The following is a 228,955-nucleotide window of genomic DNA, read 5'->3' on the forward strand; positions in this document are numbered from 1 at the left end:
GGTGATGAGGCGGCTGGAAATCACGCAGGTCAGCGGTGCGCCATTGCGGTGGTTGACCACCACGGCGACGTTGCTCAGGGCCTGCTCGCGGATGACCCGCTCGATGCGTTGCGCGCGCTCGACTGACTCCGCCCACAGGCCGATTTCCTCGGCAGTGCGGCCGATCACCTGGTCGGTGCCCCAGCCGAAGGTCTGGGTGAACGCCGGGTTGATCTCGATGAACTGGCCAGTGTCCTGGCGAGTGACGCAGATCGGGTCGGGGCTGACCTGGAACAGGCTGGCGAACTTCTCTTCCGAGGCGCTCAGGCGCTGTTCGCGTTCCACCTGGTCGGTGATGTCGAGCAAGGTGCCGGCCATGCGCAGCGGGTTGCCCTGTTCGTCGCGGTACAGCCGGGCGCGGCTTTCGATGTAGCGCGAGATGCCGTTTTCCAGTTGTACCCGGTAGGTGATCTGGTAGTTGCCGGCAGGCCCTTCGCGCAGGCTGCGGTAGGCCTGGCGCATCGAATTGCGCTCCTGCTCCGGTACCCCTTCGAAAAACGCGTCGAACGATTCGTGAAAGGGTATGGGCGGCAGGCCGTGCAGCTGTGCGGCGCGGGCCGAGCCGTAGAGCATGCCGCTGGGGATATGCCAGTCCCAGGTGCCCAGCTGTGCCGAGTCCAGGGCCAGGTCCAGGCGCTCCTGGCTGTCCTTCAGGGCCTGCTCGGCGCGCTTGCGTTCGGTGGTGTCGACGAAGGTGCTGATGAGGAAGGTCACGCCTTCCAGTTCGATGCCCTGGGTGCAGAGGATGCCATCATGCACCTTGCCGCTGATGGCGCGGAACTGCACCTCGAGGATCAGCGGGCCGCTGTTGGCCCGGGTCGATTCCAGCACCTGATGGCGCTGTTCGGGGTTGACCCACAGGCCCAGTTCCAGGCTGGTCTTGCCGATCACCTGGCTGCCGGGCCAGCCGAACATGTCTTCGAAGTGCTGATTGACCTCGAAGATCATGCCGTCGTGGCGGCGGGTGAGCAAAATGGCATTGGGGCTGAGGTGGAACAGGGTGGCGAAGCGTTTTTCCGAATTGATCAGCGCCGTTTCCCGCTCGCGTTGGCGGGTGATTTCACGGATCACCCCGATCATCTGCGGCCGGCCGTTCGGGTCGTGGGTCAGGCTGCCGTTGATCTCCAGCCAGTGCAGGCTGCCGTCCGGCCAGCGGATACGGTGGCGCATGGCCTGTTCTACCGGTTCGCCGTTGAACACTGCCTGAAACACCTGGCGTGTACGCGCGCGGTCTTCCTCGGGCAGCAGGTCGAGGTAGTCGACATCGGCGGGGAGCGGGCGCTGCGGATCGAAGCCGAACAGGGCCTGGGTGCCCCGTGACCAGCTGACCCGGCCGCTTTCGATATCCCATAGCCAGGCCCCCAGCCGCGCGCCGTTGAGCGCGGCCAGCAGTTGCGGGGCGTTCTGCCAGGCCTGCTCGGACTCCTGAGGGTCGGCCGCAGGTATGCGCGGCAGGCGCAAAAAGCGATTCGCTGATTTGGGCATCGGTACCAGACCTTTGGCGTGTGACGCGTCCTTGGAGGTGGCAATACCGGGCTGACGACCGGTCAGGCGGGCCCTGCGTGGCTGTCGAGCAGGGCCATGAATGCCCTGGCCGCGTTCGATAGCGTACGCTCCGTGTGCAAAATGTAGCCTAGCTGGCGTGACAGCTGTATGCCCGGCAAGGCGATGGGTGCAACCTGTTCGTCGAGCATGGTGCGCGGCAGCACGCTCCAGGCCAGGCCGATCGACACCATCATCTTGATGGTTTCCAGATAGTTGGTGCTCATGGCGATGTTCGGCGTCAGGCCCTGGCTTTCGAACAGGCGCTGAACAATGTGGTGGGTAAAAGTGTTGCCGCCGGGGAACACGGCCGGGTGGCGGGCGACGTCGGCCAGGCTGACCGTATGGTTGTTGGCCAGCGGGTGCTCGGGGGCGGCGACGAAGTCCAGGGCGTCCTCCCACACCGGCACGGCCTTGACCAGGTGGTGCGGCTCGGGCGCCAGGGTGATAACGGCAATCTCGGCGCGGCCATGGAGGATTTCGTCGTAGGCCTGTTCCGAATCCATGAACTGAATATCCAGCGCCACTGCCGGGTATTCCCGAGTGAAAGCCCGCAATAGCGGGGGAAGGCGGTGCAAGCCGATATGGTGGCTGGTGGCAAGGGTCAGCCGACCACTCACTTCACCGGTCAAATTGGTCAGTGCGCGCCGGGTATCATCAAGGACGTTGAGGATCTGGTAGGCGCGGGGCAGCAAGGCGCGGCCGGCTTCGGTCAGGGTCACCTCGCGGCCCAGCCGGTCGAACAGGCGCACATCCAGTTGCTGTTCCAGCCCGGCGATGCGCTTGCTGACGGCCGGTTGGGTCAGGAACAGGCGGTCGGCCGCCCCGGAAAAGCTACCGGTTTCGGCAATCGCGATGAAGGCGCTAAGGTTCGCCAGATCCATAGGGTTGTATTCCTGTTGGTTATCCAAAGCATAAAAATTATGAATTTGAGTTATTCAATTTAACCCCCTAGCATCGACCGCACAAGCCAAGGGGTCTTTGGCATAGAAAGACGCTGATGAGGAACAGTCTGATGGCTGGCAAAACGCTCTACGACAAACTCTGGGAAGCCCATGAGGTCAAGCGCCGTGATGACGGCTCGTCCTTGATCTACATCGACCGTCACATCATCCACGAAGTGACGTCGCCCCAGGCCTTCGAAGGCCTGCGCCTGGCCAACCGCAAACCCTGGCGCATCGACACCAACATCGCCACGCCGGACCACAACGTGCCGACCACGCCAGAGCGCAAGGGCGGTATCGAGGCCATCGTCGACCAGGTGTCGCGCCTGCAGGTGCAGACCCTCGACGAGAACTGTGACGAATACGGCATCGTCGAATTCAAGATGAATGACGAGCGTCAGGGCATCGTCCATGTCATCAGCCCGGAGCAGGGTGCCACCTTGCCTGGCATGACCGTGGTCTGCGGTGACTCGCACACCTCCACCCACGGCGCCTTCGGTGCCCTGGCCCACGGCATCGGCACCTCCGAGGTAGAGCACGTGCTCGCTACCCAGTGCCTGGTCGCCAAGAAGATGAAGAACATGCTGGTGCGCGTGGAAGGCCAGCTGCCTGCCGGCGTTACCGCCAAGGACATCGTCCTGGCCGTGATCGGCAAGATCGGTACTGCCGGTGGTAACGGCCACGCCATGGAATTTGCTGGCAGCGCCATCCGCGAATTGTCGATGGAAGGCCGCATGACCATCTGCAACATGTCCATCGAAGCCGGTGCCCGCGTAGGCCTGGTGGCGGTGGACGACACCACCGTTGCCTATGTCGAAGGCCGCCCGTACGCGCCGAAGGGCGAGCAGTGGAAGCAGGCGGTCGAAGCCTGGAAAGGCCTGGTTTCCGACGCTGATGCGGTGTTCGACACCGTGGTCGAGCTCGACGCTGCGCAAATCAAGCCGCAGGTCAGCTGGGGCACCTCGCCGGAGATGGTCCTCGCCGTGGATCAGCGCGTGCCGGACCCAGCTGCCGAGCCTGACCTGATCAAGCGTGGTTCGATCGAGCGTGCCCTCAAGTACATGGGCCTCGCCGCCAACCAGGCGATCACCGATATCAAGCTCGACCGCGTATTCATCGGCTCGTGCACCAACTCGCGCATCGAAGACCTGCGCGCCGCTGCCGAAATCGCCAAGGGCCGCAAGGTCGCTGCCAACGTCAAGCAGGCGCTGGTGGTGCCGGGCTCGGGCCTGGTCAAGGCCCAGGCCGAGCGTGAAGGCCTGGACAAGATCTTCCTCGAAGCTGGTTTCGAATGGCGTGAACCAGGCTGCTCGATGTGCCTGGCGATGAACCCGGACCGCCTGGAGAGCGGCGAGCACTGCGCGTCCACCTCCAACCGCAACTTCGAAGGCCGTCAGGGTGCCGGTGGCCGTACCCACCTGGTCAGCCCGGCCATGGCCGCCGCCGCCGCGGTGACCGGCCACTTCATCGATGTCCGCGAGTTGATCCAAGGGAGCGCAGCATGAAAGCCTTTACCCAGCACACTGGCCTCGTCGCGCCGTTGGACCGTGCCAACGTCGACACCGACCAGATCATCCCCAAGCAGTTTTTGAAGTCGATCAAGCGCACCGGCTTCGGCCCCAACCTGTTCGACGAGTGGCGTTACCTGGATGTGGGCCAGCCTTACCAGGACAACAGCAAGCGCCCGTTGAACAAGGAGTTCGTGCTCAACCACGAACGCTACCAAGGTGCCAGCGTGTTGCTGGCGCGGGAGAACTTCGGTTGCGGCTCCAGCCGTGAGCACGCCCCATGGGCGCTGGACGAGTACGGCTTCCGCAGCGTGATCGCGCCGAGCTTTGCCGACATCTTCTTCAACAACAGCTTCAAGAACGGCTTGCTGCCGATCATCCTCAGCGACGAGGAAGTCGACGAGCTGTTCAAGCAGGTCGAAGCCATTCCGGGCTATCAGCTGACCATCGACCTGCAGGCGCAGGCGGTGACCCGTCCGGATGGCAAGGTGCTGCACTTCGAGATCGATGCGTTCCGCAAGCACTGCCTGCTCAACGGCCTGGACGACATTGGCCTGACCCTGCAGGACAGCGATGCGATCAAGGCCTTCGAAGGCAAGCACCGCGCCGGGCAGCCTTGGCTGTTCCGTGATGCCTGAATGATTTAGTTGGGTTTGCTGGCCTCATCGCCGGCAAGCCAGCTCCCACAGGAACTCCACAGGTCTGAAGACTGTGGGTTCTCTGTGGGAGCTGGCTTGCCGGCGATAGGGCCAGTAGAGACAACCCGAAACCAAAAGGATCGAGACATGACCAGCACCCAGCACACCGATGTGGTCCAACGCCAGTTCGGCGAACAGGCCAGCGCCTACCTCAGCAGCGCCGTGCACGCCCAGGGCAGTGAATTCGCCCTGCTGCAGGCCTCGCTGGCGGGGCAGGGCCATGCCCGCGTGCTGGACCTGGGCTGCGGCGCCGGTCATGTCAGCTTCCACGTCGCTCCGTTGGCCGCCGAAGTGGTCGCCTACGACCTCTCGCAGGCCATGCTCGACGTGGTCGCCAGTGCCGCCGCCGAGCGCGGCCTGGCCAATATCATCACCGAGCGCGGTGCCGCCGAACGCCTGCCGTTCGCCGACGCTTCGTTCGACTTCGTCTTCAGCCGCTACTCGGCCCACCACTGGAGCGACCTGGGCCTGGCCCTGCGCGAAGTGCGCCGGGTGCTCAAGCCGGGTGGCATGGCAGCGTTCATCGATGTGATGTCGCCGGGCAGCCCGCTGCTCGACACCTACCTGCAAACGGTCGAAGTACTGCGCGACACCAGCCACGTGCGCGATTATTCCGCCGCCGAATGGCAGCGCCAGGTCAGCGAGGCTGGCCTGCATGTACGCAGCCACACCCGCCAGCCGCTGCGCCTGGAGTTTTCCAGCTGGGTCGAGCGCATGCGCACCCCCGAGCCAATGCGCGTGGCAATTCGCCAATTGCAGCAAGCCATGGGTGAAGAAGTGCGGCAGTATTACCAGATCGAGGCCGATGGTTCGTTCAGCACCGATGTGCTGGTGTTGTGGGCCGAGCGTTAAGAACTTTTCGGTGGGGCCCGCTTGGCCGCACCGCGTGATTGGATAGAGGAAAGCATGAGCAAGCAGATTCTGATTCTCCCAGGTGACGGTATCGGCCCGGAAATCATGGCCGAGGCGGTCAAGGTGCTGGAGCTGGCCAGCGACAAGTTCCAGCTCGGCTTCAGCCTGGAGCACGATGTGATCGGTGGTGCCGCCATCGACAAGCACGGCGTACCGCTGGCCGACGAGACCCTGGAGCGTGCGCGCAAGGCCGATGCCGTGCTGCTGGGCGCCGTGGGCGGGCCGAAGTGGGACAAGATCGAGCGTGACATCCGCCCCGAGCGCGGCCTGCTGAAAATCCGTTCGCAACTGGGCCTGTTCGCCAACCTGCGCCCGGCCATCCTCTACCCGCAACTGGCCGATGCCTCGTCGCTCAAGCCAGAGATCGTTTCCGGCCTGGACATCCTCATCGTCCGTGAGCTGACCGGCGGTATCTACTTCGGTGCCCCGCGTGGCCAGCGCGAGCTGGAAAACGGCGAGCGCCAGGCCTACGACACCCTGCCGTACAGCGAAAGCGAAGTGCGCCGCATCGCCCGTGTCGGCTTCGACATGGCCCGCGTGCGTGGCAAGAAGCTGTGCTCGGTGGACAAGGCCAACGTCCTGGCTTCCAGCCAGCTGTGGCGTGAAGTGGTCGAGGACGTGGCCAAGGACTACCCGGATGTGGAACTGAGCCACATGTACGTCGACAACGCCGCCATGCAGTTGGTGCGCGCGCCCAAGCAGTTCGATGTGATGGTGACCGACAACATGTTCGGTGACATTCTGTCGGATGAGGCTTCCATGCTGACCGGTTCCATCGGCATGCTGCCTTCGGCGTCGCTGGATGCCGACAACAAGGGCATGTACGAACCGTGCCACGGCTCGGCGCCGGACATCGCAGGCCTTGGCATCGCCAACCCGCTGGCGACCATCCTGTCGGTGTCGATGATGCTGCGTTACAGCTTCAATCAGTCGGCTGCCGCCGAGGCGATCGAGAAGGCCGTGAGCCTGGTCCTGGACCAGGGCCTGCGCACCGGCGACATCTTCTCGGAAGGCTGCCGCAAAGTTGGTACGCAGGAAATGGGCGACGCAGTAGTCGCAGCGCTGCGGAATCTGTAATCTCTCTGGCCCGCCACCCAAAATTCCCGGTGGCGGCCCACTTTTAGCAAAGGTGTAGTTGCGATGAAACGTGTAGGTCTGATCGGTTGGCGCGGTATGGTCGGTTCCGTGCTCATGCAGCGGATGCTGGAGGAGCAGGATTTCGACCTCATCGAGCCGGTGTTCTTCACCACCTCCAATGTTGGCGGCCAGGGCCCGAACGTGGGCAAGGATACAGCTCCGCTCAAGGACGCTTATTCGATTGAAGAACTCAAGACCCTCGACGTGATCCTGACCTGCCAGGGCGGCGACTACACCAACGAGGTCTTCCCCAAGCTGCGTGAAGCCGGCTGGCAGGGTTACTGGATCGACGCCGCCTCGTCCCTGCGCATGCAGGATGACGCGGTGATCATCCTCGACCCGGTCAACCGCAAGGTCATCGACCAGCAGCTGGACGCGGGTACCAAGAACTACATCGGCGGCAACTGCACCGTCAGCCTGATGCTGATGGGCCTGGGTGGCCTGTTCGAAGCCGGCCTGGTCGAGTGGATGAGCGCCATGACCTACCAGGCGGCCTCGGGTGCCGGCGCGCAGAACATGCGCGAGCTGATCAAGCAGATGGGTGCTACCCATGCTGCCGTTGCCGATGACCTGGCCAACCCGGCCAGCGCCATCCTCGACATCGACCGCAAGGTTGCCGAGGCCATGCGCAGCGAAGCCTTCCCGACCGAGAACTTCGGCGTGCCGCTGGCTGGCAGCTTGATCCCGTGGATCGACAAGGAACTGCCGAACGGCCAGAGCCGTGAAGAGTGGAAGGCCCAGGCCGAGACCAACAAGATCCTCGGCCGCTTCAAGAGCCCGATCCCGGTCGACGGCATCTGCGTGCGCATCGGCGCCATGCGTTGCCACAGCCAGGCGCTGACCATCAAGCTGAACAAGGACGTGCCGCTGGCCGACATCGAAGGCATGATCAGCCAGCACAACCCTTGGGTGAAGCTGGTGCCTAACCAGCGTGAAATCAGCATGCAGGAGCTGAGCCCGACCAAGGTTACCGGCACCCTGAACATCCCGGTTGGCCGCCTGCGCAAGCTGAACATGGGTTCCCAGTACCTGGGCGCGTTCACCGTAGGTGACCAGCTGCTGTGGGGCGCGGCCGAGCCGCTGCGTCGCATGCTGCGGATTCTGCTGGAGCGTTGATCGTTTCGGTCTGACCGAAAACCCGCGCTGGTGACAGCGCGGGTTTTTTATTTCCGATCCATCCCAGCCGGCCCGGTTCTTCTCTGCTTTTGCTTTTGCTTTGCTTTTGCTTTTGCTTCTAGGCGCGCGATAGTTCAGGCGCCGCCGATTGCGACTTCAGGAGGCCGAGCGAAGGGACTGCGGAGGGAGGTGACGGGCATGGATGCCCGTCAAGCGCTGAGGCCCCATGGATGGGGCCTGCAGCGCGTACTCTCGGGAGCAGGCCCGTAGCGAGGGGACCCCGGAGCGAAGCGTAGGGGCCGGATGATGGGAGCCGACGGTTTTTGGTTCCTTTTTGCCACGACAAAAAGGGACCCGCCGTAAGGGCGGAAAGGTGACTTGGCGCCACCATCGCGAATGAATGCCTACTCGATGGGAATGCCCGCATCCAAAAAGCAAAAAGCAAAAAGCCAAAAAGCCAAAAAGCCAAAAAGCCAAAAAGCTTAAGCGACGGTTTTGATATGGCGAACAGTCCGTTTGCGATGGCGACGCTGACTCACCTTTTCGCCCTTACGGCGAGTCACTTTTTGCCAAACGCGGCAAAAAGTAACCAAAAAACGCTGCGCTCCCATCATCCGGCCCCTGCGCTGCGCTCCGGGGTTCCCTCGCGCCGGTCTTGCTCCCGGGAGTACGCGCTGCAGGCCCCATCCATGGGGCCTCAGCGCTTGACGGGCATCCATGCCCGTCACCTCCCTCCGCAAGACCTCTGCTCGGCCTCCTGAAGTCGCGAAGATCAAGATCAAGATCAAGATCAAGATCAAGATCAAGATCAAGATCAAGATCAAGATCAAGATCAAGATCAAGATCAAGATCAAGATCAAGATCAAGATCAAGATCAAGATCAAGATCAAGATCAAGAGCAAGAGCAAGAGCAGCGCAGCGCAGCTCTAGGTTTGGGCCAGCACAGACAAAACTCTACAATCCGAGTAAAGTGCCGCCCCCCGCCGTTTTCAGCAAAAGGATCCCTTCCATGACACACCCTTTGGACATCGCCGTCGTCGGCGCCACCGGCAGCGTCGGTGAAGCCCTGGTGCAGATCCTCGAAGAGCTGGATTTCCCGGTCGCCACCCTGCACCTGCTGGCCAGCATGGAATCGGCGGGCAGCAGCGTGATGTTCGCGGGCAAGAAGCTGAAGGTGCGTGAAGTGGACAGCTTCGACTTCGCCCAGGTCAAGCTGGCCTTCTTCGCCGCAGGCGCCGCCGTCAGCCGCAGCTTTGCCAGCAAGGCGCTGCAGGCAGGCTGCACGGTCATCGACCTGTCCGCTGGCCTGGACGACGCCCTCGCCCTGGTGCCAGAAGCCAACGCCGAACGCCTGGCCAGCCTGGCATTGCCCGCCCGCATCGTCAGCCCGTGCTCGGCCGCAGTTGCCCTGGCCGTTGCATTGGCACCGCTCAAAGGCCTGCTGGATATCGAGCGGGTGCAGGTAATGGCCGCGCTGGCAGTGTCCGCACAAGGCCGTGAAGCGGTCAACGAACTCGCCCGGCAAACCGCCGAGCTGCTCAATGCCCGCCCCCTGGAGCCGCGCTTCTTCGATCGCCAGGTGGCGTTCAACATGCTGGCCCAGGTCGGAGCCGCCGATGAGCAAGGCCACACGGCCCTGGAGCACCGCCTGGTCAGCGAGCTGCGTGTGCTGCTGGGCCTGCCGGAACTGAAGATTTCCGTGAGCTGCGTTCAAGTCCCGGTGTTTTTCGGCGATAGCTTCAGTGTGGCGGTGCAGAGCCGTCGCCCGGTTGACCTGAACGCTGTCAACCAGGCCCTCGAGGCGGCCGACAGCGTGGAACTGGTGGGGCGCGATGATTATCCGACCCCGGTAGGCGACGCAGTGGGCCAGGACGTGGTCTATGTTGGTCGTGTACGGCACGGTGTTGATGAAGACCAGCAACTCAACCTCTGGCTGACCACCGACAACGTGCGCAAAGGCGCCGCGCTCAATGCCGTGCAAGTGGCGCAATTGTTGATTAAACACATGCCGTAAAAGATACTGGCGAGCACTATTGTCCTGCTCCGCATGCAGGTTTCAGGACGCTTTATACAAGGGAAGAGGTCATGCTTCGAATTCGCAAACTGGTTCTGGCCATGGCTGCAGCATCGGCGCTGTCGTCGGGCATGGCGAATGCCCTGGGCCTGGGGGAGCTGACCCTCAAGTCGGCACAGAACCAGCCCCTGGATGCCGAGATCGAGCTGCTCGACGTGCGCGACCTCACCGCCGCCGAAGTGGCGCCGAGCCTGGCGCCGCCGGAAGAGTTCAGCAAGGCCGGGGTGGCGCTGCCGACGTACCTCGAAGACCTCACCTTCACGCCGGTGATCAACCCCAACGGCAAGAGCGTGCTGCGGGTTACCTCCAGCCAGCCGCTGCCTGAACCGGTGGTAAAGTTCCTGGTCCAGGTGATGTGGCCGCAAGGCCGCCTGCTGCGTGACTACAGCGTGCTGCTCGACCAGGCCAAGGCCCAGGGCGACAAGCCGGCGGCAGGCAATGTCGCGCCAGCGGTGACCGCTGCCGGCAGCTACACCACCCAACGCCGCGACACCTTGTGGCAGATTGCCGCGCGCAACACCCAGGGTGGTTCGATCCAGCAGACCATGATCGCGATCCAGGCGCTGAACCCGGACGCCTTCATCGGCAACAACATCAACCAGCTGAAGGTTGGCCAGGTGCTGCGCCTGCCCGACCAGCAGCAGATCCAGAATATCGCGCAGGGTGAGGCGACCGCTGAGGTGGCCGAGCAGTATGCCGCCTGGCGTGAAGGCCGCCGCCTGGGCCCGCGTGCCCGCCAGCTGGACGCCACCCGTCGCGGTGCCGCCGAGGCAGCGCCGGCGCGTATCGCCCAGGGCGACAACCTGCGCCTGGTCAGCCCGGGCAACCAGGCCGGTGCCGACCAGGCCAAGGCCCTCAACGACAAGCTGGCGGTGGCCCAGGAAAGCCTGGACACCAGCCGTCGCGACAACGAAGAGCTCAAGAGCCGCATGGCCGACCTGCAGAGCCAGCTGGACAAGCTGCAGCGTCTGATCGAGCTGAAGAACAACCAGCTGGCCCGCCTTGAAGCCCAGGGTGCGGCGGCGCCGGCCCAGCCGGTCGCCAAGCCTGCACCTGCCGCCGTCGATACCGCACCCAAGCCGGTGCCCGCCGCCGAGGCCGCACCTGCCGGCCAGCCTGGCAGCCTGGTTGACGAAATCATGGGCAACCCGCTGCTGCTTGGGCTGATTGCCGGTAGTGCCTTCCTCGTACTGCTGCTTCTGCTGTTGCTGCTGGCGCGCAAGCGCAAGGCCCAGCAGGAGGCTGAAAAGCACCTGCGCATGGCGCGGGCGCTGGAAGAAGAGCAGGGCGCAGGCTTCGACAGCGATAGCGCAAGCTTCGATGGCGTCGAGGTCTCGGCCCCGAGCGTGACCCTGTCGCCGGCCGTGGTCGCTGCTTCGGCTGCCGCCGCCACCGCCGCGGAAAAAACATCGGCACCCGCAGTGGAAGCGCAACCTGAACCGCAAGCCGACCCCCACGCAGCGCTGCTGGCGGAGGTCGAGCAATGCGTGGCCGAAGGCCGCCTGAACCGCGCTGCCGACCTGCTGGAGCCTGCCGTGGCCGCCGCGCCGCAGCGTGACGACCTGCGCCTGAAACTGATGGATGTGTACGCCCGCCAGGGTGACCAGAGCGCGTTCGTCGAGCAGGAGCGCAAGCTGCCGGCCAGCGAGCCGAACAGTGCAGCCGTTGCCGGGTTGAAGGAGCGCTACCCGGCCATGCTCGGCCTGGCCGCTGCCGGCCTGGGCGCGGCGGCCCTGGCTGCCGAGATGGACGAGCAGTACGTGCAGGAGCTGCTGCAGGATCAGCCTGAAACGCCAGTGGTTGCCGAGGTGGCACCCGAGGAAGAGTCGGCGTTCGAGCCAGAGGTGGCGGTTGAACCAGAGGCCGTTGCCCAGGTGGAACCTGAGGCAGTGCTCGAGCCCGAAGTTGATCTGGATGCTGAGCTGGATGCCTTCGATGAAGTGCCGACCCTCGATGCGCCGGGCCTGGACGAGCAGGACCTGGACAGTGCCTTCGACCTGAGCCTGGGTGACGACCTGCCCGAGCAAGACCCGCTGGCGGCGCCGCTGCTGGACGAATCGGTGGCCCAGCAACCTGTCGTCGACGAGCCGGTACTGGATGAACCGATGCTGGAAACGGCTCAGCCGGAAGACGAGCCGTTTGCCGTGGACGCCGAGCTGCAGGCCGACGCCGACGCCGAGTTCGAGGCCATGCTGGCCCAGGCCGAGCCACAGCCCGCTGTGGACCTGTCCGATTTCGATCTCGACATCAGCGAGCCGGTTGCCCCGGCCGCCCCGGCAGCGGTGGATGAAGCCCCGGTGGATGTCGCCGCCGAGTTGGCTGCCTTCGACAGCGAGCCAGCGTTCGACCCGCTTTCCGAGTTCGACCTGCCGTCCGACTTCGATCTTTCGCTGTCGCTGGAAGACGATTCGCCGGCAGCCAAGAGCTTTGCCTCGGAGCTGAACGACGTCAACGCCGAACTGGACAAGCTGTCGCAGAGCCTCGAATCGCCGTCGCTGGAGCCGCACTTCACCAGCGAGGACGCGGCTGCCCAGCCAGAGCCCGAGCCACTGGACGACCTGGACTTCGACTTCTTCTCTGGTAGCGACGAAGTGGCCACCAAACTTGACCTGGCCCGCGCCTATATCGACATGGGCGACAACCAGGGCGCGCGCGACATCCTCGATGAAGTGGTCAAGGATGGCGACGACAGCCAGCGTCAGGAAGCCGAGGACATGCTCTCCCGGCTGGTCTGATGCAAGCAGGGCCGGCCTCTTCGCGGGTAAACCCGCTCCCACAGGTTCATCACAGGTCCGAATTCTGTGCGGGCCCTGTGGGAGCGGGTTTATCGAGGCGTCGAACCGCCGCGAAGAGGCCCTGAAAGGCAGTGCATATTCAACGGCAGCCCTACACGGCTGCCGTTGTCGTTATAATCCCCGCCATTCCGTACACCCCACAGGTTTCATGCTCTTGGACATCATCGACACCGCCGCCGCCGAGTCCGCGGCCGAAGGCTACTCCCGCATCGCCCTGGGCGTGGAATACAAAGGCGCGCGCTATCGTGGCTGGCAGCGCCAGGCCAGTGGCGTGCCCAGTGTCCAGCAGGCCTTGGAGCAGGCCCTGTCCAAGGTGGCCAACGAGCCGATCTCGGTAATCTGCGCCGGGCGCACCGACGCCGGCGTGCATGGCTGCGGGCAGATCGTGCACTTCGACACCCGCGCCGTGCGCGACGAACGCGCCTGGACCATGGGCACCAACTTCAACCTGCCCCATGACATCAGCGTGGTCTGGTCGCGGCCGATGCCGGCCGACTTCCATGCCCGCTTCAAGGCCTGCGCCCGGCGTTACCGCTACGTCATCTACAACGACCCGATCCGCCCGGCGCACCTGGCCGAAGAAGTCACCTGGAACCACCGCCCGCTGGATGTCGAACGCATGGCCGAAGCCGCGCAGTACCTGCTCGGCACCCATGACTTCAGTGCCTTCCGCGCCAGCCAGTGCCAGGCCAAGTCGCCGATCAAGCACATCTACCACCTGCGTGTCACCCGCCATGGCCAGATGATCGTGCTGGATGTGCGTGCCACGGCCTTCCTGCACCACATGGTGCGTAACATTGCCGGTGTACTGATGACCATTGGTGCCGGAGAACGCCCGGTCACCTGGGCGCGTGAGGTGCTGGAGGGGCGCAACCGCCGCGAAGGCGGGGTCACGGCGCACCCGTACGGGCTCTACCTGGTGCAGGTGGAGTACCCCGAGGAATACGCGCTGCCCAAGCGTTACATCGGCCCACACTTTTTGACCGGCTACGAGGCATTGGCAGACTGACGGGCGAAAAGTCATTTGCTAACATCCGGCCTTTCACCGTAACAAGCAGGGTTCGCTGTCCATGAGCAATGTTCGCAGCAAGATCTGCGGGATTACCCGCATCGAAGACGCACTGGCCGCTGCCGAAGCGGGCGCCGATGCCATCGGCCTCGTCTTCTATGCGAAGAGCCCGCGCGCCGTGGACGTGCGCCAGGCGCGGGCGATCATCGCCGAGCTGCCACCGTTCGTGACCACGGTCGGGCTGTTCGTCAACGCTTCGCGCTGCGAGCTGAACGAGATCCTCGAAGTGGTTCCGCTGGACCTGCTACAGTTCCACGGCGATGAAACCCCGCAGGACTGCGAAGGCTACCACCGCCCCTGGATCAAGGCCCTGCGCGTGCGCCCGGGCGACGACCTGGAGGCGGCCTGCCAGCTTTACGCCGGTGCCCGCGGCATTCTGCTGGACACCTATGTGCCAGGCGTACCCGGAGGCACCGGTGAAGCGTTCGACTGGTCGCTGGTGCCGGCGCGCCTGAGCAAGCCGATCATCCTGGCGGGCGGGTTGTCTGCCGACAATGTCGGCCAGGCCATCGCCCAGGTGCGGCCGTACGCGGTGGATGTCAGTGGCTGCGTGGAACAAGCCAAGGGCATCAAGGACGCGGCGAAGATCGAGGCATTCATGCGTGCGGTGAAACAGGCGTGATGGCAGATGTGACGGCTGGCTGCGCGCCATCGTCCATAGCTTTCGCAGCCCTGCGGGGCAGCCGCCTGCGCCTGTGGCGGCAAGACAACACATTAGCGGTGGGGTGGCGCGCTGGAAGTCCCGGCGGCCGGTCCATCATCGTTTCATAAAAGATTTTGAGCTCAAGGGCAGGGCAGGGCCGGCGACACCGGCCCACGCCTGCCAATACTGGAGAAAGAAAGCATGAGCAACTGGTTAGTCGACAAACTGATCCCTTCGATCATGCGTTCCGAGGTGAAGAAGAGCTCGGTGCCTGAAGGCCTGTGGCACAAGTGCCCGGCCTGCGAGGCCGTGCTGTATCGTCCGGAGCTGGAAAAGACCCTGGATGTCTGCCCCAAGTGCAACCACCACATGCGCATCGGCGCACGTGCGCGCATCGACATCTTCCTCGACGCCGATGGCCGTGCCGAACTGGGCGCCGACCTGGAGCCGGTCGACCGCCTGAAGTTCCGTGATGGCAAGAAGTACAAGGACCGCCTGACCGGCGCGCAGAAGCAGACCGGCGAGAAGGACGCCCTGATCTCCATGAGCGGCACCCTGATGGGCATGCCGATCGTGGTCAGCGCCTTCGAGTTCTCGTTCATGGGCGGTTCCATGGGTGCCATCGTCGGCGAGCGCTTCGTGCGCGCGGCCAACTATGCCCTGGAGCACCGCTGCCCGATGGTCTGCTTCTCCGCTTCGGGCGGTGCACGCATGCAGGAAGCGCTGATCTCGCTGATGCAGATGGCCAAGACCTCGGCCGTGCTGGCGCGCCTGCGCGAAGAAGGCATCCCGTTCATCTCGGTACTGACCGACCCTGTGTACGGTGGTGTTTCCGCCAGCCTGGCCATGCTCGGTGACGTGATCGTCGGCGAGCCAAAGGCACTGATCGGCTTCGCCGGCCCGCGCGTGATCGAGCAGACCGTGCGCGAGAAGCTGCCGGAAGGCTTCCAGCGCAGCGAGTTCCTGCTGGAGCACGGCGCCATCGACCTGATCATCTCCCGTGGCGAACTGCGCCCGCGTCTGGCCCGCCTGCTGGCGCAGATGACCGGCCAGGAAACCCCGGAGCAAGCGCGTGAGGCGGCTGCCGTCGCGTGATGAAACAACGATCCCTGGGCGAATGGCTCGCCTACCTCGAGCAGTTGCACCCCTCGGCCATCGACATGGGCCTGGAGCGGTCGCAGAAGGTGCTTGCCCGGCTGGCGCTGGGCAAGCTGGCGCCGCGCGTGGTGACGGTGACCGGCACCAACGGCAAGGGCTCGACCTGCGCCTTCGTGGCCTCGCTGCTGCGTGCCCAGGGGCTCAAGGTCGGCGTGTACAGCTCGCCGCACCTGTTGCGTTACAACGAGCGGGTGCTGATCGATGGCCAAGAGGCCAGCGATGAGGCTCTGTGCGAAGCCTTCGCCGCCGTCGAGGCGGCGCGAGGCGATATTTCCCTGACCTACTTCGAGATGGGCACCCTGGCCGCGTTCTGGTTGTTCTACCAGTCGCAGCTGGATGCCGTGGTACTGGAAGTGGGCCTTGGTGGTCGCCTGGACACCGTGAACGTGGTGGATGCCGACCTGGCCCTGGTGACCAGCATCGGCGTCGACCATGTCGATTACCTGGGTGATACCCGCGAGCTGGTGGCCTTCGAGAAGGCCGGCATCTTCCGTCAGGGCAAGCCGGCACTGTGCGGTGACCTGGATCCGCCCCAGCCGCTGCTGGACAAGGCCGCCGAACTGGCTGCGCCGCTGTTCCTGCGTGGTCGTGACTTCGACCTGGCCAGTGTCGATGGCAGCTGGAACTGGCGGGGTACTGCGGCTGATGGTGCGCAGGTAGAGCTGCGTGGCCTGCCTTTGCTCGACCTGCCCATGGAAAACGCCACGCTGGCCCTGCAGGCCTACCTGCTGATGGGCCTGCCCTGGGACGCCGGGCAGATTCGCCAGGTGCTGCTGGATACCCGCATCACGGGTCGCCTCGACCGTCGCCTGCTGAGCTGGCAGGGCAAGCAGGTGGAGCTGTTGCTGGACGTCGGGCACAACCCGCACGCCGCGGAGTACCTGGCCCGGCGCCTGGCGGCCCGGCCGCTGAAGGGGCGCCGCCTGGCGGTGTTCGGCCTGCTCGCCGACAAGGACCTGGACGGTGTTGTCGCGCCGCTGCAGGGGCTGGTCGACGACTGGGCAGTGGCGCCACTGGATACCCCGCGCAGCCGCCCGGCTGCGGAGCTGGCCACGGCCTTGACGAACGTCGGCGCCGCGGTGAAGTCTTATGCCAGCGTCGATGCTGCCCTTGAAGGGCAATGCGCGCAGGCAACGGCGGATGACCAGATCTTGCTGTTCGGTTCGTTTTTCTGTGTTGCCCAGGCACTGGAATGGCTGGAGCGGCACGCCCAGGAGGGTGGAGTAGATGGCAGTGCTGGATAAAGGGATGAAACAGCGCATGGTGGGTGCGTTGGTGCTGGTGGCGCTGGCGGTGATTTTCCTGCCGATGCTGTTCACCCGCGAGGACGAGATGCGTCAGGTGCGCGTCGAGGCCCCGCAGGCGCCGGCCATGCCAAGCCTGCCGGAAGTGAAGGTGGAGCCGGTCGCCGTGCCGGAGCCGCAGGCCATTGCGCAAGAGCCGCAACAGCCACCGGTGGTGGTGGACGAGTCCACCGCGCCGGCGAGCGCGCCCAGCCAGCCGATTACACCGTCACCGCAGACCCAGCCTCAGGCGCAGGTGCAGTCCCAGCCCCAGCCCCAGCCCGCCAAGCCGCAGGCGCCCGTGGCCAAGGTCGAGCCTCAGCCGGCAGCCAAGCCGGCCGCGCCGGCGGCGCCATCGAAGATCGACGTCAATGGCCTGCCGGTCAGCTGGTCGATCCAGTTGGCCAGCCTGTCCAACCGTGCCGGGGCCGAAAAGCTGCAGCAAACCTTGCGTAGCCAGGGTTACAACGCCTATATCCGCTCGGCGGGTGGCATGAACCGGGTGTACGTGGGGCCGCTGATCGAGCGGGCCGAGGCCGAGCGCGTGCGCGACGCCATCAACCGCCAGAACAGCCTCAAGGGCTTCGTGGTGCGCTTCCAGCCTGAGCGCAGCTGATAACCCGGGGCGGCTTTGCCGCTCATTCGCGGGTTCTGTATAGGTCTTGCAGCGGCGCGGTCCATGTGGGAGCGGCCTTGTGTCGCGAAAGGGCCGCGAAGCGGCCCCAGGATCTCAACGACACAGCCAGAATCGCCGGGGCCGCTTTGCGGCCCTTTCGCGACACAAGGCCGCTCCCACAATGATCGCGTAAGCCCGGGTAGCGCTAATCACCTGACATTCCGCTTACTCCCAGCCCGCCGCTCTGTTAAAATGCGCCGCCTCAAACGTCTGCAGGCAGCACCGTGGCATTTACCTTGGTTGATTGGGCGATCATCGCGATCATCGCCGTCTCCACACTGATCAGTCTCAAGCGCGGCTTCGTCAAGGAAGCCTTGTCCTTGCTCATCTGGATCATTGCCGGTGCGGTTGCCTGGATGTTCGGCGGTTCGCTCTCGGTGTATCTTGAAAGCTACATCCAGACGCCGTCGATGCGCGTCATCGCCGGCTGCGCCATTCTTTTCGTCGCCACCTTGCTGGTGGGGGCCATGATCAACTTCCTCATCGGCGAGCTGATCCGCGTGACCGGGCTGTCCGGTACCGATCGTTTCCTGGGCATGGCCTTCGGCGCCGCGCGCGGGGCCTTGCTGGTGGTGGTGGCCATCGGGCTGATCAGCCTGGGGCCGGTTCAACAGGACACCTGGTGGCAGGAATCACGCCTGATACCACAATTTCTCTTGGTCGCCGACTGGTCGAAAAACCTGATCCTGGGTTTTACCGGCCAGTGGACACCCAGTGGGCTGATCGGCACTCCAGCTGATCTTCCGTTCAAGGAACAGTTGCTCGGGCCGGCAAAGCCCTGAGCGCTATTCACTCAAGTTTCGTCAAAGTAGGGGTTGCGTCGCATGTGTGGCATCGTCGGTATCGTCGGTAAGTCGAACGTCAATCAGGCGCTGTATGACGCGCTTACGGTCCTCCAGCACCGCGGCCAGGACGCTGCCGGTATCGTGACCAGCCATGACGGCCGGTTGTTCCTGCGCAAGGATAATGGCCTGGTGCGCGACGTGTTCCAGCAGCGCCACATGCAGCGCCTGGTCGGCAACATCGGCATCGGCCACGTGCGCTACCCGACTGCGGGCAGCTCGACCTCGGCCGAGGCCCAGCCGTTCTACGTCAACTCGCCATACGGCATCACCCTGGCACACAACGGCAACCTGACCAACGTCGAGCAGCTGGCCAAGGAGATCTACGAGTCCGACCTGCGCCACGTCAACACCAACTCCGACTCGGAAGTACTGCTGAACGTGTTCGCCCATGAGCTGGCGGTGCGTGGCAAGCTGCAGCCGACCGAAGAAGACGTGTTCGCCGCGGTTTCCCACGTGCACAGCCGCTGCGTCGGCGGTTACGCCGTGGTGGCGATGATCACTGGCTACGGCATCGTCGGCTTCCGTGACCCCAACGGCATCCGCCCGGTGGTGTTCGGCCAGCGTCACACCGACGAAGGCGTGGAATACATGATCGCCTCGGAAAGCGTGGCCCTGGACGTGCTCGGCTTCACCCTGATCCGCGACCTGGCGCCGGGCGAAGCGGTATACATCACTGAAGAAGGCCAGCTGTACACCAAGCAGTGCGCCGAAGCACCGAAGCTGCAACCGTGCATCTTCGAGCATGTCTACCTGGCCCGCCCGGACTCGATCATGGATGGCGTGTCGGTGTACAAGGCCCGTCTGCGCATGGGTGAAAAACTGGCCGACAAGATCATGCGCGAGCGCCCCGAGCACGACATCGACGTGGTCATCCCGATCCCGGACACCAGCCGCACCGCGGCCCTGGAACTGGCCAACCGCCTGGGCGTCAAGTTCCGCGAAGGTTTCGTCAAGAACCGCTACATCGGCCGTACCTTCATCATGCCCGGCCAGGCCGCGCGCAAGAAATCGGTACGCCAGAAGCTCAATGCCATCGAGCTGGAGTTCCGCGGCAAGAACGTGATGCTGGTGGACGACTCGATCGTGCGCGGCACCACCTGCAAGCAGATCATCCAGATGGCCCGCGAAGCCGGTGCCAAGAACGTTTACTTCTGCTCCGCAGCCCCTGCGGTGCGCTACCCCAACGTCTACGGCATCGACATGCCGAGTGTCCACGAACTGATCGCCCACAACCGTACCACCGAACAAGTGGCCGAGTTGATTGGCGCCGACTGGCTGGTCTACCAGGACCTGCCGGACCTGATCGACTCGGTCGGTGGCGGCAAGATCAAGATCGACCACTTCGATTGCGCGGTATTCAACGGTGAGTACGTCACTGGCGATATCGACGAAGCCTACCTCGACCGTATCGAGCAGGCTCGTAACGACCTGGCCAAGGTCAAGAACCAGGCGGTCAGCGCGATCATCGACCTCTACAACAACTGATTTCGGGAGCGACGGCATGACGGATCAATGGGATGCCGGACGACTGGACAGTGACCTCGAGGGTGTCGGTTTCGACACCCTGGCGGTGCGCGCCGGTCAAAACCGTACACCGGAGGCCGAGCACAGCGAAGCGCTGTTCCTGACCTCCAGCTATGTGTTCCGCACGGCTGCCGATGCCGCCGCGCGCTTTGCCGGCGAAACGCCGGGCAACGTCTATTCGCGCTACACCAACCCGTCTGTGCGTGCCTTCGAGGAGCGCCTGGCGGCCATGGAAGGCGCCGAGCAGGCCGTGGGCACCTCCACCGGCATGGCAGCGATCCTCGCCGTGGTGATGTCGCTGTGCAGTGCCGGTGACCATGTGCTGGTATCGCAGAGCGTGTTCGGCTCGACCATCAGCCTGTTCGAGAAGTACTTCAAGCGCTTTGGCGTGCAGGTGGACTACGTGCCACTGGTCGACCTCGCCGGCTGGGAAAAGGCCATCAAGGCCAATACCAAGCTGCTGATCGTCGAGTCGCCGTCCAATCCGCTGGCCGAGCTGGTCGATATCACCGCCCTCAGCGAAATCGCCCATGCCCACGGTGCCATGCTGGTGGTGGACAACTGCTTCAGCACCCCGGCGCTGCAGCAGCCGCTGAAGCTGGGTGCCGACATCGTGTTCCACTCGGCCACCAAGTTCATCGACGGCCAGGGCCGCTGCATGGGTGGCGTGGTTGCCGGCCGTGCCGAGCAGATGAAAGAAGTGGTGGGCTTCCTCCGTACCGCAGGCCCCACCCTCAGCCCGTTCAACGCCTGGATCTTCACCAAGGGCCTGGAAACCCTGCGCCTGCGCATGCGTGCGCACTGCGAAAGCGCCCAGGTACTGGCCGAGTGGCTGGAGCAGCAGGAGGGCGTGGAGAAGGTGCATTACGCCGGCCTGCCGAGCCACCCGCAGCACGAACTGGCCAAGCGCCAGATGAGTGGCTTCGGTGCGGTGGTCAGCTTCGAGGTCAAGGGTGGCAAAGAGGGCGCCTGGCGCTTCATCGACGCTACCCGGGTGATTTCCATCACCACCAACCTGGGTGACAGCAAGACCACCATCGCCCACCCGGCCACCACCTCCCACGGTCGTCTGACGCCGCAGGAACGTGAAGCCGCCGGCATCCGCGACAGCCTGATCCGCGTTGCCGTGGGCCTGGAAGATGTGGCCGACCTGCAGGCCGACCTGGCGCGTGGGTTGGCCGCGCTGTGATCGAAATCCGCGGCGGTACGACCGGCCATAACGGCCGGGTAGCCCTGGTGACCGGTGCCGCGCGCGGCATCGGCCTGGGCATTGCCGCCTGGTTGATCTGCGAAGGCTGGCAGGTGGTGCTCAGCGACCTTGACCGCCAGCGCGGCGCCAAGGTGGCCAAGGCCCTGGGTGACAATGCCTGGTTCATTACCATGGACGTTGCCGACGAGGCCCAGGTCAGCGCCGGGGTGTCCGAGGTGCTGGGGCAGTTTGGCCGCCTGGACGCGCTGGTGTGCAATGCGGCCATCGCCAATCCGCACAACCAGACCCTCGAAAGCCTGAGCCTGGCGCAGTGGAACCGGGTGCTGGCGGTCAACCTCAACGGCCCGATGTTGCTGGCCAAGCATTGTGCGCCGTACCTGCGTGCGCACAACGGGGCGATCGTCAACCTCACCTCCACCCGGGCGCGGCAGTCCGAGCCCGATACCGAGGCCTACGCGGCGAGCAAGGGCGGCCTGGTGGCCTTGACCCATGCCCTGGCCATGAGCCTGGGCCCGGAGATCCGCGTCAATGCGGTGAGCCCGGGCTGGATCGATGCCCGTGACCCGTCGCAGCGCCGTGCCGAGCCGTTGACCGAGGCGGACCATGCCCAGCACCCGACGGGCAGGGTAGGGACGGTAGAGGACGTGGCGGCCATGGTTGCCTGGCTGTTGTCTCGGCAAGCGGCGTTCGTCACCGGCCAGGAGTTCGTGGTCGATGGCGGCATGACCCGCAAGATGATCTACACCTGAGCCTTTTGCATATCCTGTACCGGCCTTTTCGCGGGCACGCCCGCTCCCACAGGTATTTCGCACATGTCAGCATCTGTGGAGAACCTGTGGGAGCGGGCGTGCCCGCGAAGAGGCCAGTACAGGCTATCGACAGCCGCAGACAGATAAACCGCTTTTTGCGCTTTTCTGAAAAAAATTCAATGGGGCTATTGACTTAGCTTCGCCACCTGCGTAAATTTCGCGGCCTCAGCGAAGCAAACGCAACAAGCAACATCGCGAGGGTGATTAGCTCAGCCGGGAGAGCATCTGCCTTACAAGCAGAGGGTCGGCGGTTCGATCCCGTCATCACCCACCACTTCCTGAGATGTTCCTGGTGCTTCGGGTTTCGCAAGAAGCCGATAGCCAGAGAGGAACGCACTGCGCAGCGGTAGTTCAGTCGGTTAGAATACCGGCCTGTCACGCCGGGGGTCGCGGGTTCGAGTCCCGTCCGCTGCGCCATTTTTAAGTAACAGATGGGTGCCTGGCACCGGTCTGAAGCCACAAGGCAAGCGCCTTGGGCTGATCCCAGTTTCAATCGGGCGAAAGCCTGAACGATACGCAGCGGTAGTTCAGTCGGTTAGAATACCGGCCTGTCACGCCGGGGGTCGCGGGTTCGAGTCCCGTCCGCTGCGCCATCTTCGTTTCAAGGTCCCTTGAACACCTTGAAGCAAACACAAGAGAAGCGATCACGTTATCGCTTTTTTTGTGCCTGCCCTGAGGCCATCGCGCCGGAAGGGTAGACCCAGGTTTCAATCGGGCGCAAGCCTGAATGATACGCAGCGGTAGTTCAGTCGGTTAGAATACCGGCCTGTCACGCCGGGGGTCGCGGGTTCGAGTCCCGTCCGCTGCGCCATCTTCGCCTCGAGGCCCCTTGAACGCCTCGAAGCCACGAGAAAGCGACCTTCGGGTCGCTTTTTTCGTTTTTACGCCTGGCAATTGCCGCCCCCTGACCCAGATTTACACGAACCTGACAGACTCTTCACCGATCAGCGGTTCCTGTGCCTGCCTGCTGTGTTGCACAATAGGCACCTTCTCGACTTACCCGGAATTCGCAATGACCAGATCATCCGTCTTTGGTGCGCTCGGGCTGGCCCTGGTGCTGGCGGGCGTGACCGGTTGTTCCTCGAAAAAAGCCGCCGTCTACGAGCACGAGAACTTCGATGACTCGGGCACCTTCTCGCGCAGCTTCCCGGTGAGCGATGCCGGCTCCTGCGAGGCCGCCCGGCGCGCCTTGCTCAGCCAGGGCTACATCATCACCAGCAGCGGCGCCAACCAGGTGGTGGGCAACAAGAGCTTCCAGCAGAACAGCGAGAACCACCTGCAGATCAGCTTCAACGTCACCTGTGCGCCGGATGTGAGCGACGAGCAGCGTTCGACCATGTTCGCCAACGCCCTGCAGGACCGCTACGCCCTGAAAAAGTCCAACACCTCCGCCAGTCTGGGCGTTGGTGTACTGGGGTCGGTGTCGATGCCGATCGGCTCCAGCGACGACTCGATGGTCAAGGTGGCCAGCGAGACGGTGACGGCGGCGCAATTCTATGACCGCTATTTCGCCCTGGTGGAGAGCTACCTGCCAAAGCCCAAGCCTAAACAGGAGAGCAAGGCCAAGGTCGAGGAGCCCGCGCCGAAGGTCGAAGCGCCCGCGGCTGCCCTGGGGCTGCCGGAGCAGGCCGCGGCGGCGCCGGTGGCACCGGCCCCGGTGGCGGCGCCTTTGGTTGAGGCGGCGCCAGCCCCGGCCCCTGTTGCCCCGGCCAGCGAGGCGGTAGCCGCGCCGGTGGTGGATGACAGCCAAGGCTCGCAACCGGTGGCCCCGCCGGCGGAGGCGGCACCGATCGAGGTGCAGCAGGAAGCCCAGCCTGCCGAGGCCGCCGAGACCGCTTCCCCCGCCCTTTGATAGCTTGCCTGTACCGGCCTCTTCGCGGGTAAACCCGCTCCCACAGGTACTGCGCAGTTCTCAACATCTGCGCAGTACCTGTGGGAGCGGGTTTACCCGCGAAGAGGCCGGTGCAGGCAGTCCATCCCCTGTTACAGACGCACCGCGATAACTTCCTGAACACCTGCTACGTTTACCACTCATAAGCTTGTCATCATTCCTTCACTCCACCTGCTTAGGTTGAAGGCGACACCAATTAAGATCATGAGATGAGAGGACGCAGGGCTATGGACGAATACCAGGAAGAACTTCTCGAATTCCAGGCTTATGAACTGGACACCCCGGAACCGGCTGACGACGCTACCGAGCTCTAGCCCGCCCGCCGCTGGCTGCGGCGAAACTCCCCCGGTGTAAGGCCCGTCCAGCGCTTGAAGGCGCGCTGGAAGGCCTCGGCCGACGCAAACCCCAGCAGATAGGCAATCTCGCCAAAGGCCAGCTCCGTATCGCGGATGTAGGTTTCGGCCAGGTCGCGCCGTGTTTCGCTGAGCAGGTCGCGAAAGCGCGTGCCTTCCTCGGCCAGTTTGCGGCGTAACGTCCAGGTCGGCAGTTGCAGGTGCAGCGCCACTTCTTCCAGGTCTGGTTCACGGCCACCATTGAGCAACGGGCCCAGCAGGTGGGTAATGCGCTCACCCAGGCTGCGCACCCGCGTACGCTGCAGCATTTCCGCCTCGCACAGCTGCAGCAGGTGCTGCCAGGTGCTCGGGCAGTGCCTGGGGTTGGCCAGCTGCAGCGTGGCGCGGCTCAGGCGCAGCTGGTTGCCGTCGGCCGCGAACTGCACGGGCGCGCTGCACAGCGGCTGGTAGCGCGCGGCATAGGCGGGTGCGGCAAACTCGATGTCCATATGTTCGGCCTGCACCGCCGTACCGGCCAGGTCGGCAAGCTGGGCGAGCCAGCCGGCGAGTAGCGAATCGACCACGAAACGGTTGTAGGCGTTGTAGGGGCTGATGGAGTAGAAGCGTAGCCAGGCGCCCTGAGCATCTTCCTGAAAACTGGAGTGGCCGCGGTAGTTGGCGGCGTACAGCGGCTCGAAGCGCAACAGGGTGCGTGCCGCCTCGCCCAGGTTCGGTGCCTGGGCAGCGGTGACCCCGGCCAGGCCGGCATGCGCCAGGCGGCTCAGGCGCCCCATGTGCAGGCCCAGCGCGGCCTCGCCGCACAATTCGATGGCGGCGTGCCCCAGGTGCATGTAGCGCGGGATCGACAAGCGCGCACCAGCTTCGCTCAGGCGCGCCGCATCCAGGCCATAGCGGCGCAGCAGCGGCTCGGGGTCGTGGCCCAGTTCGCGCAGGGCCTCGGTCAGCGGCTGGACAAAACCAACCGACAGGTCGCCCAGGCGCACGCGGGGGCGGGCCATGGGCTTACAACCACAGGTTCAGCAAGCGGGCGCCAGGGCTGGGGGTGCCCGCCAGCAATTCACCCGCCTGGTGGGCAAAGCCCTGGCCGTCGCTGCCTTGTTCCCAGAACTGCCCACGCATGAACACGCTCATGCTGCTGACGCCGGCCCCGGCCGCTTCGGTCAGGCGCTGCCAGGCCGCCTGTTCGCTGACTTCGCCGCGCTGCAAGGCCAGCCCGGCGCTGGCATCCTGGTGGCGATTGCCGCGCCAGGGCGCTTGCCAGCTGCCCTTGCCGCTGAGGAATACCGGGTTGGCGATCAGTTGTACCGCCTGTCGTGCCAGTTGCTGGTGGTTTTCCGGGTACCAGCTGTCACTGCCCACCAGCACGCCCAGGCGCCCCGCAGGGGTTTGCAATACTTGCAGCGGGTGCTGGCGGCCATCGTGTACATAGCGGCGCATTTCGCTGTCGGGGAACTGCTGGCGTTGCGGTTGGCCCAGCAGCGAGCCGTCACCGGCGAACACCACGCTGCTGTTGAACAGCGGGCCGCTGCCGGCATGCAGCACGCCCTGTTTCACGTAGGGGGCGGGCAACACGATGGAGCCTGCCACCAGGGTGACGTTGAACTCCTTGGCCAGGCCGCCGAACAGTTGCTGGTAGTCCGCAGCCATCTGCTCGGCTTTCATGCGCAGGTGCGCGTCGGCGCGCCAGTCGTCCCCGTCGGCACGGAGCATGGCCAGGCCATAGCGCAGCGGGTTGCTCAGTTCCAGCCATTGCAGGGCTTCGCTGCTTTGCGTGACCTGGTACAGCTCGTTCTTTTCGCCGCGTGCCCACAGCCAGGTACCGATGTGCTCTGGCAGCACCACCACCGTACGCGGGCCGACAAGCCCTTGGGTACGTGCCTGCTCCAGGTAGGCCGCGAGCTTGCGGTGCAGGCGTTGCAGGTTCTGGTAGTCGCCCGGGTAGAGCAGCGGTTCGACGCCGAGCAAATTGCCGTGCTCGCCCGGCACGCCGTGGTTCAGTGCCAGTTCGATGCGCAGGTCGGACAGGTAGTGGCCTTCCGGGCGCTGCTGGGTCCAGAAACCGTAGCCGCAGAGGGCGGCGATCATCACCAGCGCCAGGGCGCTTGCCAGGAGTTTTCGCATGAAGCAGGACAGCGCCTTGGAAACGAGAGTTTCCTAGGGTAGTCGTGCTGTGCGCGAGGATCAATAACTTGTCAGTTTCGATCATTGAGCCCGTTCAAACGGCTGTTTAATGTCGCAGGCAGACAAACGACGGGGCCCGCCAGCCGGTGCGGCACCCGCATTCCGTGATCACGCCACCTGGGGACCTTTCCATGGCCGCCGACCGCTACCCGCACCTGCTCGCCCCGCTGGACCTGGGCTTCACCACCTTGCGCAACCGCACCCTGATGGGCTCGATGCACACCGGCCTCGAAGAGCGCCCGGGCGGCTTCGAGCGCATGGCGGCGTACTTTGCCGAGCGCGCCCGCGGTGGCGTCGGCCTGATGGTCACCGGCGGCATCGCGCCCAACGATGAGGGTGGGGTGTATTCCGGGGCGGCCAAGCTCAGCACCGAGGAAGAGGCCGACAAGCACCGCATCGTCACCGAGGCGGTACACGCTGCCGGCGGCAAGATCTGCCTGCAGATCCTGCATGCCGGGCGCTACGCCTACAGCCCGCGCCAGGTGGCGCCCAGCGCGATCCAGGCGCCAATCAACCCGTTCAAGCCCAAGGAACTGGACGAGGCGGGTATCGAGAAGCAGATCGCCGACTTCGTCAATTGCGCGGTGCTGGCCCAGCGCGCCGGTTACGACGGCGTCGAGATCATGGGTTCGGAAGGCTACTTCATCAACCAGTTCCTCGCCGCCCACACCAACCACCGCACCGACCGCTGGGGTGGCAGCTATGAAAACCGCATGCGCCTGGCGGTGGAAATCGTCAGCCGGGTGCGCGGTGCGGTCGGGCCGAACTTCATCATCATCTTCCGCCTGTCGATGCTCGACCTCATCGAGGGCGGCAGCACCTGGGACGAAATCGAGCTGCTGGCCAAGGCCATCGAGCAGGCCGGCGCGACCTTGATCAATACCGGCATCGGCTGGCACGAAGCGCGTATCCCGACCATTGCCACCAAGGTGCCGCGTGCGGCATTCAGCAAGGTCACCGCCAAGCTGCGTGGCGTGGTGAACATTCCGCTGATCACCACCAACCGCATCAATACTCCGGAAGTGGCCGAGGCGGTGCTGGCCGAGGGCGATGCCGACATGGTCTCGATGGCACGGCCGTTCCTGGCCGACCCGGACTTCGTCAACAAGGCCGCTGCCGGCCGCGGCGACGAGATCAATACCTGCATCGGCTGCAACCAGGCCTGCCTGGACCATACCTTCGGCGGCAAGCTGACCAGTTGCCTGGTCAACCCGCGTGCCTGCCACGAGACCGAGCTCAACTACCTGCCCGTGCGCAACGTGAAGCGCATTGCCGTGGTCGGCGCTGGCCCGGCCGGCCTGGCGGCAGCCACGGTGGCGGCCGAGCGCGGCCACGCGGTAACCCTGTTCGATGGCGCCAGCGAGATCGGCGGGCAGTTCAATGTGGCCAAGCGGGTGCCGGGGAAAGAAGAGTTCCATGAAACCCTGCGTTACTTCCGCAACAAGGTCAAAAGCACGGGCGTGGACCTGCGCCTGAATACCCGGGTCGATGTGCAGGCCCTGGTGGGCGGTGGCTACGACGAGATCATCCTGGCCACCGGCATCGCCCCGCGCACGCCGGCCATCCCCGGTGTCGAGCATGCCAAGGTGCTCAGCTACCTGGACGTGCTGCTCGAGCGCAAGCCGGTGGGCAAGGCTGTCGCGGTGATTGGTGCGGGTGGCATCGGTTTCGACGTTTCCGAGTACCTGGTGCACCAGGGCGTGGCTACCAGCCAGGACCGTGAGGCGTTCTGGAGGGAGTGGGGCATCGACACCCATCTGCAGGCACGCGGTGGCGTGGCCGGGATCAAGGCCGAGCCGCATGCCCCGGCGCGGCAGGTGTACCTGTTGCAGCGCAAGAAATCCAAGGTGGGTGACGGCCTGGGCAAGACCACCGGCTGGATTCACCGTACCGGGTTGAAGAACAAGCGGGTGCAGATGCTCAACAGCGTCGAGTACCTGGGTATCGACGATGCCGGCCTGCATATTCGCGTGGCCGATGGCGAGCCGCAGGTGCTGGCGGTGGACAACGTGGTGATCTGTGCCGGGCAGGAGCCGCTGCGCGAGCTGCAGGACGGGCTGGTGGCGGCGGGGCAGTCGGTGCACCTGATCGGTGGGGCCGATGTGGCGGCCGAGCTGGATGCCAAGCGGGCGATCAATCAAGGTTCGAGATTGGCGGCTGAGCTCTGAGATCGCCGGGGCCGCTTTGCGGCCCATCGCGGGCTTGCCCGCTCCCACAGGGATAGCGCACTCCTGACTGTGGGAGCTGGCAAGCCCGCGAAGGGCTGCAAGGCAGCCCCGGGATATCACTGGTAAACTCGCACGATGCACTTTGACCTGCCCCAAGCCCCCCTCCAGCCCCTGAACCTGCCTTGGCTGACAACAGCGCAGGTCAAAGCCGCCATCCTGCGCCTGGACCTGATCGACCCGCTGATCAGCGGCAACAAATGGTTCAAACTACGCCACCACCTGCAACAGGCCAGCGCCAGCAACGCCCCGGGCCTGATCAGCCTCGGCGGCAACCATTCCAACCACCTGCACGCCCTGGCCGCTGCCGGCAAGCGCTTCGGCTTCGCCACCGCCGGCCTGCTGCGTGGCCACGCCCAGGACACGCCAACCGTGCGTGACCTGCAGGCGCTGGGCATGGAACTGCACTGGCTGGGCTATGGCGGCTATCGCGCACGAAACCAAGCGGGTTTCTGGCAGCCTTGGCAAGCGCGCTACCCGGGTTGGCACTGCATCCCCGAAGGGGGCGGCGGGCTGGCTGGTGCACAGGGCTGCGTGCTGATCATGCAGCAGGCGCGCGCGCAGATCGCGGCACTGGGCTGGTCGGGCTACGACGTCTGGTGGCTGGCTGCCGGAACGGGGACTACCCTGGCCGGCCTGGTAATGGCCGAGGCGGGCGCACATGTGGTGCATGGCGCATTGGCGGTACCCAGGGACCATGGTGTGCCGGAGGCGGTAGCGACACTGGCCGGCGCGCATGGCTACCAGCTGCACGACGCCTGCCGTGGCGGTTTCGGCAAATTCGACGCTGAGCTGCTGGCGTTCATCGCCGATTGCGAGCGGCACACCGGCGTGCCGCTCGAAGCCCTCTACACCGGCAAGGCCCTGCTGGCCCTGCGTGAGCAGGTCGAGGCCGGGCTGTTCGCGCCCGGCACCCGCCTGATCGTGGTGCACACCGGCGGCCTGCAGGGCCGGCGCGGTTACTTGTAGGGCAGCATGCGCAGCAGCGTGTTGTCGCGCTGCACATAGTGGTGATACAGCCCAGCCACAGCGTGCAGGCCGATCAGCCAGTAGCCCCAGCTGCCGATGCGTTCATGCCAGCCTTTGATGAACTTGGCCTGGTCCGGGTTCGGGCCGATCAGGTGCGGCAGCTCCAGGCCGAAGAACGGCACTGGTTTGTCCGCGGCGCTGAGGATCAGCCAGCCGGCCAGTGGCAGGATGATCATCAGCAGGTACAACGCCAGGTGCATCAGGTGCGCGAGGCCGGTCTGCCAGGCCGCAGGTTTGGGCACGATGGGTGGAGTCGGGCGGCTCAGGCGGATGGCCAGGCGCAACCAGACCAGCACGAACACACTGAGCCCGAGCATGAAGTGCAGGTCCTTCATCAGGTTGCGTTCGACGCTGTCCTTGGGGAACAGGCCACGCAGTTCGATTAGGGCATAGACAGCGGCCAGCAGCACCAGCATCAGCCAGTGCAGGGCGATGGACAGGCGCGCGTAATGGGTCGCGGGGGTGGATGAAACCATGATCGGTCCTCGTCATCAGGTCGGAATGGCGCTCTTGCCGGCGCTCAGGAAGTACTGTAATGGCTACGGGGGAACAAATCTTTGCGCCAGGTCTGTGAAAATTGTGTTGTCTGCACCGGCCTCTTCGCGGGCTTGCCCGCTCCCACAGGCATAGCGCAGAGCCAGAGACCTGTGCAGTACTTGTGGGAGCGGGTTTACCCGCGAAGGGGCCAGCCCAGACAACATCAGACATCGGGCAGATGCGGCCAATCATCAGCCACCAGAAACACCCGTTCAGCCTCCTGCCAGGCGCCATCAGCCTCTTGCTCCAACCTCACCAGCAACTGCGCCGGAGCCTGCCGCTCCAGCACGTGCAGCCACGCCGCAAACTGCTCCACCGCCCAGCACTCCTGCGCCTCGACCCGCGCCGGCGCCAGCCAGGCATGCCGTTGCAGCGGCTGCCATCGCTCACCTTCGCCCATGACCCAGTCCCTCCGCCGCAGCCAGCGCCCGCGCAAGTGCTGCGGGTTGGCGCCCTGTGGTGGCTGCGCATGCCCAGGCCACGGGTAGAACAGATAGCCACCCAGCCACACATGCGCCTGCACCTGCTCCACCCCCAGCCGGGCCAGCACCTCGCGGCTGTGCGCCCCCGCTGACATGGGCAGCTGGTGCCGCGCCAGGTGCGCCAGTTTGCTTCCCAGTCGGTCATGGCAGCCCGGCCCCAGCCAGGCGGCGGGGTCGTGCCCGGAATGCTCCGGGCCAAGGTACAGCTTGATGGCCAGTTCCAGGTGGTGCACACCATCGCGGTCGCGCAGCACCACATCCAGCTCGCCCAGGGTGCGCCCGCCTTCGCGAATCGCCAGGTTGGCCGCCAGCAGTTCGATGCCCGGGGCCTGGCCCAGGGCGAATTGCCACAGCCGTTCGTAGTAGTGCCCCAGGCGCCGGCTGCCCAGCTGCGCCAGCCAGTCGCGCAATGGGCGGTCATCGTCATCCAGCGCCCGCAGCCAGTCTGCCAGGCGCTGTGGCTGGTCCGCCCACAGGCTGCCCGCCAGCGGATGGCGCTGGGGGCAGGGCGGGGCGCTGAGCAACGGGGGCGACAGCAGGGCCCAGGCCAGGTCGCGCACGTTGGGGCGGCGTAGCTGCCGGGGCAGGTCGTGGAGCAGGGCGAATGGCATCATCCTGCGAGCATAGCCGGTTTGCCGCTACCCGGTGGTTTCGCCCATAATCGCGGCATAGTCACCCGCCGCAGAGCCTCGCAGGAGCCCCATGGAGCAATTTCGCAATATCGGTATCATCGGCCGCCTTGGCAGCTCGCAGGTGCTCGACACCATTCGCCGACTGAAAAAATTCCTCCTCGAGCGCCACCTGCACGTGATCCTCGAGGACACCATCGCCGAAGTGCTGCCCGGCCATGGCCTGCAAACCTCCACCCGCAAGCTGCTGGGCGAGGTCTGTGACCTGGTCATCGTGGTCGGCGGCGACGGCAGCCTGCTGGGCGCCGCCCGCGCCCTGGCCCGGCACAACATTCCGGTGCTGGGCATCAACCGTGGCAACCTGGGCTTCCTTACCGACATCCGCCCCGACGAGCTGGAAGAGAAGGTCGCTGAAGTGCTCGACGGCCACTACCTGGTGGAAAACCGCTTCCTGCTGCAGGCCGAGGTACGCCGCCACAACGAAGCCATCGGCCAGGGTGATGCGCTGAACGACGTGGTGCTGCACCCGGGCAAGTCCACGCGCATGATCGAGTTCGAGATCTACATCGATGGCCAGTTCGTCTGCAGCCAGAAGGCCGACGGCCTGATCGTCGCCACCCCCACCGGCTCCACCGCCTACGCGCTGTCGGCCGGCGGCCCGATCATGCACCCCAAGCTCGACGCCATCGTCATCGTGCCAATGTACCCGCACACTCTGTCGGGTCGGCCGATCGTGGTCGATGGCAACAGCGAGCTGAAGATCGTGGTGTCCAAGGACCTGCAGATCTACCCGCAGGTATCCTGTGACGGCCAGAACCACTTCACCTGCGCCCCCGGCGACACCATCACGGTGAGCAAGAAACCGCAGAAGCTGCGCCTGATCCACCCGCTGGACCACAATTACTACGAGGTCTGCCGCACCAAGCTAGGCTGGGGTAGCCGCCTGGGAAGCAGGGACGACTGATGCTCGATCCGGCGCGTAGTTTCGACATCATCGGTGACGTGCACGGTTGTGCGCTGACCCTTGAACGCCTGCTCGACGCCCTCGGTTACAAGCGTGTGGCAGGTGTATGGCGCCACCCGCGGCGCCAGGCGCTGTTCCTTGGCGACATCGTCGACCGCGGGCCACGCATTCGCGAGGCGCTGCACATCGTCCACGACATGGTCGAGGCCGGTCAGGCGTTCTGCATCATGGGCAACCACGAGTACAACGCGCTGGGCTGGGTTACCCCGGCACTGCCTGGCAGCGGCAAGGCCTTCGTGCGCGAGCATACGCCGCGCCACGCCCGGTTGATCGACGAAACCCTGACCCAGTTTGCCCACCACCCCGCTGACTGGCACGACTTCGTCAACTGGTTTTACGAATTGCCGCTGTTCGTCGACGCCGGGCGCTTCCGCCTGGTGCATGCCTGCTGGGACCCGCGGCTGATCGAGCCGCTGCGCCAGCAGTACCCCGACGGGCGTATCGACGAGCACTTCATCCAAGCCTCGGCGGTGAGCGGCAGCTTTGCCGCCACCGTGTGCAACCGCCTGCTGCGCGGCACCGACATGCGCCTGCCGGACGGCCTGACCCTCACCGGTGGCGACGGCCTGACCCGTGCCTTCTTCCGTACCAAGTTCTGGGAAGAAGATCCGCAAACCTACGGCGACATCGTGTTCCAGCCAGACGCCCTGCCCGCGGAAGTGGCCAGCACCCCGCTCAGTCACAGCCAGAAGAACGCCTTGCTGCGCTATGCCGAAGACGAGCCCATGCTGTTCGTCGGCCATTACTGGCGTAGCGGCCGCCCGGCGCCGATCCGCGCCAACCTGGCCTGCCTGGACTACAGCGCCGTGCTCTACGGCAAGCTGGCCGCCTACCGGCTGGATGATGAAACCCGCATCGACCCGCACAAGTTCGTCTGGGTCGATGTCGACCGCCCACAGGCCAACCAATGAACATTATCGAAGTGATGCGCCTGCCGCTGTCGGTCGACCTCAGCGGCTTCGTTCACCTGCTGCAGCGCCTGCAGGTGCCGCACCGGGTCAGCGAGGAGGGCGATGCCCAGGTGCTCTGGGCCCCCGACACCCTGGCCGCAGACGTCCGCGAACTCTACCAGCGCTACCCCGACGGCAACGCCGACCTGCCAGCCACCACCGATCCTGTGGGAGCGGGCGAGCCCGCGAAAGGGCCCTCCCTGGCGGAACAGGCCCGCGCCTGCAAGATCACCACCCTGACCCTGCTGCTGTGCTTCATCGTCGCCGGCCTCACCGGCCTGGGCGACAACTTCACCACCATCAGCTGGTTCACCTTCCTCGATTTCCGCGTCCAGGGCGACTACCTGTACTTCAGCCCGCTGGCGCAAGGCCTGGACGAAGGCCAGTGGTGGCGCCTGGTATCGCCCATGCTGCTGCATTTCGGCGTGCTGCACCTGGCCATGAACAGCCTGTGGTACTGGGAACTGGGCAAACGCATCGAATTGCGCCAGGGCCCGTGGGCGCTACTGGGCCTGACCCTGCTGTTCAGCCTGGTGTCCAACCTGGCCCAGCACTACAGCAGCGGGCCGAGCCTGTTCGGCGGCCTTTCCGGCGTGCTGTACGGCCTGCTCGGGCACATCTGGCTGTACCAGTGGCTGGCACCCGACCGTTACTTCAACCTGCCCAAGGGCGTGCTGGTGATGATGCTGATCTGGCTGGTGGTGTGCCTGAGCGGCGTGATCGACACCCTGGGCCTTGGCCAGATCGCCAACGCCGCCCACGTCGGCGGGCTGCTCATCGGATGCCTGACCGGGCTCTTGGGTGGGGCGCTGGCCCGGCGTAAACTGTCGGCTTGAATCAGGAGACACTATGTCCACTTTCGCGCAAATGATTGAAAACATCACCCCGGAAATCTACGAGAGCCTGAAACTGGCCGTGGAAATCGGCAAATGGTCGGATGGCCGCAAGCTCACTGTCGAGCAGAAAGAGCTGTCGCTGCAGGCGGTAATCGCCTGGGAGATGAAAAACCTGCCCGAAGACCAGCGTACCGGCTACATGGGCCCGCAGGAATGCGCCTCGAAGTCCGCGCCGATTGCCAACATTCTGTTCAAGTCGGACTCGGTACATTGATCGAACTCGCTCGTGGCTCGTTGAGCAAGATGGCGGTAAGCCTGCAGGCGCCAGTGGTGCAGTACAGCTTCCGTCTGGATGACACGCAGGTGCCGGTCAACCCGCTGATCGGCCAGCGCCTGCGCCTTGAATACCTCGGCGCCATTCACTGCAGCCATTGTGGCAAGCGCACCAAGACCAGCTTCAGCCAGGGTTACTGCTACCCGTGCATGACCAAACTGGCCCAGTGCGACGTGTGCATCATGGCCCCGGAAAAGTGCCACTACGACGCTGGCACCTGCCGCGAACCGTCGTGGGGCGAACAGTTCTGCATGACCGACCATGTGGTCTACCTGGCCAACTCGTCGGGGATCAAGGTCGGTATCACCCGCGCCACCCAGCTGCCCACCCGCTGGCTCGACCAGGGCGCCAGCCAGGCCCTGCCGATCGTGCGCGTGGCCACCCGCCAGCAGTCCGGCCTGGTCGAAGACTTGCTGCGCAGCCAGGTGCCGGACCGCACCAACTGGCGCGCCCTGCTCAAGGGCGATGCCGAGGAGCTCGACCTGGTCGCCATTCGTGAACAGGTCTTCGACGCCTGTGCCGATGGCCTGCGCGAGCTGCAGGGGCGCTTCGGCCTGCAGGCGATCCAGCCGCTGGCCGACGCCGAAGTGGTGCAGATGAAGTACCCGGTCGAGGCCTACCCATCGAAGATCGTCAGCTTCAACCTCGACAAGGACCCGGTAGTGGAAGGCACGCTGCTGGGCATCAAGGGCCAGTACCTGATCTTCGACACCGGTGTGATCAATATTCGCAAGTACACGGCCTACCAGTTGGCCGTGCTCCAGTAAAAAGGACCTGCACATGCGTACCGAACAACCGCAAGTGATCTACCTCGAGGATTACCAGGCGCCCGAGTACCTGATCGACGAGACGCACCTGACCTTCGAGCTGTTCGAGGACCACACCCTGGTTCACGCGCAACTGGTCATGCGCCGCAACCCGGCACGCGGTGCCGGCCTGCCGCCACTGGAGCTCGATGGCCAGCAGCTGGAACTGCTGCGCGCCTCGCTGGATGACCAGGAGCTGCAGCCGGGCGACTACCAGCTCGATGCCGACAGCCTGACCGTGCAGCCCAAGGCCGAGCGCTTCACCCTCGACACCAGCGTGAAGATCCACCCCGAAAGCAACACCGCACTGGAAGGCCTGTACAAGTCGGGCAAGATGTTCTGCACCCAGTGCGAGGCCGAAGGCTTCCGCAAGATCACCTACTACCTCGACCGCCCGGACGTGATGAGCACCTTCACCACCACGGTCATCGCCGAGCAGCATCGCTACCCGGTATTGCTGTCGAACGGCAACCCGATCGGCAGCGGGCCGGCAGAAGACGGCCGCCACTGGGCGACCTGGGAAGACCCGTTCATGAAGCCGGCCTACCTGTTCGCCCTGGTGGCCGGTGACCTGTGGTGCGTCGAGGACAGCTTCACCCGCCAGTCCGGCCGTGACGTGACCCTGCGCATTTACGTCGAGCCCGAGAACATCGACAAGTGCGACCACGCCATGGTCAGCCTGAAGAAGTCCATGCGCTGGGACGAAGAAGTCTATGGCCGCGAGTACGACCTGGACATCTTCATGATCGTCGCGGTCAACGACTTCAACATGGGCGCCATGGAAAACAAGGGCCTGAACATCTTCAACTCCAGCTGTGTGCTGGCCCGTGCCGAAACCGCCACCGATGCCGCCCACCAGCGCGTCGAAGGCGTGGTCGCCCACGAGTATTTCCACAACTGGTCGGGCAACCGCGTCACCTGCCGTGACTGGTTCCAGCTGTCGCTGAAGGAAGGCTTCACGGTGTTCCGCGATGCCGAGTTCAGCGCCGACATGAACTCGCGCACGGTCAAACGCATCGAAGACGTGGCCTACCTGCGTACTCACCAGTTCGCCGAAGACGCTGGCCCCATGGCTCACCCGGTGCGCCCGGACAGCTTCATCGAGATCTCCAACTTCTACACCCTGACCGTGTACGAGAAGGGCGCCGAAGTGGTGCGCATGGTTCGTACCCTGCTGGGCGCAGACGGCTTCCGCAAGGGCAGCGACCTGTACTTCGAACGCCACGATGGCCAGGCGGTGACCACCGACGACTTCATCAAGGCCATGGAAGACGCCAACGGTGTCGACTTCACCCAGTTCAAGCGCTGGTACAACCAGGCCGGCACCCCGCGCCTGGAAGTCAGCGAGGCCTATGACGCGGCCGCGCAGACCTACAGCCTGACCTTCCGCCAGAGCTGCCCGCAGACCCCGGACAAGGCCGAAAAACTGCCGTTCGTGATCCCGGTGGAGCTTGGCCTGCTGGATGCCGCAGGCAACGACCTGCCGCTGCAACTGGCCGGTGAAGCGACGGCGCAGGGCACCAGCCGCGTGCTGTCGGTGACCGAGGCCGAGCAGACCTTCACCTTCCAGGGCATCCAGGCCAAGCCGCTGCCGTCGCTGCTGCGTGGCTTCAGTGCACCGGTCAAGCTGAGCTTCCCCTACGACCGCGACCAGCTGATGTTCCTGATGCAGCACGACAGCGACGGCTTCAACCGCTGGGAGGCGGGGCAGCAGTTGTCGGTGCAGGTGCTGCAGGAACTGATCGGCCAGCATCAGCGCGGCGAAGCACTCAAGCTCGACCAGCGCCTGATCAGCGCCCTGGGCACCGTGCTCGGCAACGAGTCGCTGGACCCGGCCATGGTTGCCGAAATGCTCTCGCTGCCGGGTGAGGCCTACCTCACCGAAATCAGCCAGGTGGCCGACGTGGACGCCATCCACGCCGCCCGCGAGTTCGCCCGCCAGCAGATCGCCGAGCAGCTGTTCGACGCCCTGTGGGCGCGCTATCAGGCCAACCGCGAAGTGTCGCGCAGCACCGCCTACGTGGCCGCCGCTGAGCACTTTGCCCGCCGTAGCCTGCAGAACATTGCCCTGTCGTACCTGATGCAGAGCGGCAAGCCGCAGGTGCTGGAAGCGACCCTGGAGCAGTTCGACCAATGCGACAACATGACCGAGCGCCTGACTGCGCTGGCCGTGCTGGTCAACTCACCGTTTGAAGCCGAGCGTGCCAAGGCCCTGGAAAGCTTTGCCGAGCACTTCAAGGACAACCCGCTGGTCATGGACCAGTGGTTCAGCGTGCAGGCGGCCAGTACGCTGCCGGGCGGGCTGGCGCGGGTCAAGGCGCTGATGCAGCACCCGGCGTTCACCCTGAAGAACCCGAACAAGGTACGTGCGCTAGTCGGCGCCTTTGCCGGGCAGAACCTGGTCAACTTCCATGCGGCGGATGGCTCCGGCTACCGCTTCCTGGCGGACCTGGTGATCGAGCTGAATGCGCTGAACCCGCAGATCGCCTCGCGGCAACTGGCACCGCTGACCCGCTGGCGCAAGTATGACGATGCGCGTCAGGCCCTGATGAAGGGCGAGCTGGAGCGGATTCTGGCTTCTGGTGAGCTGTCCAGTGATGTGTATGAGGTTGTGAGCAAGAGCCTGGCTTGAGTTTTCCGTAGCCTGAGCCGACCTCTTCGCGGGTAAACCCGCTCCCACAGGTACTGCACCGCTTTCATGGGCTGTGCAGGACCTGTGGGAGCGGGTTTACCCGCGAAGCTTTTGGAGCCGACAACAAAACATAACACCCCGCCCGTTGTGTTCCCGCAAATATCCCCGCTACGATCCCTTCAAGCTATTGCAGGCCTCTAGATCAGGCTTTTCGCAGTACCTGCAGTGCATTGACCCACCACACAAGAACACAACAGGGGGACAGTCATGAGGGAACAGAACAGGCGCTTTGCCTGGCCATTGGCAGCCGGCGCGGTACTGGCGCTGGGGCTTGGCATGTGGGCTGACAGCGTGCAAGCCGCTGCCGCCGACGAGTATTCCACCGAATCGGCCAAGGCCAGCCAAAGCCTGCTGATCGACGCCACCCATGCCGGCAAGCGCCTGGTGGTGGTGGGCGATCGCGGGCATATCCTGTTCTCCGACGACCAAGGCAGCACCTGGACCCAGGCGCGGGTGCCCACCCGGCAACTGCTGACCGCGGTGTTCTTCCTCGACGACAAGCGCGGCTGGGCCGTCGGCCACGATGCGCTGGTGCTCGCCAGCAGCGATGGTGGTGCCACCTGGAGCAAGCAGTTCGAAGACCTGTCCCGCGAAGCACCCTTGCTCGATGTCGCCTTCCTCGACGCCCAGCACGGCTTTGCCGTAGGTGCCTATGGCGCCTTGCTGGAAACCACCGACGGCGGCCAGCACTGGCAGGATGTCGCCGAGCGCCTGGACAACCCCGACCAGCTGCACCTGAACGGTATCGCCCAGGTGCGTGACGCGGGCCTGTTCATCGTCGGCGAGCAGGGTGGCATGTTCCGCTCCGCCGACAACGGCCAGACCTGGGCCAAGGTCGAGGGCCCTTACGAGGGCTCGCTGTTCGGCGTGATCGGCACTGCCCAGCCGCACACCCTGCTGGCCTACGGCCTGCGCGGCAACCTGTTCCGTTCCACCGATTTTGGTGACAGCTGGCAGCCGATCGAGCTCAAGGCCGCACGTGGAACCCTCGAATTCGGCCTGGCAGGCGCTACGCTTGTCGAGGACGGTAGCCTGGTGCTGGTCGGCAATGGCGGCAGCGTGCTGCGCAGTACCGATGATGGCCAGACCTTCAGTGTCTACAACCGCGCCGACCGCATTGCCCTGGCCGGCGTCAGCGGCCTGGCCGATGGCGGCCTGCTGCTGGTAGGGCAGGGTGGCGTGCACCTGGCTGACCCGCAGGGTGCTGACCAGGAGGTGCGTCCATGACCAGCAGGGAGAGCATCACCATGCACCCGCATCACCAGGACAAGGCCACGCTGCTCGAACGCCTGATCTTCAACAATCGCCCCGTGGTCATCGCCCTGTGCGTACTGGTCAGCATCTTCCTGTTCTGGCAGGCCACGCAGATTCGCCCGTCCACCAGCTTCGAGAAGATGATCCCGCTGCAGCACCCGTTCATCGAGCAGATGATGGAGCACCGCAACGACCTGGCCAACCTCGGCAACACCGTGCGCATTTCGGTGGAGGCCGTGAATGGCGACATCTTCGACAAGGACTACATGGAGACCCTGCGGCAGATCCATGACGAAGTGTTCTACATCCCTGGCGTCGACCGTGCCGGGCTGAAGTCGCTGTGGAGCCCCAGCGTGCGCTGGAGCGAGGTCACCGAGGAAGGCTTCTCCGGTGGCGAGGTGATTCCCAACACCTACAACGGCTCGCAGGACAGCCTCGACACCCTGCGCGACAACGTGCTCAAGTCGGGCCAGGTAGGGCGCCTGGTGGGCAACAACTTCAAGTCCAGCATCGTCGATGTGCCGCTGCTGGAGAGCTACCCAGACCCGCAGGACCCGGGCAAGCAGGTGAAGCTGGACTACCAGCAGTTCTCGCACCAGCTGGAAGAAAAGATCCGTGACAAGTTCCAGGCGCAGAACCCCAACGTGAAGGTGCACATCGTCGGCTTCGCCAAGAAGGTCGGCGACCTGATCGACGGCCTGGTGATGGTGGCGATGTTCTTCGGCGTCGCCCTGGCCATCACCTGGGTACTGCTGTACTGGTTCACCTGGTGCATCCGCAGCACCATCGCCGTGCTCATCACCACCCTGGTGGCGGTGGTCTGGCAGCTGGGCCTGATGCATGCGGTGGGCTTCGGCCTGGACCCGTACTCGATGCTGGTGCCGTTCCTGATCTTCGCCATCGGCATTTCCCACGGGGTGCAGAAGATCAACGGTATCGCCCTGCAGTCGAGTGACGCCGACAACGCCCTGACCGCCGCCCGGCGCACGTTCCGCCAGCTGTTCCTGCCGGGGATGATCGCCATCCTCGCCGACGCCGTGGGCTTCATCACCCTGCTGATCATCGACATCGGGGTGATTCGTGAACTGGCCATCGGTGCTTCCATCGGTGTGGCGGTGATCGTGTTCACCAACCTCATCCTGCTGCCGGTAGCCATCTCCTACGTCGGCATCAGCAAGAAGGCCGTCGAGCGCAGCAAGCAGGACGCCACCCGCGAGCACCCGTTCTGGCGCCTGCTGTCGAACTTTGCCAGTGCCAAGGTGGCGCCGGTGTCGGTGGCCCTGGCGCTGGTCGCCTTCGCCGGTGGCCTTTGGTACAGCCAGAACCTGAAGATCGGCGACCTCGACCAGGGCGCGCCGGAGCTGCGCCCCGATTCGCGCTACAACCAGGACAACAACTTCATCATCAGCAACTACTCGACCAGTTCCGACGTGCTGGTGATCATGGTCAAGACCCCGCCGGAAAGCTGCTCGATCCACTCGACCATGGCGCCGATCGACGAGCTGATGTGGACCATGCAGAACACCCCGGGCGTGCAGTCGGCAATTTCCCTCGTGACCGTGTCCAAGCAGGTGATCAAGGGCATGAACGAGGGCAGCCTGAAATGGGAAACCCTGTCGCGCAACCCGGACATCCTCAACAACTCCATCGCCCGCGCCGATGGCCTGTACAACGGCGACTGCTCGCTGGCGCCGGTGCTGGTGTTCCTCAACGACCACAAGGCCGAAACCCTGGAACGGGTCACTGCCGTGGCCAAGGCGTTTGCCGACAGCCACAACAAGGAAGGCCTGCAGTTCCTGCTGGCGGCGGGCAATGCCGGGATCGAAGCGGCGACCAACGAGGTGATCAAGTCGGCCGAGCTGACCATCCTGATCCTGGTGTACATCTGTGTGGCGGTGATGTGCCTGATTACCTTCCGCTCGTTCGCCGCCACCCTGTGCATCGTCCTGCCGCTGGTGCTGACCTCGGTGCTGGGCAACGCGCTGATGGCCTACATGGGCATCGGGGTCAAGGTGGCGACCTTGCCGGTGGTGGCGCTGGGTGTGGGCATTGGCGTGGACTATGGCATCTACATCTACAGCCGGCTGGAAAGCTTCCTGCGTGCCGGGTTGCCGTTGCAGGAGGCTTATTACGAGACCCTGCGCTCGACTGGCAAGGCGGTGCTGTTCACCGGGTTGTGCCTGGCCATCGGCGTGTGCACCTGGATTTTCTCGGCGATCAAGTTCCAGGCGGACATGGGGCTGATGTTGACCTTCATGCTGCTGTGGAACATGTTCGGTGCGCTGTGGCTGTTGCCGGCGTTGGCGCGGTTCCTGATCAAGCCGGAGAAGATGGTGGGCAAGGAGGGCGGGTCGATTTTTGCCCATTGAATTGCAGGGGGCCGCTTTGCGGCCCATCGCCGGCAAGCCAGCTCCCACAGGTACAGCGCAAGCCTCCAGATTTGTGCGATCCCTGTGGGAGCTGGCTTGCCGGCGATGGGCTGCAAAGCAGCCCCAGGGCTATAATGCCAACTCATTTCAGATTGGTACCCCCATGTCCCCCCTCGCCACCGCCCTGCAGTCCTGCGACATGCTCCTGATCGACGGCCTGCACGCCTTCGACTTCACCTCCGATGAATCCGGCCTCACCATCGAATGCATGGACGGCCGCCAGCTCCGCCGCTGGTCCTTCACCCCCGAGCAGATCACTGCTGCCATCGCCGTGGGTGACGAGTGGCAACTCGACGATGCCAACGGCGAGCATCGGCTAGTCTGTATGAGTGCCTTTCGTGCCCCGGATGATGACGAAGATGAATCGGATCTGGACGAGCCTGCTGACCGTTAGCCTGATGAGCATGACCCTCCACGCCCACGCCGCCACCTTGCTGGTGGGCAGCTACACCGATGGCGCCAGCCAGGGCATCTACCGCTATCAGTTTGACGAAAAGACCGGCCATATCGAACCTGCGCCGCAGCAGGTGGTGAAGAGTGTCAGCCCTTCGTGGCTGGTATTGTCGGCCGATCAACGCCAGCTGTTCGCGGTCAATGAAACCCCGAACGGCCATGCCAGCAGCTTCAGCGTCAGTGCAAAAGGCGAGATCAAGCCCATCAACCAGGTGGCCAGCCAAGGTGACGAGCCGACTCACGCCAGCCTCAGCCAGGACCAGCGTTATCTGTTCGTGGCCAACTACGCAGTCAAGCCCGACCCTGGCGGCAGCCTGGTGGTAATCCCGGTGGCCAAGGACGGCAAGCTCAAGCCGGTGGTGCAACAGGCCCGGCACAAGGCGAGCGGGGTCAACCCCGAGCGCCAGGCCGGCGCCCATGTGCATTCGCTGGTGCTGTCACCCGACGGCCGCCACCTGTATGCCAGCGACCTGGGTGCCGACAAGGTGTTCATCTACCGCTACGACGGTGCCAGCGCAGACCACCCGTTGACGCCGGCGATCCCCGCGTCGGTGGACCTGCCGCCGGGCAGCGGGCCGCGCCACCTGTTGTTCGACGCCAAGGGGCGGCACGCCTACCTGACCCTGGAAATGAGTGCCGACGTGGTCATGTTCGATGTGCAGGAGGGCAACCTGGTCGAACGCCAGCGCCTGCCCCTGACCGAGAGCAAGGAAGCTGCGGCGAAAGCGGCAGGTGGCTTGCACCTGTCGGCAGACGGGCGCTTCCTGTATGTGAGCAACCGAGGCACGGCCAACGAGATCGTGGTGTTCAGCGTGGGCAAGCAGGATGGCCAACTGACGTTCCTGCAGCGCCGTTCGGTGGAGGGGGATCATCCCCGCGAGTTCGCCCTCGATCCGAGTGACAACTTTCTGCTGGTGGCCAACCAGAAGAGCAACCAGATCGTGGTGATACGCCGCGATCCGCGCAGCGGCAAGCTGTTGGAGACGGTGCAGACGCTGAAGCAGGATGCGCCGTCGGACCTGAAATTCATCGAGTGATATCGATCGGCGTGATAATCGATACTGCCGCAATGAATTTTTGCCTGCGGCTTCGGCGGCGTAAGTTTGACCCAAGGCCCAAACAGGCCAACGTCAAACCACCGCCGTCGAGGTCAGCCCAGATGAACTTCAATCTCTTCCCGGTCATTGCCGCATCCGCCATTTCCGCTTCGGTCGTATTGCCGACGCATGCCCATGCCGACAGCAGCGGCAAGGCGTCTGCTACCCATAGCTACACCGAACAGTACCTGCGCCAGAGCGCCAACTTCCATGCGGCATTGAGTGGCAAGCACAACCACTGAATCCTGTGCTGGCCCTATCGCCGGCAAGCCAGCTCCCACAGGGGTTGAGCAGGCTTCAGGTCCAGCGTCGTACCTGTGGGAGCTGGCTTGCCGGCGATAGGGCCAGTACAGGAAACAGGGTTCATTTGGCCATTACGGCCTTGAACAGCTCCGAAGCCAACCACCCCTCCAGCCAGCTCCGCACCCGCGGATAAGCCGCCTCGGCGAACCACTGCGGTTCGACCCCGGCAAACTGGCGCATCAGGGGCAGCAACGCGGCATCGGCAATGCTCGGGTGCGTGGCCAGCAAGTAGGGCCTGCCTGCCAGCAGGCCTTCGAGCTCCGCCAGCCAGGCCTCGGCCTGCTGGCGGTAATGCTCGCGGGTATGCTCGGGGTAGCGCTCGGCATACTTGTACAGGTTCACCTGCGCCTTGAACGTGCTGTCGTTGCGCGCAATCAGGGTTTCAGCCTGCTGCACCGCCACAGGGTCGGCCTGCAGCCGCCAGTCCTGCGGGTCGTTTTGCTCCAGCGCCCAGCGCATGATGTCCAGGCTTTCTTCGAGCACCCCGGCACCGGTATCCAGTACCGGCACCGTGCCCTTGGGTGACAAGGCCAGCAGCTCTGCCGGCTTGTTTTTCATCGCTACCTCGCGAATCTCCACCTCGCACCCCGCATAGCGCAGGGCCAGGCGCGCGCGCATGGCCCAAGGGCAGCGGCGGAACGAGTAGAGGATCACCCGCACACCTCCACGTCACTCAGGCCATTGCCTTGGCGGCGCACCTGGATCTGCACCGGGATGCGTTCGTGCATTTCCTGCACGTGGGAAATCACCGCCACCTTGCGGCCCTGGGCCTGCAAGCCGTCGAGTGCATCCATTGCCAGTTGCAGCGACTCGGGGTCGAGGCTGCCGAAGCCTTCATCGATGAACAGCGATTCGATGCGCAGCGTGCTGGAGGCCATCGAGGCCAGGCCCAGGGCCAGGGCCAGCGACACCAGGAAGGTTTCTCCGCCAGACAGCGAGTGCACCGAACGCAGTTCGTCACCCATCTCGGTGTCCAGCACCAGCAGGCCGAGGGCGCTGCCGCCGCGCTTGAGGCGGTAGCGGCGGGCCAGCTGGCGCAGTTGGGCGTTGGCGTGGTGCAGCAACAGGTCGAGGTTGTAGCCCTGGGCGATCTTGCGGAACACATCGCCCGAGGCCGAACCGATCAGGGCGTTCAGGCGAGCCCAGCGTTGCCACTGCTGGTGGGCCTGTTCGATTTCCGCTGCCAGCGCCTGGTGCGCCTGTTGGCGACGCTGGTCATCGGCCTGCTGTGCACGCAGTTCGGCGCATTGCTGCTCATGGCCGGCCAGGCGTTCACGCAGTTCGGTCAGGGCCTGTTCCAAGGCGTCGGCCGAGGTGTCCACGGTCATTTGCGCGGCATGTTGCTGCAGGCGTTGTTCACGTTCCTGCAGCAGCACGCGGCCCTGTTCGATGGCCTTTTCGGCGCCTTGCAGACGCTGGCGCAGCTCGTTGACCTGCGCGTCCTCCATGCCCAGTAGGCTATCCAGGCCGGCGTCGTCCAGTTCCGGGTGTTCTGCGCGCCACTGGGCGATCTGGCCCTGCAACTGCTGGCACTCGGCGTCCAGCGCCTGCTGCTGCTGGGTGTTGGCCTTGAGTTCGCTGGCCAGTTGCACGCCTTGGGTACGCAGCTCCTGCAGGCGCTGGGCAGTGTCGGTGTCGAGGGCGCGGGCCTGCTCCAGCGCGGCGTCCATGTGCTGTTGCCAGGCTTCGGCGCTTGCGTGCCCGCCAAGCAGTTCGCCAAGCGAAGCCTGGGCCTGTTGGCGCTGCTCGTCGAGGGCGGCAAGTTTCTGCTGCAGCTGCTGCAGGGTCTGCACGCGTGCCTGCTGCTGGTCGCGCAGCTTGTCCAGCTGGGCCTGGCGGGCTTGCTGTTCTTCCTGTTCGTCCTTGCGCTGCTCCAGTTGCTGCAGGCGTTGGGCGATCTGCTGGTCCAGGGCGAGGAAGGCATTGGCCGGGTCGTCGTTCAAGGCCTTGAGGGCCTCTTCGGGCAATACGCCGGCAAGGTCCTCGAGGCCTTGCTGCAACTGCTGCTCGTCGCTGGCCAGGGCCTGGTGCTGTTGCTCCAGGTGGCGCTGGGCTTGCTGTTGCGCCTGCTGGGCGGCCTGCAGTTGCTGGTTGAGACGGGCTGCATCTTTTTGCAGGGCGAGCAGGGCGCTCTGGCGTTTCTCGTCCTGGCCGATTTCTTCGTCCAGGCGCCGCAGCTGGCTGTCGAGCCAGGCACTGCGGGCCTTGTCGTCCTGCGGGGCCAGGGCCGGCCACAGGCTGTGCGCCTGCACCTGGGCCACCAGTGGTTGCAGCTGTTCGTCCAGTTGTTGCTGTTGCTGCTGGAAGTCCTTGAGCTGGGCGTTGACCACGCCCAGCTGGGTGCGCAGCTCCACCAGCTTGCTGTTGAGGGTTTCGACCTGCTTCTGCGCGGCGTCTTCTTCGGCCTGGTCATGGCGACCCAGGCTTTGCAGCAGCGCTTCAGGCTGGTGGAACGGGTGCTCGGCGCTGCCGCACACCGGGCAGGGTTCGCCGTCGCGCAACTGGCCGCGCAACTCTTCGACGCTGGTGTTGCGTGCCAGGCGCTGGCGTTCCAGCAACTGGCGGGTGAGGTTGAGCGCTTGCTCGGCGGCTTCCAGCTCGGCCTTGGCGGCGGTGCCTTCGGTAATCAGTTGCTGGCGCTGCTGCATGGCCTGCTGCTGACGCACGCGCACGGCCTCCAGCTGCTGGCGCAGTTCCAGTTCACGGCCATGCAGGCGTGACAGCTCTTCCACGGCGCGCTGCTGCTTGCGGTTGTCCTGCAGCATGCCACCCAGCAGGTCGATCTGTTCTGCCAGGGCCTGGGGTTCGGCCTTGGCTTCGCGGAACAGCAGCTCGAAGGCATCGCGCTCGGCCTGCAAGTGCGCATTGGCCTGGCTGGCCTGGGCCTGCAGGCCGGGCAGCTCTTCACGGCCCTTGGCCAGGCGGCCCCCGATCAGCATCACTTGCTTCAGTTGCGGCAGGTAGGCGTGCCAGGCATTGGCCAGGCCCGCCAGGTGCTGGCTGTCGGCGAGCGCGGTGTCGATCTGCGCCAGTTGCTGCAGGCTGCGCTGCTGGTTGTCTTCCAGCTGCTGCAGGTGCTGCTGGCCTTCGGCGACCTGCTGCTCGGCCTGCTGGCCGGCGCTGCGCTGTGCTGCCAGCTCCTGCTCCAGGCGGGCCAGGTTGTCCTGGGCGGCAAAGGCCTGGCGCAGGCGAGGGGCGTTCTCGCTGTGTTGGGCCTGGCTATCGGCAAGCGCCTGACGCGCGGCGTCCAGCGCCTGTTCGAGCTCGCTGGTGCGCACTTGCAGCTCGGCTTGCTGCTGCTGTTGTTCGGCGATCTTCGCTGCCAGCGGTGCCAGTTGCGCGGTCAGTGTCTGCTGGCGGTGGAACTGGTGACGCTGCGGGGCCAGGCGCTCCAGGCGCACAAGGTCCAGGCGCTGGTCAGCCAGTTGTTGCCAGCCCTGCTCGGCGGCCTGCAGCGCGGTGCCGGCTTCGGCGTGCTGGGCCTGCAGCTGGCGCTGCTCGTTCAGCCAGTTGCGTTGCTGCTCCAGCTGGCGCTCGCCGGCCTGGTCGGCCTTGAACTGCTGTTGCGCCTGTTCCAGGCGCTGGTCGAGCTCGGCGCGGGCTTCGGCGGCCATCGGCAGCAGGTGGCTGGCACGGTCCTTCAGGGCATTGTGGGCCTCGCCGGCTTCGCGTGCCTTGCTGAAGGCCCGCTGGCCCAGGCGGGTGTAGATGGCGGTGTTGGTGAGCTTTTCCAGCAGCTCGCTGCGTTCTTTGTCGTCGGCCTTGAGGAAGGCGCCGAACTCGCTCTGGGCCAGCATCACCGCGCGGGTGAACTGTTCGAAGTTCAGGCCCAGGCGGGCTTCGACCAGCTGTTTGTATTCGTTCTTGCCGCTGCCCAGTACCTGCTCGCTGTCCAGGTCATAGAAGCTCTGGCGGCTGTGCTGCAGCTTGCCGTTGGCCTTGTCGCGGGCGCGGTTGGCTTCCCAGCGGGCGCGGTAGCGGCGGCCATCGATGCCGACGAAATCGACTTCGGCAAAGCCGCTGCCGGTGCCGCGGCGCAGCAGGTTGCGCGGGTCGGAGGTAGGGATCTCGCCGTCTGCATCCGGCACCTTGGCCTCGCGGCCAATGTCGTTCAGCCGTGGCACGGTGCCGAACAACGCCAGGCACAGGGCGTCGAGCAGGGTACTTTTACCCGCCCCGGTAGGCCCGGTGATGGCGAACAGGCCGGCACTGGCCAGCGGTTCGGCGGTGAAGTCGATATCGACCGGGCCGGCCAGGGATGCCAGGTTCTTCAGGCGGATGGCAAGAATCTTCATGGCTGTTCCTCTTCCTGCTGCACGTCCTGCAACAGCAGGGCGAAGTCGGCCAGCGCCTGTTCGTCGGCGGGGTTGCCATAGGCTTGCTCCCAGGCTCGGCTGAACAGGTCCTGCGGGGTCATCTGGGCCAGTTCGACAAAGGCCAGGTCATCGTCTTCGGCATTGTTGCGGCCGGCGTATTCGGCGCTGATGCGGATCAAGCGCACGGCCTTGCCTTCCAGTGCGGTTTCGATCTGCTGGCGCAGGTCGGGTTGCGGCTCATCCAGTATCACTCGCACCTCCAGCCAGGGCTGGCGGTTGGGGTCTTCGAGCAGGTCGATCACTGGCAGGTCGGCCAACTGCTCCAGCAGTTCGCCCAGTGGTGCCGGGCCGACCCGTTGCAGGGCCACGGCGCGCGGTACCGGGCGCGGTTCGACGCTGACCAGGCCGGTGCCGTCCAGCTCCACTTCCAGCACCTGGTGCGGGTAGTTGATTTCGGCGAACGACAGCGGGATCGGCGAGCCGCTGTAGCGGATGCGTTCTTCGCGGTTGACCTTCTGCGGCTTGTGCAGGTGGCCCAGGGCGACGTAGCTGATGGCCTTGTCGAACAGCTTGGCAGGCAGCGCCTCGGCGTTGCCGATGATCAGGCTGCGCTCGGAGTCCTCCGACACCGCGCCCCCGGCCATGTGCGCGTGGCTGATGGCGATCAGCGCCTGGTCCTTCTTGCGCTTCTTTTGCGCGGCGGCGATCAGCTGCTGGTGCACCTGGGTGATGCCTTGCAGGTAGTCGTCGCCCAATTGCGGGCCGGTCACCTCGGCCGGGCGCAGGAAGGGCAAGGCCAGGCACCAGGCGGCGACCTTGCCACGGCCGTTGGTCAGCGGAATCAGCAGGCGCTCGGCGTCCAGCTGGCCCTCGTCCAGCCAGTGCACACGGCCCAGGGCATGGGTGCGCAGGCGGCGCATCAGTGCCGCGGGCAGCTCGATGCGCGAGCCGGAGTCGTGGTTGCCGGCAATCATCACGATGTCCAGCTTCGGCTGTTGCTCGTGGGCCTGGACGATGAAGTCGTAGAGACGTTCCTGGGCTTTGACCGGCGGGTTGACCGTGTCGAAGATATCGCCGGCGATCAGCAGCGCATCCGGCTGGCGCAGGCGCAGCTGGCCGAGCAGCCAGTCGAGGAAGCAGGCGTGTTCGAAGTCGCGTTCCTGGCCGTGCAGGCTTTGGCCCAGGTGCCAGTCGGAGGTATGAAACAGACGCATGGATGACCTGTTGGTGTCGAGTCGAGCAAGCGGGGAAAGGGCGGTATGGTAACCCAAGCATGGGGCTAACAGGTGCTCGCCTGAAAGTGTGTCGGCGAACACCTGGCAGCCTTGATGCGATCACGCTTTCTGTAGGAGCGGCCTTGTGTCGCGAAAGGGCCGCAAGGCGGCCCCGGCGATTTTGCGGTGATGCGAAGATCCTGGGGGCGCTTTGCGCCCCTTTCGCGACACAAGGCCGCTCCTACAGGGGCCGCGCTTGTCTTGGGGCTGTGTAGTCAGTGCAGGGTGATATCCCCGGTTTGCCGGTGCAACAGCAACTCGGCCAGGGCCTTGGTCATCTGTACGTGATGCACCGCGTTGACCAGCATGTTGATGCCGGGCTCGCCGGCATTGGCGCAGATGTATTCGTCCAGCGAGTCTTCGATGCCGGCCATCAGCTGGAGGGTGTGGATCAGGGCGTCAACCGAGGGTGTGTCCTGGTTGATGGTGTAGAAGGGGCGGGCCGTTAGTTTTACGGGTGGATCGGGCACGAGTTTCTTCATGGCGTATTCCTCTGAAGGAGAAGGGAACTGCCACCTGAATCTTTCTCACGGATTGAGGGTGGCAGCCGTACGCGGGGTGAGAAACCGAGGAGAAATACGCAAAGACTCGGCCAGGCCAAGGCCCGCCCACGTACGGCCACCATAAGAGGTGCTGCGTAAAATCTCTGTCGGGTTCTCACACCCGGTCACCGAAGCGACCCGGAAACGTTATCCGTGAGGTGTTTCCCCGACAACAGCGATAGTTCGGCAGCGCGCGTAGGATAATTCCTAAGCGGGTTGATTCTGAAGCATTGGGTTGCAGGTTCAGAAATATCTTACGGTGGCACCGGCTACGCCGGTGTTCGCGGGTGAACCCGCTCCCACAGGTACTGGGCAAGGTTCTTGGCGTACGCGGTCACTGTGGGAGCGGGTTTACCCGCGAAGAGGCCTGCACAGGCAGCACATCACTTGGGATAGAGCGGCGGCAGGCTGCCGTTCTCGCCGGTCGGCAGCAATACCTGCTCAGCCGGCGGAATCGTACCGATCGCCCGCCACAAATCTTCACCCTGCCAGTACTGCCCGCTCTCGCTATACAGCGCCCCGTTCAACCCATCCAGTGCATCCGACAACGGTACGAACCGCGCCGCCATCTCGGCCAGGGTCTCCGGCTGCTGGCGAGCCCAGGCGTCCAGCGCCTGGCGGGTTGCCTGTGGGTCGTTGGCCTGGCACGCGCGCTTGAGATCATCCAGCAAGGTACGCGGGCTCGGCCCGGCCTGCGCGGCGCGCAGCACCGCTGGCTGCGAGCGGGCGCGCCACCACAGGGCAAAGCCCAGCAAGGTGGTGAGGGCGAACACCAGGGTGGCCAGCTGCCACGGCCACAGCAAGCTGCTGGCACTGCTGTTGTCGCCAACCGGGGTGTCGGCGCTCAGCGCCGGGTTGTCCTGCACGTTCAGCGTGCGCGCCGGCAGGCTGCTGTGCTCCAGGTGATCTTCGCGGGTGTTCCACCAGGCCACTTCCAGCGCCGGCAGGGCCAGCGTACCGCTGTGGGTCGGCACCAGGGCTTCGCGCTCTTCGCGGTTGGCGGTCATGCCGCGCTCGCTGATTTCATTGCGCAGCAACGGCTGGTCGGGGTAACGGCGCAGGCCGGTGATTTCGGTGGCTGGCAGCGGCGGCAGCTGGGTGCTGGACAAGCCTTCGGCACGCAAGGTGATGTTGCGGGTCAACGAGTCGCCAATCTGCACCTGCTGGTTGCCAGGGTCGGGGTTCCAGTGCTCTTCCAGGGTCAGGCTGCGGGCCGGTAGCCATGGCACGCCAGCAGGCCAGGCCGCCGGAATCGGCCGTACGGCCAGGCGCAATGGCAGCGAGCTGACCTGCACCTGGTGGCCGGCCCGGGCCGTGCCGTTGGCTTGTGGGGCTTGGTCCGGGCTGGCGGCGGCGGTGGCGGTGAAGGTCAGTGGCGGGATGTCGAGGGTGCCGCTTTGCTGGGCATACACGGCATAGCGGGTTTCGATCACGCCGTGGCGGACGCCGTTGATTTCCTTTTCATAGGTGCGCGATTCACCCAGCGGTTCGACTTTGGCGTTTTCCAGTTGCAGCGGGCTGAGGCTGCTGTCGTCGTACAGTGCCACCGAATGGTAGATGCGCAGGGTGAGCACGGCCTGGGCCTGGACGTAGACCTCGCTGCTGTCGAGCGTGGCTTCGATGAACACCTGCGAGGCACTGTCCTGGCGGCTGGCATCGGCCTGCAGCACTTGCAGTTCGATGGCCTGGCTGTGCGACTGGCCCAGTTGCAGTTCGGGGATGCGCAGGCTGCCGCTGCGCCGCGGCAGCAGGGTGATGATCCAGCGGGTGCTGGCGCGGGTTTCGCCGTCGAGGCTGTGCAGGCTGTTCAGCTGGCGCGTGCCGCGCACTTCGAAGTCACCCTCCAGCGCGCGCAGGTCGGGCTTGCCGAACTGGGTGACGTCCTGGCTTTCCAGGGTCAGCTCCAGGCTTTCACCGGCTTCCAGGCGGGTACGGTCGACGCTGGCGCGCAGCAACGGTTCGGCCTGGGCCAGCACGGCCCACAGCAGACTGAGGAGAAAGACGCCGAAGCGACTCATCGTGGGGTTTCCTGATGCAATTGCTGTTCATACCAGAATTTGCGCCGCAGCAGCTCCGCCGGGTTGTCGGGGATCTCCCGCAGCCATTGTTCCAGGGCCTGGCGCTGTTCGGCATCGAGGCTGGTCGATACCGGGCGCTGCGGCGGCTGGATGACGCTGTCATCCGCGCCCGCCTGGTTGCCGGGCGCTACCTGGCTGTTGCTGCTGCCTTCGCCGGGCTGTTCGGCGCTGGCTTGTTCGTCGTTGCCGGGCGTGCCCTGGGCCGGGCTGCTGGCCGAGCTGCTGTTGCCTTCGGTTTCGCTGCCGGGCGTGCCTTGGGCATCGCTGCTGGCTGGTTGTTCCTCGGCCTTGGCTTCCCGCTGTTGCAGCAGTTGCTGCACCAGTGCCTGGTTGTCCAGCGCCGCTTGCAGGTCGGGCTGGCGTTCCAGGGCTTGTTCGTAGGCGTCCAGGGCTGCTTCCAGTTCACCGCTATGGGCCAGGGCATTGCCTCGATTGTAGTGGGCGGCGGCGGTGTCGCCTTGGGAAAAGGCTTCGGCGGCGCCAGCATAGTCGCCCGCCTGGTACAGGGCCATGCCGCGCCATTGCGGGTCCTGGAACTGGCGCGCGGCACTGGCCGGGCGGTTCTGCTCCAGCAGGCGCTGGCCTTGTTGGTCGGGGCGCAGCCACAGGTCGTTGAACTCGAAGGCCTGGCTGGGCTGGGGCAGGGCCAGCAGCAGCGGCAGGCAGAACAGCCAGCCGCGTCGGCCGGCACAGGCGGCCAGCAGCAATAGCGGCAGCAGCAGCCAGTAACCCTGGTCGGCCCAGCTGTCCAGTTGCAGGGTCTGGCCGTCATTGCGCCCGGCGCGCGGGTTGTCGAACAGGCCCAGGCCACGCAGGTCGAGGTCGTCGATGCGGGCATGCCGGTAGCGCCCGCCGGTGCCGCTGATGAAGCCCTTGAGGCTGGCGCTGTCCAGGCGTGGCAACAGGATGCCGCCCTGGTCGTCCTTGAGGTATTCGCCATTGGCCTGGCGCACCGGTGCGCCTTCGCGGCTGCCGATGCCCAGCATCAGCAGGCTCGGGCCCTGGCGGCCGAGGGCCTGGGCGATGCCTTGGCGCTCCGGGGCGCTGAGCGACGAGCCGACCAGCAGCAGGCGGCCCTGGCCCAGGCCGCTCTGGGCCAGCAGGGCCAGGCCTTTTTGCACGGCCAGGTCGGCGCGCTGGCCGGGTTTGGGCATGATCGACGGGTCGATCGCCTCGAGCAGGTTGCGGCTGGTGGCCAGGTCATCGGACAGTGGGACCAGAGTGTGCGCGGAGCCAGCGTAGACCACCAGCGCGGTCTGGCTGTCGCGGCGGTGCTCCAGCAGGTCGAGGATCTTGCGCCGCGCCTGCTCCAGGCGGTTGGGCGGGCTGTCCTCGGCGAGCATCTGCGGGGTCAGTTCGAGCAGGATCACCAGCGGGTCGGCCGGGCGCTGGCGGCTTTCTTCCACGCGCTGCCAGCTGGGCCCGAGCAGCGCCAGGATCACCAGCACCCAGGCCAGGCCCAGCGCCACCCACGGCAGCTTGCTGGTGCTGCCGCTGCCACCGCCAAGCAGGACGCCATGGAACGCCGGCGGCAGAATCATCTGCCAGCGCCCGGCGCGCTTGCGCCGGTGCCACAGTTTGTACAGCAGCCAGCCGAGCAGGGGCACGGCCAGCAGCCAGAGCGGGCGCAGCCATTCGGGCCATAGTTCGATCATCGCCGCCTCCTCAGGCGCAGGCGCTTCAGGCGCTGGCGCCATTCCGGGTGCGGTTGCAGGAAGCGCGGCTTGCGCAGCAGGCGGTGCAGCAGGTTGTCGGGCCATTGCACCGCCAGCACCAGCAGCACGCTCAGCAGCAAGGCCAGGGCCAGGGGCCAGGCATACAGGGCCTTGGCCGTGCGCGCCTGGGTCGGTTGCTGGGCCACCGGTTCGAGCTGGTCGAGGGTGTCGCCGATGGCGTCCAGTTCGGCGCCGTCATGGGCGCGGAAGTAGGTACCGTGGGTGATGTCGGCAATTTCCTTGAGCGAGGCTTCGTCCAGGTCCAGGCTCGGGTTCAGGCCGAGCAGGCCGGGGGTGCCACTGGCCTCGGGGTTGGCGCCGATGCCGATGGTGTAGATGCGCACGCCTTCCTGGGCGGCCAGGCGGGCGGCGGTCAGCGGGTGGATCTGCCCGCCGTTGTTGGCGCCGTCGGTGATCAGCACCAGCACCCGGCTTTGTGCCGGGCGTTGGCGCAGGCGCTTGACCGCCAGGCCAATGGCGTCGCCGATGGCGGTGTTCTTGCCGGCGATGCCGATCTGCGCCTCGTCGAGGAAGGTGCGCACGGTGCGCCGGTCAAAGGTGAGCGGCGCCTGCAGGTAGGCCTGGCTGCCGAACAGGATCAGGCCCACGCGGTCGCCCTCGCGGTCCTGCAGGAAGTCGCCGAGCAGCGCCTTGACCAGGTCGAGGCGGCTGATTTCTTCGTTCTGCCACTGCATGTCGGGGAAGTCCATCGACCCGGACACATCCACCGCCACCAGCAGGTCGCGGCCGCTGGCAGCCACTGGCACCGGCTCGCCCAACCATTGCGGGCGGGCGGCGGCGCACAGCAGCAACAGCCAAATGACGACAAAGGGCGCCTGCTGGCGCCAGGTCGGCAGGTTGAGCCGCGCGCGGCGCCCGGCCAGGCCTTCCAGTTCGTCGAGGAAGCCCACCTTGAGCACCGGTTCGCCGCTGTCGGCGGCCGGCAGCACCAGGCGCGCCAGCCACGGCAGCGGCAACAGGGCGAAGACCCACGGCCAGGCCAGTTCAAACATGCTTGCGAATCCAGGTTTCGACGGCTTGGCTGAGCCCGGCGATGGCCTTGTCGTCGAGCTTGCACTCGGGTTTGTAGGCGCCTTCGACCAGTACCATCCAGCGGGTCAGGCCGGCGGCCGGGCAGCGGTTGTCGAGAAACGCCAGCCACTGGCGGCCGTTGAGGGTGTGGCTGTTGGCGCCCGGGTAGTGGCTGCGGCACAGGCGCTTGAGCAGGGCGTTGATCTGTTGCAGCCAGGCCCCGGCCGGGGCGCCGTCGTAGGGGCGCGGCAGGCGCGCCAGTTCGGCCAGCGCTTCCACGCGCACCGGGTCCAAGGGTTGTTCGGCACGCACGATGCGGCGTTTGCCCGGGCGCCAGTGGCGCACCCGCCACAGGCCCCAGGCCAGTAGCGGCAGCACGGCCAGCAGCAGCCACCAGCCGGGTGCCGGTGGCCACAGGCCGATCGGCGCGGGGGCGATCAGCGGCTGCAGTTGGTCAAGCGGGTTCATTGGCCGCTGCTCTTCATGACGCGCTCCGTGGCCGCTGGGCGTTCATGTACTCGCGCAGTTGCTCGATCATCTCGCTTTGGGTGCTCAGTGGCATCAGCAGCACGCGCAGCTTTTGCGCCATCAGCTCCCAGCGCTCGATGCGCGCTTCGGCCTGCTGGCGGTAGGCCTGGCGCAGGTTGGCGTCCAGGGTGTCGAGCTCCAGCTGCGCGCTGCGCTGGGCGAAGCGCAGCAGGCCGGCGGCGGGCAGGGCGTGGTCGAGCGGGTCGGACACCGGCATCAGCAGCAGGTCGCAATGGCGCGAGAGCATGGCCAGGTGCTGCTCCACCTGGGCAGTGAGCGAGCGCTCATCGCAGATCACGATGGCCAGGCTGCCGGGGCGCAGCACTTCGCGGGCGCGGCGCAGGGCCAGGCCGAGGCTGTCGGCCCCGGGGCTGGCTTCGGTGTGCAGCGCCTGATTGACCTTGGCCAGGCGGTTGAGCAGTTGCAGCAGGCTCTGCTTGCTGCGCCGGGGCTTGATTTCGTGGTGCTCGTTGTCGCCGAACACCAACCCGCCGATGCGGTCGTTATGGCCCAGCGCGGCCCAGCCGAACAGCGCGGCGGCCTGGGCGGCCAGCACCGACTTGAACATCAGCCCCGAGCCGAAGAACAGCCGTTGGCTCTGCTCGACGAGGATGAAGATGGGCCGTTCGCGCTCTTCGTGGAACAGCTTGGTGTGCGGCTCCTGGGTACGCGCGGTGACCCGCCAGTCGATATTGCGCACATCGTCGCCGGCCTGGTAAACGCGCACCTGGTCGAAGTCCACGCCGCGCCCGCGCAGCTTGGAGTGGTGCAGGCCCACCAGCGGGCTGCGCTGGCCGGGCCGGGAAAACAGCTGGATTTCGCGCACGCGGTGGCGCATGTCGATCAGCTCGGCAAGGCCGATGCGGATGCCGGGTTCGGCCAGCGACGCGGTGGGCATGGGCTCAGGCAACGGCGACGACGTCGAGGATGCGCTGGACCACGCGGTCCTGGTCGATCCCTGCCGCCTCGGCCTCGAACGAGAGGATGATGCGGTGGCGCAGCACGTCGAACAGCACCGCCTGGATGTCTTCGGGGCTGACGAAATCGCGCCCGGCCAGCCAGGCGTGGGCGCGCGCGCAGCGGTCCAGCGAAATGGAACCACGCGGGCTGGCGCCGTAGGCGATCCAGTCGGCCAGTTCGGCGTCGAACTTGGCTGGGGTGCGGGTGGCCATCACCAGTTGCACCAGGTATTCCTCCACCGCGTCGGCCATGTACAGGCCGAGGATTTCCTTGCGGGCGGCGAAGATCGCCTGCTGGCTGACCCGGCGCTCGGGCTTGGTCTCGCCGCCCAGGGCTTCACCACGGGCCTGCAACAGGATGCGCCGCTCTACCGCAGCGTCGGGGAAGCCGATTTTCACGTGCATCAGGAAGCGGTCGAGCTGGGCTTCGGGCAGCGGGTAGGTGCCTTCCTGCTCGATGGGGTTCTGCGTTGCCATCACCAGGAACAGCGGCGACAGGTCGTAGGTGCTGCGGCCCACGCTGACCTGGCGTTCGGCCATGGCTTCGAGCAGTGCGGACTGCACCTTGGCCGGGGCGCGGTTGATTTCGTCGGCCAGCACCAGGTTGTGGAAGATCGGCCCCTGCTGGAACACGAAGCTGCCGGTTTCCGGGCGGTAGATTTCGGTGCCGGTGATGTCGGCCGGGAGCAGGTCGGGGGTGAACTGAATGCGATGGAACTGCGCCTCGATGCCTTCGGCGAGCTCTTTGATGGCCTTGGTCTTGGCCAGGCCCGGCGCGCCTTCGACCAGCATGTGGCCGTCGGCCAGGAGCACGATCAACAGCCGCTCGACCAGTTTCTCCTGGCCTAGGATCTGGGAAGAAAGAAAGGTGCGCAGCGCGATCAGCGCTTCACGGTGTTCCATCGGTGACGGTTCCTGGTATGGGGCCGCAGGCGGCTGGAAGCAGCTGCCCTGGCAAGGGGTGATACTTTAATCCATCCGGGGGGGTGGCGACCAATGGCGGCAGGGAAATTTATCCTTGCCGGGGGTCATGCAGGTGCAGAAATGTCCTGCATATGGCTGGCCATTGGCTGATGTTCCGCGGCGGTGTGCTGGCGCCTGCTTGTGCTTTTTGTACAAGCAGGAGGCAGGACAATGGGCCTGAACAGCTGTAGCACTGCACGCATCACGCCGGTCACTCTGCGTTTTGGCGTGTTCTTCGATGGCACCGGTAACAACCTGAACAATGTGATGCCGGTGGATGCACCGGTGGGTAAAGGGGGCAGTTATGCCAATGCCTTGAGCAACGTGGCCCTGTTGCATGCGCTGTATCCGGTGCAGGGGGCCAATGCTGACGGGACCATGGCGTTTCTGAAGCGCTATGTCGAGGGCGTGGGCACCCTGGCCGGGGAGGCGGATCATGCCTATGCCTCGGCCACCGGGTGTGGGCGCTGGGGGGCCGAGGCGCGGGTCGCCGAGGCCTTGGCGGGCATTGCCGGGCAGTTGCGGGACTGGGGCCAGGCGCACCCACAGGCAAGGCTTGAGCGGGTCGAGTTCGACCTGTTCGGTTTCAGCCGGGGCGCGGCGGCTGTGAGGCATCTGGCCAACCTGCTGCATGATGGCGGCGGCAGCCTGTTGGCTGTGCCCTGCGGCATCGTCATCAATTTCATCGGCCTGTTCGACACGGTGGCGGCGATCATCGCGCCGCTGCAGGGCGACTTCGACCCCGCCGACGACCGCCATGGTGGCTTGCGCCTGGGCCTGGGTGCGGGCATTGCCCGGCAAATGGTGCAACTGGTGGCGGGGGACGAGCAGCGGCACAACTTCCCGCTGGTGCGCAGCGGCCATGACATCGTGTTGCCGGGCGTGCACTCGAACATTGGCGGTGGTTACCCGGATACCACGCAAGAGCAGGTGCTGCTGTGCAAACCGCATTCTCAGCGGGTGCCGCTGAGAATGCGCGTCGAGCACACGCGTGTGCATGCAACAGTCAGTGCGTTGCTGGCGTCGTCGTTTGGTGAAATGGGCGCGCCCAGGCCGCGTGTGCTGGCCTGGGAGGAGCCGATTGCCGGTGGCCTGCCTAGCGAGGCGCAAAAGCAGGTTTATGCGGCGGTGTACCGCGAGCGGGAAGTGGCGGGGCAGCTTTCCCGGGTGTACCTGAGCATCATGCGTGAGTTGGCGGTGCGGGCGGGTGTGCCGTTTGCGCCGTTGGGTGGGCAGGCTGAGCATCGGTTGCCGGAGGAGTTGCTGGGCATCAGCCGCAAGTTGCATGGGTTTGCCTTGGGTGAGAGTGAGCAGCCTGGCTTGACCGAGGATGAGCTGCGTTTGTTGCGCGACAGGTATGTGCATGCGTCGGCGAACTGGAATGCGTTGAAGGGGTTGCGTAACAGTGTGCTGGATGTGCTGTTCGTCGATCGGCCGGGGGCAGGGGGGCGGGTGAAGCATGCCAACCCGGTCGCGTGAGTCGTCTGTGGGCGTGGGTTTGCATGGCACCGGCTGCGCCGGTGTTCGCGGGTGAACCCGCTCCCACAGGTCCTGCGTCAACCCTGAGAGCGGCGCGATACCTGTGGGAGCGGTCTTGCGGCTGCGATGGGTCAGTCAGCCGCGCCCAGGGCGTCCAGCAGGCTCTTCAGGTAGGCGCAGCCTTGCGCATCCAGCGGCTGCAGGGGCAGGCGTGGAGCGCCGACATCCTGGCCGAGCATCTTCAAGCCAGCCTTGATGGTGGTGGGCAGGCCACGGCGGGTGATGTATTCCAGCAGTTCGTACTGGCGGTAGAACAACGCGCGAGCTTCAGCCAGGTCGCCTTGCTGCACCGCGTCCCACAGTGCCAGGTTCAGCGCCGGGATCAGGTTGGGCGCGGCAGTGCACCAGCCGGTGGCGCCGGCCACCAGGGCTTCCAGGGTGAGCGGGTTGCAACCGTTGTAGAAGGCCACCTGGCCATCGGTGGCATTGAACAGGCGGTGCATGCGCTGGATGTCGCCGGTGCTTTCCTTGACCATGGTCACATTGGGCACTTCGCCGAGGATGCGCAGGATCAGCTCCACCGACAGGTCGGTGCCGCTGGTGCCCGGGTTGTTGTAGAGCATGATCGGAATGTCGATGGCCGCACCCACCGCCTTGTAGTGGGCGACCACTTCGGCTTCGGTGAGCTTCCAGTAGGAGATGGGCAGCACCATCACCGCCGTGGCGCCGCAGGCCTGTGCCAGGCGGGCGCGCTGCACGGTGCGTGCGGTGGTCAGGTCGGAGACGCTGACCACGCTGGGCACGCGGCCGGCAATGCGTGCCAGGCTGAAGCGCACCACTGTTTCCCATTCGCTGTCGGACAGGTAGGCGCCTTCGCCGGTGCTGCCCAGGGGTGCGATGGCGTGCACGCCGTCGACGATCAGGCGGTCGATGGACGTGCCCAGGGCATCCAGGTCGAGCGTGCCGTCTGCCGTGAAGGGAGTGATGGTGTAGCCGATAACGCCGCGAATTACAGGTGTAGACATAACCAGGCACCTTTGCCGTTGTTGGGGAAAGAGTACAGCTTCAGTCAGCCCAGGCAGTCGCCATGGGCACGCAAGGCACGGCGCGCGTAATAGCTGAACGCGGCACCATGACGTTTGGGGGTGGAGATCCAGTCGTGGGCTTCCTTGCCCAGGGCATCCGGGATGGGGCGGATGTCACCGGCACCCATGGCCAGCAGCTGCATCTTGGCTGCGCGCTCGAACAGCAGGGCGAGCACGCAGGCTTCCTCGATCGAGCGGCCGGCGATCAGCAGGCCATGGTGGGAAAGCAGGATCGCGCGCTTGTCACCGATCGCCCTGGAAATGATTTCACCTTCTTCGTTGCCCACCGGTACGCCGGGCCATTCCTTGAGGAACGCGCAGTCGTCGAACAGCGGGCATAGGTCCATGTGCGAAATGGCCAGTGGCACTTCCAGCATCGACAGGGCGGCGCTGTGCAGCGGGTGGGTGTGGATGATGCAGTTGACGTCGGGGCGTGCGCGGTACAGCCAGCTGTGGAAGCGGTTGGCCGGGTTGGCCATGCCGCGGCCTTGCAGCACGGTGAGGTCTTCGTCGACCACCAGCAGGTTGGAAGCGGCGATCTCGTCGAAGCCCAGGCCGAGTTGTTGCGTGTAGTAGGTGCCAGGCTGCTCGGCGCGGGCGGTGATCTGCCCGGCCAGGCCGGAGTCGTGGCCGCCGTCGAACAGGATGCGGCAGGTGAGGGCGAGTTTTTGTCGAGGGGTGTAGGTGTTGTCGGCCAGCGCCGTCAGCATCTGCTGCTGGGCGAGTTTGACGAGTTGGTCCTTGGGGGTCTGCATGGTGGTCGTCATGGGCGGTACCTGCATGGGGAAGGGCGATGGGATTGCTGATCGGCGAGGACGCCGTCAGGACACAATCGCGATATTAATGACACAGAGTGTCATATGCAAGCGATGTGTCATCGCCAGCGCCAGTCATCTGAGACTGCGAGGGGGGAGGTATGGCGGGGTTGTCAGAGGTGGTGCAGGCAACGATCGGCAGGCCAGCCCTGGTCACAGGGCTGGCACGTACTCTTCAAGGCGCGCCGAACAGCATCGTCCAGTAAACGCCGTTATCGCTACGCGAGTTCTCGGCAAAGGCCGCACCCACCTGGGTAAACATCGGGTTCATCAGGTTGGCGCAATGCCCGGGGCTGGCCAGCCAGCCTGCCATCGCCTTACTCGGTGACCCCTGGCCTGCGGCAATGTTCTCGCCGATCTGCCGCCCACGGTAGCCGGCATCCCATGCCCGATCTGCGGGTAGATCACCGTCGAGGTCGCGGTGCGCGAAGAAATTGTCGTTGGCCATCGCCCGGCTGTGGCGCTGCGCCGCCGTTCCCAGGGCGGTGTTCCAGGTCAACGGGCGTGCAGCGGCAAAGCGCTTGCGACCACACAGGCGCGGCTTCGCCCGTGCAGCGTTTACCTGTGCCAGCAACGCGTTGCTTGCCGATCGCCTATCGCCAAGCTGGGCATCGAGCAGGGGCCGAGCCAGCAGCACCCGCCACTCGTTGCGTGAGCGACTGACGCCGATATCGGCATATTGGCTATCGAGCAGGGCCGTGCAGTAGTCGCTGCGCAGCATGTCAAAGGCCTCCTCGGCATCTTGCGCGCCGACCAGGCGGATGGCCCGCACCTTCACCGCCTGATACCCCGCAGCCTTCAATCCTTCCCGCATCGCCCCGCCGTAGCCGACCGGCAACGCCAGTTTCGGCTTCAGCACCAGCGGCGTCGAACCCCGAATAATGCGCCGCTCGCAGCGTTGTGGCTGGGTGCGATAGTCGTTGATGGCTGCGACCAGTTGCCTTTCCCCGCTGGCATGGGCGGGGTTGGCGAACAGGTGGAAAAAAGGAATGAGGCAGAGCGAGACAAAGCGGGAGCGACGGATTGCGTGGCGCATGGGGTGAATGGCTCTGGTGAATGGCAGCGGCAAGGCCGAATTTAGGGCTCGGCTAAGACTGTGCGGCTCAATACAGGTTCACGTGTACGGGGTACAATTTTTCGCGGGTACTCAACTTGAATGCTGCAACAAGGTAAACCGCAATGACACAAGCTACCGATCAGGCTTTTTACGACCGCGCGGATGCGCATATCGAACTGGCGAACCAGCAGATCGAGAAAATCGAAGACCTGGGCAAGGTCAGTGCCTCACTGACCTTCGGCGCCTCGCGCTTCAATGCCTGGATGAGTGCCCGCAGTTTCAAGACCGGTGCCGAACTGGCTGCCGCGCGGGAGGAGCTGTTGAAGTATTTCTGCGAGCAGTACCGGATGATGCTCGAGGACAACCTGGACGAACACATCGAGCATTTTGACCGGTATGTGTTGGGCAAAGGCGACTGAACCATGGGGGCGCGAACTCATGGAACTGCACAAGGCTCATTGAGTTAGCAGGGACCCTGTGGGAGCGGCTTTAGCCGCGAACACCGGCGCAGCCGGTGCCATGCACCGCGTTGGATTCTTCGCGGGTAAACCCGCTCCCACAGGGTACGCGGACCGCTTGCGAGTTCAGTCCTCTACCCGCCAGCGCAGCCTTATCGGGTCTTCTTCTCCAGAATCCGCGCCCCGGTACCTTCCTTGCCCAGCACATCCTCGGGGTTGCGCAGCGGGCATTCTTCCAGCGACAGGCAGCCGCAGCCAATGCAGTTGTCCAGGCTGTCGCGCAACGCTTCCAGAGTACGAATGCGGGCGTTCAGGTCTTCGCGCCAGGCGGTCGACATCTCGCCCCATTGCGCTGCCGTGAGCTTGCTGTTGGGCGCATAGCGGCTGAAGGCCTGCTTGATCTCCTCAAGCGGAATACCCGTGCGCTGCGCCACCTTGATGATGGCCAGCGTGCGCAGCACCAGTGAAGGATAGCGGCGCTGGTTACCCGCCGTACGGACGCTGGCGATCAGCCCCTTGGTCTCGTAGAAGTGCAGCGCAGAAACCGCCACGCCGCTGCGTTTGGCCACTTCCCCTACCGTTAGCATCCGTGTGTTGTCCGCTGCCATGCCTGTTGACCTCAAGTTAAGTCGAGCTCTTATAGTCCTGCCCGATCTTCCCCGCAACCGCTTTCCCTGATGATCGGAGCACTGCATGAACAAAAGGACGTTACTGGCCTGGGCTGGCGCTGTTGCAGGTGTGCTGGCCGCTGCCTATGCATTGGTCGGCAGTGGCTCGGCGCCGCCGGCTGCGGCGGCATGGCCGGCGACCAAGGTGGCGCTGGCCACGGCCGAGCAGGTGCAGCTGGCACGACAGAACTTTGCCTCGGGGGAGCTGGAGGCGGTCAACCAGGTACAGGTGGCGGCCGAGACGGCGGGGCGCATCACCCGCATCGCCTTCGAGTCGGGGCAATGGGTGAGTGCAGGGCAATTGCTGGTACAGCTGAACGATGCCCCGGAGCAGGCCCAGCGCGTGCAGTTGCGCGCCAGGCTGCGCAATGCCGAAGTGGTGCTGCAGCGCAGCCGCAAGCTGCGCGCGGTGAACGCCGTGTCACAGGAGCTGCTCGACAATGCGGCCACCGCCGTGGACGTGGCCAGCGGTGAGCTGCAGCATGTCGAGGCGCTGATCGCGCAGAAGGCGATACGCGCGCCGTTTGCTGGCAAGCTCGGCATTCGCCGGGTGCATCAGGGCCAGTACCTGAGCGCCGGTGAGACCATCGCCAGCCTGGCCGACATCAGCCAGCTGCGTGTCAATTTTTCCCTGGGCGAACAAGCCGCCCCCGAAGTGCACGTGGGGCAAATGCTGGCGCTGACGGTGGATGCGGTGCGCGGGCAGGACTTCCAGGCCCGGGTGGTCGCGGTGGACCCGGTGGTGAGCAAGGCGCGCCTGGTGCAGGTGCAGGCGGCCTTGCCGAACCCGGGCGGGCAGTTGCAGCCGGGCATGTACGCCGGCGTGCGCCTGGATGCCGCGCAGCCGTCAAGCGTGCTGGCCGTGCCGGAAACCGCGATCACCTACACCGCCTACGGGCAGACGGTGTTCGTCGCTACCCGGGACCCGGAACAGGGCACCCGGGTCAGCCGGGTGCGGGTGACTACCGGTGAGCGCTGGCAGGGGCGGGTGGAGATCACCTCAGGCCTGGCGCCCGGTGACCAGGTGGTGGTTTCCGGCCAGTTGAAACTGAGCGACGGCATGCCGGTCGAGCCTGTGGCGCAGGACAGCCTGCAAGCCAGCCAGGGAGGGCGGCAATCGTGAAGTTCACCGACCTCTTTGTCCGCCGCCCGGTGCTGGCGCTGGTGGTCAGCAGCCTGATCATCCTGCTGGGGCTGTTTGCCATGGGCAAGCTGCCGATCCGCCAGTACCCGCTGCTGGAAACCTCCACCATCACCATCAGCACCGAGTACCCCGGCGCCTCTGCCGAGCTGATGCAAGGTTTCGTGACCCAGCCGATCACCCAGGCGGTGTCGTCGGTCGAGGGCATCGACTACCTGTCCTCGTCGTCGCAGCAGGGGCGCAGCCTGATCACCTTGCGCATGGTGCTCAACCGCGATTCGACCCAGGCGCTTGCCGCGACCATGGCCAAGGTCAACCAGGTGCGCTATCGCCTGCCGGAAAAGGCCTACGACCCGGTGGTGGAGCTGTCGGCAGGTGACTCCACGGCGGTGGCCTACGTGGGCTTTGCCAGCGAAACCTTGTCGATACCCGAACTGAGCGATTACCTGTCGCGGGTGGTGGAACCGCAGTTCTCCGGCATCGACGGTGTGGCCAAGGTGCAGTCGTTCGGCGGGCAGCGCCTGGCCATGCGCCTGTGGCTGGACAGCGAACAGATGGCCGGGCGCGGGGTGACGGCCGCCGACGTGGCACAGGCGGTGCGTGCCAACAACTACCAGGCGACGCCGGGGCAGGTGCGTGGGCAGTACGTGCTGGCCGATATCCAGGTGGACACCGACCTGACCCGGGTCGAGGACTTCCGCGAGCTGATCATCCGCAACGATGGCACCGACCTGGTGCGCCTGCGTGATGTCGGCACCGTCGAGCTGAGCGCGGCGGCCACCCAGACCAGCGCCACCATGAACGGCAAGCCCGCCGTGCACCTGGGGCTGTTCCCCACCCCGACCGGCAACCCGCTGGTGATCGTCGAGGGTATTCGCCAGCTGCTGACGCAGATCCGTCAGACCCTGCCACCCGGGGTGGAGGTCGCGCTGGCCTACGAGACCGCACGCTTCATCGACGCCTCGATCGACGAGGTGCTGCGTACCCTGGTGGAAGCCATGCTGATCGTGGTGCTGGTCATCTGGCTGTGCCTGGGTTCGCTGCGCAGCGTGGTGATCGCGGTGGTGGCCATCCCGCTGTCGATGCTCGGTGCGGCGGGCCTGATGCTGCTGTTCGGCTTCAGCCTGAACCTGCTGACTTTGCTGGCGATGGTGCTGGCCATCGGCCTGGTGGTGGACGATGCCATCGTGGTGGTGGAGAACGTGCACCGCCATATCGAAGAGGGCAAGTCGCCGGTTGCCGCGGCACTGGCCGGGGCGCGGGAAATCGCCGGGCCGGTGATCGCCATGACCCTGACCCTGGCCGCCGTATACGCGCCGATCGGCTTGATGGGCGGGCTGACCGGCACGCTGTTCCGTGAGTTTGCCCTGACCCTGGCGGGGGCGGTGATCGTTTCCGGCATCGTCGCGCTTACCCTGTCGCCGGTGATGAGCTCGCTGTTGTTGCAACCCGGCCAGCAGCATGGCGCCATGGCCAACATGGCCGACCGCCTGTTCGGCATGCTGACCGGGGCGTATGGGCGAGTACTTGCCTACACCCTGTCGCATCGCTGGATCAGTGGCGGTGTGGCGCTTCTGGTGTGCCTGAGCCTGCCTTGGCTATATCTGCTGCCGCAGCGCGAACTGGCCCCGCCCGAGGACCAGGCGGCGGTGCTGACGGCCATCAAGTCGCCGCAGCATGCCAGCCTGGATTATGTGGAGCGCTTTGCCCTGAAGCTGGACCAGGTGATGAAGTCCCTCGCCGAAACCACCGACACCTGGATCATCAACGGCACCGACGGCCCGGCCGCCAGTTTCGGCGGCATCAACCTCAGCGCCTGGCAGGCCCGCGAGCGTTCCGCCGCGCAGGTGCAGGCGCAGTTGCAGCAGGCCGTGGCGGACATCGAGGGCAGCAGCATCTTCGCCTTCCAGGTGGCCTCGCTGCCGGGTTCCAGCGGTGGCTTGCCGGTGCAGATGGTGTTGCGCAGCGCACAGGACTACCCCGAGCTGTACCAGACCATGGAGATGATCAAGCAGCGCGCCCGCGACAGCGGCCTGTTCAGCGTGGTGGACAGCGACCTCGACTACAACAACCCGGTGGTCAAGGTGCGCATCGACCGCGCCAAGGCGGCCAGCCTGGGCATCAGCATGCAGGCCATCGGCGAGTCGCTGGGCGTGCTGGTGGGCGAACAGTACCTCAACCGCTTCGCCCTGTTCGGGCGCTCCTACGACGTGATCCCGCAGAGCATCCAGGACCAGCGGCTGACGCCGGCAGCGCTGAACCGCCAGTACGTGCGCGCCGAAAACGGCAGCCTGGTACCGCTGGCAACGGTGGTGCACCTGGACATCGAAGTGGCGCCCAACCGCTTGCTGCAGTTCGACCAGCAGAACGCCAGTACCCTGCAGGCGATCCCGGCGCCCGGTGTGTCGATGGGTAATGCCGTGGCATTTCTCGAACAGCTTGCCGCCGAACTGCCACCTGGCTTCAGCCATGACTGGCAATCGGAATCGCGCCAGTACGTGCAGGAGGGCTTTGCCCTGATGTGGGCGTTTCTCGCCGCCCTGGTGGTGATCTACCTGGTGCTGGCCGCGCAGTACGAAAGCCTGGTGGACCCGCTGATCATCCTGGTGACCGTGCCGCTGTCGATTTGCGGTGCGCTGCTGCCGCTGGCGCTGGGCTGGGCCACGCTGAACATCTACACGCAGATCGGCCTGGTGACCCTGATCGGCCTGATCAGCAAGCACGGCATCCTGATGGTGGAGTTTGCCAACGAGATCCAGGTGCGTGACAACCTCGACCGTGCCGCCGCCATCGTCCGCGCCGCGCAGATACGCCTGCGGCCGGTGCTGATGACCACGGCGGCGATGACCTTCGGCGTGCTGCCGCTGCTGTTTGCCAGCGGCGCCGGGGCCAACAGCCGCTTTGGCCTGGGGGTGGTGATCGTGTGCGGGATGCTGGTGGGGACCTTGTTTACCCTGTTTGTGCTGCCGACGATCTATGCCTTGCTGGCGCGCGATCATCGGGTGACCACGGTGCGGGGGCAGCAGTTGGCGGAGGCTGAGCGGGTGTTGGGCGTGTGAGGGGGAAACAGGGCCATCGGGGCTGCTGCGCAGCCCATCGCCGGCAAGCCAGCTCCCACCTCGATCGCATTGTCCTCAAGCCATGCGCTATCTCTGTGGGAGCTGGCTTGCCGGCGATGGGCCGCATAGCGGCCCCGATTACCCGATCAGGACGGCGACCGATCGCGGCGCATCTGGCTAACCAGGGTAAAGCGATCATCCGGGTGCACCGTCTCGGACACCGCCATCAGGTCGCCGTTTTCCTCGCGGTAATGGCGAATGATCTTCAGCCCCGGCGAGCCTGCCTCGGCCTTCAGCACCCGGGCCATTTCCGCGGTCAGCAACACTGCCCGCACCTGCTGGTCGACCACCGCGATCGCCCGGCCATAGTGCTGCTCGATCAGCCCCGCAATCAGCTGGTCGGGGTGTTCGCGGGCCAACTCGATGACCTCGGCATAGTCGCGCTGCGCGTACACATCGGTCCAGCACAGCGGCGCGGCGTTGTGCACGCGGTCGACACGGATGCTCGACACGCAGAAGTAGTGCTCGCCCGGAACCAGCCCCAGCCGCGCCGCCTCGCTCAGGTCGGCGACGAAGTGGCGCACGTCCTGGATTTCCCGTTGCTGGGTTTCCGCCAGGTGCGCCAGGTCCGCCACGCTGGCCAGTGACTGCGAGTAGCCACCGCGCGGGCTGCTGGCCTCCACCCGGGTGCCCACGCGCTTGCGCCGCGATACCAGCCCTTGGTTGAGCAACTGGTTGATCGCCGCGCGCACAGTGTGTCGGCTCACATCGTACAGGTCGCACAGCTCGAACTCGGTCGGCAGCAGGCTGCCCACCGGGTAGCGGCCGCTGGCGATGCCTTCCATCAAGTCCTTTGCCACGGTGGTATAGCGCGTCGGGTTCATGCCTTTGGTCTGTCTCGCGAATTTGTAACAGCGGCGGGGCGCAATGCGGCCCCGGAAATCAAGCCTGTGCGGGCAGGCTCATATGCAGCAAGGGGAATGGCCGGCCTTCGCCATCCAGCGGTGAACGGCCGGTCTGGGTAAAACCGTAGTGCCGGTAGAACCCCACCGCCTGCGGGTTCTGCTCGTTGACATCGACGCTCATCACGCTGTGCTTCTGGCGGCCGAAGTCCAGCAGCGCGCGGCCTATGCCCTGGCCATGGCGCTCGGGGGCGACGAAGAGCATTTCCACGTGGTTGCCATTGAAACCGATGAAGCCCAGCGGGCGGTCTTCGGTGTCAACCCCGACCCAGAGCTCGACGGCCAGGAGGTAGACGTCACGCAATTGCGGCAGCAGCGCGTCGATGTCGGACGCTTGCAGAAAGTGGTGCGTGGCGCGCACGGCGCGCAGCCAGATATCGAGCAGTTGCGGGTGGTCTGCAGCGATGCTTTGGCGAATGATCATGGAGTCATGCCTGGGGAGACCGGGAGGAAAAAAGGGTACCCGGATTGTGTGGGGCGGGGCAATGGACGGTGGGGCAGGGCATCAGCTGATGTGTTGCCCGGGCCGGCCCTTTCGTGGGTAAACCCACAAGCAGGCACTGCCCTCGAGCCCGGCGCCGTACCTGTGGGAGCGGCTTTAGCCGCGAACACCGGCGCAGCCGGTGCCATGCACCGCGTTGGATTCTTCGCGGCTAAAGCCGCTCCCACAGGGTACGCGTACCGCTTGCGAATTCAGTTCTCTACGCGGCAGCGCAGCCCAACGTGCTGCCTGAAAAACGGTATTTAGAAACCCGCCTCCAGGCCCAGCAGGTCCTGCACCGTCTGCCTGCGGCGAATCATCCGTAGCGCTCCATCCTCGATCAGGAACTCCGGCAGCAACGGTCGGCTGTTGTAGTTCGACGACATCGACGCGCCATAGGCCCCGGCGTCGTGGATCACCAGCAGGTCACCCACCTGCGCCTGGGGCAGGTCGTGCGGGGTCAGTTCCTGGTCATCCTGGGTAAACACATCACCCGACTCGCACAGCGGCCCGGCCACCACGGTCGGCTGCCGTGGGCGGTCAACCGGCTGGCCGTCGGCGTCGAGCAGGGTCATGCGGTGGTAGGCCCCGTACATCGCCGGGCGCATCAGGTCGTTGAAACCGGCGTCGATCATGACGAAGGTATTGCGGCCCACCTGCTTCACGGCGCGTACCTCGGCCACCAGGTAGCCCGATTCCGCCACCAGGAAGCGCCCTGGCTCGATCTCCATGCGCACGGGGTGGCCCAGCATCGCTTCGATTTCCTTGCGGGCCACGGCCCAGGTCCGGGCGTAGCGTTGCAGGTCGACCGGCTTGTCGCTGCTGCGGTACGGGGTGGAAAGGCCGCCGCCAATGGAGAACGCCTCGATGTCCACGCCCAGGCGGCCGATCAGCTCGATCATCGAGCGCGCCACTTGCTCCAGATGCTGGTAGTCCACCCCGGAGCCGATGTGCATGTGCACCCCTACCAGGTGCAAGCCATGGGTTTTCACGCAGGTCAGCGCTTCGCCCAGCTCTTCGTGCCAGATGCCGTGCTTGCTGTTCTCGCCGCCGGTGTTGGTCTTGCGGCTGTGGCCATGGCCGAAGCCTGGGTTGATGCGGATCCACACGCGGTGGCCGGGCGAGCGTTCACCCAGTTGGCGCAGCATGTCGATGGAACCGGCGTTGACTTCGATCTTCGAGGCCACCACCCGCTCCAGGGTCGGCCGGTCCAGCGCGTCGCAGGTCAGCACCACGCCAGCAGGGTCGCCATCCACGCTGGCGCCCGCGGCAAAAGCCCGCTCCATTTCGCCCAGCGACACTGCGTCCAGCACCAGGCCGTGGGCGCGCATCAGGCGCAGCACATGCAGGTTGGGGTTGGCCTTCTGGGCGAAGCGCACGGTGTCGAACACCTTCAGCTGTTCGACACGCTCGGCGATGGTGCCGGCGTCGTAGGCCCACAGCGGCGAGCCGTGCTGGCGGACAGCCTCGGCCAGAAGAGTGAAGGGTGCAGTCATGGCGGCGCTACTCATATAAGGAAGGCCACGAGGATGAGCCAAAGCAGGAATTCAGAAAAATAGCTATTTTTCTGTCAGCCATTCATATCTGATATGACCATTGCCGACTTGCCAGGTGTTGCCCGTGAAACTGTCCGTCCGCCATATCGAAGTGTTCCGCGCCATCATGGCCGCTGGCAGCGTCACCGGTGCGGCGCGCCTGCTGTTTACCTCGCAGCCCACCGTCAGCCGTGAGCTGGCGCGGCTGGAGCAGGTAACCGGGCTGAACCTGTTCGAGCGCGAAGGTGGCCGCCTGGTGGCGACGGCCCAGGCGCTGCTGTTGATCGAGGAGGTTGAACGGGCCTACGTAGGGCTGGAGCGCATCGACCGCTTTGCCCAGGCCATCCGCAATTTCGAGCAGGGCCGGCTGGCCATTACCTGCCTGCCGCTGTTTTCCCAGACCTTGCTGCCCAAGGCTTGCCAGCGCTTTCACCAGCAGCACCGGGGCGTGAGCGTGAGTATCCTGGCGCAGGAGTCGCCGTTGCTGGAGGAGTCGCTGGTTGCCCAGCAGCATGACCTGGGCCTGACCGAGGTAGAGCAGATACCGCGTGGCGCCTACGGCGAATTGCTGTTCAGCGCCAACATGGTGTGCGTGCTGCCCGACGGGCACCCGTTGCAGGCCAGGGCCGAGCTGGAGCTGAGCGATTTCCACGAGGTCGACTTCATCAACCTGGCCAGCCTGGACACCTACCGGCAGCGCCTGGACCAGCACTTTCGCGCGGCAGGGGTGAACCGCCGCACGGTCATCGAGACCACCAGTGCGGCCTCGGTGTGCGCCATGGTCAGGCAGGGCCTGGGGGTGGCGATCATCAACCCGCTGAGCGGGCTGGAAGCGGCGCAGGGCGGGTTGCCGATCCGGCGTTTGCGGGTGTCGGTGCCGTACCAGGTGATGCTGATCAGGCCGGACCACCGGCCGGCGTCGGCGGCGGTGGAGCCGTTTTGCCAGGCGTTGCGGCAACAGGCCCAAGAGATGCAAGCGGCACTGATCTGAAGCCTGGCGCGCTCCAAGGGGACGCTCAAAATTCGCACACTTGTGCTGGTTGTACCGGCCTCATCGCCGGCAAGCCAGCTCCCACAGGTACGGTACATGGCTCGAGGCCGGCGCGGTCGGGGTGGGAGCTGGCTTGCCGGCGATGAGGCCGGTACAACCAGCAGAAGACAGGGCGTCTGTGAAGGCTGCGGCTCAGAGTTCGCAGACGAAGGTGCCGGTCCCGGCCAGGATGTTCTCCAGGGTTTCCTTCACTTCATCCATGTCACTCAACTCGCTGGTCAGGTTGATCTCCAGCACCTCATCCCCCTTCAGCGCATCCCGGTCGCCGGCCGCCACTTCGATCAGCAGGCGCTTGGCGCTCAGGGTCACTTTCAGGCCATCCAGCGTCGACGGCTCGTCATCCAGGGTCAGGTCGACGGTGTCTTCGTCCGGGTAGCGGGTCAGCAGGAACATCTGACCCTTGTCGCTGTGGCAGCACAGGGTCGCCATGTTGTCTTCCTCGTCATCGCAAGGGGTGGCGAACAGCAGGGCAGTATTGATTTGCATGGACAAGGCTCGGATCAAAGGAAACGGAAGGGAATTCTGACAGTCTTGCCGACAGGCATAAACGTAAAGTTACCCCCCCTTGACCGAAATTGTCGCAGCGCTGCAAGCCTTGATGACCGATCAGTCGTTAAGCTTCGGCGAGCCCTGGGCGTGCCTGCGCACGTTCAACGCCTGGTTTTACCGTCCGCCTTGCCACGGGTTGGCTATCGTTGATCCGTACACGGCGCACGCAGCGACGCTTCAATTATTACAAAGCCCAAGCGGAGTACCACAGATGGCGTTCTTCACCGCAGCCAGCAAAGCCGACTTCCAGCATCAACTGCAAGCGGCCCTGGCGCAGCACATCAGCGAACAGTCCCTGCCACAAGTCGCGCTGTTCGCCGAGCAGTTCTTCGGCATCATCTCTCTGGACGAACTCACCCAACGCAGGCTTTCCGACCTGGCCGGCTGCACCCTGTCAGCCTGGCGCATCATCGAGCGTTTCGACCCCGAATACCCGCAAGTACGGGTGTACAACCCCGATTACGAACGCAATGGCTGGCAATCGACCCACAGCGTGGTCGAAGTGCTGCACCACGACCTGCCGTTCCTGGTCGACTCGGTACGCACCGAGCTCAACCGCCGCGGCTACAGCATCCACACCCTGCAGACCACCGTGCTAAGCGTGCGCCGCGGCGCCAAGGGCGAGCTGCTTGAACTGCTGCCCAAGGGCACCCAGGGCGAGGGCGTACGCCATGAGTCGCTGATGTACCTGGAGATCGACCGTTGCGCCAACGCCGCCGAGCTGACGGTACTGGCCCGCGAGATCGAGCAGGTGCTGGCCGAGGTGCGGGTGGTGGTTGCCGACTTCGAACCGATGAAGGCCAAGCTGCGTGAAGTGGTGGCGGAGGTGGAGCAGACTGCCTTTGGCCCGGCGCAGCACGAAAAGGGCGAGGTGAAGGCTTTTCTCGAGTGGCTGCTGGACAACCACTTCACCTTCCTGGGCTATGAAGAATTCACCGTCAAGGGCGACGCCGATGGCGGCCAGATGGTCTACGACGAGCAGTCGTTCCTCGGCCTGCCGCGCCGCCTGCGCGTGGGCCTGACGAGCGACGAGCTGCGCATCGAAGACTATGCCGTGGCCTACCTCAACGAACCGTTGCTGCTGTCGTTCGCCAAGGCCGCGCTGCCAAGCCGCGTACACCGCCCGGCCTACCCGGACTACGTGTCGATCCGCCAGCTGGACGCCGACGGCAAGGTGATCAAGGAGCACCGCTTCATGGGCCTGTACACCTCGTCGGTGTACGGCGAAAGCGTGCATGCCATCCCTTATATCCGCCAGAAGGTCACCGAAGTCGAGCGCCGCTCGGGCTTCGATCCCAAGGCCCACCTGGGCAAGGAACTGGCCCAGGTGCTGGAAGTGCTGCCGCGCGACGACCTGTTCCAGACCCCGGTCGACGAGCTGTTCAGCACCGTCATGTCGATCGTGCAGATCCAGGAACGCAACAAGATCCGCGTGTTCCTGCGCAAGGACCCGTACGGCCGCTTCTGCTACTGCCTGGCCTATGTACCGCGGGAAATCTACTCCACTGAAGTGCGGCAGAAGATCCAGCAGGTGCTGATGGAACGCCTGAAGGCCAGCGACTGCGAGTTCTGGACCTTCTTCTCCGAATCGGTGCTGGCACGGGTTCAGCTGATTCTGCGGGTAGACCCGAAAAACCGCATCGACATCGACCCGCAGCAGCTGGAACGCGAAGTGATCCAGGCCTGCCGCTCGTGGCATGACGACTACTCGGCGCTGGTGATCGAGAACTTCGGCGAAGCCCAGGGCACCAACATCCTCGCCGACTTCCCCAAAGGTTTCCCGGCTGGCTACCGCGAGCGCTTCGCCGCGCACTCGGCGGTGGTCGACCTGCAGCACGTGCTGAACCTGTCGGAAAGCAAGCCGCTGGCGATGAGCTTCTACCAGCCGCTGACCCAGGTCGGCGAGCGCACCCTGCACTGCAAGCTGTACCACGCCGACACGCCGCTGGCGCTGTCCGACGTGCTGCCGATCCTGGAGAACCTTGGCCTGCGCGTGCTCGGCGAGTTCCCGTACCGCCTGCGCCATGCCAGTGGCCGCGGCTACTGGATCCACGACTTCGCCTTCACCTACAGCGAAGGCCTGAGCCTGGACATCCAACAGCTCAACGACACCCTGCAGGATGCCTTCATCCACATCGTCCGCGGCGATGCCGAGAACGACGCCTTCAACCGCCTGGTGCTGACCGCCGGCCTGCCATGGCGCGACGTGGCGCTGCTGCGCGCCTACGCCCGTTACCTGAAGCAGATTCGCCTGGGCTTCGACCTGGGCTACATCGCCAGCACCCTGAACAACCACACCGACATCGCCCGCGAGCTGACCCGGTTGTTCAAGACCCGCTTCTACCTGGCGCGCAAGCTCACCCAGGAAGACCTGGATGACAAGCAACTGCGCCTGGAGCAAGCCATCCTGACCGCGCTGGACGACGTGCAGGTGCTCAACGAAGACCGCATCCTGCGTCGCTACCTGGACCTGATCAAGGCCACCCTGCGCACCAACTTCTACCAGCCGGACGCCAACGGCCACAACAAGTCGTACTTCAGCTTCAAGTTCAACCCCAAGCTGATCCCCGAACTGCCTAAACCAGTGCCCAAGTTCGAGATCTTCGTCTACTCGCCACGGGTCGAAGGCGTGCACCTGCGCTTTGGCAACGTCGCCCGCGGCGGCCTGCGCTGGTCCGACCGCGAGGAAGACTTCCGCACCGAGGTGCTGGGCCTGGTGAAAGCCCAGCAGGTGAAGAACTCGGTCATCGTGCCGGTCGGTGCCAAGGGCGGCTTCCTGCCGCGCCGCCTGCCGCTGGGCGGCAGCCGTGACGAGATCGCCGCCGAAGGCGTGGCGTGCTACCGCATCTTCATTTCCGGCCTGCTCGACATCACCGACAACCTCAAGGACGGTGGCGTGGTACCGCCGGCCAACGTGGTGCGCCATGACGATGACGACCCGTACCTGGTGGTGGCGGCCGACAAGGGCACCGCGACCTTCTCGGACATCGCCAACGGCATCGCCATCGACTACGGCTTCTGGCTGGGCGACGCCTTCGCCTCGGGCGGCTCGGCCGGTTACGACCACAAGAAGATGGGTATTACCGCGCGCGGCGCCTGGGTGGGCGTGCAGCGCCACTTCCGCGAGCGCGGCATCAATGTGCAGGAAGACCCGATCACCGTCATTGGCGTCGGCGACATGGCCGGCGACGTGTTCGGCAACGGCCTGCTGATGTCCGACAAGCTGCAACTGGTGGCGGCGTTCAACCACCTGCACATCTTCATCGACCCGAACCCGGAGCCAGCCGCAAGCTTTGCCGAACGCAAGCGCCTGTTCGACCTGCCGCGCTCGGCCTGGAGCGACTACGACACCAGCATCATGTCCGAAGGCGGCGGGATCTTCCCGCGCAGTGCCAAGAGCATCGCCATCAGCCCGCAGATGAAAGAGCGCTTCGCCATCGAAGCCGACCGCCTGACCCCGACCGAGCTGCTCAATGCGCTGCTCAAGGCACCGGTAGACCTGCTGTGGAACGGTGGCATCGGTACCTACGTCAAGGCCAGCACCGAGAGCCACGCCGACGTCGGTGACAAGGCCAACGACGCGCTGCGGGTCAATGGCAACGAACTGCGCTGCAAGGTGGTGGGCGAGGGCGGCAACCTGGGCATGACCCAGCTTGGCCGGGTCGAGTTCGGCCTGCATGGCGGCGCCACCAACACCGACTTCATCGACAACGCCGGCGGCGTGGACTGCTCCGACCACGAGGTCAACATCAAGATCCTGCTCAACGAAGTGGTGCAGGGTGGCGACATGACCGAGAAGCAGCGCAACCAGCTGCTGGGCAGCATGACCGACGAAGTGGCCGGCCTGGTGCTGGGCAACAACTACAAGCAGACCCAGGCGTTGTCGCTGGCGGCCCGCCGTGCCCGCGAGCGGATTGCCGAGTACAAGCGCCTGATGGCCGACCTGGAGGCTCGAGGCAAGCTGGACCGCGCCATCGAGTTCCTGCCGTCCGAAGAGCAGTTGGCCGAACGCCTGGCCGCCGGTCAGGGCCTGACCCGTGCCGAGCTGTCGGTGCTGATCTCGTACAGCAAGATCGACCTCAAGGAACAGCTGCTCAAGTCGCTGGTGCCGGACGACGACTACCTGACCCGCGACATGGAAACCGCCTTCCCGCCGTCGCTGGTCAGCAAATTTGCCGAGTCCATGCGCCGCCACCGCCTGAAGCGCGAAATCGTCAGCACCCAGATCGCCAACGACCTGGTCAACAACATGGGCATCACCTTCGTCCAGCGCCTGAAGGAGTCGACCGGCTTGAGCCCGGCCAACGTGGCCGGGGCCTATGTGATCGTGCGCGACATCTTCCATCTGCCGCACTGGTTCCGCCAGATCGAGGCACTGGACTACCAGGTGCCGGCGGAAATCCAGCTTACCCTGATGGACGAGCTGATGCGCCTGGGCCGCCGTGCCACCCGCTGGTTCCTGCGCAGCCGCCGCAACGAGCAGGACGCCGGGCGCGACACCGCGCACTTCGGGCCGAAGATCGCGCAACTGGGGCTCAAGCTCGACGAGTTGCTCGAAGGCCCGACCCGCGAGCGCTGGATGGTGCGCTACCAGGGCTTCGTCGAGGCTGGTGTGCCGGAGTTGCTGGCGCGCATGGTGGCTGGCACTACCCACCTGTACACCCTGTTGCCGATCATCGAGGCCTCGGATGTTACCGGCCATGACCCGGCGCAGGTGGCCAAGGCGTTCTTCGCCGTGGGCAGCGCACTGGACCTGACCTGGTACCTGCAGGAAATTAGCAACCTGCCGGTGGAGAACAACTGGCAGGCGCTGGCCCGCGAGGCGTTCCGCGACGACATCGACCTGCAGCAGCGGGCGATCACCATCTCGGTACTGCAGATGGCCGATGCACCGGAAGACATGGACGCCCGCGTGGCGCTGTGGGCCGAGCAGCACCGGGTGATGGTGGAGCGCTGGCGCGCCATGCTGGATGACCTGCGCAATGCCACCGGTACCGACTATGCTATGTACGCGGTAGCCAACCGCGAGCTGGTCGACCTGGCCATGAGCGGGCAGGCGGCGGTGGTGCCGTCCTGAGCCATGAGCTGAAATGAAAAGCCCCGGCAGTGATGCCGGGGCTTTTTTATTCCTGTGCTGGCCCTTTCGCGGGTGAACCCGCTCCCACAGGGATATCACAAGACTTGAGTGCAGTGAGGTCCCTGTGGGAGCGGGCGTGCCCGCGAAGAGGCCGGTACAAGCTTACTTGAACCTGCGCTCCACCCCTTTCTCCACCAGAATCTCCGCCGAAATCTCCTCCCACAGGGATATCACAAGACTTGAGTGTAGTGATGTCCCTGTGGGAGCGGGTTTACCCGCGAAGAGGCCGGTACAGGCTTACTTGAACCTGCGCTCCACCCCTTTCTCCACCAGAATCTCCGCCGAAATCTCCTCCCACAGGGATATCACAAGACTTGAGTGTAGTGAGGTCCCTGTGGGAGCGGGTTTACCCGCGAAGAGGCCGGTACAGGCTTACTTGAACCTGCGCTCCACCCCTTTCTCCACGAGAATCTTCGCCGAAATCTCCTCCACCGAAAAATGCGTGGAATTGATGTTGGGAATGTTCTCCCGGCGGAACAGGTTTTCCACCTCGCGCACTTCGAACTCGCACTGGGCAAAGCTGGAATAGCGGCTGTTGGGCTTGCGCTCGTGGCGGATGGCGGTGAGGCGGTCGGGGTCGATGGTCAGGCCGAACAGCTTGTTGTGGTGCTTTTTCAGCACCGCCGGCAGCTGCAGGCGCTCCATGTCGTCCTCGGTCAGCGGGTAGTTGGCGGCGCGGATGCCGAATTGCATGGCCATGTACAGGCAGGTGGGGGTCTTGCCGCAGCGCGATACGCCTACCAGGATCAGGTCGGCCTTGTCGTAGTAGTGGGTGCGTGCGCCATCGTCGTTGTCCAGGGCGAAATTCACCGCCTCGATGCGTTCCATGTAGTTGGAATTGCCGCCGATCGAGTGCGACTTGCCGACGGAATACGACGAATGGGCAGTCAATTCTTGTTCAAGCGGGGACAAAAACGAAGAAAAGATGTCGATCATGAAGCCATTCGAGGTAGCCAGGATCTCACGGATGTCCTGATTGACGATGGTGTCGAAGATGATCGGGCGTACACCATCGCGCTCGGCCGCGGCGTTGATCTGCTGGACCATGGTCCGCGCCTTTTCCGGCGAATCGATGTAGGGACGGGTGAATTTATTGAACGGAATGCTCTCGAATTGAGCGAGCAGACTCTGGCCCAGGGTTTCGGCGGTAATGCCGGTGCCGTCGGAGATGAAGAACGCGGTTCGTTTCATTTGCGATCTGGGCCTTAAGCTGATGACGTTTCTTGGATATGATAAGTTCGGTTTGCCGAATGCGGCTGTCGGCATTCTCACTTATTTTCCAGGTACAGGCCACAAGCGTCCGGCCAAGTCAACGAAGGCAGGCGGGCGCCCTTGAGCTTTTCCAATACAGTTAGTGGAGAGATCACCTTGGTAGAGTACGTAGTTTCCCTCGATAAGCTCGGCGTCCATGATGTGGAGCATGTGGGGGGCAAGAACGCATCCCTGGGCGAGATGATCAGCAACCTTGCAGGTGCTGGTGTATCGGTGCCGGGCGGCTTTGCCACTACGGCGCAGGCGTACCGCGATTTTCTCGAACAGAGTGGTCTCAACGACCGTATCCACGCCGCGCTCGACGCACTCGACGTGGATGACATCAACGCCCTGACCAAGACCGGCGCGCAGATTCGCCAGTGGGTCATGGAAGCCGACTTCCCGGCCCGCCTGGATTCGGAAATCCGTACGGCCTTCGCCGAAATGGCTGCCGGCAACGACAACATGGCAGTTGCCGTGCGCTCCTCGGCCACCGCCGAAGACCTGCCGGACGCCTCGTTCGCCGGTCAGCAGGAAACCTTCCTCAACATCCGCGGCGTCGACAACGTGATCCGCGCGGCCAAGGAAGTGTTCGCCTCGCTGTTCAACGACCGTGCCATCGCCTACCGCGTGCACCAGGGCTTCGACCACAAGCTGGTAGCCCTGTCCGCCGGCGTGCAGCGCATGGTCCGCTCCGAAACCGGCACCGCCGGCGTCATGTTCACCCTCGACACCGAGTCGGGCTTCCGCGACGTGGTGTTCATCACCGGCGCCTACGGCCTGGGCGAAACCGTGGTGCAGGGTGCGGTCAACCCTGACGAATTCTACGTGCACAAACAAACCCTGGAGGCCGGCCGCCCGGCCATCTTGCGCCGCAACCTGGGCAGCAAGGCGATCAAGATGGTCTACGGCGAAGAAGCCAAGGCCGGCCGTTCGGTCAAGACCGTCGAAGTGGACCGCGCCGAGCGCGCGCGCTTCTGCCTTACCGATGCCGAGGTCAGCGAGCTGGCCAAGCAGGCCATGATCATCGAGAAACACTACCAGCGCCCGATGGACATCGAATGGGCCAAGGACGGTGACGATGGCAAGCTGTACATCGTCCAGGCGCGCCCCGAGACGGTGAAGAGCCGTTCCAGCGCCAACGTCATGGAACGCTACCTGCTCAAAGAGAAGGGCACCGTACTGGTCGAAGGCCGCGCCATTGGCCAGCGCATCGGCGCCGGCAAGGTCCGCGTGATCAACGACGTATCGGAAATGGACAAGGTCCAGCCGGGCGACGTGCTGGTCTCCGACATGACCGACCCGGACTGGGAGCCGGTGATGAAGCGCGCCAGCGCCATCGTCACCAACCGTGGCGGGCGTACCTGCCACGCGGCGATCATCGCCCGTGAGCTGGGCATTCCGGCCGTGGTCGGCTGCGGCAACGCCACCCAGGTGCTGAAAGATGGCCAGGGCGTGACCGTATCCTGCGCCGAAGGCGATACCGGCTTCATCTTCGAGGGCGAGCTGGGGTTCGACGTCAAGCAGAACTCGGTCGACGCCATGCCTGACCTGCCGTTCAAGATCATGATGAACGTCGGCAACCCGGACCGTGCGTTCGATTTCGCCCAGTTGCCCAACGCCGGTGTCGGCCTGGCGCGCCTGGAGTTCATCATCAACCGCATGATCGGCGTGCACCCCAAGGCACTGCTGAACTACGCAGGCCTGCCAGCCGACCTGAAGGACAGCGTCGACAAGCGCATCGCCGGCTACAACGACCCGGTCGGCTTCTACGTCGAGAAGCTGGTCGAGGGCATCAGCACCCTGGCTGCGGCCTTCTACCCGAAAAAGGTCATCGTGCGCCTGTCGGACTTCAAGTCCAACGAGTACGCCAACCTGATCGGCGGCAAGCTGTACGAGCCGGAAGAAGAAAACCCGATGCTGGGCTTCCGTGGCGCTTCGCGCTACATCAGCGAATCGTTCCGTGACTGCTTCGAGCTCGAGTGCCGTGCGCTCAAGCGCGTGCGCAACGAGATGGGCCTGACCAACGTCGAGATCATGGTGCCGTTCGTACGCACCCTGGGTGAAGCCAGCCAGGTCGTCGACCTGCTTGCCGAAAACGGCCTGGCCCGCGGCGAAAACGGCCTGCGCGTGATCATGATGTGCGAACTGCCGTCCAACGCCATCCTCGCCGAAGAGTTCCTGGAATACTTCGACGGCTTCTCGATCGGCTCGAACGACCTGACCCAGCTGACCCTGGGCCTGGACCGTGACTCGGGCATCATCGCCCACCTGTTCGACGAGCGTAACCCCGCGGTGAAGAAGCTGCTGGCCAACGCCATTGCCGCGTGCAACAAGGCTGGCAAGTACATCGGCATCTGCGGCCAGGGCCCGTCGGACCACCCGGACCTGGCCAAGTGGCTGATGGAACAGGGCATCGACAGCGTGTCGCTGAACCCGGACTCGGTACTCGAAACCTGGTTCTACCTGGCCGAAGGGCAGGGCGCGGTCTGATGCAGTAAAACGCGGGGGTACGTCTGGCGTACCCCCGCCTGGTTTTTTCCAGGGCGAGCTCCAGCAATGGATCCCGCCCTTTTTTGTGCACCAAGCAACCTTATGCAAAGCAGCAGCACTCTATTCCCCGTGGCCCTGCTCAGTGCCGAACGCCGCGGCGACCTCAGCGAAGACGTGTACCGGATCAAGGCCGGCAACAGCCCTGACCCCAGCGTCGAGCTGGCTGTCACCCGCCTGGGGCTGGCCGATCAGGGCCAGGCCCAGGGCGTGCCGGTCATTCTCCTGCACGGCAGCTTCTCCAACCGCCGCTTCTGGTACTCGCCCAAAGGGGTTGGCCTGGGGGCCTATCTCGCCCGCGCCGGCTTCGATGTGTGGATCCCGGAAATGCGCGGCCACGGCCTGTCGCCGCGTAACCATGACTGGAAGCACAACAGCGTTGCCGCCTATGCCCGCGATGACCTGCCGCTGATTGCCGCGTTCGTGCGCGAGCAATCGGGCCAGGCGCCGCACTGGGTCGGCCATTCCCTGGGTGGTACGACCCTGGCGGCAGCGCTGGGCGGTGGCTTTCTGCCAGCCGAGCAGGTGGCCAGCGTGGCGCTGTTCGGTACCCAGATCAGCCGCGTGTACTGGCCGTTGAAGGTGCCGCCGCTGGCCTGGGGGGCGAAGCTGCTGCTCAAGCGCTGGGGGCAGATTTCCGGGCCGCGTTTCAAGCGTGGGCCGGAGGATGAGCCGATCGGCCTGGCCCTGGAGAGCATGCGCTGGCATGGCCTGTTCGGGCGCTTTGGCGACAGGCAGAGCGACTGGTGGGCGGGGCTGGCCGAGGTGGATGTACCGCTGCTGGCGGTGGCGGGTGCGGGGGACTTCCAGGACCCGGTGTGGGCCTGCCGCAAGCTGTTCGAGCAATTGGGCGGTGAGCGCAAGCAGTTTCTGCGGCTGGGGCTCGAGGAAGGCTTCGAGGCTTTCGGGCATGTCGACATGCTGGTGAGCAAGGCCGCGCAGGTGCAGGTGTGGCCGCTGGTGGAGCGTTGGCTGCGGGATCCGCTGGTGCCGGTGCATGAATCCACGGTGGTGGCGGAGCCTGTGCCCGCCAGTTGATTCTGCTGTGTCTGGACTGTCCCTATCGCCGGCAAGCCAGCTCCCACAGGAGTATCACTAGCCTGAAGCCAGCGGGGTCCTGTGGGAGCTGGCTTGCCGGCGATAGGGCCGGTACAGGCAAAACACAACTGACTGCTTGGTCCCGGATGACTGCAATGGGCTCTACGGTGTAGCCTTGGCCGATACCCGCTTTCGTTGTGACTGACAGGAGCTTCCCATGCAGCATTACGTTACGCCCGACCTGTGTGACGCCTACCCGGACCTGGTGCAGGTGCTGGAACCGATGTTCAGCAGTTTCGGCGGCCGCGATTCGTTCGGCGGCCAGATCGTCACCATCAAGTGCTTCGAAGACAACTCGCTGGTCAAGGAGCAGGTCGAGCTCGATGGCAAGGGCAAGGTCCTGGTCGTCGATGGTGGTGGCTCGCTGCGCCGCGCACTGCTCGGCGACATGCTCGCCGAGAAGGCTGCCAAGAACGGTTGGGAAGGCCTGGTGATCTACGGCTGCGTGCGTGACGTCGACGTGCTGATCCAGACCGACGTCGGCGTGCAGGCCCTGGCCAGCCACCCGATGAAGACCGACAAGCGCGGCATCGGCGACCTCAACGTGGCAGTGACCTTCGCCGGGGTGACCTTCCGCCCGGGCGAGTACGTGTATGCCGACAACAATGGCGTGCTGGTCTCGCCAAGCCCGCTGAAAATGCCGGAGTGATGCGCCGCCCGCGCTGATGGAGCTTTGATGTTCGAGGAAGACAACGCGCAGTGGGGGCTGGTACACGCCCTGGTGCTCGATGGCAAAGGCGGCGCGCGCTCGATTGCCCGTACCGAGCTGGACGACCTGCAGCTGCAACCCGAGCAGAGCCTGTGGCTGCACTGGGACCGCAGCCATCCGCAAACCCGCACCTGGCTGCTGCACGACAGCGGCCTGAGCGCGTTCGCCTGCGAGCTGCTGCTGGAAGAAAACACCCGGCCGCGCCTGCTGCCCCTGGCCGATGAACAGTTGTTGCTGTTCCTGCGTGGGGTCAACCTCAACCCGGGGGCAGAGCCTGAAGACATGGTCTCGGTGCGCATCTTCGCCGAGGCGCAGCGGGTCATCTCGCTGCGCCTGCGGCCGTTGCGCGCCAGTGACGAGATTCTCCAGCAGCTCGAAGAGGGCAGGGGCCCGAAATCGGCTTCCGAGCTGTTGCTGCTGATGGGCGAACTGCTGACCGAAAAGGTCCAGGGCCTGGTCAGCGACCTGTCCGAACTGGTCGACCTGGAAGAAGAAAAGGTCGAGTCCGACGAACGGTACACTCCAGAGAATGGCTGCCTGCAGCAGATTCGCCGGCGTGCCGCCGGCCTGCGGCGTTTCCTGGCTCCGCAGCGGGAGATCTACGCCCAGCTGTCGCGTAGCAAATGGAGCTGGTTCGTCGATGCCGACGCCGATTACTGGAACGAGCTGAACAACAGCCTGATCCGCTACCTCGAAGAGCTGGAACTGACCCGCGAGCGGGCCGCCCTGGTGCTGGAAAGCCAGGATCGTCGGCGCAGCGAGCGCATGAACCGCACCATGTACCGCTTTGGCATCATCACCTGCATCTTCCTGCCCATGAGCTTCATCACCGGGCTGCTGGGCATCAATGTCGGCGGCATCCCGGGGGCGGAAAACCCCTATGGCTTCCTGTTTGCCTGCATCGTCGTGCTGGGGCTGGCAGTGGGGCAGTGGTGGCTGTTCCGGCGGTTGCGGTGGGTATAGATGCTCATTGACCTGCACCGGCCCTATCGCCGGCAAGCCAGCTCCCACAGGTGCACCACAGGTTTCAAGGCTTGTGGTACCCCTGTGGGAGCTGGCTTGCCGGCGATAGGGCCAGTGCAGGCAAGCGCCATTCATTTTGAAACACTCGTCCCAATGCGATGTGTGACCCATCGACCGGCCATCTCGTCTCTGACTGACACTGCGCGAGGTGCCCATGCACGATCCGTTTGAAGAATCCCTGCGCGACCTGCTCAAGGCGTCACCCTCCGGCAATGACCGGGACGACCGGGACGACGCCGCTTGCCTGGGTCGCGTGCTGAAAACCGCCAACCGCCAGGTTGGCGCGGGCGATCTGTTCAGCCTGCTTGGCCGCTGGAGCCAGGCGCTGCTGATCGCCGTGAACAATGGCGCGGCGCATGTTGCGCCGGTGCGTCGACACTCTTCCCGCAACGCTGCCAACGGCAGCAAAGCAGATAAGGCCGATTGAATATGGAACTCGATCTCTGGACCCAGAGCCTGGTCACCGCCATGACTGCCCTTTGGACCAAGGTAGCGAACTTCATCCCCAACCTGTTCGGCGCGCTGGTCGTGGTGCTGCTCGGTTTCGTGGTGGCCAAGCTGCTCGACACGCTGCTGTCCAAACTGCTGGCCAAGTTCGGCCTGGACCGCCTGATGGCCGGCACCGGCCTGACCAAGATGCTCGGCCGGGTCGGCATCCAGGTACCCATCTCCACCCTGATCGGCAAGATCGTCTACTGGTTCGTGCTGCTTATCTTCCTGGTCTCGGCCGCCGAGTCGCTGGGCCTGGAGCGGGTGTCGGCAACCCTCGACATGCTTGCCCTGTACCTGCCGAAGGTGTTCGGCGCAGCCCTGGTGCTGCTGGCTGGCGTGCTGCTGGCCCAGGTGGCCAACGGCCTGGTACGCGGCGCTGCCGAAGGCATCGGCCTGGAATACTCGGCAGGCCTGGGCCGTATCACCCAAGGCCTGGTGATCATCATCAGCATCTCGGTGGCCATCAGCCAGCTGGAGGTGAAAACCGACCTGCTGAACCATGTGATCGTGATCGGGCTGATTACCGTTGGTCTGGCCGTTGCATTGGCAATGGGCCTCGGTAGCCGCGAAATCGCCGGGCAAATCCTTGCCGGCATCTACGTGCGCGAGCTGTACCAGGTGGGCCAGCAGGTGCGAATTGGAGAGGTCGAAGGGCATATCGAGGAAATCGGTACGGTCAAGACGACGCTGCTGACCGATGATGGCGAACTGGTATCGCTGTCCAATCGTGAGCTGCTTGAACAGCGAGTCAATAGCCGCTAACCGCACAAAGCTGTTAATGTATGCCGCCGCGAAAATCGACCCACGGGGTCGCGCGGCGACATTGACCTGACTGTCGGCCAGATCCGTTTTGAATAAAGTTCATTCGCCGCCCATGCGTTATGACCCCCGCGAGCTCACCGACGAAGAGTTGGTGGCGCGTTCGCATGAGGAGCTGTACCACGTTACCCGCGCCTATGAAGAGCTCATGCGGCGCTACCAACGGACCCTGTTCAACGTCTGTGCGCGTTATCTGGGGAACGACCGTGACGCGGACGATGTCTGTCAGGAAGTCATGTTGAAAGTGCTGTACGGGCTGAAGAACTTCGAGGGTAAGTCCAAGTTCAAGACCTGGCTCTACAGCATCACCTACAACGAATGCATTACCCAGTACCGCAAGGAGCGCCGTAAACGTCGGTTGATGGATGCCTTGAGTCTGGACCCTGTTGAAGAGGCGTCCGAAGACAAGGCTCCGAAGCCGGAAGAAAAAGGCGGGCTGGACAAGTGGCTGGTGCATGTGAACCCGATTGACCGGGAAATCCTGGTGCTGCGTTTTGTCGCAGAGCTGGAATTTCAGGAAATTGCCGACATCATGCACATGGGCCTGAGCGCGACAAAAATGCGCTACAAGCGCGCGCTAGACAAGCTTCGGGAGAAATTTGCCGGCCTCGATGAAACTTAGTGGCGTGCAAATATCTCTAACGAACCGGCGAGTTCTGCTAGACTTGCCGTCGAGTTGTCCCCCTTGTTTGTGGTGGGACTGCTTAACTATCACCAGATGGGGATTTAACGGATGAAATTGAAAAACACCTTGGGCTTGGCCATTGGCTCGCTCGTCGCTGCTACTTCGTTCGGCGTTCTGGCTCAAGGCCAAGGCGCTGTGGAAATCGAAGGCAACGTTACCAAGCAGTACTACGACAGCGAACGTAACTTCAAGAACGACGGCACCAATCCTGGTGTTCGCCTGGGCTACTTCCTGACCGACGACGTTTCCCTGGACCTCGGCTACAACGAGACCCACAACGCTCGTGGTGAAGTCTTCAATAAAGACATCAAAGGTTCCAAGGCCAAGCTCGACGCTACCTACCACTTCGGTACCGTGGGCGACGCTCTGCGTCCGTACGTTTCCGCCGGTTTCGCTCACGAGAGCCTGGGCCAGGCCACTCGTAGCGGCCGCGACCACTCCACCTTCGCCAACGTTGGCGCTGGCGCCAAGTGGTACATCACCGACATGTTCTTCGCCCGTGCTGGCGTAGAAGCCATGTACAACATCGACAACGGCAACACCGAGTGGGGCCCGACCGTTGGTGTTGGTCTGAACTTCGGCGGTAGCCCGAAGCAAGCTGAAGTCGCTCCGGCTCCAGTTGCCGAAGTGTGCTCCGACTCCGACAACGACGGCGTTTGCGACAACGTCGACAAGTGCCCAGACACCCCAGCCAACGTTACCGTTGACGCTGATGGCTGCCCGGCTGTTGCCGAAGTCGTTCGCGTTGAGCTGGACGTCAAGTTCGACTTCGACAAGTCGGTCGTCAAGCCAAACAGCTACGGCGACATCAAGAACCTGGCTGACTTCATGAAGCAGTACCCACAGACCACCACCACCGTGGAAGGTCACACTGACTCCGTCGGCCCAGACGCTTACAACCAGAAGCTGTCCGAGCGTCGTGCCAACGCTGTCAAGCAGGTCCTGACCCAGCAGTACGGCGTGGAATCCAGCCGTGTTGACTCGGTTGGCTACGGCGAAACCCGTCCGGTTGCCGACAACGCCACCGAAGAAGGCCGTGCTGTCAACCGTCGCGTTGAAGCTCAGGTAGAAGCCCAGGCCAAGTAATTGGTTTGAAGCTTCATGAAAAACCCGGCCTCGGCCGGGTTTTTCTTTGCCTGGGATTTGTGTGGTGTGTGCTGGCCCTTTCGCGGGTAAACCCGCTCCCACAGGTTCGCCGCACCCTTCAGGTCATGCACAATCCCTGTGGGAGCGGGTTTACCCGCGAAAGGGCCGGCGCAGGCAGCGCATCATCCAGCAATTGCCACCAATTCCTGAACCACCTGTTTCCCAACCACCTCCCCAATCACCAAAATCGCCGGGCTACGCAAGCCAAACCCCCGCGCATCCTCGGCCATCCCCCGCACATCGCTCCTGCACTCCCGCTGCTGCGGCAACGAGGCATTCTCGATCATCGCCACCGGCGTCGCCGGTGCCATGCCCCCGTCCAGCAACCCTTGGCGCACCTGCTCCAGCCTGGCCACGCCCATGTACACCACCAGCGTCGTCCCGCCCTGGGCCAAGGCCGCCCAGTTCAGTTCGCTGTCGTCCTGGGTATGTGCCGTGACCAGCGTCACGCCCCGGCTCACACCCCGTGAGGTCAGGGAAATCCCGCATTGCGTGGCGCCAGCCAGGCCGGCGGTGATGCCGTTGACCACTTCCACCTCGATGCCATGCCCCTGCAACCACAGCGCCTCTTCACCACCACGGCCGAAGATGCACGGGTCGCCGCCCTTGAGCCGGACCACGCAGCGTCCTTGCCGCGCATGGCGCAGCATCAGGCGCTGGATGAACGCCTGCGGTGTGGAGCGGCAGCCGCCGCGCTTGCCCACGGCAATCACCCGGGCCTGTGGGCAATGCTCCAGCACCGCCGGGTTGACCAGGTCGTCGATCATCACCACAGCGGCTTGCTGCAATGCGCGTACAGCCTTGAGGGTGAGCAGTTCGGGGTCACCAGGGCCAGCACCAACCAGCCAGACTTTCGCATTCATCAGGGTTTCCTCATCGGCAAGGTGCGTTCAGCCCTTGAGCAGGGTGAGCAGCAATATCAGGTTGAACAGCAAGGACAGCAGGGCCAGGGTGCGCCAGACCTTCAACGGTTCGCGCTCCAGCAACGGCCGTGGCCGGCTGGGCAGTTCCTGGCGGTCGCCACGTTCGAGCAGCAGCAACCAGTGTTCGGCGGTTTCGAAGCGCTGCGCCGGGTCCGCTGCCAGTGCCTGCTGCAGGTTGTGCTGCAGCCATTCCGGCAGGTCGGGGCGGTAGCGCGCGGCGTTGACCGGTTGGCCGAAGCGCGGGCGCTGGAAAGCCTCCACTTCGCCGTAGGGGTAATGCCCGGTCAGCAGGTGATACAGCGTCACACCCACGGCATACAGGTCCTGGCGTGGGCTGGGCGGCTGGCCGTCGAACGCTTCCGGGGCAATATATGACGGCGTGCCCGGCAACTCGTGCAGCGGGTCTTCGGACAGCCCCGGGCAGTAGGCCAGGCCGAAGTCCAGCAGGCGCAGCTGGCCATCGCTGCCCAGGTGCAGGTTCTCTGGCTTGATGTCGCGGTGCAGCAGGTTGCGCCGGTGCAGTACGCCGACCGCCTGCAGCAGCTGCCGGGCCAGCTCCAGCCACTGCGGCATGGGTAGCGGGCCGTGCTCGGCCAGCAGCGCTGCCAGGCTCTGGCCGGGGTATTCGCGCATCACGTAGTACAGGTGCTGGCGCTGGCTGGCGGTGTGCAGTTCGGGGAAGTGCCGGCCAGCGACCCGGCGCAGGAACCATTCTTCCAGCAACAGCCCTTGCGCCGCGCCGGGCTCCTGCTCGCGTGCGGCGGGCAGGGTCTTCAGCAGCCAGGCATGGCCCTGGGCATCGCGCACCCGGTACAGCAGCGACTGGCGGCTTTGCGAAAGCAGCTTTTCGGCTTGCCAGCCATCGATTACCTGGCCTTCACGCAGCGGGCCGGGCACTGGCCATTGCTGCAGTTGCGCCAAGGTGTCGCCCAGGTTGGCCGTGCCCAGTTGCTCGACCTGCACCAGCAAGGCACTGGCGTTGTCCTGGCTGCCGTTCAGGTGCGCGCTGGCGACCAGGGTGTCGACGGCCAGTTGCAGGTCGGGTTGCTCGCGCAGCACCGCCTGGATGTGCTGGTCGCCCAGGCTGGCCCATACGCCATCGCTCAACAGCAGGAAGCTCTCGCCCGGCTGCAGCTCACCTTCCAGATAATCCACCAGCAGGTGCTGGTCCAGGCCCAGCGCGCGTTTCAGCACATGCTGCATGCCTGGCTGGTCCCATACATGGTCTTCGCTCAGGCATTGCAGGCGCCCAGCGTGCCAGCGGTACACGCGGCAGTCACCCACGTGGGCCAGGGTAAAACGCCGGCCGCGCAGCACCAGCGCGCTGAGGGTGGTCAGCAGTGGCTGGCCACTGCCTTGGGCGCGCAACCAGCGGTTCTGCGCCAGCAGCAGGCGGTCGAGGGCCTGGGCCACGCTCCAGGTCGCGGGGGTGGCGTAGTAGTCCAGGGCCAGCGCCTGCAGGCTGGCGCGGGCTGCCAGGCCGCCATCGGCACATTGGCTGACGCCGTCGGCGAGGGCGAACAGGTAGCCTTTGCTGGCGGCCAGCTCCGGCGCCGGGGTAACCAGGCGCAGGGCGTCCTGGTTTTCCTCGCGCGGCCCGGTGGCGCTGGCCTGGGCAAAGTTCAGTTGCAGGCTCATGGCTGTGCCTCAGACCCGTGCTGCGGTAACCGCAGCCGAGCCCCAGGTGGTGCGCCAGCGCTGTTTCACGCCGTGCAGGCCGAACCAGGCCAGCAAGCCCAGGCTGGCGAACAGCCACAGCCCCAGCTGGTAGTCACCGGTGTGCTGCTTGATGGTGCCAAGCCCGGCGGCCAGCAGGAAGCCACCGATGCCGCCGGCCATGCCGATCAGCCCGGTCATCACGCCGATCTCCTGGCGGAAACGTTGCGGTACCAGCTGGAACACCGCGCCATTGCCGGCCCCCAGGCCGAGCATGGCGCTGACGAACAGGGCCAGTGCGGCGGCGGCGCTAGGCAGGTTGAAGCCGACTGCAGCGATGCAGATAGCCGCCACGCTGTACATGCCCAGCAGGGTGCGGATGCCGCCGAAGCGGTCGGCCAGGGCGCCCCCGAGCGGGCGCATCAGGCTGCCGGCGAACACGCAGGCAGCGGTGTAGTAGCCGGCGGTGACCGGGCTCAGGCCATACTGGTCGCTGAAATAGCCGGGCAGGGCGCTGGCCAGTCCGATGAAGCCGCCGAAGGTGACGCTGTAGAAGAACATGAACCACCAGCTGTCACGGTCGCCCAGGGCCTTGAGGTAGTCGGCCATGGCTTTTGGCTTGGGCCGCTGCGGAGCATTGCGTGCCAGCAGGGCGAACACCAACAGCGCCAGCGACAGCGGGACCAGCGCGAAGCCGAACACATTGTTCCAGCCAAAGCCCGCAGCCAGCGCCGGGGCCAGCAGGGCGGCGAACACCGTGCCGGAGTTGCCGGCACCGGCAATGCCCATGGCTTTGCCTTGGTGCTGTGGCGGGTACCACTGCGAGGCCAGCGGCAGTGACACGGCGAACGAGGCACCGGCAAAGCCGAGGAACACGCCCAGCAGCAGCGCTTGTTCATAGCTGTGCACGCCCAGGTGCCAGGCAGCGGCGAGGGCGATGATGACCACCACCTGGCCGATCAGCCCGGCGGTCTTGGGCGACAGGCGGTCGACCAGCACGCCCATGGCGAAGCGCAGGATCGCCCCGGCCAGGATCGGCGTGGCCACCATCAGGCCCCGTTGTTGTGCACTCAGCTGCAGATCGGCGGCAATCTGCACCGCCAGTGGGCCAAGCAGGTACCAGACCATGAAGCTGAGGTCGAAGTACAGGAACGCGGCGAACAGCGTGGGCACATGCCCGGATTTCCAGAAGCTGGTACTCATCGAACACCTCACTCGGCAATGCAACGGAACGAAAAAGACGCCGCTACCCGCTCCACGTGGGTGGAGGGGAGAGCGACGTCTTTGTCGGGATCAAGTGGGCAACCGCCGTTGGCTACCGGTGATATTTGTTCAGCAAGAGATGGGCCAACTCGGACCGTGGGTTGACTCGGGTTATGTGGGAGCGGCCTTGTGTCGCGAAAGGGCTGCGCAGCAGCCCCGGCAATGTCTGCGGCGAAGCTGGAAATTCGGGGGCCGCTACGCGCCCCTTTCGCGACACAAGGCCGCTCCCACATGGATCGCGTGAGGTTTTGAACGAAGCGTCACCCCAGCATCTCGTGCATGGCAATGATCTGCTCGGCCACCTGAATCAGCTTCTGCTGCCGGCTCATGGCCTGGCGGCGCATCAGGGTGTAGGCCTGTTCTTCATTGCAGTCTTTCATCTTCATCAGCAAACCCTTGGCCTGCTCGATGCGCTTGCGCTCGGCCAGTTGCTGGTCGCGCGCAAGCAGCTGCGCCTTCAGCGCCTGGTCGCTTTCGAAGCGGGCCATGGCCACGTCCAGGATCGGTTGCAGCCGCGCGGCATGGATGCCTTCGACGATGTAGGCGCTGACCCCTGCCTGGATCGCCTGGCGCATCACCCCGGGGTCGTGCTCGTCGGTGAACAGCACGATCGGCCGCGGCTGGTCACGGCTGACCAGGACCACCTGTTCCATCACATCGCGGTCCGGTGAGTCGGTGTCGATCAGCACCACGTCCGGGCGCACCGTTTCGACGCAGGCGGGCAGGTCGATGGTCAGGTCTGGGGCTTCGATGACCTCGAAGCCGGCCTCGCTCAAGGCTGCCTTGAGGCGGCCGAGTTTGCTCTGGGTGTCGTCGATCAGCAGGATGCGCAACATGAATGGTCCCCCTCACGCGCCGACACGGGCATCGGGCAGGTCGCCCAGTGCATGCAGGCTGAAACTGCGGGCATAACCGTAGGGGTCACTACCGTCCCAGCGGCTGCCATCGATCAGCAGGCTGCTGCGCATCGGCTGCTCGGGGCAGGCCACACCGAGGCTTTGTGCCGCCTCGCCATACAGTGCCAGCTGCTGGACCTGGCGGGCCACGCCGAGGTAGTCGGGGTCGTCGCGCAGCAGGCCCCAGCGGCGGAACTGGGTCATGAACCACATGCCGTCGGACAGGTACGGCAGGTTGGCCCGGCCATGATCGTGCAGGCGCAGGGCGTGCGGGTCTTGCCAGTGGTTGCCCAGGCCATCGTGGTAGCTGCCGAGCAGGCGTGGTTCGATGCTTGTCAGCGGGGTGTCCAGGTAGGCGCTGCCGCTGAGCAGTTGCGCAGTGCTGCGGCGGTTCTCCGGGCTTTGCTCGATGAAGCGGCTGGCGGCGAGGACCGCCTTGATAAGCGCGCGGGCGCTGTTGGGGTATTGCTCGGCAAAGGTGCGGGCGCAGGCCAGGACCTTTTCCGGGTGGTCCGGCCAGATCGACTGGCTGGTGGCCAGGGTGAAGCCCTGGCCCGCGGCTACGGCATCGGCAGCCCAGGGTTCGCCCACGCAGAAACCGTCGATGCGCCCGGCCTGGATATGCGCGGCCATCTGCGCTGGCGGCACCACCACGCTGTCGACGTCGCGCAATGGGTGGATGCCCTGGCTGGCCAGCCAGTAATACAGCCACATGGCGTGGGTACCGGTGGGGAAGGTCTGGGCGAAGGTGAGGCGTGCGCCATGCAGGTGCACCAGGCGCGCCAATGCTTCAGGGTTGGTCACGCCTTTGCGCTGCAGGGCCGGAGACAGGTTTATGGCCTGGGCGTTCTGGTTCAGCCCCATGAGCACGGCCATGGCGCTGGCCGGTACACCGCCGATGCCCAGGTGCACGGCGTACACCAGGCCATACAGGCAGTGCGCGGCATCCAGCTCGCCGCTGACCAGCTTGTCGCGCAGCCCGGCCCAGGAGCCCTGGCGCTTGAGGTTGAGGGTAAGGCCGTGCTGCTGGGCGAAGCCCTGGGTGGCGGCGACTACCACCGAGGCGCAGTCGGTCAGGGCCATGTAGCCGATGTTCAGGCTGGGCTTTTCCGGCGCGTCGCTGCCGTTGACCCAGGCCAGGGGCGTTGCTCGGGGTACAGTGTTCACAAGGTTCCTCGCCCGTACTGATAAGGCTGTGGGCTTTTCCGGTGCAACCGATGTGCCATCTGGCAGCATCCCTGTGGAGCAACTGCCTTGTGCCGCCTGCATTGGCCTCATCGCCGGCAAGCCAGCTCCCACAGATACAGCACAGTTTTCAGCCCTTGTGTTGCCCCTGTGGGAGCCGGCTTGCCGGCGATGGGCTGCGCAGCAGCCCCACGATTTGCTGTCATGCCGGGCTCACGCTGGCTATAATCGCCCCCTCATTCACCCCGAGCCTTGCCCGCCCATGTATACCCTGGCCCGCCAGCTGCTGTTCAAGCTTTCTCCGGAAACCTCCCACGACCTGTCCCTGGACCTGATCGGCGCCGGTGGCCGTCTTGGCCTCAACGGCATGCTGTGCAAGCAGCCGGCGGCTTTGCCGGTTACGGTCATGGGCTTGAACTTCGCCAACCCGGTGGGCCTGGCGGCCGGCCTGGACAAGAACGGCGCGGCTATCGACGGTTTCGCCCAGCTGGGCTTCGGCTTCGTCGAAATCGGCACCGTCACCCCGCGCCCGCAGCCGGGCAACCCCAAGCCGCGGCTGTTCCGCCTGCCGGAGGCAACGGCCATCATCAACCGCATGGGCTTCAACAACCTGGGCGTTGATCACCTGCTCGGCCGGGTGCGGGCTGCGCGTTACAACGGCGTGCTGGGTATCAACATCGGCAAGAATTTCGACACCCCGGTGGAGCGTGCCGTCGATGACTACCTGATCTGCCTGGACAAGGTGTACACCGACGCCAGTTACATCACGGTCAACGTCAGTTCGCCAAACACCCCGGGCCTGCGCAGCCTGCAGTTCGGCGATTCGCTCAAGCAGCTGCTCGATGCCCTGGCCGAGCGCCGCGAGCAATTGGCCGGCACGCATGGCAAGCGCGTACCTCTGGCAATCAAGATTGCCCCGGACATGAGCGACGAAGAAACCGCCCTGGTGGCCGCCGCGCTGATGGAGTCGGGCATGGATGCGGTGATCGCCACCAACACCACACTGGGCCGTGAAGGTGTAGAAGGGTTGCCGTACGGTGGCGAGGCGGGTGGCCTGTCGGGCGCGCCGGTGCTGGAGAAGAGCACCCATATCGTCAAGGTGCTGGCGGGCGAGCTGGGCGGCAAGCTGCCGATCATTGCCGCTGGCGGCATTACCGAAGGCCGCCATGCCGCCGAGAAGATCGCTGCCGGGGCGAGCCTGGTGCAGATTTATTCGGGCTTCATTTACAGAGGGCCAGCGTTGATTCGCGAGGCGGTGGACGCTATCGCTGCGATGCCGCGGTGACCTGGCCGGCCCATTCGCGGGCATGCCCGCGAAGAAGCCAGCGCGGATATGGATTCGAAGTCATAAAAAAGGGCCCCATCAAGGGGCCCCTGGGCCTTCGCCCGCCGCCCGGATAGGGCGTGCATGGTAAATCGAATTCAGTGTCCTCGTTCAGCCAACGGCGTGATTTTCGTTGAGTCTATGGATGCCAGCGGTGCCAGTCATTCCGTCCCAGTTATCACCGCGACCTTCACGCCAGCCGTTGATCCAGGCTTGGCGAACAGAAGGAAGATTGAAGGGGCAAAGTTCGCGGGATTTGCCGGTGACCCCGTATTGGTAGCCACGTGAATATGCTCTTTCCAACGGATCACGCTTAAGTCTTCTCATAGGGTGTTGCCCTCACTTGTTGACTGTAATGTCCCGTCGGCCTCTCCGAGGCCGGGCAGAGTCTTTCTGCCGGTGTGCGCTCGCTGCCGGCGTGGCGAGCTGAAAGTGCCACCTCGTTGCGAAGTGGCCTGAGACCAGTTCTATCGAATGCGAGTCACCGTGTGAATGATCGATTTGTCATAAGCACGTAACCTTTCCAAGGGTGAGGGGATAAGTAAATAAATGCGACTCAACCTTGTTTAGCGTTGAGCCCGCTATGTTCAGGGTTTGCCGATGATTGACGCCATTTCGCCAGCGTTGCTCGCGGATGACAGAAATAATTTGAAATGCGACGAAGGGTCACATCGGCCCCGGTATCGCCAGAATTTTTCGTACTGCCTGATGATCTAAGCTGTCTTTGCCACTGGGCCAAGCACAGATCGGTCAGGCGGCCCGGCCTTTCACCGCACGCGCGCGTGCCGGGAAAGGCCACCCGCACGCCTGCTGGAAAGGTGTGCGGGCAAACATCGCGGGGCGATGCGTCGCCCCGTCAGTCAAATAGCCCAAGGCGCTGGATTACTCATGTCGGACCGTTTCGAACTTTACCTCACCTGCCCCAAAGGCCTGGAAGGCCTGCTTGCCGAAGAGGCACGGGGCCTCGGCCTGGATGACGTGCGCGAGCACACCTCGGCCATTCGCGGCGCCGCCGACATGGAAACCGCCTACCGCCTGTGCCTGTGGTCACGCCTGGCCAACCGGGTGCTGCTGGTACTCAAGCGCTTCTCCATGAAGAACGCCGACGACCTCTACGACGGCGTGCACGCGGTCGACTGGGCCGATCACCTGGCAGCCGACGGCACCCTGGCGGTGGAGTTCAGCGGCCATGGCTCGGGCATCGACAACACTCACTTCGGTGCGCTGAAGGTCAAGGACGCGATCGTCGACAAGCTGCGCAACCGCGAAGGCCTGCGCCCGTCGGTGGAAAAGATCGACCCTGATGTGCGCGTGCACCTGCGCCTGGACCGTGGCGAAGCCATTCTCTCCCTCGACCTTTCCGGGCACAGCCTGCACCAGCGTGGCTACCGCCTGCAGCAAGGTGCCGCGCCGCTGAAGGAAAACCTGGCGGCGGCGGTGCTGATCCGCGCCGGCTGGCCGCGCATTGCCGCCGAAGGTGGCGCGCTGGCCGACCCGATGTGCGGTGTGGGTACCTTCCTGGTCGAAGCGGCGATGATCGCCGCCGATATCGCGCCCAACCTCAAGCGTGAACGCTGGGGCTTCAGTGCCTGGCTCGGCCATGTACCGGCGTTGTGGCGCAAGGTGCATGACGAGGCGCAGGCGCGGGCACAGGCCGGCCTGGCCAAGCCACCACTGTGGATCCGTGGCTACGAGGCCGACCCGCGGCTGATCCAGCCAGGCCGCAACAACGTCGAGCGTGCCGGCCTGGGCGACTGGGTAAAGATCTACCAGGGCGAAGTCAGCACCTTCGAGCCGCGCCCGGACCAGAACCAGAAAGGCCTGGTCATCAGCAACCCGCCCTATGGCGAGCGCCTGGGTGACGAAGCCAGCCTGCTGTACCTCTACCAGAACCTCGGCGAGCGCCTGCGCCAGGCCTGCATGGGCTGGGAGGCGGCGGTATTCACTGGCGCGCCGCAGCTGGGCAAGCGCATGGGCATTCGCAGCCACAAGCAGTACGCGTTCTGGAACGGCGCCTTGCCGTGCAAGCTGCTGCTGTTCAAGGTGCAGCCCGACCAGTTCGTTACCGGCGAGCGCCGCGAGGCGCAGCCTGAAGGCGCGGAAAGCCGCCAGCAGGCAGCACCGGCCAGCGAGCCGGCGCGCCTGTCGGAAGGGGCGCAGATGTTCGCCAACCGCCTGCAGAAAAACCTCAAGCAACTGGGCAAGTGGGCCCGCCGCGAGCAGGTCGATTGCTACCGCTTGTACGATGCCGACATGCCCGAGTACGCCCTGGCGGTCGACCTGTACCAGGATTGGGTGCACGTGCAGGAATACGCCGCGCCACGTTCGGTCGACCCGGACAAGGCCCAGGCACGCCTGCTCGACGCGCTGGCAGCCATCCCGCAGGCCCTGGGCATTTCGCCGCAGCGTGTGGTGCTCAAGCGTCGCGAGCGGCAGAGCGGCACGCGCCAGTACGAGCGCCAGGCAACCGAAGGCCGCTTCCAGGAAGTGAACGAAGGTGGCGTCAAGCTGCTGGTCAACCTCACCGACTACCTCGACACCGGCCTGTTCCTCGACCATCGCCCGATGCGCATGCGCATCCAGCGCGAAGCAGCCGGTAAGCGCTTCCTCAACCTGTTCTGCTACACCGCCACGGCCACCGCGCATGCGGCCAAGGGCGGCGCGCGCAGCACCACCAGCGTCGACCTGTCGAAAACCTACCTGGACTGGGCGCGGCGCAACCTGGCGCTCAATGGCTTCTCCGAGCGCAACCGCCTGGAGCAGGGCGATGTGATGGCCTGGCTGGAGGGCAACCGCGACAGCTACGACCTGATCTTCATCGACCCGCCGACCTTCTCCAACTCCAAGCGCATGGAAGGCGTGTTCGACGTGCAGCGTGACCACGTGCAGCTGCTGGACCTGGCCATGGCCCGCCTGGCGCCGGGTGGCGTGCTGTATTTCTCCAACAACTTCCGCAAGTTCCAGCTGGACGAGCACCTGATGGTGCGTTACGCGGTGGAGGAAATCACGGCCCAGACCCTGGACCCGGACTTCGCCCGCAATAACCGTATCCATCGCGCCTGGCGTCTGCAGCTTCGTTGAGGCGACGAGGTACATTGCGCGGCTAATGGCCAATAGCTATAACTGAGGGCAGGGCAAGATAATCCGCAGGACGCTGACGTGACGAGATGGGTGTATGTCAAAGGGTGGCGTGCGTGCGCGGTTGCTTGGCCTGTGCACAGAGGCGGTGTCCGCCTGGGCGGTGGCCCTGGTCGCCCTGGTCGTGGGCGGCCTGTTGACGGCCGTCCTGGCGTTAGCCACGCAAACCTTCTACAAGCAGCAGCTGCGCCAGCGCTTCGAGCTGCTGGCCAGCGAGCGTTTCAGCCGTATCGCCGAGCGGTTTGACGAACAGCAGCAGCGCCTGGACGGGCTGCGGCGGTTTTTCAGCTTTTCAAACGAAATCACCCCACACGAGTTCGACGGCTACGCCAGGCCATTGCTGCAGCGGACCCTGGCCTACGCCTGGGCGCCGCGTGTCGAGGCCGCGCAACGCGCCGAGTTCGAGCGCCAGGCCAGTGCGCATTCCGGCCCGGGCTATGTGATCCGCGACCAGGATGAGCAAGGCCAGTGGCGGCCATCCCCCCAGCGCGACCATTACTTCCCGGTGCTCTATACCCAGTCGGGTGAATTGCCCGGGCTGCCCTATGGGCTGGACCTCGCCGGCCAGGAAGTGCCCCTGGCGGCACTGGCGCGGGCGCTGGGACCGGGCAGCATGGCGGTGTCCGAGCCACTGCCCATGTTCGATACCAGCTCGGATGCGCGTGGCCTGCTGATGGTGGCGCCGGTGTTTTCCGATGCCAACCCCCGCGGCGCGGCAGTGGGCTATGTGATGGCCTTGCTGAGCATGCGTGAGCTGGTCAGTGACGGGCGCCCGGTTACGGCAGACGATAACCTGGTGGTGCGTATCGTCGACCCCACCGGGCTGCATGGCCCCGAGGTGATGTTCGATTCGCAGAACCCGGTCGCACCCCTGCCGCTGGCTACCAACCAGCTGTTGCACCTGGCTGATCACCACTTCCAGCTGAGTATCCGGCCGAGCCTGGCCTTCGTGCGCGCCAACCGTTCCTCAGCAGTGCTGGCGGTGAGCCTGCTGGGCGGCTTGTTGAGCCTGCTGCTCAGTGTCTTGCTCTACAGCTTGTTCAGCCAGCGCCAGCGCGCCTTGGCCCTGGTCGAGCAGCGCACCGCCGAGCTGCGGGTCAGCGAGCAATCCCTGCGTGGCACCCACAACCAGCTGCGCAGCGTGCTGGATGCCGCAACCCAGGTGGCGATCATCGCCACCAACCTCAAGGGTGTGGTCAGCACCTTCAACGCCGGCGCCGAGCGCATGCTCGGTTACCCCGCCAGTGAGGCGATCGGCCAGCTGCGCCTGGAAGACCTGGTGCTGCCCGAGGAGTTGAGCCTGCGTGCCCATGCCTTGAGCCTGCGTTACGGCCGGCCGATTGAAGGTGGCCAGGCCATGTTTGCCGAAACGGTGCAGGAGCATGGCGCCGAGCCGGGGGAATGGACCTTGCTGCGCGCCGATGGCAGCCAACTGGTGGCCAACATGCTGGTCACCGCCATGCTCGATGAACAGGGGTTGTGGGTCGGTTACCTGGCGATCTGCATCGATGTCACTGAACGGCGGCGGGTGCATGAGGCGCTGGCGGCGCGTGACCGCCTTCTGGAAAAGCTCAGTGCCGAGGTGCCGGGCGGCATCTACCAGTACCGCCTGGATGGCAACGGCCATTCCTGTTTTCCGTACGCCAGCATGGGCCTGTACGACATCTACGAAGTCGACCTGCAGCAGTTGCGCGAGGATGCCACGGCGGTGTTCGAGCGCATCCACCCGGATGACCTGGAGCGCGTGCGCCGCTCGGTGCGTTACTCGGCCGAACACCTGTCGCCCTGGCGCGAGGAATACCGGGTCTGCCTGCCGCGTGCCGGGCTGCGCTGGGTGCGTGGCGAGGCGACACCGGAGGTGGGCGAGCAGGGCTGCACCTTGTGGCATGGCTACCTGACCGACATCTCCGACCTCAAGGGCGTGGAGGAAGAGTTGCGTGCGCTGTCGGTGACCGACTCGCTGACCGGGATCCATAACCGCCGTTACTTCCAGGAGCGGCTCAAGCTCGAACTGGAACGGGCCCAGCGCGATGGCCAGGCACTGGCGGTGATCATGCTCGATATCGATCACTTCAAGCGCATCAACGACCATTTCGGCCATGCCGTCGGCGACCGCGTGCTGCGCAGCCTGTGCCTGCGTATCGGCCAGCGTTTGCGGCGTACCGATGTGTTCTGCCGGCTGGGCGGCGAGGAATTCATGGTGCTGTGCCCGGGCAGCGATGCCGAGCAGGCGCGGCTGCTGGCGCTGGAGCTGTGGCAAGGAGTGCGCAATATGCCGGTGGAAGGCGTGGGCAGGGTGACCGCGAGTTTTGGTGTGGCGGGCTGGCGACCGGGTGAAGGGGCCGATGCCTTGCTGTTGCGGGCTGATGCAGGCGTGTATGCGGCCAAGCAGGCCGGGCGGGACCGGGTGGAGGGGGAGTTGGCCTGACAGCTTTCAGTTGCCAATGCCGGCCCTTTCGCGGCTAAAGCCGCTCCCACAGGGACATCACAGGTCCTGAACCCTGCACTGTACATGTAGGAGCGGCTTTAGCCGCGAATAGACCGGTACCGGCTAACGATCAGTTGGCCGCTGTGCTGCCGGCCAGTTTCGGCTGGCGGTAAAGGTCCAGCAGCACCTGGTCGAGCACCTGCGAGGCGCCCCACGGTTTCGGATCGTTGAGGATCGCCGCCACCGCCCAGGTATGGCCGTTGCTGTCGCGGCTGAAGCCGGCAATTGCCCGCACGGTGTTCAGCGTGCCGGTCTTGATGTGCCCTTCGCCGGTCATGGCGGTGCGCTTCAGGCGCTTGCGCATGGTGCCGTCCATACCCACCAGCGGCATCGAGCTCATGAACTCGGCAGCATAGGGGCTCTTCCAGGCGGCCTGCAGCATCGCGGCCATCTCCCGGGTGCTGACCCGTTCGGCACGCGACAGGCCGGAACCGTTTTCCATCACCAGGTGCGGCGCGGTAATGCCTTTCTTCGCCAACCACTGGCGCACCACGCGCTGGGCGGCGCGGGCGTCGTCACCGTCGGCATCGGTGCGGAACTGCGCGCCAAGGCTCAGGAACAGCTGCTGGGCCATGGTGTTGTTGCTGTACTTGTTGATGTCGCGGATCACTTCCACCAGGTCTGGCGAGAAGGCACGGGCCAGCAGGCGAGCGCCCTTGGGCACGTTCTCGAAGCGGTCGCCACCCTGGATGCTGCCACCCAGTTCGTTCCAGATCGCGCGCACGGCACCGGCGGCGTAGGTTTGGTGGTCGAGCAGCGACAGGTAGGTCTGCGAGTTGCAGCCGTCACCCAGCTGGCCGCTGACCGTTACGCTGATGCCATCGGCCTGCTGCACCGGGTTGTAACGCACATCACCCGAGCACTGTTTGGAGGCCACCGCCTTGACCTGGTTGTCGATACGGATGCTGGCAATCGGCGGTTCGACCGCGATGGTGACCTTGCCGCCATCGTTGCGGGCCACGAAGCGCAGGGCCTTGAGGTTGACCAGCAGCGAGTCGGGCTTGACCAGGAACGGCTTGTTCTCATCGCCGCCGTCGTCGTTGAACTGCGGCAGGTTGGGCTGCACGAAGTGGCTGCGGTCCAGCACCAGGTCGCCGGTGATGGTGCGCACGCCATTGGCGCGCAGGTCACGCATCAGCAGCCACAGCTTCTCCATGTTCAGTTTGGGGTCGCCGCCACCCTTGAGGTACAGGTTGCCGTTGAGTACACCGTTGCTCAGGGTGCCATCGGTGTAGAACTCGGTTTTCCACTGGAAGGTCGGGCCGAGCAGTTCGAGGGCGGCGTAGGTGGTGACCAGTTTCATGGTCGAGGCCGGGTTGACCGAGACATCGGCATTGAACACGGTCGGTGTGCCGGGGCCGTCCAGCGGCAGCATCACCAGCGACAGGGCAGAATCCTGCAGCTTGTTGGCCTTGAGGGCCTGCTGCACCTTGGCAGGCAGCGTGGTGTTGACGGCGGCGGCCTGGCTGGGCAGGGCGAGTGGCAACAGCAGGCCGGCAAGAACGAGGGGACGAAGCGTTTTGATCATGATCGATAAATACCCTACGGCGAGGGAAAAGGGCATTGGGGCTGTAAGGGATGATGGCCCCAGGGTGAAAGAATACGCATTATGCCCCAAGCGCAGCGACGATGCGCCACGTTCGACGGAAAAGCACCGCCAATAAAAAAGGCCACCCCTGAGGGTAATGCCTGTCAGTCAAGTAATTGGGGCCGCTTTACGGCTCATCGCCGGCAAGCCAGCTCCCACAGGGATTGCGCAATTCCTGAGTTCTGCGCATACCTGTGGGAGCTGGCTTGCCGGCGATGGGCTGCGAAGCAGCCCCATTAACGCTATCTGACAGGCATTACCCTTGGGGTGGCCTTTTCAGCGATCGAGCCGGGCCGGTATTACTCGGCCTTGTTGATCGGCTTTTCCGGGTACCAGGCGTCCAGCAGCGGGCTGACTTCGATCTTGGTCAGTTCGCTACGGCCTTTGAGCCAGGCTTCAACGGCTGCACGCTGTTCTTCGCTGACCGAGCCACGTTTGACCGAGCACACCAGGCCGAAATCGTCACCGCCTACATAGTCCAGGCCGTTGGCGTCCATGGCTTCTGCCAGGAACGCGTCGAGGAAAGCATCGATTGCCTGGTCATCCAGATCTTCCTTGAATTCCAGGTTCAGCTCGAAGCCCAATTCCTGAAACTCGTCGACACACAGCTTCTTGCGCAGACGACGGGAGCGGTTTGTGGCCATGAAACAATCCTCTTAGGTAATAACGCCGCGCAGTCTACCAGTTAACACGCCTGGCTGCCTGCCTGTGTGCAGGTGCCTGTGGCCAGTTCCTTGGCCAGGGCACGTTCTACCCGGCACATATGCCGCGCCAGTGCCTGGCGCCGCAGGCGTAACTGGTCGGGAGGCAAGCCGCTTGCCTCCAGGGCTTCGCAGGCCTTCATCAGCGCGGGGGCTTCCAGCATCCGCGCGGCGCTGAGCACCTTGTGCGCCTGTTCGGCAATGGCATCGCTGTCGCGCTGCGGATGCAATGCCATCAAGGTGGCCAGGTCGGCCTGCAGGCTCTGCTGCAATGCCTGCAGGAAGCGCTGGCGGTCGTTCGGGTCATGCCCGACCACTGTGGACAGGCCGTCCAGGTGGTACAGCTTGCGCCGCGGTTTGTGCTGGCGACGCGGGCGGATGCCGGCCAGGCGCTGGCTGAGCGTGCCCAGGCTGATGGGCTTGAGCAGGCAGTCGTCCATGCCGGCGCTCAGGCACTTTCGGCGTACCTCCGGCTGTGCGTTGGCGGTGTAGCCGAGAATGGTGCAGCGCGGCCGCTTGCCATGGCGTTCCTCGGTACGCACGGCGGTAGCCAGCTGGTAGCCGTTCATGTGCGGCATGTTGCAGTCGAGCACCAGCACATCGAAGTCGCCCGCCCGCCAGGTGGCCAGGCCTTCGCGACCGTCGCGGGCGCTGGTGTGCTCCAGCCCCAGGTAGCGAAGCTGCTGTGCCATCAGTTGCAGGTTGGCCGGGTGGTCGTCGATCACCAGCACGTTCAGCCGTGGGTCGGGCACATCGAGGTTCTCTATCAGCGGGGCCGGCTGCGCCGCAGTGTCAACCCGCTGCAGCGGCATTTTCAGGCGTACCTGGGTGCCGACATCCTCCAGGCTCTTGATGGTCAGGCTGCCGCCCATCATTTCGCACAGGTTGCGACAGATGGCCAGGCCCAGCCCGGTACCCGCGCGGGCGCTCTGGCTATGCGGGTTGGCCTGGATGAACGGGTTGAACAGGCGTTGCAGGTCGTCGGCGTGGATACCGATGCCACTGTCGCGCACTTCCAGCTCCAGCACGGCGGGGGTAGTGCTGCCGTCGTCCACCAGGCCGACGCAGATGCGCACCTGGCCATGCTCGGTGAACTTGATGGCGTTGCTCACCAGGTTGGACAGGACCTGCTTGAAACGCAAGGGGTCGAGCAGGGCATGGCAGCGTGCGGCCGGTGCGATCATCACCTCCAGGGCCAGGCCTTTCTGCCGCGCCTGGCCTTCGAAAATGCGCCCCACCGATTCGACCAGGGCCGCCAGGTCGACGGCCTCCGGGGCGAGGGACAAGTGCCCCGACTCGATGCGCACGATGTCGAGGATATCGCCGATCAGGCCCAGCAGGTCCTTGGCCGAGTGGTGGGCCAGCTCCAGCGCGCAACGGTCTACCCGGCCTTGGTCGGCACGCTTGACTGCCAGCTCGAGCATGCCGATGACCGCATTCATCGGGGTGCGGATTTCGTGGCTGATGGTGGCCAGGAACGTGCTTTTGGCGCGGTTCGCATCGTCGGCCTGCTGCTTGGCCTGGCGCAGCTCCATGACCAGATGGCGGCGCTCGCTGATGTCGATCCAGCCACCGATGATGCCTTGCACCTCACCCAGTGAGTCGCGGTACGGCAGGATCCAGTGGTAGATGGTCATCTCCCGGCCCTGGATCCGTAGTGGCCGGTCCATGATCAGTGGCGAGCCTTCGGCCATCACCTTCAGGTAGTCGGCGTGGATCTGCCGGGTCTGCTCGAAATCGGCGAACAGGCTCCCCTCCAGGTTCTTGCCGATGACCTCTTCGGAGCGGGCTTGCACGGCTTCCAGATAGCTGTAGTTGCAGCTTTGCAGGCGGCCCTCGCGGTCACGCACGTACATGGGGTGGGGCGTGCCGTTGAGCAGGGCGCGCATGAACGCCAACTGGTCGTTCAGCGCCCGTTCGGCGCGTTGCCGCTGGCGAATCTGCAGGCGCAGGCGGGCATTCCACAGCAAGGCCAGCAGCAACAGCACGGCGGTGCCCAGTACCACCTGAATCGCCAGCCGGCGGTAGCCCTGGTCGTTGCCATCCTCGTGCAGGCTGAAGCCGCGCCAGCGGTTGTTGATGACCCCCAGTTCTTCCGGCGAGATGCTCAGCAGCGCCTTGTCGAGGATCGACACCAGCGCCTGTGACGGGGCACTGGTGGCCATGGCGAAGTTGGCGGGTTCGCTGCCGACGGTAGCCCGGATGACCAGTTCGGGGTTGCCGGCCAGCGCGTGGTTGGCGTCGATCAAGGTGGTGATCACCGCATCGACGGCACCGCTGTTGAGCAACGCCATGGAATAGAACGAGCTTTCGGTCTCGACCCAGCCGATTTGCGGATAGTGCCGCGACAGCATGGCGTCCATGGCGCTGTAGCGGGTAATGGCGATGCGATGCCCTTGCAGCTGTTCCAGCGAGGTGAAGGGTTGTTTGTCCTTGCGGCTGACCAGCACATAGGCGCTTTCCAGGTAGGGCTGGCTGATTTGCAGGTCGTCCTCGTTCACCCCGCCGGTGGCCAGTGCGGCGATGACATCGGCACGGCCATCCTTGAGGCGGGCAATCATGTCGGCAAGGCCGCTGGCGCGCTGCACTTCGAAACGCAAGCCGGTGCGCAGGCGAAGGAGCTCGAGCAGGTCGGCGGTGATGCCGCGAAAATGACCCGAACCATCGAAGTAGGAGACCGGTGCAGCGGTGTCATCGATTGCCACGCGCATCACCGGGTGGTCCTTCAGCCATTGTTCTTCGGTGTCGGTCAGTTGCAGCTTGCGGTCGGTCAGCAGCAGGTCGCTACCGGCGCTCCAGCGCTTGAAGATACTGGCGCGTATGGCTGAGGTCTGCCTGTCCAGGGTGGCGTTCACCATCTCCATCAGCACCCTGTCCTCGTGGCGCAGGGCAAAACCGAAGCCGATGGCTTCGTGCTTGCCGAAACTGGCCATGCGCAGACGCGGCAGGTGGCCGCGATTGAGCTGGTAGTGGGTGGAAATGGTATCGCCGATAAACACGTCGGCCTGGCCGAACGCCACGGCACTCAGGGCCTGGCTGGACGAGCCGAAGGCCAGCAGCTCGGCCTTGGGGTAGGCGCTTTTCACCTCCTGCCGGGGCAGGTAGTGGTAGAGCATGCCCAGGCGCATGCCGGCCAGGCCCATGTCCAGCGCCCGGCTTTCGTCCTCGCGCGTTACCAGCACCGGTTGGTCGATGGCATAGGGGTGCGACAGGGCCAGGCCATCGCTGGCCGCTTCGTAGCCATTGGAGCTGCCAAGCAGGTCGATGTCGCCCTGCCGGAGCGCCTCCACCGCCGCTTGCCGGCTGGAAAAGCGCAGCACTCGCACGGGCAACTGCAGGGCCTTGCCGATCAGGCTCGCGTACTCGGCGGTAAGGCCCTGGTAGTCGCGGCCCCCACTGGTGATGTCGAACGGCGGGTAGTCCGGTGCCGAGGTACCCAGCACCAGTTCCTGACGGCCTTCGAGCCATTGCCGTTGTTCGCTGGTGAGGGCAGGCAGTGCCGGCCTGGCCGATGAGCGTGCCAGCAAGGTATAGGACGAAGCTTCGTGATGGGTAGCCTGTGCCGCGCCGCTGAACAGGAGCAGGGTGAGCAGCAGGCGAACGATAAGGTGCGCCATGACTACCCTCAGACCAGCGCGTTGCGTTTGGCCATTTCAATCAGGTCGACCAGCGTATTGACCTGAAGTTTGTGCATGAGGCGCTTCTTGTAGGTACTGACAGTCTTGCTGCTGAGGAACATGCCCTTGGCAATTTCCTTGTTGCTGCGGCCTTGGGCGAATAGTTGCAGTACCATCAGTTCGCGGTCATTTACCTGGCGGAAAAGTTGCAAGTCGGCATCTACCGCCTGGTCATGCTTGATTGCCTGGCTGGGGAAGTAGTTGTAACCGGCCAGCACGGCCTTGATTGCACTGAGCAGTTCGCTCAGGTCTTCCTGCTTGCACACGTAGCCTGCAGCGCCCGAGTGCATGCAGCGTACGGCAAACAATGCGGGAGACTGCGCGGTCAGTACCAGCACCTTCATGGGCAGGGCCATGGCCTGGAACCGGGCAAGCACCTCCAGCCCATCCAGCTTGGGGATGCTGATGTCGAGGATGACCAGGTCGGGCGCGGTTTCGCGAATCATCTGCATGGCGTCCACGCCGTTGTCCGACTCGCCGACAACCTTGTAATTCTGGTTTTCCAGCAACATACGGACGGCCAGGCGGATGACGGGATGATCGTCGACGATAAATATGGAATGCATGTTCAACTTCCCTGCGGGCTATTGAGGGTGACAGGCGGCACCATATCGCAGTTGGAAGTCATCGGGCATGCGAGGAAGGGCTATTAGCCCTATATGGGAAATGGCTTACAAGATAAAACAAAACGGGCTACGAGGCAGGCGCGTTTAACTCGATGTCAAAGCGTGATTGGTAACTTTTCATTTATTCTTATTCGTGCTGTTTAACTTGCCGCCAATATATGTAGGAAGTTTCCCACAATACACGGTACAGCTCCGGGCGATGCCCGGGCTGCACCGGCAGGGCTCAGGTCGGGCTGGAGCGCCCGGTCATTTCCCGGGCCATTTCGCTGGCATAGCTGTCGGTCATCCCGGCGATGAAGTCGATCATGCGCAGGAAGGCGCTGTGCAGCGAGCCGTGTGGGTCGGGGGCATTGTTGCCGATAAGGTCCAGTACCCGGCGGCTCTTGAACGACGGCGTGCGTCCGCCGTGCTGTTCCAGGGCGGCACCGCAGAAGGTATTCAGCAGAATCTCCAGCGTGGTGTAGGCGCCGATCTCGTGCAGGGTCTTGCGCTTGTCCTGGAAGATCTTGTTGCGTGCCATGTCCTTGGCCTGCAGCACGCAGCGCTTGGCCGGGCCGTGCATGTGTTCGACCAGGTCGCCCGCCAGCTGGCCGGCCAGCAAGGCTTGCTGCTGCTCGACGAAGGCGCGGGCGGCAGCGTTGGTCAGGTGCTCGATGGCCTTGCCGCGCAGGATCGCCAGCTTGCGCCGCCGGGAGTCGCCTGGGCCGAGCTGACGGTAGGTTTCCGGCAGGTCATCGCCGACCAGGTCGAGCAGCAGCGCTTCGACTTCGGCGTACTGCAGCAACTCCATTTCCAGGCCGTCTTCCAGGTCGATCAGCGCGTAGCAGATGTCATCCGCAGCCTCCATCAGGTAGACCAGCGGGTGGCGCGCCCAGCGCTGGTGTTCCAGTTGCGGCAGGCCGAGCTTGCGGGCGATCTGTTCGAGCAGCGGCAGTTCGCTCTGGTAACTGCCGAACTTGTGCTTCTTGTAGCCCAGGGCGTCGGCGTGGCGTGCGCTCCACGGGTACTTCAGGTAAGTGCCGAGGGTGGCATAGGTCAGCCGGGTACCGCCGTCGAACTGGTGGTACTCCAGCTGGGTGAGTACCCGAAAGCCTTGGGCGTTGCCTTCGAAGTTGAGGAAGTCGGCGCGCTCGTCGTCGCTCATGTCGTCCAGCCAGCCACGCCCGGCGGCCTGCTGGAACCAGTGGCGGATGGCGTCTTCGCCAGAGTGGCCGAACGGTGGGTTGCCGATGTCATGGGCCAGGCAGGCCGACTGCACGATCATCCCCAGGTCGCTGGGGGCGCACCAGTCCGGCAGGCTGTCGCGCAGGGTTTCGCCGACGCGCATGCCCAGCGAGCGGCCGACGCAGCTGACTTCCAGCGAGTGGGTCAAGCGTGTGTGGATATGGTCGTTGCTGGAAACCGGGTGCACCTGGGTCTTGCGCCCGAGGCGGCGGAAGGCACCGGAGAAGATGATGCGGTCGTGGTCCTTGTGGAAGGGGCTGCGCCCGAGTTCATCGGCGCTGTACAGGGCTTTGCCCAGGCGTTCGCGGGTGAGCAGGGTGTGCCAGTCCAAGGCGCGGTCTCCTGTGGATCGAGGGGTATAGCTTCCGGTGTCCGGAAGGGCAGCGCAAGGGGTAAGCCTGTAATGGCCCTATCGCCGGCAAGCCGGCTCCCACAGGGGTTGCACATGGCTTGAGGCCGATGCGGTCGAGGTGGGAGCCGGCTTGCCGGCGATAGGGCCGGTGCAGTCGACGGAAAACGCTCAGGGGCGGCGGCTGCCTTGCAGGTACAGGCGCAGCAGCGGCAGCAGGCTGGTGCCCAGGCGCAACAGGCGCGCCAGGTTGCCGCTGCGCACGCCCTTGCCGGTGAGGAAACCCAGCGCCACCACGGCGCCAATCCCCCACAGCGGCGCATGCTTGATGCCCAGCCCGTCGTGCAACGAGCTGCCCATGCCGCGCACGCGGCGCAGTGGCTCAAGCAACTGCGCGGACTCGTGGCGGATTTCCTGGCGGTGCATTTCCATGCGCAGGCGCAGCAGCGCCTTGCGCAGTTCCCGCGGGTTTCGGGTGTTTGGCAGTTCTGGCAGGCTCATGGCAACAGGCGCTCCCGGTCCTTGGCAAGTTCCTCGAGGGTGGCGCCGAAGGGCGACGACTCGTCGAACACCGCTGCCTTCAGGCGCAGGCCGCAATACAGCGCGGCGATGCCGTAGAACACGCACAGGCCGATGATGCCGGCCAGGCGATAGCTGTCCCACAGCAATACCAGCAACAGCCCGGACAGCGCCGTCAGCAGCAGCAGGGCGAATACCAGGGCCAGGCCGGCGAACAGCAGCAGGCTCAAGGTGCGGCCCTTCTGCTCCTGCAACTCGATGCCGAACAGTTCGATATGGCTGTGCAGCAGCCCCAGGGCAGCCGCGCCCAGGCGCCTGCCCGAGGCGCTGGCGCCGTTGGCGTCGTTCTCCATGGGAACCCCTTAGCGCCGGTTGGCCAGCAGGCCGATCAACAAGCCGACGCCAGCGGCAATGCCGATCGCCTGCCATGGTTTTTCCTGCACGTACTGTTCGGCACTGCCCAGTGCTGCCTGGCCGCGCTCGCGCACCGAGTCCTGGGTCAGCTGCAGGCTTTCGCGGGCCTGGGCCAGGCGTTCGTGGATCTGTTCACGCAACTCGTCAGCCTGGTCGCCGGCCAGGTTGGCGGTGTCGGCCAGCAGCTTCTCGGTGTCGCGGACCAGTGCCTGGAAGTCAGCCATCAATATCTCTTGTGCAGTCTTTGCCGATTTGCTGGCCATGGGTGTCTCCCTGTCGATGAGTGTTGGTAGTTCGAGTGATAGCACGCGCGGAAGGTTCAAGTGCGGGCGCTGGTATGGGCCTTGCTAAGGCTTTGCCACGTTGCGGGGCGCCTCGGGCAGGTATTGCGCCGATTAGGGGCGCCAGCGCAGCGGATACCGATAAACCTTAACCCAATCCACGACAAACCCAAGAAAAAACCACGCAGGCTCCGCCCGGCTCACCGAAACAGGGCAGGGGGCTGGCACCGATTCGGTGCAGGGATGCAGGTTCTTGAACTGTCCTGGTGCCTTTTTCAGCAGGTCTGCCTATTTCATGGAAAACATGCACAGCGCGATGGACTCCCTGGTCCATGGTTCCAACACCCTGTTCATTCTCATGGGCGCCATTCTGGTGCTGGCCATGCACGCCGGCTTCGCGTTTCTCGAAGTGGGCACGGTGCGCCACAAGAACCAGGTCAACGCCTTGTCGAAAATTCTCAGCGACTTCGCTATCTCGGCATTGGTGTACTTCTTCATCGGCTACTGGATCGCCTACGGGGTCAACTTCTTCCAGCCAGCGGCGGCGCTGGCGGCCGACCATGGCTATGCGCTGGTCAAGTGCTTCTTCCTGCTGACCTTTGCCGCGGCGATCCCGGCGATCATCTCCGGGGGCATCGCCGAGCGGGCGCGCTTCGTGCCGCAACTGTGTGCCACGGCGTTGATCGTGGCGTTCATCTACCCGTTCTTCGAGGGCGTGGTGTGGAACGGCAACCTGGGCGTTCAGGCCTGGTTGCAGGCACGCTTCGGCGCGCCGTTCCATGACTTTGCCGGCTCGGTGGTGGTGCATGCCATGGGTGGTTGGCTGGCGCTGGCGGCGGTGCTGCTGCTGGGCGCGCGCCGCGGGCGCTACCGCGATGGCCGGCTGGTGGCGTTTGCGCCGTCGAGCATTCCTTTCCTGGCATTGGGGTCGTGGATCCTGATCATCGGCTGGTTCGGCTTCAACGTCATGAGTGCCCAGACCTTGCAGGGTGTCAGCGGCCTGGTGGCGATCAACTCGCTGATGGCCATGGTCGGTGGCACCCTGTCGGCCTTGCTGGCCGGGCGTAACGACCCGGGCTTCCTGCATAACGGGCCGCTGGCCGGGCTGGTAGCGGTTTGTGCCGGTTCCGACCTGATGCACCCCATTGGTGCGCTGGCCACCGGCCTGGTGGCGGGCGCGCTGTTCGTCTGGACCTTCACTGCGGCGCAGAACCGCTGGAAGATCGACGATGTGCTGGGTGTGTGGCCGTTGCATGGCCTGTGCGGTGTCTGGGGTGGCATGGCCTGCGGCATCTTCGGCCAGGAGGTGCTGGGTGGCATGGGCGGTGTCAGCCTGGTCAGCCAGTTGCTGGGCAGCCTGATGGGCGTGGTGGTGGCATTGGCCGGCGGTTTTGCCGTGTATGGTGCAATCCGTGCGCTGCATGGGCTGCGCTTGAGCCATGAGCAGGAGTTCCAGGGCGCGGACCTGTCGCTGCACCGTATCGGCGCCACCAGCCAGGATTGAGCCAGGTCAGGTGCACGGACGGCAGGACGGACCTAGAATAGGTTTCTCCCTGCCAAAGCGGACTTGCCCCCATGCTGCCTGAATGCCAACTGTTCGGCACCCTCGGCTGCCACCTGTGTGAAGTGGCCGAGGCCGTGCTGATGCCCTTCGTCGACCATGGCCTGCTGGTGGAACTGGTCGACATTGCCGAGAACGAAGCCCTGTTCGAACGCTATGGCCTGATCATTCCGGTGCTGCGCCGCTGTGACAATGGCGCCGAGCTGCACTGGCCGTTCGATGCCGAACAGGTGGTGGCGTTTCTCGCGCAGTAATCGCGCCAGGGGAGGTCTGTCCCTGCTCCATGCGGTGTGCTGCGTTGTGATGATCCGCTGCCGGCACGTTGAGGCCGGCATCCTTCACCGGTCATCAGGAACCCAGCCATGCGTATTTCCCCCCATTTCACCCTCGATGAAATGACCATTTCGCAGCTCGCCGCCAGGGAAGGGCTCGACAACAATCCTCCAGCCGAAGCGCGTGCCAACCTGCAGTTGCTGTGCAATGCACTGGAGCAGGTGCGTGCGCTGTTCGGTGCACCAGTCATCGTCAGCAGCGGCTATCGCAGCCCCGCAGTGAACCAGCGCATTGGCGGGGCGCTGACGAGCAAGCATCTGCTGGGGCTGGCGGCTGACTTCACGGTGATTGAAGTGAGCCCGCGCGAGGTGGTGCGCCGGATCAGCGAAAGCGCCATCCCCTTCGACCAGTTGATCCTCGAATTCGATGACTGGGTGCACCTGGCCGTGTCGCGTAGCGCCCCCCGGCGCCAGGTGTTGACCATCCGCAAAGGCACCGGCTATCTGCCGGGGCTGCAATGAAGCGCATTGACGGCGCCAAGGGGATATTCGTATGCTGTATATAAATACAGTATCGAGGTGAAGCCATGCTCAATGTCGAGCAACTCAAGTACAGCGTCAACCGCATGCCCGTCGAGCGGGTGGCCGACGCTGTTCTGGAACTGCGCCTCGAAGGCCTGGTGACCGAAGACCGTACGCCGTTCGGCAAGGTCCACTTCAATACCTGCTTCGCCGAGATCGAGGCCCTGTTCCAGCGTGCCGGCTACCACCGTGGGCTGGACGTGGTTGGGTACCAGGGGTTGCTGTATGCCCTCTACGACCCTGGGCGCTGGGAGCCGGTGCAGGTGTTGCGCTGGCTGAAGGAGCGCTGCGAGGCCATTGCCCAGGCTGGTTGAGGGCGCGGGCTTGGGGGATAATGCGCGGCCGTGAACGTTTCGAGCCCTGCCATGACCACGCCTTTCGACCCCGCCCGCCAGCAAGCCAGCACGGTGTGCCTGCCCCCCGGTAACTGGGCGACGGTGCTCGACTGCCTGTGTGACCATTTCAAGGCCATCGACCGCGCCCAGTGGCTCGACCGCTTTGCCCGGGGCCGGGTGCTGGATGCCGAGGGGCGGGCGGTTTCTGCCGCACTGCCTTACAAGCGCGGTATGCGTTTGCACTACTTCCGTGAGGTGCCGAACGAGCGGCCGATCCCGGTGCAGGAGACCGTATTGCATGTGGATGAGCACCTGGTGGTAGCCGACAAGCCGCATTTCCTGCCCGTGACGCCGACTGGTGAATACGTCGAGCAGACCTTGCTGCGCCGCCTGATCCGCCGCCTGGGCAACCCGCATCTGGTGCCGTTGCACCGTATCGACCGGCATACCGCCGGGCTTGTACTATTTTCCGCCAACCCGCAGAGCCGCAGTGCCTACCAGCGATTGTTCCCCGAACGACGTATCGACAAGCGCTACCAGGCCATTGCCGCGGCCATGCCGCAGCACGATTTCCCGCTGGTGCACAAAAGCCGCCTGGTACATGGCGAGCCTTTTTTCCGCATGCATGAGGTAGAGGGGGAGGCCAACAGCGAAACCCTGGCCGAAGTGCTGGAGAAGAATGGCGAGTTGTGGCGTTACGGGCTGTCGCCGGTGACTGGCAAGACCCATCAGTTGCGTGTGCACATGGCGGCATTGGGGGCGGGGATCTGCAATGACCCCTTCTATCCGCAGTTGGTCAACGAAGAGGACGACTACCAGCGGCCGCTGAAGTTGCTGGCGCAGAGCCTGCGCTTTGCAGACCCGCTGAGCGGGGAAGAGCGCTACTTCGAGAGCTGCTTGCAGTTGGATTGGTAATGCTCACACGCTCGTTGCATGAGCAACTGCCGTGAATGCACTCTGAAGGCTTGCGCGGCCCCCTGTGGGAGCGGGTTCACCCGCGAAGAAGCCAGCGCGCTGGATGCCACCGGCTTCGCCGGTGTTCGCGGGTGAACCCGCTCCCACAGTGTTCGCGCAATCTTTTGGATTTTGAGCAAGACAGTTACTCCCACAGGTACGGCGCAGGTATAAAGTGCATGCCGTACCTTTGGAAGCCGCCTTAGCGGTTGAACCGCTCCACCAGCGAGTACTGGGTACCCGCCGTGCTGGTCAGCTCTTCGCTGAGCAGCGCCGAGTGCTGGGCCTGTTCGGCAGTCTGGTCGGCCAGGTCGGCGATGGTGCTGATGTTGCGGCTGATCTCGTCAGCCACTGCAGTCTGCTCCTCGGTCGCTGCAGCAATCTGGGTGGCCATGTCGGTGATGTTGGCCACCGCTTCACTGATGCCCACCAGCGCCTCGTCGGCCTGCATCACACGGTCGACGCCTTCCTGCGCCTGGCGATGGCCGGTTTCCATGGTCAGCACGGCATTGCTGGCGGTTTGTTGCAGCTTGGCGATCAGACCGTGGATCTGCCCGGTGGATTCGGCAGTGCGCTGGGCCAGCTGGCGTACTTCGTCGGCCACCACGGCAAAGCCTCGGCCCATTTCACCGGCACGTGCCGCTTCGATGGCCGCGTTCAGCGCCAGCAGGTTGGTCTGGTCGGCGATGCCCTTGATCACATCGACCACGCCACCAATCTCGTCGCTGTCCTTGGCCAGTTGCGTCACTGTCTGGCCGGTCTCGCCCACCGCCGCCGACAGGCGCTCGATGGCCTCGCGGGTTTCACCGGCAATCTGCCGGCCCTGGCTGGTCAGGCGGTTGGCTTCCTGGGTGGCATCGGCGGTGCGCTGCACGTGGTTGGCCACTTCCTGGGTGGTGGCGGCCATCTGGTTGACCGCAGCGGCAACCTGCTCGGTCTCCACCCGCTGGCGTTCCAGGCCGGAAGAGCTCTTGTGCGCCAGCTCGTCGGACTGGCGCGCCTGTTCGCTGAGGTGTTCGGCGCTGTCCTGCAGGCGGGTCAGGCAGGTTTTCATGCGCGCGTCCTGGCTGAGCATGGCCATTTCCAGGCGCGCCTGCACGCCACGGCTGTCGGTGTACATCTGCGCGATCAGCGGGTCGGAAGTGGTCTGTTCGGCCAGGCGCAGCAGGCGCTTGAGGCCGCGCTGCTGCCAGCTCAGGCCCAGCAGGCCCAGCGGTACGGAAAGCCCGGCAGCCAGGGCGAAGCCCCAGGAATGGCCCAGCCAGTTGCCGATCAGGAAGCCCACCTGGCTGATCAGGATGAACGGCAACCAGTCCTGCAGCACCGGCAGCCACTTGTCCCGGCGTGGTACCGGCGGCTTGCCCTGGTTGATGCGCTGGTACAGCGCCTCGGCGCGGCGGACCTGCTCGGCGGTAGGCTTGACCCGCACCGACTCGAAGCCGACCACCTGGTTGTTGTCGAAGATCGGCGTGACATAGGCGTTGACCCAGTAGTGGTCGCCGGACTTGCAGCGGTTCTTGACGATACCCATCCACGGCTGGCCCTGCTTGAGGGTTTGCCACATGTGGGCAAACACCGCTGGCGGCACGTCGGGGTGGCGTACCAGGTTGTGCGGCGCACCGGTCAGCTCTTCGCGGGTGAAACCACTGATCTCGATAAAGGCATCGTTGCAGTAAGTGATCACACCTTTGGCATTGGTGGTGGAGATCAACCGCTGCTGGGCAGGGAAAGTCCGTTCTCTCTGGGTAATCGGCTGGTTGTTACGCATGGGTTGATAGTCCGCAGGGCTTTCGACAGGTATCGGCAAGCCGCTGGTTTTATTGAATGAATAATTAATGTGCTTGATCTGTGGCAATAAGCCATCACTTGATCTGGGTTAGCCAGCGAGCACGTTCAAGCAAGTTGGCGTCATTATTGCGTTTTTACTGCTGTTTCATGACGTATAAGTCGAATGATGACCGATTAGCTAGCCAAGAGCCAGCATCGGATAGCTGAACAGGGTGAAGTGCACCAGGTTCAGGCCGAAATGGCAGAGCACCGCCGCCGCCACGCCGCCCCAGCGGTACGCCAGGCCGTAGCCGATACCGGCAAGGGTGGCCAGGTACACCCATTGCCAGCCGGCCCCCAGGTCGGCCAGGCCGAACAGCAAGGCGGCGGCGAACAACGCCAACCCTTGGTGGCGCAGCAGCCGTTGCAGGCCGGCCTGGATGTAACCGCGGAACAACAGTTCTTCGGTCAGGCTTACCAGCAGCAGGTTGTTCAGCAGCCAGAGCCAGGCCTGGTCGGGCCATTTAGGGGCCCAGGCCAGCATGCCCAGTGCCCAGGCGCCGCCCAGGCAGGCGAGCAGGGTCAGGGGCAGGGCGTACAGCAGGCTGGTCGCCAGGCCCTGGCTGCGCCAAAGGAACAGCCAAGGGCAGGCCAGCAGCAGCCAGGCGCCGATCAGCGGTTTGTCCAGGTTCAGGTACATCGTGAAGGGCAGGGCGCCGGGGCTGAGGACAACGCCGTCGATGACCTTGGCAGCGTTGAAGCCGGGCAGCCAGTGTAATGCCAGGGCGATGGCCAGGAGGATGAACAACGTGTGGCCGAGGGCTTGTTGCCAGCGCTGGGGGCGGCGAGCGAGCAAGGCGCTGGCAAGCAGGGCGAGAAAGGTGGGCAGGGTGGTGATGCCGAGGTTGCCCTGGCTCAGGGCGAGGGTGTAGCCGAGTGCCAGGAGTGAAAGTGCGGTCAGGTTGAAGCGAGGCACGAGTAGTCCTTCTCGTTGAACAATATTGGGGCCGCTGCGCGGCCCATCGCCGGCAAGCCAGCTCCCACAGGGATAGCATCAAGACTGAGGGCTGTACTTTACCTGTGGGAGCTGGCTTGCCGGCGATGGGCTGCACAGCAGCCCCAAGCATACGCGCCTCAACCAGCAATCAGCTGACGCAACACATAATGCAGAATTCCCCCGGCCTTGAAGTACTCCACCTCATTCACGGTATCGATCCGGCACAGCACCTCGATCTGCTCCTGCTGCCCATCCTCGCGGGTGATGCGCAAGGGCAGGCTCATGCCTGGGCGGATCTGTGCGCCGTTCAAACCCAGCACATCGATCTTCTCCCTGCCGGTCAGCCCCAGTTGCTTGCGGTTGTGCCCGGCCTTGAACTGCAGCGGCAGTACGCCCATGCCTACCAGGTTGGAGCGGTGAATGCGCTCGAAGCTTTCCGCCAGTACCGCCTTGACCCCCAGCAGGTTGGTGCCCTTGGCGGCCCAGTCGCGGCTCGAGCCGGTGCCGTATTCCTGGCCGGCGATCACCACCAGCGGAGTGCCTTCCTGCTGGTAGCGCATGGCCGCGTCGTAGATCGACAGCTTCTCGCCACTGGGCACGTGCAGGGTGTTGCCACCTTCTTCGCCCGCCAGCATTTCGTTGCGGATGCGGATGTTGGCGAAGGTGCCGCGCATCATCACTTCATGGTTGCCACGCCGCGAGCCGTAGGAGTTGAAGTCGTGGGGCTCCACGCCCTGCTCACGCAGGTAGCGCCCGGCCGGGCTGTCGGCCTTGATGTTGCCGGCCGGGGAAATGTGGTCGGTGGTCACCGAGTCACCCAGCAGCGCCAGGATCCGCGCACCTTGGACGTCGGTGATCTGCGGGGGCGGCCCGCCGATGTCGTCGAAGAACGGCGGATGCTGGATGTAGGTGGAGTCGGCCTGCCACACGTAGGTGGCCGCCTGCGGTACCTCGATGGCCTGCCACTGTGCATCGCCGGCGAACACCTCGGCATATTCCTTGTGGAACATCGCCGTGTCGACCTTGGCCACGGCAGCGGCGATCTCCTGCTGGCTGGGCCAGATATCGCGCAGGTACACCGGCTGGCCATCCTTGCCGGTGCCCAACGGGTCGCGGGTCAGGTCAAGGCGCACGCTGCCGGCCAGGGCATAGGCCACCACCAGCGGCGGCGAGGCCAGCCAGTTGGTCTTGACCAGCGGGTGCACGCGGCCTTCGAAGTTGCGGTTGCCCGACAACACCGAAGCCACCGTGAGGTCGGCGCTGCCGATGGCTTTTTCGATCGCTTCATCCAGCGGGCCGGAGTTGCCGATGCAGGTGGTGCAGCCATAGCCGACCAGGTCGAACCCCAATTGGTCCAGGTAAGGGCTGAGCCCGGCGGCCTTGAAGTAGTCGGTGACCACCTTGGAGCCCGGCGCCAGCGAGCTCTTGACCCAGGGTTTGCGTTGCAGGCCTTTTTCCAGGGCCTTTTTCGCCACCAGCCCGGCGGCCATCATCACGCTGGGGTTGGAGGTGTTGGTACACGAGGTGATCGCGGCAATCACCACGGCGCCATCGCGCAGGGTGTGGGTCTGGCCTTGATGGCTGTAGTCGATCTCCCCGGCCTGGTCGGCGTTGCCCACCGCCACGCCGCCGCCACCTTCGCTTTCCAGGCGGCTGACCTCTTTGGCCAGCGGTTTGGGTTGCAGTTCGATGAAGTGGTCGAAGGCCTGGCTGACCTGGCCCAGGGCTACCCGGTCCTGCGGCCGCTTGGGCCCTGCCAGGCTGGCCTCGACCTCGTGCATGTCCAGCGCCAGGCTGTCGCTGAACAGTGGCTCCTGGCCGGGCTTCCGCCACAGGCCCTGGGCTTTACAGTACTGCTCGACCAGTTGCACGGTCGCCTCGGGGCGGCCGGACAGGCGCAGGTAGTCCAGGGTCACCTGGTCGACCGGGAAGAAGCCGCAGGTGGCGCCGTATTCCGGGGCCATGTTGGCGATGGTCGCACGGTCGGCCAAGGGCAGCTCGGCCAGGCCATCACCATAGAACTCGACGAACTTGCCCACCACGCCTTTCTTGCGCAGCATCTGGGTCACCGTCAGCACCAGGTCGGTGGCGGTGATGCCTTCGCGCAGTTTGCCGGTCAGCTTGAAGCCGATCACTTCGGGGATCAGCATCGACACCGGCTGGCCGAGCATGGCTGCCTCCGCTTCGATGCCGCCCACGCCCCAGCCGAGCACGCCCAGGCCATTGATCATGGTGGTATGCGAATCGGTACCGACCAGGGTGTCGGGGAAGGCGTAGGTGCGGCCATCGGCCTCACGGGTCCAGACGGTGCGGCCGAGGTATTCGAGGTTGACCTGGTGGCAGATGCCGGTGCCCGGCGGTACCACGCGGAAGTTGTCGAAGGCGCTCTGGCCCCAGCGCAGGAAGGCGTAGCGCTCGCCGTTGCGCTGCATTTCGATGTCGACGTTCTCGCTGAAGGCCTGCGGCGTGCCGTAGCGGTCGACCATCACCGAATGGTCGATCACCAGGTCCACGGGTGACAGCGGGTTGATCCGCTGCGGGTCGCCGCCGGCCTTGGCCATGGCTGCGCGCATGGCGGCCAGGTCGACCACGGCCGGCACACCGGTGAAGTCCTGCATCAGTACCCGCGCTGGGCGGTACTGGATCTCGCGGTCGGAGCGTCGCTCGCCCAGCCATTGGGCGAGGGCGCGCAGGTCGTCGCCGGTGACGGTCTTGCCGTCTTCCCAGCGCAGCAGGTTTTCCAGCAGCACCTTCAGCGACATGGGCAGGCGCTGCAGGTCGCCCAGTTGGCGGGCGGCCTCGGTGAGGCTGAAGTAGTGGTAGGTCTGGTCGCCGACCTGTAGGGGTTTGAGGGTATTCAGGCTATCGAGCGAGGGCATTGCCAACTCCTTCTGCGCCGGTGCCTGGCAAGATCTGCCGGTGGCACCGCTCTGTATCGATCCGCACGGCACGGACCTGGCTGAAAGGTCAGGTTAGACCGCTTTGCGCCACCTGACCCTTTTCTGGACCGGCGGGGCGTGTCGCAGGTTCCGATCTTCCTTTATCATCGCCGCCCTGCCGGCGCCTGTGGCGCGCCAGCCGTAGTGGAGTGAGAGATGAATACCCTGTTCATGCATTGCCGGCCCGGTTTCGAGGGTGAGGTGTGCGCCGAAATCAGCGAACATGCTGCCCGCCTGGGTGTTGCCGGCTATGCCAAAGGCAAGCCGCAAAGCGCCAGTGCCGAGTTTGTCTGTAGCGAGGAGGGCGGTGCCGAGCGCTTGATGGGGGAACTGCGCTTCAACCAGCTGATTTTCCCGCGGCAGTGGGCCCGTGGCGGTTATGTCGAACTGCCTGAAAGCGACCGCATCAGTGTGCTGCTGGCGCACCTGGCCGGGTTCCCGGTGTTTGGCAGCCTGTGGCTGGAGGTGCTGGACAGCAACGAAGGCAAGGAACTGTCTACCTTCTGCCGCAAGTTCGAGGTGCCGCTGCGCAAGGCTTTGGAAAAGGCCGGCCGCCTGGTCGACGACGCCAGCCGCCCACGCCTGCTGCTCACCTTCATCAGCGGCCGCCGGGTATTTGCCGGTGTTGCCCCGGCCAACAACAGTGCGCTGTGGCCCATGGGCATCCCGCGCCTGAAATTCCCCCGCGAGGCGCCCAGCCGCTCGACGCTCAAACTGGAAGAGGCCTGGCACCAGTTCATCCCGCGCGAGCAGTGGGAGCAGCGCCTGGGCGATGACATGACCGGGGTCGACCTGGGGGCCTCGCCGGGTGGCTGGACCTACCAGCTGGTGCGCCGGGGCATGCTGGTGACCGCCATCGACAACGGGCCGATGGCCGAAAGCCTGATGGACACCGGGTTGGTTCAGCACCTGATGGCCGATGGTTTCACCTGGCAACCGAAGCAGCCGGTGGACTGGATGGTGTGCGACATTGTCGAGAAACCGGCGCGTACCACCTCGCTGATCGAGACCTGGCTGGGCGAGGGGTTGTGTCGTGAAGCTGTGGTCAACCTGAAGCTGCCGATGAAACAGCGCTATGCCGAAGTACGCCGGCTGCTCGACCGCATGGAGGCGGCCTTCAAGGCGCGCAAGATCAAGGTGTCGATTGCTTGCAAGCAGCTGTATCACGACCGCGAGGAAGTGACCTGCCATCTGCGCCGGCTCGATCTGAAACCGCGTTGATTTCGGGGGCTGCTTTGCAGCCCAATCGCCGGCAAGCCAGCTCCCACAGGGGCTGCACCTGCCTCAGGCAAGCTAGCTCCCACAGGGGCTGCACCTGCCTCAGGCAAGCTAGCTCCCACAGGGACTGCACTTGCCTCAGGCAAACTAGCTCCTGCAGGGAGTGCAATTGTTTCAGGCTTGCTGCAATCCTGTGGGAGCTGGCTTGCCGGCGATTGGGCCGCACAGCGGCCCCTTGGTCCACGCGGTACTATGCGCGACAATAGCGATCATTTGCGGAGTCCCCCATGACCGATTTCACCCCCGACGCCATCCTCGACGCCACCGGCCTGAACTGCCCGGAACCGGTGATGATGCTGCACCAGCACGTGCGCAACCTGGCCGCTGGCGGCCTGCTCAAGGTCATCGCCACCGACCCCTCGACCCGCCGCGACATCCCCAAGTTCTGCAACTTCCTCGGCCACGAACTGCTGCAGCAGCAGGAAGACGCCGGTACCTTCCTGTACTGGATCCGCAAGAAAGCCGACTGAGCCGCTCTGGAACACGCCCGGCGTTGCGCCTACACTGCGTTCCCCAGACAGGAGAGCGCCATGCTGATAGTTGCCGACGAGAACATCCCGCTGCTCGATGCCTTCTTCCAGGGTTTCGGCGAAATTCGTCGTTACCCGGGCCGAAGCCTCGATGCCGCCAGCGTAAAGGACGCCGACATCCTGCTGGTGCGCTCGGTGACCAAGGTCGACCGCCAGTTGCTCGAAGGCAGCCGCGTGCGCTTTGTCGGCACCTGCACCATCGGCACCGACCACCTCGACCTGAACTACTTTGCCGAGGCCGGCATCCACTGGAGCAGCGCACCGGGCTGCAATGCCCGCGGCGTGGTCGATTACGTGCTGGGCAGCCTGCTGACCCTGGCAGAACTGGATGGCGTGGCACTGCCCGAGCGCGTGTATGGCGTGGTGGGCGCGGGTGAGGTGGGTGGCCGCCTGGTGCGGGTGCTGCACGGCCTGGGCTGGAAGGTAATGGTATGCGACCCGCTGCGCCAGGCCGCCGAGGGCGGTGACTACGTCAGCCTCGAAACCATCCTGCAACAGTGCGATGTGATCAGCCTGCACACCCCGTTGCAGCGTGGCGGCGAGCACCCGACCTGGCACCTGCTGGGCGAGGCTCAGCTGGCGCAGTTGCGCCACGGTGCCTGGCTGGTCAACGCCAGCCGTGGCCCTGTAGTGGACAACGCCGCCCTGCGCGAACTGCTGCTGGACCGCGAAGACCTGCATGCGGTGCTGGATGTGTGGGAGGGGGAGCCGCAGGTCGACCTGCAACTGGCCGACCTGTGCACATTGGCTTCGCCGCACATTGCCGGCTACAGCCTCGACGGCCGCCAGCGTGGTACGGCGCAGATCTACCAGGCGCTGTGCCGCTTCCTCGGTGTGGATGAACAGGTGCAACTGGCCGACCTGCTGCCCCGGCCGCCGCTGGCGCAGATCGAGCTGGATGCCAGCACCGACCCGGCCTGGGCCTTGGCCACCCTGTGCCGCGCGGTGTACGACCCACGCCGCGACGATGCCGATTTCCGCCGCAGCCTCAGCGACGACCCGCAGCAGCAGCGTGCAGCGTTCGACCAGCTGCGCAAGCAGTACCCGCCACGGCGCGAGATCGAAGGGCTGGCGGTGCGCTTGCGCGGGGAGTCGCCGCAGTTGGCGCAGCTGGTCAGTGCCTTGGGTGGGGTGTTGGTCTGACAGCCATTTGAAAGCTGTGCCGGCCTCTTCGCGGGCTTGCCCGCTCCCACAGGGACCACACAGACCCTGAGGTCAATGGGGGACCTGTGGGAGCGGGCAAGCCCGCGAAGAAGGTTGAGCTGATCTGTCAGGATTATCCAAGGCAAATAAAAACCCGGCGCAAGCGCCGGGTTGCAAGGAATTCGCCGATCAACCTTTGCGTACGCGCTCGACCCGGCTTTCTTCCAGGGCCTTGCAGGCCTTCTGGATCATCTGCTCGGTGATCGGTACTTCGCGCCCCTGGGCATCGATGATCGAACCGCACACCTGCGGCTGTGGGGTAGTCCGGGGCTTCTGGTTGTCGCTGCCATGCTGCAAGCTCATGTATTGTCTCCTCATCAGGTTCAAGCGCAGGTTAACCCTGTGCCGTGACTGGCCTGTGACAGTACCTGCAGGGTCACGGCAGGCACAGTCGAACAGAAACGGCAGTAAAGCTCCATAGCCTGGTTAGACCGATAGGCTATAGCAACCCAGCAAGGGTTCCACAGGCGCGGATGAGTGGTAGGCTGCGGTTTCCCCGCCAATGTGGTCAGCGCCATGCCCGAATCGGTTTCCCCGCGTCAACGCCGCGCCTTGCGCCTGGGTTGGCAGTTTGTCCGTCCGTACCGTCGCCAGGTGCTGCTGGCCTTGCTGGCCCTGGTAGTCACCGCCGCCATCACCCTGTCCATGGGGCAGGGCATCCGCCTGCTGGTGGACCAGGGCTTCATGACCCGCTCCGCGCATCAGCTCAACCAGACCATCGGCCTGTTCCTGCTGCTGGTGGTGGCCCTGGCGGTGGGTACCTTCAGCCGCTTCTACCTGGTGTCGTGGATCGGCGAGCGCTGCGTGGCCGATATCCGTCGAGCCGTGTTCGACCACCTGATCGGCCTGCACCCCGGATTTTTCGAAGACAACCGCAGCTCCGAGATCCAGTCGCGGCTGACCGCCGACACCACCTTGCTGCAATCGGTAATCGGCTCTTCGCTGTCGATGTTCCTGCGCAACGCGCTGATGGTCATCGGTGGCGTGGTGTTGCTGTTCATCACCAACCCCAAGCTCACCAGCATCGTGGTGGTGGCCCTGCCGCTGGTGCTGGCGCCGATCCTGCTGTTCGGCCGCCGGGTACGCAGCCTGTCGCGGCAGAGCCAGGACCGGGTGGCCGATGTGGGCAGCTATGTGGCCGAGACCCTCGGGCAGATCAAGACCGTGCAGGCCTACAACCACCAGGCACATGACCGCCAGCTGTTCGCCGGCACGGTGGAAGCGGCGTTTGCCGTAGCCCGGCAGCGGATTGCCCAGCGCGCCTGGCTTATCACCCTGGTGATCGTGCTGGTTCTGGGAGCGGTGGGGGGGATGTTGTGGGTTGGCGGCATGGACGTGATCGCCGGGCGCATTTCCGCGGGCGAACTGGCCGCCTTCGTGTTCTACAGCCTGATCGTCGGCAGCGCCTTCGGCACCCTCAGCGAGGTGATCGGCGAGTTGCAGCGGGCGGCGGGCGCCGCCGAGCGCATTGCCGAACTGTTGGCGGCGCGCAGTGCAATCCTGCCGTCCGCCGTGGCGCAGGTGCTGCCGCAGCAGCGGGCCAGTGGGCGTATCGAGCTGCAGCAGTTGGTGTTCGCCTACCCGTCACGGCCCTCGGTGGCGGCTGTCGATGGCCTGAGCCTGACCATCGAGCCGGGGCAGACCGTGGCTCTGGTGGGCCCGTCGGGGGCGGGCAAGTCGACCTTGTTCGATTTGTTGCTGCGCTTCTACGACCCCCAGCAGGGGCGCATCCTGCTTGATGGCCGGGCGATCACCGAACTCGACCCTGATCACCTACGCCAGCAGTTCGCCCTCGTAGCACAAAACCCCTCGCTGTTTCGCGGCACAGTCGAGGCCAACATCCGCTATGGCCGGCCCGAGGCGACCCTGGCCGAGGTCGAGGCAGCCGCCCGGGGTGCCCATGCCGACGCATTCATCCGGCAATTGCCGCAGGGCTACCAGACACTGCTGGGCGAGGGCGGCATTGGCCTGTCCGGCGGGCAGCGGCAGCGCCTGGCGATCGCCCGTGCGCTGCTGGTCGATGCGCCGATCCTGTTGCTGGACGAAGCCACCAGCGCACTCGACGCGCAAAGCGAATACCTGATCCAGCAGGCGCTGCCCAGCCTGATGGCCGGGCGCACCACCCTGGTGATCGCCCATCGCCTGGCTACGGTCCAGCATGCCGACCGTATCGTGGTCATCGACAAGGGCAGGCTGGTGGCGGTGGGGACGCATCGCCAGCTGATCGAAGAGAGCCCGCTGTATGCTCGGCTGGCGGCCTTGCAGTTCACCACGGGGTAGCTTGTAGTGGCGCTGTAACATTTCTGTAGTATTTGCCTGAGAGTATCTAGCTCAACTGTTGCGTAAGTGCTCGACCTGGCTGCCATTGCTTGATGGCAGCCTTTTTTTGGCCTGCCAGTAACCGGGCTGCGTTGCACCCCATTGCCAACTTGCGCGGCCCCCGGTCTTCCTCCTGCTTTCCGAGATCCAAGATGTTGCGTAAATCCCTCAGAGTGCAAATTCTCTCCCTGCTCGGCGGCAGTCTGGTGGCGATGTTGCTGATCGCCCTGGTGTGCTTCCAGTTCCTCTCCTCCAGCGTGCGCGGCTACGCCGAGCTGGTCGACGGGCCGCTGCGGGCCTCGCAGTTGATCGACGAAGCCAACCTGCAGTTCAAGATCCAGGTGCAGGAGTGGAAGAACGTGTTGTTGCGCGGGCGCCAGCCGGCTGACATGGACAAGTACTGGCAGCAGTTCCAGGCTCGGGAGCAACAGGTGCAGCAACTGCTCGGGCAATTGATCGACAGCAGCGACGCCAGGCTCAAGGCGCCGCTGCAGCAACTGCGTGACAGCCACCGGCAGCTGGGCCAGGCCTATGCGCAGGGTCGCCAGGCATTTATGGCGGCGGGCGGCGACCCGGTGGCCGGCGACCAGGCGGTCAAGGGCGTGGACCGCGCTGTCAGCGAGCAGATGAGCGAACTGGTCGAGCAACTGCGTGCCGAAGCCCGTCAGCACGCCGCCAGCCTGAGTGCCGGCGCCGAGCGCACGGTATGGCTGGGCTTGCTGGTGATGCTGGCTTCGGCCGTGCTGGTGGGGCTGCTCAGCCTGTGGTTGGTCAACCGCAGCCTGGTCGAGCCGATCCGCCAGTTGATCGACTATGTCGCGCAGCTTAGCCAGGGCCGCTTTGCCGCCCGGGTAGATAGCCGCCGCGAGGACGAACTGGGCCGCCTGGCGCGGGCCGCCAACACTCTGCGCGATTTCCTCGCCGACACGGTCGGCCGGCTGCAGGACAACGCCCAGGAACTGGAAGGCGCCAGCGGCCAGCTGCGCAGCATCGCCGGCGACATGGCCCGTGGTACCCACGACCAGTTCCAGCGCACCGACCAGGTGGCCACGGCCATGCACGAGATGTCCGCCACCGCCCAGGAAGTCGCGCGCCACGCCGCCGAGGCCGCCCGCGCGGCGGACGACGCCGACCACAGTGCCCAGGCGGGCGAGCAGGTGATGCAGCAGACCATCGACATCATCGGCGCGGTCAACCGAGAAATTGCCGGCACGGCGGCGGTGATTCGCGACTTGGAGCATGACAGCACGCGCATTGGCAAAGTGCTCGAAGTGATCCGTGGCATTGCCGAGCAGACCAACCTGCTGGCGCTCAACGCGGCCATCGAAGCGGCCCGTGCCGGCGAGGCCGGGCGAGGTTTTGCGGTCGTCGCCGATGAAGTGCGCAGCCTGGCCCAGCGCACGGCGGCGTCGATCGCCGAGATCCACCAGATCATCGAGGCGGTGCAGTCGGGGGCGGTGGAGGCGGTCAAGGCCATCGAAAGCGGCCAGCAGCGCAGCGAGGAGGGTGCCGAGCAGGTGCAGCAGGCCGGGCAGATGCTGCAGCGCATCACCCTGGCAGTGGAAGCGATCCGCGACATGAACCGGCAGATCGCCACGGCGGCCGAAGAGCAGACCAGCGTGGCCGAGGACATTTCCTGCAACCTGATCGAAATCACCCGCATCGCCACGGCCAACCAGCAGGCGGTGCAGCATACCGAACAGGCGGGGCAGCGCCTGCATGGGTTGTCGGGGCAGCTGGGTGAAGTCACCTCCCGCCTCACCGCCTGACGCGGCTCTTGTGGGAGCGGCCTTGTGTCGCGAAAGGGCCGCAAAGCGGCCCCGGCAATCTCTGCACGGACGCTGATATCCTGGGGCCGCTGCGCGGCCCTTTCGCGACACAAGGCCGCTCCCACAACGGTGCGGCGCCAGGTTGGCTACTGGGGAAACCCGCCACTTCCACTGCTTCATTCCATCCCCTCTGGCGGATTGTCGCCATCTACCCCGTCGCCCGCCCCCTGTATTCACTGCTCCAGACCCAGTTGGCACGTTCCCTGCTCAAGGCGGCGCGCGTGTACACAACAACTGGATAACATCAATGAAGAAATTCCTGCTGACGTTCCTCTGCCTGGGCGTCATCGGCTGCTCCAAACCCGCGGAGCCGGAAAAGACCGTCGACGTGCTGCTGATCGGCGGTGGCATCATGAGTGCCAGCCTGGGCACCTACCTCACCGAGCTGGAGCCTTCCTGGAAGGTCGACGTCTACGAACGCCTGGACCAGGTGGCCGAAGAAAGCTCCAACGCCTGGAACAACGCCGGTACCGGTCACTCCGCGTTCTGCGAGCTGAACTACACCAGCGTCGGCAAGGACGGCAGCATCGACATCAGCAAGGCCGTTGGGGTCAACGAGCAGTTCGAGGTGTCCAAGCAGTTCTGGGCCTACCAGGTCGAGCAGGGCGTGTTGAACAACCCGAAGTCGTTCATCAACAACGTGCCGCACATGAGCTTTGTCTGGGGTGACGACAACGTCGCCTTCCTGCACAAGCGCGTCGACGCCCTGCAGCACAGCTCGCTGTTCCGCGGCATGGAAATCTCCGAAGACCACGAGCAGATCCGCAAGTGGGCACCGCTGGTGATGGAAGGCCGTGACCCGGAGCAGAAAATCGCCGCCACGCGCATGGCCATCGGCACCGACGTGAACTTTGGCGAAATCACCCGCCAGTTGTTCGCGGCGATGACCCGCAACCCCAATGTGTCGCTGAACCTGCGTCATGAAGTGCGCGACATCGTGCGCAACGACGACGGCACCTGGCATGTGCGGGTGGCCGACCTGGCCAACGGCGGCGAGGAAAAGGCCGTCAACGCCCGCTTCGTGTTCATCGGTGCCGGTGGTGGCGCGCTGAAGCTGCTGCAGAAGTCGGGCATCCCTGAAGCCGAAGGCTATGCCGGCTTCCCGGTCGGTGGCCAGTTCCTGATGACCGACAACCCCGACCTGGTCGCCCGCCACCAGGCCAAGCTGTACGGCAAGGCCTCGGTCGGCGCGCCGCCGATGTCGGTACCGCACCTGGACACGCGAATGATCGATGGCAAGCAGGTGCTGCTGTTCGGCCCGTTCGCCACCTTCTCCACCAAGTACCTCAAGCACGGCTCGCTGCTGGACATGTTCGCCTCGCTGAACAGCCACAACGTGCTGCCGATGGTCAATGCCGGTATCGACAACATCGACCTCAGCACCTACCTGATGGGGCAGTTGATGCTCAGTTTCGATGACCGCATGAACGCGCTGCGCGAGTACTTCCCCAACGCCAAGAACGAAGACTGGAAGCTGCTGCAGGCCGGCCAGCGGGTGCAGGTGATCAAGAAGGACCCGGTACTGGGCGGTGTGCTGCAGTTCGGTACTGAAGTGGTGGCGGCCCAGGACGGCAGCATCGCTGCATTGCTGGGGGCATCGCCGGGTGCCTCGACCGCGGCGCCGATCATGCTGACCGTGCTGGAAAAGACCTTCAAGGACCGTATCCAGTCGCCAGCCTGGCAGGCCAGGCTCAAGGAAATCGTGCCAAGCTATGGGCAGAAGCTGAACAACAACCTGGCGCTGACCAACCAGACCCGGGCCTGGAGCAGTGAGCGCCTGCAGTTGCTGTATGTGCCGGTGGAGGCTGAGGTGTCGCACTGACACATGTGGGAGCGGCCTTGTGTCGCGAAAGGGTCGCAACGCGGCCCCAGGATTTCAGCCAGGCTGCACAAGTTGCTGGGGGCTGCCTTGCAGCCCTTTCGCGACACAAGGCCGCTCCCACAAGGGGGGCGCGCGCTGGGGCAGGGCACTTTTCAAGGCACAACAAAAAGCCCGCACTAGGCGGGCTTTTTGACGAGGATTTGGTCGGAGAGACAGGATTCGAACCTGCGGCCTTCTCGTCCCGAACGAGACGCGCTACCTGGCTGCGCTACACTCCGATGAAGGAAATCCTACTGCATACTTTTTTTGCACGCAAGCCCTTGTTGTTAAAAGGGCCTTTGCAAAAAACAGGCTGCGATCAGAGCTCTTTGACGGTGCGGATCTGGTCCTTGTTCAGGCGTGTGCGCTTGCCGTCCAGCTGCTCGAATTCGTAGAAACCGGAGTCTTCATCGAACTTCGGTGTGTCGGTGGCCTGGATTTCGCGACCGTCGTTCAGGGTAATGACGGTTGGCGATGCGCAGCCAGCGAGGGCGCCCAGGCCCAAGGCGAGCAGGAAGGCGGGTAGGGTCCGTTGAATCATCGTGTTTCTCCAGTGCGATGGTGCTAGATGACATTAAGACGCAGGGCGTCCACGCAAGTTCCGTCTACAGTGCAGCATAGCGGCAAACCCTGGGCATTGATCGAGGGCAAGGGCCACGGGCGTCACGCTGTGATGGGCGCGCGCTGTGTTATAACTGCGGCCATCCCATCTTCTTGTGACGGACCCCCATGAAAGCCAAGGCAGATACCCCCTTCGTGCCGCTGAACATCGCCGTGCTCACGGTCAGCGACACCCGTACTTTCGACACCGATACCTCCGGCCAGCTGTTCGTCGACCGGCTGAGCGCGGCTGGCCATCGCCTGGCCGAGCGCGTGCTGCTGAAAGACGACTTGTACAAGATTCGCGCCCAGGTCGCCACCTGGATTGCCGATGACAGCGTGCAGGTAGTGCTGATCACCGGCGGCACCGGCTTTACCGGCCGCGACAGCACGCCCGAGGCCGTGGCCTGCCTGCTGGACAAGCAGGTAGAAGGCTTTGGTGAGCTGTTCCGGCAGATTTCCGTGGCCGACATCGGCACCTCCACCGTGCAGTCGCGCGCCCTGGCCGGGCTGGCCAACGGTACCCTGGTGTGCTGCCTGCCGGGTTCGACCAACGCGGTGCGCACCGGTTGGGACGGTATCCTCGCCGAGCAGCTGGATGCCCGCCATCGCCCGTGCAACTTCGTGCCGCACCTGAAGCAGGCAGCGGCCTGCGACAGCCGTGGCTGAGGTCCGCCATGCCCGGCCGCTGATGCCGGTAGAACAGGCCCTGGAGCAGCTGCTGGCTTTGGCCGAAGCGGCACCGATCCGCGACACCGAGAACCTGCCGCTGGCCGAGGCCGAGGGCCGTGTGCTGGCCACCGACCTGGTGGCCTCGCTCGACCTGCCGCCTTGGCCGAACAGTGCCATGGACGGTTACGCCCTGCGCCTGGCTGACTGGCAGGGCGAACCACTGCCGGTCAGCCAGCGGATTTTCGCCGGCCATGCGCCGCAGCCGCTGCAACCGGGCACCTGCGCGCGCATCTTCACCGGGGCACCGCTGCCCGAAGGTGCCGACTGCGTCGAGATGCAGGAAAACACCGAAGTGGCGGAGGATGGCCGGGTACGCTTTCTCGAAGCGCTGAAGACCGGGCAGAACATTCGTCCCCAGGGCCAGGAAACCCGCAAGGGCGAACAGGTGATGAGCGCCGGCACCCGGCTGGGGCCGATCGAGCTGGGCCTGGCCGCGACCCTGGGCCATGGCCGGCTGGACGTGGTGCGCAAGGTGCGGGTGGCGGTGTTGTCCACCGGTGACGAATTGGTCGAACCCGGCCTGCCGCTGGGGCCGGGGCAGATCTACAACAGTAATCGCCGGCTGCTGGTCAGCTGGTTGCAGCGGCTGGGCTGCGATGTGGTCGATGCGGGCATTCTGCCGGATGACCTGGCGCGCACCCGCAGCTGCCTGGCCGAGCTGGGCGATGTCGACCTGATCCTGTCCACCGGCGGTGTCTCGGTGGGGGAGGCCGACTACCTCGGCGCCGCCCTGCGCGAAGCTGGCGAGCTGGCCTTGTGGAAGCTGGCGATCAAACCGGGCAAGCCGCTGACCTTCGGCCACTTCCAGGGCGTGCCGGTAATCGGCCTGCCGGGTAACCCGGCCTCGACCTTGGTCACCTTCGGCCTGCTGACCCGGCCCTACTTGTTGCGGCGTCAGGGCGTGGCCGATGTCACGCCGTTGCGCTTCGACATGCCGGCCGGCTTTGACTGGCCCAAGCCTGGCACGCGCCGCGAGTACCTGCGCGCCCGCATCGAACAGGGCCAGGTGCGCATCTACAAGAACCAGAGCTCTGGCGTGTTGCGCAGTGCGGCCTGGGCCGAGGGGTTGGTGGAGGTGCGCGAAGGCAGTACGCCGAAGCAGGGTGACAGCGTGCCGTTCATCCCCTTCAGCGAACTACTTGGCTGAGCGGCCCAGTCAGGCACTGGCCAGCGGCGTGGCCTCGGCCGGTGCCGCCAGTGCCAGGCGCATGTGCACGTTCTCCAGTTGCTGGGCGGCCACGCTCCAGTCGTGGCGCTGGCGGGCGAACTGGCGCCCGGCGTCGCTCAACTGGCTCATGCGCCAGGGCTGGTTGAGCAACTGGGTGATCAGCAGGGCCAGCTGGTCGCCATCCTCACTGCCCAGGTAGTGCTCACCATTGTTCGCGGCCAGGCCTGAAACACCTTTGCCGGTGGTGATCACCGGCAAGCCGGCGGCCATCGCTTCGAGGATTTTCACCTTGGAGCCACCGGCATAGCGCAGCGGTGCGAAGAACAGTGCCGAACGCCGCTGCAGTTCACGCAGGTCGGGGCGGTAGCCGAACCATTCGATGCGCGGGTCGTTCCAGTGCAGTTTCCAGCTGGCCGGCATGGCATGCCCGGCAATCGCCAGGCGCACTGCCGGGTTGCTCATCCAGACCTGCGGCATGATGTCTTCCAGCGCCCATTCGATGGCCTCCAGGTTGGCGCCATACTCGAAGTTGCCAACGAACAGCAGGCGCTGGCTGTGCAGCGCGGGTTGCACGTGCTGGTAGAAATCACAGTCCACGCCATTGACCACCACGTTCACCGGGCGCCCGCTGATCTGCGCGATCAATTCGGCATCGTGGGCGCTGACTGCCACCAGTTCGGTGGGTTGGCGCAATACCCGCTGTTCCCAGCGTCGATAGCGCCAGCGGTCGAAGGCGTTGAGCGGGCGCAGCCATAGCGGCAGGCGATCGTGGCTGGCGCCACCCATCACCGACTCCAGGGTGTGCTCGCTGAGCATGTACGGCAGTCCGCGTGCCTGCAGGGCCTTTTCGAAGGGCTGGAAACTGTAGCTGTGTTCGATCTGGATCACGTCCCAGGGCTCGTCCAGCAATTGCTCGAAGCGGTGCCGCAGGCAAGGGGCCAGGCCATTGATGATTGCCCGCATGGGGTAGGCGATGATCGGCGAGGCCAGCAGGTTCAGCGGGCTGTGCAGGGGCCGACGGGGCAGCACGATCAGGCGCTCGAGCAGCGGTTCCAGGGCTTCGCGGGCGGCATCGCCGAGCGGGATCTTCGATTGCACCAGCAGGGTAATCCGGTGGCCCCGCTGTGCCAGTGCGCGTATCAGGTGGTATTGCCGGGTCTTGCTGCCGCTGGTGGTTGGCCAGGGCAGGTACGGCAGTGTCCAGAGAATGCGCATGACCCGAAATCCTCGCTAAAGGCTGCGGATAGCAAGACGCGCCCGTGGGCAGCAGTGGTAGAACCACTGCCGGGGGCGCGTCCGTGGCAATAAAGTGTATCTGCTGAGCATAGCCGTGCATTGCCAGGCGTGTGGGAAAAGACCGGCCGACGCTTGTCGGTTGATGCCCACAATCGATCGCGTTGGCCTGCTATTTTTTCGGGCGCATGCAACGATCCGCAATTGCAAAGGGTCGAGATCTGGGTTGATCACTTCACGGAGGCGCGCACATGCAAGGGCGCAAGGCAATGCTGATCCTGCACGGCAAGCAGGCCATGAACGAAGACGTGCGCAGCGCCGTGCATGGCCTGCGCGACAGCGGCTGGGTACTGGATGTGCGGGTCACCTGGGAGGCCGGCGACGCGCAGCGCCTGGTCACCGATGCGCTGGCCGCCGGCTACGGCCATATCGTCGCCGGAGGCGGCGATGGCACGCTGCGTGATGTCGCCGAGGCCATGGGGCAGGCAGGTACCGAGGCTACCCTGGCGTTGTTGCCGCTGGGCACGGCCAACGATTTTGCCAAGGCCGCCGGCATACCCCTGGAGCCTGCCACGGCCCTGGCATTGCTGAACATACCCGCACGGCCAATAGACCTGGGCCAGGCCGGCGACCATTTGTTCCTCAACATGGCCACGGGCGGTTTTGGCAGCCAGGTCACGGCCAACACCTCCGAAGACCTGAAGAAAGTGCTGGGCGCGGCTGCCTACCTGTTCACTGGCTTGTCGCGCTTCAGCGAACTGCAGGCAGCCTCGGTGGAGCTGCAAGGGCCGGGCTTCGACTGGCAGGGTGACCTGCTGGCGCTGGGGATCGGCAATGGCCGCCAGGCCGGGGGTGGGCAAGTGCTGTGCCCCGAGGCCCTGGTGGACGACGGCTTGCTCGACATCGCCATCCTGCCGGCACCACAGGAGATGGTCGGGGCGCTGCGTGAGCTGTTGGCTGGCAACGGGTTGTTAGTCAGGGCCAGGTTGCCCTGGGTCGAGATCAAGTGCTCGCAGGGCCTGGACATCAACCTTGATGGCGAGCCGGTGCAGGCCGACAAGTTGCGCTTCCAGGCCAGGCCCGCTGCACTGCGCCTGCACCTGCCGGAGGGGTCGCCGTTGCTCAGTCGTCCAGGCTGATGATTTTCTCGCGCACGGCGAACAGGACCAGGCCGGCCACGTCATGGATCTGCAGGCGTTTCATGATTTGCGAGCGGTGGGTTTCCACGGTCTTGATCGACAGGCCCAGGCCGGTGGCGATTTCCCGGGTGGACTTGCCACGCACGATCAGGCGCAGGATTTCCAGCTGTCGCGCCGTGAGGTTATGCCGCTCGCCCGCGGGTTGCTTGCCCTGCCTGGCGTGCTGCAGCGCCTGGTTGATGACCGTATGGGCGATGGCTGGGCTGAGGTAGCGCTCGCCGTTGCGCACCGCGGCCAGGGCCTGTTCCAGTTCGGTGGCGCTGGTGTCCTTGAGCAGGTAGCCGTGGGCGCCGCTTTCCAGGGCCCGCATGATCAGGTCCGGGTCGGTGTGCATCGACAGGATCAGCACCTTGCAGGTGTTGCCGCTGGCGCGCAGTTGGGTGAGGGCGTCCAGGCCGCTGGTCGAGCGCATGGAGATGTCCAGCAAGACGATGTCCGGCGCCAGCGTGCGCACCTGTTCGAGCAACTGGCTGCCGTCGTCGGCTTCACCGATCACGTCATAGCCGGGGATGTCGCAGACCAGTGCGCGCACCCCGGCGCGGATCAGCGAGTGGTCGTCTACCAGCAGCAGTCTACAGGTCATGGGTTGCAGTACTCCTGGCGCGTTCCTGGGTGCGCGGTGGCCATGGGAACATTGCCTCGATGCGCGTGCCCAGGCCGAGCTGGCTGGTGATGTCCAGGCTGCCCTGCAACGCGGTTACCCGCTCCTGCATGCCGGCCAAGCCCCGCTGGCCTGCTTCGGCCGGTTGCCTGGCTGGCACGAAGCCGCGGCCATCGTCGTGGATCGATAACGCCAACCCCTCGGGGGTGCGCTGCAGGCGGACGACCAGGTTGCGTGCCTGGGCGTGGCGCAGCATGTTGGTCACGGCTTCCTGGGTAATGCGGAACACCGCCATGGCCACGGCCTCGTCGATGCCGCCCAGGCGCTGGTTGCACGCCAGGCTCCAGTGCACGCCGCTGTTGCCCAGGGTGCGCACCAGGTGTGCGCGCAGGCTGGCCTCCAGGCCCAGGCTGGCCAGCTGCCGCGGGTTGAGCAGGGCGGAGACATCGCGCACGTTGCCCAGGGTGTCATCCAACGTGCTGCGCAGGGCGTCGCAGTGGCCTTGCAGGTCATCGGGCATACGCTTCTGCAGCCACTGCAGTTGCAGCTTGGCGGCGGTGAGCAGCTGACCGATGTCATCGTGCAATTCCCGGCTCAGGTGCTGGCGCTCGTCTTCCTGGACCTTGAGCATGCGCTCGGCCAGTTCCGCCGGGCGCAGGTTGATCGACCTGGCGCCCAGAGCCAGGTGCACGGCAGCGCCCAGCGTGGCGGCCAGCTGCAGCAGCAGCAGGCTGGCCGGGATCGCCTGGTCGGTCAGGTACAGCGACAGGGTGGCGACCAGCGAGGCCACGCACAGCCCGACCGTCGCCCAGCGCAGCAGGGTAGTGCGGAAGCAGCACCGCAAAGAAGTCTTCAAGCGTGGAAACATAGGTAGGGAAGCCACTGAAGTATTGCTGATGGAGGCCTTGCACAATCCATGTCAGAGGCTTTGGAGCAGTACTTTATATTTTCTTTCGAACGCGTGATCTTGCGACCTTGCTGCAGGTCGCAAGCGTTTGTGGGGCCGCATATTACCACTTCGCAGTGCATTGGTCGCGATCGGGTAACGCTATGAAACGCCTCCGGGGCGGGCGCTGGAGGGTAGCAAAGTGCCACTTGGCTTGATCGCACAACAGGCACTTGCCATTGAACTTGCGCGCTGTTGATTCAACTTGGCCCCCGGCAACCTGGAAAACTTCGAGAACTTTCCAAGTTCGACCTGGGTGGGCCTGAATAAACGTGCCCGGCTGCATTTCAAGCCAGTTCAATATGTGGCAGATGAGCGGCCGGAGTGCGTGCTGCCTGCCGTCTCGGTATGCGGGTGGATGCACACGCTGCCTTGCTCGTCGCAGGAGGTGCAGGGTTGTGCAAACGTTTGCTGCACGGCCTTGGCCAGTTCACCCAGCAGTACCAGCTGCTCGCCGATGTCCAGGTTGAGCCGCCCGGTGCAAGGGTCGACCAGTTCCAGTTGCCAGGCCAACAGGGTCAGGCAGGCCCCTACCGCGGGCAGGGCTTCGCGCTGCAGGCGACCGACCTGGCAGGCCGGTGCCAGCAACTGCTGCAGGGCGGTGGTGTAATGGGCGACTTCGCGCAGGCCCAGGTGTGTGGCCTGTCGAGCAAGGTTGTCGAGGGCGTTGTCCAGGCAGTGGCAGGCATCCGGGTCGTTGTCGATCAGCTCCAGATGCTGCAGGCATTCCTGGGCCTGGGTCAGCAATACCTGGGCATCCAGCAGGAACCCCTGCAGGGCGTTATCGAACGACAAGGCGCTGTCCATCATGATGCCCCCGCGCGTGGGGCGGGCGCAGGGGACGGGCACGCCAAAACGATAGCTAGCAAAAGCCTGACTCCATTCATGCAATGAGAATGGCGTCACATTAATGGCTAAAGGATATCGCGAACATCAGGTTGCACCCGATTGTGGCTAAGGGTTTCCCTGATAAGGGCCTCAGGTGGGGAACTTTTACTGTCCCGCTTAATCACCCGTGATTCCCGCAGTAAAGCATGATGGTAAAGTGATATCAATCGCCTTCACGGCATTTTCCCGCAAGGGTCAAGGTGTGCGTGAAGCCGCCGATACAGGGTGGATGATTTCACTTTTTCCGACTCAAGCCTGGGGGCTTTCCAATGGCTGGCATTCTCGACACGGTAGACCAACGCACGCAACTGGTGGGTGAGAACCGCCTGGAAATCCTGATGTTTCGTCTGGCCGGCCGCCAGCTGTTCGCGATCAACGTGTTCAAGGTGCAGGAAGTGCTGCAACTGCCCAAGCTGACCCTGATGCCCCAGCGCCACGCGTTCGTCTGCGGTGTGGTCAACCTGCGCGGCCAGACCCTGCCGGTGATCGACCTGTCCCAGGCGATCGGCATGCGCCCGCTGCAACCGGGGCCGGACAGCACCATCATCGTCACCGAATACAACCGCTCGGTGCAGGCTTTCCTGGTGGGCGGTGTCGACCGCATCGTCAACATGAACTGGGAAGCGATCATGCCGCCGCCATCCAGCGCCGGACGCCAGCATTACCTGACCGCCATCACCAAGGTCGATGACAAGCTGGTAGAAGTGATCGACGTGGAGAAGGTGCTGGCCGAGATCGTGCCGTACAACGCGCGGGTTTCCGGCGACAAGCTCGCCGACCCGGTGCTGGCCCGGGCCCGTGGCCGCGAAGTGCTGCTGGTGGACGACTCCAGCGTGGCCCTGGCGCAATTGCGCGACACCCTGTCCCAGCTGGGCGTGAAGCTGCACGTGGCCAGTGATGGCCTGAAGGCGCTGCGCATGCTCAAGGGCTGGGCTGACGCTGGTGAGGATGTGTGCGAGAAGCTGCTGATGGTGTTCACCGACGCAGAGATGCCGGAAATGGATGGCTACCGGTTGACCACCGAGATCCGTGGCGATGCCCGTTTGCGCCGGCTGTACGTGGTGTTGCACACCTCGCTGTCGGGTAGTTTCAACGAATCCATGGTGAAGAAGGTGGGCTGCGACAACTTCCTGTCCAAGTTCCAGCCCGATCGCCTGGTCGACGTGGTCAAGCAACGCCTGTTGCTGGATGCCGCTACCGCGTGATCCCGGCCCCTGCCGGGTATAAGCTTGGCGTTTTGGCATGACGCGAGGCGGCAGGGATGTTTCTCAGTGAGCTGTATCGGTACCCGGTGAAGTCGGGGCAGGCGCAACGCCTGCAGGCTTCACCGGTGGGATTGCTGGGGTTGCAGGGTGACCGGCGCTGGATGGTGGTGGAGGAAGAAAACGGACGCTTCCTTACCCAGCGCGCCTGGCCTCGGCTAGGCCAGATCAAGGCTAGCGATGATGACAGCGGCCAGTTGCTGCTGGAAGCACCTGGGCAGGCACCGTTGCGGGTGCCTGTGCCGCCTGCCGATGACGCCCTGCGCGGCGTGACCATCTGGCGCGATACCCTGCGCGCGCCGGATGCGGGCGATGCGGCGGCGGCCTGGCTGAGCCAACTGCTGGGCAAGGCCGTGCGCCTGGTGCATTGCCCGGAGCAGCGCGCGCGTTACCTGCCCAATGGCTATGGCTTCAACAGCGACCGGGCGGCGTTCCCGGACGGTTTCCCGTTGTTGCTGATCGGCCAGGGTTCGCTGGACGAACTTGACCGGCGTATCGGACGCCCCATGGAGATGCTGCGCTTTCGGCCCAACCTGGTGGTGCAGGGGGCTGAACCGTTTGCCGAAGATGGCTGGAAGCGGATTCGTATCGGCAGCCTGGAGTTTCGCGTGCTCAAGCCCAGTGTGCGCTGCATCTTTACCACCATCGACCCGGCTACCGGCGAGCGCAGCGAGGACCGCGAGCCGATGGCCACGCTCAGGACCTTCCGTGAGAAGGAGGGGGATGTGCTGTTCGGGCAGAACCTGGCGGTGGATGGCAGTGGGTGGTTGGAGGTAGGGATGAAGGTCGAAATCCTGGAGTAGCTGTGTTGCCTGTTCCGGCCTCTTCGCGGGCTTGCCCGCTCCCACAGGATCACCACAGCTTTCAAGGCTTGTGGAGTACCTGTGGGAGCGGGCAAGCCCGCGAAAGGGCCGGCACAGGCTCAGTAGCAATCACATGTCATCGAAATACCGCTCATGCCAATCCACCAGTGGCTGCGGCGAGTTCAGCTTCTGCCCGTAGATCACCGAATACGACAGCACGTTCTGCACATACTGGCGCGTTTCGTCGAACGGGATCGACTCCACCCACACATCGAAGCTCAGGTGCTTGGCGCCTTTGAGCCACTGCCGCACGCGCCCGGGCCCGGCGTTGTAGGCTGCCGAAGCGAGTACCCGGTTGCCGTTGAACTGGCTGTGCACCTGGCTCAGGTAGGCCGCACCCAGCTGGATGTTCTTGTCCGGGTTGAGCACCTGCGCCGGGGATGCCAGCGGGATGCTGAACTTGCGCGCGGTTTCCTTGGCCGTGGCCGGCATCAACTGCATCAGGCCGCTGGCACCCACCGGGGAACGGGCATCCTCCATGAACGCGCTTTCCTGGCGGGTAATGGCGAATACCCAGCTCGAATGCAGGCCGCGGACCTTGGCCTCGCGCACCAGGGTGTCGCGGTGGGCCATCGGGAAGCGAATGTCCAGGTCGTCCCAGTACTGCGCCTGGCTGATGGTGCGAATGGCCGGGAAGTACCAGCGCAGGTCGTAGCCCAGGCGCGCCTGGGCGACCATTTCGTCGCGGGTGAAGTGTCGGCTGACGTGGTACCACTCGCGGCGGCCTTCGACGATCTGGCCACGGGCGTGGAACTCCAGGGCACGGCGGATGCCCGGGGTGTTGCGTACCTTGTTGACCAGCTGCGGGCTCAGCACCAGCGGCTTGTTGTTCAGCTGGTAAGGGGTCTGTGCCCGGTCGGCGGCGAGGAAGCCGTAGAAGTCACGCTCACGCGCCACGGTCTTGTACAGCAGTGGGATCTGAGGGTTGTTCGGCTGTGCCAGCTCCAGGCTGCGCGCCTGCCAGTACTTCCAGCGGCTGCTGCTGGCCAGGTCCTGGGGCAGGCGGCGGGTCAGTTCGTAGGCGTCTTCCCAACGGCCCAGGCGCAGCAGCAGGCGCAGGCGCCATTCGCTGACGGTGTTGTCACGCAGTTCGGGGTCGTAGCGGGTCATCAGATCGAGTGCGCGCGGGTCGTAGCGGCGCGCCAGGGTCAGGCCGATCTCACGGGCGATGGCCACCTTCTCGTCACGGGAAAAGTGCATGCGCTGGGCGTAGTCGTCGAGCAGCGCCATGGCCCGCTCCGGGTCCTGCCGGGCCAGGCGGCGCAGGCCGAGGCTGACCACGTCGGACATGGCTTCGTTGACCGGGGTGAAGCGCGACGGCTGGTTGAGCAGCTCGGGTTTCTGCGCCACATCGACCAGCAGGCGCCCCTGCGGGGCGAGGGTGGTCAGGGTCTTGACCAGGTTGTTGGCCAGGCCGTAGTTGCGCGCCTGGGCCGCCAGCTTGGTGCGTTGCCAGCGCTTGGCCTCGGTCAGCTGGCCCTCGGCCGCCCACATGCCGAACAGCGTGTCGCAGGTGGCCGGCTGCGACTTGCCGACGTTCCACAGTTTGTCGGCCGTGGCAAAACCTTCGGCGCGCAGGCCGTGGCTGAGCTGGTACTGGCCGTTGAGGCAGTCCAGTTCGGTGAAGTTGAGCTTGGGGTCGTAGTACTTGGCGAAGGTGTTCCATTCGCCGCGTTCGGCCAGCCAGCGCAACCAGCGCAGCTTCATCCAGTTGGCCTGGGGCAGGTCGCCATGCTTGGCGAGGAAGCCTTCGATTTCCTGGTTGCTGGCGGTTTTCAGGCGGGCGGTGAGTTCGTCATAGGCCAGGTAGGGCGTCAGCGGGTAGTCGCTGAGGGCCTGGGCATAGCGCAGGTACGGGCCTTTGTCGCCTTTGGCCAGCGCGCGCTTGGCCTCGTCATAGTATTGGCGTTGCAGGGTAAGGTCGGCGGCCTGCGCCGCGCAGGTGGCGGCGGTGAGCAGCAGGCAGGATGCAATATGTAACAGGCGGCTGCGCATGATACGTCCGGGCAGTTGAACCATGGGGAAGTGACGGCGGAGCCAGCACTGTTGGAAGCTATTGCCTTAGCTTAGCTGTTTGCCGGCGGCGGGTGAAAGCACTGTGCTTGTATCGGGATATTAAGTTCGACCAGATGTCGCAAAGGCCTCGCCGGTTGGCCAGGCGGATGCCGTCGAGGGCCAAGTCAGGTAGAATGCGCGCCCGATTTATGGAGACCAACATGACCCTGCTCAAATTCAGCGATGTGTCCCTCGCATTCGGCGCCATGCCGCTGCTGGACAAAGTGTCCTGGCAGATCGCTCGTGGCGAGCGGGTGTGCATCATCGGCCGCAACGGCACCGGCAAGTCGAGCATGCTGCGCCTGGTCAAGGGCGAGCAGAAGGGCGACGACGGCGAAATCTGGCGTGCCCCAGCCCTGAAGATCGGCGAGCTGCCGCAGGAACTGCCGGTGGCCGACGAGCGCACGGTGTTCGATGTGGTGGCCGCAGGCCTGGATGGCGTGGGCGAGTTGCTGGCGCAGTTCCACCACCTGAGCCTGAACATCCAGGGCGATGAAGACCTGGAAAAACTCATGCACGTCCAGCACGAGCTGGAAGCCCGTGACGGCTGGCGCCTGCAGCAGGTGGTGGAAAGCACCCTCAGCCGCCTGCAGCTGCCGGCCGACAAGACCCTGGCCGAATTGTCCGGTGGCTGGCGCCGCCGCGTGCTGCTGGCCCAGGCGCTGGTGTCGGAACCCGACCTGCTGCTGCTCGACGAACCGACCAACCACCTGGACATCGGTGCCATCGCCTGGCTCGAAGAGGCCCTGCGCGGCTTCAACGGCGCGGTGCTGTTCATCACCCACGACCGTTCCTTCCTGCAGAACCTGGCCACCCGCATCCTTGAACTGGACCGCGGCGGCCTGATCGACTGGAACGGCGACTATGCCAGCTTCCTGGTGCACAAGGAGGCCGCGCTGGCCGCCGAGGAAACCGCCAACGCATTGTTCGACAAGCGCCTGGCTCAGGAAGAAGTGTGGATCCGCCAGGGCATCAAGGCCCGCCGCACCCGCAACGAAGGCCGCGTACGTGCGCTGAAGGCCCTGCGCGTGGAGCGCAGCGAACGCCGCGAGCGCCAGGGCAAGGCCAACATCCAGATCGAGGCGGCGGAAAAGTCCGGCAAGCAGGTGATGGTGCTGGAAAACGTCAGCTTCCATCACCCCGACGGGCCTGTGCTGGTCAAGGACTTCTCCATGGTCCTGCAGCGTGAGGACCGCATCGGCCTGCTGGGCGCCAACGGTACCGGCAAGACCACCCTGCTCAAGCTGATGCTCGGCGACCTGGAGCCGACCACCGGCAAGGTCGAGCGCGGCACCAAGCTGGAAGTGGCCTATTTCGACCAGATGCGCCACCAGCTCGACCTGGAAAAGACCGTTATCGACAACCTGGCCGAAGGCCGCGACTTCATCGAGATCGACGGCCAGAACCGCCATGTGCTGAGCTACCTGGGCGATTTCCTGTTCAGCCCTCAGCGTGCCCGTACGCCGGTCAAGGCGCTGTCGGGTGGCGAGCGTGCACGGCTGTTGCTGGCCAAGCTGTTCAGCAAGCCGGCCAACCTGCTGGTGCTTGACGAACCGACCAACGACCTGGACGTGGAAACCCTCGAGCTGCTCGAGGAGGTGCTGTCCAACTACAAGGGCACCGTGCTGATGGTCAGCCACGACCGGGCCTTCCTCGACAACGTCGTCACCAGCACCTTGGTGTTCGAAGGCGAGGGCAAGGTGCGCGAATACGTCGGTGGTTACGAGGACTGGATTCGCCAGGGTGGCTCGCCGAAGCTGCTGGGCGTGACCGAGAGCAAGGGCGGCAAGTCCGAGCTCAACAGCGCGGTGGTGGAGAAGGTCGAGGCCAAGCCGGCGCCTGCGCCTGTTGCAGAGGTGGCCGATGGTTCGAAGAAGAAGCTCAGCTACAAGCTGCAACGTGAGCTGGAAATGCTGCCGGGGCAGATCGACGAACTGGAGCAGCGCATGGCCGAGGCCCAGGAAGAAGTGAATGCGGCGGGCTTCTATCAGCGGCCGATTGCGGAAACCTCGGCAGTGCTGGCCAAGATCGAGAAGCTGCAGGGTGAGCTGGATGTGCTGGTGGAGCGCTGGGCCGAGCTGGAAGGCTGACAGGCGTTAGCCTGATTCTACCTCTTCGCGGGTGAACCCGCTCCCACAAGGACCGCACCGCTGTTGAACGCGGTGCAGTACCTGTGGGAGCGGGTTCACCCGCGAAATGGCCGGCACAGGTTGAATCATTCCTTCTTCTGCAACCGCACCGCCAGTACATCGCACGGCGCACCATGCAGCACGTCATTGGCCGTGGACCCCAGCAGCAACGCCAGGCCGTGACGGCCATGGCTGCCGACCACGATCAGGTCGCACTTCTGGTCCTTGGCCAGCTGGTGGATTTCCTGGCGCGGCTGGCCATAGGTCAGGTGCGAGTCGCCGCGGTGGATGTCCGGGTATTTGTTGAACAGGCGGTCCATGCGTTCCTTGGCCTGGTCGAACTGCTGCTGTTGCAACTGCGACAGGTCCATCGGCACGTCACCGCCAAACGCCATGGCCATCGGCTCGACGATGTGTACCAGCGAAACCTTGGCATTCGACGGTGCAGCCAGCGCCATGGCACGTTTGATCACCGGGTCGCATTCTTCGGTCAGGTCGACGGCGACCAGAAGATGTTCGTAGGACATGAGCGGAACTCCTGACAATCGCGATAGAAGAAGTATGGTCGCTTTCGGGCGGGTCTTCCGTGAAAAATGGCTAACCAGCTCATTTGCAACGCTTTATGGGAACTACAGATATGACGGTATTGCTGGTGGTGTCAATCCTCGCGCTGATTCTCAGCCCGCTTTCCTGGTTGCGCACCTCGCGCAAGCAGAGCGAGCAGATGAAGCTGCGTCTGGAGGCTCGGCGCATGGGGCTGGCCATGCAGCTGGCGCCGCAGCAGTGGCCGCACTGGCTGGAAAAGGAGCCGCCAAGCCCGTGCCCGCAATACCACCGGGCACGTCGCCGCGGGCATGAGGACAGCTTCAGCTTCTGGCAGATCACCCCGGGGGTGTGGTGGAACCAGTGGCGTGAACCCTGCGAGGACCCACGCTTCATGGAGGCCCTGGCGCGCTTGCCGGCGAGTGTCTACAAGGTCGAGGCCGATGCCCGGATGATCGCGCTGTACTGGACCGAGCGGGGCGATACGGCTGTGTTGCAGGATATTGCCCACGTCCTCGAAACCTTGGCCTGAAATTTGCCTTTGCGCGGCCTCTGTGGGAGCGGGTTTACCCGCGAAGAAGGCGACTCGGTGGGTGGCACCGGCTTTGCCGGTGTTCGCGGGTAAACCCGCTCCCACAGGGCCACGCTAAGCCCGCCCATTGGTCTTCTCATCCGAAGGCAAGCACAAAACGACAAAGCGGCGGCTTGGCCGATCCCCTGAAGGGGTGGGGTGCCAAGTCGCCGCTTTGCGTTCTGCTGCGCAGAAAAGGCCAGGCAGGCCGGGTATGCATTCAAGCAAGTGCCAGTGTAGCCGTTCGAGGTCGCCGCGCAAGGCAAAAGCTGAGCATTCTCCCGCGGTTCATGGTCAATCGCCGACATGAATGGTCAGCAATCACTGTCATCATGTTTTGTACCAAGACGCTACAAAATGACTGGAAAGTCGTGTTTTCACCTTGCTCGCGAGCATTTGACAACGCCGATCTTTTCGGAGAATGTGTGCACACCCAAATCAAACGGGCGTATGAATTGAGCGTTTGTATGTCATGACGCCAAGCCATACTTCCGACTAGCGCGCTGACGGGTGTGCCTGGGGCAGGGCAGCTAGGCCTGCTTTTGCTGCAGCGATCGGCGTGTACTGTTCAGCTTCCATATCGTGGAGATCAGTTGATGATTTACGAAGGTAAAGCCATCACGGTTAAGGCTCTTGAAAGTGGCATCGTCGAGCTCAAGTTCGACCTCAAGGGTGAGTCCGTCAACAAGTTCAACCGCCTGACCCTGAACGAACTGCGCCAGGCCGTCGATGCCATCCAGGCCGACGCCTTGGTCAAGGGCGTGATCGTCAGCAGTGGCAAGGACGTGTTCATCGTCGGCGCCGACATCACCGAGTTCGTCGACAACTTCAAGCTGCCCGAGGCCGAACTGGTCGCCGGCAACCTGGAAGCCAACCGCATCTTCAACGCCTTCGAAGACCTCGAAGTGCCGACCGTCGCCGCCATCAACGGCATCGCCCTGGGCGGCGGCCTGGAAATGTGCCTGGCCGCCGACTACCGGGTCATGTCCACCAGCGCCAAGATCGGCCTGCCGGAAGTCAAGCTGGGTATCTACCCGGGCTTCGGTGGCACCGTGCGCCTGCCGCGCCTGATCGGTTCGGACAACGCCATCGAGTGGATCGCCGCCGGCAAGGAAAACCGTGCCGAAGACGCCCTGAAAGTGGGTGCCGTCGACGCCGTGGTCGCGCCTGAACTGCTGATGGCCGGTGCCCTTGACCTGGTCAAGCGCGCCATCAGTGGCGAGCTGGACTACAAGGCCAAGCGCCAGCCCAAGCTGGAAAAGCTCAAGCTCAACGCCATCGAACAGATGATGGCCTTCGAGACTGCCAAGGGCTTCGTCGCCGGCCAGGCCGGTCCGAACTACCCAGCCCCGGTCGAAGCCATCAAGACCATCCAGAAGGCTGCCAACTTCGGCCGTGACAAGGCCCTGGAAGTCGAAGCCGCAGGCTTCGCCAAGCTGGCCAAGACCTCGGTTGCCGAGAGCCTGATCGGCCTGTTCCTCAACGACCAGGAACTCAAGCGCAAGGCCAAGGCGCATGACGAAATCGCCCACGACGTGAAGCAGGCCGCCGTGCTCGGCGCTGGCATCATGGGTGGCGGCATCGCGTACCAGTCGGCGGTCAAGGGCACCCCGATCCTGATGAAGGATATCCGCGAGGAAGCCATCCAGCTGGGCCTGAACGAGGCCTCCAAGCTGCTCGGCAACCGCGTCGAGAAGGGCCGCCTGACCCCGGCCAAGATGGCCGAGGCACTCAACGCCATTCGCCCGACCCTGTCCTATGGCGATTTCGCCAATGTCGACATCGTCGTCGAGGCCGTGGTCGAGAACCCGAAAGTCAAGCAGGCTGTGCTGGCTGAAGTGGAAACCCAGGTGAAGGACGATGCGATCCTCGCTTCCAACACCTCGACCATTTCCATCAACCTGCTGGCCAAGGCGCTCAAGCGCCCGGAAAACTTCGTCGGCATGCACTTCTTCAACCCGGTGCACATGATGCCGCTGGTGGAAGTCATCCGTGGCGAGAAGTCCAGTGAAGTGGCGGTCGCCACCACCGTGGCCTACGCCAAGAAAATGGGCAAGAACCCGATCGTGGTCAACGATTGCCCGGGCTTCCTGGTCAACCGCGTGCTGTTCCCGTACTTCGGCGGCTTCGCCAAGCTGGTAAGTGCCGGTGTCGACTTCGTGCGTATCGACAAGGTCATGGAAAAGTTCGGCTGGCCGATGGGCCCGGCGTACCTGATGGACGTGGTCGGCATCGACACCGGCCACCACGGCCGCGACGTGATGGCCGAAGGCTTCCCGGACCGCATGAAGGACGAGCGCCGCTCGGCCGTTGACGCACTGTACGAGGCCAACCGCCTGGGCCAGAAGAACGGCAAGGGCTTCTACGCCTACGAAACCGACAAGCGTGGCAAGCCGAAGAAGGTCGCCGACGCCAGCGTGCTCGATGTGCTCAAGCCGATCGTCTTCGAACAGCGTGAAGTCACCGACGAAGACATCATCAACTGGATGATGATCCCGCTGTGCCTGGAGACCGTGCGCTGCCTGGAAGACGGCATCGTCGAAACCGCCGCCGAAGCCGACATGGGCCTGGTCTACGGCATTGGTTTCCCTCCCTTCCGCGGTGGTGCGCTGCGCTACATCGACTCGATCGGTGTGGCCGAATTCGTTGCCCTGGCCGATCAGTACGCCGACCTGGGGCCGCTGTACCACCCGACCGCCAAGCTGCGTGAAATGGCCAAGAACGGCCAGCGCTTCTTCAACTGAGCGGTCAACGAGCTAGAGCGAGAGATTTGATATGAGCCTGAATCCAAGAGACGTGGTGATTGTCGACTTCGGTCGCACGCCGATGGGCCGCTCCAAGGGTGGCATGCACCGCAATACCCGCGCCGAAGACATGTCGGCGCACCTGATCAGCAAGCTGCTGGAACGCAACGACAAGGTCGACCCGAAAGAAGTCGAGGACGTGATCTGGGGCTGCGTCAACCAGACCCTCGAGCAGGGCTGGAACATCGCCCGCATGGCCTCGCTGATGACCCAGATCCCGCACACCTCCGCGGCGCAGACCGTCAGCCGCCTGTGCGGCTCGTCGATGAGCGCGCTGCACACCGCCGCCCAGGCGATCATGACCGGCAACGGTGATGTATTCGTGGTCGGTGGCGTGGAGCACATGGGCCACGTCAGCATGATGCATGGCGTCGACCCCAACCCGCACCTGTCCTTGCATGCCGCCAAGGCTTCCGGGATGATGGGCCTGACCGCGGAAATGCTCGGCAAGATGCACGGCATCACCCGTGAGCAGCAGGATCTGTTCGGCCTGCGTTCGCACCAGCTGGCCCACAAGGCCACGGTCGAAGGCAAGTTCAAGGACGAAATCATCCCGATGCAGGGCTATGACGAGAACGGCTTCCTGAAGGTGTTCGATTTCGACGAAACCATTCGCCCGGAAACCACCCTCGAAGGCCTGGCGTCGCTGAAGCCGGCGTTCAACCCGAAAGGCGGTACCGTCACTGCCGGTACCTCGTCGCAGATCACCGACGGTGCGTCGTGCATGATTGTCATGTCCGGCCAGCGCGCCATGGACCTGGGTATCCAGCCATTGGCGGTCATCCGTTCCATGGCGGTGGCTGGTGTCGACCCGGCGATCATGGGCTACGGCCCGGTGCCGTCGACCCAGAAAGCCCTCAAGCGTGCTGGCCTGACCATGGCCGACATCGACTTCATCGAGCTCAACGAAGCCTTCGCTGCACAGGCCCTGCCAGTGCTGAAAGACTTGAAAGTACTCGACAAGATGGATGAGAAGGTTAACCTGCACGGCGGCGCCATTGCCTTGGGCCACCCGTTCGGTTGCTCCGGGGCACGGATTTCCGGCACCCTGCTCAACGTCATGAAGCAGAATGGCGGTACCCTGGGGGTGGCGACCATGTGCGTCGGCCTCGGCCAAGGTATCACCACTGTCTTCGAACGCGTCTGATCGCGTAGCGGGACAGCGACCGGGGCCTTGTGCCCCGGTTTTGTTTTTTACAGGTTTTATTCAAGAGGGTGGGCAACATGCAGATACAACCAGGCGTATACCGGCATTACAAAGGGCCTGAGTACCGTGTCTTCAGTGTTGCGCGGCACTCCGAAAGCGAAGAGTGGATGGTGTTCTACCAATGCCTGTATGGTGATTACAGCTTCTGGGTACGGCCACTTTCGATGTTCCAGGAGTCCGTCGAGGTTGACGGCGAGCAGGTGCCACGCTTTGCTTTGGTCAAGGCCGAAGAGGGGCTGCCCGGGTTGCTGGGCAAGTCGCACGAGTGATAGTCCGAACTTGACCTCACACTTTTGCCACTATATATAGCGGTGCCGCGTCTGGCACCTGACGCGTTTTTCATCTTCAGATTCAGGAATACTCCGATCCATGGGCAAATCGCTGGTCATTGTGGAATCCCCGGCCAAGGCCAAGACCATCAACAAGTACCTGGGCAACCAGTACGTGGTGAAGTCGAGTATCGGCCATATCCGAGACCTCCCCACCAGCGGTTCGGCCAGCGCCAGCAAAGAGCCAGCCGCCAAGCGTGGCAAGGCCGCGGGTGAGGCTCCGGCCCTGTCGCCGAAGGAAAAGGCCCGCCGCCAGCTGGTGGCACGCATGGGCGTCGACCCCGATCACGGCTGGAAGGCCAAGTACGAGATCCTGCCTGGCAAGGAAAAGGTGATCGAAGAGCTGCGCCGCCTGGCGAAGGATGCCGACACCATCTATCTCGCAACCGACTTGGACCGCGAAGGGGAAGCCATTGCCTGGCACCTGCGCGAGGCCATCGGCGGCGACGACACCCGCTACAAGCGCGTGGTGTTCAACGAAATCACCAAGAAGGCCATCCAGGAAGCCTTCTCGCAGCCGGGCGAGCTGGATATCGACCGGGTCAACGCGCAGCAGGCGCGGCGTTTCCTCGACCGCGTGGTCGGCTACATGGTTTCGCCGCTGCTGTGGGCCAAGATCGCCCGTGGCCTGTCCGCCGGCCGTGTACAGTCGGTGGCGGTGAAGCTGGTGGTGGAGCGCGAGCGCGAAATCCGCGCGTTCATCCCGGAAGAGTACTGGGAAATCCACGCCGACCTCGGCACCGCCAAGAACGCCAAGGTGCGTTTCGAAGTGGCACGCGAGAAGGGTGAGGCCTTCAAGCCGCTGAACGAAGCCCAGGCCATGGCCGCGCTGGAGAAGCTCAAGGCTTCCAGCTACAGCGTGGTCAAGCGCGAAGACCGCCCGACCAGCAGCAAGCCGTCGGCACCGTTCATTACTTCCACCTTGCAGCAGGCCGCCAGCAACCGCCTGGGCTTCGGTGTGAAGAAAACCATGATGATGGCCCAGCGCTTGTACGAAGCCGGCTACATCACCTACATGCGTACCGACTCCACCAACCTGTCGGCCGACGCCCTGGACATGGCGCGCAGCTACATCGAGCGCGAGTTCGGCAAGCAGTACCTGCCCGAGGCACCGCTGGTGTACGGCAGCAAGGAAGGCGCCCAGGAGGCGCACGAAGCGATTCGTCCTTCCGACGTGAATACCCACCCGAGCAAGCTCACTGGCATGGAGCGCGACGCCGAGCGCCTGTACGAGCTGATCTGGCGCCAGTTCCTGGCCTGCCAGATGCCGCCGGCGCAATACCTGTCCACCAGCGTCACCGTGGCCGCAGGCGACTTCGAGCTGCGTGCCAAGGGCCGTATCCTCAAGTTTGACGGTTACACCCGTGTGCTGCCGCAGCAGAGCAAGCCTGGCGAAGACGACGTGTTGCCGGAAATGGTCCAGGGTGAAGCGCTGAAGCTGATCCAGATCGACCCGAGCCAGCACTTCACCAAGCCACCGGCGCGCTTCACCGAAGCCAGCCTGGTCAAGGAAATGGAAAAGCGCGGGATCGGCCGCCCGTCGACCTATGCGGCGATCATCTCGACCATTCAGGACCGTGGCTATGTGACCCTGCACAACCGCCGCTTCTATTCCGAGAAGATGGGCGACATCGTCACCGAGCGCCTGTCCGAGAGCTTCTCCAACCTGATGGACTACGGCTTTACCGCAGACATGGAAGAGAACCTCGACGACGTGGCCCAGGGCGAGCGTGACTGGAAGAACGTGCTCGACGAGTTCTACGGCGACTTCAGCAAGAAACTGCAAACCGCCGAGTCCAGCGAAGACGGCATGCGCGCCAACCAACCGACGATGACCAACATTCCGTGCAAGGAATGTGGCCGGCCGATGATGATCCGCACTGCCTCCACCGGCGTGTTCCTCGGTTGCTCGGGCTACAGCCTGCCGCCGAAAGAGCGCTGCAAGGCCACCGTCAACCTGGTGCCGGGCGACGAGATTGCCGCCGACGACGAGGGCGAATCGGAATCCCGCGTGTTGCTGGGCAAGCACCGTTGCCCGATCTGCGCCACGGCGATGGATGCCTACCTGCTGGACGAGAAGCACAAGCTGCACATCTGCGGTAACAACCCGGATTGCGCCGGCTACGAGATCGAGGAAGGCAACTACCGCATCAAGGGTTACGAAGGGCCGAGCCTGGAGTGCGACAAGTGCGGCAGCGAGATGCAGTTGAAGACTGGCCGCTTCGGCAAGTTCTTCGGTTGCACCAACCCGGCGTGCAAGAACACCCGCAAGCTGCTCAAGAGCGGCGAGGCGGCACCACCGAAGATGGACAAGGTGGACATGCCAGAGCTCAAGTGCGAGAAGGTCGACGATACCTACGTGCTGCGTGATGGCGCTTCGGGGCTGTTCCTGGCCGCCAGCCAATTCCCCAAGAACCGCGAAACCCGCGCCCCGCTGGTGCTGGAGATCGTGCCGCACAAGCATGAGATCGATCCGAAGTACCACTTCCTGTGCGATGCGCCGCAGAAGGACCCGGAAGGCCGCCCGGCGGTGATTCGCTACAGCCGCAAGACCAAGGAGCAGTACGTGCAGTCCGAGGTTGATGGCAAGCCGACCGGCTGGAAGGCGTTCTACGACGGCAATGCGTGGAAGGTTGAAGACAAGCGCTGATCCGTCAGTGCTGTAATTGGGGCCGCTTCGCGCCCCTTCGCGGGCTTGCCCGCTCCTACAGGTACAGCGCAGGCCTTGGGCTTGATGGAGTTCCTGTGGGAGCGGGCAAGCCCGCGAAGGGGCGCAAAGCGGCCCCAATCATTTATGATGCAGCTATCCGCCTTGCAGCCTTAGGGAGGGCACTGAAATGGCCCAGGAACTCTACACCCGCACCAATCAGAAACTGTTCTTTGCCGGCCTCGCCCTGGAGTCCATGGCCAAGGCCGAACAAAGCCAGGCCATGAATGCCCAGGGCCTGGTCCAAGCCGAGCGCGAGTCGGCGCTGTTCCATCTCTACGGCGCACTGCTGGGCCTGTGTCATGAAATTGGTGGCTTCTACCGCCTGCCAGTTGTTGCAACGGTCGAGCAAGCACTGGCCGACGATGCCCTGAACGGCATCGCCATCCCGGAAGTGGCCGAGCTGCTGGAGCTGGCCCGCCAGCGCGAAACCTGGCTGGCGCAGATGCTCAGTGCTTATGCCGATTTGTTCCGACCACCGGTCGCGAAAAAAGCGCCAAAAACCGACGTCACCCAGCCATTGATCCAGGCGGTCAATCTCGATGAGCCCGAGCATCCGGCGCTGTCGCGTGCCGAACTGGAAAGCTGGCGCAGCAACCTCAAGGGCCTGGTGAGACGTTTCCGCGACGCGTTGAGTGAGTGCTGATAGCTGCTACGGCTGGTACAATACTGGCCTTTCGCGGAGAACTGCCATTTATGTCTACGTCGTTTCTGGAAATTGTCGAGTTGCCTGATGGCCGCATCGAACTGCGTCGCGCCGAGGATGAGGGCTCTCTGGTAACCCTGGATTTCTCGGAAGACGCCAAGGCGTTCCTGCAGGGTCAGCATGTGGAAGTGGCCAAGGCCATGCTCAGCGTGGGCGTGCAGATGGCCGGTCGCCTGATGGATGGCGAGCTTGAGCGTGATGAAGGGCCGCGTGTGCTGCACTGAGGTGCAGCAGGGCATCAGGTTTCATGCAATGACAGGCAAAGCCTGAACATCAGCCGAGGCGGATGTTCAGGCTTTGTGCGTTTCCGGCACCGGCAGCGCGCAGCAATTGCTGGCGTGCAGTGGCGTTGACGTTGCCCAGCCAGCTGACCACGGTGTGGCTGCGGCCCAGGCGCAAGGCTTCGCAGGCCAGTTGAAGCGGGCTCTGATTGCCGCGAGGTTGCAGCAGCAGGATGCGTTCACGGTTGAGCCCGGCATCGCGCAGCCAGGCCTGGGTCAGGCTTGACGGCGGGGCGATCAGGGTCAGCCAGCGGGTCTCATCCTCTTCGCTCAGTTCGCGCAGCACGGGTGCCAGCAGGCTTTGGCAGTGCCCGGGGGCTCCGCGCAGCGACAGTTCGCTGAACAGCTCGGGCTGGCTGCTCTTGCGCGCCACTTCGCTGGTTTTCAGGCCAGGCAGTACGGGCTGGGCGAGGAATGCTTCGAACAATGGCAACTGGGCTTGCTCGGGTGCGTGAATGAACTGCTGCATGACGCCTCCTGGATCAGCGGCGAATGACGCCGACGCTCAAGCCCTCGATCACCAGCTCCTGTTCTTTCAGGTCGACTTCGATGGGGGCGAATTCGGGGTTTTCGGCAAGCAGCCAGACCTTGCTGCCTTCGCGCTTGAAGCGCTTGACGGTGACTTCGTCGCCGATGCGGGCTACGACGATCTGGCCGTTGCGGGCTTCGCGGCAGGTGTGTACCGCCAGCAGGTCGCCATCGAAGATGCCGACATCCTTCATGCTCATGCCGTGTACGCGCAGCAGATAGTCGGCCTGGGGGTGGAAGAAGTCGGGGTTGATGTTGCAGGATTGCTCGATGTGCTGTTCGGCAAGGATCGGCGCACCGGCGGCAACCCGGCCGATGATTGGCAGGCCGCTTTCTTCGGCCTTGGCTTCCAGACCGGGGATGCGAATACCACGGGAGGCGCCCGGGGTCATCTCGATCGCGCCTTTGCGGGCAAGGGCCTTGAGGTGCTCCTCGGCGGCGTTGGGCGACTTGAAGCCCAGCTCCTGAGCGATCTCGGCGCGCGTCGGCGGGAAGCCGTTGTCTTCCAGGCAACGCTTGATGAACGCGAGAATTTCGGCTTGGCGTGGCGTCAGTTTCAACATGGTGAGCGCTCTGTCTTTTTGTACAGTGACTGGGATTATATACAGTACTGGATGCGCTGCAAGCCAAAACCTGCAATAAACAGCAGCAATGGCGCTTGCAGCCGCCCGCCTGGCGCTTTTAAATGGCGACCGGCCGGTCACCGAGCCTTGACAGAAGCAGGGCTGAAACGTATGTTTCAAACACCTGTTTGTCTGGCGGAGTAGTCGGAGTAGTCATGGCCCAATCGGAAACCGTTGAACGCATTCTCGATGCTGCCGAGCAGCTGTTCGCGGAAAGGGGGTTCGCAGAAACCTCGTTGCGGCTGATTACCAGCAAGGCCGGGGTCAACCTGGCGGCGGTCAACTATCACTTCGGCTCCAAGAAGGCCCTGATCCAGGCAGTGTTCTCGCGTTTCCTCGGGCCGTTCTGCGCCAGCCTCGAACGTGAGCTGGAGCGGCGCCAGGCCAAGCCGGAGCACAAGCCGAGCCTCGAAGAGCTGCTGGAAATGCTGGTCGAGCAGGCTTTGGCCGTGCAGCCGCGCAGCAACAACGACCTGTCGATCTTCATGCGCCTGCTGGGCCTGGCCTTCAGCCAGAGCCAGGGCCACCTGCGGCGTTACCTGGAAGACATGTACGGCAAGGTGTTCCGCCGCTACATGCTGCTGGTCAACGAGGCTGCACCGCGCATCCCGCCGCTGGAGCTGTTCTGGCGAGTGCACTTCATGCTTGGCGCCGCCGCCTTCAGCATGTCCGGCATCAAGGCCCTGCGGGCGATTGCCGAGACCGATTTCGGCATCAACACCTCGATCGAGCAGGTAATGCGCCTGATGGTGCCGTTCCTGGCTGCGGGCATGCGTGCCGATAGCGGTGTTACCGACGACGCCATGGCCACCGCGCAGCTGCGCCCGCGCACCAAGACCAGCGCAGGCGCCTCCACCGCCAAGGCCTGAAGGCTGGGCGGGGCAGGGCGCTTCGGCTAAGCTAGCGCCCATGCCCGACCTCGACTTCCTGCACATTTCCCTCGCTGACCAGTGCCTTTATGGCTTTGCCGGTGGCCAGCTGCGCCTGCGCGTGCCGGTTTCCACGGCGCGCAACGGCGCCGGCGAGCGCAACGGCTCGGGTTGCACGCCGTGTGGCCTGCACCAGGTGCGGGCGAAGATCGGCGCGGGCTTGCCGCTGAATGCGGTATTGGCCGGGCGGCGCTGGACCGGCGAGGTGTGGTCGCCGGCCTTGCATGCGCAATGCCCCGGCCGGGACTGGATCCTTACCCGCATTCTCTGGCTCAGTGGCTGCGAGCCGGGTGTCAACCGCCTGGGTGCGGTCGACACCTTCCGCCGTTATATCTACTTGCACGGCACCCCGGATACGGAACCCATGGGCGTAGCGCTGTCCCATGGTTGCATACGCCTGCGCAACACCGATTTGCTAAGCCTGTTCGAGCAGGTGCCGGCCCATTGCCCGGTGCGCATCGAGCAGGCCGCCTGCCCCCAGTGGGCTTCTCTCAGTCTTCAATGAAGGATTACCCATGACTGTCAGCCTGCAAGGCTCCCTGATGGTGGATATCGCCGGTAAATGGCTGACCGCCGAAGACCGTCACCTGCTGCGCCAGCCTGAAGTGGCCGGCCTGATCATCTTTGCCCGCAACATCGATAGCCCGCGCCAGGTGCGTGAACTGTGCGCGTCGATCCGCGCCATCCGCCCCGACCTGATCCTGGCGGTGGACCAGGAGGGCGGCAGGGTGCAGCGCCTGCGCCAGGGCTTTGTGCGCCTGCCGGCCATGCGGGCGATAGCGGACAATGACAACGCCGAGTACCTGGCCGAGCAGTGCGGTTGGTTGATGGCGACCGAGGTGCTGGCGGTTGGTCTGGACCTCAGCTTTGCCCCGGTACTCGACCTGGACCACCAGCGCAGCGCCGTGGTGGGCAGCCGCGCCTTCGAGGGTGACCCGCTGCGTGCCACGCAACTGGCCGGGGCGTTCATCCGTGGCATGAATGCGGCGGGCATGGCGGCCTGTGGCAAGCACTTCCCGGGGCATGGCTGGGCCGAAGCGGATTCGCATGTGGCCATTCCCACCGATGAGCGCAGCCTCGAACAGCTGCGCCAGGCCGACCTGGTGCCGTTCACCCGCCTGAGCGGGCAATTGGCGGCAGTGATGCCGGCGCATGTCATCTATCCGCAGGTCGACAACCAGCCGGCTGGCTTCTCGCGGCGCTGGTTGCAGGACATTCTGCGTGGCGAGCTGGGCTTTGACGGGGTGATCTTCAGTGATGACCTGTCGATGGCGGGTGCGCATGTGGTCGGGGACGCGGCCAGTCGGATCGAGGCGGCGTTGAGCGCTGGCTGCGACATGGGCCTGGTGTGCAATGACCGGGCGGCGGCGGAGCTGGCGTTGAGTGCGGCGCAGCGGATGAAGGTCAAGCCCTCGCCACGGATTGCGCGGATGCGTGGGCAAGGGTTTGCGCGGACGGATTATCGCCAGCAGCCGCGGTGGCTGGAGGCGTTGGGGGCGTTGCGGGAGGCGCAGCTGGTCGATTGACCGCGCCGGCCCCTTCGCGGGCACGCCCGCTCCCACAGGTGCAGCGCTGGTTTCGAAATTGGTGTTGTAGCTGTGCCGGCCTCTTCGCGGGTAAACCCGCTCCCACAGGTACGGCACCGCCCTTGAGGGCACTGATATCCCTGTGGGAGCGGGTTTACCCGCGAAGGGGCCGGCACAGGCAACACAACAGCCTGAAAAGCAGCGCTTTACCTGTGGGAGCGGGCGTGCCCGCGAAGAGGCCGGTACAGGCAGCGAAGGATTCTAGGCTACCGCCCGCGCTTCCCCGGCAGCGGCGCAAACAGCGCTTCGATCTCTTCATCCCCCAGCCGCCATTGCCCGGCCTGCCCGCCATCCAGCAGGCTCGCCGCCAGCGCCGCCTTCTCCTGCTGCAACAGCTGGATCTTTTCTTCCACTGTCCCCCGAGTGATCAGCTTGAACACGAACACCGGCTTGTCCTGGCCGATGCGGTAGGCGCGGTCGGTAGCCTGGTTTTCGCTGGCCGGGTTCCACCAGGGGTCGAAGTGGATCACCGTGTCCGCAGCCGTCAGGTTCAAGCCCACGCCACCCGCCTTGAGACTGATCAGGAACACTTCGCTATCACCCTGCTGGAACTGCTGCACCGGCGTGCGTCGGTCGCGGGTGTCGCCGGTCAGCAGGCTGTAGCGGATCTTGCGCTTCTCCAGCTCCTGCTCGATCAACGCCAGCATCGAGGTGAACTGCGAGAACAACAGCACCCGGCGACCTTCGCTCAGCAGCTCTTCGAGCATTTCCAGCAGCGCGCCCAGTTTGCCCTTGTCGGCCTGGTTGCCTTTGCTTTCCACCCCTTTGACCAGGCGCAGGTCGCAGCATACCTGGCGCAGCTTGAGCAGGGCGTCGAGGATGATGATCTGGCTGCGCGCGGCGCCATTGCGGGCGATTTCATCGCGGACTTTCTTGTCCATGGCCACCCGCACGGCTTCGTAGGTGTCGCGCTGGGCATCGCTAAGCTCGACCCAGTGCACCATCTCGGTCTTGGCCGGCAGCTCGGTGGCTACCTGCTCCTTGGTGCGGCGCAGCAGGAACGGGCGGATGCGGCTGGCCAGGTGGGCCATGCGCTCGATGTCGCCGTGGCGCTCGATCGGTGTGCGGTAGTCCTGGTTGAAGCGCTTCAGGTCACCCAGCCAGCCAGGCATAAGGAAGTGGAAAATCGACCACAGCTCGCCCAGGTTGTTTTCCATTGGCGTGCCGGTCAGGCAGACGCGCTGATTGGCCCGCAGCTCGCAAACCGCGAGGGCGGCCTTGCTGGTGCTGCTCTTGATGTTCTGCGCCTCGTCCAGTACCAGCACATGCCAGGCCTGGGCGCGCAGGTGCTCGAGGTCGCGTGGCACCAGGGCATAGGTGGTCAGGACCAGGTCGTATTCGTGCAGTTTGGCGAAATGCTTGCTGCGCCCCGGGCCTTGCAGGGCCAGCACGCGCAGCCCGGGGGCGAAGCGCTGGGCTTCGTCCAGCCAGTTGGGCACCAGGCTGGTCGGCATCACCGCCAGGGCCGGTGCGCTCAGGCGCCCGGACTGTTTCTCCAGCAGCAGGTGTGCCAGGGCCTGCAGGGTCTTGCCCAGCCCCATGTCGTCGCCGAGGATGCCGCCGGTGCCCATCTCGCGCAGCGCCTGCAGCCAGTTCAGGCCTTGCTGCTGGTAAGGGCGCAGGCTGGCCTGCAGCCCGGTCGGCGGTTCTACCTGCAAGTCACGGGCATCGCGCAGGCGACGGCCCAGGTCGCGCACATGCTCGCCACCCTCCCAATGCAGGGGCAGGCCGTCGATGTCGTTCAGGCGTGAGGCATCGGCACGGTCCAGGCGCAGGGACGGGCCTGCGGCGTCTTCGTGCAGGTACAGTTCGCCCAGGGTGCCCATCACTGCCTTGATGCGGCCATAGGGCAAGGCAACGCGCAGGGCCGGGGCATCGAGGCGGCCACGGTTGAGGTCGATCAGCAGGTGCTCGTCGTCACTGCGTCGGGCCAGTTCGCTGGGGCGCAGCAGCTCCGGGTTGTTGCGCAGCAGTTGCAGCACGATCGGCAGCAGGCTGTGGCGCTGGCCATCGACCACGATGCCCAGCTCCAGGTCGAACCATTCATGGCCGGGCGCTTCGTCGATGGTGGCGTACCAGTCGTCCACTTCCTGCAGGTTGAAGGCGAAGTCGCGGTGGATGTCGATGTTCCAACCGGCTTCGCGCAGGCGCGGCAGGCCTTCGCGGGCAAAGCGCAGCCAGGCTTCGTCATCGGGCAACTGGAGCATCTCGCCGGCACTGTCAGGCAGGGCCTTGCTCTGCCGGGTGGCGGCCTTGAAACCGAGGTCGCGCAGCACCTTGCGCAGCGCCTGTTCGGCTTGTGGCTGGCGGCGGATGTGCTGGCTGGTGTTGTCTACCAGGCGGGTCAGCGGTTTTTCGTCGCTGCCGCTGGCGCGTAAACCGTCATAGTCGAACGCCAGTGCGGCCCGATGCTGCATCTGCCGCTGCATGCGGCCGGTCTTGGGCATGTAGGCGCTGAATTCAAGGCTGCCCAGCGTCAGGTGCGGCCTGGGTTGAATACTGTCGATCTCTTCACTGCGTACGCTTGTAGGCGTTGGAACCTGGCGATTCAGTGCATTCAAGCGGTGGCTCAGGGGGATGATCAAGTGTTCGGGCACCGTAGGTGCGCTTGCCAGTTGGCTGGCAATGAACGGGTCAAGATCATGTACAAGCTTGCCAGTCATGCCCGTCTGGGTATCGATGTAATAGAGCGGGTCGAGCGGCAGTGCCATGTCATGCATCCGCTCATCATGGTGCCACGCACCACGATAGCTGCCGTTCTCAAGCCTCATCCAGCGAAACTCGGCCGGCAGTGTCGGCCCGGGGGCTAGTGGCAACAGTTGCTCGCCGTAGATCAGGCGGCCACTGGCCAGTGCGAACTCGTACAGCTCTGCGCCTTGCTTTCCTTCCAGCCTTGCGATTGGCATGTTGGTGTTTTTGCCAAGGGCGTCAATCAGCCTGAGGATGCGCAGGTCCTCATCAGTTACGTAACGTGGCGTGTAGTAGAGCATCTCAGGCAGCGAGCTGGCACGGGCGAGTTTCAGCTGGCCATCGGCTTCGCGGGTGCCTTTGGATACGCTGAGCGTGCAAAGGCCGTGCTCATTAACGACCTTGTAGTAGAGCGACGGGCCTTTGCGCCTGGCAGGCTCGGCAGGCTTTGTCGGAGCTTCCAGGGCCTCGACCCAATGGGCGAGTTCAGGTGGGAGGTCCAGAGATTGCCGGGCTGCGTCAACCGTTGGGTGAGGGGCATCATGGCTGCCCTCGGCGTAATCCGGCCCGCGCTCCAGCAAATAGAGCGCAGCCGCACAATGCTTGCAGTCTTCGCCCACCGGGCATGAGCAAGTGCCTCGGCACTCCAGGCCATCTTCCGTCATGTCCAGCGTGATGCGCTGGTAGTAGGTCCGGCCGCCGGAACCTGCGCACTGGGCGCGGACGGTCATGTCGAGGATGGACACGATTTCGCTTCTGCCTTCCTCGGCGTAGTCCAGGCCGCGTTGCAGGGACTTGCGGTCAAACGCGAACGTCCAGCCGTCGTGCTCCCGCACAAAGAACTGCGCATCGCTCTCGCTCACATCACTGCTCCATCATCTCCGGGTCCATCACTGGCATTTTAGGCGTACCTGGTGGTGTCACCTTCAGCAGCACCGCCAGGTGCCCACCGTCGAGGAAGGTCAGCTGGCCGCCCTTGACGTTGCTGTTGCTCTGCTTGAACTGCTCGCTTTGCAGCACGCTGCCGTTGCCGTCCAGCTGGTTGACCCAGAAGTTGGCCTCGACCGCAATGAAACGGCCCTCGGCGATGCTCAGGTTGCCTTCGATGGGGAAGTGGCCGAACTGCTCGGTGCCTTCGCCCAGGGCGATGCGGCTGGGCTCGCTGCCCACTTGCTGCTGCCAGGCCTTGTGCAGCAGCACGGTGTAGTCGGCGGTGGCTTCCAGGCGGGTGGCTTCATCTTCCAGCGCCAGGCGGCGCTCGGCGTCCTTTTCCAGGCGTGGAGCGCCAGCGCTCCAGTCTTCGGGGGCGAACGGGCTGGTGAAGGCGGGCACGCTGTTCTGCCGCACCAGGATCATTTCTACCTGATACAGGCCTTCGGCGAAGGCGGCCGGGGCGAACAGCGCCAGCAGCAGGGTCAGGCAACGGATGGCACGCATGGATCTTCCTTAGGCAGGCTGTGGGGTCAGGCGCTCGAACAGCGCCTCCAGGTTATTGAAGCGTTCGTCGGGGCGTTCCATGGGTACCAGGAAGCGGAACTGGGTGGCGCCTTCGAACTTGTAGCGTTTGGGCTGGCCCTGGATCAGCTTGATCAGGGTCAGCGGGTCGACCGGGGTCTCGGCCTCGAACTCGATCTTGCCGCCGTTGGGGCCGGCGTCGACTTTCTTGATGCCGAGCTTTTCCGCGTGCAGCTTGAGCGAGGTCAGGCGCATCAGGTTCTTGGTCGGCTCGGGCAGCAGGCCGAAGCGGTCGATCATTTCCACCTGCAGGTCCTTGAGGCCTTCTTCGTCGGCAGCCGAGGCAATGCGCTTGTACAGGATCAGCCGCGCATGCACGTCGGGCAGGTAGTCCTCGGGGATCAGTGCCGGCAGGCGCAGGTTGATTTCCGGGCCGCCGCCCAGCGGCTGCTCAAGGTTGGGCTGGGTGCCCTTGCGGATCGCCTTGACCGCGCGCTCGAGCATTTCCATGTACAGGGTAAAGCCCACCGCCTGGATCTGCCCGCTCTGGCCTTCGCCCAGCAGCTCGCCGGCGCCGCGAATCTCCAGGTCGTTGGTGGCCAGCACGAAGCCGGCGCCGAGGTCCTGGGTGTTGGCGATCGCCTCCAGGCGTTTTTCGGCGTCGGCACTGACCTTCTGTCGGGTTGGCGTCAGCAGGTAGGCGTAGGCCTGGTGGTGGCTGCGGCCAACACGGCCGCGCAGCTGGTGCAGCTGGGCCAGGCCGAACTTGTCGGCACGCTCGATGACGATGGTGTTGGCGCTGGGCACGTCGATACCGGTTTCGATGATGGTCGAGGCCACCAGCACGTTGAAGCGCTTGTGGTAGAAGTCGCTCATCACCTGTTCCAGCTCGCGCTCGCGCATCTGCCCGTGGCCGATGCCGATGCGCGCCTCTGGCACCAGTTCGGCAAGGTCGGCGGCGCATTTCTCGATGGTTTTCACATCGTTGTGCAGGTAGTACACCTGGCCACCGCGCAGCAGCTCGCGCAGCAGCGCCTCTTTGACCGTGCTCTTGTTCTGCTCCATGACGAAGGTGCGTACCGACAGGCGGCGCGCCGGCGGCGTGGCGATGATCGACAGGTCGCGCATGCCCGCCACCGCCATGTTCAGCGTACGCGGGATCGGCGTGGCGGTGAGGGTGAGGATGTCCACCTCGCTGCGCAGGGCCTTGAGCTGTTCCTTCTGGCGCACGCCAAAGCGGTGCTCTTCGTCGATGATGGCCAGGCCCAGGTCCTTGAAGCGTACATCGTCCTGCAGCAGCTTGTGGGTGCCGATGAGGATGTCGATCTTGCCTTCGGCCAGATCGGCGGCGGCGTTGGCCACTTCCTTGGCCGACTTGAAGCGGCTCATCACCTCCACGGTCACCGGCCAGTCGGCAAAGCGGTCGCGGAAGCTGTTGTAGTGCTGCTGGGCGAGCAGGGTGGTGGGCACCAGCACGGCCACCTGGCGGCCGCTGTGCACGGCAATGAATGCCGCGCGCATGGCCACTTCGGTCTTGCCGAAGCCGACGTCGCCGCACACCAGCCGGTCCATCGGCTTGGGCGCCAGCATGTCGGCGCGCACCGCTTCGATGGCAGCCTGCTGGTCCGGGGTTTCCTCGAACGGGAAGCCGGCGCTGAAGGTGGCGTAGTCGGCGGACGGGTCGGCAAATGCATAGCCCTTGCGCGCGGCGCGGCGGGCATAGATGTCGAGCAGTTCGGCGGCCACGTCGCGCACCTGTTCGGCGGCCTTGCGCTTGGCCTTCTGCCAGGCCTCCGAGCCCAGCCGGTGCAGCGGTGCCAGGGCATCGTCGCTGCCGGTGTAGCGGGCGATCAGGTGCAGGTTGGCCACCGGCACGTACAGCTTGGCGCCCTCGGCGTATTCCAGGGTGAGGAATTCGGCGGCCTGGCCGTCGATTTCCAGGGTGGCCAGGCCCAGGTAGCGGCCCACGCCATGGTCGATGTGCACCACCGGCGCGCCTTCGCGCAGCTCGGTCAGGTTCTTGATCACTGCGTCGTTGGCGGTTTCGCCGCGCTTGTCGCGGCGCCGGCGCTGCATGACCCGCTGGCCGAACAGCGGGCTTTCGGCGACCAGGGCGATGGCTGGGTCGTCCAGCAGCAGGCCTTCGTCCAGCGGGGCGATGGTGATTGCCAGGCGTTCGTTGCCGGTGATGAAGTCGGCCCAGCCGTCGACGGTATGCGGGCGCAGTTTCAGCCGTTCGAGCAGCTCCAGCAGCACTTCGCGCCGGCCTGCCGATTCGGCGGTGAACAACACTCGGCCAGGGAACTGGTCGAGGAAATTGGCCAGTTCGGCCAGGGGCTGGTTGGCCTTGGCCTCGATTGCCAGGTTGGGCAGGGGGCGCGCCGGGAAGCGCTCGCGGCCCACGCCCGGGTCGAGGTCTTCGGTGCTGACCACTACCCGTGGCCATTGCTTGAGCCGGGCGAAGCAGTCTTCCACCGGCAGGAACAGTTCGGCCGGTGGCAGCAGCGGCCGGCTCAGGTCGCCACGGCGGTCTTCATAACGCCCGCGCACGTCGTTCCAGAAGTGTTCGGCGGCCTGTTCCACGCCGGGCAGCGAGAACACCTGGGTGTCGGCCGGCAGGTAGTCGAACAGGGTCGAGGTTTCTTCGAAGAACAGCGGCAGGTAGTACTCGATGCCGGCGGGGATGATGCCGCTGGCCAGGTCCTGGAAGATCGCGCTGCGGCGGAAATCGACATCGAAGCGTTCGCGGAAGCGCGCCTTGAAACGGGTCACTTCCTCTTTCTGCATCGGGAACTCGCGCGCCGGCAGCAGGCGCACCGAATCCACCTTGTCGATCGAGCGCTGGGTCTCGGGGTCGAAGGTGCGCAGCGTCTCGATCTCGTCATCGAACAGGTCGATGCGGTAGGGCAGCTTGCTGCCCATCGGGAACAGGTCGATCAGCGCGCCGCGCACGGCGAACTCGCCATGCTCGTAGACGGTGTCGACGCAGCGATAGCCACTGGCCTCCAGGCGCAGGCGCATCTGCTCCACATCGATGGTCTGGCCCACGTCCAGCACCAGGCTGCTGCCCAGCAGGAAGCGGGTCGGCGCCAGGCGGTGCAGGGCGGTGGTGATCGGCACCACGAGGATGCCGTGGCTCAGCTCCGGCAGGCGGTAGAGGCTGGCGATGCGCTGGGAAATGATGTCCTGGTGCGGCGAGAACAGGTCGTAGGGCAGGGTTTCCCAATCGGGGAACGGCAGCACCGGCAGGTCCGGGGCAAAGAAGCGAAGTTCCTGTTCCAGACGATCGGCAGCCTGGCTGTCGGCAGTCAGCAGCAAAGTGAAGCGGCCCGCGCTGCTGGCGGCCTCGGCGATGGCCAGGCTGAGGGCGGCACCGGGTAGATTGCCCCAGGTTTGTTTGCCGGCCGTGGCCGACATTTGCGGTAGGCGCAGAACTGACACGGGAGATTGCACTCCAAGCGTTGCGGCAAAGAGATCGATTGTACCGGTGACGGTGCCGGCTGTCAGGCTCGAAAGGGCCTGAACGCTGGCTTGCGTGGCCGCGACAGGCGCTCATTGCCCGTAACGCGTTGGGGCGTCATAATGTAGCCCCTTTTTTCTGTCCCTACATGTGGAAGGTTCCCGTGACTCAGAAGCCCGACCAGTGTCTTGGTGAGTGGATCGATCGTGAAGCCCTGGCTGAAGCGATGATCCCGCTTATCGGTCAGCTCTACCGCAACAACAACGTGGTGAGCTCGATTTATGGCCGTAGCCTGATCAACCGTTCGGTTATCTCGATCCTCAAGGCGCACCGCTTTGCGCGTCATCGTCAAGCCGACGAAACCGAACTGTCCGTCCACGAGACATTCCCCCTGCTCAAGGCCATGAGCGAGCTGAAACTGGGCGCCGCTTCGGTCGACCTGGGCAAGCTGGCCAACAAGTTCAAGCAGGAAGGCAATGGCCGCACTGCCGAGCAGTTCGTCCGTGAAGAACTGGCCGAGGTGGTTGGCCAGCAGAACGCTTCGGCGCGCAAGGGCACCGACGTTGTCCTGTACGGCTTCGGCCGCATCGGCCGCCTGCTGGCGCGCATCCTGATCGAGAAGACCGGTGGCGGCGACGGCCTGCGCCTGCGCGCCATCGTCGTGCGCAAGGGCGCCGAGAACGACCTGGTCAAGCGTGCCAGCCTGCTGCGCCGTGACTCGGTGCACGGCCCGTTCGATGGCACCATCACCATCGACGAAGCCAACAACACCATCACCGCCAACGGCAACCTGATCCAGGTTATCTACGCCAAGAGCCCGAGCGAAGTCGACTACACCCAGTACGGCATCGAAAACGCGCTGATCGTCGACAACACCGGCGTATGGCGTGATGCCGACGGCCTGGGCCAGCACCTGGCCTGCCCGGGCGCTGCCCGCGTGATCCTCACCGCACCTGGCAAGGGCGCGCTGAAGAACATCGTGCACGGCATCAACCACGGTGACATCGCTGCCGATGACAAGATCATCTCGGCCGCTTCCTGCACCACCAACGCCATCGTGCCGGTGCTCAAGGCCATCAACGACCAGTACGGCATCGTCAACGGCCACGTCGAAACCGTTCACTCGTTCACCAACGACCAGAACCTGATCGACAACTTCCACAAGGGCAGCCGCCGTGGCCGTGCCGCGCCGCTGAACATGGTCATCACCGAAACCGGCGCCGCCACTGCTGCCGCCAAGGCACTGCCAGTGCTGAAGGGCAAGCTGACCGGCAACGCCATTCGCGTACCGACGCCGAACGTTTCGATGGCCATCCTCAACCTGAACCTCGAGAAGGCCACCAGCCGCGACGAGATCAACGAGTACCTGCGCCAGACCGCCATGCACTCGGAACTGCACAAGCAGATCGATTACGTCAGCTCGCAGGAAGTGGTTTCGACCGACTTCGTCGGTTCGCGCCACGCCGGTGTGGTTGACGCCGAAGCGACCATCTGCAACGACAACCGCGTTGTTCTGTACGTCTGGTACGACAACGAATTCGGTTACAGCTGCCAGGTGGTTCGTGTGATGGAAGAGATGGCCGGTGTGAACCCGCCAGCGTTTCCGCACTGATACGCTTGTAAGGCAATGAAAAAACGGGAACCTTCGGGTTCCCGTTTTTTTATCCAGAATTTTTGTTGTCTGTGCCGGCCTCTTCGCGGGTAAACCCGCTCCCACAGGGCCGCGTCGTCCGTGAGGGCAGTGGTATACCTGTGGGAGCGGGTTTACCCGCGAAGAGGCCAGTACAGGTAATCGAGAGCCCGAACCTTGCGCACAGCCTTGCTGTTCATCCTCATGCTGCTCACCGCCTGCAATCAGGGCCCCACCCTGGAGCGTCTGGGCGGCCCGACCATGGGCAGCAGCTACAGCATCCAGTACGTGCGCGAACCCGGCGGCCCGGCGCCGGTCCAGGTGCAGGCGGCAGTCGAAACCATCCTGCACGACATCGACCAGCATTACTCGACCTACCGCGGCGACTCCACCGTCAGCCGTTTCAACCAGTTGCCCGCCAACCAGTGCCAGGTCCTGCCGCCCGACATGCTCGAACTGGTCAGCCTTGGTCAGCACCTGGCCGAGCAGAGCGGCGGCGCCTTCGACCTTACCGTCGAACCGTTGCTCGACCTGTGGGGCTTCGGCCCCCAGGCCCGTCACGAGCAGGTGCCCGACCCGCTGGCCCTGGCCCAGGTGCGCCAGCGCGTGGGCTACCGGCACTTGCACATCGACGGCCAGGCCCTGTGCAAGGACGCCCCGGTACAACTCGACTTCAACAGCATCGCCGCCGGCCATGCCGTCGACCTGATCGCCGCGCGCCTGCAGGCCATGGGCGTGGCCAGCTTTGTCGCCGAAGCCACCGGCGAGCTCAAGGCCGCCGGCCGCAAGCCCGATGGCAGCCCCTGGCGCATCGCCCTGGAGCTGCCCCGCGAAGATCGCCAGATAGCCCGCCAGATCATCCCGGTCAATGGCCTTTCAGTATCAACCTCGGGTGACTATCGGCACTATTTCGAGGAGAATGGCCGGCGCTATTCGCACACCTTCGATGCCCGCCTCGGGCGCCCGGTGCAGCACGACCTGGCCGCGGTCACCGTGCTCGATGCCTCGGCGCTGCAGGCCGACGGCTATTCGACGCTGCTATTGATCCTGGGCCCGGAACGTGGCTGGGATTTTGCCGTGGCGCATGACCTGGCCGCGGTATTGGTGACTCGGGCCGAGGGTGGCTTCGTCTCCCGAGCTACGCCCGCATTCGAACGGGCAGTGAAAGGCGAATGAAAGCGCAAGCAGGGATGATCGCCGCCAGGGAATGGTTCACACATGTAGTGCGGGCAAAATTGGCCTACGACGCGACCAAGGGTTAATGTGCGCGGCGTTCACGCTTGATTAGACTGCACCCGAATTTTCTCATGACGCCCCGGCGGCATGATCGCGCCCCGCGAGCGACCGTGGCTTGCGGGCCAGTTCTGAAGGAGTACGCATGGCTGTCTACAACTACGACGTAGTGGTGCTGGGTTCCGGCCCGGCCGGAGAAGGTGCGGCAATGAACGCCGCCAAAGCAGGGCGCAAGGTGGCGATGGTCGATAGCCGTCGCCAGGTCGGGGGCAACTGCACCCACCTGGGCACCATCCCGTCCAAGGCACTGCGTCACTCGGTGCGGCAGATCATGCAGTTCAACACCAACCCGATGTTCCGTGCCATCGGTGAGCCGCGCTGGTTCTCGTTCCCGGACGTGCTGAAAAGCGCCGAGAAGGTCATCGCCAAGCAGGTAGCGTCGCGCACCGGCTACTACGCGCGTAACCGCGTGGACGTGTTCTTCGGCACCGGCAGCTTCGCCGACGAGCAGACCGTCGAAGTGGTCTGCCCGAACGGTGTGGTGGAAAAGCTCAACGCCAAACACATCATCATCGCCACCGGCTCGCGCCCGTACCGCCCGGCCGACATCGACTTCCACCACCCGCGCGTCTACGACAGCGACACCATCCTCAGCCTCAGCCACACCCCACGCAAGCTGATCGTGTACGGTGCCGGCGTGATCGGTTGCGAATACGCCTCGATTTTCAGCGGCCTGGGTGTATTGGTAGAGCTGGTGGACAACCGTGGCCAGTTGCTGAGCTTCCTCGACTCGGAAATTTCCCAGGCGCTGAGCTACCACTTCAGCAACAACAACATCACCGTGCGCCACAACGAAGAGTATGAGCGCGTCGAAGGCCTGGACAACGGGGTGATCCTGCACCTGAAGTCGGGCAAGAAGATCAAGGCCGACGCCTTGCTGTGGTGCAACGGCCGTACCGGCAACACCGACAAGCTGGGCCTGGAAAACATCGGTATCAAGGTCAACAGCCGCGGCCAGATCGAGGTCGACGAGGCCTACCGCACCAGCGTGCCGAACATCTACGGTGCCGGCGACGTGATTGGCTGGCCGAGCCTGGCCAGTGCCGCTCATGACCAGGGCCGCTCTGCCGCTGGCAGCATCGTGGATAATGGCAGCTGGCGGTTCGTCAACGACGTGCCGACCGGCATCTACACCATTCCGGAGATCAGCTCGATCGGCCGCAACGAACAGGAACTGACCCAGGCCAAGGTGCCGTACGAAGTGGGCAAGGCCTTCTTCAAGGGCATGGCGCGCGCGCAGATCGCCGGTGAGCCGCAGGGCATGCTGAAGATCCTGTTCCACCGCGAAACCCTGGAAATCCTTGGCGTGCACTGCTTCGGCTACCAGGCTTCGGAGATCGTCCACATCGGCCAGGCGATCATGAACCAGCCGGGTGAGCAGAACAACCTGAAGTACTTCGTCAACACCACGTTCAACTACCCGACCATGGCCGAAGCCTATCGGGTAGCTGCCTACGACGGCCTGAACCGGCTTTTTTGAGCGGCTCCGACCGGTGGCCTGAGCCGGTCGGAGAGACCGATTTCAACCCTGCCCGAGGGTGGTCTTGGCCAAACCGGGAAAGTCTGTAATCAGGCTGTCCACGCCAAAATCAGCGAGCCGGCGCATCAGTGCCGGTTCGTTGACCGTCCACACCGACACGTGCAAACCCTGGCCCTGGGCTTTGAGCAGGCGCTCGGGGGTGCACAGTGTCCAGTTCAATGCCAGCAGCTCGCAGCCGTAGTTCTGTGCCACCTTCAGCGGGTCGAGCCAGGCGTATTCGGCCACCAGCCCGCGCTTGACGTCCGGCACCAGCTCCAGGGCGGCACCCAGCACTTCGCGTGAGCTGGAGGTGATGGTCACCTTGTCCAGCAGGCCGTACTGCTGGGCCAGTTCGCGGATTGCCAGCACGGTGGTGGCGGCACGGGTGCGCGAGGCGCTTTTCACCTCCAGCTGCCAGTGCTCGAACGGGCATTTCTCGAACAGTTCTTCCAGTTTCGGGATCGGGCAGGGCTGGACGTGGCCCGGGCCGCCTTTGCGGGCATCGATCTTGACCAGCTCGGCGGCCGGGTGCTCGACCACCTTGCCGCGTTTGCCGGTGGTGCGCTTGAGGGTGGGGTCATGGATCACCATCAGCTCGTTGTCGGCCGACAGGTGCAGGTCCAGCTCGCAGCGGGTCACGCCATGGGCGAGGCATTGCTGGAAGCTCTTCAGGGTGTTCTCGGGCGCTTCGCCCTTGGCGCCGCGGTGGCCGTAGATCAGGGTCACGTTCGTTCCTTCAAATCAGAGAAAAATGGGCTCAGGAGGCGGGGTCGTTCTGTTCCAGCTGCTGGCGCCGTTGCTGCTGCTGGCGCTGCAGGATGTAGCGAGCCAGCAGTTGCCGTTGGGCGTCGGTCATGTCGGTGAATTCGGTGCCGACCTCGAAGCCGCCCTCCGGGCGCGGGTCGCAATGGGTGATCTTGCCGCGCAGCAGCAGGCCATGGGCGCGCGGCATAAGCACCATCTTCACCTTGACTCGGGTGCCGGGGGCCACCGCTGTGGCTTGCGCGAATTCGATGCCGCCCTCGGAGATGATCACCGGCTGGGGCTGGCCAACTTCGCCGATAAGGGTCTGGGCAACCACCGCGCTAAGCAGGTCGAGGCGTTTGTTCTGCGCGCGCAGGAAGGCGGCGAGGGTGCGGTCCTTTTCACTCAGCTGGCGCAGCAGGTGCTGCGACTCGAAGTCGGACAGGTGCAGTTCGCTGAGCAGGTTGAATAGTGGCGAATCATCTTGCAACACATCTGGGTCAAGGGCTTCGGCCGCGCTGAGGGGGCTGATTTGAAGTGCGATCCGATCTTCGATGCGGTAGTATTCGCGGCGATCTTCTTCGTCTAATGTCGTCATGGCGAACCCAAGGTAGCGGCGGTGGTCCGAGTGTAAAGCCGCCGTAGGCGCCTCGCCACAAGGACGTTCCCTTTCATCCGAACAAGCCCCGACATGTTCAGACCTCTTTTCGCATTCATCGGCACGCGTTATACCCGTGCCAAACGTCGCAATCACTTCGTCTCGTTCATTTCCCTGACCTCGATGATCGGCCTCGCCCTGGGCGTGGTGGTGATGATCGTGGTGCTCTCGGTGATGAACGGTTTCGACCACGAGATGCGCACCCGCGTGTTGGGCATGATCCCGCATGCCACGCTGGAGAGCGGCCAGCCCATTGCCGACTGGCCGGCCCTTGCCCAACAAGTAAAGCAGAATCCGCAGGTGGTGGCGGTTGCGCCTTTCACCCAGATGCAGGGCCTGCTGACCCATGAAGGCAAGGTGCAGAAGGTGCTGCTCAACGGCATCGACCCGGCCCGCGAGCGCGAAGTGTCGATCATCGACAAGTTCGTCCTGCAAGGCCGCCTCGACCAGCTGGCGCCGGGCGAGTGGGGCATCATGATCGGCGACAAGGCCGCGGCCAAGCTGGGCGTGGGCATCGGCGACAAGCTCACCTTCGTCGCCCCCGAGGTCAGCGTGACCCCGGCCGGCATGTTCCCGCGCATGAAGCGCTTCACCGTGGTCGGCACCTTCCACGTGGGCGCGGGCGAGATCGACGGCTACCTGGGCCTGACCAACATCAGCGACCTGTCCCGCCTGCACCGCTGGAAGCCCGACCAGGTCCAGGGCCTGCGCCTGAAGTTCGACGACCTGTTCCAGGCGCCACGGGTGGCCTGGGACATCGCCCAGCGCCTGGGTGACCAAGAATTCTACAGCCGTGACTGGACCCGTACCCACGGCAACCTGTACCAGGCAATCCGCATGGAAAAGGCCATGATCGGCCTGCTGTTGCTGCTGATCGTGGCGGTGGCGGCGTTCAACATCATTTCCACCCTGGTGATGGTGGTCAACGACAAGCGTGGCGACATCGCCATCCTGCGTACCCTGGGCGCCACGCCCGGGCAGATCATGCTCATCTTCATGGTCCAGGGCACGGTGATCGGGGTGATCGGTACCCTGATCGGCGCCGTGGTCGGGATCGTCGCTGCGCTGAACGTGAGCGCGGTGATCGCCGGCATCGAGAAACTGATCGGGCACAAGTTCCTCAACGCCGACGTGTATTTCATCGATTACCTGCCGTCGCAGATCCAGGCCCAGGACGTGTACATGGTCTGCGGTGCGGCGCTGGTCCTGAGTTTCTTCGCCACCCTGTACCCGGCCTGGCGTGCGGCCCGCACCCAGCCTGCAGAGGCGCTACGTTATGAGTGAGTCGCGCATGAGTGATAAAGCCGTTCTGAGTTGCCGCAACCTGGGCAAGTCCTACGACGAGGGCCCGGAATCGGTGCAGGTGCTGTCGGGGCTCAACCTCGAGCTGCATGCCGGTGAGCGGGTAGCCATCGTGGGTAGCTCCGGCTCGGGCAAGAGTACCTTGCTCAACCTGCTGGGCGGCCTCGACCGGCCGACCCAGGGCAGCGTCTGGCTGGCCGGCGAGGAGCTGTCGGCGCTGGGCGAGCGTGCCCGTGGCCTGCTGCGCAACCGCGAGCTGGGCTTTGTCTACCAGTTCCACCACCTGCTGCCGGAATTCACTGCCATCGAGAACGTGTGCATGCCATTGCTGATCGGCCGCACGCCCATCCCCGAGGCCCGTGAGCGTGCCGAGGCGCTGCTCAAGCGCGTGGGCCTGGCCCACCGCTTCAACCACAAGCCGGCCGAGCTGTCCGGTGGTGAACGCCAGCGGGTGGCGATTGCCCGGGCACTGGTCAACCGCCCCGGCCTGGTAATGCTCGACGAGCCGACCGGCAACCTCGACCACCACACCGCCCAGGGCATCCAGGAGTTGATGCAGGAACTGTCCAGCGCGTCGCGCACGGCGTTCCTAGTGGTCACCCACGACCTCAACCTGGCGCGCCAGATGGACCGTGTATTGAAGCTCGACGACGGCCACCTGGTGGCGATCTGATCGACTGCACGGGGTGGCCGGTGCCGCCCCGTTTTCCTGTTTTCATTGGGTGATTTCGTACATGTTCAGACCCTTGCCCATCTTCATCGGCGCGCGCTACACCCGAGCCAAGCGCCGCAACCACTTCATCTCGTTCATCTCGATGACCTCGATGATCGGCCTGTCGCTGGGCGTGCTGGCGATGATCGTGGTGCTGTCGGTGATGAATGGCTTCCAGCGCGAAATGAGTTCGCGCATCCTCGGCCTGGTGCCGCATGCCGCCATCCTCGGCGTGCAGCCGCTGGACGACTGGCACAAGGTGGCCGACGCGGCCATGCGCGACCCGGCGGTGATGGCGGCGGCGCCGATTACCGAAATGGAAGGCATGCTGTCGTACAAGGGCGCGATGCAGCCGATCCAGGTAGGCGGTATCGACCCGGCTGAAGAGGGCAAGGTCTCGATCGTCGGCCAGCATATCGTCCAGGGCCGCCTGCAGGACCTGCAGCCGGGTGAGTTCGGCGTGGTCATCGGTGAGCTGACCGCGCGGCGCTTCCGCCTGAATACCGGCGACAAACTGACCCTGATCGTGCCGGAAATCAGCAAGGAGCCGGGCGGCATCACCCCGCGCATGCAGCGCCTGACCGTGGTCGGCATCTTCAAGGTCGGCGCCGAGCTGGACGGCTCGCAGGCTTACATCCACGTGGACGATGCCGGCGCCATGCAGCGCTGGGCGCCGGGCCAGGTGCAGGGCGTGCGCCTGAAACTGCACGACCTGTATGCCGCGCCGCAGGTGTCCAAGGCCATCGCTGCCGGGCTGGGCGATGCCTACCGTGCCGATGACTGGTCGCATACCCAGGGCAGCCTGTTCAGCGCCATGAAGATGGAAAAGACCATGATCGGCCTGCTGTTGCTGATGATCATCGCGGTGGCGGCGTTCAACATCATCGCCACCCTGGTGATGGTGGTGAACGACAAGGGCCCGGACATCGCCATCCTCCGTACCCTGGGCGCCACGCCGGCGCAGATCATGGGCACGTTCATGGTCCAGGGCAGCCTGATCGGCATTGTCGGGACGCTGATCGGTGGCGTGCTTGGGGTGGTTGCAGCGTTCAACGTCAGCCAGATCGTCGGTTGGCTGGAGCGGGTGAGCGGGCAGCACATCTTTACTTCGGATGTGTACTTCGTCAGCAGCTTGCCGTCGCAGTTGCAGTGGGGCGATGTGGCGATCATCTGCACTGCCGGGTTGGTGATGAGCTTCCTGGCGACCATTTACCCGGCTTATCGGGCATCGCAGGTGCAGCCGGCGATTGGCCTGGCAGTTTGATGTTTACCTGAGAGTCTGGGGGCGCTTTGCGCCCCTTTCGCGACACAAGGCCGCTCCCACAAGTATCGCGAATTGGCCAAGCTGACGCGATCCCTGTGGGAGCGGCCTTGTGTCGCGATGGGCTGCGAAGCAGCCCCAGTTTCACCGATCCTGAGTGAACTCGATCAAAAACCGCGTCCACCCATCCTCGCATTGCGCCCGAATGCTCCCGCCATGGGCCTGCACGATCGACCGGGTAATCGCCAACCCCAACCCGGCATGCTCGCTACTGCCTTCCCGCCGCGCCGGGTCCACCCGGTAGAAGCGGTCGAACAACCGTGGTAACACCGCCGGCTCGATAGCCGCCCCGGTATTGGCCACGCCGATCCTCGGCCCTGGCCCCAATGTCACCTGTATCAGCCCTCCCGCCGGGGTGAAGCGCAAGGCATTGTCCAGCAAGTTGGACAGCGCCCGGCGCAGCATATGCCGGTCGCCCTGCAGCAGCGCCTCACCCTCGCGCAGCATCTGCACGCCGCTGTCCTCTGCCAGCGGCGCGTAGTACTCCAGCAGCGCATCCACCTCCTCATGCAGCACCAGCGGTGCTTGCCCCGGCACCAGCAGGCCATGGTCGGCCTTGGCCAGGAACAGCATGTCGTTGATCATCTGCGCCATCCATTGCAGCTCCTCGAGGTTGCCGTGCAGGGCTTCGCGGTACTCTTCGAGGCTGCGCGGGCGGGTGAGGGTGACCTGGGTGTGGGTCAGAAGGTTGGACAGCGGCGTGCGCAGCTCGTGGGCGATGTCGGCGGAGAATGCCGACAGGCGCTGGAAGGCATCGTCCAGGCGCTGCAGCATGGCGTTCATGGTCGTCGCCAGCTCGGCCAGCTCTTCGGGCATCTGTGCCACCGGCAGGCGTGTGGTGAGCGAGCGCGCCGATACGCTGGCAGCCACCTGGCCCATCTGCCGCAACGGTCGCAGCCCGCGGCGTGCAGCCCAGGCACCGAGCAGTGCCGTGGCCAGCGCCGACAGGCCCACCGTCAGCCAGATCAGCCGCTGCATGCCCTGCAGGAAGTGCTGGTGATGGGTGATGTCGAGGTACAGGGTCAGTTGTGGCGACTGCGGGGCGCCTTGCGCCAGGTGCACGGCCAGGCTGCGGTAGTCGGTGCCTTGCGCATGCAGGGTTGCCAGCCCGTCGGGCAGTGGCGTCCGCGGCAGGCCTGTACGGCTTTCGAACCAGGTGGCGCCGTCGCTGCCGTTGATGCGCAGGGCCAGGTCGGCCTGGTGGCCCAGTTCATCGCGCAAGGCGGGCAGGCGCGCCTGCAGCTCGGCCGGCGTGGTGATGCCGGCCAGCTGGGTGCGGAACAGCGACAGGCGCGAGTCCAGCAGTTGCTGGTCCAGTTCGACGAAGTGCTGCTCGCTGGCCCGGCTGAATATCAGGCCGGCGCCGAGCGAGACAGCGGCGGTGCAGGCGGCGAACAGCAGGGCCAGGCGGCTGCCGAGGGAGACCCGACGCATCACTCAGTACGCTCTTCGAGTACATAGCCCATGCCGCGTACGGTATGGATCAGCTTGTTGGGGTGCGGGTCGTCGATCTTCAGGCGCAGGCGGCGGATCGCCACTTCGATCACATTGGTGTCGCTGTCGAAATTCATGTCCCACACCTGCGAGGCGATCAGCGATTTGGGCAGCACCTCGCCCTGGCGGCGCAGCAGCAGTTCAAGCAGGGCGAACTCCTTGGCGGTCAGGTCGATGCGCTGGCCGGCGCGCTCGGCGCGGCGGCGGATCAGGTCCAGGCGCAGGTCGGCCAGGCCCAGGGTGGTGTCCTGGCTGGGGCTGGTGCCCCGGCGCAGCAGGCTGCGTACTCGCGCCAGCAGTTCGGAGAAGGCGAACGGCTTGACCAGGTAATCATCGGCGCCCAATTCCAGGCCGTGCACCCGGTCTTCCACGGCATCGCGGGCGGTGAGAAACAGCACCGGGGTGTCCAGGCCGGCCTGGCGCACGGCCTGGAGGATCTGCCAGCCGTCACGGCCGGGCAGCATCACGTCGAGAATCAGCAGGTCGTGGTCGCCGGTCAGGGCGAGGAACTGGCCGGTCTCGCCGTCGGTGGCCAGTTCGGTGGCGAAGCCGGCCTCGTTCAGGCCCTGGCTCAGGTACTGGCCGGTACGGGCCTGGTCTTCGACGATCAGCAGTTTCATTGGGTGAATTGACTCCAGCAAACGGCACAAAACCCTGTGGGAGCGGGTTTACCCGCGAAGAATTCAACACGGTGCATGGCACCGGCTTTGCCGGTGTTCGCGGGTGAACCCGCTCCCACAGGGGTTGGGTGATGCTGAGATGATACGTGACGATGCACCCGCTCGCCCCAAACTGACGAAGATGTAATCCCGCTGACTTGCGCTCCAAGGCGGGGGGCAAAACCGGTAGACTAGGGGCAATTTCGAACCTTCAGGTCAGTTTCCATGCATCCCGCTGCCGAACATTCCCCGCTGGGCAAGTCCAGCGAATACATTGCCACCTATTCCCCGGAGCTGCTGTTCCCGATTCCGCGTACCGCCAAGTGGGCCGAGCTGGGCGTTACCGCCCAGACCTTGCCGTGGCAGGGTGTGGATTACTGGAACTGCTTCGAGCTGAGCTGGCTGCTGCCGTCGGGCAAGCCGGTGGTGGCGATCGGCGAGTTCGCCATCCCCGCCGATTCGCCGAACATCATCGAGTCCAAGTCGTTCAAGCTGTACCTGAACTCATTGAACCAGACGGTGTTCGCCTCGCTTGGCGAACTGCAGGCGTGCCTGGAGAAAGACCTGTCCGCCGCCGCCGGCAAGCCGGTCGGCGTGAAAGTGCGCACCCTGGCCGAGGTCGAGGCCCAAGGCGTGGTGGCCTTGCCGGGGCAGTGCATCGATTCGCTGGACGTTGCCATCAGCAACTACGAACAGCCACAGCCAGAGCTGCTGCACTGCAACCCGGAGCGGCAGGTGGAAGAAACCCTGCACAGCCACCTGCTGAAGTCCAACTGCCCGGTCACCGGCCAGCCGGACTGGGGCAGCGTGGTGGTCGAGTACAAGGGCAGGGCGCTGGACCATGCCAGCCTGCTGACCTACCTGATCAGCTTCCGCCAGCATGCCGACTTCCACGAGCAGTGTGTGGAGCGGATCTACCTGGACTTGAAGAACCTGCTGCAGCCGGAGCATTTGACCGTGTATGCGCGCTATGTGCGCCGGGGTGGGCTGGATATCAACCCTTACCGCAGCACGGGGGCGATCAGCCCGGACAACAAGCGCCTGGTTCGGCAGTAAGGTTCGCAAGTACGCAGGGGGGCGCTTCGCGCCCCTATCGCGACACAAGGCCGCTCCTACAGGTACAGCGCAAGCCTCAAATCTTGCGCTGTATCTGTAGGAGCGGCCTTGTGTCGCGATAGGGCCGCAAAGCGGCCCCAGTATTTCTAGATCCCCATGCTGTGCAGCGAGTTGGCAATGCTGCGCAGGGTGGCGGTGAGGTCGGGGTGGTCGGCCTCGAAGCGTTCGATCGCCAGGTTCACGCCGTCCACCAGGTTGTTGTCTGGCGTGGCTTCCTCAAGCTTCAGTTGCGCCTCGATCTGGCGCGCTTCTTCGTGCAGCGCGGCCAGCTCTTCGTCCGAAAGCGGCACGTTGCGATCCAGTTGCTCGCGCAAGCTGTTCAGGCGCTCTTGCAATTCGCGGGCAGGCATTGGCAGTTCTCCATCAATGGCTTGGCAAGCCATGGACCTCAGCGAAGCGGCAAAGGTTCTGGCCTGTCTTCAGCGTAATCCACCTGCCGTTGCTTTGCATGATCCGCGTCAAAGGTGCTGTATCAGGGTTTTTCGCCCTTGCGCCGGCGTTGGGCAATGTCCTGCAGGCAGGTGTCCAGCGCTTCCAGGTGGTCGATGACAGAGTGCACGCCCAGGCTGAACAGTTCCAGCGTCGCCTTGCCACGGGCCAGGTCCTGTTCCTGCTGGGTCATGGCTTGCCATTGCCGCGAGCTGCGGTCGCAGAACGGGCTGCAGGCTGCCAGCCCTACCGTCCACAACCCCGCGTTCAGGCCGGACTGCAGCAGGCGTGGGTCGCCGCTGACCAGCACGCAGCCGTCCAGGCGTTGGCTGTCCAGCGTCATCAGGGCCTGCCAGCAGGCATTCGGCGCCGGCCAGCGTACGCCGTTCACCGAATGCCCCGGCAGCCAGGCGGGCAGTACGTGCGCCAGGCGCTTGCTCTGGGTGGCGCCGAGGTCGTCCAGCCAGATGCACGGCACCTGGCGCTGGCGCAGGCTGGCGAGGGTGGCCAGGGCGCCGGGGGCGGGCGAGGGGGCGCCATTGGCGGCTTGAACCAGGCAGCCGCGCAAGCCGAACAGCACAGCGGTGAAGGCGGGTGCAGCGTCCATGGCAACTTCCCTCAAATAGTCCGCAGGCTATTCGGCGATTGTTACCGCCCTGTGACAACGGGCACCGCGCAACAGTTGTTCACAAAATATTGAGCAGAGATGTGTAAAGCTGTTTATCAGCCCGCAAGCCTCTATACTGCCGCCGTACAGCAGCGCACCCGTTTGCGCTTGCGGCCGAGAAATTCGATGGAGAAACACCTATGCGTAGGATCGGTGCCAGTGTGATCGAACGAGTCACCCAGGCCTGTGTCTGCGCCAGCATGCTGCTGGCGCCCGTGGCAGCCACCCAGGCCGCCACCGAGGAAGATCCCTGGGAAGCGGTCAACCGCCCGATCTTCCGTTTCAACGATACCCTCGACACCTATGCCCTCAAGCCATTGGCCAAGGGCTACCAGGCGGTCACCCCGCAGTTCCTCGAAGATGGCATCCACAACATCTTCCGCAACCTGGGTGACGTGACCAACCTGGCCAACGACCTGCTGCAGTTCAAACCCCATGCTGCGGGCGTGGACACGGCGCGGCTGATCGTCAACACCACCTTCGGCCTGGGCGGCTTCTTCGACGTGGGTACCAAGATGGGCCTGCAGCGCAACGACGAGGACTTCGGCCAGACCCTCGGCTACTGGGGCGTGCCGAGCGGCCCGTATGTGGTCATCCCGCTGCTGGGCCCGAGCACCGTGCGTGACGGCGTGGCCAAGTACCCGGACACCTATACCGAACCCTACCGCTACATCGACCATGTGCCGACGCGCAATTCGATCTTCGCCCTGGACATCATCGACACCCGCGCCGACCTGTTGTCGGCCGAGAAGCTGATCCAGGGTGACAAGTACATCTTCATTCGCAACGCCTACCTGCAGAACCGCGAGTTCAAGGTCAAGGATGGCGAGGTCGAAGACGACTTCTGATCCTGCGCGGGTTCTTTGTGGGAGCGGCCTTGCGTCGCGAAAGGGCTGCGTAGCAGCCTTAGATCTCAGCATCCACGCGTGTATTGCCGGGGCCGCTTTGCGGCCCTTTCGCGACACAAGGCCGCTCCCACAGGGCCCATCAATGCATCGCCAGAATCCGCAACCCGAACTTCTGCTGCCCGCCCGGCTGGTCGGCAATCCACACCACTTCGGTGCTGGCGTGCAGCCCCTTGAGTGCCGGGTGGTCGGACTCGATCTGTACCTCGATATGGTCTCCCACCTGGAAGCGCTGCGGTGCCTGCACCTGCATGCCGCCGCTGGACAGGTCCAGGCACACTGCCGCGATCACCTGGCCTGCGTGCAGCAGGCTGACCTCGGTGTCGATGCGCATGCGGATGAAATCGCGTTTCTCGTCATGGCTGGAGGGCGTATGAGGCATGCTGCATCCTTCCCATCGGGTTGCGCTGGTCGACTTTCTTATAACTCCCGGTGATTTGGCCTGTAAAGTGCGCCGAGGTGAACCTTTGCATGCTTGAAACGCCTGCCGGATGGGAGTACCGTCTGCGCCTTACAAGGTCCCTCTGACAGTTGCCGGGCAAGTGTTCTTGTCCTACAACTCAAGTAGAGTGTGACCACAAAGAATTCCCGTAGCTGGCCGTCTGCCTTGCCGACACCGCTGCACCAACCCAAATCGGCGCCGTTCGCCCACATGCAGAAAACCAGTGCAACGCTGCTGATCATCGATGACGACGACGTGGTCCGTGCAAGCCTCGCCGCCTATCTTGAAGACAGTGGCTTCAGCGTCCTCCAGGCCGGCAATGGCCAGCAGGGGCTTCAGGTCTTCGAAGAACACCAGCCCGACCTCGTGATCTGCGATCTGCGCATGCCGCAGATGGGCGGCCTCGAACTGATCCGCCAGGTCAGCGAGCGCGCCCCGCAGTTGCCGGTGATCGTGGTGTCCGGTGCCGGCGTCATGAGCGATGCGGTGGAAGCGTTGCGCCTGGGCGCTGCCGACTACCTGATCAAGCCGCTGGAAGACCTGGCCGTGCTCGAGCATTCGGTGCGCCGCGCCCTCGACCGCTCGCGCCTGGTGCTGGAAAACCAGCGCTACCGCGACAAGCTCGAAGCCGCCAACCGCGAACTGGAAGCCAGCCTGCACCTGTTGCAGGAGGATCAGACCGCCGGCCGCCAGGTGCAGATGAACATGCTGCCGGAGAGCCCTTGGGTGGCCGGCGAGTTCGCCTTCGAGCACCAGATCATTCCGTCGCTGTACCTGTCGGGTGATTTTGCCGATTACTTCCGGGTGGACGAACGGCGCATCGCTTTCTATCTCGCCGACGTCTCCGGGCATGGCGCGTCGTCAGCGTTTGTCACTGTGTTGCTGAAGTTCATGACCACGCGGCTGTTGTTCGAATTCAAGCGCGGCAGCAAGATGCGCGAGTTCAAACCCTCGCAGGTGCTCAGCCACATCAACCGCGGGCTGATCAACTGCAAGCTGGGCAAGCACGTGACCATGGTTGGCGGGGTGATCGATGAAGACACCGGACTGCTGACCTACGCCGTTGGCGGCCATCTGCCGCTGCCGGTGCTGCACACCCCAGAGCACACCCGCTACCTGGAAGGCCGCGGTCTGCCGGTGGGGCTGTTCGACGAGGCCACCTACCAGGACCTGGTGGTGGAGCTGCCGCCGCAGTTCAGCCTCAGCCTGATGTCCGATGGCATTCTGGACCTTTTGCCGGGTGACACGCTCAAAGATAAAGAAACCGCCCTGCCGGAAATCGTCAGGGCAGCAGGTGGCAGCCTGGATGGGCTGCGTCAACGATTTGGATTGGCTACGCTTGGGGAGATGCCGGATGATATCGCCCTATTGGTGTTGAGCAGGAACCTTCAATGAGTACCGGTAGAATCCAGTTCGCCGAGCAGAGCGGTACCTTCGTCCTGAAATTCGTCGGTGAAGTGCGCCTGACCCTGTGTTCGGCGCTGGATGCGACGATCGAGAAGATTTTCACCGCGTTGAACTTCTCGGCGATTGTCATCGACCTGACCGAAACCGAGAGCATCGACAGCACCACCCTGGGCCTGCTGGCCAAGCTGTCGATCCTGTCGCGCCAGAAGGTGGGCCTGTTGCCGACCGTGGTCACCACCAACCCTGACATTTCCCGGTTGTTGCAGTCGATGGGCTTCGATCAGGTGTTCAACATCGTCGATCGGCCGATCCCGTGCCCGGAATGCCTGACCGACCTGCCGTCCCAGGACCAGAACGAAGACGTGGTGCGCTCCAAGGTGCTGGAGGCGCACAAGATCCTCATGGGCCTGAACGACTCCAACCGCGAAGCCTTCCATGATCTGGTCAATGCGCTGGAGCGGACCTGATCTTCAGCCTGTACCGGCCTCTTCGCGGGTGAACCCGCTCCCACAGGTTATGCACCAGTCTTGAGTCATGCACTCTACCTGTAGGAGCGGGTTTACCCGCGAAGAGGCCGGTATGGCCAACACAAGCATTACCTGCCTGATCACCCCCGCCGCGCAAACTCGGTAGCCTCACCCCCACGCGCATCCAACTGATACACCCGCGCTGGCCGCCCCTGTTCATCGAAGAACACCTGCCCCAACCCCGCGCCATTCCACAACCGCTCGCCAGCCTTGCTATGGCTGGGTGTACGCGGCACCACCTCCATTTCCCGCCGCTTGGTAAACCAGTTGAGCGGCGAGCGTGGCGCATACAGCCAGCGGTTGAGCCGGTCGAGCACATCCAGCAGGCGCCGCGGGAATTCGTTCTTGATCCCGCTGCTGGTCACCTGCCACAAGTGCGGGCTGCGCTGGCGGTGGCGGATGAGCACTTCATAGACGAACGAGTAATGCACATCGCCGGACAGCACCACGTAGTGCCCCGGCGTGCGCGAGTGGCGGAAGATGTTGAGGATGACCTGCGCTGCACCGCGATGGGCCATCCAGTTCTCGGCATCCACCAGCAGCGGGTAGCCCAGCCAGCTGAACAGCTTTTGCACCGTCTCGATCAGCTTCACGCCAAAAATCGGCGCAGGCGACACGATGATCGCCGACGGGTGGTCCAGCAATGCTTGCTGCAACTCGCTCAGCGCCTCCCAGTCGAGCAGGCCGGACGGCTTGGCCAGGCTGCTTTCGCTGCGCCAGCGGCGGGTGCGGGTGTCCAGCACCAGCAAGGGTGGGTTGGTGGGCAGGCTGAACTGCCAGCCCTGGAAGCGCAGCAGTGCGCCGATCAGCTCATCCTGGGTCTGGCTGTTCAACGCCTGGCATTGCCCGACCAGGGGCTTGCAACCCTGCGGGTCGTTACCCCAGGCCTGGCACAGCAGGTAGCCGAGCAGGGCATTGCCGATGATCCGCCGTGAGAAGGGGTGGCCGTAGGCGGTTTCTTCCCACAGCGCCGAGAGGTTCCAGTCGTCGGTGATGTCGTGGTCGTCGAAGATCATCAGGCACGGCAGGTGGGCCATCACTCGCGCTATCTGGCCGAGGTTGTCGGCAAACGCCTGGATCAGCGGCAGCTCATGCCGGTAACGGGCCTGGCGCGGTGCGGTGAGCCCGTTGGGCATGTCCAGGTTTACCAGCTGCCAGGGCACCGGTGACCACACCAGCAGGTACATGGCCATGACCTCGGCGAAGGTCACCAGATGATTGTCGGCGTTGCTGGACGAGAAGATCGGTTTGCGCTTGCCGCCGAAAAAGCGCTCGCGCAGGGTTTCGTTGCGTTCCTGCGCCGGCAGCAGGTCGGCGCGGTGGTAATAGCAGGCTGGGTGCTGGTACAGCGCCTGGCTGTCGGGCACCACCGCGCCCTCCAGTTGCTCGTCGAACAGGCCCAGGCGCGCAATCAGGCTGTGGATGGCGCGTAGCATCGGGCCGGCGACGTCGTCGGCATAGACCTGGTCGCCGGTCATCAGCAGCACGGCGGGGCGGTCCGCGGGGCTTTCGCAGGCCTGCAGCAGGCGGTCGGCGCAGAGCAGGCCATCGGCGGCCGGAAAATGTGGCTTGCGGCAGGAACCGTGCAGCAGGTGGTCGAGCCGATCACGCAGCACCAGGCTTGGGCGCCGGGCGCCGGGGTAGAGCAGGTGCGGCGCCCAGCCGGCGATGCCCTGGCCGTTGATGAGCAGGTCATAGTCGAGCAGCTGGTTGCAGGGCAGCGGCTGGGCGAAGTGGATGTCCAGCAGGTGGATGAAGGCGTGCTGGCCCACCGCGACCACCTGGCAATCGACCTGGGCCTCGCCTGCCGGGAGGATGAATTCGGGTTGCAGCGGTTGCGTGGCGACCAGCCAGATGGCCAGGCGCTGGGGTTCCAGGCGGCGCAGTACCGGGCCGGCGAGTACGAGGGGCAATAGCGTAGAGGAGGTCATCGACAGCTCAGGTGGCTTCTCGGGCCTCTTCGCGGGTAAACCCGCTCCCACAGGTACAGCGCCAACTTCTGGCCTGTGGGGATCCTTGTGGGAGCGGGTTTACCCGCGAAGAGGCCCTGGAATTCAATACAAATCTAAGGCCAGGTAAAACAAAACGGGCGGAAAATGCTGAACACTTCCCGCCCGTCAGGCAATCCCGAAATGTATCAGGCCTTTTCAGCCATCAACTTCTCCAGCTTCTCCTGGTCCCGTGCGAACTGGCGAATGCCTTCCGCCAGCTTCTCGGTACCCATGGCATCTTCGTTCATGGCCCAGCGGAACTGGCTTTCGTTCAGCTGTTGCTTGGGCTCGCCGGCATTGCCCGGCTTCAGCACCTGCGGCAGGTCGCCCTGGTCATCGCTGAGCTGCTGCAGCAGCTCTGGGCTGATGGTCAGGCGGTCGCAGCCGGCCAGCTGCTCGATCTGGCCGATATTGCGGAAGCTGGCACCCATGACCACCGTGTTGTAGCCGTTGGCCTTGTAGTAGTTGTAGATGCGAGTGACCGACTGCACGCCCGGGTCTTCGGCGCCCACGTATTCCTTGCCGGTGCTCTTCTTGTACCAGTCGTAGATACGGCCCACGAACGGCGAAATCAGGAACACCCCGGCATCGGCGCAGGCCTGGGCCTGGGCGAAGGAGAACAGCAAGGTGAGGTTGGTCTGGATGCCTTCCTTCTCCAGCTTTTCGGCGGCGCGGATGCCTTCCCAGGTGGAGGCCAGCTTGATCAGCACGCGGTCGCGGCCAATGCCAGCGGCTTCGTACAGCTCGATCAGCTTGCGCGCCTTGGCCAGCAGGGCGGGTTCATCGAACGACAGGCGGGCATCGACCTCGGTGGAGATACGCCCCGGGATGACCTTGAGGATGCCCGAGCCCACGGCCACCGCGAACTTGTCGCAGGCCAGGTCGACATTACCCTTTGCATCGGCCTTAACCTGCTTGAGCAGATCGGCGTAACCCGGGATGGCCGCAGCCTTGAGCAGCAGCGACGGGTTGGTGGTGGCATCGACCGGTTTCAGGCGGGTGATGGCGTCCAGGTCCCCGGTGTCGGCGACCACGGTGGTGAACTGCTTGAGTTGTTCCAGCTTGGAGGTCATGGGCGTGCTCTGTCCTGTGCAATGACTCGACATTACCCGAGCCCCGACGGCCACTCAAGGGCTCGCGAAGCGCGGTGCGAAAGGTGAGGATTCGAGTCGCAAGCGGCCCCGAGGTTCCGCATCTGCTTGCAAGGGCCGCTGGAGATACAACTGGCTTACACAAAATGTGGTGGTTTGCGCCATCCCTGTGGGAGCGGGTTTACCCGCGAACACCGGCGAAGCCGGTGCCATGTACCGCGTTGTTTTCTTCGCGGGTAAACCCGCTCCCACAGGATCTGCATATATCTGAACCCCTGCAGCATCCTGCAGGGGATGGCTTGCTGGCGATGAGGCCCACCTGCTGAATCACCGCCCCTGCAACAACTCCACCGCCTGGTCGAACACCGCCAACGGCTCCGCCGCCTTGTGGATATCCGCCGACAGCAACTGGCGGAAGCGCCGCGCCCCCTTGAACCCTTGGGCCAGCCCCAGAATATGCCGGGTAACGTGGTGCATCGCGCCACCACTTTCCATGTGCGCGACGATATAAGGCCGCAACTGCGCCAGCGCCTCGCTGCGGCTGACCACCGCCGCCTCGCTGCCGAACAGCTGCTGGTCCACCTCGGCCAACAGGTAAGGGTTATGGTACGCCTCGCGCCCCAGCATCACCCCATCGAAGGTTTCAAGGTGTGCCTGGCACTCGTCCAGGGTCTTGATCCCGCCGTTGAGCACGATCTCCAGGTCCGGGAAGTCCGCCTTCAACTGCGCCGCCACGTCATAGCGCAGCGGCGGAATCTCACGGTTCTCCTTCGGCGACAAACCTTCCAGGATCGCGATGCGCGCATGCACGGTAAAGCTCCGGCAACCTGCCTCGCGCACCTGGCCGACGAAGTCGCACAGCTCGGCGTAGCTGTCGCGGCCATTGATACCGATGCGGTGCTTGACCGTCACCGGGGTCGACACCGCGTCACGCATGGCTTTCACGCAATCGGCCACCAGCGCCGGGTGGGCCATCAGGCAGGCGCCGATCATGTTGTTCTGCACCCGGTCACTCGGGCAGCCGACGTTGAGGTTGACCTCGTCGTAGCCAGCCTCCTCGGCCAGGCGGGCACAGGCAGCCAGGTCGGCCGGCACACTGCCGCCCAGTTGCAGCGCCAGCGGGTGCTCGGAGACGTCGTGGCGCAGGAAACGGTGGGCGTCGTTGTGCAGCAGGGCACCGGTGGTGACCATTTCGGTGTACAGCAGGGTGTTTTTGGAAAGCAGGCGCAGGAAGAACCGGCAGTGGCGGTCGGTCCAGTCCATCATCGGTGCAACGCTGAAGCGACGGGAAGGCTCAGGGCGCGTGGTTGCTGGGTTAGAGCCTGGGTTTGTGGTCATATCGTTCAACGTGTCTTGTACCAAATTCAGCAGTTTCGAATGTGTTTGTAGCAATCCGGTTGCGCGCTCTGGCAAAAGTCGACGGCAAGTAGCTCGGTGATAGCCAGGGCAGGCAGCTAGTTTACCAAGAGAGCCGGGCATCCGTCTGGACTCGATCTATGCGCGGCCCTGCAGCCTTCTCCCCAGATAGCCACCAGCCAACTTACTTGAGCGGCACGTAGATATCCGTTTGCCATTGCTCCAGCGGCGTTTCCGGATACACGCTCAAGTAGTGAAAGAACAACGGATGATCCCGCAGTTCCTCGTCGCTCGAAGGCAGCCAGTCCCGATAAAGCGGATAGATGGTTTCGCCAATGTAGTCAGGCGAGCCAGTATGCCGGATCACGGCGCAGCGGCCCGCCGGGATGATGCGTTCGTGCACGCCGAAATGGTTGGGCTGCACGGCTTCGCATATTTCGCCACACACGGCGAAGCGAAAGGCGTGCGCCGGGGTGGTGTCGGGGTTGTCGTAGGGGATGCCGAAGGTTCGGCTGCTGGCCACCGGTGACTGGCCGCTCTGAATGCGCCATTGGCGAAAGCGCGCAACGCTTTCACTGACCAGGCCGGGCGCCCCTTGGTGTTCGAGCGCGGCCACATGGGTTTCGGCGAAATCCAAGATGCGGATCTGCATGGTGATACTCCTTGAAAGATGAGGAACAACGAAAACCGCACTCCAGGCCTGCCAGTTCGGGGCCTTGGCGAATACGCTCGGTGCCACGCCAAAAGCACGCTTGAAGGCCCTGGAAAAGGCTTCGGGGCTTTCGAAGCCGGCGCCGAAAGCTGCTTCCAGTACGGAAATGGCAGGCGAGGCAACCAGTTGGTGCGCCGCGCGTCGAAGCCTCATCAGTTGCACATACCGTGAAACCGGAACGCCCATGTATGCCGTGAACTGCCGATGGAAATGAAATGCCGAGAAGTGGGCGACGCGGCTCAGGGCATATACCGACAGGTCACCTTCGAGGTGGCTGTCGATGTAGGCAAGCACGGCTTCGAACCGTTTCGCGTAGGTCGCTTTGTGCTGTGAGTCAGTCAACGAACGGAATCTCCGGGAGATGCGGTGAGCGCTAGCATCCGTTGTTCAGCCATGCAGGCGCCTAGCCGGGATTGCTGTATCGGGGATTGTCTTGACCGTGCCGTGGATGGCACCGGTGCTTTCGGTGTTCGCAGGGGAGGGCAGCAGGGTGAATGCGATCGCTGGCGCTTCCGTGCAAGGGGAAGCGCCAGCGTAACCGGCCCGGCATGATCGGTCGACTGGGCGAAGCGGGTCGTTCGCTGATCAATGAACTCCGAGCCTCGCCAGCGCACTCCGTCGCCCACTTTCAACTGCGGCAGTGCCTGCAGGCGGGAACTGGTGAGGCAGCACCAGGCCATGCATAAAACCACTCGAGTAAATCAATCTGATTTACAATTGCGTCCCTTTTTGCCGAGGCTGACGTTTCGTGGATGCCCAGTCGCTTGTCTTTGAGCACCTGACCGAGTGGGTAATTACGCCCGTTACCGACCAGTTTCTCGGCATTTTCAATATGAACGGTCGTTTCGGGGCCTTGTTCCTTTGCATCTCCTATGGCGCAGCCTACGGCCTGTTCCGTTTCAGGAAGCGGCGCGGCCTGAGCGACGCCCAGTCGTTCTGGCAATTCATCGGTGGCGCCCGGGTACATCTGCATCCCTCGGCGCTGCTGGACTACCGCTACTACTTCGTGCGGGCCATCCTCAAGGTTGCGCTGGTGCTGCCCGTCGTCCATCTGGTCGACCCCTACATCCTGCGCTCCGGCGATTACCTGGCCTTTTTCAGCAACCTCTGGGGCGCGCGCCCGCGCCTGGGCGAGAACCTTGCACTGTCCCTGCTCTACGGGTTGGGGGTGTTCCTGCTAAAGGACTTCATCCATTACTGGGCGCACCGGGCCTTTCACTCCCGCTGGCTCTGGGCCTTTCACAAGGTCCATCATTCGGCGCCCGTGCTGGTGCCGGCGACGGCGAGCCGGGTGCATTTCGTGGAAAAGATCGTCGAGAAACTGAGCACCGGCATTGGCATCGGCTTCTACGCCGGATGCTTCTGGTACCTTTGCGGCGGTGAAGTCAGCCGCTACACCCTGTTCGGCGTGACCTACCTGGTGTTCATCTTCAACAGCCTGGCGGCCAACCTGCGGCATAGCCATGTCTGGCTGTCGTTCGGCCCGCAGCTGGAACATGTGTTGAACAGCCCGGCCCAGCACCAGATCCATCACAGTGATGCCCCACGCCATTTCAACCGGAACTTCGGCACCAACCTGTCCCTCTGGGACTGGATGTTCGGCACGCTCTATGTCACCACATCAACGCCCGAAAGCATCCGCTTCGGCACTGGCGAGCAAGACCACCAGCGTTACCTGACGGTCTATAGCCTGATTGTCACGCCCTTTGTCGAAACAGGCCGCAAGGTCCTGGTGAAATGCCAGCGCAAGGCTGTGCTTGGCGCGTCCGGCAGGGCAGGCCGTTAGCTGGTCCCGTGTTTGTTGCGAACGACTGACCGCTCAGGTGGGGAACTGGGCTATCCAGTGCCTGGCAATCTCTTCGCGCCGGCAGACCCACACCCCGTCGTGGCCCTGCACGTAATCGAGAAAGCGCGCCAGCGCCATCGCACGACCAGGATGGCCACTGATCCGCCCATGCAGGCCCATGCTCATCATCTTCGGGTGGTGCGCGCCCTCCTGCCACAACAGGTCGAAAGCATCCTTTAGCAGCCGGAAGAAGTCTTCATCGCAGGCGAAACCATTGGGCAGCAGATAGCGGGCGTCGTTGTTGACCAGCTGGATATCCAGCGCGGGCAGGGCGGCCAGTAATACCCGGTTTATCGGGTTCTCGTGGATGATTGCCAGCACTTGTTCGTCAGTCAGTGAATGCATGGGTACCGTCCGTGGTGGTTGCAATGCGGCTTGCCGTGATCCCATTGGAAGATCGTCCAGCCCGTTGGCCTGTGCCGGCGCGTACTCTGTGGGAGCGGCTTTAGCCGCGAAGAATCCAACGCGGTGCATGGCACCGGCTGCGCCGGTGTTCGCGGCTAAAGCCGCTCCCACAGGTTCCCTGCTAATGCAATGAGTTATGTGCTGCTCTATGAGAGCCCGCCCGCCGCCGTGGCGCTGAGCAGCGTCGGTTTTCGTGTAGTTGGGAGGGTTTACCTGCGAACTGGGCAGTCGGGGCTAGTCCTGAAAGCGTTATTTACACAGTTCTGCGCTACGGTGCGGACGATGGGTGGGTGTGTGTTTCCGTTGCGATGGCGTGGTCGCCCTTACACCTCAATCTACGCCAGCCATCCGAGAGTCACGCCGTCGTTTCGGATAATCGCGATCAATTGTTATCGCGCCATTCTTTCGCCAGTCGAGCCAGATACTGCATGGTCGAAATATCCCGGGCTTTGGTGTGCGCATCCGGCCATAAAAAGGCCAGTATCAGATAGCGATCTTCATACAACTCGCCCTGGACGTAGATGAGTGCTGCGTCATCACCCGGCCGTCCCATCTTGCAAACTCTGTCATGCTGAGGAACGTTTTTGGGGAATAGGGCAGGCGGGATGCAGATATGGATGTGCATCAGACAAGCCTGAAACGCAAGTGGCGGCTGCGTGTAAGGTACGTCCCGCCCGAATATCGAGGGGATGAGTTGGCGCCTGGATTCGATGTAGCGTAGGAATTCGCTTTTCAACACTTCCGACAAGCCGGGATGTTTCGCATCGACAGGAAGGAAGAACTCTTCAAACGTTTCGGGATGAAATGAAACCTCGACTGGCATTGGTCACCTTACGCCAGTCGGTTGAGCTTGCGGGTAGTGTGATCGGCAAGATCGCGAAGGCCAGGGGCACTCAGTGCGCTCTGGAACTCATCCGGCGTGAGGAAGAACTGCTGGTAGATCCCATCGATGACAACCATTTTGCTGCGTACCTTGGCCACTGCTCGGCGCAGGTTCTGGTGCTCATCGTAAAGAGCGGTTGGCACGTTTGCCGCTTGCAGTCCGCCCTCCAACTGCCTTACCGCTTTGAGCAACTCAGCATTCTTGAGGTATTTGGTCTGGTCGAAGGTGTCCGATTTCATGAGTGCAACGACACGCCTCGAATAGATCGACTCCAGGACCAGCCAGCCATGAGTCAGCTCAGCGATTACGCTGCGCAGGTCAGGGGAAGAGGGGGGAGTAGCGCTGGCTTCACGAACCTCAACGGCACGTGATTGAAGTGAGAGAGTTGTGTAATCACCCACCAATGCGAGCGCGGCGACGATGAGCGCCGGTGCTGCTGCTTTGACTGGCATGAATACCTCCATTTGCTGCTCGGATTTTGCTGCGATTACTGAAAACTTGGGGGCAATTATCGGCGTTGAAGCCTGATAGTCAATTGCTGCCAAGTCTGGAAATTGTAAGCCTAAAAAACGTTGAGCGTATGGTTCTGGTGCGTCGGTGCGAGCTGGTCCTACAAGACCGAATCAGTTTTTTCCCCTTCCTCGTAGTCCATTTCTGAATCATCCTTTTCAAGCCGTTTCACCATTGCGATGGAAACCTGAGCCCCCTAGTCTCGCCCTGTCGTTGCAAATTCAACGACCGGGTCTGCAAGCCCGATGCTTGGTTTGGTCTCAGTTTGCTGTTGGCTTCGTTCAACGGTGGCTGCGTGCGGGTGGTCTTCGGGCCAGCCGGGAATCGACCTCCAAGCCCGGTCTTGCAGGCCCGCATGTAGCCGCCACCCTATCATCTGCAAGTGATCTGGCGACGGTCCGACTTGTTATTGTCTGGAGGCTGTCATGCTGAAACTCGTTCCCGATCCACCTTTCTCCACTGAGTCACCCCATCACCTGGAAGACACCCTGATCCAGGCCACGGAATACGTGCTCTGCGCCTTGTCCGTAGGCCATCACGCGATAGCCTCGCTCCCCAGGTCTCCCGCCACGATCATGACCCTCGCGGTCATGCATGAAATGGAGGCTGTGCGCACGCTGCTGGAGTCGGCGATTGCGCAGGTGCAGCTCCGGGACGGGCAGCCGGTGCATACATTGCATTGGGCTGATTTTCAAATTTTGCCAGCCTGGGCGGTGTGGTTTTCCTGCCAGGGACTGCAACCGGGAAATCGCACTGGCCGGCAGATTCAAAAGAGGGTTTCAGATGGACAAGGAATTGGATGACGACACCGGCACACTGGGCCTGACCGTAGGCGCGGCCACGTTCCTGGACGGTGTGCTGGACGGCAGGAAACTGTTCCGCGTAGAACCGGGAAACTGCTGCGACCATGCCATCGAACAAGCGTCGGTCTTGATGGATTGCTCACGGCGAGCATCGTTTATCGGGGTTATGGACAACGAACCGGTGCTGGTCTGGGCTTCGCACTTTCTTTGCGACATGGCCAAGGCGCTGATGGATGACGCGCATATGGGCATGCGCAAGAACCGCTGACCTGCCCCCGGGGCGGCGATGTTGTACAGGCAACAGCGATCCAGCAGCTTGTTCGACCGCATTCAGCCAACATCGCCGCCAATTTCAGCTAACCAATTGAAATAAAAACACTTTAAAGCCTGGCATGTTTGCTGCTCCTGCCTCCTTGAACCCGAGGATCACCAAGGAGCCTTACCATGAGCCACGCCCCGATCAAGTTCGCCTACTGGGTCCCCAACGTCAGTGGTGGCCTGGTGGTCAGCACCATCGAACAGCGCACCAGTTGGGACATCGACTACAACCGCAAGCTCGCGCAAATCGCCGAACAGGCTGGTTTCGACTACGCCCTGTCGCAAATCCGTTTCACCGCCGGCTACGGCGCCGACAACCAGCACGAGTCGGTCACCATCAGCCACGCGCTGCTCGCTGCCACGGAAAAGCTCAAGGTCATCGCCGCCATCCTGCCAGGCCCGTGGAACCCGGCGCTGGCGGCCAAGCAGCTGGCGAGTATCGACCAGTTCACCAACGGCCGCATCGCCATCAACGTGGTCTCGGGCTGGTTCAAGGGCGAGTTCCACGCCATCGGCGAACCCTGGCTGGACCACGACGAACGCTATCGCCGTTCCGAAGAATTCATCCGCGCGCTGAAGGGCATCTGGACCCAGGACAACTTCACCTTCAACGGTGACTTCTATCGCTTTCGCGACTACAACCTCAAACCCAAGCCGCTGCAGCAGCCGCACCCTGAGATTTTTCAGGGCGGCAGCTCGCGTGCCGCACGGGACATGGCGGCGCGCGTGTCGGACTGGTACTTCACCAACGGCAACAGCGTGGAAGGGATCAAGGCGCAGGTCGACGATATCCGCGCCAAGGCGGCGGCCAACGGCCATTCGGTAAAGGTTGGAGTCAATGCCTTCATCATCGCCCGCGACACCGAAGAGCAGGCGCGTGCGGTGCTGCAGGAGATCATCGACAAGGCCAACCCCGAGGCGGTGCGGGCGTTTGGCCAGGAAGTGAAGCATGCCGGTTCTGCCAGCCCGGAGGGCGAGGGCAACTGGGCCAGGTCCAGCTTCGAAGACCTGGTGCAGTACAACGATGGCTTCAAGACCAACCTGATCGGTACACCGCGGCAGATTGCCGAGCGCATCGTTGCGCTGAAGGCGGTGGGTGTTGATCTGATCTTGTCCGGGTTCCTGCACTTCCAGGAGGAAGTAGCGTACTTCGGCGAACATGTGCTGCCGCTGGTGCGTGAACTGGAGGCCGGGCGCAGCGTGGACAAGGCGGTGGCCTGAAGCCGGTGCCATGCACCGCGTTGGATTCTTCGCGGCTAAAGCCGCTCCCACAGGGTACGCGGACCGCTTGCGAACTCAGTTCTCCAAGCGACAGCGCAGCAGACTGCATAAGGCCAGAAACAACCCGCGTCGGTTTCAGGATGCGCCTGGTCGTTCGCACGCAACCCCCCGGCGCCACAAGTGCCATGCTTGCAGGATGCCTCGGACCAGCGCGCGCAGACGTGCGGCCGCAGGCAAGGAGGCCGCTGGCACCACGCAACCGTGACGTGGCCGGCGTGCCGCAGCAGAACACGCCGGATACCTGCCCCCACAACAATTCAGGCAGGGTCCGTGATGCCGAGGTCCGCTGTATGCCTGATGAATTGCTCCACCTGCCTGTGATCCACCGCATTCTGGCCCGTGACAAGGATACCCCCGGCGCGCTGTTGCCGATCCTGCATGCCATCCAGCACGACATCGGCTACATCCCCGATGCCGCTGTCGCCGAAATTGCCCATGCCCTGAACCTCAGCCTGGCCGAGGTGCGTGGGGTGATCAGCTTCTACCACGATTTCCGCACCACGCCACCGGCGCGCCACACCCTGCGCCTGTGCCGCGCCGAGTCGTGCCAGAGCCGGGGCGCCGAGGCGCTGGCCGCGCAACTGCGCGAACAGCTGGCGCTGGACGACCACGGCACCAGCGCCGACGGCGCCATCAGCCTGCGCCCGGTGTACTGCCTGGGCGCCTGTGCCTGCTCGCCAGCGCTGGAACTGGACGGCCAGGTGCATGCGCGCCTCACCCCGGAGCGCCTGAGCGCGCTGGTCAACGCTTGCCAGGAGGACGCAGCATGCTGAAGCTGTACATCCCCTGCGATTCGGTAGCCCGTGCCGTGGGCGCCGACCAGGTCGCCGATGCCTTGCAACGTGAGGCCGAGCGCCGCCAGCTGCCGCTGGACATCCAGCGCACCAGTTCCCGCGGGCTGTACTGGCTGGAACCGCTGCTGGAGTGCGACAGCGCGCAAGGGCGCCTGGGTTTCGGCCCGATCACCCCGGAAGACGTGCCGTCCTTGCTCGACGCCTTGACCGGTGAGCCCGGTGAACCTGGTGGCCACTCGCTGGCCCTGGGGCCGGTCGAGGACATCCCTTACCTCAAGACCCAGCAGCGCCTGCTGTTCGCCCGCGCCGGCATCACCCGCCCACTGTCGCTGGACGACTACCGTGCCCATGGCGGTTTCGCCGGCCTTGAAGCGGCCGTGGCCCTGGACGGTGCCGAGGTGGTCGCCGCCGTGCTCGATTCCGGCCTGCGCGGCCGCGGCGGTGCGGCGTTCCCGGCCGGCATCAAGTGGCGCACCGTGCGTGACGCCGGGGCCGGGCAGAAGTACGTGGTGTGCAACGCCGACGAGGGTGACTCCGGTACCTTCGCCGACCGCATGCTGATGGAAGGCGACCCGTTCCTGCTGATCGAAGGCATGATCATTGCCGGCCTCGCTGTGGGTGCCGACAAGGGCTACATCTATGTGCGCTCGGAATACCCCGACGCCATCCGCGTGCTCGACCAGGCTTTCGCCATCGCCCGTGACGCCGGCTATCTCGGCAGCGACGTGGCCGGCAGCGGCCAGGCCTTCGACCTGGAAGTGCGGGTCGGCGCCGGCGCCTATATCTGCGGCGAAGAAACCGCGCTGCTCGAATCCATCGAAGGCAAGCGCGGCATCGTCCGCGCCAAGCCTCCGCTGCCCGCGCTGCAGGGCCTGTTCGGCCTGCCGACGCTGGTGCACAACGTACTCACCCTGGCCTCGGTACCCATCATCATGGCCAAGGGCGCGGCGTTCTACCGCGACTTCGGCATGGGCCGCTCGCTGGGCACCATGCCGTTCCAGCTGGCCGGCAACATCCGCCAGGGCGGCCTGGTGGAACGCGCCTTCGGCCTGACCCTGCGCGAGCTGGTGGAAGACTATGGCGGCGGCACGGCCAGCGGCCGGCCGCTGAAGGCCGCGCAGGTGGGTGGCCCGCTCGGTGCCTGGGTACCGCCCAGCCACTTCGACACACCGCTGGACTATGAAGCCTTCGCCGCCATGGGCGCGATGCTCGGCCACGGTGGTGTGGTAGTGGCCGACGACACCCTGAACATGGCCAGCATGGCGCGCTTTGCCTTGCAGTTCTGCGCCGAGGAGTCCTGTGGCAAGTGCACCCCGTGCCGCATCGGCTCGACCCGCGGCATGGAAGTGGTCGACCGGCTGATCGCCACCAGCGACATGACCGAACGGCATGACCAGGCTCTGTTGCTGCGCGACCTGTGCGACACCATGCAATACGGCTCGCTGTGTGCCATGGGCGGCATGACCGCCTATCCGGTGGCCAGCGCGCTGAAGTACTTCCCCGCCGATTTCGGGCTGACCCACACGGAGGCCGCGCAGTGATCAATTTCTTCGACCCCGCTTCTGATAAAAGCAGCGACCTCGGCACCCCGGCCCGTGACAGCGAGATACAGGTCAGCCTGAGCATCGATGGCCGTGCCATCACTGTGCCCGCCGGTACCTCGGTGATGCGTGCCGCGGCCATGCTCGGCACCAGCATTCCCAAACTGTGCGCCACCGACAGCCTCGAAGCCTTCGGCTCATGCCGCATGTGCATGGTGGAAATCGAAGGCATGCGCGGCTACCCGGCCTCCTGCACCACCCCGGTCAGCGAAGGCATGGTGGTGCACACCGAAACCCCACGCCTGGCCGGCCTGCGCCGCAACGTGATGGAGCTGTACATCTCCGACCACCCGCTGGACTGCCTGACCTGTTCGGCCAACGGCAACTGCGAGCTGCAGACCGTGGCCGGCCAGGTGGGCCTGCGCGAGGTGCGCTACGGCTACGACGGCGCCAACCACCTGGCCGAGAAAAAGGACGTATCCAACCCGTATTTCGACTACGAGCCGAGCAAGTGCATCGTCTGCAGCCGCTGCGTGCGTGCCTGCGAGGATATCCAGGGCACCTTCGCCCTGACCATCACCGGGCGCGGCTTCGAATCGCGGGTGGCGGCGGCGGGTGGTGAAAACTTCCTCGCCTCCGAGTGCGTGTCGTGTGGCGCCTGCGTGCAGGCCTGCCCGACCGCGACCCTGACGGAAAAGAGCCTGGTACAGCTGGGCCAGCCCGAGCGTGCGGTCATCACCACCTGCGCCTATTGCGGCGTCGGCTGCTCGTTCCGCGCCGAAATGAAGGGCGACCAGCTGGTGCGCATGGTCCCGGACAAGAACGGCGGCGCCAACCACGGCCACGCCTGCGTCAAGGGCCGCTTCGCCTGGGGCTACGCCACCCACCCGGACCGCATCACCAAGCCGATGATCCGCAAGCGCCTGGAAGACCCATGGCAGGAAGTCAGCTGGGACGAGGCGGTGACCTACGCCGCCAGCGAGTTCCGCCGCATCCAGCTGAAGTACGGTCGCGATTCCATCGGCGGCATTACCTCCAGCCGTTGCACCAACGAAGAAGCCTACCTGGTGCAGAAACTGGTGCGCACGGCGTTCGGCAACAACAACGTCGACACCTGCGCGCGGGTATGCCATTCGCCCACAGGCTATGGCCTGAAGCAGACCCTGGGTGAGTCGGCTGGTACACAAAGCTTCGACTCGGTGATGCAGGCCGACGTGGTGCTGGTGATCGGCGCCAACCCCACCGACGCCCACCCGGTATTCGGCTCGCAGCTCAAGCGCCGCCTGCGCCAGGGTGCGCGGCTGATCGTGATCGACCCGCGGCGCATCGACCTGGTCGATTCGCCGCACGCCCGCGCCGAGCTGCACCTGCAGCTGCGCCCCGGTACCAACGTGGCCATGCTCAACGCCCTGGCCCACGTGATCGTCACCGAAGGCCTGCTGGCCCAGCGCTTCATCGATGCCCGCTGCGAAACCGAAGATTTCGCCCGCTGGCGCGACTTCGTCAGCCTGGCGGAAAACGCCCCCGAAGTGCTTGGCCCGGTCTGCGGCGTGCCTGCCGAGCAGATTCGCGCCGCCGCCCGGCTGTACGCCACCGGCGGCAACGCGGCGATCTACTACGGCCTGGGCGTGACCGAGCACAGCCAAGGCAGCACCGCGGTGATGGGCATCGCCAACCTGGCCATGGCCACCGGCAACATCGGCCGCGAAGGGGTAGGGGTGAACCCGCTGCGCGGGCAGAACAACGTGCAGGGCTCGTGCGACATGGGTTCGTTCCCTCACGAATTGCCCGGCTACCGGCACATTTCCAACGAGGGCGTGCGCGCCGAGTTCGAGCGTGCCTGGGGCGTGACCCTGCAGCCGGACCCGGGCCTGCGCATCCCCAACATGTTCGAAGCGGCGCTGGACGGCAGCTTCAAGGCCTTGTACTGCCAGGGCGAGGACATTGCCCAGAGCGACCCCAACACCCAGCACGTCACTGCGGCCCTGCTGGCCATGGAATGCGTGGTGGTGCAGGACATCTTCCTCAACGAAACAGCCAAGTTCGCCCATGTGTTCCTGCCGGGCAGCTCGTTCCTGGAGAAGGACGGCACCTTCACCAACGCCGAGCGGCGCATTTCGCGGGTGCGCAAGGTCATGGAGCCGCTGGCCGGCAAGGCCGACTGGGAGGCGACCGTGGCCCTGGCCAATGCCCTGGGCTACCCGATGAACTACCGCCACCCGTCCGAGATCATGGACGAGATCGCCCGCCTGACGCCCACCTTCCACCGCGTCAGCTACGCCGAGATCGACCGCCACGGCAGCCTGCAGTGGCCGTGCAACGACGCAGCGCCGGATGGCACGCCGACCATGCACATCGACCAGTTCGTACGTGGCAAGGGGCGCTTCATGCTTACCGGCTACGTGCCCACCGAGGAGAAGGTCAACAACCGCTACCCGCTGCTGCTGACCACCGGGCGCATTCTCAGCCAGTACAACGTCGGCGCCCAGACCCGGCGCACCGGCAACGTCGCCTGGCATGACGCCGACCGCCTGGAAATCCACCCGACCGACGCCGAAAGCCGTGGCATCCAGGACGGTGACTGGGTCGGCATCGGCAGCCGCGCCGGGCAGACGGTGCTGCGCGCCAAGGTCAGTGCGCGGGTGGCGCCGGGGGTGGTGTACACCACGTTCCACTTCCCCGAGTCGGGGGCCAACGTGATTACCACCGACAACTCCGACTGGGCCACCAACTGCCCTGAGTACAAGGTGACGGCGGTGGAGGTGGTGAAAGTGTTCCAGCCGTCGCAGTGGCAGAAGCGCTACCAGGACTTCAGTGACGAGCAGCGACGCTTGCTGAAGGAGCGCCGTATTGCGGAAAAAGCCGAGGTGCGCCGATGAGCAGTGAGAACCTGGTCAAGATGGCCAACCAGATTGCCCATTACTTCGACAGCGAGCCAGACCGGGCGCTGGCGGTGCAAGGGGTACGGCAGCACCTGCAGAGCTTCTGGACGCCGGCGATGCGCCGGCAACTGGCGCAATGGATCGAGGCCAATGCAGGGGAGGGGCTGGACCCGAAGGTGCAGGAAGCGTTGGCCTAGCGTTTGGTGTTGAATGGGGCTGCTGCGCAGCCCATCGCCGGCAAGCCAGCTCCCACAGGTACTGCACATGACTTGAGGTCAATGCGGTCGATGTGGGAGCTGGCTTGCCGGCGATAGGGCCCTGACAGATTGAACTCAGCCGCGGGCCAGTTCCGCCTGATGGGCAATTGCCTCCTCGCTCTTGAGCACCAGCACATCCCCCTCCAGCGCATCCAGCACCACCTCCGAGGTATTACCAATCAACGCCCCGGAAATCCCCGTGCGGCACACCGTGCCGATCACCGTCACCACGGCATCCAGCTTCTTCTCGGTATGCGGTATCAGCACATCCGCCGGCCCTTCGGCCACATGCAAGCGGTCTTCGCTGATGTCGTACTCTGCCTGGAATGCCTTGCACGCCTCGCGGTAGCGCTTTTCGATGGTCTCGCTCAGCTGGTACACCGGGTCCGACGCCGACAGCATCGGCGACGGATGGGCGCTGATGACGTGCAACTCACCCTTGGCCAGCGCAGCAATGTCATAGCCATGGTCGATGATGCTGGCATGCAGGCGGCGGTGGTCCTCGTCCTGGTTGCCCACGTCCACTGCGGCCAGGACCTTGCCGCCGGTCCACGGCCGCTCGCTCTTGACCATCAGCACGGCACACGGGCACTGGCGCAGCAGCTTCCAGTCGCTGGGGGTGAGCAGGGCCTTTTTCAGTGGGTTGTCCGGGCGGTGTTCCTTGATCACCAGCTCGCAGCCCTCGGCCTGCTGCACGTAGATGATGGTGTCGTGCAGGTTGTCGCGCCAGGCCTCTTCATGGGTGACGTTGTCGTACCCGTCATCATGCAACTGGCTGCTCAGCAGGCTCAGCAGCGCGCTGTGGTCATGCCTTTTGTCGCACATCAGCAGGTGCAGGCGCGCGCCGGTGACACCGGCGATCAGCTTGGCCCGGGTCAGCGCCCGGCTGTGGGCGTGCTCGGGGTCGAGGACGACGAGGATGCTGCGGACGGCTTGCATGGGCGTTAACTCCCTTCAAAGGTGGCGACCAATGCCTGACTATAGTCGGCGCTTCCCCCGCTGGCGCTTGATGTACATCAAGCATAGTCACTGGCGCCGCCCGCCGCCGCCGGTATAATCGCCGGCCCTGCCTGTTCTTTGTGGTTGCACGCTCATGTCCCTGATCCCCGAAATCGACGCCTTTCTTGGTTGCCCGACACCAGACGCCTGGATCGAAGCGGCGCTCGCCGACCAGGAAACCCTGCTGATCGACCACAAGAACTGCGAATTCAAGGCTGCCAGCACCGCCCTGAGCCTGATCGCCAAGTACAACACCCACCTCGACCTGATCAACATGATGTCGCGCCTGGCCCGCGAGGAGCTGGTGCACCACGAGCAGGTGCTGCGCCTGATGAAGCGCCGCGGCGTGCCGCTGCGCCCGGTGTCGGCGGGGCGTTATGCGTCGGGGCTGCGGCGCCTGGTGCGCGCCCACGAGCCGGTCAAGCTGGTGGATACGCTGGTGGTGGGGGCGTTCATCGAGGCGCGCAGCTGCGAGCGCTTTGCCGCGCTGGTACCGCACCTGGACGAGGAGCTGGGCCGCTTCTACCACGGCCTGCTGAAGAGCGAAGCGCGCCACTACCAGGGGTACCTGAAACTGGCGCACAACTACGGCGATGAGGCAGACATCGCCCGCCGGGTGGAAGTGGTGCGCGCAGCGGAGGTGGAGCTGATCCAGTCACCGGACCAGGAGCTGCGCTTCCACAGCGGTATCCCGATGGCGCAGGCCGCCTGATTCGCACCAGGCGGCCCAGGCGTCAGTGACGGCGGCCCAGCAGCAGGCCGACCACCAGCCCGAGGCCGGCGGAAATGGCCACGGTCTGCCACGGGTGGCCGCCGATGTAGTCCTGGGTAGCCTCCACCACCGGTTGCGCCTTGCTACGCACCTTGTCGGCGGCATGGCGCGCCTGGCGTAGCTTGAGGCTTACCTGCGCGCGCAGGGTTTCCGCCTCGTCACCCACCAGGGCGGCGCTGTCGTTCAGCAGCCTTTCCGATTCTTCGATCAGCGCCTGCAGTTCGCTGAATACCTGGTCCTTGATCTGATCGCTGTCGGCCAGCGCGGCGTTTTTCCGGGCCATGAACTCGTCCTCGTCGATGGTGTGGTTTGAACAATGGATGCCGGCGCGTCGGGAAAGTTGCGGCGGCTTTGGGCTGTTGCAGTACCTGGGTGTAAGATAGCGGCCATTTTCAAACCTGCAGGTACCTTCATGAGTTTCAATCTGGCCAACATGAGCTTCGAGGAACGGGCGCAGATCGAGGCAGAGAAGGCCCGGCTGTTCGAGCTGTGGCAGAACAACCTGGGCAAGGCCAAGGGCGAAGCGGCGCGGCTGATCGCCGAAAAACCACGGCGTAAAGGCAAATGGGCCGAGTGGGTGCGTGCCGAGCTGGATGGCATGTCGCCGCCCGAATACGCCAACATGGTGCGCAGCGAAGTCAACAAGCTGATGGCCGCAGCCAGCGCCAACCGCTGATCACACCCCGCCAGGCGCCTACCAGTAGGCGCCCTTGGGCAGGTCCAGCTTGCCCTCGTCGGTAAAGCGCACGGTCCCCAGCAGCCCGCCGGCCAGCTTGCCGCGCAGCACATAGGGCAGGCCCTGCAACGAGTCCACCCGGCCCAGCCCATAGGCTTGGCGCAGGAAGGAAAACGCCGTGATGCTCACCGGCACCACGACCACCGCTTCGCCATAACGGCCGATGTGCCCCTGCTGGTCGCTGACCCCGGCGGCCAGCGGCTGGCCGTTCACTTCCAGGTTGATGGCGATGCCGTTGTAGTCGATCGGCGCCTCGTTGGGGTTTTGTACCCGCATCTTCACCGCCATGCGCAGTTCCAGCTCCTGCCCGGGCAGCGGCTCGATACCGATCACGCTGATATTGACCGGGTCGCGTGCCTGGAACAGCGCACAGGCCCCCAGGCCGCAGGCCAGCAGCAGGACCAGGAACAGGCGGGCGTAGCGGTGCAGACGGGCAGCCATGGGGTGCGACCTTGCCAGAGTGGGCGAATGGGCAGTGTGGCAAATACGCGTCGGCGTTGAAAGTCTCTGCCCAGATGAAAGATACTGTTTCTCATTAACGCCCGATAACTTCTCCTACTGGCCGTTCCCAAACCCATGCTGACCTCTCCCGCGCCGGGCCTGCTGGCAAGTTTCCAGGAGCACTACGACGACCTGCTGCAGTTCCTGACCCGGCGCATGAGCGACCGCCAGCGCGCTGCCGACGTCGCGCAGGAAACCTACCTGAGGCTGGTGAACATCGACCAGCAGGCGGTGCCGGTGCTGCACGCGCGCAGTTTCATCTTCCGCGTGGCCGGCAACCTGGCGATCGATGCCTTGCGCCGTGAACAGCGCATTGCCGCCAGCCACGACGACAGCGAGCGGGCAGGTGAGGTGGCCTGCCCGGCGCCTGCACCCGAAGCGGCCTTGCTGGCCCGGGAGCGCCTGCAGATCCTCGACCAGGCGCTGCTGCAGCTGTCCGACAATGCCCGCCAGGCACTGTTGCTCAACCGCGTCGACGGCCTGACCCAGGCGCAGATCGCGCAACGCCTGGGGGTTTCCGAAAGCATGGTGGCGAAATACATCGGCCAGGCCCTGCGCCATTGCCGCAACTGGCTCAAACAGGCGGGCGTGGCTGCGGCCCTGGTGTTGGCCGTTGCTGCGGCGGGTTGGCAGCAGGCGCCGGTGCTGCTGGCGGATTACCACACCGGGGTCGGTGAGCGACAGGTGATTACCCTGGCCGACGGCACGCGGGTGACGTTGAACAGCGCCACTGCCCTGAGCGTGGTATTCAGCGACCGTGAGCGGCGGGTGGTGCTGGAGTCTGGTGAGGCCTTGTTCGAGACCACCGATGATTCACGGCCCTTTGTGGTCGACACGGCCTGTGAGCGGGTGCAGGGGAGTGCGGCTACCTTCAGCGTGCGTCGCGATGGCCGCGTGGTATTGGCACATGGCGAAGCCAAGGTTGGCGAGCATGAACTGGCAGTAGCGGCCGATGCCGGCACGCAGATGGCCTGGCAGCGCGGCAAGCTGATCTTCAACGGCAAGCCGCTGGGGCAGGTGCTGGCGGAGCTCGAGCGTTACCGGCATGGGCGGATCGTGTTGTCCGATAGCAAGCTGGCGGCGATGGAGGTCAGCGGGGTGTTCGACCTCGATGAGCCGGAGGCCCTGTTGCGGACCCTTGAGCAGCGCTATGGGCTGAAGGTGACCTACCTGCCGTGGTTGGCCGTGGTTCATTGATTCGCCTGTGCCGGCCTCTTCGCGGCTGAAGCCGCTCCCACAGGTACTGCACAGGTCTGGAAGGCTGTGGAGATCCCTGTAGGAGCGGCTTTAGCCGCGAAGAGGCCGGCACAGGAAAAATTTTTTATTTTGCACTGCAAGTTCCTGCCAGCCAGATCGTCGTAGTGGGACTGATCAGCAACCAATTCTCATTTACGACTTGTCAGGAAGCTCATTCGTGCCTCTGATGCTCAAGCCCTTGCACCGCCGCCGCGGTCCGCTTCACCATGCCCTGATGTCCTGCAGTGCCCTGGCCATGCTGGTCGGCCCGCTGCAGGCGTTTGCCTCGACCGCCACCGAACAGGCCCAGACCCAGGCCCGCTTGGTCCAGCTCGACCTGCCGGCCCAGCCGCTGGACCAGGCCCTGACCACCTTCGCCGACCAGGCCGGCTTGCACCTGCTGTACACCACCGGCGACGTCGCCGGGCAGGCCAGCCCGGCCTTGCAGGGCAGCTACAGCATCGAGCAGGCCCTGCAGCAGTTGCTGGCCGGCAGCGGCATGAGCTGGCACTTCAGCGATGCCCGCACGGTGACCCTGCGCAAGGCCGACGCTGCGCCGCAGGCGGTCAACCTCAAGCCGATCGAAGTCAGCGTGGCCTCGCGCACCAGCACCGCGATCAGCGAAATCCCCGGCACCGTGTGGGTGGTCGACCAGCAGCAGTTGCGCGAGCAGATCGACAGCGGCGTCAGCCTGAAGGAAGCCATCGGCAAGCTGGTGCCAGGCCTCGACCTGGCGCCGGAAGGCCGTACCAACTACGGCCAGAACATGCGCGGGCGCAATGTGCTGGTGATGATCGACGGGGTCAGCCAGAACAGCTCGCGCGGCCTGTCGCGCCAGTTCGACAGCATTTCGCCGTTCAACGTCCAGCGCGTCGAAGTGCTGTCTGGCGCCAGTGCCATCTACGGCGGTGGCGCCACCGGCGGTATTATCAACATCGTGACCAAGAAGGGCGAACCCGGCCCGGCGCGCTTCGAGACACAGCTCGGAGCCAGCAGCGGTTTCAACAACAGCGACGACCTGGCCACCCGCTTCGCCCAGTCGATCAGTGGTGGCAACGAGCGGTTCAACGCCCGCCTGGGGGTTTCCGGCGAGCAGAACGAAGCCTTCTACGATGGCGCCGGCGACCAGATATTCATCGACAACACCCAGACCGACCTGCAGTACAACCGCACCATCGACGTGCTCGGCACCTTGGGGATGCAACTGAACGACCAGCAGAGCCTCGACCTGCTGGCCCAGTACTATGACTCGGGCAACCACGGCAGCACCGGCATCTACTTCCCCAACCTGAACCACAACGCCCCATCCGACCTTGAAAACGCCGAGCTGCGCAGCGGCTACTCGTCGGACCTGGAGCCGCGCACCCGGCGCCTGCTGCTGAACGCCAACTACCACCACGCCGACGTGCTCGGCCAGGATTTCTACCTGCAGGCCTCGTACCGCAAGGAAGACGACAACTTCTACCCGTTCCCGTACTACAACCGCGCCACGCCCACCGGCTCGCGCGGGGTGTACTTCGCCGCCTCGCAGCAGAACTTCGAAGTCACCAGCCTCAAGGGCCTGTTCGCCAAGCAGTGGGACGCGCTGAAGCTGACCTACGGCGTTGACCTGGACCGCGAGCGCTTCAATGCCGAACAGACCACCTTCAACGCCCAGACGTCGTCCGAGTCGGGTGGCCTGGAGCTGGAAAAGGAAAGCAAGGCCGCACGCTACCCCAGCTACCGGGTCGATGGCGTGTCGGTGTACGCCCAGCTGGACTGGCATGCCACCGATAACCTGACCCTGTCCGGCGGCGCCCGGCGCCAGCAGATGGATGTGGACGTCAGCGACTTCAAGGGTGTGCCGGGCGGCAGCAACGATTACCAGGTCAACCTGTTCAACGTCGGTGCCATCTACGACTTCAAGAATGGCCACCAGGTATGGACCAACTACGGCGAAGGCTTCGACCTGCCCGACCCGGCCAAGTACTACGGCAAGCCCGGCCTGAGCGTGGCCGACAACCCGCTGGCCGGCATCAAGAGCCGACAGGTGGAGCTGGGCTGGCGCTATGCCGACCTGGACTGGGATGCCCAGGCGGCGCTGTATTACATCTGGTCGGACAAGATCATCAACGTCGATTCGCAGACGCTGACCATCAACGTGGAAGAGCAGAAAAGCCGCGACTTCGGTTTCGAAGGCGCTCTGACCCGGCACTTCCAGACCGGCTGGGAAGCCGGTGGAACCCTGCACCTGACCCGCTCCGAGGAGGAGGATGTCGATGGTGGCTGGATCAAGCGTGATGCCCGCTATGCCTCGTTGTCCAAGGCTACAGCGTTCGTCGGCTGGAAGGGCGATGGCCGCAGTGCACGGCTGCAGGCCAACCATGCCTTCAGCCTGAAGGACGATGCCGACCACGAGATCGACGGCTATACCACCTTCGACCTGCTGGGCAGCCAGGACACCGGCTTCGGCACCTTCAGCGCCGGCATCCAGAACCTGCTGGACAAGCAGTACAGCACGGTCTGGGGGCAGCGTGCGACGCTGTTCTACTCGCCTACCTACGGGCCGGCTTACCTGTATGACTACCAAGGGCGCGGGCGTACCTACACCCTGACCTGGAGCATGGCTTACTGATTGATGTTGTCTGAACTTGCCTCTTCGCGGGCGTGCCCGCTCCCACAGGTACGGCGCCGCCCGCAGGCATTGTGAGGCCCCTGTGGGAGCGGGCAAGCCCGCGAAGAGGCCGGGTCAGGCAAACGCCGCCAGCAAATCCTGCGCAAACGCCTGCTGTGCCTCGCCAACCGCCTGCGCCCGGTGCCTGGCCAGGGTAAACGGCACCACAAAGTCCAACCCCGGGTCCAGCGCCCACAACAACCCCTCAGCCTCCCATGCTTGCGCGCAATGGCACGGCAGATAGCCAATATGCCGCCCCGACAGAATGAACGTCAGCACGCTCTCGATCTGCTCCGCCACCGCCATGCTGCGCTGGCTCTGGAACGGCTCACCGCCCTTGAGAAACCGGTACGGATGGCGCACCTGGTCCATCGCCAGTAACCGCTCCCGCCCAACGCCAGCCTCACCGAACAGCACATGGCCCTTGCCGCAATACAGCCGTTGCCGCTCCTCGAACAGCGGCTGGTAATCGAAGGCTGCCTGGTTGCCGGAAAAGTAGCTGATGGCGTAATCCAGCCGCTGCTCCAGCAACAAGCGCTCCAGCTCTGCCGGTGGCGCACTGATCAGCTCCAGCTGCACCGCTTCCTCGCGCCTGCGAAACGCCGCAATGGCCGCCGCCAGCTTCAGGCTCACCGCCTTGTCCTGGTTCTCCGCCATGCCTATGCGCACGGTCCCCAGCAGCCGCCCGGCAACGCCATTGGCCTGCTGGCGAAACTGTTCGATGTTCAGCAATAACCCACGGGCGGCGTCCAGCAACAACGCGCCTTTTTCTGTCAGGTGAAAACCACTCTTGCCGCGGCTGCACAGGCGGTAGCCCAGCCGCGCTTCCAGCTGCGCCATGCGCTGGCTGATGGTGGGCTGGCTCAGGCCCAGCACGCCTTGCGCGGCACTGAAGCCACCGGCCTCGACTACAGTGACGAACAGCCGCAGCAGGTGCAGGTCGGGGTCGTGCACTTGTCCGAGCATTACATTGCCTCTGGTGAATGTCAGCTTTGCAAACTTGCCATTCCTGCAATGTAACCCGGCTGGCATGCTCGCGGCATCCACCCATTTGCCGAGGTGTCCGCCATGCGTCGATCGTTGTGCCTGCTGTCCCTGGTCCTGGCCTTGCCGCTGCAGGCTGAAGAAAAGGTCGTCAACCTCTACAGCTGGGCCGACTATGTCGCCCCGCAAACCCTCCAGCGCTTCGAGCAGGAAACCGGCTACAAGGTGCGCTACGACACCTTCGACACCACCGAAGTGCTGGAAACCAAGCTGCTGACCGGTGGCAGCGGCTATGACGTGGTGGTGCCGTCGTCGGCCGTGCTGGCCCGGGCGCTCAAGGCCAACGCCCTGCAGCCGCTCGACCCCCAGGCCATGCCTGGCTATGCCAACCTCGACAAGGACCTGCTGGCCAAGCTCGCCGAGGCCGACCCCGGCAACCGCCATGCCGTGCCCTACACCTGGGGCACCCTGGGCCTGGGGGTGAATGTGGAAGCGGTGCGCCAACGCCTGGGGGATGTGCCGCTGGACAGCCTCGACCTGCTGTTCAAGCCCGAGTACGCCAGCCGGCTGAAGGACTGCGGCATCGCCATGCCCGACTCGCCCCAGGAGGTGATCGGCGTGGCCCTGAACTACCTGGGCAAGGACCCTTACAGCCAGGACAAGGACGACCTGGCCGCCGCGCAGAGCCTGCTGAGCCAGTTGCAGCGGTCGATCAGCTACGTCGCCAATGGCCGGCAGATCAGCGACCTGGCCAATGGCAGCGTGTGCCTGGCGCTGACCTACAACGGCGATGCGGCGATGGCCGCCGACCAGGCGCGCCGCGCCGGCAAGCCGTTCGAGCTGATCTACCGCATCCCCCGCGAAGGCACGCTGGTATGGCAGGACAACCTGGTCATTCCCAAGGACGCCCCGCACCCCGAGGCCGCGCGGGCGTTCATCGCCTTCATGCTCAAGCCCGAGTCGGTGGCCGCGCTGACCAACACGCTGTTCTTCGCAAACGCCAACCAGGCGGCCACGCCGCTGGTGGACGAAGCGGTGCGCAACGACCCGGACATCTACCCGTCGGCCGCGGTGCGCCAGCGCCTGTATGCCGACCGCAGCATGGCCCTGGCCGACCTGCGCCAGCGCAACCGCCTGTGGACCGCGTTCCGCAGCCGCCAGTAACCGATAACGACAAAGGAGCCCGACCGTGGAGCAAGCCGCAAACAACGACCAGGCCATGACCCGCGACAGCCTGTATGGCACCGCTGCGGAAAGTACCTACGCCGGCATTACCAGTTTCTCTCGCCGCCGCTACAGCCGCGACCTGCGTGGTGTCGATGTGGTGGTCAGTGGTGTGCCGTTCGATACTGCCACCAGCAACCGCCCCGGTGCGCGCTTCGGCCCGCGGGCGATCCGCGCCGCTTCGGTGCAGCAGGCCTGGGCCCGGCACTGGCCGTGGGCGTTCGACCCGTTCGACCACCTGGCGGTGATCGATTATGGCGATTGCGCCTTCGACAGCGGCACCCCACAGTCGGTACCGGACAGCATCGAGGCCCATGCCACGCATATTCTGGAAGCAGGCTGCGCCATGCTCACCCTGGGTGGCGACCACTTCATCAGCTACCCGCTGCTCAAGGCCCATGCCCGCCGGCATGGCCCGCTGGCGCTGATCCACTTCGATGCGCACAGCGACACCTGGCCGGACGAGGAGGGCAAACGCATCGACCACGGCACCATGTTCTGGCATGCCGCCCGCGAAGGCCTGGTGGACCCGGCCAGCTCGGTGCAGATCGGCCTGCGCACCACCAATGATGACAGCCAGGGCTTTGCCATCCTCGACGCCCGCCAGGTGCACCGGCAGGGCACCGAGGCGGTGATCGCGGCGATTCGCCAGCGGGTGGGCGAGCGGCCAGTGTACCTGACCTTCGATATCGACTGCCTCGACCCGGCCTATGCGCCCGGTACCGGCACGCCGGTGTGCGGCGGGCTGAGCACGGTGCAGGCGCTGGAGATCATCGGCGGGCTGCGCGGTATCAACCTGGTGGGCATGGACCTGGTGGAGGTGGCGCCAGCCTATGACCATGCCGACATCACCGCGCTGGCCGGGGCGACCCTGGCGATGGAAATGCTGTGCCTGTATGCGGCGCGGCACAAGGTGGACAAGGGCCAGTAATTCGGCGTCCGTAGGGTCTTTGTGGGAGCGGCCTTGTGTCGCGAAAGGGCTGCGTAGCAGCCCCCAGGGCCCATACTGAAACATCAGGAATCATCTCCACCCGCATTCACACTTTTGCCGCGAACCCTTCGCGCCTTAGGCTATCAAACCCACCAGGCGCGGCATTTTCGTACAGGAGGTGAAGCATGACCCCGACCTTGCCCATCCTGGCCCTCGGCCTGGTGCTGTGCCTGCCCGCGCAAGCGGCCACCGAGCCGCCCTTGCAACTCGCCGCCGGCAACAACAACCCCTACAACAGCCCGATCCAGCGCGCCAACCCCAACAGCCGCCAGGGCAGCATGCCGGCCACGCCTCCCGTGCGCGGCCCGTCCACCGACCCGTACCAGCGCACGCCCACCCTGGACAACCGCGGCATCGGCAATGGCGACAACCTGCGCCGCCAGCAACAAACCCCGAACCTGGAGCCCACCCGACCACCGCGCGGCAACCCGCGCGCGCCATGAGCGCCCTACGAAAGGAATCCTGCATGCTTCGAGCACCCTGGCTTGTCACCCTGACCGCCGCCGCACTCCTGCCCCTGCTGGCGCAGGCGGCGGCCGAACAGCAGTTTCGCAGTGAAGAAGGCACCTTGACCGTCAGCACCCTGGCCGATGGTCTGCGCAACCCTTGGGCCCTGGCGTTCCTGCCGGGCGGCAAGGACATGCTGGTTACCGAGCGCGCCGGCAACTTGCGGGTGGTCAATGCCGAAGGCAAGGTCGGCCCGCCGATCAGCGGTGTGCCCAAGGTCTGGGCCGAGGGCCAGGGCGGCCTGCTGGATGTGGTGCTGTCGCCAGAGTTTGCCAAGGACCGTACCGTCTACCTGTCCTACGCCGAAGAGGGCAGTGACGGCAAGGCCGGTACGGCGGTCGGCCGTGGCCAGTTGTCCCTGGACCGCGCCCGGCTGGAAAACTTCAACGTCATCTTCCGCCAGCAGCCCAAGCTGTCGGAGGGCAACCACTTCGGTTCGCGCCTGGTGTTCGACCGCGACGGCTACCTGTTCATCGCCCTCGGCGAGAACAACCAGCGCCCGACCGCCCAGGACCTGGACAAGCTGCAAGGCAAGATCGTGCGTATCTTGCCGGACGGCGAAGTGCCCAGGGACAACCCCTTCGTCGGCAAGGACAACGTGCGGCCGGAGATCTGGTCGTTCGGCCACCGTAACCAGCAAGGCGCCGCACTCAACCCCTGGACCGGCAAGCTGTGGACCCACGAGCACGGCCCGCGCGGCGGCGACGAGATCAACATTCCCGAGCCCGGCAAGAACTATGGTTGGCCGATTGCGACCCACGGCATCAACTACTCGCTGCTGCCGATTCCCGAGGCCAAGGGCAAGCATGTGCAGGGCATGGTCGACCCGCACCATGTATGGGAGAAGTCGCCGGGTATCAGCGGCATGGCGTTCTACGACAGCCCTAGGTTCAAGGCCTGGGATCACAACCTGTTCATTGGCGCGCTGGCTACCCAGGAGCTGATCCGCCTGCAACTGGATGGCGACAAGGTGGTGCATGAAGAGCGTTTGCTGGGTGAGCTGAAGGCGCGTATCCGCGATGTGCGGGTGGGGCCGGATGGCTACCTGTATGTGCTGACCGATGACAAGGACGGCGCGTTGCTCAAGGTAGGCCTGGGCGACGCTTGATCACCACTGTTGTACGCGGCCCCTGTGGGAGCGGGCGTGTCGAGGCGTCGAACCGCCGCGAAGCAGGCGCCGCGGTGGATGGCACGTTGCTGAAAGTTGGATTGGGAGACAGCTGAGCCAAAGTCACTTGCACCGGCCTCATCGCCGGCAAGCCAGCTCCCACAGGGATAGCGCATGGCTTGGGGCCAATGCGGTCGAGGTGGGAGCTGGCTTGCCGGCGATGAGGCCGGTGCAGATAATGCCGCATGGCTATCGATCCCCATTCCCTCTACCAGCAGGCCCTGACCACTCAGGGCTATGTCGCCGACCCCGCCCAGGCCCGCGCCGTCGAGGCCTTGCAGGCCTGTTTCCAGGCCGTCGAACAGGGCCGCCCCACCCAGGGTATCTACCTCTGGGGCCCGGTCGGCCGCGGCAAGACCTGGCTGATGGACCAGTTCCACCACTGCCTGCGGGTATCCAGCCGGCGCCAGCACTTCCACCACTTCATGGCCTGGGTCCACCAGCGCCTGTTCCAGCTCAACGGCACCGCTGACCCGCTGCTGGCGCTGGCCGGGGAGCTGGCCGGGCAGATACGCGTGCTGTGCTTCGACGAGCTGTTCGTCAACGACATCGGTGACGCGATCATCCTCGGCCGCCTGTTCCAGGTACTGTTCGACCAGGGCGTGGTGATCGTCGCCACCTCCAACCAGCCACCCGAGCAGCTCTACCGCGACGGCTTCAACCGCGAGCGTTTCCTGCCGGCCATCGCCGCCATCCAGCGGCACATGCAGGTACTGCCGGTAGCCGGCGAGCAGGACCACCGCCTGCACCCCGGCGCCGAGCGCCAGCGTTACTGGGTGGCGCAAGCGGGGCAGGCCAGCCAGCTGGGCGAGGTGTTCCGCCAGCTCAGCCCCGGCGACGCAGGCCACGATCAGCCCTTGGCGATCGGCTCCCGGCAGGTGCAGGTGGTGCGGCGCAGCGCGCAGGCCATCTGGTGCCGCTTCACCGACCTGTGTGAACAGCCGCTGGCGGCCATGGAGTTCATGGCCCTGTGCGACCGGTTCCCGGCCATCCTGGTGTCGGGCATTCCGGCGCTGGGGGGTGAACAGCGGGCCGGGCGCATTGCCCGGGGCACCGAGGATGCTGCGGCGCGGGTGGTGGCGGGTGACCGCGAGCTGCCGGCCCTGTCGCCCAAGGACGATGCAGTGCGCCGCTTCATTGCCCTGGTCGACGAATGCTACGACCGCCGGGTGGCGTTGTACCTGGAGGCACAGGTGCCGCTGGATGCCCTCTACACTCAAGGGTATCTGGCGTTCCCGTACCAACGGACCCTGAGCCGGCTACGGGAGATGCAACTGCAACGCTTCGCCTGAAAAGGAGCCGAACCATGGAGCCGCTGTCGCATCATCTGCTGACCCAGGCCTACAACAATGGCTGGGCCAACCACCGTCTGTACAAGGCCTGCCTGCAACTGACCCAGGACGAATTCGTCGCCCCGCGCTGCAGCTTTTTCCCGTCGATCAAGGCCACCCTCAACCACCTGCTGACGGTGGACTGGTTCTACCTGCACATGCTCGAGTGCGAGCAGCGTGGCGAGCAGCCCGACGCCGACGGCGAGCGCTTCTTCGACCCCGAACAGCCGTTTGCCACCTGCACCGACCTGCATGCCGAACAGGCCCAGGCCGATCACCGGCTGATCGCCTATTGCCGGGGCCTGCGCGATGGTGAGCTGGCGCGCTATGTGAGCATCGTGCGCCCCGAGCGGGTACAGCGCGAGCAACGGCTGCGGCTGCTGGCGCACCTGTTCGAGCACCAGGTGCATCACCGCGGGCAGGTGCATGCGATGCTCAGTGACACGGCAGTGAGGCCGCCGCAGCTGGATGAGTTTTTCTGCGAGGAGGAGGCGGGGTTGCGGGCGGCGGACTTTGCCGAGCTGGGCTGGACCGAGGAGCAGGTCTGGAAAGTGTAGGGGGCTGCTTTGCAGCCCTTCGCGGGCTTGCCCGCTCCCACCTCGACCGCGCTACGTTCAGAAGCAGGGCAGCTTCCACAGGCGCTGAACAAAGCTTGAGGTTGATGCGGTCAAGGTGGGAGCTGGCTTGCCGGCGATGGGCCGCAAAGCGGCCCCCAAATCAGATCTAGCGCCCTAACCATTCCACCAGCGTACGGTTGAACCGCACTGGCTCCTCGATCTGCGGCGCATGCCCCATGCCTTCAAAGGTAATCAGCTCACCCTTGGGAATCAGCTTGGCCACCTGCGGCCCCAGCACTGCATACTTGCCCAGCTTCGCTTTCACCTCCGGCGGCGTGATATCACTGCCGATGGCTGTGGTGTCCTGGTCACCGATCAGCAGCAGGGTGGGCATCTGCAGGTCCTTGAATTCGTGGTACACCGGCTGGGTGAAGATCATGTCGTAGATCAGCGCCGAGTTCCACGCCACCGCTTCATGCCCCGGCCCCTTGTTCAGGCCCACCAGCATCTGCACCCAGCGCTCGTACTCCGGCTTCCAGCGCCCGGCGTAGTAGGTCTTGCGCTCATACTCGCGCACGCCTTCGGCATCCAGCTTGAGCTCGCGCGCATACCACTGGTCCACCGTGCGGTAGGGCACGCCCAGGGCTTTCCAGTCTTCCAGCCCGATGGGGTTGACCATCGCCAGGCGCTCCACCTGCTGCGGGTACATCAGCGCATAGCGGGTGGCGAGCATGCCGCCGGTGGAGTGGCCGAGCACGATGCTTTGCTTCACCCCCAGCTGTTCGAGCAGGGCATGGGTGTTGCTCGCTAGCTGCTGGAAGCTGTACTGGTAGTGCGCCGGCTTGCTGGAGCTGCAGAAGCCGACCTGGTCGGGGGCGATGACCCGGTAGCCAGCCTTGCTCAGGGCATCGATGGTGGTTTCCCAGGTGGCGGCGCAGAAGTTCTTGCCATGCATCAGCACCACGCTGTGGCCGTTGGCCTGGCCCTGGGCGGGCACGTCCATGTAGCCCATCTGCAGGGCCTGGCCCTGGGACTTGAAGTCGAAATGCTTGAGCGGATGCGGGTAGCTGAAGCCCTCCAGCTGGGGGCCATAGGTGGGCGATTCGGCGGCGATGGCCGAACTGCCGGCGAGGCAGGCCAGGGCCAGGGCGGTTGCGCGCAGCATGGGGGCACTCCGTGTAGGGCCATGTAGGAAGGGGCGACTGTAACAGCCAGTGGACCACGCGGAACGTGAAAGGTGTTACCAGGCGTGAAACCAGCCCAGGGTAATCATCGCCAGCACCCCATAGCGGCCGGCCTTGGCCAGGGTCACCAGCAGCAGGAAGCGCCAGAACGGCTCACGCATGATGCCGGCGATCAGCGTCAGCGGGTCGCCGATCACCGGCATCCAGCTGAGCAGCAGCGACCATTGCCCCCAGCGCTGGTAGCGCTGTTGCGCGCGTTCCAGCTGGGCAGGGCTGAACGGGAACCAGCGCTTGTCACGCAGGTGCTCGATGGCCCGGCCCAGCACCCAGTTGACCACCGAGCCCAGCACATTGCCCAGGGTCGCCACCAGCAGCAGGGTGGCCCAGGCCTCGGGCTGGCGCAGCAAAAGGCCGACCAGCACGGCCTCCGATTGCAGCGGTAGCAGGGTGGCGGCGCCGAAGGCGCTGAGGAACAGCGTCCACAGGCTGAGCATCAGTAGTTGGCGACCACGGTGTCCTTGCCGTCCTGGGTCACGCCGATGACCTGGTAGGCATCCTTGTGGTCACCCATTTCCATGCCGGGCGAGCCCATGGGCATGCCCGGCACGGCCAGGCCTTTGAGGTCGTTGCGCTTGGCCAGCAGGCGCACCTGCTCGGCCGGCACGTGGCCTTCGACGAACTTGCCGTCGATCACCCCGGTATGGCACGACGCCAGGCGTGGCGCCACGCCCAGGCGTTGCTTCACCTCGCTCATGTTCGGCTCGACATGGTCGTTGACGGTGAAGCCGTTGTCGCGCAGGTGGCTGATCCAGGCCTTGCAGCAGCCACAGTTGGGGTCGCGGTAGACGTCGATGGTCTCGGCAGCCTGGGCCAGGCCGGTGATGGCCAGCAGGCCCAGGGGCAACAGGTGTTTACGCAGCTTCATGAAGCACTCCTTCAAAAACGTGGGCGGATACCGGCGACCAGGCCTGTGCCTTGCACGCGCCCGGTGTCGTTGCGGCCCCAGGGGCGGTCCGATATCCAGCGGTCGGCCAGCAGCATAGCGTAAGCGGCCTTCAGGCGCAGCGCGGCCTGTTGCTGTTCGCCAGCGTTGTCAGGCAGCCAGTCTACCTGCCTGGTAGTGGTTCCGGATGCCGGCCTGTCATCACGCTGGCTAACGTGCGGCACACCTATCTGAGAGCCTGCTGGATCATGACCCTACCACTGGACTGCCTGTTGTACTCCAAGACCAATCTGATCGGCATCGGACCAAACCTGTCCGAAGAGGAACGCCAGGACGTGCAAACGTTGCTGGACCATGCCGATGAGTTCGCAAGCCGCTTCCTCGACCGGGACGAGCTGTGGAAAAGCTGGTTCGACCGCTTCCGCAATCGCCTGGAGAAACATGGCTGCGTAAGGACGGCCGCCCTGGAGTTGCCGCCCCAGGTCATCAGGGACCATGACGATTTCGATACCAGGCTCGAGCCCATCGGCACAGGCAGCACACCGATGCTGTTGGCCCAACTGGCGCGCGCGTCCATGCAGGAACTGCGCATCAGTGCACACGCCAGCAAGTTCCTGCAGTCTGGTTGGCAGAACGACGTCGCCTCATCGTTTCTGATAACACCCTGCCAGAAGGACGAGGAGGGCCAGATCCATCTGGCGGTCTATTCGTTTCGCTTCAATGCCACGGTGGAAATACGCGACTTCGGATTCTGGAGCGAGGCCCAGCGTGACATCGTCGTATGGAACACCGGCACTGTTTACCGTTTTGACCTGGAACGTTTCGCCGCTTTTCGTCAGCAGATTCGTAAGGAGTTGGGCGACCGGCGGCTTGGCGCCATTACCAGGATTGAACTCTAGCCACCTCGCTCAAGCTGGCAGGTCACGCATCAGCAGGCCGTATGCCAATGGCACCTGCTCGGGAACAGGAAGGTAGATGGTGTGGCCATCGCCAGGGGCGACCTGCAGCGGTTGCTGCTGGCCATTGCTCATGTGCTCGAGATCGAAGTGGTAGTTGCCGCGTGGAGTCATCAGTTCCAGATGGTCGCCCACGGCGAAGCGGTTCTTCACCTTGACCTCGGCCAGGCCGTCGACGCGCACCCCGGTCAGCTCGCCAACGAACTGCTGGCGCTCGGACACCGAGTTGCCGCGCTGGTAGTTCTGGTACTCGTCGTGCACGTGGCGGCGCAGGAAGCCTTCGGTGTAACCGCGCTGGGCCAGGGATTCGAGGTTGTCCATCAGGGAGCGGTCGAATGGCCGCCCGGCCACCGCGTCGTCGATCGCCTGGCGGTACGACTGCACGGCGCGGGCGCAGTAGAAGTGCGACTTGGTGCGGCCTTCGATCTTCAGCGAGTGCACGCCCATGGCGGCCAGGCGCCCGACGTGCTGGATGGCGCGCAGGTCCTTGGCATTCATGATGTAGGTGCCGTGCTCGTCTTCGAACGCCGGCATTTCGGTGCCGGGGCGGTTGCTTTCCTGCAGCAGGAATACCTGCTCGGTCGGTGCACCCAGGCCCAGCGTCGGCTGCACTTCGCGCACGATGTCGCCAGTGGCGTTTTCGGTGGCCGGGGTGGCGTCGTACTTCCAGCGGCAAGCGTTGGTGCAGCTGCCCTGGTTGGCATCGCGCTTGTTGAGGTAGCCCGACAGCAGGCAACGGCCGGAGTAGGCCATGCACAGGGCACCGTGGACGAACACCTCCAGCTCCATTTCCGGCACCTGCTGGCGGATTTCCTCGATCTCTTCGAGCGACAGCTCGCGCGACAGGATCACCCGGCTCAGGCCCAGTTGCTGCCAGAACTGCACGCTGGCCCAGTTGACCGTGTTGGCCTGCACCGACAGGTGCACCGGCATCTGCGGGAAGTGCTGGCGTACCAGCATGATCAGGCCTGGGTCGGACATGATCAGCGCGTCCGGTGCCATCTCGATCACCGGCGCCAGGTCCTTGAGGAAGGTCTTGAGCTTGGCATTGTGCGGGGCAATGTTGACCACCACGTAGAAGCGTTTGCCCAAGGCATGCGCCTCCTGGATGCCCAGGGCCAGATTGGCATGGTCGAACTCGTTGTTGCGCACCCGCAAGCTGTAGCGTGGCTGGCCGGCGTAGACCGCGTCGGCGCCATAGGCGAAGGCGTAGCGCATGGTCTTGAGGGTGCCGGCGGGGGCCAGCAGTTCGGGCTTGGCGATAGGGGTCATGTGCGCACCGGAGCAAAAGGCGCGGATGCTAGGGCTGGCAGATACGGCCCGTATTGATTTGCATCAAGGGAATGGCGGCACTTTTGCCAAGGTGCGGCGCACTAATAACGCATAAGCCATGCGAGGACCCGCGATGAACCAGACCGCCCTGCAGAACAAAGCCCTGGCAGTACTGCTGGCGCTGGTGACCATTGCCTTCATCTGGATCCTGCTGCCGTACTACGGTGCGATCTTCTGGGCGGTGATACTCGGCATCCTGTTCGCCCCGCTGCAGCGCCACCTGCTGCTGCGTTTCGGCCGAAGGCGCAACCTGGCTGCGGCGGCCACCTTGCTGGTGTGCCTGCTGGTGGCGATCCTGCCGGTGATCATCACCAGCGCGCTGCTGGTGCAGGAGGGAGCCGCCCTGTACCAGCGCATCGAGCACGGGGAGCTGGATATTGCCGGTTATGTCGAGCGCGGCAAGGACATGCTTCCGGCGTTTGCCCAGCAGGGCCTGGACAGCATGGGCATGGGCAATCTCGACGGGCTGCGCGACAAGATCACCAAATGGGCCACCCAAGGCAGCCAGGTGCTGGCCAGCCAGGCGTTCAACTTCGGGCAGGGCACGTTCGAGTTCGTGATCAGCTTCGGCATCATGATGTACCTGTTGTTCTTCTTCCTGCGCGAAGGCGCGGAGGTCGCCCGCCAGGTGCGTCTGGCAGTGCCGCTGCCCGAACACCAGAAACGCCGTTTGCAGCTGAAGTTCAACCGTGTGGTGCGGGCGACGGTAAAAGGCAACGTGCTGGTGGCCATTACCCAGGGGGCGCTGGGTGGTTTCATTTTCTGGGTGCTGGATATACCGAGTGCGCTGGTGTGGGCGGTGCTGATGGCGTTTCTGTCGCTGTTGCCGGCGGTAGGGGCGGGGATCGTGTGGGCGCCGGTGGCGGCGTACTTCCTGCTGACCGGTGCGATTTTGTCGGGGGTGATCCTGACCGCGTTCGGCGTGCTGGTGATCGGCCTGGTGGACAACTTGTTGCGGCCGATCCTGGTGGGCAAGGACACGCGCATGCCGGACTACCTGATTCTGGTGTCGACGCTGGGCGGGCTGGCGGTGTTCGGGCTCAACGGATTCGTGATCGGGCCATTGATCGCGGCGCTGTTCGTGTCGAGCTGGGCGATCTTCGCGGCAACCAAACCCCGGGTGCAGTTGCCGGAGTAGGGGCGGGCCTTGATGGGGCTGCTTTGCAGCCCATCGCCGGCAAGCCAGCTCCCACAGGTACAGCGTTGCTCTCAAGATTGTCGCTGTACCTGTGGGAGCGGCCTTGTGTCGCGAAAGGGCCGCAACGCGGCCCCATTAGCCGGGTCAGAAGGCCTGCGGCATCTCACCCTTGGCCAGGCGCCGGTTGATGTCGGCGATCACTTCTGGCAGTTCGTTGATGGTGTCGATCAGGTAGTGCGGGCGGGAGCCGGCGAATAGGGCGTGGATGCGCTGGCGCTCGCTTTCCAGCTTCTCGGCGCTCAGCGCGCGGTAGCCTTCCCAGGTCAGCCCCAGGGCATTGCCTGAGCACACCAGGGCCACGGTCCACATGCCGGCACGGCGGCCTTCGAGAATGCCTGGCACGGTATCGTCGACCTTCACGCACGCCGCCACATCGTCGATACCCAGCGCGATCACGTTGGCCAGGGCCTGGGCCGGCCATGGGCGGCCGTTCGGGGTTTCGTCGGTAGCCACCACATGGTCGGCCACGTAGCCGTTCTGCGCGGCCAGCTCTACCACCTTGTCCATCACCACCTTCGGGTAGCCCGAGCAAGAGCCGATCTTCAGGCCGTCCTGGCGCAGCCCGGTGAGGGTGTCCAGGGCGCCGGGGATCAGCGCCGAGTGCACGGCGATCTTCTCGATCTGCAGCGGCATGAAGCGGTTGTAGATGGCGGTGACATCATCGTCGGTCGGGGTACGGCCGAACACCTTGCGGTAGCGCTCGGCAATTTCCGGCACATCGCACAGGGTGCGGATGTGGTCCCACTTGCCCATGCCCATCGGGCCGCGGGCTTCTTCGATGGACACCTGCACATCGAATTCGGCAAAGGCTTCGACAAAGATCTGGGTCGGGGCGAAGGAACCGAAGTCGACCACGGTGCCGGCCCAGTCAAGGATGGCGGCTTGCAGCTGGGTAGGGTTGCTGTAGTTCATGTGCGCTTGTTCCTGAAATTGGGTGGGCAAAGAGTCAGATGTCCAGCACTTCCATTTCCCGCAGCACCTCGGCCACGGCATTCACGGCGGCCTGCATGCCATCCGCTCCGACCACGCCGATGCAGCCGACACGGAAGGTTTCCACCTGGGTCAGCTTGCCCGGGTAGAGGATGAAGCCCTTGGCCTTGACCCGCTCGTAGAAGTCCTTGAACTGGTAGCGGGGATCGTTCGGTGCGTGGAAGGTGACGATGATCGGCGCCTGGATCTCGGCAGGCAGGAAGCTGCGCAGGCCGATGGCGGCCATGCCGTCGAGCAAGGTCTTGCAGTTGTCGGCGTAGCGCTGGTGGCGCGCTGGCAGGCCACCTTCCTCGTTGTATTGCTGCAGCGCTTCGTGCAGGGCAGCGACCACGTGGGTCGGCGGGGTGAAGCGCCACTGGCCGGTCTTGGCCATGTAGGTGTGCTGGTCGTGCAGGTCCATGGCCAGCGAGTGGGCGTTGCCTTCGGCAGCGGCCAGGGCGGTTTTCTCGGCGAACACGAAGCCCATGCCTGGTACCCCTTCCAGGCATTTGCCGGAGGCGGCGATCAGCGCCTCGAAGGGGATGGCGCGGGCGTCGATCGGCAGTGCGCCGAACGAGCTCATGGCGTCGATGATCAGGCGCTTGCCGTGGCCTTTGATCACCTGGGCGATCTCGGGCAGCGGGTTGAGGATGCCGGTGCTGGTTTCGCAGTGGATCAGCGCGACGTGGGTGATGGCCGGGTCGGCGGCCAGCAGGCGGTCGACGTCGGCGGCGGTGGTCGGCTGGTCTTCGGCGGTTTCGAAGGTGCTGTAGGCACGGCCCAGCACTTTGCAGATCTTCGCCAGGCGCTGGCCATAGGCGCCATTGATCAGCACCAGGACCTTGCCGTCACGCGGCACCAGGGTGCCGATGGCCGCTTCCACGGCGAAGGTGCCGCTGCCTTGCAGGGGCACGCAGTGGTGGCTGGCGCTGCCGTCGATGATGGCCAGCAGTTGCTCGCAGACACTGGCAGTCAGTTGGTTGAAGTCGCGGTCCCAGGAGCCCCAGTCCACCAGCATGGCTTGGCGGGTGCGGATTGATGTGGTCAGGGGACCGGGGGTCAGCAGAATCGGGGCGTTGCTCATTCCGTTATTCCTCACAAGCGGTGGGCTGAAACTACGGGGCCTAGGTTGCAATTGGCGCTGTCATCAATCAAATTGTTTGTTGTTATCCGAGCTATAAGTCAGGCCGATAAATATGAACCTGTTCCAGTTGCGTGCCTTCGATGCCGTCGCCCGTGAGGGCAGCTTCACCCGTGCCGCCGCACGCCTGTTCATCAGCCAGCCGGCGGTGACCGGGCACGTGAAGGCGCTGGAGGAGCACTACCAGATCACCTTGCTGCGGCGTACCGCGCGGCGGGTGGAGTTGACCGAAGAGGGCACCCGCCTGGCGGCCATCACCCGCGCCATGTTCGGCCTGGCCGAAGAGGCGCAGGCCATGCTCGAGGCCAACCGGCAATTGCTGACCGGGCGCTTGGAGGTGGCGGCCGATGGCCCGCACCGGGTCATGCCGATGCTGGCGCTGCTGCGCGAGCGCTACCCGGGCATTACCGTCAACCTGCGCCTGGGCAATGCCCAGGAAACCTTGGCGGCATTGCTCAGCGAACATGCCGACGTGGCCGTGCTGACCGAGATCGAGCCGCGCAAAGGCCTGCATTTGCAGAACCTGTGCGAGTCGCGGTTGTGCGCCTTGCTGCCGGCGGGGCATGCCTGGGCCAGCGGCGAAGGTGATTTGCCGCTGGCTGAGCTGCATCAGCAGATCATGGTGTTGCGCGAACCCAGCTCCACCACCCGGCGCACCTTCGACAAGGCCTGCAGCAAGGCCGCCGTGCAACCTCGGGTGCTGCTGGAGCTGGATAGCCGCGAGGCGGTGACCGAAGCGGTGGCCTCGGAGCTGGGCATTGGCGTGGTGTCGTCCACCGAAGTCGCCAATGACCCGCGGGTAGTGGCGCGCCCGCTGGCCGGTGACGGCCTGGTCAACCAGCACCTGATCGGCTGCCTGGAGCGCCGCCGTGAGCTGCGCCTGATCCAGGCGTTCCTCGGCCTGGCGGCGGGGCTGTGATGGCTGTTTTCAACGGGGCGGCCTAAGATGGCCGGCATTGAGCCGACAGGACCGTCGATGAGCGAGAAAGACACCATTTCCATGCAGCTGGTGCGCGAAGCGCTGTTGCAGACTTGCCCCGCCGGCGAGCCCGATACCGGCTTGCTGGCCCGGGCGGGTATCGCCGTCGAACAGCTGCACCTGCCAGCGGCACGAGTCAGCGCCGAGTCCTATGCCCGGCTCTGGCGTCTGCTGGCGCGGCGCTGCAACGATGAGTTCTTCGCCATGGACCCGCGCGGTCTGCGCAGCGGCAGCCTGGCGTTCATGTGCCGTGCCAGCATGGGCCAGCCAACCCTGGGCGCCGGCCTGGAAACCGCGCTGGCGTTCCTGTCACTGATGCTTGAAGACCTGCAGCCAAGCCTGGTGCGCCAGCAAGGCCTGGCCGAAATCGTCATCAACGAACCGCGTGACACACCGCGCCGCGCTTTCACCTATTTCACCTTCTGGATGATCGTGCACGGTGTGACCTGCTGGCTGGCCGGGCGGCGTATCCCGATCCTGGCCATCGATCTGCGCTGTGCCGAACCGCCATTCTGCGATGACTACCGGGTGATGTTTTCGGAAAACCTGCAGTTCGAGCGCCCGCGCACGCGCATGATCATCGCTGCCGAATGCCTCGAGCTGCCGCTGCGGCGCAGCGAAGAAGAACTGCAGCGCTTTCTGGCCGAGGCGCCGGGCAACATCCTGGTCAAGTACCGTGACCCGGCCAGCCTCGGGCGGCGCATTCGCACCGACCTGCTGCGCCTGGACCCGGGGCAGTGGCCCGATGGCGACAGCCTGGCGCGCCAGTTGTGCCTGTCGCCTTCTACCCTGCGCCGGCGGCTGGCCGAAGAGGGGCAGAACTACCAAGGGTTGAAGGACAGCGTGCGTCGTGAGCTTGCAATTGCCTGGCTGAGCCAGGAAGACGCGGCCATGGGCGAAATCGCCGAGCGCCTGGGCTTTGCCGACAGCAGTTCGTTCTACAAGGCGTTTCGCAAGTGGTTCGGCTGCAACCCCGGGCATTACCGTGCGCTGATCCTCAAGCGCGGCAGTGGCGGCTAGGGAACCACGCCTTCCCGCTGCCGGCTGGCGCCGCTGGCAAGCATCGTGACAAGTCGATCACTGACCAGGAAATCGACCATGTCTCAACCTGCCTTGCACCCCAAGTTGCTTCACCCCGCCGAAGATTTTATCGCGCAAAGCTTGCCCGCCTGGCTGAAGGCGGCCAAGCCCAAGCAGCTTGCCAGGCTGCAATTGCGTTTCAACGCCTATCTGGCGAGTCAGCGGAAGATGGCAGGGTTCGCCGACCGCCTGCAGCCTCTGGACCGTTTCGCCAAGCAACTGTTCGAGCCTGCCTTGCGCCAGGACAGCCAGCTGAAGCTGCAGGTCGACCTGGACAAACTGGTGTGGCGCGAAACACGCGCACGGCTGGATGTGAGAACGGGCTTGATCCCTGATTATCAACCGTACTTCGTGCGCATGCCGGCCTTGCAAAAGCTGTTGCAGAACTTCAAGGCCAACGAGTCCTTCTTCCTCGGCACCGCCTTGACCCTCCCGGGAGCCCACCAGGACGAGCAGGTGGTGAGCGAAGACATCGAGCGGATTGTCAGCCTGTGCCGCCAGGTGGATGTCGGCAGCGCCTACCAGCGGCACCTGGCGCAGGTATTGACCCCTGACTTTGAAAAAGCCCTGGCCTCCGACCGGCGCCTGGAGCTGGCCGTGGCGGTCGAGATCGCGGCCATCAAGCAGCAGCTGGATGCGGAAGACCTGCTGACGCTGCGTATCGAGTGCAAGGATGAACCCGCCGTGATCAAGGCGCCGCTGCAGTTGGAGATCGGTGCGCTGCAGGTCCTTGGCTGCCGGGTGGATGGTGCGCTGGCCGTTGAGTTGATCGAGCAGCCCCGCCACCAGTCCACGTTTCCCTTCGGGGTACCTGGGCGCTTGAAAAGAGTGATCCTGTATACCCCTGACGATCAGGCGCAACCCCTGCGCGCGTTCACCAATTGGGATGAGGCGAACCGCGTCCTGGCCACGGCGATGGGCAACCAGGACTATCGGCAGGCATTCTTTCGGCGCATTGCCATGGGTGATCGCGCCACTTGCGAGCAGGCCCTGGCCACCCGCTTGCAGGATGCACAACCTGACCTGGAACCCCGCAGGGTGTTGGAAGCGGGGGACGGTTTTGCGTCGATGGCCGCCTGGCACATGCAGCGAATCAAGGCCGATGCACGTTTCCTTGCGGTGCCCACCGCCCAGGCCGACGACGCGGCTGCGGAGCAGCGCCTGGACGAGCTCAAAGGCGCCGGCCTGGTATTGCTCAACCTGGCGGGCCTGTTCGTGCCGGTCATCGGGGCTTTGCTGGTGGCGGACCTGGCCAGGCAACTGTTGATCGAGACCTTCGAGGGCGTGCGTGACTGGCAGTTGGGCCATCAGCATGAGGCCTTGACGCATATGCTTCAGGTGGCCTTCAGCGTGGCAACCACCGGTGCGGTGGTTGTCGGTGCCCACCTGGCCCGCAGCGCATTCGTCGAAACCCTGGAGCCGGTCATCACCGAAGATGGCCGGCAACGGCTGTGGCGCAATGAGCTGGCGCCTTACCAGGACACTACTCCACCCGTTCAGCTGACGGAGCTCGACAACGGCTTGCTCGCCGAGGGTGAGCGCCATTGGTGGCGGTCGAATGGTGCCTTGTATCGGGTAAGGCAAACCGCCAATGGCGCTTGGCGCTTGCTGCATGCCGAAGGTGACACGGCGTTCGGGCCGGTGCTGGAACGTTGCTCTGCGCGTGGCTGGCGGCTGGCTTACGAGCGGCCACTGGAATGGCAGGGCGCCGCACTGTTGCTCGCGCGGCTTTGGCCGGCGGCGACCGCGATGGACACCGTGCGGGTGGAACAGGTGCTGAAGGTCGCGGATGTCGACGAGGCCTACCTGCGTGGCCTGCTGGTGGAACGGCGCGGGTTGCCGGTGCAGCTGCGCGATACCTTGCAGCGCTTTGCCGTGGACGCACGCGCGCAGGCCTTTTTCAGCCGGCTGGAAGCGGGGGAGGCTGATACCGGTACCGATACCGAGCTGTGGCAATGGTGCATCGAACGGTTGCAACTGCAGGGTGAAACCGTCGAAGAACAGGTGCTGTCGATCCGTGACGCGGCAAGCGAGTTGCGTGAGGCGATGTTCGAGCATTTCTCCAGGCTTTACCTGGCCGACGACCCGTTGCTGGGCTTGATCCAGCGCGACTTCCCGACGCTGCCAGAGGCCTATGCCCTTGATGTGCTCGAGCAGGCCACCGAGGCTGTGCGCTTGCGCATGCAGGCAGAGTCCCGCCTGCCGCTGGCGTTGGCTGAACAGGCGCGGGTGGCCCTGCAACTGGCGCGCCTGACCCGCATGCGCGAAGCGTTGTACCTGCAAGGCAGTTACCGGCCGGAAGTGGTGGCGCTGGCCTTTGCCCTGCTGCGTCGGCATGGCCCCAGTGCAGCCGGGTTCAACCTGGTGTTGCGCCGTGACCCGTATGCCGGGGCAGCGATGGAGCGGCTGTTCGCCGAGACCGACCTTGAGCAGGCCGTGGTGCTGGTCAGGCGGGAGGGGCGCTTCCAGCTCTACAACGACAGAGGCTTGCCGGATGAGCGCGAGGTCGCCGCCCCCGAGGGGCTGTTCGAGGTGCTGGCCGCTTGCCTGCCGGTGGAATACCGGGTGCGACAGGGGTGGAATGGCGCCGATGCGCCGACCAGAATCCGCGAGCAGATGCAGGCCTGGCTACCGGGTGACCGGCAGGCCCTGCTGCGCCTGCTCGGCTGGCGGGAGGCAAGGCCCATGGCATCGCCCATGCAGCGTTTGGCCGATGGCCGAGCGGGCTATCCACTGGGTGGCTGCCAGTCGTGCATCGGCTCGCCGGAGCGCGTGGTGCGGCAGCGGGTGCGCGCGTTGTATCCCGGTATCGGGGATATCGGCGTCGATCGCTATGTCCAGAGCCTGTTGGACATGCGCGGGGGCCTGTTCGAGAACCTGCTGCGCGTCGAGCAGGAATACCGCCGCCTGGATGACAGCTTGCTGGCCTGGGTTGAAGAGTTGGCGGGCAGCGCCAGCCGCGCACGCCGACGTGTCGCAGATTCGTTGCGGCGTGCCTGGCAGATGCGCAGCGACCGCGCCGTCGGGGCTATCGGCAACGATGCGGTGCTCAGCCTGAGCATCGTCGCCGTACCGGTGGGCAGCCTGCCCGTGTTGCCGGTCGGGACGGACTTCTCGCACGTGTCGGAATTGACCCTGTCGGCGCTCGGTCTGGATGCCATCCCGTCGGGGTTCCTCGCCTGCTTCCCCAATCTGCTGTGCCTGGACATGAGCGACAACGCCTTGCGCGCGCTACCTGCGGGGCTGGAGCGGTTGACCGCCTTGCGCCAGTTGCTGATGCCGCGCAACCGTATTCGTATCTCGGAGCCGCAGGCCAATGTGCTGACCGGCCTGGCGCTCTTGCGTTCGCTGGACCTGAGTGACAACCCGCTCGGCGACATCAGGCTACAGTTCGAGCGGCTGCCCAGCTTGCGGATCCTGCGCTTGAACCGCGTGCAGATGACGGCGCTGCCCCGGGGCCTGGAGTGGTGTGGCCTGTTGGTGTTCGCCGACCTTCGCAACAACCAGATAGCCGAGTTGCCGGCAGCCTTGTTTCAGGCCCCGTTGCAGTTGCGCCGTGCCATGCACCTGGAGGGCAATGCGCTGCCAGTGCAGGATCTCGATCGCTTGCATGGCGCCGAACGCCTGCTGGCCACGCCCCGCCCGCAACGACACGCCCCGGCCCGGGAAGAATGGCTGCAGACACTGGACCCTGCGGCGCGGCAGGAGCAGCAAGGGAAATGGGATGCGCTGAATGCCGAGCCCGGCAGCCTGGCTTTCTTCGAGCTGCTCAGGCAACTGACGACCACGGCCGAATTCAGCAAGGCGCCGGCCGAACTCGGGTTCAGGGTATGGGCAATGCTGGATGCCGCCCATGCCGATACCGCCACGCGCATGGCGCTGTTTGACCTGGCAGCGGAGCCCACCACCTGTGTGGACAGCGTTTCCACCGTGTTCAGCCGCCTTGAGGTGCGCATGCATGTCGAGCAGGCCACCCGCGGCGGCGACCCGATTTCGACCCGCGCGGCACGCCTGCAGTTGGCCAAGCGGCTGTTTCGCGTGCACTGGGTGGAGAAAATCGCCCGGCGCGAAATCGACGCCCGCTACCAGGATGGACGTTGGAGCCGGGGGAACCACGATGAAGAGGAGGTGGAGGTCAATCTTGCCTACCTCAGCGGCTTGGCCCAGCGCCTGGACCTGTTGGGCCAACCTCGCCATATGCAGTTTGGCAGGCTGGCCAACGTGTCGCCGCTGCAACTGGAGGAGGCCTTCAAGGAAGTGCTGGAGGTGGAGGCGGGCGAGCAACGGGTCGTGTTCATCAGCGAGCGTGATTTCTGGTTGCCCGTACTGCGGGCAGAACATGCGGACGACTTCGAAACCCTTGAAACGCAATTCTCCCTGCGACTGGAAACTCTGGACGAGCAAAGGGAGACCTTGACCAGTGACGAGTACTGGAACCTGAGCAACGCCCTGCGCGATGAGCGCGAGCAGGCCCTGGCCAGCCTTGCCCAGCGCCTTACGCACGAAGCGTTCATGGTGCCAGAGGCAAAGTGATGGCGCTTAACGGGCGGCACGCAGTGTGCCGCCCTGCTTCTACCGCAGGGGTTCCCTCTGCGCAAGCGCCGGCAGGTTGCACACCATGCGTGGCTTTCGACAGCCATCCAGGGACCTGCCATGACCCGCGAACCACACGCCCCACAGCCCGCCTCTGTGTCTTCCAGCCACTTGCACGACGGTTTCATCGGTGACCGGTTGCCTGCCTGGCTCAAACAGGCCACGCAAAGCCAGATACGTACCTTGCGCGAAAGCCTGGAAGCCCATCATGCCACCCAGGCCCGGTTGCGCGGGATCACCCTGGCGCTGCCGTCGCCGCAGCAGTTCGCCGAACGGCAATTCGCCAGTTTGTTGCGCGAGCCGCTGCCGGGCGACGTAGCGTTCTGGCAGCTGGAGTGGCTGGAGGTTTCCCATCGTTTCTCGTCCACGCCCGGCGCAGAGCCGCAATTTCCCACTTACGGGCAACGGCGTGAAAACGGCTTGCTCCGCCTGATGCGCAACTTTGCCGCCAGCAACGATTTCTACCTGGGAACCGGGTTGGTCGCGCCGGGGCAGGAACGGGTACTTTCGCCAGGCACCGATGAACTGGTCGAGGCGTGCCGCAAGCTCGATGCCGGGCGCCTGTACCAGCAGGAGCTGGACCAGACATTCGACGCCACGGCACAACGCGTCCTTTGTGAAGACAAGCGCTCCGGGCTGCGCCTGGCCGTGCAGGTTGCCGCGCTCAAAGGCGAGATTACCGAGCCGGTCAAGGAGGCATTGCACGCCCTGGTGGATGAACCTGCGGATCGGCGATCCGCCAGCCTCACGGGCCACCCGGGCCTGCTCGAAGCCCTCGGTTGCCAAGTGGCAGATGGTGTGTGGATTCAACTTCGCGACAGGCATGGGCAAACGCAGGGCGGCGTGCTCTACCTGCCCAGCGACCCGGTACAGGCGTTGCGGCACTTCGACAGCCACGCCTCGATCAATAGCGCGTTGGTGGCCGAGCTGCGCCATGAACCCTATCGCCAGGCGTTCAGCCAGTTGATCGGCCTGGATCAGCGTGCCGGGTTCATGCACAAGCTGCAGGCCCGCCTGAAGGATGATCAGCCGGACCTGGAACTCGATGGCAGCGTGCCACAGCATGACATTTTCCAGGCGCTGGCTGCACAGCAGACAAGCCGGGTGAAGCAGGATGGCCGCCTGTTGCTGGTGCCAACCGCCGATGCCGATGAAACCGCATCGCGTGAGCAGCATGAGGCGTGGAAGGCCGCCGGCCTCGATGTGCTCAACCTCGCGGGCCTGTTCATTCCTGTGGTGGGCGGCTTGCTGCTCGGGCAACTGGTGGCCCATACCCTCTCGGAGGTTTTCGAGGGCACGCAGGACTGGTTGCGAGGCCATCAGCACGAGGCGCTGGAGCACATGCTGGGCGTTGCCGAGATACTGGCGGGCACCGCCGCGACGGTGGCGGGCGTCACCTTCGTGCGCAGCGCGTTCGTCGCGGCGCTGGAGCCGGTAAGGCTCGCCAATGGGGCGGGGCGTTTGTGGTCCCGAGATCTGGCAGCCTTTGCCTCGACCCCTGAAACGATCACCTTGGGTGCGGACGGAGCCTATGCCGATGGCGTGCGCCGTTGGATGAAGGCTGACGGGGTCTTCTACGAAGTTCATCGGCCTGACCCCGATGGCCCCTGGCGTCTGCGCCACCCCGGGCGCGAAGAGGCGTACGGCCCGGTCGTGCTGCACAATGGCGAACGCAGCTGGCGCCTGATGCACGATGAGCCCCAGCGTTGGCGCGACCCTGCGAAAATGCTCGATACACTTTGGCCGCGCGATCAACCTTTCGATAACCAGCAGGCGCAGCGGATCTTGCGCATGGCCGGCATCGATGAGGACGAACTGCGCGGCCTGCTGGTGGAAAACCGGCGAACGCCTGCCACCTTGCGGGAAACCCTCAAGGCATTCGATGCCGATGCCCGGATCGACACGTTCTTCCGCAACCTGGAACGCGACACTGTCTCCGATCAGGACTTGCAGCTGCTGGCTTGGTGCGAGGCCCGACCGGGCAGCGTAAAAGGGCGTACCGCAGTGCTTGCGGACCGGCCAAGGTCGAGCGACCTGCTGTTCGCACAGCTGACACGCCTGCCCGAATCGGCGGAGCCTTTGCTCAAGCCGCTGATGGCGCTGGGGCTGCCTGAGCCCTATGCGCGCAATCTGGCCGACGGAGCAAGTCACGACGCTCGTCAGCTGTTCGTCAGTGGTGGAAAGTTGCCGCAAAGCCTGGCCACCCAGGCCAGGTCGTTGTGCTCGCAGGCGAAGGTGAGCAGGGCGCTGGCAGGGTTCTATCTGCCGAGCGCATATAGCGACGAAACGGGCATGCTGGTGCTGGCATTGCTGAATGTCGAGGCCATTGATGCGTTCAGCCTGGCGTTGAGCAATGCTGCTGCGGATGCCGTGGCGTTGAAACGCATCGGTTCGGTTGGCGATGCGGCCGAGCAACGGGTGCTGGTGCGTGAGCAAGGTGTCTTTGCCCTGTATGACGGGCAGGGCCGAAAACTCGCGATGCGGCCACCTGCTTCCTCATGCATCTTCCAGGCCGTGCTGGCCGCGCTCGAATCGCGCAACCTGCTGGGCCGTTTGGGCCTGGCCGAGAACGCCAATGCCGAGGGCTTGCGCGAGAAGCTCATGGCGCACCTGGGTACCCATGAGGAAATAGCCCGCATGCTGGGCTGGGCGCCGACGGAGCGCTGGTTCAATCCCGGGCAGCGCCTTGCCGATGGCCGCGTCGGGTACCTGCTCAGCGGGCGCGCGGCACTGCCCACCACACCCAGGGAACAACTGCGGGCCGGCCTGAGGCGATTCTTCCCGGGGCTGGGCGATTCGCTGGAAACGCAAGTTGACCGCTGGCTGCTGCAGAATGTGCCGGTCGCCGATGCGCTCCTGGCGCTGCAGGACGATTATGAACAGTTGAACCGCGCGCTCAATGGCTGGGTGTCGGCTGCGCTGAGTGACACTTTGCGGGCGCGACGCCAGCTGTTCGCCGAACGATTGCTGCGTGCCTGGCAGGCGCTTGGCGACCATGTGGTGGTCGACAGTGATGGCAAGCGCCAGGGGCTGCGCCTGGTGCTGAATGATCTGCCCACCGATTCGTTGCCGGTCATGCCCACGCCTATCGATTTCTATCACGTCACCACCCTGGTACTGAGCGAGACGTCCATCGGGGTGGTGAACGAGGAGTTTCTGCGGGCATTCACCTACCTGCAGGAGCTGGACCTGAGCCACAACCAGCTGTTGCGCTGCCCGCGCGGGCTTGGCTATCTGACCAACCTGCGCCGGTTGCGCCTGGGGCATAACCGCATTCGCCTGGATGCCCATGCCATCGAAGCACTGAACGGGTTGCCGCTGCTCAGCCACCTCGACCTGAGCTACAACAGCCCGCTGGGGGTGTACGAAATGCGCTTCCATCACCTGCCTCATCTGATCGAGCTGAATTTGCGCCGCTGCGGGCTCAGTGAGTGGCCCAGAGGGCTCGAGCTGTGTGGCTTCCTGCAACGAGCCGACCTGCGTGACAATTTCCTGCGGGGTGTGCCTGACGGCGTGCTGGCCATGCCGCTGGAGTTTCGCCAGCGCATCCTGGTCGATGGCAACCGCCTGAGCATGGCCGATTACGGCAAGCTCTATGCCTTGGAGCCGCTGCTGGAGGAACCGGAGGAAGAGATCGGCCGCGCCTGGTGGGTCGGTTCCGACTCCGCCAGCCAAGGGCGTGGCGAGCTTTGGGACCGGCTGAGCACCCGGGACGAAAATGCCCGCCTGTTCGATCTGCTGGAGCTTCTGCAAGGCCTGGCGGACTTCAGCTGGCCCAGGGCCTATCTGTTGCGCATGTGCTGGCAGTGCCTGTCGATGATGGAGACAGACGCCGAATTCGCTCGCCAGGTGCAACTGGCGGCCGACGATGTGGTAATGGATGACAACGGTGCCATCGAACTGTTCAGCCGACTGCTGCGTCTGCATGCCGAGCGCGACGCGGCAGGCGATGGTGTTCAGATCCATGGTCCGAAGTTGCTGGCGTTGGGGCGCGCCTTGCACCGTCTGGACCGCCTTGACGAGTATGTCGAGGCCGAGCGGCAAAACCTCGAAGGCTTCGCTGAGCCTGCAGTACTGGCGACGTTGGCGATGCGCTACAGGGTGCGCTTGCGCACCAGGCTCAGGTTGCCGTTCCAGCCCGCCAGAATGCGCCTCAGGGCGGCAGCTGTAGGGTTGAGCGAGCATCGGCTGCAGGCGGCAGAGGCGGCCGTGGAAAGGGCGAACGTTCTCGTTGATGTAGTCGCAAACCTGTGCACGCGCGCATTCTGGCAGCGTTTTTTGCAACAGCGCTTCGCCCGGCCGTTCAATGACCTTGAGCAACTCGCTGCGGAGCAGCGGGCGGCGCTGGCGGTAAGGCGCGATGAACTGGGTGAAGCACAGTATCTGAACCAGGCACAGGCACTGGATGCGCAGCTGCAGGCCGATCGGCTGGAGTTGCAATTGCAACTGACCGAGCACTACGTGATCAGCCTGGAACGCGCACCGGGCTGATGGCCACCGGCCAAACCGGTCATCCAGTTTGACAACTTAGGCCATTGCCGCGACGCCAGCGCGGCGCGAACATCGTCGGACCGATGGTTCAACTCCAAAAACAAGAAACCAGGAGTCCGACGATGCGCGATTACACCGAGGCCGCTCGTGCGTTCGACCATGGCCAGGCCGCTGCGGCGGCGCTGCATGGCAACCTCGAAGCCCTCAATGCCTGTGTCGAATGTTGCGACCGCCATGCCGGTGAGGGCAAGACCGCACTGGTTTGGGAAGACCGCGAGGGCAACAGCGAGCGGTTGAGCTTCGATCAGTTGCAAACACTGGCGGCCCGTTTCGCCAATGTGCTCCAAGCGCAAGGCGTTGGTGCGGGTGATCGGGTCGCCGGGCTGATGCCGCGCACCCCCGAACTGCTGGTCACCATCCTCGCCACCTGGCGTCTCGGCGCGGTGTACCAGCCACTGTTCACCGCGTTCGGCCCCAAGGCCATCGAACATCGCCTGGAGCAGTCCCACGCCCGCGTGGTCGTCACCGACAGCCACAACCGCGCCAAGCTGGACGATGTGCACGCCTGCCCGACCATCATCACCGTCAATGCCCGCAGTGGCGAGCTGGACTTCCAGCAGTGCCTGGACAATGCCGCAGACAAATGCGAGCCGGTCATGCGCTCGGGCAACGACCCGTTCCTGCTGATGTTCACCTCCGGCACCACCGGCCCGGCCAAACCGCTGGAAGTGCCGCTGCGTGCCATCGTCGCGTTCCAGGGCTACATGCGCGATGCCATCGACCTGCGCCCCGATGACAACTTCTGGAACCTGGCCGACCCGGGCTGGGCCTATGGCCTGTATTACGCGGTCACCGGCCCGCTGTCGCTGGGCCATGCCACCACCTTCTACGATGGCCCGTTCAGTGTTGAAAGCTGCGCGCGGGTGATCGACAAGCTGGGCATCACCAACCTGGCCGGCTCGCCCACTGCGTACCGCCTGCTGATTGCCGCCGGGGATGACTTCTCGGCACCGATCAAGGGCCGCCTGCGGGTGGTCAGCAGTGCCGGCGAACCGCTCAACCCGGAAGTGATCCGCTGGTTCGCCGACGAACTGGGCGTGACCATCCACGACCACTACGGGCAGACCGAACTGGGCATGGTGCTGTGCAACCACCATGGCCTGCAGCACCCGGTACACCTTGGCTCGGCCGGCTTCGCCATCCCCGGCCACCGCATCGTGGTGCTGGACGAGCAGGGCAATGAGCTGCCAGCCGGCCAGCCGGGCATCCTCGCGGTCGACCGCGAGCAGTCGCCGCTGTGCTGGTTCGCGGGCTACCACGGCCTGCCGACCAAAGCCTTCGTCGGCAAGTACTACCTCAGCGGTGACACCGTCGAGCTGAACCAGGATGGCAGCATCAGCTTCGTCGGCCGCAGCGACGATGTGATCACCACCTCCGGCTACCGGGTCGGCCCGTTCGATGTGGAAAGCGCACTGATCGAGCACCCGGCGGTGATCGAAGCAGCGGTGATCGGCAAACCGGACCCGGAGCGCACCGAGCTGATCAAGGCCTTCGTGGTATTGGCCAGCGGTTACCAGGGCAGCGCCGAGCTTGAAGAGGCTTTGCGCCAGCACGTGCGCCAGCGCCTGTACGCCCATGCCTACCCAAGGGAAATCGAATTCGTCAGCGAGCTGCCCAAGACCCCGAGCGGCAAGCTGCAACGCTTCATCCTGCGCAACCAGGAAGTCGCCAAACAACAAGCGCAACAGGCCACCCCTGCCAGCGCCTGAAAGGAAACCGATCATGCAAATAGCCAACAAACACTTCATCGTCAGCGGCGCCGCCTCCGGGCTGGGTGCTGCCACCGCGCAGATGCTGGTCGAGGCCGGCGCCAAGGTCATGCTGGTCGACCTCAATGCCCAGGCCGTCGAAGCCAAGGCCCGCGAACTGGGCGAAAACGCCCGTTTCGCGGTGGCCGACATCAGCGACGAGCAGGCCGCCCAGGCGGCGGTCGATGCGGCCGTCAGCGCCTTTGGCAGC

General features: G+C 64.6%; 188 protein-coding genes, 5 tRNA genes and 2 pseudogenes (2 of these 195 cut by a window edge). 115 read left to right on the forward strand and 80 right to left on the reverse strand.

The genetic code is table 11. The annotated features are described in order from the left end of the window. Both ABX298_RS18190 and ABX298_RS18195 read right to left on the reverse strand, forming a co-directional pair. On the reverse strand, nt 1-1,524 hold the start of the coding sequence (locus ABX298_RS18190; protein ID WP_367393432.1) for a PAS domain S-box protein. It extends 1,773 nt beyond the left edge of the window; the window shows 1,524 of its 3,297 coding nt (coding positions 1-1,524); the start codon lies at nt 1,522-1,524; the stop codon falls past the left edge of the window. A gap of 62 nt (nt 1,525-1,586) precedes the next feature. Then, nucleotides 1,587-2,465: a LysR family transcriptional regulator gene (locus ABX298_RS18195; RefSeq protein WP_286101268.1), complete on the reverse strand. Its 879-nt coding sequence runs from the start codon at nt 2,463-2,465 to the stop codon at nt 1,587-1,589. A 131-nt stretch (nt 2,466-2,596) separates the two neighbouring features. Here ABX298_RS18195 and leuC point away from each other — a divergent pair, with 131 nt between their 5' ends. The 22 genes from leuC to ABX298_RS18305 all read left to right on the forward strand — a co-directional run bounded on the left by leuC (nt 2,597) and on the right by ABX298_RS18305 (nt 23,834). Further along, complete coding sequence (gene leuC, locus ABX298_RS18200) at nt 2,597-4,030, forward strand: 3-isopropylmalate dehydratase large subunit (RefSeq protein ID WP_025338236.1); 1,434 nt, start codon at nt 2,597-2,599, stop codon at nt 4,028-4,030. Further along, a complete protein-coding gene (leuD, locus tag ABX298_RS18205) occupies nt 4,027-4,671 on the forward strand; it encodes a 3-isopropylmalate dehydratase small subunit (RefSeq protein ID WP_015269431.1) in 645 nt (214 codons plus the stop codon). Before leuC ends, leuD begins: the two co-directional genes overlap by 4 nt. A gap of 147 nt (nt 4,672-4,818) precedes the next feature. Further along, complete coding sequence (locus tag ABX298_RS18210) at nt 4,819-5,583, forward strand: class I SAM-dependent methyltransferase (RefSeq protein WP_075044154.1); 765 nt, start codon at nt 4,819-4,821, stop codon at nt 5,581-5,583. 54 nt (nt 5,584-5,637) lie between these two features. Continuing rightward, a complete protein-coding gene (gene leuB, locus ABX298_RS18215; protein WP_367393433.1) occupies nt 5,638-6,720 on the forward strand; it encodes a 3-isopropylmalate dehydrogenase in 1,083 nt (360 codons plus the stop codon). 63 nt (nt 6,721-6,783) lie between these two features. Further along, the gene (gene asd, locus ABX298_RS18220; RefSeq protein WP_087502434.1) at nt 6,784-7,896 is read left to right on the forward strand and encodes an aspartate-semialdehyde dehydrogenase; all 1,113 of its coding nucleotides are present in this window, start codon (nt 6,784-6,786) and stop codon (nt 7,894-7,896) included. Between the two features lie 717 nt (nt 7,897-8,613). Beyond that, complete coding sequence (locus tag ABX298_RS18225) at nt 8,614-8,826, forward strand: hypothetical protein (RefSeq protein WP_367393434.1); 213 nt, start codon at nt 8,614-8,616, stop codon at nt 8,824-8,826. Nucleotides 8,827-8,905: 79 nt separating this feature from the next. Then, nucleotides 8,906-9,910 (forward strand): aspartate-semialdehyde dehydrogenase, encoded by a 1,005-nt coding sequence (locus ABX298_RS18230; protein ID WP_367393435.1) that lies wholly within the window; start codon nt 8,906-8,908, stop codon nt 9,908-9,910. A 71-nt stretch (nt 9,911-9,981) separates the two neighbouring features. Continuing rightward, nucleotides 9,982-12,705, forward strand: coding sequence for a FimV/HubP family polar landmark protein (locus tag ABX298_RS18235; protein ID WP_367393436.1), 2,724 nt, complete (start codon nt 9,982-9,984; stop codon nt 12,703-12,705). A 214-nt stretch (nt 12,706-12,919) separates the two neighbouring features. Then, on the forward strand, nt 12,920-13,774 hold the full coding sequence (truA, locus tag ABX298_RS18240) for a tRNA pseudouridine(38-40) synthase TruA (RefSeq protein ID WP_015269436.1): 855 nt from the start codon (nt 12,920-12,922) through the stop codon (nt 13,772-13,774). Between the two features lie 61 nt (nt 13,775-13,835). After that, complete coding sequence (locus tag ABX298_RS18245; protein WP_367393437.1) at nt 13,836-14,456, forward strand: phosphoribosylanthranilate isomerase; 621 nt, start codon at nt 13,836-13,838, stop codon at nt 14,454-14,456. Between the two features lie 222 nt (nt 14,457-14,678). Further along, on the forward strand, nt 14,679-15,572 hold the full coding sequence (gene accD / locus ABX298_RS18250; protein WP_025338243.1) for an acetyl-CoA carboxylase, carboxyltransferase subunit beta: 894 nt from the start codon (nt 14,679-14,681) through the stop codon (nt 15,570-15,572). Further along, nucleotides 15,572-16,879: a bifunctional tetrahydrofolate synthase/dihydrofolate synthase gene (gene folC, locus ABX298_RS18255; RefSeq protein ID WP_367393438.1), complete on the forward strand. Its 1,308-nt coding sequence runs from the start codon at nt 15,572-15,574 to the stop codon at nt 16,877-16,879. The genes accD and folC overlap by 1 nt, the downstream gene beginning before the upstream one ends. Further along, nucleotides 16,863-17,534, forward strand: a complete 672-nt coding sequence (locus ABX298_RS18260; RefSeq protein WP_075044160.1) for an SPOR domain-containing protein — start codon at nt 16,863-16,865, stop codon at nt 17,532-17,534. The genes folC and ABX298_RS18260 overlap by 17 nt, the downstream gene beginning before the upstream one ends. Nucleotides 17,535-17,818: 284 nt before the next feature. Further along, entirely contained in the window at nt 17,819-18,376 is a 558-nt protein-coding gene (locus tag ABX298_RS18265; protein ID WP_013971612.1) for a CvpA family protein, read from the forward strand. A gap of 42 nt (nt 18,377-18,418) precedes the next feature. Next, nucleotides 18,419-19,924 carry an amidophosphoribosyltransferase gene (gene purF / locus ABX298_RS18270; RefSeq protein WP_025338246.1) on the forward strand — a complete coding sequence of 502 codons (1,506 nt, stop codon included), beginning with the start codon at nt 18,419-18,421 and terminating at the stop codon, nt 19,922-19,924. Between the two features lie 16 nt (nt 19,925-19,940). Then, on the forward strand, nt 19,941-21,152 hold the full coding sequence (locus tag ABX298_RS18275) for an O-succinylhomoserine sulfhydrylase (RefSeq protein WP_025338247.1): 1,212 nt from the start codon (nt 19,941-19,943) through the stop codon (nt 21,150-21,152). Continuing rightward, nucleotides 21,149-21,922, forward strand: a complete 774-nt coding sequence (locus ABX298_RS18280) for an SDR family oxidoreductase (RefSeq protein ID WP_367393439.1) — start codon at nt 21,149-21,151, stop codon at nt 21,920-21,922. The genes ABX298_RS18275 and ABX298_RS18280 overlap by 4 nt, the downstream gene beginning before the upstream one ends. Nucleotides 21,923-22,180: 258 nt before the next feature. Further along, nucleotides 22,181-22,256: transfer RNA gene (locus ABX298_RS18285), tRNA-Val, on the forward strand. 66 nt (nt 22,257-22,322) lie between these two features. Further along, nucleotides 22,323-22,399 (forward strand) — tRNA-Asp (locus tag ABX298_RS18290). Between the two features lie 99 nt (nt 22,400-22,498). Continuing rightward, nucleotides 22,499-22,575: transfer RNA gene (locus tag ABX298_RS18295), tRNA-Asp, on the forward strand. A 141-nt stretch (nt 22,576-22,716) separates the two neighbouring features. After that, nucleotides 22,717-22,793, forward strand: a tRNA-Asp gene (locus ABX298_RS18300). A 201-nt stretch (nt 22,794-22,994) separates the two neighbouring features. Then, entirely contained in the window at nt 22,995-23,834 is an 840-nt protein-coding gene (locus ABX298_RS18305; protein WP_084785086.1) for a DUF2242 domain-containing protein, read from the forward strand. A gap of 349 nt (nt 23,835-24,183) precedes the next feature. Here ABX298_RS18305 and ABX298_RS18310 read toward each other — a convergent pair whose 3' ends face one another. Both ABX298_RS18310 and ABX298_RS18315 read right to left on the reverse strand, forming a co-directional pair. Then, nucleotides 24,184-25,224 carry an AraC family transcriptional regulator gene (locus tag ABX298_RS18310; protein ID WP_085589229.1) on the reverse strand — a complete coding sequence of 347 codons (1,041 nt, stop codon included), beginning with the start codon at nt 25,222-25,224 and terminating at the stop codon, nt 24,184-24,186. Between the two features lie 4 nt (nt 25,225-25,228). Further along, nucleotides 25,229-26,347, reverse strand: a complete 1,119-nt coding sequence (locus tag ABX298_RS18315; RefSeq protein ID WP_367393440.1) for a nitrilase-related carbon-nitrogen hydrolase — start codon at nt 26,345-26,347, stop codon at nt 25,229-25,231. A 191-nt stretch (nt 26,348-26,538) separates the two neighbouring features. Here ABX298_RS18315 and ABX298_RS18320 point away from each other — a divergent pair, with 191 nt between their 5' ends. Both ABX298_RS18320 and ABX298_RS18325 read left to right on the forward strand, forming a co-directional pair. Beyond that, complete coding sequence (locus ABX298_RS18320; RefSeq protein WP_367393441.1) at nt 26,539-28,575, forward strand: FAD-dependent oxidoreductase; 2,037 nt, start codon at nt 26,539-26,541, stop codon at nt 28,573-28,575. A 135-nt stretch (nt 28,576-28,710) separates the two neighbouring features. After that, on the forward strand, nt 28,711-29,601 hold the full coding sequence (locus tag ABX298_RS18325; RefSeq protein WP_367393442.1) for a 1-aminocyclopropane-1-carboxylate deaminase/D-cysteine desulfhydrase: 891 nt from the start codon (nt 28,711-28,713) through the stop codon (nt 29,599-29,601). On the opposite strand, the gene ABX298_RS18330 is transcribed toward ABX298_RS18325, so the two are convergent. Both ABX298_RS18330 and ABX298_RS18335 read right to left on the reverse strand, forming a co-directional pair. Continuing rightward, nucleotides 29,592-30,137 (reverse strand): cytochrome b, encoded by a 546-nt coding sequence (locus ABX298_RS18330; protein WP_025338253.1) that lies wholly within the window; start codon nt 30,135-30,137, stop codon nt 29,592-29,594. The two genes, ABX298_RS18325 and ABX298_RS18330, sit on opposite strands and share 10 nt — an antisense overlap. Nucleotides 30,138-30,361: 224 nt before the next feature. Beyond that, entirely contained in the window at nt 30,362-31,294 is a 933-nt protein-coding gene (locus ABX298_RS18335) for a DUF1853 family protein (RefSeq protein WP_367393443.1), read from the reverse strand. Nucleotides 31,295-31,382: 88 nt separating this feature from the next. Between ABX298_RS18335 and ABX298_RS18340 the strand changes: the two genes are divergently transcribed. From ABX298_RS18340 to ABX298_RS18390, 11 genes are all read left to right on the forward strand, one after another. Then, entirely contained in the window at nt 31,383-32,273 is an 891-nt protein-coding gene (locus ABX298_RS18340; RefSeq protein WP_025338255.1) for an NAD(+) kinase, read from the forward strand. Next, nucleotides 32,273-33,244: a metallophosphoesterase gene (locus tag ABX298_RS18345; RefSeq protein ID WP_075044167.1), complete on the forward strand. Its 972-nt coding sequence runs from the start codon at nt 32,273-32,275 to the stop codon at nt 33,242-33,244. Before ABX298_RS18340 ends, ABX298_RS18345 begins: the two co-directional genes overlap by 1 nt. Further along, a complete protein-coding gene (locus ABX298_RS18350; protein ID WP_286101326.1) occupies nt 33,241-34,119 on the forward strand; it encodes a rhomboid family intramembrane serine protease in 879 nt (292 codons plus the stop codon). The genes ABX298_RS18345 and ABX298_RS18350 overlap by 4 nt, the downstream gene beginning before the upstream one ends. 13 nt (nt 34,120-34,132) lie before the next feature. Next, the gene (locus ABX298_RS18355) at nt 34,133-34,393 is read left to right on the forward strand and encodes a YeaC family protein (protein ID WP_075044169.1); all 261 of its coding nucleotides are present in this window, start codon (nt 34,133-34,135) and stop codon (nt 34,391-34,393) included. After that, nucleotides 34,390-35,220, forward strand: a complete 831-nt coding sequence (locus tag ABX298_RS18360; protein ID WP_075044170.1) for a DUF2797 domain-containing protein — start codon at nt 34,390-34,392, stop codon at nt 35,218-35,220. Before ABX298_RS18355 ends, ABX298_RS18360 begins: the two co-directional genes overlap by 4 nt. 13 nt (nt 35,221-35,233) lie before the next feature. Beyond that, the gene (pepN, locus tag ABX298_RS18365; RefSeq protein ID WP_367393444.1) at nt 35,234-37,891 is read left to right on the forward strand and encodes an aminopeptidase N; all 2,658 of its coding nucleotides are present in this window, start codon (nt 35,234-35,236) and stop codon (nt 37,889-37,891) included. A 267-nt stretch (nt 37,892-38,158) separates the two neighbouring features. Then, the gene (locus tag ABX298_RS18370; protein ID WP_286101328.1) at nt 38,159-39,178 is read left to right on the forward strand and encodes a YCF48-related protein; all 1,020 of its coding nucleotides are present in this window, start codon (nt 38,159-38,161) and stop codon (nt 39,176-39,178) included. Nucleotides 39,179-39,198: 20 nt separating this feature from the next. After that, nucleotides 39,199-41,574 carry an RND family transporter gene (locus tag ABX298_RS18375; protein WP_024086538.1) on the forward strand — a complete coding sequence of 792 codons (2,376 nt, stop codon included), beginning with the start codon at nt 39,199-39,201 and terminating at the stop codon, nt 41,572-41,574. A 163-nt stretch (nt 41,575-41,737) separates the two neighbouring features. After that, entirely contained in the window at nt 41,738-42,028 is a 291-nt protein-coding gene (locus ABX298_RS18380; RefSeq protein ID WP_025338261.1) for a DUF5629 family protein, read from the forward strand. Beyond that, on the forward strand, nt 41,994-43,124 hold the full coding sequence (locus ABX298_RS18385; protein ID WP_286101329.1) for a lactonase family protein: 1,131 nt from the start codon (nt 41,994-41,996) through the stop codon (nt 43,122-43,124). The genes ABX298_RS18380 and ABX298_RS18385 overlap by 35 nt, the downstream gene beginning before the upstream one ends. 122 nt (nt 43,125-43,246) lie before the next feature. Further along, nucleotides 43,247-43,426, forward strand: coding sequence for a hypothetical protein (locus ABX298_RS18390; RefSeq protein WP_025338263.1), 180 nt, complete (start codon nt 43,247-43,249; stop codon nt 43,424-43,426). 121 nt (nt 43,427-43,547) lie between these two features. Here the strand turns inward: ABX298_RS18390 and ABX298_RS18395 are convergent, their stop codons facing one another. The 10 genes from ABX298_RS18395 to ABX298_RS18440 all read right to left on the reverse strand — a co-directional run bounded on the left by ABX298_RS18395 (nt 43,548) and on the right by ABX298_RS18440 (nt 56,834). Beyond that, on the reverse strand, nt 43,548-44,141 hold the full coding sequence (locus ABX298_RS18395; RefSeq protein ID WP_286101330.1) for a glutathione S-transferase: 594 nt from the start codon (nt 44,139-44,141) through the stop codon (nt 43,548-43,550). Further along, complete coding sequence (locus ABX298_RS18400; RefSeq protein ID WP_367393445.1) at nt 44,138-47,782, reverse strand: AAA family ATPase; 3,645 nt, start codon at nt 47,780-47,782, stop codon at nt 44,138-44,140. Before ABX298_RS18400 ends, ABX298_RS18395 begins: the two co-directional genes overlap by 4 nt. Then, nucleotides 47,779-49,017: an exonuclease SbcCD subunit D C-terminal domain-containing protein gene (locus tag ABX298_RS18405; RefSeq protein WP_063913831.1), complete on the reverse strand. Its 1,239-nt coding sequence runs from the start codon at nt 49,015-49,017 to the stop codon at nt 47,779-47,781. Before ABX298_RS18405 ends, ABX298_RS18400 begins: the two co-directional genes overlap by 4 nt. 275 nt (nt 49,018-49,292) lie before the next feature. Further along, nucleotides 49,293-49,559 (reverse strand): hypothetical protein, encoded by a 267-nt coding sequence (locus ABX298_RS18410; RefSeq protein WP_286101333.1) that lies wholly within the window; start codon nt 49,557-49,559, stop codon nt 49,293-49,295. A gap of 443 nt (nt 49,560-50,002) precedes the next feature. Next, nucleotides 50,003-51,637 (reverse strand): BatD family protein, encoded by a 1,635-nt coding sequence (locus ABX298_RS18415; RefSeq protein ID WP_025338267.1) that lies wholly within the window; start codon nt 51,635-51,637, stop codon nt 50,003-50,005. Beyond that, nucleotides 51,634-53,352, reverse strand: coding sequence for a tetratricopeptide repeat protein (locus ABX298_RS18420; RefSeq protein WP_075044177.1), 1,719 nt, complete (start codon nt 53,350-53,352; stop codon nt 51,634-51,636). The genes ABX298_RS18415 and ABX298_RS18420 overlap by 4 nt, the downstream gene beginning before the upstream one ends. Further along, nucleotides 53,349-54,425, reverse strand: a complete 1,077-nt coding sequence (locus tag ABX298_RS18425; RefSeq protein WP_015269460.1) for a VWA domain-containing protein — start codon at nt 54,423-54,425, stop codon at nt 53,349-53,351. Before ABX298_RS18425 ends, ABX298_RS18420 begins: the two co-directional genes overlap by 4 nt. Next, complete coding sequence (locus ABX298_RS18430) at nt 54,418-54,912, reverse strand: DUF4381 domain-containing protein (protein WP_015269461.1); 495 nt, start codon at nt 54,910-54,912, stop codon at nt 54,418-54,420. Before ABX298_RS18430 ends, ABX298_RS18425 begins: the two co-directional genes overlap by 8 nt. Before the next feature lie 13 nt (nt 54,913-54,925). Continuing rightward, nucleotides 54,926-55,870, reverse strand: a complete 945-nt coding sequence (locus tag ABX298_RS18435; protein ID WP_367393446.1) for a DUF58 domain-containing protein — start codon at nt 55,868-55,870, stop codon at nt 54,926-54,928. Nucleotides 55,871-55,874: 4 nt separating this feature from the next. Then, on the reverse strand, nt 55,875-56,834 hold the full coding sequence (locus tag ABX298_RS18440; RefSeq protein WP_013971644.1) for a MoxR family ATPase: 960 nt from the start codon (nt 56,832-56,834) through the stop codon (nt 55,875-55,877). Between the two features lie 231 nt (nt 56,835-57,065). Here ABX298_RS18440 and ABX298_RS18445 point away from each other — a divergent pair, with 231 nt between their 5' ends. Then, nucleotides 57,066-58,373: a DUF2235 domain-containing protein gene (locus tag ABX298_RS18445; RefSeq protein WP_367393447.1), complete on the forward strand. Its 1,308-nt coding sequence runs from the start codon at nt 57,066-57,068 to the stop codon at nt 58,371-58,373. A gap of 131 nt (nt 58,374-58,504) precedes the next feature. Here ABX298_RS18445 and ABX298_RS18450 read toward each other — a convergent pair whose 3' ends face one another. From ABX298_RS18450 to ABX298_RS18460, 3 genes are all read right to left on the reverse strand, one after another. Continuing rightward, nucleotides 58,505-59,398 (reverse strand): dihydrodipicolinate synthase family protein, encoded by an 894-nt coding sequence (locus ABX298_RS18450; protein ID WP_367393448.1) that lies wholly within the window; start codon nt 59,396-59,398, stop codon nt 58,505-58,507. A gap of 44 nt (nt 59,399-59,442) precedes the next feature. Then, the gene (locus ABX298_RS18455; protein WP_075044181.1) at nt 59,443-60,225 is read right to left on the reverse strand and encodes an aldolase; all 783 of its coding nucleotides are present in this window, start codon (nt 60,223-60,225) and stop codon (nt 59,443-59,445) included. 223 nt (nt 60,226-60,448) lie between these two features. Next, entirely contained in the window at nt 60,449-61,309 is an 861-nt protein-coding gene (locus tag ABX298_RS18460; protein ID WP_367393449.1) for a CAP domain-containing protein, read from the reverse strand. A 143-nt stretch (nt 61,310-61,452) separates the two neighbouring features. Here ABX298_RS18460 and ABX298_RS18465 point away from each other — a divergent pair, with 143 nt between their 5' ends. Then, complete coding sequence (locus tag ABX298_RS18465; RefSeq protein WP_025338275.1) at nt 61,453-61,749, forward strand: DUF3144 domain-containing protein; 297 nt, start codon at nt 61,453-61,455, stop codon at nt 61,747-61,749. 191 nt (nt 61,750-61,940) lie between these two features. Here ABX298_RS18465 and soxR read toward each other — a convergent pair whose 3' ends face one another. Next, on the reverse strand, nt 61,941-62,396 hold the full coding sequence (soxR, locus tag ABX298_RS18470) for a redox-sensitive transcriptional activator SoxR (RefSeq protein ID WP_075044183.1): 456 nt from the start codon (nt 62,394-62,396) through the stop codon (nt 61,941-61,943). A gap of 85 nt (nt 62,397-62,481) precedes the next feature. Between soxR and ABX298_RS18475 the strand changes: the two genes are divergently transcribed. After that, a complete protein-coding gene (locus tag ABX298_RS18475; protein WP_367393450.1) occupies nt 62,482-63,579 on the forward strand; it encodes an efflux RND transporter periplasmic adaptor subunit in 1,098 nt (365 codons plus the stop codon). Continuing rightward, nucleotides 63,576-66,656, forward strand: a complete 3,081-nt coding sequence (locus ABX298_RS18480; RefSeq protein ID WP_367393451.1) for a MexW/MexI family multidrug efflux RND transporter permease subunit — start codon at nt 63,576-63,578, stop codon at nt 66,654-66,656. Before ABX298_RS18475 ends, ABX298_RS18480 begins: the two co-directional genes overlap by 4 nt. 146 nt (nt 66,657-66,802) lie before the next feature. On the opposite strand, the gene ABX298_RS18485 is transcribed toward ABX298_RS18480, so the two are convergent. The 3 genes from ABX298_RS18485 to lysA all read right to left on the reverse strand — a co-directional run bounded on the left by ABX298_RS18485 (nt 66,803) and on the right by lysA (nt 69,595). Further along, complete coding sequence (locus ABX298_RS18485) at nt 66,803-67,540, reverse strand: GntR family transcriptional regulator (RefSeq protein ID WP_367393452.1); 738 nt, start codon at nt 67,538-67,540, stop codon at nt 66,803-66,805. A gap of 58 nt (nt 67,541-67,598) precedes the next feature. Continuing rightward, nucleotides 67,599-68,042 carry an acetyltransferase gene (locus ABX298_RS18490; protein WP_367393453.1) on the reverse strand — a complete coding sequence of 148 codons (444 nt, stop codon included), beginning with the start codon at nt 68,040-68,042 and terminating at the stop codon, nt 67,599-67,601. A 320-nt stretch (nt 68,043-68,362) separates the two neighbouring features. Next, nucleotides 68,363-69,595: a diaminopimelate decarboxylase gene (lysA, locus tag ABX298_RS18495; RefSeq protein WP_286101339.1), complete on the reverse strand. Its 1,233-nt coding sequence runs from the start codon at nt 69,593-69,595 to the stop codon at nt 68,363-68,365. A gap of 124 nt (nt 69,596-69,719) precedes the next feature. On the opposite strand from lysA, the gene ABX298_RS18500 reads away from it, so the two are divergent. After that, complete coding sequence (locus tag ABX298_RS18500; protein WP_025338281.1) at nt 69,720-70,625, forward strand: LysR family transcriptional regulator; 906 nt, start codon at nt 69,720-69,722, stop codon at nt 70,623-70,625. A 192-nt stretch (nt 70,626-70,817) separates the two neighbouring features. On the opposite strand, the gene ABX298_RS18505 is transcribed toward ABX298_RS18500, so the two are convergent. Then, nucleotides 70,818-71,171, reverse strand: a complete 354-nt coding sequence (locus tag ABX298_RS18505) for a hypothetical protein (RefSeq protein WP_013971664.1) — start codon at nt 71,169-71,171, stop codon at nt 70,818-70,820. Between the two features lie 274 nt (nt 71,172-71,445). Here ABX298_RS18505 and ABX298_RS18510 point away from each other — a divergent pair, with 274 nt between their 5' ends. Next, nucleotides 71,446-76,311, forward strand: a complete 4,866-nt coding sequence (locus ABX298_RS18510) for an NAD-glutamate dehydrogenase (RefSeq protein WP_367393454.1) — start codon at nt 71,446-71,448, stop codon at nt 76,309-76,311. A 432-nt stretch (nt 76,312-76,743) separates the two neighbouring features. Here ABX298_RS18510 and ABX298_RS18515 read toward each other — a convergent pair whose 3' ends face one another. Then, nucleotides 76,744-77,562, reverse strand: a complete 819-nt coding sequence (locus tag ABX298_RS18515) for a pyruvate, water dikinase regulatory protein (protein WP_024086557.1) — start codon at nt 77,560-77,562, stop codon at nt 76,744-76,746. Between the two features lie 177 nt (nt 77,563-77,739). Between ABX298_RS18515 and ppsA the strand changes: the two genes are divergently transcribed. The 8 genes from ppsA (at nt 77,740) to ABX298_RS18555 (ending at nt 86,084) form a co-directional block, all read left to right on the forward strand. Next, on the forward strand, nt 77,740-80,115 hold the full coding sequence (gene ppsA / locus ABX298_RS18520) for a phosphoenolpyruvate synthase (protein ID WP_075044190.1): 2,376 nt from the start codon (nt 77,740-77,742) through the stop codon (nt 80,113-80,115). A 102-nt stretch (nt 80,116-80,217) separates the two neighbouring features. Beyond that, the gene (locus tag ABX298_RS18525; protein WP_286101341.1) at nt 80,218-81,210 is read left to right on the forward strand and encodes an alpha/beta fold hydrolase; all 993 of its coding nucleotides are present in this window, start codon (nt 80,218-80,220) and stop codon (nt 81,208-81,210) included. 217 nt (nt 81,211-81,427) lie between these two features. Continuing rightward, nucleotides 81,428-81,919 carry a ribonuclease E activity regulator RraA gene (rraA, locus tag ABX298_RS18530; RefSeq protein ID WP_367393455.1) on the forward strand — a complete coding sequence of 164 codons (492 nt, stop codon included), beginning with the start codon at nt 81,428-81,430 and terminating at the stop codon, nt 81,917-81,919. A gap of 27 nt (nt 81,920-81,946) precedes the next feature. Then, nucleotides 81,947-82,942, forward strand: coding sequence for a zinc transporter ZntB (locus ABX298_RS18535; RefSeq protein ID WP_075044192.1), 996 nt, complete (start codon nt 81,947-81,949; stop codon nt 82,940-82,942). A gap of 214 nt (nt 82,943-83,156) precedes the next feature. Beyond that, nucleotides 83,157-83,429 carry a hypothetical protein gene (locus tag ABX298_RS18540; RefSeq protein WP_004376140.1) on the forward strand — a complete coding sequence of 91 codons (273 nt, stop codon included), beginning with the start codon at nt 83,157-83,159 and terminating at the stop codon, nt 83,427-83,429. 2 nt (nt 83,430-83,431) lie between these two features. Then, nucleotides 83,432-84,256: a mechanosensitive ion channel domain-containing protein gene (locus ABX298_RS18545; RefSeq protein WP_004376138.1), complete on the forward strand. Its 825-nt coding sequence runs from the start codon at nt 83,432-83,434 to the stop codon at nt 84,254-84,256. Between the two features lie 112 nt (nt 84,257-84,368). Then, nucleotides 84,369-84,935, forward strand: a complete 567-nt coding sequence (gene sigX / locus ABX298_RS18550; protein WP_003248665.1) for an RNA polymerase sigma factor SigX — start codon at nt 84,369-84,371, stop codon at nt 84,933-84,935. Between the two features lie 111 nt (nt 84,936-85,046). Next, nucleotides 85,047-86,084, forward strand: a complete 1,038-nt coding sequence (locus tag ABX298_RS18555; RefSeq protein ID WP_004376136.1) for an OmpA family protein — start codon at nt 85,047-85,049, stop codon at nt 86,082-86,084. Nucleotides 86,085-86,266: 182 nt separating this feature from the next. Here ABX298_RS18555 and cobA read toward each other — a convergent pair whose 3' ends face one another. From cobA to ABX298_RS18580, 5 genes are all read right to left on the reverse strand, one after another. After that, nucleotides 86,267-87,007 carry a uroporphyrinogen-III C-methyltransferase gene (gene cobA / locus ABX298_RS18560; RefSeq protein WP_317409344.1) on the reverse strand — a complete coding sequence of 247 codons (741 nt, stop codon included), beginning with the start codon at nt 87,005-87,007 and terminating at the stop codon, nt 86,267-86,269. A gap of 27 nt (nt 87,008-87,034) precedes the next feature. Beyond that, on the reverse strand, nt 87,035-88,705 hold the full coding sequence (locus tag ABX298_RS18565; RefSeq protein WP_075044195.1) for a bifunctional protein-serine/threonine kinase/phosphatase: 1,671 nt from the start codon (nt 88,703-88,705) through the stop codon (nt 87,035-87,037). Nucleotides 88,706-88,714: 9 nt separating this feature from the next. Further along, nucleotides 88,715-89,926, reverse strand: coding sequence for a NarK/NasA family nitrate transporter (locus ABX298_RS18570; protein WP_085589389.1), 1,212 nt, complete (start codon nt 89,924-89,926; stop codon nt 88,715-88,717). Between the two features lie 320 nt (nt 89,927-90,246). Further along, nucleotides 90,247-90,822 carry an ANTAR domain-containing response regulator gene (locus tag ABX298_RS18575; protein WP_025338289.1) on the reverse strand — a complete coding sequence of 192 codons (576 nt, stop codon included), beginning with the start codon at nt 90,820-90,822 and terminating at the stop codon, nt 90,247-90,249. A gap of 12 nt (nt 90,823-90,834) precedes the next feature. Then, entirely contained in the window at nt 90,835-92,049 is a 1,215-nt protein-coding gene (locus ABX298_RS18580; protein ID WP_367393456.1) for a CmpA/NrtA family ABC transporter substrate-binding protein, read from the reverse strand. 280 nt (nt 92,050-92,329) lie between these two features. On the opposite strand from ABX298_RS18580, the gene ABX298_RS18585 reads away from it, so the two are divergent. Then, nucleotides 92,330-93,352, forward strand: a complete 1,023-nt coding sequence (locus ABX298_RS18585) for a quinone-dependent dihydroorotate dehydrogenase (protein ID WP_025338291.1) — start codon at nt 92,330-92,332, stop codon at nt 93,350-93,352. Between the two features lie 150 nt (nt 93,353-93,502). On the opposite strand, the gene ABX298_RS18590 is transcribed toward ABX298_RS18585, so the two are convergent. Next, on the reverse strand, nt 93,503-93,718 hold the full coding sequence (locus ABX298_RS18590) for a ribosome modulation factor (protein ID WP_003248687.1): 216 nt from the start codon (nt 93,716-93,718) through the stop codon (nt 93,503-93,505). A 561-nt stretch (nt 93,719-94,279) separates the two neighbouring features. Between ABX298_RS18590 and rlmKL the strand changes: the two genes are divergently transcribed. Together rlmKL and ABX298_RS18600 are read left to right on the forward strand one after the other, a co-directional pair. Continuing rightward, nucleotides 94,280-96,472: a bifunctional 23S rRNA (guanine(2069)-N(7))-methyltransferase RlmK/23S rRNA (guanine(2445)-N(2))-methyltransferase RlmL gene (gene rlmKL / locus ABX298_RS18595; protein WP_367393457.1), complete on the forward strand. Its 2,193-nt coding sequence runs from the start codon at nt 94,280-94,282 to the stop codon at nt 96,470-96,472. Between the two features lie 94 nt (nt 96,473-96,566). After that, nucleotides 96,567-98,957 (forward strand): diguanylate cyclase, encoded by a 2,391-nt coding sequence (locus tag ABX298_RS18600; protein ID WP_367393458.1) that lies wholly within the window; start codon nt 96,567-96,569, stop codon nt 98,955-98,957. A gap of 130 nt (nt 98,958-99,087) precedes the next feature. On the opposite strand, the gene dacB is transcribed toward ABX298_RS18600, so the two are convergent. From dacB to ABX298_RS18640, 8 genes are all read right to left on the reverse strand, one after another. Beyond that, the gene (gene dacB / locus ABX298_RS18605) at nt 99,088-100,545 is read right to left on the reverse strand and encodes a D-alanyl-D-alanine carboxypeptidase/D-alanyl-D-alanine-endopeptidase (protein ID WP_025338294.1); all 1,458 of its coding nucleotides are present in this window, start codon (nt 100,543-100,545) and stop codon (nt 99,088-99,090) included. 359 nt (nt 100,546-100,904) lie between these two features. Beyond that, nucleotides 100,905-101,249, reverse strand: a complete 345-nt coding sequence (locus ABX298_RS18610) for a YggL family protein (protein WP_004376110.1) — start codon at nt 101,247-101,249, stop codon at nt 100,905-100,907. A 41-nt stretch (nt 101,250-101,290) separates the two neighbouring features. Then, complete coding sequence (locus ABX298_RS18615) at nt 101,291-104,923, reverse strand: transporter substrate-binding domain-containing protein (protein WP_367393459.1); 3,633 nt, start codon at nt 104,921-104,923, stop codon at nt 101,291-101,293. Nucleotides 104,924-104,931: 8 nt separating this feature from the next. Further along, complete coding sequence (locus tag ABX298_RS18620; protein WP_075044199.1) at nt 104,932-105,549, reverse strand: response regulator transcription factor; 618 nt, start codon at nt 105,547-105,549, stop codon at nt 104,932-104,934. 283 nt (nt 105,550-105,832) lie between these two features. Continuing rightward, nucleotides 105,833-107,164, reverse strand: coding sequence for a deoxyguanosinetriphosphate triphosphohydrolase (locus ABX298_RS18625; protein ID WP_013971681.1), 1,332 nt, complete (start codon nt 107,162-107,164; stop codon nt 105,833-105,835). A gap of 189 nt (nt 107,165-107,353) precedes the next feature. After that, entirely contained in the window at nt 107,354-107,683 is a 330-nt protein-coding gene (locus ABX298_RS18630; protein WP_013971682.1) for a hypothetical protein, read from the reverse strand. Beyond that, entirely contained in the window at nt 107,680-108,054 is a 375-nt protein-coding gene (locus ABX298_RS18635) for a phage holin family protein (RefSeq protein WP_025338297.1), read from the reverse strand. Before ABX298_RS18635 ends, ABX298_RS18630 begins: the two co-directional genes overlap by 4 nt. Before the next feature lie 9 nt (nt 108,055-108,063). After that, nucleotides 108,064-108,378, reverse strand: coding sequence for a YqjD family protein (locus ABX298_RS18640; protein ID WP_075044200.1), 315 nt, complete (start codon nt 108,376-108,378; stop codon nt 108,064-108,066). 313 nt (nt 108,379-108,691) lie between these two features. Between ABX298_RS18640 and ABX298_RS18645 the strand changes: the two genes are divergently transcribed. The 5 genes from ABX298_RS18645 (at nt 108,692) to ABX298_RS18665 (ending at nt 112,061) form a co-directional block, all read left to right on the forward strand. Next, nucleotides 108,692-109,900, forward strand: a complete 1,209-nt coding sequence (locus ABX298_RS18645) for an ammonium transporter (protein ID WP_025338299.1) — start codon at nt 108,692-108,694, stop codon at nt 109,898-109,900. A 71-nt stretch (nt 109,901-109,971) separates the two neighbouring features. Beyond that, entirely contained in the window at nt 109,972-110,211 is a 240-nt protein-coding gene (locus ABX298_RS18650) for a glutaredoxin family protein (protein WP_063913871.1), read from the forward strand. A 108-nt stretch (nt 110,212-110,319) separates the two neighbouring features. Next, complete coding sequence (locus ABX298_RS18655) at nt 110,320-110,751, forward strand: D-Ala-D-Ala carboxypeptidase family metallohydrolase (protein WP_075044201.1); 432 nt, start codon at nt 110,320-110,322, stop codon at nt 110,749-110,751. Between the two features lie 65 nt (nt 110,752-110,816). Beyond that, the gene (locus tag ABX298_RS18660) at nt 110,817-111,125 is read left to right on the forward strand and encodes a transcriptional regulator (protein ID WP_075044202.1); all 309 of its coding nucleotides are present in this window, start codon (nt 110,817-110,819) and stop codon (nt 111,123-111,125) included. Between the two features lie 51 nt (nt 111,126-111,176). Beyond that, nucleotides 111,177-112,061 carry a pseudouridine synthase gene (locus ABX298_RS18665; RefSeq protein WP_085664996.1) on the forward strand — a complete coding sequence of 295 codons (885 nt, stop codon included), beginning with the start codon at nt 111,177-111,179 and terminating at the stop codon, nt 112,059-112,061. Nucleotides 112,062-112,302: 241 nt separating this feature from the next. On the opposite strand, the gene ABX298_RS18670 is transcribed toward ABX298_RS18665, so the two are convergent. The 3 genes from ABX298_RS18670 to acnA all read right to left on the reverse strand — a co-directional run bounded on the left by ABX298_RS18670 (nt 112,303) and on the right by acnA (nt 117,743). After that, complete coding sequence (locus ABX298_RS18670) at nt 112,303-113,868, reverse strand: PAS domain-containing methyl-accepting chemotaxis protein (protein ID WP_025338303.1); 1,566 nt, start codon at nt 113,866-113,868, stop codon at nt 112,303-112,305. 198 nt (nt 113,869-114,066) lie between these two features. Then, complete coding sequence (locus tag ABX298_RS18675; protein ID WP_367393460.1) at nt 114,067-114,843, reverse strand: CPBP family glutamic-type intramembrane protease; 777 nt, start codon at nt 114,841-114,843, stop codon at nt 114,067-114,069. A 158-nt stretch (nt 114,844-115,001) separates the two neighbouring features. Then, nucleotides 115,002-117,743 carry an aconitate hydratase AcnA gene (acnA, locus tag ABX298_RS18680; protein WP_367393461.1) on the reverse strand — a complete coding sequence of 914 codons (2,742 nt, stop codon included), beginning with the start codon at nt 117,741-117,743 and terminating at the stop codon, nt 115,002-115,004. Nucleotides 117,744-117,959: 216 nt separating this feature from the next. On the opposite strand from acnA, the gene rlmM reads away from it, so the two are divergent. The 3 genes from rlmM (at nt 117,960) to pdxB (ending at nt 120,754) form a co-directional block, all read left to right on the forward strand. Then, entirely contained in the window at nt 117,960-119,024 is a 1,065-nt protein-coding gene (gene rlmM, locus ABX298_RS18685; protein ID WP_367393462.1) for a 23S rRNA (cytidine(2498)-2'-O)-methyltransferase RlmM, read from the forward strand. Nucleotides 119,025-119,308: 284 nt separating this feature from the next. Next, nucleotides 119,309-119,551, forward strand: coding sequence for a sulfurtransferase TusA (gene tusA, locus ABX298_RS18690; protein WP_003248727.1), 243 nt, complete (start codon nt 119,309-119,311; stop codon nt 119,549-119,551). Between the two features lie 60 nt (nt 119,552-119,611). Next, nucleotides 119,612-120,754, forward strand: coding sequence for a 4-phosphoerythronate dehydrogenase PdxB (gene pdxB, locus ABX298_RS18695; RefSeq protein ID WP_367393463.1), 1,143 nt, complete (start codon nt 119,612-119,614; stop codon nt 120,752-120,754). Between the two features lie 189 nt (nt 120,755-120,943). Here the strand turns inward: pdxB and ABX298_RS18700 are convergent, their stop codons facing one another. Then, on the reverse strand, nt 120,944-121,117 hold the full coding sequence (locus tag ABX298_RS18700; RefSeq protein WP_170978823.1) for a PA1571 family protein: 174 nt from the start codon (nt 121,115-121,117) through the stop codon (nt 120,944-120,946). A 213-nt stretch (nt 121,118-121,330) separates the two neighbouring features. Here ABX298_RS18700 and ABX298_RS18705 point away from each other — a divergent pair, with 213 nt between their 5' ends. From ABX298_RS18705 to mqo, 3 genes are all read left to right on the forward strand, one after another. Then, nucleotides 121,331-123,094 carry an ABC transporter transmembrane domain-containing protein gene (locus tag ABX298_RS18705; RefSeq protein WP_367393464.1) on the forward strand — a complete coding sequence of 588 codons (1,764 nt, stop codon included), beginning with the start codon at nt 121,331-121,333 and terminating at the stop codon, nt 123,092-123,094. Between the two features lie 191 nt (nt 123,095-123,285). Beyond that, nucleotides 123,286-124,902 (forward strand): methyl-accepting chemotaxis protein, encoded by a 1,617-nt coding sequence (locus tag ABX298_RS18710; protein ID WP_317409933.1) that lies wholly within the window; start codon nt 123,286-123,288, stop codon nt 124,900-124,902. A gap of 307 nt (nt 124,903-125,209) precedes the next feature. After that, complete coding sequence (mqo, locus tag ABX298_RS18715; protein ID WP_075044209.1) at nt 125,210-126,784, forward strand: malate dehydrogenase (quinone); 1,575 nt, start codon at nt 125,210-125,212, stop codon at nt 126,782-126,784. A 201-nt stretch (nt 126,785-126,985) separates the two neighbouring features. Here mqo and ABX298_RS18720 read toward each other — a convergent pair. Both ABX298_RS18720 and ABX298_RS18725 read right to left on the reverse strand, forming a co-directional pair. Next, nucleotides 126,986-127,062, reverse strand: a tRNA-Pro gene (locus tag ABX298_RS18720). Between the two features lie 80 nt (nt 127,063-127,142). After that, complete coding sequence (locus tag ABX298_RS18725; RefSeq protein WP_025338312.1) at nt 127,143-127,364, reverse strand: YgdI/YgdR family lipoprotein; 222 nt, start codon at nt 127,362-127,364, stop codon at nt 127,143-127,145. 188 nt (nt 127,365-127,552) lie between these two features. On the opposite strand from ABX298_RS18725, the gene moaB reads away from it, so the two are divergent. Both moaB and glp read left to right on the forward strand, forming a co-directional pair. Further along, nucleotides 127,553-128,092, forward strand: a complete 540-nt coding sequence (gene moaB, locus ABX298_RS18730) for a molybdenum cofactor biosynthesis protein B (protein ID WP_025338313.1) — start codon at nt 127,553-127,555, stop codon at nt 128,090-128,092. A gap of 22 nt (nt 128,093-128,114) precedes the next feature. After that, a complete protein-coding gene (gene glp, locus ABX298_RS18735) occupies nt 128,115-129,302 on the forward strand; it encodes a gephyrin-like molybdotransferase Glp (protein ID WP_317409937.1) in 1,188 nt (395 codons plus the stop codon). A 9-nt stretch (nt 129,303-129,311) separates the two neighbouring features. On the opposite strand, the gene ABX298_RS18740 is transcribed toward glp, so the two are convergent. Continuing rightward, nucleotides 129,312-130,538 (reverse strand): glycosyltransferase family 4 protein, encoded by a 1,227-nt coding sequence (locus ABX298_RS18740; RefSeq protein ID WP_075044210.1) that lies wholly within the window; start codon nt 130,536-130,538, stop codon nt 129,312-129,314. A 269-nt stretch (nt 130,539-130,807) separates the two neighbouring features. Here ABX298_RS18740 and yegS point away from each other — a divergent pair, with 269 nt between their 5' ends. Then, on the forward strand, nt 130,808-131,695 hold the full coding sequence (gene yegS / locus ABX298_RS18745; protein WP_367393465.1) for a lipid kinase YegS: 888 nt from the start codon (nt 130,808-130,810) through the stop codon (nt 131,693-131,695). Here yegS and ABX298_RS18750 read toward each other — a convergent pair. The 3 genes from ABX298_RS18750 to ABX298_RS18760 form a co-directional block, all read right to left on the reverse strand. After that, nucleotides 131,679-132,338, reverse strand: coding sequence for a response regulator transcription factor (locus ABX298_RS18750; protein ID WP_025338317.1), 660 nt, complete (start codon nt 132,336-132,338; stop codon nt 131,679-131,681). The genes yegS and ABX298_RS18750 overlap by 17 nt on opposite strands. Beyond that, nucleotides 132,328-133,224 (reverse strand): sensor histidine kinase, encoded by an 897-nt coding sequence (locus ABX298_RS18755; RefSeq protein ID WP_084785094.1) that lies wholly within the window; start codon nt 133,222-133,224, stop codon nt 132,328-132,330. Before ABX298_RS18755 ends, ABX298_RS18750 begins: the two co-directional genes overlap by 11 nt. Nucleotides 133,225-133,599: 375 nt before the next feature. Next, entirely contained in the window at nt 133,600-134,109 is a 510-nt protein-coding gene (locus ABX298_RS18760) for a hypothetical protein (protein ID WP_025338319.1), read from the reverse strand. A 350-nt stretch (nt 134,110-134,459) separates the two neighbouring features. Between ABX298_RS18760 and ABX298_RS18765 the strand changes: the two genes are divergently transcribed. Next, a complete protein-coding gene (locus ABX298_RS18765) occupies nt 134,460-135,395 on the forward strand; it encodes a chemotaxis protein CheV (protein WP_013971705.1) in 936 nt (311 codons plus the stop codon). Between the two features lie 56 nt (nt 135,396-135,451). Then, complete coding sequence (locus ABX298_RS18770; RefSeq protein WP_286101352.1) at nt 135,452-136,255, forward strand: MOSC domain-containing protein; 804 nt, start codon at nt 135,452-135,454, stop codon at nt 136,253-136,255. A gap of 129 nt (nt 136,256-136,384) precedes the next feature. Here ABX298_RS18770 and ABX298_RS18775 read toward each other — a convergent pair whose 3' ends face one another. Beyond that, nucleotides 136,385-138,310 (reverse strand): transglycosylase SLT domain-containing protein, encoded by a 1,926-nt coding sequence (locus ABX298_RS18775; RefSeq protein WP_075044214.1) that lies wholly within the window; start codon nt 138,308-138,310, stop codon nt 136,385-136,387. 221 nt (nt 138,311-138,531) lie between these two features. Here ABX298_RS18775 and ABX298_RS18780 point away from each other — a divergent pair, with 221 nt between their 5' ends. Continuing rightward, nucleotides 138,532-140,460: an ATP-binding cassette domain-containing protein gene (locus ABX298_RS18780; protein WP_025338322.1), complete on the forward strand. Its 1,929-nt coding sequence runs from the start codon at nt 138,532-138,534 to the stop codon at nt 140,458-140,460. Nucleotides 140,461-140,585: 125 nt separating this feature from the next. Here the strand turns inward: ABX298_RS18780 and ABX298_RS18785 are convergent, their stop codons facing one another. After that, entirely contained in the window at nt 140,586-141,026 is a 441-nt protein-coding gene (locus tag ABX298_RS18785) for a universal stress protein (RefSeq protein WP_013971709.1), read from the reverse strand. 110 nt (nt 141,027-141,136) lie between these two features. Between ABX298_RS18785 and ABX298_RS18790 the strand changes: the two genes are divergently transcribed. The 7 genes from ABX298_RS18790 to ABX298_RS18820 all read left to right on the forward strand — a co-directional run bounded on the left by ABX298_RS18790 (nt 141,137) and on the right by ABX298_RS18820 (nt 149,590). Further along, entirely contained in the window at nt 141,137-141,574 is a 438-nt protein-coding gene (locus tag ABX298_RS18790) for a hypothetical protein (protein WP_013971710.1), read from the forward strand. Between the two features lie 635 nt (nt 141,575-142,209). Further along, nucleotides 142,210-144,357: a fatty acid oxidation complex subunit alpha FadB gene (gene fadB, locus ABX298_RS18795; protein ID WP_367393466.1), complete on the forward strand. Its 2,148-nt coding sequence runs from the start codon at nt 142,210-142,212 to the stop codon at nt 144,355-144,357. A 31-nt stretch (nt 144,358-144,388) separates the two neighbouring features. Next, nucleotides 144,389-145,564 carry an acetyl-CoA C-acyltransferase FadA gene (fadA, locus tag ABX298_RS18800; RefSeq protein WP_013971712.1) on the forward strand — a complete coding sequence of 392 codons (1,176 nt, stop codon included), beginning with the start codon at nt 144,389-144,391 and terminating at the stop codon, nt 145,562-145,564. Nucleotides 145,565-145,641: 77 nt separating this feature from the next. Then, nucleotides 145,642-145,893 (forward strand): DUF1653 domain-containing protein, encoded by a 252-nt coding sequence (locus ABX298_RS18805; RefSeq protein ID WP_023661154.1) that lies wholly within the window; start codon nt 145,642-145,644, stop codon nt 145,891-145,893. 100 nt (nt 145,894-145,993) lie between these two features. Next, nucleotides 145,994-148,603, forward strand: a complete 2,610-nt coding sequence (gene topA, locus ABX298_RS18810) for a type I DNA topoisomerase (protein WP_025338324.1) — start codon at nt 145,994-145,996, stop codon at nt 148,601-148,603. Nucleotides 148,604-148,790: 187 nt separating this feature from the next. Next, nucleotides 148,791-149,306, forward strand: coding sequence for a DUF6586 family protein (locus ABX298_RS18815; RefSeq protein WP_025338325.1), 516 nt, complete (start codon nt 148,791-148,793; stop codon nt 149,304-149,306). 50 nt (nt 149,307-149,356) lie between these two features. Further along, nucleotides 149,357-149,590 carry a hypothetical protein gene (locus tag ABX298_RS18820; RefSeq protein WP_004376430.1) on the forward strand — a complete coding sequence of 78 codons (234 nt, stop codon included), beginning with the start codon at nt 149,357-149,359 and terminating at the stop codon, nt 149,588-149,590. Nucleotides 149,591-149,639: 49 nt separating this feature from the next. Here ABX298_RS18820 and sulA read toward each other — a convergent pair whose 3' ends face one another. Both sulA and lexA read right to left on the reverse strand, forming a co-directional pair. Then, a complete protein-coding gene (gene sulA, locus ABX298_RS18825) occupies nt 149,640-150,116 on the reverse strand; it encodes an SOS-induced cell division inhibitor SulA (RefSeq protein ID WP_025338326.1) in 477 nt (158 codons plus the stop codon). Between the two features lie 13 nt (nt 150,117-150,129). Then, the gene (gene lexA, locus ABX298_RS18830) at nt 150,130-150,738 is read right to left on the reverse strand and encodes a transcriptional repressor LexA (protein ID WP_004376420.1); all 609 of its coding nucleotides are present in this window, start codon (nt 150,736-150,738) and stop codon (nt 150,130-150,132) included. A 215-nt stretch (nt 150,739-150,953) separates the two neighbouring features. Here lexA and ABX298_RS18835 point away from each other — a divergent pair, with 215 nt between their 5' ends. Genes ABX298_RS18835 through nagZ form a run of 3 tightly spaced genes read left to right on the forward strand, consistent with a single transcriptional unit; the run spans nt 150,954 to nt 153,253 of the window. Continuing rightward, on the forward strand, nt 150,954-151,667 hold the full coding sequence (locus tag ABX298_RS18835; RefSeq protein ID WP_025338327.1) for a TetR/AcrR family transcriptional regulator: 714 nt from the start codon (nt 150,954-150,956) through the stop codon (nt 151,665-151,667). A 40-nt stretch (nt 151,668-151,707) separates the two neighbouring features. Next, complete coding sequence (locus ABX298_RS18840) at nt 151,708-152,232, forward strand: L,D-transpeptidase family protein (protein ID WP_367393467.1); 525 nt, start codon at nt 151,708-151,710, stop codon at nt 152,230-152,232. Nucleotides 152,233-152,254: 22 nt separating this feature from the next. After that, nucleotides 152,255-153,253 (forward strand): beta-N-acetylhexosaminidase, encoded by a 999-nt coding sequence (gene nagZ / locus ABX298_RS18845; protein WP_176240913.1) that lies wholly within the window; start codon nt 152,255-152,257, stop codon nt 153,251-153,253. Between the two features lie 266 nt (nt 153,254-153,519). On the opposite strand, the gene ABX298_RS18850 is transcribed toward nagZ, so the two are convergent. The 3 genes from ABX298_RS18850 to mfd are packed head-to-tail and all read right to left on the reverse strand — an operon-like array spanning nt 153,520 to nt 160,897. After that, nucleotides 153,520-156,864, reverse strand: coding sequence for an SNF2-related protein (locus tag ABX298_RS18850; protein WP_367393468.1), 3,345 nt, complete (start codon nt 156,862-156,864; stop codon nt 153,520-153,522). A 1-nt stretch (nt 156,865) separates the two neighbouring features. Beyond that, nucleotides 156,866-157,438 (reverse strand): CsiV family protein, encoded by a 573-nt coding sequence (locus ABX298_RS18855; RefSeq protein ID WP_004376408.1) that lies wholly within the window; start codon nt 157,436-157,438, stop codon nt 156,866-156,868. Nucleotides 157,439-157,447: 9 nt separating this feature from the next. After that, complete coding sequence (mfd, locus tag ABX298_RS18860; protein WP_274079403.1) at nt 157,448-160,897, reverse strand: transcription-repair coupling factor; 3,450 nt, start codon at nt 160,895-160,897, stop codon at nt 157,448-157,450. A 167-nt stretch (nt 160,898-161,064) separates the two neighbouring features. Here mfd and ABX298_RS18865 point away from each other — a divergent pair, with 167 nt between their 5' ends. The 3 genes from ABX298_RS18865 to sthA all read left to right on the forward strand — a co-directional run bounded on the left by ABX298_RS18865 (nt 161,065) and on the right by sthA (nt 165,319). Next, entirely contained in the window at nt 161,065-162,528 is a 1,464-nt protein-coding gene (locus ABX298_RS18865) for a glyceraldehyde-3-phosphate dehydrogenase (protein ID WP_031324543.1), read from the forward strand. 195 nt (nt 162,529-162,723) lie between these two features. Next, nucleotides 162,724-163,722, forward strand: coding sequence for an FAD:protein FMN transferase (locus ABX298_RS18870; RefSeq protein WP_286101355.1), 999 nt, complete (start codon nt 162,724-162,726; stop codon nt 163,720-163,722). 202 nt (nt 163,723-163,924) lie between these two features. Beyond that, nucleotides 163,925-165,319, forward strand: coding sequence for a Si-specific NAD(P)(+) transhydrogenase (gene sthA / locus ABX298_RS18875; protein WP_015269541.1), 1,395 nt, complete (start codon nt 163,925-163,927; stop codon nt 165,317-165,319). Between the two features lie 42 nt (nt 165,320-165,361). Here sthA and ABX298_RS18880 read toward each other — a convergent pair whose 3' ends face one another. Beyond that, nucleotides 165,362-166,084, reverse strand: a complete 723-nt coding sequence (locus ABX298_RS18880; protein WP_015269542.1) for a glycerophosphodiester phosphodiesterase — start codon at nt 166,082-166,084, stop codon at nt 165,362-165,364. 31 nt (nt 166,085-166,115) lie between these two features. Beyond that, entirely contained in the window at nt 166,116-166,700 is a 585-nt protein-coding gene (locus tag ABX298_RS18885; protein WP_367393469.1) for a PilZ domain-containing protein, read from the reverse strand. 93 nt (nt 166,701-166,793) lie between these two features. On the opposite strand from ABX298_RS18885, the gene ABX298_RS18890 reads away from it, so the two are divergent. The 3 genes from ABX298_RS18890 to ABX298_RS18900 all read left to right on the forward strand — a co-directional run bounded on the left by ABX298_RS18890 (nt 166,794) and on the right by ABX298_RS18900 (nt 170,038). Continuing rightward, entirely contained in the window at nt 166,794-168,044 is a 1,251-nt protein-coding gene (locus ABX298_RS18890) for a lipoprotein-releasing ABC transporter permease subunit (RefSeq protein ID WP_015269543.1), read from the forward strand. Between the two features lie 7 nt (nt 168,045-168,051). Continuing rightward, on the forward strand, nt 168,052-168,735 hold the full coding sequence (gene lolD / locus ABX298_RS18895; RefSeq protein WP_169774647.1) for a lipoprotein-releasing ABC transporter ATP-binding protein LolD: 684 nt from the start codon (nt 168,052-168,054) through the stop codon (nt 168,733-168,735). A 61-nt stretch (nt 168,736-168,796) separates the two neighbouring features. Next, complete coding sequence (locus ABX298_RS18900; RefSeq protein ID WP_015269544.1) at nt 168,797-170,038, forward strand: lipoprotein-releasing ABC transporter permease subunit; 1,242 nt, start codon at nt 168,797-168,799, stop codon at nt 170,036-170,038. 141 nt (nt 170,039-170,179) lie between these two features. Here ABX298_RS18900 and ABX298_RS18905 read toward each other — a convergent pair whose 3' ends face one another. Beyond that, on the reverse strand, nt 170,180-171,532 hold the full coding sequence (locus ABX298_RS18905; protein ID WP_367393470.1) for a heavy metal sensor histidine kinase: 1,353 nt from the start codon (nt 171,530-171,532) through the stop codon (nt 170,180-170,182). Beyond that, on the reverse strand, nt 171,529-172,209 hold the full coding sequence (gene cinR / locus ABX298_RS18910; RefSeq protein ID WP_025338336.1) for a two-component system response regulator CinR: 681 nt from the start codon (nt 172,207-172,209) through the stop codon (nt 171,529-171,531). Before cinR ends, ABX298_RS18905 begins: the two co-directional genes overlap by 4 nt. A 264-nt stretch (nt 172,210-172,473) precedes the next feature. On the opposite strand from cinR, the gene queF reads away from it, so the two are divergent. Continuing rightward, nucleotides 172,474-173,304, forward strand: coding sequence for an NADPH-dependent 7-cyano-7-deazaguanine reductase QueF (gene queF / locus ABX298_RS18915; protein WP_367393471.1), 831 nt, complete (start codon nt 172,474-172,476; stop codon nt 173,302-173,304). Nucleotides 173,305-173,450: 146 nt separating this feature from the next. Here queF and ABX298_RS18920 read toward each other — a convergent pair whose 3' ends face one another. Together ABX298_RS18920 and ABX298_RS18925 are read right to left on the reverse strand one after the other, a co-directional pair. Further along, entirely contained in the window at nt 173,451-173,714 is a 264-nt protein-coding gene (locus tag ABX298_RS18920; protein ID WP_004376395.1) for a DUF4404 family protein, read from the reverse strand. 122 nt (nt 173,715-173,836) lie between these two features. Beyond that, nucleotides 173,837-174,400, reverse strand: a complete 564-nt coding sequence (locus tag ABX298_RS18925) for a phosphonoacetaldehyde phosphonohydrolase-related protein (RefSeq protein WP_367393472.1) — start codon at nt 174,398-174,400, stop codon at nt 173,837-173,839. Nucleotides 174,401-174,600: 200 nt separating this feature from the next. On the opposite strand from ABX298_RS18925, the gene ABX298_RS18930 reads away from it, so the two are divergent. Then, on the forward strand, nt 174,601-175,308 hold the full coding sequence (locus tag ABX298_RS18930; RefSeq protein WP_137163349.1) for a VacJ family lipoprotein: 708 nt from the start codon (nt 174,601-174,603) through the stop codon (nt 175,306-175,308). A gap of 139 nt (nt 175,309-175,447) precedes the next feature. Here ABX298_RS18930 and ABX298_RS18935 read toward each other — a convergent pair whose 3' ends face one another. Beyond that, nucleotides 175,448-175,747, reverse strand: coding sequence for a PilZ domain-containing protein (locus tag ABX298_RS18935; RefSeq protein WP_075044226.1), 300 nt, complete (start codon nt 175,745-175,747; stop codon nt 175,448-175,450). Nucleotides 175,748-176,017: 270 nt separating this feature from the next. Here ABX298_RS18935 and rssB point away from each other — a divergent pair, with 270 nt between their 5' ends. Both rssB and rssC read left to right on the forward strand, forming a co-directional pair. Further along, nucleotides 176,018-177,202: a two-component system response regulator RssB gene (rssB, locus tag ABX298_RS18940; protein ID WP_015269551.1), complete on the forward strand. Its 1,185-nt coding sequence runs from the start codon at nt 176,018-176,020 to the stop codon at nt 177,200-177,202. After that, nucleotides 177,199-177,681: an anti-sigma factor antagonist RssC gene (gene rssC, locus ABX298_RS18945; protein WP_013971741.1), complete on the forward strand. Its 483-nt coding sequence runs from the start codon at nt 177,199-177,201 to the stop codon at nt 177,679-177,681. Before rssB ends, rssC begins: the two co-directional genes overlap by 4 nt. A gap of 140 nt (nt 177,682-177,821) precedes the next feature. On the opposite strand, the gene ABX298_RS18950 is transcribed toward rssC, so the two are convergent. From ABX298_RS18950 to ABX298_RS18965, 4 genes are all read right to left on the reverse strand, one after another. Continuing rightward, nucleotides 177,822-179,672, reverse strand: coding sequence for an alkaline phosphatase D family protein (locus tag ABX298_RS18950; protein WP_367393473.1), 1,851 nt, complete (start codon nt 179,670-179,672; stop codon nt 177,822-177,824). Nucleotides 179,673-179,878: 206 nt separating this feature from the next. Then, nucleotides 179,879-180,805, reverse strand: coding sequence for a transaldolase (gene tal, locus ABX298_RS18955; RefSeq protein ID WP_025338341.1), 927 nt, complete (start codon nt 180,803-180,805; stop codon nt 179,879-179,881). Nucleotides 180,806-181,150: 345 nt separating this feature from the next. After that, entirely contained in the window at nt 181,151-182,161 is a 1,011-nt protein-coding gene (gene dusA, locus ABX298_RS18960) for a tRNA dihydrouridine(20/20a) synthase DusA (RefSeq protein ID WP_085617249.1), read from the reverse strand. Nucleotides 182,162-182,363: 202 nt separating this feature from the next. Beyond that, nucleotides 182,364-183,233, reverse strand: a complete 870-nt coding sequence (locus tag ABX298_RS18965) for a GyrI-like domain-containing protein (protein WP_075044234.1) — start codon at nt 183,231-183,233, stop codon at nt 182,364-182,366. Between the two features lie 406 nt (nt 183,234-183,639). Here ABX298_RS18965 and ABX298_RS18970 point away from each other — a divergent pair, with 406 nt between their 5' ends. Beyond that, on the forward strand, nt 183,640-184,677 hold the full coding sequence (locus ABX298_RS18970) for a sterol desaturase family protein (RefSeq protein WP_367393474.1): 1,038 nt from the start codon (nt 183,640-183,642) through the stop codon (nt 184,675-184,677). 33 nt (nt 184,678-184,710) lie between these two features. Here ABX298_RS18970 and ABX298_RS18975 read toward each other — a convergent pair. The 3 genes and pseudogenes from ABX298_RS18975 to ABX298_RS18985 form a co-directional block, all read right to left on the reverse strand. Further along, nucleotides 184,711-184,986: pseudogene (locus tag ABX298_RS18975) on the reverse strand (chitin deacetylase); the annotation flags it as partial. 538 nt (nt 184,987-185,524) lie between these two features. Then, nucleotides 185,525-185,965 (reverse strand): type II toxin-antitoxin system YafO family toxin, encoded by a 441-nt coding sequence (locus ABX298_RS18980; protein WP_023660674.1) that lies wholly within the window; start codon nt 185,963-185,965, stop codon nt 185,525-185,527. Nucleotides 185,966-185,973: 8 nt separating this feature from the next. After that, the gene (locus tag ABX298_RS18985) at nt 185,974-186,477 is read right to left on the reverse strand and encodes a hypothetical protein (RefSeq protein ID WP_054572328.1); all 504 of its coding nucleotides are present in this window, start codon (nt 186,475-186,477) and stop codon (nt 185,974-185,976) included. A 483-nt stretch (nt 186,478-186,960) separates the two neighbouring features. On the opposite strand from ABX298_RS18985, the pseudogene ABX298_RS18990 reads away from it, so the two are divergent. The 7 genes and pseudogenes from ABX298_RS18990 to ABX298_RS19020 form a co-directional block, all read left to right on the forward strand. Beyond that, nucleotides 186,961-187,215, forward strand: a pseudogene (locus tag ABX298_RS18990) (hypothetical protein); the annotation flags it as partial. Between the two features lie 103 nt (nt 187,216-187,318). Further along, a complete protein-coding gene (locus tag ABX298_RS18995; protein WP_085617267.1) occupies nt 187,319-187,606 on the forward strand; it encodes a DUF3077 domain-containing protein in 288 nt (95 codons plus the stop codon). 176 nt (nt 187,607-187,782) lie between these two features. Beyond that, on the forward strand, nt 187,783-188,877 hold the full coding sequence (gene sfnG, locus ABX298_RS19000) for a dimethylsulfone monooxygenase SfnG (protein ID WP_025338349.1): 1,095 nt from the start codon (nt 187,783-187,785) through the stop codon (nt 188,875-188,877). A 350-nt stretch (nt 188,878-189,227) separates the two neighbouring features. Next, the gene (locus ABX298_RS19005; protein WP_367393475.1) at nt 189,228-189,710 is read left to right on the forward strand and encodes a formate dehydrogenase subunit gamma; all 483 of its coding nucleotides are present in this window, start codon (nt 189,228-189,230) and stop codon (nt 189,708-189,710) included. Continuing rightward, nucleotides 189,704-191,272 (forward strand): formate dehydrogenase beta subunit, encoded by a 1,569-nt coding sequence (locus tag ABX298_RS19010; RefSeq protein ID WP_367393476.1) that lies wholly within the window; start codon nt 189,704-189,706, stop codon nt 191,270-191,272. The genes ABX298_RS19005 and ABX298_RS19010 overlap by 7 nt, the downstream gene beginning before the upstream one ends. Next, entirely contained in the window at nt 191,269-194,151 is a 2,883-nt protein-coding gene (gene fdhF / locus ABX298_RS19015) for a formate dehydrogenase subunit alpha (protein ID WP_367393477.1), read from the forward strand. The genes ABX298_RS19010 and fdhF overlap by 4 nt, the downstream gene beginning before the upstream one ends. Beyond that, the gene (locus tag ABX298_RS19020; RefSeq protein ID WP_015269628.1) at nt 194,148-194,351 is read left to right on the forward strand and encodes a formate dehydrogenase subunit delta; all 204 of its coding nucleotides are present in this window, start codon (nt 194,148-194,150) and stop codon (nt 194,349-194,351) included. The genes fdhF and ABX298_RS19020 overlap by 4 nt, the downstream gene beginning before the upstream one ends. 135 nt (nt 194,352-194,486) lie before the next feature. Here ABX298_RS19020 and ABX298_RS19025 read toward each other — a convergent pair whose 3' ends face one another. Further along, entirely contained in the window at nt 194,487-195,350 is an 864-nt protein-coding gene (locus ABX298_RS19025) for a universal stress protein (protein ID WP_075044239.1), read from the reverse strand. Nucleotides 195,351-195,504: 154 nt separating this feature from the next. Here ABX298_RS19025 and ABX298_RS19030 point away from each other — a divergent pair, with 154 nt between their 5' ends. Next, nucleotides 195,505-196,122, forward strand: coding sequence for a tRNA-(ms[2]io[6]A)-hydroxylase (locus tag ABX298_RS19030; RefSeq protein WP_075044240.1), 618 nt, complete (start codon nt 195,505-195,507; stop codon nt 196,120-196,122). A gap of 22 nt (nt 196,123-196,144) precedes the next feature. On the opposite strand, the gene ABX298_RS19035 is transcribed toward ABX298_RS19030, so the two are convergent. Next, nucleotides 196,145-196,465 (reverse strand): YqjD family protein, encoded by a 321-nt coding sequence (locus tag ABX298_RS19035; protein WP_025338355.1) that lies wholly within the window; start codon nt 196,463-196,465, stop codon nt 196,145-196,147. Nucleotides 196,466-196,594: 129 nt separating this feature from the next. Between ABX298_RS19035 and ABX298_RS19040 the strand changes: the two genes are divergently transcribed. Beyond that, nucleotides 196,595-196,858 (forward strand): hypothetical protein, encoded by a 264-nt coding sequence (locus ABX298_RS19040; RefSeq protein WP_025338356.1) that lies wholly within the window; start codon nt 196,595-196,597, stop codon nt 196,856-196,858. An 18-nt stretch (nt 196,859-196,876) separates the two neighbouring features. Here the strand turns inward: ABX298_RS19040 and ABX298_RS19045 are convergent, their stop codons facing one another. Then, complete coding sequence (locus ABX298_RS19045) at nt 196,877-197,359, reverse strand: LEA type 2 family protein (protein WP_085693013.1); 483 nt, start codon at nt 197,357-197,359, stop codon at nt 196,877-196,879. 135 nt (nt 197,360-197,494) lie between these two features. Here ABX298_RS19045 and ABX298_RS19050 point away from each other — a divergent pair, with 135 nt between their 5' ends. Next, on the forward strand, nt 197,495-198,616 hold the full coding sequence (locus ABX298_RS19050) for a sigma-70 family RNA polymerase sigma factor (RefSeq protein WP_075044242.1): 1,122 nt from the start codon (nt 197,495-197,497) through the stop codon (nt 198,614-198,616). A gap of 226 nt (nt 198,617-198,842) precedes the next feature. Next, a complete protein-coding gene (locus ABX298_RS19055) occupies nt 198,843-201,269 on the forward strand; it encodes a TonB-dependent receptor (RefSeq protein ID WP_286101867.1) in 2,427 nt (808 codons plus the stop codon). A gap of 114 nt (nt 201,270-201,383) precedes the next feature. Here the strand turns inward: ABX298_RS19055 and ABX298_RS19060 are convergent, their stop codons facing one another. After that, entirely contained in the window at nt 201,384-202,274 is an 891-nt protein-coding gene (locus tag ABX298_RS19060; RefSeq protein WP_367393478.1) for a LysR family transcriptional regulator, read from the reverse strand. 102 nt (nt 202,275-202,376) lie between these two features. On the opposite strand from ABX298_RS19060, the gene ABX298_RS19065 reads away from it, so the two are divergent. From ABX298_RS19065 to ABX298_RS19090, 6 genes are all read left to right on the forward strand, one after another. Next, nucleotides 202,377-203,456 (forward strand): extracellular solute-binding protein, encoded by a 1,080-nt coding sequence (locus tag ABX298_RS19065; RefSeq protein ID WP_367393479.1) that lies wholly within the window; start codon nt 202,377-202,379, stop codon nt 203,454-203,456. Between the two features lie 25 nt (nt 203,457-203,481). Next, entirely contained in the window at nt 203,482-204,447 is a 966-nt protein-coding gene (speB, locus tag ABX298_RS19070) for an agmatinase (RefSeq protein ID WP_085593236.1), read from the forward strand. Nucleotides 204,448-204,632: 185 nt separating this feature from the next. After that, nucleotides 204,633-204,950 carry a hypothetical protein gene (locus ABX298_RS19075; protein ID WP_286918695.1) on the forward strand — a complete coding sequence of 106 codons (318 nt, stop codon included), beginning with the start codon at nt 204,633-204,635 and terminating at the stop codon, nt 204,948-204,950. 23 nt (nt 204,951-204,973) lie between these two features. Beyond that, the gene (locus tag ABX298_RS19080) at nt 204,974-206,122 is read left to right on the forward strand and encodes a PQQ-dependent sugar dehydrogenase (RefSeq protein WP_367393480.1); all 1,149 of its coding nucleotides are present in this window, start codon (nt 204,974-204,976) and stop codon (nt 206,120-206,122) included. A 245-nt stretch (nt 206,123-206,367) separates the two neighbouring features. Further along, nucleotides 206,368-207,474, forward strand: coding sequence for a cell division protein ZapE (gene zapE, locus ABX298_RS19085; protein WP_025338364.1), 1,107 nt, complete (start codon nt 206,368-206,370; stop codon nt 207,472-207,474). 14 nt (nt 207,475-207,488) lie between these two features. Continuing rightward, nucleotides 207,489-208,070 (forward strand): DinB family protein, encoded by a 582-nt coding sequence (locus ABX298_RS19090; RefSeq protein WP_025338365.1) that lies wholly within the window; start codon nt 207,489-207,491, stop codon nt 208,068-208,070. Nucleotides 208,071-208,236: 166 nt separating this feature from the next. Here the strand turns inward: ABX298_RS19090 and ABX298_RS19095 are convergent, their stop codons facing one another. From ABX298_RS19095 to ABX298_RS19105, 3 genes are all read right to left on the reverse strand, one after another. Further along, nucleotides 208,237-209,235 (reverse strand): alpha/beta fold hydrolase, encoded by a 999-nt coding sequence (locus ABX298_RS19095; RefSeq protein WP_367393481.1) that lies wholly within the window; start codon nt 209,233-209,235, stop codon nt 208,237-208,239. A 75-nt stretch (nt 209,236-209,310) separates the two neighbouring features. Then, complete coding sequence (locus tag ABX298_RS19100) at nt 209,311-209,748, reverse strand: YqaA family protein (protein WP_367393482.1); 438 nt, start codon at nt 209,746-209,748, stop codon at nt 209,311-209,313. Continuing rightward, the gene (locus ABX298_RS19105) at nt 209,748-210,179 is read right to left on the reverse strand and encodes a DUF411 domain-containing protein (RefSeq protein WP_039614165.1); all 432 of its coding nucleotides are present in this window, start codon (nt 210,177-210,179) and stop codon (nt 209,748-209,750) included. Before ABX298_RS19105 ends, ABX298_RS19100 begins: the two co-directional genes overlap by 1 nt. Nucleotides 210,180-210,445: 266 nt before the next feature. Here ABX298_RS19105 and ABX298_RS19110 point away from each other — a divergent pair, with 266 nt between their 5' ends. Next, nucleotides 210,446-211,096: a hypothetical protein gene (locus ABX298_RS19110; protein WP_367393483.1), complete on the forward strand. Its 651-nt coding sequence runs from the start codon at nt 210,446-210,448 to the stop codon at nt 211,094-211,096. A gap of 9 nt (nt 211,097-211,105) precedes the next feature. Here the strand turns inward: ABX298_RS19110 and yegQ are convergent, their stop codons facing one another. After that, a complete protein-coding gene (gene yegQ, locus ABX298_RS19115) occupies nt 211,106-212,425 on the reverse strand; it encodes a tRNA 5-hydroxyuridine modification protein YegQ (protein WP_025338368.1) in 1,320 nt (439 codons plus the stop codon). A gap of 133 nt (nt 212,426-212,558) precedes the next feature. Here yegQ and ABX298_RS19120 point away from each other — a divergent pair, with 133 nt between their 5' ends. Next, a complete protein-coding gene (locus ABX298_RS19120; RefSeq protein ID WP_085721153.1) occupies nt 212,559-213,623 on the forward strand; it encodes an AI-2E family transporter in 1,065 nt (354 codons plus the stop codon). A 144-nt stretch (nt 213,624-213,767) separates the two neighbouring features. Here ABX298_RS19120 and phnX read toward each other — a convergent pair whose 3' ends face one another. Both phnX and ABX298_RS19130 read right to left on the reverse strand, forming a co-directional pair. Further along, nucleotides 213,768-214,595 carry a phosphonoacetaldehyde hydrolase gene (phnX, locus tag ABX298_RS19125; protein WP_085619379.1) on the reverse strand — a complete coding sequence of 276 codons (828 nt, stop codon included), beginning with the start codon at nt 214,593-214,595 and terminating at the stop codon, nt 213,768-213,770. A 34-nt stretch (nt 214,596-214,629) separates the two neighbouring features. After that, nucleotides 214,630-215,736 carry a 2-aminoethylphosphonate--pyruvate transaminase gene (locus ABX298_RS19130; protein ID WP_013971825.1) on the reverse strand — a complete coding sequence of 369 codons (1,107 nt, stop codon included), beginning with the start codon at nt 215,734-215,736 and terminating at the stop codon, nt 214,630-214,632. Between the two features lie 112 nt (nt 215,737-215,848). Here ABX298_RS19130 and ABX298_RS19135 point away from each other — a divergent pair, with 112 nt between their 5' ends. The 6 genes from ABX298_RS19135 to ABX298_RS19160 all read left to right on the forward strand — a co-directional run. Continuing rightward, complete coding sequence (locus ABX298_RS19135; RefSeq protein WP_015269648.1) at nt 215,849-216,712, forward strand: LysR substrate-binding domain-containing protein; 864 nt, start codon at nt 215,849-215,851, stop codon at nt 216,710-216,712. Nucleotides 216,713-216,769: 57 nt separating this feature from the next. Then, nucleotides 216,770-217,792, forward strand: coding sequence for an AraC family transcriptional regulator (locus ABX298_RS19140; protein WP_024086600.1), 1,023 nt, complete (start codon nt 216,770-216,772; stop codon nt 217,790-217,792). 78 nt (nt 217,793-217,870) lie between these two features. Beyond that, the gene (locus tag ABX298_RS19145) at nt 217,871-222,385 is read left to right on the forward strand and encodes an NEL-type E3 ubiquitin ligase domain-containing protein (protein ID WP_367393484.1); all 4,515 of its coding nucleotides are present in this window, start codon (nt 217,871-217,873) and stop codon (nt 222,383-222,385) included. Nucleotides 222,386-222,505: 120 nt separating this feature from the next. Continuing rightward, nucleotides 222,506-226,936, forward strand: coding sequence for a DUF6543 domain-containing protein (locus ABX298_RS19150; protein WP_367393485.1), 4,431 nt, complete (start codon nt 222,506-222,508; stop codon nt 226,934-226,936). A gap of 122 nt (nt 226,937-227,058) precedes the next feature. Beyond that, nucleotides 227,059-228,705 (forward strand): acyl-CoA synthetase, encoded by a 1,647-nt coding sequence (locus ABX298_RS19155; protein WP_367393486.1) that lies wholly within the window; start codon nt 227,059-227,061, stop codon nt 228,703-228,705. Between the two features lie 13 nt (nt 228,706-228,718). Next, nucleotides 228,719-228,955, forward strand: partial view of an SDR family NAD(P)-dependent oxidoreductase gene (locus ABX298_RS19160; protein WP_013971831.1) — the beginning only. Its footprint extends 531 nt past the window's final position; only the first 237 of its 768 coding nucleotides appear in the window; its start codon is at nt 228,719-228,721; the stop codon falls past the right edge of the window.

This window comes from Pseudomonas sp. X4 (assembly GCF_040784925.1).
GTDB classification, from domain to species: Bacteria; Pseudomonadota; Gammaproteobacteria; order Pseudomonadales; family Pseudomonadaceae; genus Aquipseudomonas; species Aquipseudomonas putida_Z.

Excerpts from the sequence above, each read along its gene's own strand:
- ABX298_RS18855 (WP_004376408.1), bottom strand. The coding sequence starts at position 157,438 with ATGCGTGCCATCCGTTGCCTGACCCTGCTGCTGGCGCTGTTCGCCCCG.
- ABX298_RS18770 (WP_286101352.1), top strand. The coding sequence starts at position 135,452 with ATGTTTCTCAGTGAGCTGTATCGGTACCCGGTGAAGTCGGGGCAGGCG.
- ABX298_RS18415 (WP_025338267.1), bottom strand. The coding sequence starts at position 51,637 with ATGAGTCGCTTCGGCGTCTTTCTCCTCAGTCTGCTGTGGGCCGTGCTG.
- ABX298_RS18995 (WP_085617267.1), top strand. The coding sequence starts at position 187,319 with ATGGACAAGGAATTGGATGACGACACCGGCACACTGGGCCTGACCGTA.
- acnA (WP_367393461.1), bottom strand. The coding sequence starts at position 117,743 with ATGCCCTCGCTCGATAGCCTGAATACCCTCAAACCCCTACAGGTCGGC.
- ABX298_RS18420 (WP_075044177.1), bottom strand. The coding sequence starts at position 53,352 with ATGATCGAACTATGGCCCGAATGGCTGCGCCCGCTCTGGCTGCTGGCC.
- accD (WP_025338243.1), top strand. The coding sequence starts at position 14,679 with ATGAGCAACTGGTTAGTCGACAAACTGATCCCTTCGATCATGCGTTCC.
- ABX298_RS18445 (WP_367393447.1), top strand. The coding sequence starts at position 57,066 with ATGGGCCTGAACAGCTGTAGCACTGCACGCATCACGCCGGTCACTCTG.
- tusA (WP_003248727.1), top strand. The coding sequence starts at position 119,309 with ATGACCGATTTCACCCCCGACGCCATCCTCGACGCCACCGGCCTGAAC.
- pdxB (WP_367393463.1), top strand. The coding sequence starts at position 119,612 with ATGCTGATAGTTGCCGACGAGAACATCCCGCTGCTCGATGCCTTCTTC.
- queF (WP_367393471.1), top strand. The coding sequence starts at position 172,474 with ATGCATCCCGCTGCCGAACATTCCCCGCTGGGCAAGTCCAGCGAATAC.
- ABX298_RS18565 (WP_075044195.1), bottom strand. The coding sequence starts at position 88,705 with ATGAGCCTGCAACTGAACTTTGCCCAGGCCAGCGCCACCGGGCCGCGC.
- ABX298_RS18440 (WP_013971644.1), bottom strand. The coding sequence starts at position 56,834 with ATGGAACACCGTGAAGCGCTGATCGCGCTGCGCACCTTTCTTTCTTCC.
- ABX298_RS19040 (WP_025338356.1), top strand. The coding sequence starts at position 196,595 with ATGAGTTTCAATCTGGCCAACATGAGCTTCGAGGAACGGGCGCAGATC.
- ABX298_RS18865 (WP_031324543.1), top strand. The coding sequence starts at position 161,065 with ATGTGGAAGGTTCCCGTGACTCAGAAGCCCGACCAGTGTCTTGGTGAG.
- ABX298_RS18600 (WP_367393458.1), top strand. The coding sequence starts at position 96,567 with ATGTCAAAGGGTGGCGTGCGTGCGCGGTTGCTTGGCCTGTGCACAGAG.
- lolD (WP_169774647.1), top strand. The coding sequence starts at position 168,052 with ATGAGTGATAAAGCCGTTCTGAGTTGCCGCAACCTGGGCAAGTCCTAC.
- ABX298_RS18620 (WP_075044199.1), bottom strand. The coding sequence starts at position 105,549 with ATGCATTCCATATTTATCGTCGACGATCATCCCGTCATCCGCCTGGCC.
- ABX298_RS18330 (WP_025338253.1), bottom strand. The coding sequence starts at position 30,137 with ATGGTTTCATCCACCCCCGCGACCCATTACGCGCGCCTGTCCATCGCC.
- ABX298_RS18615 (WP_367393459.1), bottom strand. The coding sequence starts at position 104,923 with ATGGCGCACCTTATCGTTCGCCTGCTGCTCACCCTGCTCCTGTTCAGC.
- yegS (WP_367393465.1), top strand. The coding sequence starts at position 130,808 with ATGCAAGGGCGCAAGGCAATGCTGATCCTGCACGGCAAGCAGGCCATG.
- ABX298_RS18475 (WP_367393450.1), top strand. The coding sequence starts at position 62,482 with ATGAACAAAAGGACGTTACTGGCCTGGGCTGGCGCTGTTGCAGGTGTG.
- ABX298_RS18225 (WP_367393434.1), top strand. The coding sequence starts at position 8,614 with ATGCCCGTCACCTCCCTCCGCAAGACCTCTGCTCGGCCTCCTGAAGTC.
- ABX298_RS18790 (WP_013971710.1), top strand. The coding sequence starts at position 141,137 with ATGACGGTATTGCTGGTGGTGTCAATCCTCGCGCTGATTCTCAGCCCG.
- ABX298_RS19020 (WP_015269628.1), top strand. The coding sequence starts at position 194,148 with ATGAGCAGTGAGAACCTGGTCAAGATGGCCAACCAGATTGCCCATTAC.
- leuB (WP_367393433.1), top strand. The coding sequence starts at position 5,638 with ATGAGCAAGCAGATTCTGATTCTCCCAGGTGACGGTATCGGCCCGGAA.
- pepN (WP_367393444.1), top strand. The coding sequence starts at position 35,234 with ATGCGTACCGAACAACCGCAAGTGATCTACCTCGAGGATTACCAGGCG.
- ABX298_RS18820 (WP_004376430.1), top strand. The coding sequence starts at position 149,357 with ATGTCTACGTCGTTTCTGGAAATTGTCGAGTTGCCTGATGGCCGCATC.
- ABX298_RS18320 (WP_367393441.1), top strand. The coding sequence starts at position 26,539 with ATGGCCGCCGACCGCTACCCGCACCTGCTCGCCCCGCTGGACCTGGGC.
- rlmM (WP_367393462.1), top strand. The coding sequence starts at position 117,960 with ATGAATACCCTGTTCATGCATTGCCGGCCCGGTTTCGAGGGTGAGGTG.
- ABX298_RS18710 (WP_317409933.1), top strand. The coding sequence starts at position 123,286 with ATGTTGCGTAAATCCCTCAGAGTGCAAATTCTCTCCCTGCTCGGCGGC.
- asd (WP_087502434.1), top strand. The coding sequence starts at position 6,784 with ATGAAACGTGTAGGTCTGATCGGTTGGCGCGGTATGGTCGGTTCCGTG.
- ABX298_RS18985 (WP_054572328.1), bottom strand. The coding sequence starts at position 186,477 with ATGCCAGTCAAAGCAGCAGCACCGGCGCTCATCGTCGCCGCGCTCGCA.
- ABX298_RS18925 (WP_367393472.1), bottom strand. The coding sequence starts at position 174,400 with ATGGACGCTGCACCCGCCTTCACCGCTGTGCTGTTCGGCTTGCGCGGC.
- ABX298_RS19050 (WP_075044242.1), top strand. The coding sequence starts at position 197,495 with ATGCTGACCTCTCCCGCGCCGGGCCTGCTGGCAAGTTTCCAGGAGCAC.
- ABX298_RS18400 (WP_367393445.1), bottom strand. The coding sequence starts at position 47,782 with ATGAAGATTCTTGCCATCCGCCTGAAGAACCTGGCATCCCTGGCCGGC.
- ABX298_RS19010 (WP_367393476.1), top strand. The coding sequence starts at position 189,704 with ATGCTGAAGCTGTACATCCCCTGCGATTCGGTAGCCCGTGCCGTGGGC.
- ABX298_RS18630 (WP_013971682.1), bottom strand. The coding sequence starts at position 107,683 with ATGAGCCTGCCAGAACTGCCAAACACCCGAAACCCGCGGGAACTGCGC.
- ABX298_RS18375 (WP_024086538.1), top strand. The coding sequence starts at position 39,199 with ATGCACCCGCATCACCAGGACAAGGCCACGCTGCTCGAACGCCTGATC.
- ABX298_RS19035 (WP_025338355.1), bottom strand. The coding sequence starts at position 196,465 with ATGGCCCGGAAAAACGCCGCGCTGGCCGACAGCGATCAGATCAAGGAC.
- ABX298_RS19065 (WP_367393479.1), top strand. The coding sequence starts at position 202,377 with ATGCGTCGATCGTTGTGCCTGCTGTCCCTGGTCCTGGCCTTGCCGCTG.
- ABX298_RS18315 (WP_367393440.1), bottom strand. The coding sequence starts at position 26,347 with ATGCGAAAACTCCTGGCAAGCGCCCTGGCGCTGGTGATGATCGCCGCC.
- ABX298_RS18275 (WP_025338247.1), top strand. The coding sequence starts at position 19,941 with ATGACGGATCAATGGGATGCCGGACGACTGGACAGTGACCTCGAGGGT.
- ABX298_RS18325 (WP_367393442.1), top strand. The coding sequence starts at position 28,711 with ATGCACTTTGACCTGCCCCAAGCCCCCCTCCAGCCCCTGAACCTGCCT.
- ABX298_RS19045 (WP_085693013.1), bottom strand. The coding sequence starts at position 197,359 with ATGGCTGCCCGTCTGCACCGCTACGCCCGCCTGTTCCTGGTCCTGCTG.
- ABX298_RS19105 (WP_039614165.1), bottom strand. The coding sequence starts at position 210,179 with ATGAAGCTGCGTAAACACCTGTTGCCCCTGGGCCTGCTGGCCATCACC.
- ABX298_RS18575 (WP_025338289.1), bottom strand. The coding sequence starts at position 90,822 with ATGTTGCGCATCCTGCTGATCGACGACACCCAGAGCAAACTCGGCCGC.
- ABX298_RS18540 (WP_004376140.1), top strand. The coding sequence starts at position 83,157 with ATGCACGATCCGTTTGAAGAATCCCTGCGCGACCTGCTCAAGGCGTCA.
- ABX298_RS18890 (WP_015269543.1), top strand. The coding sequence starts at position 166,794 with ATGTTCAGACCTCTTTTCGCATTCATCGGCACGCGTTATACCCGTGCC.
- ABX298_RS18335 (WP_367393443.1), bottom strand. The coding sequence starts at position 31,294 with ATGATGCCATTCGCCCTGCTCCACGACCTGCCCCGGCAGCTACGCCGC.
- ABX298_RS18920 (WP_004376395.1), bottom strand. The coding sequence starts at position 173,714 with ATGCCTGCCCGCGAATTGCAAGAGCGCCTGAACAGCTTGCGCGAGCAA.
- mqo (WP_075044209.1), top strand. The coding sequence starts at position 125,210 with ATGAAGAAATTCCTGCTGACGTTCCTCTGCCTGGGCGTCATCGGCTGC.
- ABX298_RS18935 (WP_075044226.1), bottom strand. The coding sequence starts at position 175,747 with ATGCCTCATACGCCCTCCAGCCATGACGAGAAACGCGATTTCATCCGC.
- moaB (WP_025338313.1), top strand. The coding sequence starts at position 127,553 with ATGAAAGCCAAGGCAGATACCCCCTTCGTGCCGCTGAACATCGCCGTG.
- phnX (WP_085619379.1), bottom strand. The coding sequence starts at position 214,595 with ATGAACTACAGCAACCCTACCCAGCTGCAAGCCGCCATCCTTGACTGG.
- rlmKL (WP_367393457.1), top strand. The coding sequence starts at position 94,280 with ATGTCGGACCGTTTCGAACTTTACCTCACCTGCCCCAAAGGCCTGGAA.
- ABX298_RS19140 (WP_024086600.1), top strand. The coding sequence starts at position 216,770 with ATGAGCGAGAAAGACACCATTTCCATGCAGCTGGTGCGCGAAGCGCTG.
- ABX298_RS19075 (WP_286918695.1), top strand. The coding sequence starts at position 204,633 with ATGACCCCGACCTTGCCCATCCTGGCCCTCGGCCTGGTGCTGTGCCTG.
- sfnG (WP_025338349.1), top strand. The coding sequence starts at position 187,783 with ATGAGCCACGCCCCGATCAAGTTCGCCTACTGGGTCCCCAACGTCAGT.
- ABX298_RS18700 (WP_170978823.1), bottom strand. The coding sequence starts at position 121,117 with ATGAGCTTGCAGCATGGCAGCGACAACCAGAAGCCCCGGACTACCCCA.
- ABX298_RS19005 (WP_367393475.1), top strand. The coding sequence starts at position 189,228 with ATGCCTGATGAATTGCTCCACCTGCCTGTGATCCACCGCATTCTGGCC.
- ABX298_RS18650 (WP_063913871.1), top strand. The coding sequence starts at position 109,972 with ATGCTGCCTGAATGCCAACTGTTCGGCACCCTCGGCTGCCACCTGTGT.
- ABX298_RS18430 (WP_015269461.1), bottom strand. The coding sequence starts at position 54,912 with ATGAACCCGCTTGACCAACTGCAGCCGCTGATCGCCCCCGCGCCGATC.
- ABX298_RS18235 (WP_367393436.1), top strand. The coding sequence starts at position 9,982 with ATGCTTCGAATTCGCAAACTGGTTCTGGCCATGGCTGCAGCATCGGCG.
- ABX298_RS18635 (WP_025338297.1), bottom strand. The coding sequence starts at position 108,054 with ATGGAGAACGACGCCAACGGCGCCAGCGCCTCGGGCAGGCGCCTGGGC.
- ABX298_RS19135 (WP_015269648.1), top strand. The coding sequence starts at position 215,849 with ATGAACCTGTTCCAGTTGCGTGCCTTCGATGCCGTCGCCCGTGAGGGC.
- topA (WP_025338324.1), top strand. The coding sequence starts at position 145,994 with ATGGGCAAATCGCTGGTCATTGTGGAATCCCCGGCCAAGGCCAAGACC.
- ABX298_RS18725 (WP_025338312.1), bottom strand. The coding sequence starts at position 127,364 with ATGATTCAACGGACCCTACCCGCCTTCCTGCTCGCCTTGGGCCTGGGC.
- rssB (WP_015269551.1), top strand. The coding sequence starts at position 176,018 with ATGCAGAAAACCAGTGCAACGCTGCTGATCATCGATGACGACGACGTG.
- ABX298_RS19060 (WP_367393478.1), bottom strand. The coding sequence starts at position 202,274 with ATGCTCGGACAAGTGCACGACCCCGACCTGCACCTGCTGCGGCTGTTC.
- ABX298_RS18435 (WP_367393446.1), bottom strand. The coding sequence starts at position 55,870 with ATGCCCACCGCGTCGCTGGCCGAACCCGGCATCCGCATCGGCCTTGCC.
- ABX298_RS18425 (WP_015269460.1), bottom strand. The coding sequence starts at position 54,425 with ATGTTTGAACTGGCCTGGCCGTGGGTCTTCGCCCTGTTGCCGCTGCCG.
- ABX298_RS18510 (WP_367393454.1), top strand. The coding sequence starts at position 71,446 with ATGGCGTTCTTCACCGCAGCCAGCAAAGCCGACTTCCAGCATCAACTG.
- tal (WP_025338341.1), bottom strand. The coding sequence starts at position 180,805 with ATGACCTCCAAGCTGGAACAACTCAAGCAGTTCACCACCGTGGTCGCC.
- sthA (WP_015269541.1), top strand. The coding sequence starts at position 163,925 with ATGGCTGTCTACAACTACGACGTAGTGGTGCTGGGTTCCGGCCCGGCC.
- ABX298_RS18815 (WP_025338325.1), top strand. The coding sequence starts at position 148,791 with ATGGCCCAGGAACTCTACACCCGCACCAATCAGAAACTGTTCTTTGCC.
- ABX298_RS18930 (WP_137163349.1), top strand. The coding sequence starts at position 174,601 with ATGCGTAGGATCGGTGCCAGTGTGATCGAACGAGTCACCCAGGCCTGT.
- ABX298_RS18260 (WP_075044160.1), top strand. The coding sequence starts at position 16,863 with ATGGCAGTGCTGGATAAAGGGATGAAACAGCGCATGGTGGGTGCGTTG.
- ABX298_RS19095 (WP_367393481.1), bottom strand. The coding sequence starts at position 209,235 with ATGCTGCGCGCAACCGCCCTGGCCCTGGCCTGCCTCGCCGGCAGTTCG.
- ABX298_RS18780 (WP_025338322.1), top strand. The coding sequence starts at position 138,532 with ATGACCCTGCTCAAATTCAGCGATGTGTCCCTCGCATTCGGCGCCATG.
- ABX298_RS18705 (WP_367393464.1), top strand. The coding sequence starts at position 121,331 with ATGCCCGAATCGGTTTCCCCGCGTCAACGCCGCGCCTTGCGCCTGGGT.
- ABX298_RS18490 (WP_367393453.1), bottom strand. The coding sequence starts at position 68,042 with ATGATCATTCGCCAAAGCATCGCTGCAGACCACCCGCAACTGCTCGAT.
- ABX298_RS18655 (WP_075044201.1), top strand. The coding sequence starts at position 110,320 with ATGCGTATTTCCCCCCATTTCACCCTCGATGAAATGACCATTTCGCAG.
- ABX298_RS18840 (WP_367393467.1), top strand. The coding sequence starts at position 151,708 with ATGCCCGACCTCGACTTCCTGCACATTTCCCTCGCTGACCAGTGCCTT.
- ABX298_RS19080 (WP_367393480.1), top strand. The coding sequence starts at position 204,974 with ATGCTTCGAGCACCCTGGCTTGTCACCCTGACCGCCGCCGCACTCCTG.
- ABX298_RS18750 (WP_025338317.1), bottom strand. The coding sequence starts at position 132,338 with ATGACCTGTAGACTGCTGCTGGTAGACGACCACTCGCTGATCCGCGCC.
- ABX298_RS18885 (WP_367393469.1), bottom strand. The coding sequence starts at position 166,700 with ATGACGACATTAGACGAAGAAGATCGCCGCGAATACTACCGCATCGAA.
- ABX298_RS18350 (WP_286101326.1), top strand. The coding sequence starts at position 33,241 with ATGAACATTATCGAAGTGATGCGCCTGCCGCTGTCGGTCGACCTCAGC.
- sulA (WP_025338326.1), bottom strand. The coding sequence starts at position 150,116 with ATGCAGCAGTTCATTCACGCACCCGAGCAAGCCCAGTTGCCATTGTTC.
- ABX298_RS18555 (WP_004376136.1), top strand. The coding sequence starts at position 85,047 with ATGAAATTGAAAAACACCTTGGGCTTGGCCATTGGCTCGCTCGTCGCT.
- ABX298_RS18590 (WP_003248687.1), bottom strand. The coding sequence starts at position 93,718 with ATGAGAAGACTTAAGCGTGATCCGTTGGAAAGAGCATATTCACGTGGC.
- cobA (WP_317409344.1), bottom strand. The coding sequence starts at position 87,007 with ATGAATGCGAAAGTCTGGCTGGTTGGTGCTGGCCCTGGTGACCCCGAA.
- ABX298_RS19055 (WP_286101867.1), top strand. The coding sequence starts at position 198,843 with ATGCTCAAGCCCTTGCACCGCCGCCGCGGTCCGCTTCACCATGCCCTG.
- ABX298_RS18385 (WP_286101329.1), top strand. The coding sequence starts at position 41,994 with ATGAATCGGATCTGGACGAGCCTGCTGACCGTTAGCCTGATGAGCATG.
- ABX298_RS18755 (WP_084785094.1), bottom strand. The coding sequence starts at position 133,224 with ATGTTTCCACGCTTGAAGACTTCTTTGCGGTGCTGCTTCCGCACTACC.
- ABX298_RS18455 (WP_075044181.1), bottom strand. The coding sequence starts at position 60,225 with ATGACGACCACCATGCAGACCCCCAAGGACCAACTCGTCAAACTCGCC.
- ABX298_RS19155 (WP_367393486.1), top strand. The coding sequence starts at position 227,059 with ATGCGCGATTACACCGAGGCCGCTCGTGCGTTCGACCATGGCCAGGCC.
- zapE (WP_025338364.1), top strand. The coding sequence starts at position 206,368 with ATGGCTATCGATCCCCATTCCCTCTACCAGCAGGCCCTGACCACTCAG.
- glp (WP_317409937.1), top strand. The coding sequence starts at position 128,115 with ATGCCGGTAGAACAGGCCCTGGAGCAGCTGCTGGCTTTGGCCGAAGCG.
- rraA (WP_367393455.1), top strand. The coding sequence starts at position 81,428 with ATGCAGCATTACGTTACGCCCGACCTGTGTGACGCCTACCCGGACCTG.
- folC (WP_367393438.1), top strand. The coding sequence starts at position 15,572 with ATGAAACAACGATCCCTGGGCGAATGGCTCGCCTACCTCGAGCAGTTG.
- ABX298_RS19110 (WP_367393483.1), top strand. The coding sequence starts at position 210,446 with ATGACCCTACCACTGGACTGCCTGTTGTACTCCAAGACCAATCTGATC.
- ABX298_RS18305 (WP_084785086.1), top strand. The coding sequence starts at position 22,995 with ATGACCAGATCATCCGTCTTTGGTGCGCTCGGGCTGGCCCTGGTGCTG.
- ABX298_RS18765 (WP_013971705.1), top strand. The coding sequence starts at position 134,460 with ATGGCTGGCATTCTCGACACGGTAGACCAACGCACGCAACTGGTGGGT.
- ABX298_RS18515 (WP_024086557.1), bottom strand. The coding sequence starts at position 77,562 with ATGAAACGAACCGCGTTCTTCATCTCCGACGGCACCGGCATTACCGCC.
- ABX298_RS18740 (WP_075044210.1), bottom strand. The coding sequence starts at position 130,538 with ATGCGCATTCTCTGGACACTGCCGTACCTGCCCTGGCCAACCACCAGC.
- ABX298_RS18670 (WP_025338303.1), bottom strand. The coding sequence starts at position 113,868 with ATGCGTAACAACCAGCCGATTACCCAGAGAGAACGGACTTTCCCTGCC.
- ABX298_RS18835 (WP_025338327.1), top strand. The coding sequence starts at position 150,954 with ATGGCCCAATCGGAAACCGTTGAACGCATTCTCGATGCTGCCGAGCAG.
- ABX298_RS18585 (WP_025338291.1), top strand. The coding sequence starts at position 92,330 with ATGTATACCCTGGCCCGCCAGCTGCTGTTCAAGCTTTCTCCGGAAACC.
- sigX (WP_003248665.1), top strand. The coding sequence starts at position 84,369 with ATGCGTTATGACCCCCGCGAGCTCACCGACGAAGAGTTGGTGGCGCGT.
- leuD (WP_015269431.1), top strand. The coding sequence starts at position 4,027 with ATGAAAGCCTTTACCCAGCACACTGGCCTCGTCGCGCCGTTGGACCGT.
- ABX298_RS19025 (WP_075044239.1), bottom strand. The coding sequence starts at position 195,350 with ATGCAAGCCGTCCGCAGCATCCTCGTCGTCCTCGACCCCGAGCACGCC.
- ABX298_RS18310 (WP_085589229.1), bottom strand. The coding sequence starts at position 25,224 with ATGGCCCGCCCCCGCGTGCGCCTGGGCGACCTGTCGGTTGGTTTTGTC.
- ABX298_RS18345 (WP_075044167.1), top strand. The coding sequence starts at position 32,273 with ATGCTCGATCCGGCGCGTAGTTTCGACATCATCGGTGACGTGCACGGT.
- fadB (WP_367393466.1), top strand. The coding sequence starts at position 142,210 with ATGATTTACGAAGGTAAAGCCATCACGGTTAAGGCTCTTGAAAGTGGC.
- ABX298_RS18405 (WP_063913831.1), bottom strand. The coding sequence starts at position 49,017 with ATGCGTCTGTTTCATACCTCCGACTGGCACCTGGGCCAAAGCCTGCAC.
- ABX298_RS19090 (WP_025338365.1), top strand. The coding sequence starts at position 207,489 with ATGGAGCCGCTGTCGCATCATCTGCTGACCCAGGCCTACAACAATGGC.
- ABX298_RS18465 (WP_025338275.1), top strand. The coding sequence starts at position 61,453 with ATGACACAAGCTACCGATCAGGCTTTTTACGACCGCGCGGATGCGCAT.
- ABX298_RS18640 (WP_075044200.1), bottom strand. The coding sequence starts at position 108,378 with ATGGCCAGCAAATCGGCAAAGACTGCACAAGAGATATTGATGGCTGAC.
- ABX298_RS18370 (WP_286101328.1), top strand. The coding sequence starts at position 38,159 with ATGAGGGAACAGAACAGGCGCTTTGCCTGGCCATTGGCAGCCGGCGCG.
- ABX298_RS18760 (WP_025338319.1), bottom strand. The coding sequence starts at position 134,109 with ATGGACAGCGCCTTGTCGTTCGATAACGCCCTGCAGGGGTTCCTGCTG.
- dusA (WP_085617249.1), bottom strand. The coding sequence starts at position 182,161 with ATGACCACAAACCCAGGCTCTAACCCAGCAACCACGCGCCCTGAGCCT.
- lysA (WP_286101339.1), bottom strand. The coding sequence starts at position 69,595 with ATGACTGCACCCTTCACTCTTCTGGCCGAGGCTGTCCGCCAGCACGGC.
- leuC (WP_025338236.1), top strand. The coding sequence starts at position 2,597 with ATGGCTGGCAAAACGCTCTACGACAAACTCTGGGAAGCCCATGAGGTC.
- rssC (WP_013971741.1), top strand. The coding sequence starts at position 177,199 with ATGAGTACCGGTAGAATCCAGTTCGCCGAGCAGAGCGGTACCTTCGTC.
- ABX298_RS18900 (WP_015269544.1), top strand. The coding sequence starts at position 168,797 with ATGTTCAGACCCTTGCCCATCTTCATCGGCGCGCGCTACACCCGAGCC.
- dacB (WP_025338294.1), bottom strand. The coding sequence starts at position 100,545 with ATGATCAAAACGCTTCGTCCCCTCGTTCTTGCCGGCCTGCTGTTGCCA.
- ABX298_RS18230 (WP_367393435.1), top strand. The coding sequence starts at position 8,906 with ATGACACACCCTTTGGACATCGCCGTCGTCGGCGCCACCGGCAGCGTC.
- ABX298_RS19145 (WP_367393484.1), top strand. The coding sequence starts at position 217,871 with ATGTCTCAACCTGCCTTGCACCCCAAGTTGCTTCACCCCGCCGAAGAT.
- ABX298_RS18340 (WP_025338255.1), top strand. The coding sequence starts at position 31,383 with ATGGAGCAATTTCGCAATATCGGTATCATCGGCCGCCTTGGCAGCTCG.
- soxR (WP_075044183.1), bottom strand. The coding sequence starts at position 62,396 with ATGGCAGCGGACAACACACGGATGCTAACGGTAGGGGAAGTGGCCAAA.
- ABX298_RS19030 (WP_075044240.1), top strand. The coding sequence starts at position 195,505 with ATGTCCCTGATCCCCGAAATCGACGCCTTTCTTGGTTGCCCGACACCA.
- ABX298_RS18545 (WP_004376138.1), top strand. The coding sequence starts at position 83,432 with ATGGAACTCGATCTCTGGACCCAGAGCCTGGTCACCGCCATGACTGCC.
- ABX298_RS18570 (WP_085589389.1), bottom strand. The coding sequence starts at position 89,926 with ATGAGTACCAGCTTCTGGAAATCCGGGCATGTGCCCACGCTGTTCGCC.
- ABX298_RS18950 (WP_367393473.1), bottom strand. The coding sequence starts at position 179,672 with ATGACCTCCTCTACGCTATTGCCCCTCGTACTCGCCGGCCCGGTACTG.
- ABX298_RS18610 (WP_004376110.1), bottom strand. The coding sequence starts at position 101,249 with ATGGCCACAAACCGCTCCCGTCGTCTGCGCAAGAAGCTGTGTGTCGAC.
- ABX298_RS18645 (WP_025338299.1), top strand. The coding sequence starts at position 108,692 with ATGGAAAACATGCACAGCGCGATGGACTCCCTGGTCCATGGTTCCAAC.
- ABX298_RS18195 (WP_286101268.1), bottom strand. The coding sequence starts at position 2,465 with ATGGATCTGGCGAACCTTAGCGCCTTCATCGCGATTGCCGAAACCGGT.
- ABX298_RS19120 (WP_085721153.1), top strand. The coding sequence starts at position 212,559 with ATGAACCAGACCGCCCTGCAGAACAAAGCCCTGGCAGTACTGCTGGCG.
- cinR (WP_025338336.1), bottom strand. The coding sequence starts at position 172,209 with ATGAAACTGCTGATCGTCGAAGACCAGGCCCGTACCGGCCAGTACCTG.
- ABX298_RS18525 (WP_286101341.1), top strand. The coding sequence starts at position 80,218 with ATGCAAAGCAGCAGCACTCTATTCCCCGTGGCCCTGCTCAGTGCCGAA.
- ABX298_RS18245 (WP_367393437.1), top strand. The coding sequence starts at position 13,836 with ATGAGCAATGTTCGCAGCAAGATCTGCGGGATTACCCGCATCGAAGAC.
- fadA (WP_013971712.1), top strand. The coding sequence starts at position 144,389 with ATGAGCCTGAATCCAAGAGACGTGGTGATTGTCGACTTCGGTCGCACG.
- ABX298_RS18355 (WP_075044169.1), top strand. The coding sequence starts at position 34,133 with ATGTCCACTTTCGCGCAAATGATTGAAAACATCACCCCGGAAATCTAC.
- yegQ (WP_025338368.1), bottom strand. The coding sequence starts at position 212,425 with ATGACCCCTATCGCCAAGCCCGAACTGCTGGCCCCCGCCGGCACCCTC.
- ABX298_RS18535 (WP_075044192.1), top strand. The coding sequence starts at position 81,947 with ATGTTCGAGGAAGACAACGCGCAGTGGGGGCTGGTACACGCCCTGGTG.
- ABX298_RS19150 (WP_367393485.1), top strand. The coding sequence starts at position 222,506 with ATGACCCGCGAACCACACGCCCCACAGCCCGCCTCTGTGTCTTCCAGC.
- ABX298_RS18505 (WP_013971664.1), bottom strand. The coding sequence starts at position 71,171 with ATGCAAATCAATACTGCCCTGCTGTTCGCCACCCCTTGCGATGACGAG.
- ABX298_RS18775 (WP_075044214.1), bottom strand. The coding sequence starts at position 138,310 with ATGCGCAGCCGCCTGTTACATATTGCATCCTGCCTGCTGCTCACCGCC.
- ABX298_RS18390 (WP_025338263.1), top strand. The coding sequence starts at position 43,247 with ATGAACTTCAATCTCTTCCCGGTCATTGCCGCATCCGCCATTTCCGCT.
- ABX298_RS18785 (WP_013971709.1), bottom strand. The coding sequence starts at position 141,026 with ATGTCCTACGAACATCTTCTGGTCGCCGTCGACCTGACCGAAGAATGC.
- ABX298_RS18805 (WP_023661154.1), top strand. The coding sequence starts at position 145,642 with ATGCAGATACAACCAGGCGTATACCGGCATTACAAAGGGCCTGAGTAC.
- ABX298_RS18980 (WP_023660674.1), bottom strand. The coding sequence starts at position 185,965 with ATGCCAGTCGAGGTTTCATTTCATCCCGAAACGTTTGAAGAGTTCTTC.
- purF (WP_025338246.1), top strand. The coding sequence starts at position 18,419 with ATGTGTGGCATCGTCGGTATCGTCGGTAAGTCGAACGTCAATCAGGCG.
- ABX298_RS18210 (WP_075044154.1), top strand. The coding sequence starts at position 4,819 with ATGACCAGCACCCAGCACACCGATGTGGTCCAACGCCAGTTCGGCGAA.
- ABX298_RS18665 (WP_085664996.1), top strand. The coding sequence starts at position 111,177 with ATGACCACGCCTTTCGACCCCGCCCGCCAGCAAGCCAGCACGGTGTGC.
- ABX298_RS18450 (WP_367393448.1), bottom strand. The coding sequence starts at position 59,398 with ATGTCTACACCTGTAATTCGCGGCGTTATCGGCTACACCATCACTCCC.
- ABX298_RS18485 (WP_367393452.1), bottom strand. The coding sequence starts at position 67,540 with ATGAACCCGACGCGCTATACCACCGTGGCAAAGGACTTGATGGAAGGC.
- ABX298_RS19130 (WP_013971825.1), bottom strand. The coding sequence starts at position 215,736 with ATGAGCAACGCCCCGATTCTGCTGACCCCCGGTCCCCTGACCACATCA.
- ABX298_RS19100 (WP_367393482.1), bottom strand. The coding sequence starts at position 209,748 with ATGCTCAGCCTGTGGACGCTGTTCCTCAGCGCCTTCGGCGCCGCCACC.
- ABX298_RS18410 (WP_286101333.1), bottom strand. The coding sequence starts at position 49,559 with ATGAAGAAACTCGTGCCCGATCCACCCGTAAAACTAACGGCCCGCCCC.
- ABX298_RS18460 (WP_367393449.1), bottom strand. The coding sequence starts at position 61,309 with ATGCGCCACGCAATCCGTCGCTCCCGCTTTGTCTCGCTCTGCCTCATT.
- lexA (WP_004376420.1), bottom strand. The coding sequence starts at position 150,738 with ATGTTGAAACTGACGCCACGCCAAGCCGAAATTCTCGCGTTCATCAAG.
- ABX298_RS18380 (WP_025338261.1), top strand. The coding sequence starts at position 41,738 with ATGTCCCCCCTCGCCACCGCCCTGCAGTCCTGCGACATGCTCCTGATC.
- ABX298_RS18660 (WP_075044202.1), top strand. The coding sequence starts at position 110,817 with ATGCTCAATGTCGAGCAACTCAAGTACAGCGTCAACCGCATGCCCGTC.